The organism is Hyphomicrobium sp. 802, from assembly GCF_000526135.1.
GTDB lineage: Bacteria > Pseudomonadota > Alphaproteobacteria > Rhizobiales > Hyphomicrobiaceae > Hyphomicrobium_B.
On sequence record NZ_JAFM01000001.1, the window covers coordinates 57672 to 287414 of the forward strand.

Consider the following 229743-nt stretch of genomic DNA (forward strand, 5'->3'; position numbering starts at 1 on the left):
CGGATAAATCGTTCTTCGGCTCGCTCAGCAGCGACGAGGGCGGCGCACGCGAGGCCAAGCGCGGCATCTGGCAGGGTGAAGTTCTCAGACCGCAAGACTGGCGCAACCAGACCTGGGAGGCGGCTAAGCGCGACGCGCCCGACGGCTGCCCGATCAAGGGGGTCATTAGGGCATCGGCGAAGATGTACGCCCTGCCCTGGTCGGATGCCTATGCCAAGGCGCGGGTGCGGACCGCACGCGGCGAGCGGTGGTTCTGCAGCGAAGACGAGGCGAAAGCTGCGGGCTTCGCGCCATGGGATAAATCTTGAACTGCCGGTATTGGCGTTGAGTGCTGCCCGGCAAAAAAAATCCCGCAGCCGGGGGAGACTGCGGGGTGCAAACCGACCTTCACGCCATTGGGGTCGTGGGACGGCGCAAAAGATCTGCACAGATTATACAGCTAAAGGTGGCAAAAATTTCAAGCGCCGGAGACGCGTGATTCTTTTTTGTCATCAAGATGTGCCTGCTTTGCCGTCTCATCGATGCGCGAATGCAACGATTGCAAGCCCCGCAAAACAACAAAGTTTCTTTTATGGAATGTCGGCTGTGCTGTGGCAGCATCAAACTTGAGACGCTAATGAACTAGGAAAAGCGCGCGAGAGCGTCGTGTCTCTCCCAACCACCTCCGTACCACAGCTCGCGACCCTGCAACCGTAAGTTCTCAGAGCTGCCGAAAGACGCGAGCGATGAAACGGCGGATGTCTTTAAACCGCCGTCCGCTGCAGAAGCCCGGCTAATGGTCTTTACACTGGCAAAATAAATCGGTGTGCAAACGTTCATACAGCAACCGAATTCCGATTCTTCTTTAGCTCGCACAAGTCTCGGACAGGACAGTCAGAAGTCTGTGTTGCAGATTCACACCATCGTTTTTTCTGAACAGCCAAACGTTGGCTTGAGCGCTCCCGGTTTTGAAACGCTGCCGCTAAAGTGCCGCCGTTGCAGGGGCACGGGCGTTAGTAACCAGAGGGGTTCAAGTTTATGTTGCGCAGACTGGTACTGGGGCTGTGCGCCATCATGGCCACAGGCGCCGCAGGTGTAAGCGGCGTTGGAACAGTCACTGTCGTCGGAGCCGGGGCGGGTGTTGCCGGCCTCATCAGCACTTCGACAGTCGCCGAAGCTCAATCGTGGCGCCATCGGCACCATCGCCACCGGTATCATTATCGCCGCGGCGATCAGCTTATTCTCATTGCCGAAACCGACGTCGACCTGTCTCTCGACCGCTATACGATCGATGTGCGGCAAGCTAAAGGCGCCTACAAAGGCATTCGCATCAAGAATGCTATGGGCAAACTTTTCGACGTCCGGCGCGTCCAGATCGTCTACAGCGACGGTTCGGTGTGGAACGAAGACCGCCAGATCGACATGTATTGGGGCGAGCGCAGCCGTCCCATCAATCCGACCTACGAAAACAAGTTTATCGATCAGATCAAGATTGAGCAGGTACCCGGCTATGGCCGCGGGCGGCTCCAGATCATCGGCATTCAGGATCGCGAAGGCCGCGAAATGGATCGCGGCGGTCCTGACTACAGCAGCAGACAGCCCAGCCGGGTGATATCGAACAACGATATCTCTGTGCGCCCGACGGTCCCGGTCGCGTCACCGGCGACGCCGGGCCAGCCGACGGCGGGCGGCGACGTTCTATTCGGAGCCCAGTACGTCGGCTTCCTGACCGACCGCGACGTCATTCGTATCGGACCGGAAATCGGCAAGTTCTCGAAGATTCGGCTGCGCGTCCTCGATAACGACATTCACATCAAAGAGATGAAGATCGTCTACGCTAACGGCGAAGCCGACACACTGGCGATCAATGCCGACATTCCCAAAAACTCCAGGACGAATTGGATCGACCTCAGGGGCGACCGCTTCATTAAGGAAATCCAGCTCGTCTATCGCTCACGGCCAAACTTCAATGGGCAAGCCCGGATCGAAATCTTCGGCCGTTACGCGCCGGGTTGGCTTGGCCCGAACGGCGAAGGCCGCAAGTATAATCAGGGCTGGGTGCTGCTCGGCGCACAGACCGCGGGCTTCATTGGCTTCGACAAGGACATTATCCCGGTCGGCAGCAACGAAGGCGGCTTCCGGCGCCTGCGCGTAACGGTTCGCGACCGCGCAATCACGCTTAACGAGGTCAAAGTCGTCTACGCCGACGGCCAGGAAGAGACCATTCCGATCCGCACGCGTGTCGACGCAGGCGGCACGTTCGGACCGATCGACCTTAGAATGGGCCGGCGCCACCCGATCGACCATATCGAAGCCAAGTACCGGTCGCGATTCTTCGACTCGTCCGCGAAAGGCAAAGGCTCAGCTATCGTTGAAATCTGGGGCCAACATTACTAGGCTTCGGGCGAATAGCCGGTAGACGGAGAATCATGAGGGCCGGGCACAATCCGGCCCTCTTTTTTTCGCACCAATGCGCGCGGACCGGAGAATACTGAGGGTTTTGCGCAGGAATCGTATCGGATCGACCGATTATCCCGCCGCAAACTCCGTCAACAGCGTTTCGCGAAGTGCGACGAATATGCTACGCGACGCTACCTGTGGCCGGCCGTCGATTCCACTATTGGGGGACCAAGCTTTGAACGTGAGCCTCAAGCAGCCGCTGCAGGCCGACAGTCGTGCCGACGTCTTCACCCGCGATCCGAGACTAGCTCCATCATCCGCCGCAAAGACATTACCGGAGACGCAGAAACAGCGCGTCCGCCGCCTTGCTGCGCATTGCCAAAAGTATCGCGGCTCAGTGCCGAGGCTTGCGATCCAGCAGTTGCTGACGACCATCGTGCCGCTGGTGCTGATCATCGGCGTGATGTTCGCGACCGTCGAGCATGCCTATTGGGCGACGTTGCTGCTTGCCGTTCCTGCTGCCGGGCTTCTGGTCCGGGCCTTTATCATCCAGCACGATTGCGGCCACGGGTCATTCTTTGCGTCGCGGCCGCTCAACGATTTCGTCGGACGCGCCATGAGCGTGCTGACGCTCGCGCCTTACGGCCTGTGGCGCCGGGAGCACGCGCAGCATCACGCGACGTCCGGGAATCTCGATCGCCGCGGTGCCGGCGATATCAATACCATGACGGTGAAAGAATACGTGAAGCTCTCGAAGCTTCGGAAGCTGCACTACAAGCTTTATCGCCATCCGCTATTTTTGTTCGGGCTGGGGGTGCCAGCCTATTTCGTTATCATTCAGCGACTGCCGTGGTTCCATGCCTTGCCGCCGCGTGATGCCTGGAAAAGCGTTCTTGCGCTGAACGTGGGGCTCGTCGCGCTCTATGCGCCGCTCTGCTACTTCTTCGGCGTCGCCAACGTGCTCTGGGTGGGCCTACCGGTGCTGCATATCGCGGCCGCGACGGGCGGCTGGCTGTTCTTCATCCAGCACCAGTTCGAAGAGACGACGTGGGACACTGCCGAAGGCTGGGATTTTCAAGTCGCGGCGCTGCTTGGTTCGTCCTATTACGATCTCCCGAAAGTCCTGAACTGGTTCACAGGCAACATCGGGCTGCATCACATCCATCACCTCAACAGCATGATTCCGAACTACCGGCTTTTCGCTTGCCTTGATGCAAGCCCGGAGTTGAAATCGATCAATCGGATGACGCTACGTGAGAGCCTTCGGTGTACGCGATTGAAGCTCTGGGACGAAGACCAGCGCCGCCTCATCGGCTTCGACGAACTTCCAGCAACCGCTTAAAGATTATTGCGTTCGCGCATTGCCATGACGACAGATCCAGCGCGAGCGCCGATTGATGATCTCGTCACTATTCGTGACTGGCTGCGCTATGCCGTGACCCATATGAGCCGGGCGCATCTCGTCTATGGACACGGCACGTCCAATGCCGTCGACGAGGCTGCATTTCTTATTCTATCGCAGCTTGATCTGCCGATTGACGACGTCAATCCCTGGCTCGATTGCCGGCTGACGACGGATGAGCGCCAAAGCATCGCTTCGCTCGTTGCAGAGCGCATCGATACGCGTAAGCCAGCAGCTTATCTGACGCATGCGGCCTACATCCAGGGGCGAAAATTCTACGTCGATGAGCGCGTGATCGTGCCGAGGTCGTTCATCGGCGAACTGCTGGTCGAAGATCAATTGGCGGCGGTCGTTCCCGATCCGATGGCCGTGACGCGCGTGCTTGATCTTTGCACCGGATCGGGTTGTCTTGCCATTCTCGCAGCGGAAGCGTTTCCGAACGCCAAGATCGATGCCGCTGACATTTCAGAAGATGCCCTGGCAGTTGCGCAGCGCAATATTCGCGATTACGGGCTGGAGGAACGCGTCCACACGTTCAAGTCGGATTTGTTCGATGGCCTGCCGGCCGGAACGTACGACCTCATCATCTCTAACCCGCCGTATGTGACGGCCGATGCCGTCGCGGCGTTTCCGCCGGAGTATCAGGCCGAGCCGACGCTTGCGCATCTTGGCGGCGCCGACGGGATGGATCTCGTGCATCGCATCTTGCGCGACGCGCCGAAACGGCTGGCACCAAGCGGCGGCATCATCGTTGAAATCGGAGATGGGCAGGCGACGCTTGAAGCAGCGCGGCCGGATCTGCCGTTCCTGTGGCTCGATACCGAGACCAGCAAAGCCGAAGTGTTCGCGCTTTTTGCCGACGATCTGAAAGCAATGAAATAAAACGGCGAGCGGCCGTGGCAAAAGCCAGCGTCCGCCCGCGGATAGTCGCCGCCTCAGCCGAAGGCGCCGAAGTGGTGCGAGATGCCGGTGCCGATCTCGCGAATGAACTCGTACGAGATTTCCATCGGCGTCAGGATTTCCGTTTCCAAGCGCGCGTAGTCGTCGATGCCGCGCGGACGATAGCTCGCCTGCTCGTCGAAGGACTTCGCGGTCAGGTTCTTTTCGTCGTGCGGGAACGCTTTGCGCAGGATGCTCAGAACTTCCGGAATTTCCAAGCTCAGGGCCATCTCGAGCACCTGCGCATGCGAAAGTCCGTCCTGCGGGGCGAAGCGCGGAAGCTGCGCGGCCAGAATGAAAATGCGCATGATCAGCGCGAGGCGGATCGCCTGCAGGAGATCGAGTTCGAGCCGGTTCTCGTCAGGGACCATGCCATCTTCGATGTTCAAATCGGCGAGGATGGCGTGAAGGTCGATGGCGTCGAGACGCAGCAGATGGACGAGTTCGGAGACGTCGCCATAACGATCATCCGGCAGCAGATGCGTCGCGAGCGTACGGAAGGCGCTGTTCAGCGCTTCCTCACGGCCCCATGAGGCGCGCGACGCCCAAAGCCCAGCATTGAAGACTTGAGCGTTCGCCGCCATAGCGTTGAGGCTCGACATCGTCTTGCCGTGCGCAATCATTGCGAGCAGCGACTGCAATCGCTTCGACTTTTTCGCAAGTTTATAGAATCGGTCGCGATCGACGCCGACAGCGGCGCCAAGACCGGCGACGACGTTGGCGATATAGCCGAACTGCTGGAGAATGGCATTGTTCGGGATCGCGCGCATGCGGGCCGGGTTGCCGCGGTCGGATGCGTGATCGCCCTGGCGCTTTACCGGACGAGACCCTGTTTTGAACAACAGGTTCGGTCCGAAGGCGCCGAGGACAGCGCGATATCCATCGTGCGCGAACAGATCCTGCTGGAAGCCGCGAAGACGCAGGAAGAAGTCAAAGCTGAAATCCTGCGCCGAATAAAACGGATCCTTTTCAGCGGGCGGGATGTCGCCATCCATCACGATGGTTGCGAGCGCGCGGGTCGTTAAAGCGCGGTTGCCGAAGAAGACATAGCCGTCGCCGCCCTGGAAGCTCGTCTCGTGCTTCACGGGAATATTGGCGGCGCCGAAGCGGCGGCGTGCTTCATTCGTCATCACGTAGTGCAGACGACGGTAAAGCGTGCCGGGATGCGCACCGCGGCCCATCGACTCGCCGTGGGTCGAAAAGAGCAGCGTCTCGATGCCTTCGAGCTTGGCGGCGTCGACGATCGCGGCCAGCGCCTTGTAGTAGCGTTCGACGGCCAGCGTCGCCGAGATTTGTCCGATGAACCGGCCAGCGTCGGAGAAGCCAGTTTGAATGCTGATCCGCTTTCGGCCGATCACGTACTCGCGGTAGGCCTCTTCTTCGATGAGGCGCTCCATGATGCGTGCGCCATTCTCAAGACCCGTCGGAGTTTCGAAAAGCGGAGAGATATCGGTGATGTGATCGACGCCGAAGAGCTTGGCGAAGAACACCGCAATCAAAACCGTTGCAGGCGACTCGCATTCGGCGATGAGGAAGCGGATCGGCGTTTCCTTATCGACGTGCTTCATGATCTGCGCGGTAAGCGCAAACTGGCGGATCGCAGTCGCGGTTTCGAGATCGAGCGTCGCGAAGTTGACCGTCTCGCGCGGCGTGTTCTTGATCATCTCGACAATGCGCTTCAGCGACTGACTTTCGGTCAGGTCGCGCGTCCACGGTTCGTGCACGTAGGCGCGGAATGCGTTGTGGAGCTGCAGGGCGTTGATGCGCAGGTGGATATGCGACATGCCGAGACCGGTTGCCTCGACGAGGCCGGCGAGCGCGGCGGTGGCGCGCTTCATCTGCGGCGCCTGCACCGCATCGATCAGATTGTTGAAGAGAGCCTGTAGCGCCTCAACCGTCAGCAGGTTGTAGCCGTCCGTCTTTGTCATGACGTTGGCGGCCTTGGCGAGGCCTTCGGTGTTGTTGGCGAAGCTTTCGAGCGCCTTCAATTGCTCATCGACGGCAGCGATGCCGAGATCGAGCTTGCCGACAATCTGGCGGGCGACGCGCTGCGCAGCGTCACCGCTTTCGAGCTTGTGCTTCAGAACAACGAAGCGTTCGCGGATATCGGCCAAGGCGGCGCGCTTCTCGCGAAGGCGGGTTTCAAACGAGAACGTCCAGGTGATGTCGGTGCGGCCGTCGAGATCGTAGCCGACCCACGACGCAAACGTCGTGAGCCTCGGGCGCACTTTGAACGCCGCGTCACCGAACTTCTGCGACGCGACGCTATAGAAGCCGTGCAACAGTTCTTCGTACGCGTTGCGCAGGTTGCGGATCGCATCCTGGGCGCACTTGTGCTCGTGATGGAGCGTCAGCTTATCTTCCGGGCGATGCGGTAAGCCGATCGTGACGTCGGACGTTGGATCGGAAACCGCGATATCGACCATGCGCCGGTAGAGCGCGTCGGAAAGGCCGAACGTCGGATGCGCGGTCAGAACGATGCCGGTGCGGGCACGCGACCAACGCTCTTCAAACGCTTTGAGATTGTTGCCGGACTCGGTTGCCGTCTTTTCGACGTAGGCCGTGAAGTCCTTCAGCGTGGTCGCCTGATCGACATAGCCGACCTTCTCGCGCAGGCCACGGGCGCGGCGAACGAAGGCCCGATCCATCAGCCGGCCGGCAAGGCCCTTCATCTCGTCGAACGACACTTCGCCCGCCTCAAGACGCCGCGACATGTCGAACGCGACGTTCAAAATCGGGTTGAGCGAAGGGTTATCGGGAATTTGCGCTCTAAGACGCTTCAGCTGATTGATCAGCTCGATTTCGTCGAGCTTGTTCGAGCCAACAGCGGGCGTCGTATCCTGCATCACCAAAGGCTCCATGTCCCATCGTGCGGGACAGAATTCTCATGAAGATTCATAGTGTAGCGAAGTGGACGGCCGGAGGCAAAACACGCACGCTCCGGCCGAACCAAACTTAAGCTACCTTGCGGACCTGACCGAGGACCTGGGCAACGGTCGAGCCCATTTCCGACGGCGTCGGCGCAATCGTGACGCCGCAGCCCTTCAGGATCTCGACCTTTTCAGCGGCCGATTCACCGAATGCTGAGACGATGGCGCCAGCGTGGCCCATGCGACGGCCCTTCGGCGCCGACAAGCCAGCGATGTAGGCGATCACGGGCTTCTTCATGTGCTCTTTGGCGAACATGCCGGCTTCGGCTTCCTGCGGGCCGCCGATTTCGCCGATCATCAGAACGGCGTCGGTCTCCGGATCCGCCTCGAAAGCTTCAAGAACGTCACGGTGCGATGAACCGTTGATCGGATCGCCGCCGATGCCGACCGACGTCGAGACGCCGATGCCGAGCGCTTTCAGCTGTTCCGCCGCCTCGTAACCGAGCGTGCCCGAGCGGCCAACGATGCCGACGCGGCCCGGCAGGTAGATGTGACCCGGCATGATGCCGAGCATCGCCTTGCCCGGCGAGATCGTACCGGCGCAGTTCGGGCCGGTCAGAACCATGCGGCTTTCTTTCTTGTAGCGGCGCATGTAGCGCTTCACGCGGATCATGTCCTGAGCAGGAATGCCGTCCGTGATGCAGACGCAGTATTTGATGCCGGCGTCGGCTGCTTCCATGATCGCGTCGGCCGCAAACGGCGGCGGCACGAAGACGATAGAAGCTTCAGCGCCGGTCTCGTCGACCGCGCCCTTGACGGTGTTGAACACCGGGCGGCCGAGGTGAGACGTGCCGCCCTTGCCGGGCGTCACGCCGCCGACGACGTTGGAGCCGTAGTCGATCATTTCCTGAGCGTGAAAGGTGCCGATACGTCCGGTGAAGCCCTGGATCAGGATCGGCGTCTTTTCATTGATAAAGATTGCCATTGGTGCGTTTCTCCGGATTTAGGCCGCTTTTTTCGTTGCTTCGACAGCCTTTTTCGCCGCTTCCGCCAGCGTTTCTGCACTGATGACGGTGAGGCCGCTGGTGTCGATGATCTTACGGCCTTCCTCGACGTTCGTTCCGGCGAGGCGAACAACAATCGGCATTGTGATGTTCAATTCCTTCACGGCATCGACGACGCCCTTTGCAACCCAGTCGCAGCGGTTGATGCCGGCGAAGACGTTGACAAGGATGGCGCGAACGTTCTTGTCGCGAAGCACGGCACGGAACGATTTCGTTACGCGTTCGGGCGAGGCACCGCCGCCGATGTCGAGGAAGTTCGCCGGTTCGCCACCTGCGAGCTTGATCATATCGAGCGTTGCCATCGCGAGACCAGCGCCGTTGACGATGCAGCCGATGTCGCCGTCGAGACCGACGTAAGACAGGCCGCGGTCGGACGCGTACGTCTCGCGCGGATCTTCCTGGCTCTTGTCGCGCAGCTCGGCGATGTGCGGACGACGGAACAGCGCGTTCTCGTCAAACGACATCTTAGCGTCGAGGGCGAGGACCTGCTTTTCCTTGGTGATGACGAGGGGGTTGATCTCAACCATCATCGCGTCGAGGTCACGGAAAGCGCGGTAAGCGCCCATGATCGCGGGCACGATCTTGTTGACGATTTCGGGATCAACGCCGAGGCCAAACGCGATTTCGCGCGCCTGGAACTGCTGCATGCCGACGGCGGGATCGACCTGCACGCGGATAATGGTATCGGGCTGGGTTGCAGAGATCTCTTCGATATCCATGCCGCCCGCTGCCGACGCGACAACGACGATGCGCTCTGCCGCGCGGTCCATCACGAAGCCGAGGTAGATTTCGCGGTCGATGTTCGTCGCTTCTTCGATGTAGAGGCGCGAGACCAGCTTGCCGGCCGGTCCCGTCTGGGTGGTGACGAGCTTGCGACCGAGCATCGACTCGGCTGCTTCCTCGATCTCCCGTTCGTTGCGGCAGAGCTTGACCCCGCCCGCCTTGCCGCGGGCGCCAGAATGGATCTGGGCCTTGACGACAACGGGGTGACCAAGCTCGCTCGCGCGGTAGGTCGCCTGCTCAGGAGAATACGCCAATCCACCGCGGGGGATCGGCACGCCAAACTTCGTAAGAAGCTCTTTCGCCTGGTATTCGTGAATGTCCATTATTGGACCTCCTTAGGATTGTTCGACGTTTCCTGGCTGTTTTTTATTTCGCGCGCGCAGCTTCTGCGGCTTTGATCGCGGCAGCCGTGACGAGCAGGTTACGCGCCATCTTTTCCGAGGCTGCGTCGATCATCTTGCCGTCGAGAGAAGCGGCGCCCTTACCCTGGGCTTCGGCTTCCTTCAGAGCGACGAGAATGCGCTCAGCGCGCTCGACTTCCTTGGCGGTCGGCGAATAGATCTCGTTCGCGAGTTCAATCTGCGAGGGATGGATGGCCCACTTGCCTTCCATGCCGAGAGCCGCGCCACGGCGCGCTGCTGCCTTGTAGCCTTCCGGATCGTCGATGCCGCCGAACGGTCCGTCGATCGGACGAAGACCGTAAGCGCGACAGGCAACGGTCATGCGCGACAGCGGGAAGTGCCACTGATCGCCCGGATAATCGGGGTTCAGGCCGCCGATGACGACGGTGCGCGCCTTGTTGAAGGCGGAGTAATCGGCCACACCGAAGTGCATCGATTCCAGACGGCTTGGAGCAGAAGCGATGGCTTCGACGTTGGCCATGCCGAGCGGCGTTTCGATGAGCGCCTCGGTGCCGATCTGGTTCTTCAGGCCCTTGGCGACTTCGATCTGGCTGACGATGCATTCAACCGTGTAGACGTCGGCAGGAACGCCGACCTTCGGGATGAGGATCGTGTCGAGCTTGGCGCCAGCCTGCTCACAAATGTCGACGACGTCACGATACATGTAGTGGGTGTCGAGGCCGTTGATGCGAACCGAGACACTCTTGCCGGCGCCCTTCCAATCGAGATCGTTCAGCGCCTGGATGATGTTCTTACGGGCCTGCTCTTTTTCGGGCGGCGCAACAGCGTCTTCGCAATCGAGGAAGACATAGTCGGCGGCGCTCTTGATGGCGCGGTCGATCATGCTCGGGTTGGAGCCCGGAACCGCGAGGTATGAACGCTGCAATCTCTGTTTGCGGAGCGGGAACTGCGAAAAGCTCATTGGGAGGTTGCCTTCCTAGATTTGAGACGTGTTTTTGTTTCGATCGCGAAGCGAATGAGAAAGAGCGCCCGGCCTTCACTGAAGCCGGGCGCTTTTAATTTGTTAGGCAGCCTTGGCCTGAGCCGGCGTCACGCTCGTCGCTGACTTCGTCGCGGTCTTGGAGAAGTACTCCGCAGCAGCGCCCGTGCCTGAGCCGAGCTTGATGTTGATGCCCGAGTCTTTGAGCGCCATTTCGACTGCGAAGAGAACACCACCGACCATGAACTCATCGACGGCACCGAGGTGGCCGATGCGGAACACCTTGCCAGCGACCTTGTTGAGGCCGGTTCCGAGCGACGTGTTGTAGCGGTAGTAAGCCGTCTTCAGGACGGCGTTCGCATCGGCACCTTCCGGAACGAGGATCGCCGACACCGTGTCCGAATGCCACTTCGGCTCCTTGGCGCAGAGCTTCAGGCCCCATGCGTCAACGGCAGCGCGAACGCCAGACGCCATGCGGTGATGGCGAGCAACGACGTTATCGATGCCTTCAGCAAGGATCAGATCGAGCGAAGCACGCAGGCCGCGGATGAGCTGCGTAGCCGGCGTGTAGGGGAAGTAGCCAAGATCGTTGGTCTTGATCATGTCTTCCCAAGAGAAGAAGCAACGGTTCATGCGGCCGTTGACGCTCTTGTTGACGTCGAGTGCCTTCTGGCTGACGGCGAGGATGCCGAGGCCGGTCGGAAGCATGAAGCCCTTCTGCGAACCGGAGACGCAGCAGTCGACGCCCCATTCGCCCATGCGCATCTCAAGCGAGCCGACGGAAGAAACGCCGTCAACGAAGAGAAGTGCGGGGTGCTTTGCAGCGTCGAGCGCCTTGCGGACGCCGGCGATATCAGACGTCACGCCCGTCGCGGTTTCGTTGTGCGTGGCGAAGACGGCCTTGATCTCGTGGTTCTTATCCTTAGCGAGGATATCGGCGTACTTTTCGAGCGGCACGCCCGTGCCCCACTCTTCGTCGCACAGCTCGACCTTGAGGCCAAGGCGCTCAGCCATATCGACCCAGAGCAGCGAGAACTGACCGAAGCGGCTCATCAGAACTTTGTCGCCAGGGGCAAGCGTGTTCTCGATCGCCGATTCCCAAGCGCCGGTGCCCGACGACGGGAAAATGAAAACGCGGCCGTCCTTCATCTTGAAGACCTTCTTCAGGTCTTCGAAGATCGGAAGCGTGAACTTCGGGAATTCCGGAGAACGCATGTCCTCCATCGGAACGTTCATGGCCATACGCACGGCATCGGGAATCGTGGTCGGGCCGGGAATGAAGAGATGTGGCGTAATCAAATTCATATGAAGCGCTCCTCCACGCTGCGTTGAGCCAAGCCGACGACCCCCGACGCAGCAGGGGAGACGTTCCGGCATGCTTTTGCTGATCCTTCCGCCCGATCGCAGATACGGGCGTCAAGTCTTAACTAGCAGGCGGACAGTGACGGTGGGAATGGAAATCTATCAACACCCTGTTGGGCAGGACGAGCTACCCACCTCGTCGTGCTTTGGTGCTGCAATTCAGCGCCTTTTTGCGACAGCGTTATTGCTGCTCCGAACGGTTAACGGAGACATGCAGTGCAACAGCCATGGCGCGATTCGAAACGCCTAATTTGTCGTACAAATTTTTCAGATGGTATTTCACCGTGTTGCGCGAAATGCCTGTGCGCGCCGCGATCTGCAAGTTGGTCCAGCCGTTCGCAAGTGCAGCAAGCAACTCACGCTCGCGCGCCGTCAGACCTTCGAGCGGGTCGTGGTTCAAAAGATCAATATCGACATACGGCAGCGACAAGCGGCCACGCGCGACCGAAACGACAGCTTCGAGCAGAACCTGCGGATCTTCGGTCTTGGAGACGAAGCCCCAGGCACCGCCTTTGATGGCTTGCCGTAGCACCTCGTTGGAACGCTCACCCGTGTAGATGATGATTCGGGTCTGCCACTTCTCTTGCTTGACGCGCTGAAGCACGGCGCCGCCGGTCATGTCGGGCAATGTCCAGCCGACGACGGCGATCTCGACCGGCTTCGTCTTAAGAGCGTTGAGCAACGATTCACCCGTCGGGTGCACACCGCACACGGTAAAGCGCCCGTCGCGCTCAATCAGCGCTTCGAGACCTGCACGTACGACCGGATTTTGATCGGCGATCGTGACCTCGATCTTGGCCGCCATTCCCGCAATACTCTCCTCAATGCCTGGCGGCGGTTTCCAGGCGTCAACGAGCCCGCCTCGAAACTGGCGACCCCACCCGACAAAACTGCGAGCCTTTATGTTATTGTCGCAGTTATGGATTTCCAAGGCAAGGAGGGACCTCAACCCCTTGGGATTGCGCCAGATTATCGCAATCAAAAGTTGAGGGAAGGCCGTCGCAAAAAGCCGCTGCGCAGCGACCGGGTCGCGCCTCACGCCGTTTCTTTGAGATGTTGCACCATTGGCTTGTAGGGCTGGGCATCTGGAAATAGGCCTCGGCGCAAACCGTAGAGGCCGACTTGGGCAGTCCGCAGATCCCTGTCCTCGAACGATGCGATCAGGTCTAGCGTCTCGTCGATGGAGGCCAGCAGCTCTTGCGACGGGGTTTGACGCGTCGTCGAAAAATGCTGTGCGACGCCATCGAGGACCCTTCCCAGCGCGCGATGTATCGGCCGGGGTTGATCATGATCAATGCGACGCAGCTCGACGATGTTGATGCCGATGCGCACATCAGTCAGGAGCGCGGCTGTATCCTCCGAGTCCTCCGGAGGAAGCGCATCCAATCGCGTCGCGATAAGGCCGACGCGATCGAGCATCAAAGCGGCAAGCTTCAGGCTATCCTGTGCCTCCTTTTTTTGTGCCGCTCTGACAAGTTCGAGGCGGTTTATTCGGCGCAGGCGTCGCGCGCTCCATGCCGTTTCCACGGTCCGCGTCAGTCTCGTTACGATGACTGCAATCCAGATTCCGACGACAAACGAAATGGCGCCATTTGCGAAGGTGGCGAAATTGGCCTGATAGCTATTCTGAATGGCGATCGTGGACGCACCCACGACCGATCCGCCGATGCCCCACATCGCCCATTTCGGCTGCGTCATTGCGATGCCGCAAAGAATAAGACCGGGAGCGAGGGCAAGCGCCAACGTTTCGAAGCTCGTCGCGCGTGGCAGAAGTGCGAAAAGATAGATGGCCGCTCCGATGATGCCGACGATTCCGGCATTGGCGAAGGTGATCATGTGCGGGGCTGGATCGTCCTGGGTCGCGAAGAAGCACATCGCAACTGCCGCCATCATCGCAGCCGATGAGCCATCGGGCCAACTCACCGCAATCCAAAAAACATTCACGGCCACAATCGCAATAAAGGTGCTGACGGCCGAGAGGCCGGCCATGGTGTGGTCACGGTGGCGAACGGTTCGCGCTTGCGTCGAATACCGGAAGGCGAGTTCCTCAGCCGGCGGCTCGCCCGTCGCCACGGCACGCCGCAGCATCAGAAAATCCTGGCGTAGATCGACGTAATCAGACAGGCGTGCTGCCAGCGTCCTGCATGCCAGAACTTTTGCATCCGGGATTTTGACCCCGGCCGGATCGGCTTCGCTGATCGCCTTGTGCAGGGTGGCTACCGCATTTGGATCGTCATTATCCGAGTTGGTCCAATCTTTGATGTCCTGCAGAAGCTTGCGCATCGAGTCAGGCAAGGCGTGTGCGCGCTCAAGATTGGTGACGCGATCCGATATCGTCGACACGATCGGCAGGAACATGAGCATATGCTGGCGCAACAGCATAAGTGCGCGTCTTTGCTCTTTACCGGTCGTATCCTCATGTTCGAGCGGGGTTATCAGTGCATCAAGCGCCACCGCACGCGCCGCAAGCCGCAATCGATCAGCATGGCTCTCGGCAAAACTCAGCGTGTTGCCGAGGACGCCGACAATCCAGTTCCGTGCGTCGGTTGCCCACGCGCCGAGCCGTGCCGCAAGTACGGGACGCACGGACTGCGGAAAAATCACCGAAGAAAAAACGGCCGCGCAGAGAATCCCAATCGAGATTTCCTCGGTACGCGCCAACGCAGCGTCGAAAATTGAACCAGGCGCATCGACCTCGGGAAAGCCGACCAGCGCTGCGGTATATCCCGCCAGCATCGGCATATAAGATGTCGATGTTCGACTGAGCAAAGAGACATACAGGCAGACGGCGACCCAAAGCGCCATGGCACCGATCAACAGTTCGGGTGTGTTGACGAGATTGGGCACAATGGCGACGCTCGCCGCTGCTCCAAGCATCGTGCCAAGGACGCGAAAAAGCGCCTTCGAGAGTGTGGCGCCGACCAGAACCTGACTGGTGATATAGACGGTTGTCAGCGCCCAGTACGGGCGCGGCAGATCAAGCCACATAGCGATATAGAGCGCAGCGATCGCGGCGGCGAACGTCTTGAGCGCAAATATCCAGTCGCGCCAACCGAACATTACGGATTGGACCTGCGCTGGAGCTTGGCCGCGGGCCTCGTCTCTAAGATTTCGATGTAGTCTTGAATAGACTGGAAAACACGTAAGCAGGCTTCGAGATCAGCAGCAGGGACATCGGCAAAGACAACATCACGCAAATTCGCCAAGCTGGCCTCCAATTTGGAAAAGGCGGCTTGACCGGCCGGAGTCAGGCTCAATTGCTTGGCCCGGCGATCGTTCGGATCCACCTGGCGCTGAATGAGGCCCATTGCGCAGAGTTGATCGAGGTGGCGAACAAGAGTGGGTCCTTCGACGCCCATCGCATCGGCAAGTTCGGTCTGCGTTTGCACGCCAAACCGGCCGAGAAGGATCACTGGCAGCGTTACGGCATCCGATAGTCCGTGAACGCTCGCTACCCCGTCAGCCAAGCGGCGCCAAAGGCGACTTTTTACATAAAGCTCCTGCGTGAAGGCGCGGCGGAGATGACGCGCCTCTTTGCTTGCTGCCATGGAGACGATACCGACCAGGACATTGTTAGCTTGCTATCTATTAGCTTGCTAATCATATGGTCCGTCGACGTCTACAAAAATCTGCGGACGGCGAAATCGTCCCACAGAACCAGAGCCGCAGTTTGCCTGCGCGTCGGGTCCTGGGGACACTTACAAAACATGAGGGGTCAGATTGGCGGCCCGTCGCCCTCAAAGGCGCTGGCGACAGATATGACGAATGGCGACCCCGGCAGGATTTGAACCTGCGACCTACGGTTTAGGAAACCGTTGCTCTATCCAGCTGAGCTACGGGGCCGGCTCTGGCCTTGCGGCCGCGCTTCGTCAGTTCGATTTCCCGGCCCTGCGGCGGGTGCCAAGAGCTATGCGGTCAGCGTTGGCGGAGGTCAAGCGCGGCTCATTGGAGGAGACCTTTGGCGCGATCCTTTCGTGAATTAGATCGCTTCCCGAACGCCTTGCGTGCTCGAATTTAACGTCAGCCACTTCTGGTTGAACTGCGTTTGAGGCCATAGCGGGGCCTGCGAAGAGGGCCGCTCGCGGCTTCATTGCAAGGCAGGGGAACAACTAACTGCTTCAGCTGCGAATAGCTGCCCCTGTCGACAGCCAGAAATAGCCAGCGGTCATGGTGCCGCGAGGGGCTTAACGGCAACGCTTTGAAACAAGATACGAAATGTTTCAAATTGCCTACTTCTCAAAATGCTTAACGTGGCCGACAGTGCGACATGGAATGGCCGCGGACAGCACGCTGGCCGAAGGTGGGGAAGAAAACTCAACGTCATCTCTTTTATGGCGGGATATCCGAAGCATTCCGGTTGACGCACAACCTGGAAAATCGGACCTCCTGACTGACGTTGGGAAGTGGTCATGACGCGAGGGAATGCTCCGATGAAAAAGTCACTGTTCGCGCTGGCCTTGTCGACCATTCTGTTGCCCGCGGGCGGCGCGATGGCTCAGAGCCTTCCCGAAGAGGTGAAACCCATCGGCAGCATGGACTACCCCTATAACCTCGTCGTTCCCAACTATGCCGAGAAGCCGCTCGCCTCGTCGTGGGAGGGTTTCTACTGGAAACCGTCGATCGGCTATAACACCATGTCGTTTAATCGGCTCGGCAGCGCTGATGGCATCACGCTCGGCGCCTCTGGCGGTTACGATTTCCGTTTTGGCAACATCATTTTCGGGCCGACCGCGGATTTGAGCTACGATTTCCTCTACGGCGACAGCTCTCGGGTAGACGGGATCTCGGGCTTCAAAGCGCATACCGACTTCGACGGATCGGTCGGCGCGCGGGCCGGTTTTCTTCTGTTCGATCGCACTTTGATCTACGCCACTGGCGGTTATGCGTTTGCCAATTTGGAAGTGAGGAACGGCAGCCTCGGTGCGAGCGATACCAATATGCTGTCTGGATGGACCGCAGGCGGCGGCATCGAATATCTTTGGAGCGACAGCAACAGTCTGCGTTTCGAATACAAACGGGTCGAATTCTCTGACGAGGGCTTTGATTCTCTGCCGTCAGGTTACAACGACGTAAGCGCCACCATGGACAAATTCAGCTTCGGCTTTGTTCATCGCTTCTGAGTTTCGCGATCGCACGCATCTCAGACGGGCCGCTTGACCGGTTCCCATAAACTTATCTTGTCTCGTCGCGCGCAACGCCAATCCGCTCTTGGCGAACAAGGGCGCGTGTGATCTCTCTTTGTGCCATGGCGGGGAGATGGTGGGCAGGATTGATCGGCGCTGCGGGGCTTTTCGCTTCGCTTGGCGCCGTGGCCGAAGAGGCAAAGGCTCCGCCGCCGTGCACGCTTGAGCCAGGCCCCATCCGAACCGTCACCAGAGTGATCGACGGCGAGACGCTCATCCTTGATGACGGCAAGGCCGTGAGATTGATCGGGGCGCTGGCACCGAGAGCACGCGATGCGGACGCTGATCAAGGCGCGTGGCCGCCTGAGGCCGATGCGGCCAAAGCGTTATCCGACCTGGTGCTGGCAAGGCGTGTGAAGCTGGCGTTTGCAGGGCGCCGGCTCGATCGTTATGGCCGCGAGTTGGCACAAGTATTCGTCATCGACCACGGCCGGGAAGACTGGGTACAGGGCGCACTGTTGCGAGGCGGCTTTGCGCGCGCTTACGGATTGCCGGGAAGCTTTGCGTGCACGCACGAACTCATCGCTAATGAGGCCTATGCGCGGACGCGGCACCTGGGGCTTTGGCAAAACGGCATCTATCGCACGCTCGCCGCCGATCGGCCGGGCGAGATCATGAAGCGGCGCGGCAAATACGAGCGCGTTGGGGGAACGGTCGTTTCCATCGGGCGGACGAAGAGCGCGACGTACCTGAATTTCAGCAACGACTGGCGGAGCGACTTCACGGCGCGGATCGACAAGAAAGTTCTTGCGGCCAATCCGGACTTCGATCGCTCACTCGATGCGCTGACAAATACCACTGTCGTCGTGCGCGGCTGGATCGAACGGCGCAACGGCCCACTGATCGATATCGCCGATCCGTCTCAGCTTGAAGCGGCAGACGATGCGGCAGCTTCACAGACAGAAGCTCCAAAAGAAGCGCGCCCGGCCCCGCCGGAAGGTGCGGAACCGAGCGCTGTAAACTTGAAGTCTCTTTGACGCCGTTAAGCGGCTTCTTCCTCGACCGGCGCGTCAGCTTCCGCCAAGCGGCGGCCTTTGGCGCTCTTGGAGAGGATGTCCGTGATGCGCTGAACGGCGCCACGCTCGTCAAGCTTTTCGACGGCGGCGAGTTCACGGGCCATGCGGTCGAGCGCGTCTTCGTAGAGCTGACGCTCAGAGTATGACTGCTCGGGCTGCGCTTCGGAGCGATAGAGATCGCGAACAACCTCAGCGATCGCGATGAGATCGCCGGAATTGATCTTCGCAACGTATTCCTGCGCGCGGCGGCTCCACATCGTACGCTTGATGCGGGCGCGGCCCTTCAGCGTTTCCATCGCTTTCTTGACCTGGCCCTCGTCCGCCAGCTTGCGCATTCCGACGCTGGCCAGCTTGCCGGTCGGGACGCGCAGCGTCAGCTTCTCCTTGTCGAAGGTGATGACGAAGAGCTCAAGCGACATGCCGGCGATTTCCTGCTCCTCGATGCCGACGATGCGGCCGACGCCGTGAGCGGGATAGACAATGAATTCGTTGGCTTTGAAGCCGTGACGCTGACTGACCGGCTTCTTCTGCACCGCAAGGATCTGGCGCGCTGCGGCAGATTTCTCAGCGGCTTCCTTCGGTGCAGCAGGCTGCTGTGTGCCAGCGACCGGAGCCGAAATCTTCTGGCTGGCGGCCTTGTGCGCATTTGCAGGCACGGCAACAGTGCGCTGAGGCGCGGCTGCAGCGGCGACCTTGGCGTTCAATTGAGCGGCGGCGATGTGCGGCGCGACCGGCGTCGGCCCTGCGACAGGCTTCTTGGCGGCCGGAGCTGCCTCGACCTTTACGGGCTTCGCCGCGACGGGCGCTGCCTTCCTCGTCGTCGTTACGGGTTTCGAGCTGGAGGTCGGCGCGAGCTTGGATTTCGTTGGCGGTTCGGCTTTGGCTTTGGCAGACGGCTTCGCGACCTTATTGGCGCTTGCGCTAACCTTCAAAGGCATGGACTTACGGACGGCACTTTTAGCTGCGGACTTGGGGCTGACCGGAGCTTTCTTCTTTTGAGCCATATCGATCTCTCACTCTCGCATACTGGGCGTTGCCGGGGGGCCGGCTCTGCCGTCAGTCCGCCCTACCTTAAGGACGGAGCATCCGTGCCGCGGACGAGACGACGTCCGAACGGCACGCGCGCATTGATCCGTGCCTCGTCTTTACGAGAGGCCGTCCCCTGCGCGCTCATTTGTGGCCTAGCTTCGCAAATCCCGTCCGACTCTGAATTGGCCCGTTGACGCCCCATAACGTCTTATTGGTTGCTGCTCTTCAGAGTTGAGCAGCCCCCTTTTGTTCGCGGCCGTTCCGGATTTGTGCAGACTTAACGCCATCGCAACTGATACTAACACAGTCTTGACGGTAATTGAAGGGTCGGGTTCTGAGACAATCTGGACGAGCTTAAGGCCGCATTTAAATTAACGCGCTAAACCAACAGCTTATGTAAGAGATACCCTAACGGGTTGCAAGAGGCGCCATTTGGCGCAAAATCAATCCCCTGATCCCGGATTTGGTGAAAAATATTTTTCAAACTTGTTCGGCTCGTCTTTAACCGCATCGGCGTCGGGCAGCGCAGCCTTCTTGGCGGTGATGTTCGGCCAAGCGTCCGCATACTGGCGGTTGAGCTCCATCCACTTTTCCATGTCTGGTTCAGTGTCGGGCTTGATAGCGTCGGCAGGGCACTCCGGTTCGCAGACGCCACAGTCGATGCACTCGTCGGGGTGAATGACGAGCATGTTCTCGCCTTCATAGAAACAGTCGACCGGACAGACCTCTACGCAATCGGTGTATTTGCACTTGATGCACTTCTCGTTGACGACGTAGGTCATTCGAATTCCTAATTCTTGTAACGGCCGACGCTCCAGCGTGGCGTCGCGAAGCAATCTCTGGTTCGAGCGGCGCCCTTATTACCATAGGCACAACGGCTGCCTAGGTGGACCGGGCGTCACAGTTTCAGTCCCGTCCCCTGAATTTGTCGATCAGACGCCGTTCGCGCTTCGTCGGCCGGCCGCTACCTTCGGGACGGGATGGCACCTGCACGACAATATCGCTTCCGCTCGCCTCCGGCACTCCCCCCGGAGCTGGCGGCAACTGCCGGGGTGTTAGGTCACGATAAAGCGCCTGGGCCTCGGGAGCCGGACCACGCCTAGCGCCAATGCCGAGGATCTCGACACTGATGACGCGGGGGCCAAGCGAGAGGGTCAGGACGTCGCCCGGCCTCACGATTGTACTCGCCTTATCGATCTTCACACGGTTGACGCGCACCTTGCCACGTTCAATCAGCGCCTGCGCCAATGTCCGGGATTTCGCAATCCGGGCAAACCACAGCCACTGGTCGATCCGCTGCAGCGCGGCGCGATCCGCGTCCGGCATCTCGTCAGGTCGATCCGGAGCCTTCGCTCCGTTTCTCCATTTGAGCCTTGAGCGCCGCCAGCGCCGCGAACGGCGATGAGGCATCGCCACCAGCCGACTTTGGCGGCGCGGCCGTGATCACCTGCGGTGAACGCCGGTCTTCACGGCGGCGGCCATCGTCACGGCGTCCCTTACGATCATCGTCGCGACGAGGGCGGCCACCCTCATCCCTGCGATCATTGCGGCGGTCGTCGTTGTTGCGGCCTTCGAACCGCTGGCGATTATCGCGCCGGTCGGAGTGGCGGTTGCGATCATGCTGACGGTCGGAGCGTTGCTCGCCGCCCTGCGGCGCACCCGAGGCGTCTGCGGCGGGCGCGGCGGTTGCACCTTCGCCTGTGACGGTTGCCTGCGGCTGTTGATGACGGTTGCCGTGGCGATGTCGTCCGTGACCACCGTCGCGGCGCTGTTGTCCGTCGCGACGCTGTCCATCACGGCGTTCGGGACGCTGATGACGGCGTGGGCGCCAGATCTCTTCGAACTTGGGTTCTTCCGACGCCGGAGCCGACACCGCGGACGCATCGGGAGCAGTAGCAGCGGCTGCATCGGAACCCGCATCCGCGGAAGCGACTGCTTCCGCCACGGACGGAGCCTCCGCAGCTGCCGGCGGCGTTTCAACTAGCGCTTCGGCGCCGACCTCTGCCGGGGTCGCGGCGACTTCCCTCTCGGGTTCCGTCGAAGCTTCAGCTGCCGACGGAGCTGCTTCCGGCTCGGCGACTGAAGCCGCAGGCGCAGCTTCAACCGCGATCGGGCGGCGTTCGAGGCGGAAGCCGAGGGCTTTCAACACTTCACCAAGCTCTTCGGCCGAGCATCCGAGGATCGACATCATGTCGTCGGTGGCACGGAAACCGCCATCGCCCGTCGAGCCTTTGGGGGCGTCCGTCTTGCCGGGACCGGAGCGCCATGCGAGCAGCGGACGGATCAAATCGGCCAGACGCTCAAGAATATCGAGACGAATGGCGCGCGGGCCGCAGACGTGGAAGCCGTGCGCGCGATAGAGCGCTTCGGGCGTCGCAGGATCGACTACGACCGACGTCAGGCCGGGCCGGGGCAATTGCGGCACGACACCGTTTTCGGACGGATGCTTCAGAAGCCACAGCGTCGCCGCAAGGTCGGCTGGAGCAGGCTTCAACATGATCGGGAAGAAGATGTTGAAAGCGCCAAACCGCAAGCCGTACTTACGCAACTCGGCGCGCGCCGCCTGGTCGAGCGCGTTGATGTCGTCGGCGACCGTCTCGCGCTTCAGGGCACCGAGGCCTTCCTTCAACTGAAAAGCGATGCCGCGCGCCAAGCCTTGAAGCTCGGCGCTTTTCGACATTTCGACGAGCGGTTTCAGCTTATCGGCAATCGTGTCGTCGACCCAGGTCTTGATGCGGGCCTGAACCTTCTCACGATCGGACTCGCTCATCGTCTCGTCGGCAATGAGCGTAACGGACGGCTGCAGCGGATCTTCGGCGGGTTCGAGCTTGGCAATCTCGTCGTCGCGCCAGATGATCATGCCGTTGCGCGCGAGCTTGAACGCATCGTTCTGCGCCGCCGCAACGCGACGCGCCCGCATCCCCAGCTCACGCGTCACGACTTGCATCGCCGCCTGGCGCGTCGCCTTCTCGTGAATGCCGTCAGCGGCGGAATCGAGCGTGAAGCGGAAACCCTTCAGCTTGCCCACGAAGTGGTTTTCGACCGTGATGGCGCCGTCATCGGCGATGTCGGCCGTCAGTTCGTCTTTGTCCCGCATGCCTTTCATCAGAGCGCTGGTCCGGCGATCCACAAACCTCTGCGTCAGACGTTCGTGCAAGGCGTCGGAGAGACTATCTTCAATGGCGCGCGTCCGCTCTTGCCAATGCGCCGGATCCTTCAGCCAATCGGGACGATTTGCGACGAAGGTCCAGGTGCGAATGTGCGCGATGCGGGTCGCGAGCGTGTCGATATCACCATCCGTCCGATCCGCCAAAGCAACCTGCTTGGAGAACCAGTCTTCGGGGATGCGATTTTCGCCGGTCGCCAGATACCGGTAAAAGTTTGAGACGAGCTCGGCGTGGCTTTGACCGGAAATCTTGCGATAGTCGGGAAGCTGGCAGACTTCCCACAGTAGCTCGACGCGCGGGCGTGAAGAGGCGATGTCCGCGATTTCGCGATCCGAGGTCAAGGCTTCGAGTGCTGCCACATCGTCGGCGGTGCGGGCGCGTGTCAGACGCTGCTCGCGCGGCAGCTCGCGAAGCGACGCATGCAGCGCATCGAGCGTCGAGAAATCGAGATTGCGGTTGCGCCATTGCAACGTGCGGATGCTATCGAAGCTATGGGTTTCGAGACGTTCCACCATGTCGGCATCGAGCGCCTCGGCGCCGCCCGTGACGCCAAACGTGCCATCATTCATGTGGCGGCCGGCACGACCGGCGATCTGACCAATCTCGCCCGGCGTCAGATTGCGATGATTGTAGCCGTCGAACTTGCGAAGCGCAGAGAACGCCACGTGGTCTACATCAAGGTTGAGGCCCATGCCGATGGCGTCGGTCGCAACCAGGAATTCAACATCGCCTGATTGATAAAGCGCGACCTGGGCATTGCGCGTGCGCGGTGAGAGCGCACCAAGCACGACAGCCGCACCGCCGCGCTGGCGACGGATCAATTCGGCGAGCGCATAAACTTCCTGAGCCGAAAACGCGACGATTGCCGAGCGTGCAGGCAGGCGGGTGATTTTCTTTTCGCCGCTGTAGGTCAGCTTCGACAGGCGCGGGCGCGAGATGAAGTTGGCGCCGGGGATGAGATCCGAGATGGCGTCGCGCATCGTCTGGGCACCGAGCAGCAACGTCTCGGAGCGGCCGCGCGCATGCAGCAGCCGGTCGGTGAAGACGTGACCGCGCTCGGGATCGCCGCAAAGCTGGATTTCGTCAATCGCCAGGAAATCGACATCGATGTCGCGCGGCATCGCTTCAACGGTCGACACCCAATAACGGGCGCGCTCCGGCTTGATTTTTTCTTCACCGGTAATGAGGGCGACCTTGTCCGCGCCCACGCGCTGCTTGATGCGATCATAGACCTCGCGCGCGAGCAGGCGCAGCGGCAGGCCGATCATGCCACTTTCGTGGCCCAGCATCCGCTCGATGGCGAGGTGCGTCTTACCGGTATTGGTGGGTCCGAGCACCGCCGTCACGTTTCGGATGCGGGCTTCCAGATCACTTGCCATATGGTGCATTGACTCCGATCGAGCCCTGGCATTGCAGAGGAGGGCCTAGAGATCAAGGATTATTCGGTCGGCGGACAAAGAGCGTCACACCGCCTCGAATCCTCGAGCGCCACGCGTGTTACTGCGTCAGCGCGATCTGCTGGTTGTTTGCCGAGGTGATGTTAATTGTATTAGCGGTCATGACGGCGTTGCCGATGGGGGAAGGGATCGTGACCCGGTAGGGAACGTAGATTCCGGCCCTCGGCACGGCCCTGAGCGCAAATTCGATATTATTGTAGTCGATCCAGGGATCGGTGAAATCTTTCGGCTTATGGCCGGCAATAGGCACATATTTGACCCGGCACACGATAAGCTCCTTGGGCTGGCCGGACGGACGGCGCTCGGTGAGGGGCTCGCGACCTTTGAAAGTGAAGTGCAAATCATAGCGTGCCTTGCCGTCGAATACCGGAATTACCCGGTTGCAGGCGTCGGAGGGGTTGGCGTCGGATATCGAGATCATAGCCGCCATCGGATCGAATACATTCTTCAAATTTTCGGGCTTCAGCTTGATCGTATCCGGTGAGGGGGGCTTATTGGGAACCAGGGCGACGGCGGTCACCGCGCGCCCGGCGAAGCCAATTTTGACGGAGACAAATTTTTTCTTCTTTTTGTAACTCATTTCGAAGGCCGCGGGGCGAAGGCCCGAGGGCTCCAGCGCTCCTTTGCCGGAGAAATTGCCTGCCCATTTAAACGCGCCGAAAAATGCCGAAACTTTGGCGTGTGCTTGGGCGTCGTAGGTCCCGTTATTGAAATGGGCGTTGAATTGGTAGGCCCCGACGTCGAAGCCGGCGAAGGCAAGCTTATAGGTGGCAACCACCTCCGTCGGCCAATTGGGACCAATGGCCGAGGCGCTCTCGAGCGGAAAAGTGGCAGCGGCAACCGCGAAAAGGCTGCAGAAGGCGCCCCGCCTCCGCGCACCGGCTCCCGATATCGCCATCGTGTTTCCCTACTTGCCCTTGGGCGAAGGGGCCCTGATAGTCAGAATTTGCGACTATTCTTGGACTTTGGACGGGTTAGGGAGGGTGACTAGGCGAGCTAGTGCAATCGTCGTGGCCCGTCTTGACGGGCAGCGGTCCTGTCAATTATACAGCACCCGAAACCCCCGCAGGCTCGGCTTGCGGGGCGCTATTTTTTGCTGAGACGGCAAGTTTTCGATCGACCGCCCCGGTTTGAGGGTGCGGCATAGGAGAGTGTTATGACCAGGCGCTGCGAGCTGACGGGGACGCTGCCCCTCTCGGGCCAACTCAGGAGCCACGCCGAAAACAAGACGAAGCGCAAGTTTCGTCCGAACCTGTGCAATGTCACGCTGATGAGCGACCTGCTCGGCCGTAAGGTCCGTCTGCGCGTGTCGGCACGGGCGCTGAAGTCGGTCGAGCACCGCGGTGGCCTCGACGCCTTCCTGCTGAAGGCGAGCAACGATGAGCTGTCGCAGACCTGTCTGAAGCTCAAGCGCGAGATTCAGAAGGTGCAGGCAGCCGCCAAGGCCGCCTAATCTTTCAAGGCAATTTTGCTGATCGTTTTAGCCCGGTGGCCTAGTTCGGCAGCCGGGCTTTCGCTTGCCTGGATTCTTGCAACAGAAACTGCAGCAGCACTGTGCGCTGGATGACGTGATTGAAGTTGTCATCCGAGATCATGGTGAGCAGCACCTCTCCGGACTTCAGCCGTGTGGCTGCTAAACCTTCCATGTTGTCAATATTATCAGCCATGTCGGCGTCGATGAGGGTTTCGCCCTCGATCGTGCGTCCTGGAGCGAGAGCGTCGGGCGCGATGCGCACGAGGCGCATCTTGACGCCTTCTAGCCAGCGGAAGCGGCGCTCCAAAACGAAGATCGTGCCGTCATCGAGGCTGGCAACGTCGGTGATGTCGAAGTCGCCGACGTTTTTCAGATGGAAGGTCTGTGGTCCAGCTTTGGTCCAGACCCAGCCGGTATGATTGCGCGCCGGATCATAAAGCCGCTCCGAAAATGCAATCGGCCAGCCTTTGTACGGGCCGCCCTTCAAGATCGTGAGCGCTTCGAAGCCTTTGTTCTGGTCCATGTGCGTGGCCGCGGCAGGGATCTTGAGGGCGATGCCGGTCGCCTGAATATTTTTCGGGCCGAGCCTGAAGCGTTCGATGCGATGATGGCCCTCGAACCCAATGAGGACCGAGCCATTCTGAAAGGTGTCACCTTCGAGCGCGATCGATTCAGAATCGCGATCGCGGGCGCGCTGGATGGGGCGGCCGGATTTTTCCAACAGCGGCCCCAGTCGCGCGTCCACGATGCCGGAGGGGCGGATTCCTGCATAGGTCAGATTGCCCGTCATCCAGACGCCGGTATCGGACAGGGCGAGAAGAGATTTCGCATCGTCGCTCAGCAACAGGCCCGACCAGCCGCCGAAATAGGGTGACGGCGACGTCAGGACGAGGCCGCCCACGAACTTCAATTTGCCGAGCGAACGATCCTCCCCGGTGCGGGAAAACGTAGAAATCGGCTGAGCTTCGACAGTGATCGGTGCAGACTTCAGCGAGGAGATATCTGGCTTCTCGTCTGCCAGAACAAAACTCGCGCTAACGCTTAAAACGGCGATCGCGACTGCAAATCGTCGGAGAAAAATCGACGCCACCGATCCCCTCAATGAACGCGCGCGTGCTTGCGGCGTGTCGCGGCCGCCTTGTCGGCTTCGTGGTGCTCATCGAACAGCTCGACGAGTTTTTCCGTCATCGCGCCGGCCAGTTCCGACGCATCGGTAATGGTGACGGCGCGCTGATAATAGCGCGTCACGTCATGACCGATGCCGATGGCGATCAATTCGACCGGCGAATGATTTTCAATCTCGTGGATCACTTGGCGCAAGTGTTGTTCGAGGTAGCTGCCTGAGTTCACCGAGAGCGTCGAGTCGTCGACCGGCGCGCCGTCGGAGATCATCATCAGAATGCGGCGCTGCTCGGGCCGATTAACAAGGCGAGCATGCGCCCAGGCCAATGCTTCGCCGTCGATATTTTCCTTCAGAAGACCTTCACGCATCATCAAGGCGAGGGAGTTTTTGGCGCGTCGCCACGGGGCATCCGCCGTCTTGTAGATGATGTGGCGAAGATCGTTGAGGCGGCCCGGCGCGGGCGGCTTGCCTGCCGCCAGCCACTCCTCGCGCGATTGTCCGCCCTTCCAAGCTTTGGTGGTGAAACCCAGGATCTCAACCTTGACGCCGCAACGCTCCAGTGTGCGCGCAAGAATGTCGGCGCAGCAAGCTGCGACCATGATCGGCCGGCCGCGCATCGAGCCGGAATTGTCGAGCAGCAGCGTCACGACGGTATCGCGGAAATCAGTGTCGCGCTCACGCTTGAATGACAGCGCGCCGGTCGGATCGGTGATGATGCGCGTCAAGCGCGCAGCGTCGAGCTGGCCTTCTTCGAGATCGAAATCCCAGCCGCGATTTTGTTGCGCCAAGAGACGGCGCTGCAGCTTATTGGCAAGCTTGGCGACGGCAGCTGAAAGCGTTTTCAGCTCTTTGTCGAGAAAGGCACGCAGGCGCTCTAATTCTTCCGGCGTCGAAAGCTCTTCGGCGCTGACCTCTTCGTCATAGGCGCGCGTGAAGACCTTGTAGCCGAAGGCCTCGGGGTTATCGAGGACCGTCATGTTTGGACGCCACGGCGCAGGCGTTTCTTCGTCGTTCATCTCGCCGTCGTCGAGGTCTTGGGGTTCGGTCGACCCCTGTTCCATCGTTTCCTCGGTCTCGGAGAGATCACCTTCGGAAAGCTTCTCCTCGCTTTCCTGATCCTGACCGTCGGTCGCGTCCTCGCTTTGCTCGTCGGAATCTTCCGAGCCGCCTTCGGCCGAACCTTCGTCGTTTTCTTCCTCGTCGTCGTTCGGCTGCGGCTCGTCGCTCTGCTCGGCCATTTCGAGAATCTTCAGCAGATCGCGAATCTGGCGGCCGAACTGTTCCTGATTTTCCGACAGGCTTTCGAGCTTGTTCAGAAGCTTGCCACCGCGCGATTCAATCACCGAGCGCCAGACATCAACGAGGCCCTTTGTCGATGCGGGCGGAGCCTGCCCGGTGAGCCGCTCACGGATCAGCAACGCAAGCGCGTCTTCGAGCGGAGCCTCGGCGCGCGTCGCAACGGACCGGAAGCGGCCATGACTGTAGTGATCTTCGAGGCGGGCCGTGAGATTGGCTGCCATGCCGGGCATGCGGGCAGAACCCAAACCTTCGACGCGAGCGCGCTCGGCGGCTTCGAAGACGGCACGGGCGGGACCGGCAGGCGGCGCGATGCGGCGATGAACCTTGGCGTCATGACAGCCGATACGCAGCGCAAGACTATCGGCCCAGCCACGCGCCAACGCGACGTCTTTCGCGGATGGAGCACGCGGCAAGTCCGGCAGGTGCACGGCCTTGCCCGACACGTCGCCCTTGCCGGGGCCGAAATCGACTTCGACTTCGCCATCACCCGCGATGGCGCGCACGGCCGGCCCGAGGACGCGTTTCAGCGGCTCGGACGGCGCTTCCCGGCGTTTGGTTGGAGACGTCATGGACTTCGTGTCGCTCTTTTGCCCTCCCCGCGCGGGGGAGGAGAGATTAGCTCAGCGCGACGTTGGCCGTGCTTTCTGGAAGCTCTTCGCCGAAGCAGCGCTGATAGAATTCCGCAACGAGCGGCTTTTCGAGATCATCGCACTTGTTCAGGAAGGTGACGCGGAATGCAAAGCCGATGTCGCCGAAGATGTCGGCGTTCTCGGCCCAGGTGATGACCGTACGCGGGCTCATCACGGTGGACAGATCGCCGTTGATGAAGGCCGAACGCGTCAGGTCCGCGACGCGAACCATGTGCGAGACTTGTTTGCGCTTGGCATCCGTCTTCGCGAACGACTTGACCTTCGACAGCACGATCCGGGCTTCGTCATCGTGCGGAAGATAGTTCAACGTGGCGACGATCGACCAGCGATCCATCTGGCCCTGGTTGATCTGCTGTGTGCCGTGATAGAGGCCCGACGTGTCGCCCAGACCGATCGTGTTCGTCGTCGCGAACAGACGGAAAGCCGGATGCGGACGAATGACCTTCGACTGATCGAGCAATGTCAGCTTGCCGGAGACTTCGAGCACGCGCTGGATGACGAACATGACGTCGGGGCGGCCGGCATCATATTCGTCGAACACGAGCGCGATATTGTTCTGCAGCGCCCAGGGAAGGATGCCTTCCTTGAATTCCGTCACCTGCTTACCGTCTTTCAGGACAATGGCGTCCTTGCCGACGAGATCGATGCGCGAGACGTGGCTGTCGAGGTTGACGCGCACGCACGGCCAGTTGAGGCGCGCCGCGACCTGCTCAATGTGAGTTGATTTGCCGGTGCCGTGATAGCCTTGGATCATCACACGGCGGTTGTGCTTGAAGCCCGCCAGGATCGCGAGGGTGACATCACGATTGAACAAATAATCCGGATCGATTTCCGGGACATGGTCTTCCGGCTTTGAATAGGCCGGCACCTCAAGATCGCTATCGATCCCGAAAACTTGGCGAACGGACAGCTTCATGTCCGGTAGATTGGCGGCAGCCGCGCCGTTCGCGCTTGTAGACGTGCGCATTTCCATTGGCTTCCCGATCAAATCGCCCAGCTGCCGCTAAGGCCTCGAACAGGGGCGACCTCGGCGGGTGCACCTGCTTCAGAGGCTCGGAGGATTAGACCAGGCCAGATTGCTTTAAATAGTTATAGGCTTGGAGGATTTCACGCAACTTTTCCTCAGACCTGCTATCGCCGCCGTTCGCATCAGGATGGTGAATTTTCACCAGCTCCTTGAAGCGCGACTTGATATCTTCGCGGCTGGCATCTTCGCCGAGGTCCATGACTTTGAGTGACTTGCGCTCAAGCGGCTTCAACTGGCGTTGAAACGTCGGTGCCGTGGCTGTCCGAGACGAGCGAACCTTGCGGTTCATGCGCTGCGTGCCTGCCTTGACGCGGGCGGCGGCGTCGGCGTCTTGCGAGCCATCGCGCGTGCCGTGGGCCCAGGCATTGGCCCCGGTCTTCCAGGTCGGGCGATGGCCGGTCATGGCGTCTTTGCGGAAATTGCTGACCTCGGCGTCGCTCATGCCATCGAAATAGTTGTAGTCCTGATTGTACTGGCGGACATGATCCACGCAGAACTGGAAATATTCGCCGTCGCGGCCTCGGCCCTTTGGCGCCCTATGTACGCCGGGCTTGTCGCAACCTTTCCACTGACACACGGGCGCGTGCGTTTCCTTCTTGGCGCTCGTCTGGCGCTTCGAAGAGACGCGGATGCTATCGAAGTATTTTGATTCCAGTTTCATTGCATGAATTATGAGGGTTAGGCCGCGCCGAAACAAGGCGGCAAGAAAACTCTTGATTTCCGTCGTGACTGTGCAGTCAATCCATTAATAGGCCCTTTCGTCCGTGTGCCCCATCGCACCAAAGCAGCACGAAAGACACATGAGAGAAAAAGATGTCCGTTACAGGCCGACTTCGCGAAAAGCTTATGATCGCGCTCAAACCGACACGGCTTGACATCATCAACGAGTCCGAGTTGCACGCGAGCCATCGCAATTCTCCGGGCACGGACGAGAGCCATTTTAGAATTCTTGTCGTTTCCGAGGCGTTTTCCGGCAAGTCGCGCATCGAGCGGCATCGCCTTGTGAATGATCTGCTCAAAGACGAACTTGCCGGCGGCGTGCACGCGCTTGCACTTTCGACCATCGCGCCGGGCGAAGCGCTCCCCAAAACGGCTGCCTCACACGGTTGAATAAGCTTCAGCCACTCTGCCGTGTGGCCGCCGAGCCTGAATTCGGCGGGGTTGCCGATGCGATCGGCTTGATGCGCATCGCCATGATCCGGTTGCGGCTTTTACGCAAAATCTCGAACCTGTAACCGTGGAAGGTGAACACCTGTCCTGGCTCCGGGATCGTCTGAGCCTCGTGGATCACGAGACCCGCAACCGTCGTCGCTTCATCGTCGGGAAGATCCCAATCTAAATGGCGATTGAGATCGCGAATTGCAACGGTGCCGTCAACGTTGACGGTGCCGTCCGATTGCATGCGGATATGGCTATCGGGATTGTCGTGCTCGTCGGTGATCTGGCCGACGATCTCTTCCAGAATGTCTTCGAGCGTGATCAGGCCCTGCACTTCGCCGTATTCGTCGACAACGAGGGCCATCTGGATCTTCTTTTTCAGAAACTGGTTGAGCTGGTCTTTCAGCGTCGTGGTGTCCGGGACGAACCAAGGCTCGGACGCTGACTTCATGATATCGAGCTTGTCGGGATCCCATCCGTCGCGCGACAGGGCCAACAGAAGGTCCTTGGTGTGCAGAACGCCGACGATATTCTCCGGCTCGTCTTTCCACAGCGGCACACGCGTATATTGGGAACGCATCAACTGATCGAGAATTTTCGCTGGCGGCTCGTCAATGTCGATGGTTTCCATCTTGGTGCGGTGAACCATGATGTCGGCGACTTGCAGATCGCGCAAATCTAGAACGCCGCCGAGCATTTCGGCGTCACCCTTGGCGACGGTGCCTTCCTTCGCCTGCAGATCAATCGTGCCGCGAATTTCTTCGTGGGCTGCAAGGATATTGGCAGCATCGTCGGCCTTTCCTGGCGTCAGGATCAGGATGTGGCGAACGATGAATTCGATGGCTTTGGTGAAGGGCGTCAGGACGTAGATCAGGCCCTGCATGGGCGGCGCAACGACAAGCGCGACGCGATCGGCATATGCGAGCGCGTAGGTCTTCGGAAGCACGGCAGCAAAGATCACGATCAGGACCGTGATGATGGCTGTCGCGTAGGCGACGCCGACCTGGCCGTAAAGATGCACGGCGATGTTGGAGGCAAGGGCTGCAGCCAGCACGTCAACGAGCGTATTGCCGAGCAGGACTGTGCCGATCATCTTTTCGGGGCGCGACAGCACCTTATTGACGAGGGCGGCCGGAACGTTGCCGTCTTCTTCGAGCGCATGCATGCGTGCCCGCGACGCTGCCGTCAGTGCGGTCTCGCTGACGTTGAAAAACGCCGACAGAACAATCAGCAAAAGGATTGCGAGAAAGCTTATGATTACAGTCATCGGGGGTAATGGTGTCCGCTATTCCTGCCCAGGGGAGGCAGTAATCTAGCACAGATCCAGGGCAGAGACTTAATATGCTCTAGCGACTGATTTCCCGGCCGAGGAAGTCCAGGACGGTTTCCGGTGCGACGTCGCGAGTGACGAAAGCCTGACCGATGTCACGTACAAGAATGAATGTCAGCTTTCCGGCTTTAACTTTCTTGTCCTGACCCATCAGGCGCAGCAATTCGGCAGCATCGGCCTTGCCGCCGGGAATATCGGCGATCCGCGTCGGTAGGCCGACGGCTTTCAGATGGTTGGTGACGCGGGCGCTGGTGCCGGCAGGACAAAGGCCCAGCTCTTCCGATAGACGAAAAGCCATGCACATGCCGATGGCCACGCCTTCGCCGTGCAGCAGGCGGTCGGAGTAGCCGGTCCAGGCTTCCAATGCGTGACCGAACGTGTGGCCGAGGTTGAGGAGCGCGCGGTCGCCGGTCTCGGTTTCGTCGCGGGCGACGATTGCGGCCTTGGCGGCGACGCTCGTTTCGATGGCCGTCGTCAACGCCGGACCGTTGTTGCCGAAGACCGACTGCCAATGCGCCTCAAGCCAGGAGAAGAACTCGGCGTCACCGAGCAGGCCATACTTGGCGACCTCGGCGTATCCGGCTCGCATCTCGCGCGCGGGTAGTGTCGTCAGCACGGACGTATCGGCGATGACGAGGCTCGGCTGATGGAAAACGCCGATGAGGTTCTTGCCTTGCGGCGTGTTGATGCCGGTCTTGCCGCCAACGGAGCTATCGACTTGCGCGAGAAGCGACGTCGGAATCTGAACGAAGCGGACGCCACGGCGCAGGATGCCGGCGGCAAAGCCCGCGAGATCGCCGATCACACCGCCACCAAATGGCACAACAAGGTCACCGCGTTCGAGGCCAAGCTCCAGGAGACGCTCGGACAGGTCTGCGAGGTTGCGAAAGCTCTTCGTCGCCTCGCCCGGTTTCATGACGACCGAACCGGCGAACAGACCCTCGGCCTTGAGGCTATTTTCGAGCGTCGTAAGATGGTGGCGCGCCACGTTCTCGTCCGTCACGACGCCGCATTTGACGGAGCCGAAGCGCGCCTTGATGAGCGCGCCGGCGTCACGAAGAACGCCCCGCGTGATCAAAACATCGTAAGAGCGGTCGCCGAGCTCGACATGAACGGTCTTGGAGGGGTTAGCCTCAAGCGTCGTGGGCGGCGCGCCGTCTGCGCCGGTCGCGAGCCGGGTGATGATTTCGTTGACGATGATGTCGTGTGGTTCGTCGCGGCTTTCGACTGTCATATCGGCTTCTGCATAAATCGGGTAACGCGCTTCAATCAACTTCTGCATCGTGGCTTCCGGATTGCCACCGCGCAGCAGGGGCCGGGTGTCACGCTTCATGACACGGCGCATCAGTACGGGCAATTCGGCACGCAACCAGATGGAAAAAGCGGTGTCCTTAACGCGTTTGCGGGTTTCAGCGTGAATGAAGGCACCGCCGCCGGTTGCAAGCACCTGCGCGCCGTTGCCAAGCAGGCGAGCGATGACCTTGCGCTCGCCATCCCGGAAATGCTCTTCGCCGTGGTCGGTGAAAATATCGTTGATCGTCTTGGCGGCCGCGCGCTCGATTTCTTCGTCGGCGTCGACGAACGGCAGACTGAGCTTAAACGCCAAGCGCTTGCCGACCGACGACTTGCCGCAACCCATAAGGCCGACGAGCACAATTGGGCGCTTGCCGATGCGCTTCTTCGCAAGGTCTATGGCTTCCGCTTCCGTCATGGGGGTCTCGACGCCGATATCAACGGCGAATCGGTTAGCTTCGGGCAGACTGTCTCGTAGCGGAAAGGTCATTTCCGCGCCCTCATGCCATGAACCAAAATCGTTCGCAAATTGGAACCATACTTCAGGCCTGCCGTGGATCGGAAACCGACGCCGTTTCGACGCAAGGGGGGTTCCGTTAAAATGCCAATCCGAGTCATAATCACGCCATCAAGGGTGCTCACCTAAAAGGCCGGAACGGGGTAAAGAAATGCCGAGCCTTTTCCGGCTATTGTTCGTACTTTGCGCATTCGCGGCTGCGGTTTTCGGCGGTCTCTATGTGCTCGCGACACGCTTCGAGCCGGAGCAGCAGATGATCAGCAAGCCCGTGCCAGACGTGAAAATCCGGCGGTAGAGCCATGGTGCATACACACCGAAAGACGATAGCGGCGGCGCGCAGCGTTGTGCTCGCCGGTTGTTTGCCAATCGCTATTGCCGCCGCGGCGCTGCCGGCAAGCGCACAAGACGATTCCTATGCCGCGCCAGCGACGAGCAGCCGGAAAAAGCCGGCGCACGACGACGCTTATTCACCTCCACCCGATAAGCGCAGCTATCTGCAGCCGCTGGGCTCGCCCTCTGGCGGCGGGGACGACGATATGTGGTCGCGGTCCTCGGGTGGCGGGGGAAATTCCGGTTCCATGCCCGGCTTCCCGTCCAGCCCAAGCCGGTCGTCTGGCTCGGGTTCAGGCAATTCGGTGATGCGCGATGCTATTCCACCGGCCGTGGACAAGGGCAGTCTCGCTCCCGTGATGTCGAACGACGGCTCAGGACTGCCGTACGAGCTTTGGGGAGGCATGGACGTCGCCGCGTTGGAAAAGCTGATCGCGACGATTGAAATTCCGCCGCGCTCGCCCGTTCTGCACGATCTCTGGAAAAGGCTCATTACGTCGCCGTCGGGCGATGGCTCGAACTCTAACTTTATGGCGCTCCGGCTCGAAGCGCTTTACCGCTCGGGCTTGGCGCGCGCCGCCGCGGCCGAAATCGCCAAGCAACCGCCGGGAGACAATCCGCTGCTGGTGTCGCTCGAAGCCCGCAACGAGCTGGCGGCCGGGCATCCGGACAAGGCATGCCAACTGGTTGCGCAATCGGCCAAGTTAAAAGGTGCGATCCCGGCGCGCCTCAAAGGCCAAGTCATCCTGATGGCTGGGTATTGCTCCGAATCTCAAGGCGACAAGTCGGCGGCGGGACTGGCGGCCGACATGGCGCGTGAGGAAGGCGTCGAGACATCGCCCGGCCTCGAAGCGCTCGATGCATTCTCGATCGGGTCCAAGCCGCGCTACACGCAAGTCAAACAAATCACGCTGCTTGACTATCGGATTGCCGAAAAGGTCGGCGGCCTACCGCACAAACTCGTGTTGGAAAAGGGCGAGCCAGCTCTGCTCGTGGCGCTGGCTACCGATCATTCAACCCCCGTCGACCTCGGATTCCCGGCAACTGAAGCGGCGGCGCGTCTCAATGCGCTGACGCCGCAAATGCTGGCGGGGATCTATCGCGTCAACGCCCAAAGGGTGCCGCCCGACGACTTGCTATCCGGCCGAGGTCCGCAAGGCGTCGCCAGGCGTGCTGCACTGTTCAAGGCCGCCGAAGACGAGCGGACGCCCGCGCGCAAAGCGCGGCTCATCCGTGCTTTCCTGGATGACATGAAGCACGAAGGCCTCGGCATGATCGGCGCAAAAATGATTGCCCAAGCGACCGCAGATTTGCAACCGGCTCCGGAAGTGAGCTGGTTTGCCGAAACCGGCGTCGAAATCGGCTTGGCGTCTGGCCATTTCGACATGTCGCGCAACTGGATACAAATCGCGGATCAATCAGGAGGACCGGGCCTCGGCCATTGGCGTGCGCTGATCGACATTGCCGATCCGCACGATCCGAACCGGGGACAAAGCTTCTCCGCGCTGGAAAATTACGCAGCCAACGGACGGTTTCCACCCGCGGCGCTCTACCGGCTGACGACCGTCATGGAAGCGCTCGATTATCTCGTGCCCATTCCCCTCTGGCAGGCAGCAAATACGATTTCACAGCCGACGGGCGGCTATCTTCCCGAAACCGGCGTGCTGACCGAGTTGCAGATCGCTTCGAAGAAACAGGAATTCGGCCATACGGTGCTGCTCGTCATGAAGGCGCTCGGCCCGAACGGCGCGGCGGATGCCAACTTGATCGCGCTCGGCGACAGCATCCGGGCGTTGAAGTGCGCCGGACTTGAGGCCGACGCGCGCCGCCTCGGGCTCGAAGCCCTGCTGCCGACATGGCCGCGTACCGAGACGAATTGAGGGCGGCCATGACGTCTGCGACCGGGCGCGATACCGACGTCGCGGATTTTCTCGCGATGCTGTCGGCCGAGCGCGGCGCTTCACCCAACACGATTGAGGCTTATGCCGCCGATCTTGAAGGCTTCCTCAGTTTCTTGCCGGGCCGGGGTGTTATGCCGAGGCATGCGACCTCGGACGACGTTCAAGCCTATCTCGGCCATCTGGCCAGCGAAGGGCAAGCGCCGACGTCGCGGGCGCGGCGGCTTTCGGCCATCAAGCAATTCTATCGGTTTCTTCTGGCGGAAGACGCTATTGCACTCGATCCGACATCCGGACTGCAAGGCCCCAAGAAACAGCGCGCGCTGCCGAAGGTCCTGAGCATCGCCGAGGTCGACAGACTGCTGGAGACCTCGCAAAGGCAATGCGAGGGCTTGGAAGGGCATGCCTTATTTCGCGCACTGCGGTTTCACTGCCTGTTTGAGCTTCTTTACGCGACCGGAATGCGCGTCTCGGAGCTTGTTGGCCTGCCGCGAAGCGTGCTTCGCGGCGATACGCGCGTTCTGACCATCAAGGGTAAAGGCGGACGAGAACGGATGGTGCCCTTGAACGCCACCGCGCGCGAAGCGCTGGACGCCTTCCTCGGCGTATCCGGCCGGTTCGATAATTCGGAATGGCTGTTTCCTTCGAAGGCGGCGCTTGGACATGTGACGCGGCAAGGTTTCGCACAGGACCTGAAAGATGTGGCCATCGCGGCGGATATCGCGCCCGAACGCGTTTCGCCTCATGTCCTGCGCCACGCGTTCGCCAGCCATCTGCTCGACCGCGGCGCGGATCTGCGCGCGGTTCAGCAACTGCTCGGCCATGCTGACATTTCGACCACGGAGATCTATACGCATGTGTTGCAAGAGCGACTGAAGGCGCTCGTCAATGCGCATCACCCGCTCGCCAAGAACAAGACGTAGCGCGCCAGGGCTCTAATGCCTTAAAGCGCCGACCGCATGGGAGACGCTAGTGAGCCGCCTCGACCGGACCTGCCATCGTGCCGCTGCGTCAGCGTCGAAACCCGCGACACGTTTTTCGCCACTGGTATCAACCGTAGCGATCGCGCGCAGATCTTCTATAAACGCTGATCGCGTCCTGCCGCGGCGTTTCCAGACGTCGGCGCGCGCGAACGTGCTTGACGCCGCCATAACGGGATCGCGGCGCCACGCACGGGGGGCACGAGCAAAGCGAGGGTGCTATTTTGCGAACGGGAGCGGACCGATGGACATCAGAAAATTCCGTCCGGCCATTCGAAGACCGATGCCGACCTTGGTCGCCGCGGCGCCCCCTGAGCGAACCGGCACAATGACGAGCGTTGCGAAAGGCGCTTGATGTCGTCGCATAACAACCAGGGCGCTCCCGCCGGATTTCTGGCATCAATCCTACCGGCCGCGCGCGGCTCGTGGCTTGGACTTAGTTCACATCCACAGGGGCTCTCAACCCTCTATTTTACTGAGTTGTGGGAGCGTTTTTCCTATTACGGCATGCGCGCCCTGCTCGTGCTGTTCATGGTCGCGCCGGTTTCGCAAGGCGGCCTCGGCTTCCCGACGCCATCAGCCGGAAGCATCTACGGCACGTACGGCATGGCGGTCTATCTGCTGGCTTTGCCCGGCGGCTTTATCGCCGACCGCATCATCGGGGCGAAGCGTTCCGTGCTGATCGGGGGGACGACGATCGCAGCCGGGCATTACGCGCTGGCGTGGCCATCGCTGACGACGTTCTATATCGGCCTGGCGCTTATCGCGATCGGAACGGGGCTTTTCAAGCCGAACATCTCGGCCCTCGTCGGCGCGCTCTACAGCCGCGACGATGACCGCCGCGATGCGGGGTTCTCGCTGTTCTATATGGGCATCAACGTCGGCGCGTTCCTGGCTCCGCTCGTCACCGGCTTTCTGGCCCAGAGCAGCGTCTTCAAGGACTGGCTTTCGGCGATGGGTTTCGACCCGACGCAAAGCTGGCATTGGGGCTTTGGTGCTGCCGGCGTCGGCATGACCATCTCGATGGTTCTGTTTGCGCGGAACATGCGCCATCTCAAAGACCCCGGCGTGGTCGCCAGTGAAACATCATCCTCTTTCCGCCAGCAGGCGGGTTATATGGCGGCTGTAACCCTCGGCTTGCTAGCACTGGCGTTTCTTTCCGATGTGAATGGCTTCCGCTGGCTCCGCTGGTTCTTCATCATCATTCCGCTGGTCGGCATTGCTTACGGTGCGACACGTCAGAACGCCGATGCGCATCGCATGGCCGCAGTCGGCGTCTACTTTCTCGCCGCCATGATTTTCTGGGCAATTTTCGAGCAGGCCGGGACGACGCTCTCGCTTTTTGCCGATACGCTGACGCGCAACGAATTCATCGGCATGCCCTTCCCGTCGTCCTGGTTTCAATCCGCTAACCCGATCTTCGTCATTATGCTGACACCGTTCGTCGCGGCGCTCTGGATGCGGCTTGGCGCGCATCAGCCGTCGTCGCCCGTCAAATTCGGGCTTGGACTAACGTTTCTTGCCGCGTCTTTCCTGCTGATGGTTCCGGCCGCCAACTATGCCGCCGACGGGCGCGTGTCGCCGATGTGGCTGCTCGGTCTCTATTTCCTATTTACGGTCGGCGAGCTGATGCTGAGCCCGGTCGGACTTTCGACGATGACGCGGATTGCGCCGCAGAAAATGTCCGGACAGGTGCTCGGGCTCTGGTTCCTTGCGACGGCATTCGGCGATAAAATCGCGGGCGACATCGGTGGCGCCTTCACGACCAGCGACCCGGATGCGCTCGCGCTTTCGTTCCTGGCGCAGGCCGGCTTGGTTGCAGCAGCGGCGGCCCTTATGTTCGCCGTTGCGCCTATTGTCAGGCGGCTCTCGGAAGGCGAAAGTTAAGCATTCACAACGCTGGTTACGCCTAGACAGCGGTCGGGAAGGTCTGTCGCCTTGACACCCGAAGCCAGCCATGGCGAATGTCGCGCGTGAAGCGGCTAGGCCGCACGCTTCAGTTGCACAGTCAGGAAAGCTTTCAGTGAACGCCACCACCGCATTGCGTACCTATCTCGATTTCGAGAAGCCCATTCTTGAGCTCGAAAACAAGGTTGCCGAACTGAAGGCCTTGCAGACGGACGGCAAGGGTCCGCAGATCACGGACGAGATCACGAAGCTCGAGCAAAAAGCGAAAGCAGCGCTCGCTGATACCTATGCGAAGCTGACGCCGTGGCAGAAGACGCTCGTTGCGCGCCATCCGGAACGGCCGCACGCGCTCGATTTCATCGGCGGCCTCATCGAAGATTTCACACCGCTCGCAGGTGATCGCTATTTCGCCGAGGACGAAGCCATCGTCGGCGGCATCGGCAAATTCCGCAACCGTTCGGTTGTAGTGCTTGGACACGAGAAGGGCGCCGATACCGAACAGCGTATCAAGCACAACTTCGGCATGGCGCGGCCTGAGGGCTATCGCAAGGCCGTGCGGTTAATGGAACTCGCAGACCGATTCAACCTGCCGATCATCACGTTCGTCGATACGCCAGGCGCCTATCCCGGTATCGGCGCCGAAGAGCGCGGCCAAGCGGAAGCCATCGCGCGTTCGACAGAATGCTGCCTGCGGCTCGGCGTGCCGATCGTCGCCGTCATCGTCGGCGAGGGCGGTTCGGGCGGCGCGATTGCCATTGCGACGGCGAACCGGATCCTGATGCTGGAGCACGCGATCTATTCCGTCATCTCGCCGGAAGGCGCGGCATCGATCATCTGGCGCGACAGCAACAAAAAAGAAGAAGCCGCGACCAATATGAAGATCACGGCGCAGGACCTCGACCAATTGGGCGTCATCGATGCCATCGTGAAAGAACCGACCGGCGGGGCGCATCGCGACCGCGAATCGGTGATCATCTCGACCGGCAATGCCATTGCGCGGATGCTCTCGGAGTTCGACGGAAAGTCGTCCGACGATATTCGCGCCCAGCGCCACGACCGCTTTCTGTCGATCGGCCGCTAGTTTGTGAGGCTATTGGGCAACGCCGGTGCGGCGCCCCCAGCACGCCGCATTTCGACACGATACTTGAGTTGACTGACCATCGTTCAAATCTCACTAAGGCGTTCGAGTTCTTTGTGCGCATAGTCCGCCCGGCTGCAACGGCGGGGACGTCAATCGGAACGGGAACGGGGCATTGGTGGGGACCAGCATCGGTTCGGCGCTACGGATGGTTGTGCGGCTGGCGATTGTCATCGCCACCGTGACGCTTAGCGCGTGCTCGAATACACCAACGATCCCGCCGCCCGCCGACGTGCCGCTATCCAAGGAGACGCTGGCGCTTCTCGCGAAAAAAGGAATGCAGCCGGGCTCGCCGGTTTTCATCCGGGTTTTCAAGGAAGAGTCAGAGCTTGAGGTCTGGAAGCAGCGCGACGACGGGCGCTTTTACCATTTCAAGACCTATCCGATCTGCAATTGGTCGGGCGCGATCGGGCCGAAGGAGCGTTATGCCGACCGGCAAGCGCCGGAGGGCTTCTATACCATCACACCGGCCCTGATGAATCCGAACTCTAAGTATTATCTGTCGTTCAACCTTGGCTATCCGAACGCCTACGACAAGTCGTGGGGCCGGACGGGTGATTCCGTCATGGTGCATGGCAATTGCCGGTCGGCGGGCTGCTACGCCATGACCGACGCGTTGATGGAAGAGATTTACGGACTGACGCGCGAAGCCTTGAAAGCCGGGCAGCCAAGCTTCCAGCTCCATGCTTATCCGTTCCGGATGACGGACGCGCGGATGGCGAAAGAAAAGCACAACAAGTGGTACGGCTTCTGGAAGACCATGAAGCAGGGCTACGACTATTTCGAGAAGTACCGGATTCCGCCCGCCATCACAGTTTGCGAACGGCGCTATGTCGTCGATGCGGTGTCGCGAAACCGTCCCGATCCGGCCGGCCCTTGCCCGCCGCTCGCACGGCCAATCGTGACGGCGTTCAAGCCGCTGCCGGAACCTGGCGGGGTTGACGTTGCGCATGGTAACAAGTTGAAAGGGATTACCGATCCCGACAACGAGCCGACGCTGGCCGATATCAACAAGGCGAAAGCGCGTCAGAGCACACAGGCAGCCGCCGTTACGGCGCCGGTCGCCAACGCAAACTGAGCCTCAGCGAGGCATTCGATAACGGTCCCAAACGTTAAGCGAGCCAACGTTGCAGAAGCCCCGCAAAAGACGTGCCTTGAAAATCTTTCTGTTCGTCGCGGCGTTGTTCGCGGCAGGGATCGCTGCATTCGCGACGATGCCGTCGTGGCTGCCGAAACTGCCGGACGGCGACCGAGCGCTAATCGCCTATGAACGCAGCCTGCGGTTGACGCGGTGGAGCCTTGGCCTGCCGCTGCCTGGCGAGCCCGATCTTCCGCAATTACCGGAACGGCTGGCGAAGGCCGGCGTCAAAGAAGGCGCGCCGATCCTAATCCGGATCTTCAAGAGCGAATTCGAGCTGGAACTTTGGATGCAGCGCGACGGCGCTTTCCGTCGCTTTGCGACCTATCCGATCTGCCGGTGGTCGGGGCGGATCGGACCGAAACATCGCGAAGGCGACGTACAGGCGCCGGAAGGATTTTATACCGTCGACCAGACGGCTCTCAATCCGAACAGCCGTTGGTATCGCTCGTTCAATCTCGGCTATCCGAACGCCTTCGATCGGTCGCACGGACGCACGGGTTCGTTCATCATGGTGCACGGCGGCTGCGCGTCCATCGGCTGCTTTGCGATGACGAACGCGCAGATGCAGGAAATCTGGCAACTCGTCACTGCGGCGCTGCAGAACGGGCAAAAACGCTTTCAGGTACAGGTTTATCCATTCCGGATGTCTGATGAGGCGATGGCGCGGTATGCGGGCAATCCGAACATCGCGTTTTGGAAAAACCTGAAAGAAGGAAATGACCTATTCCAAGCAGACGGGCAGCCGCCGAAGGTGAGTGTCTGCAACGGCGCCTATCGGTTCGCGCCCGGCGATGCCGGCTCGACTGGGGATGATTCGATTGATGACAAGTGCACAGCCGAGCAGGCTAAAAGCTAGCTGTATATAGCCTCACTTCTCGGGCCGAGTGTTGCACAAAGTCACTTAGAATCGCGCTTGACCGGCGATAGTGTGCGGCTCGCGCAGGAGTCAGCCGGTCGCAAATTCTATGGTGTCGTTCGATTTATCGCGTCTCAGGCTTGTCGCGGCGATGGTGCTCTGCCTCGCCGGCGTTCAGCACGCTTACGCGCTGACAATCGAGCTTAAGGACGTTGCCCCCGACCGGGTCGAGCGCCAGCGTGCTGCGGCGACCGGTGCGTTGCCGTTGCCCGGAACGCCCAACGTCGCGGTGCTGCAGGAACGCCTGCGCGACAAAGGCGTGACGCTTGCGTCTTCCATCATGATCCGCATCTTCAAGGCCGAGTCCGAACTGGAGATCTGGAAGCAGACGGGCAAGGATGGCCCCTTCATCCTGTTTGCGACCTATCCCATCTGCCACTGGTCGGGAACGCTCGGGCCGAAATTGAGCGATGGCGACCGGCAGGCGCCGGAAGGGTTCTACACCGTCTCGCGCTCACAAGCTCGTCATGTCGGCCGCTGGCCGATTTCCATCGACATCGGATATCCGAACATCCTCGACCAATCGCAGGCGCGCACGGGCTCGGACATCCTCATTCACGGCGGATGCTCGTCGGTTGGCTGCTTTGCGATGACGAATCCGGTGTCGGAAGAAATTCATCAGCTGACGCTCGCGGCAATCGACGCGGGAGAGACGCTCGTGCCGGTGCATGTGCTGCCGTTCCGCATGACGAACGAGAACATGATCGCGCAAAGCGGCTCGCCGTGGAAAGCGTTCTGGAACAACCTCAAGGACGGCTACGACCTGTTCGAACGGACCCATCGGCCGCCGTCGGTCGGTGTGTGTAGCGGGCGCTACATTTTCAGTGAGACGCCTCCTGGCGCCCTTCCCGGTCCGCTCGACGTCTGCGAGCCGACGCTGGCGTCCATCCGAGAACAGGACCAATGGCTCAACGGTGTTCCGCCGCCGACGGCCGCGCTGCCGAAACTCGTGACGCCAGCGGCCGCGTCAAAGTCGGCGCCTATCCCGCAAATCCAGACGAGCCTCGAAAGCGACACCCCGCCACCGATGTTCTCGTGGCCTCTCGTCCGATAGTCGGCTTCGAAGGCCAGCGCTTGCGCCCGTTATCCTGAAGCCTTACTTGGCCTTTATAACCATTGCATAATGGGTGCGATGAGCATTTGCCGCACACGTTGTGCACCGGATGACACAGGAGCGAGGACTATACGCATGGCTGAAAAGAGCGTCGCGAAGCGCGTCGAGATATTTATGGAGAACATGCTATTCAGCGCGCGCTGGCTGCTTGCACCGTTCTATTTCGGCTTAGCCATTTCGCTGTTCGTGCTGCTCATCAAATTTTTGATGGAGCTGCTGCACCTCGCCGAGAGTGCGTTCACGTCAACAGAATCCGACGTCATTCTTGGACTGCTGACGCTCGTCGATCTGACGCTGACGGGGTCGCTGCTGATTATCGTGATCTTTTCCGGCTACGAGAACTTTGTCTCACGGATGGATCACTCCAACCACGACGATCGCCCGGAATGGATGGGCACCATCGACTTCTCAGCATTGAAGCTCAAGATGCTGTCGTCGATCGTGGCGATTTCTGCTGTCCAGCTTCTGCGTCAGTTCATGTCGCTCGGCACGGTCACGCCCGAGCGCGAAAAAGAGCTGATGTGGCTGGTCATCATCCACTTGGTGTTCGTCGTCTCGAGCGTTCTGCTCGCCCTTTCCGACCGCATCGCTGGCGGACACCATGGCGAGGCCAGCGAGGCTCCCGAGAAGGCCGCCGCGAAGACGAATGGCCACTGATCTTCGGGACCTAAACAGCAAATGGGCTAGCTGAAAAAGGCTAGCCCACTTTCCCTTCAAAACTCCTCGGCTTCACTAGGAGCCAATTAATTTAGCCCTGGTAATTCAGTCTTGGGCGGATTCCTGCGCGTTGTTTGTCCACAGCCATTCGTGTCCCTCTCCGGAACACGGTGCCTCGCCCGCCGTTTGTTTGACACAAACGGAGAGACGCCGATGAACTTGCTCCCCTTGCAGATCGTTCTGGGCTTCCAGGTTGCCGCCGCCGTCGTGATCTTTATCCAGCTCATGAAGGGCGAAGACGGCGACGGACCGCTGCGCGCAGAAAAAGCGGATCGCCTCCGCAAACATCGGGCGATCCTTCGATCACCCGGTGACGACGCGCGCTAAACTCTCATATCGCATCGCCGCCCTAGGCGAGCTATCTCGCAAAAAGAGATTGCTCGTCAGTCCATCTTGCCGTGGCAGTGCTTGTATTTCTTGCCTGAGCCGCACGGGCAGAGCGCATTGCGCGAGACGCGGCCCCAGGTGGCGGGATCGTTCGGATCGACTGCGCCATCGCTGCGGCGGCTCTGGAGCGGGGCGCGCTTCTCAGGCTCAGGCAGCGTATCGCGACGGGCACGGGCGCCTGCAATCGCGGCGTCGGCCATCGCCAGCTCAGGATCGCGCTCGACGAAATCGTCATAACCCGACGATGCATCCATGTGGTGCGCTTCCATCGGCGGCAGTTCGTATGGCTGCAGCATCGGCTGGTCTTCGGGCGGCGCCAACTCGACGTGCATGAGCTGACCCGTCACGTTTTCGCGCAGGTGGCCAAGCATGTTCTCGAAGAGGATGAACGCTTCAGATTTGTACTCGTTCAGCGGATCGCGCTGGCCGTAAGCGCGGAAGCCAATTACTTGGCGCAAATGCTCAAGCGTAACGAGATGCTCGCGCCAGAGATGATCGAGCGTCTGCAGCAGAACCATCTTTTCGATTTGACGATAAAGCTCCGGCCCCATCTCCTGGGTCTTGGCCTCAACCTTGGCGTCAACCGCGGCCTTGATGCGCTCGCGGATTTCTTCGTCGGCAATGCCTTCCTCGGCGGCCCAGGCTTCGATCGGAAGCTCAATGCCGTAGATGGCGTTGACCTGCTCGATGAGGCCCTTCACGTCCCACTGCTCGGCGTAGGCGGCCGGCGGGATGAAGCGCGTAACAAGCACGTCGATCAGCTCGTTGCGCATTTCGTGTACGGTTTCTGAAACGTCCTCTTGGCCCATGATGTCGAGACGTTGCTCGAAGATGACCTTGCGCTGGTCATTCATCACGTCGTCATATTTCAGGATCTGCTTGCGGATGTCGAAGTTGCGCTGCTCAACCTTTTTCTGCGCGGTTTCGAGCGACTTGTTCATCCAAGGGTGCGTGATCGCCTCGCCTTCTTTGAGGCCGAGCGTCTGCAGCACCTTGTCCATGCGCTGGGAGCCGAAGATGCGCATCAGATCGTCATCGAGCGCAAGATAGAACTTCGAACGTCCAGGGTCGCCCTGACGGCCCGAGCGGCCGCGCAACTGATTATCGATGCGGCGGCTTTCATGGCGCTCGGTCGCAAGGACGTAGAGGCCGCCCGCTTCAAGTGCTTTTTTCTTCTTGTCGGCAACGTCGGCGACAAGCTCATCGCGCTTCGCCGAGATCGCCGATTCATCCGGCGGCGTGCCTTTCGCCATTTCCTCGGCGATCCAATCGCGAAGCCGGAATTCGGCATTGCCGCCGAGCTGAATGTCGGTGCCGCGACCGGCCATGTTGGTGGCGATCGTGACGGCGCCGGGCTGGCCGGCTTGCGCAACGATGTTAGCTTCCTGCTCGTGATAGCGAGCATTCAACACCTGATGCGGAATGGGATACTCGTTGCCCTTGGCGTCGTTGACGAGCCTCGTCAGCAGCGCCGCCATATCGGTGAAGTGCTTGCGCAGCTCTTCTTCCTTGCCCGGCTTCAGGCTGGCGGCCTGCTCCTCCAGCTGCTTGGCGAGACCCTTGATGTACTTCTTGTCTTTCAGAAGCTCTGAAAGCTGCTCGGAGCGCTCGATCGACGTCGTACCGACGAGAATCGGCTGGCCGCGGCTCATGGCTTCGGCGATGGATTGGACGATCGCTGCGAGCTTCTCGCGCTGCGTGCGATAGATCTCGTCGTCCTCGTCGAGACGGCTGACCGGAAGGTTGGTCGGGATCTCGATGACTTCGAGGCCGTAGATGTCGAGGAATTCGGAGGCTTCCGTCATCGCCGTGCCGGTCATGCCGGCGAGCTTCTTGTAGAGGCGGAAGTAGTTCTGGAAGGTGATCGACGCCAGCGTCTGGTTCTCGGGCTGGACCTCGACGTGCTCCTTGGCTTCGAGCGCCTGATGCAGACCTTCCGAGTAACGGCGGCCCGGCATCATGCGGCCGGTGAATTCGTCGATGATGACGACCTGGCCGCCTTTGACGATGTAATCCTTGTCGCGCTGGAACAGCTTGTGGGCTTTGAGCGCCTGCGTGAGATGGTGGACGAGCGTGACGTTGTCGATGTCGTAGAGCGAGCCTTTGAGCAGGCCCGCGTCTTCGAGCGCACGCTCCATCTTTTCGTTACCGGCTTCCGTAAAGGAAACCTGGCGCTGCTTTTCATCGAGCTCGAAGTCTTCGGGCACTAGGAGCTTCATCAGCTCGTCGATCGACTGATAAAGATCGGCGCGGTCTTCGAGCGGGCCGGAGATGATCAGCGGCGTGCGGGCTTCGTCGATCAGGATCGAGTCGACTTCGTCGACAATGGCGTAGCCATGGCCGCGCTGAACCATCTCGGAATAGTTCATCTTCATGTTGTCACGAAGATAATCGAAGCCGAGTTCGTTGTTGGTGGCGTACGTCACATCGCAGGCGTAAGCGGCCTTGCGATCCTCGTCCGACATGTCATGGATGATGACACCGACAGTAAGCCCGAGGAAGCGATAGACCTGCCCCATCCAGTCAGCGTCGCGCTTGGCGAGGTAATCGTTGACAGTGACGACGTGCACGCCCTTTCCGGCCAAGGCATTGAGATAAACCGGGGCAGTCGCGACGAGCGTCTTACCTTCACCGGTCTTCATCTCAGCGATGTCGCCCTGGTGAAGCACCATGCCGCCGATCAGCTGAACGTCGAAGTGGCGCTGACCGAGCGTTCGTTTGGCAGCTTCGCGAACCGTTGCAAACGCGGGGACCAGAAGATCGTCGAGTGATGCGCCTTCGGCAAGCTGCTTACGGAACATTTCGGTGCGGGCGCGAAGCTCCTCGTCCGAAAGATTTTGCAGCTCCGGTTCGAGGGCGTTGATCGCCGCGACTCGCGAGCGAAAGCCTTTGACCCTCCGCTCGTTGGAAGAGCCAAAAATTTTCGAAGCGAGACCACCGAACGAGAGCATCTTTAAGTTCCGTCCCTACAAAATTCGTGTTGGCCACGCAGGCGCGCGACCAGGCTCAGTTTCAAGCGCCGGGCAGCATTCAGCAAAAAATGCGCGGCAAGGGGTGCCCCGCCACGCCTGCGTCAACATTCCCTCGGCGCTGCTAAACGCGCGGTCGTGATGGGCTCAAGACCCGATCCGATTAGCGGGAGACATAAGAACTCGCCCCCCTGACTGTCAATGTTCTGTGCGCGACGGCAGAGGATGGCGATTTCCGGGCACCCTCCCAACTTTTAACTTGGTTTTCGGCCTCCGGGCCGCTATCGAGGCGCGCTTATTGGCCGCCCGCGTGCGGTTACGCCGTCGTGCCTGAATGAGCTTAAGAGACGGCCCATTATTTCGACTTCAAACCCACAGCGGAGCCCAACGCCGATGAAGCGCATTGCCCTGGCTATTTTCACATTCGCGCTCGCAGGCGCAGCTTTGCCGCTGGCAGCCGCGGCCGACGACAAATCGCCGGCATCGCCAGATAAAGTCATTGCAACGATTGACGGAAAACCGATCACGGAAGGCGATCTGGCGGTCGCGGAAAGCGAAATCGGCTCCGATATGGGCACGATGCCAGGGCCGCAAAAGCGGGCATCTCTGCTCGAATTCCTTATCGACAACCAGCTCTTTGCCGAGGCTGCCGAGAAGGACAAGCTCGACCAGTCGGCCGATTTCCAGACGCGCCTCACCTACCTGAAGCGCCGGGCGTTGCGTGAGCTTTATTTCGAAAAAGTCATCAAGACGGGCGTGACCGATGCCGATGCACGCAAGATTTACGATGAGCAAGTGAAGCTTTTGAAGCCGGAAGAGGAAGTATCGGCACGGCATATTCTTGTCGATACCGAAGCAGAAGCCAAAGCTTTGAAGGAAAAAATCGACAAGGGCGCCGACTTTGCCCAGCTCGCCAAAGAAAACTCGAAAGATCCGGGCTCGAAAGACGATGGCGGCAACCTCGGTTACTTTGGCCACGGGCAGATGGTGCCGCAGTTCGAAGAAGTCGTCTTCAAGCTCAAGAAGGGCGAGGTTTCGGACCCGGTGAAGACCCAGTTCGGCTGGCATCTCGTCAAGCTAGAGGATCGCCGCGTAAAGCAGCCGCCCGCATTTGAGATCGTCAAGGATCGCATCATCCAGTCGCTGCTGCTCCGCAAAGCGCAGCAAACAGCCGTCTCGCTGCGGTCGGGCGCGAAAGTCGATGTCGTCGATCCGGAAATCAAGAAGGCGATCGACGAGCGGCAAGCCATGATCCAAAAGCAGTCGCAACCGAAGGCGGTCGATACGCCGGCGCAGGACGCGCCGAAGCCTTAACCGCTTCGATCACCGAAAAGAATTCAGACGGGCTGCTTGATTATGGCAGCCCGATCTGTTTCAGGGAGCCTCTTACTCAGCTGGAGGTTCCCTCATGGGCAAAGTCACGAGCGTTTCCCCGTTCGCGCCCGCAAGTCTTGCAAAACTGCCTGTCATCGAGGGCGTCGCGTTTGCGACCGCCGAAGCCGGCATTCGCTATAAAAATCGCACCGACCTCCTGCTCACGGTGCTCGCTGAGGGGACCTCGGTCGCGGGCGTTCTGACGCAATCGAAAACGGCGTCAGCGCCGGTCCTAGCCTGCCGCAAACACCTGAAGAAAGGCACAGCGCGGGCGCTGGTCGTCAACTCTGGCAATGCCAACGCCTTCACCGGCAAGAAGGGCGCCGAGGCGGTAGATATCACCGTCACGCATGCCGCCGACGCGGTCGTATGCAAGCCGCACGAGGTTTTCGTTGCGTCGACAGGCGTCATCGGCGAACCGCTGGATGCGGAAAAATTCGCGCATCTTCTCGCCGATCTTGCAAAGCGCGCCGAGCCTGACGCTTTCGAGGCGGCGGCGCGCGCGATCATGACGACGGACACCTTTCCGAAACTCGCGATGCGGACCGCGCTCATCGGCGACGTCGAGGTGACGATCAACGGCTTCTGCAAGGGTGCCGGCATGATCGCGCCCGACATGGCGACGATGCTGTGCTTCATTTTCACGGATGCCGCCATTTCTTCCGATGCATTGCAGGAACTCCTGGCCGAGCATGTCCAGACGACGTTCAACTGCATGACGGTCGATGGCGATACGTCGACCAGCGACACCTGCCTGATGTTTGCGACGGGCGCCGCAGAGACACGCGGGCAGAAGCCCGTGACGAAGGCGAACTCGAAAAAGCTGCAGGCGTTTTCGGAAGCGCTTCACGATTTGATGCGCGATCTCGCGATCCAGGTGGCGAAGGACGGCGAGGGCGTCTCGAAGTTCGTGACGTTCGAGATTACCGGCGCGAAGTCGTGGCATGCGGCGCGGACCATTGCACTGGCTTGTGCCAACTCGCCTATCCTCAAGACCGCGATTGCGGGCGAGGACCCGAACTGGGGCCGGGTCGTGATGGCGGTCGGCAAATCGGGTGAGGCAGCCGACCGCGATAAACTGACCATTTGGTTTGGTCCGCATTGCGTCGCACGCGACGGCGAACGCGCCGAAGAGTATGACGAAAAGACGGTTGCGGCCTACATGAAGAACGCCGAGATCGTCATTCGCGCCGACGTCGGCGTCGGCAAGGCAGCGGCCCGCGTTTGGACGTGCGATCTGACGCACGAATACGTGTCGATCAACGCCGACTACCGCAGCTAGGGGAATCACGGAGCAGGGCAAGCCTGACCGTGACATGGGATGAAAGGACCGATCACGCGATGGAACACAGCTTCTGGGAAGAGCGCTGGCAGCGCGGCGAGATCGGGTTTCACCAACCCCATATTCATGCCCAGCTGCAGCAGTTCTGGCCGGGGCTGTCGTTGCCGAAGGGGAGCATCGTGTTCGTGCCGCTTTCCGGCAAGACGCGCGACATGGTTTGGCTTGCCGAGCAGGGTCACAAAGTCATTGGTGCGGAGCTTTCCGAACTTGCGGTCCGCGACTTTTTCAAAGAGTGCGGACTGACACCCGCGGTCACGGCCAGCGGACCGTTTCATGTTTTCGAGGCAGGCCCTTACACGATCTATCAGGGTGATTTCTTCGCTCTGCCCGCGGATGCCCTTCGCGGCGTTGCCGTTTGCTATGACCGCGCCGCGATGATTGCACTGCCGCCCGAGATGCGGCCGCAGTACGCAGAAAAGCTCACGAGCGTGCTGCCGCCAGAGGCTGCAATTTTCGTGATCTCCATCGAATATCCTGAAGGCGAGATCAAAGGTCCGCCGTTTGCCGTAGCTCAGGACGAGGTGCGTGCGCTTTACGGCAAGCTGTACGACATCGACGTTCTCGAAGTGCGCGATGGGCTCGCAGCCAGCGACAACCTCAAGAAGCGCGGCGTGACACGGCTCGAAGAGGTCGCCTATCTGCTCAGGCAGCAGGCATGATGAATCCCCTGTTGCTCGTTGCGGCCGTCGCGCTCATCGACGACGATAATCGCGTGCTGCTCGCCCAGCGCCCCGAGGGCAAGTCAATGGCCGGACTGTGGGAGTTTCCCGGCGGCAAGGTCGAGGCAGGAGAAACGCCCGAGGATGCGCTCTGCCGCGAACTCAAAGAAGAACTTGATATTGAGCTGTGCCGGCCGTGCCTTGCGCCGTTCAACTTCGCGAGCCACGCCTACGAGAAATTTCACCTGTTGATGCCGCTTTATCTCTGCCGCACATGGGACGGTGAGATCTGCCCGCGCGAAGGTCAAACGATCAAATGGGTTCGCGGCATCGAACTGAGCCGCTATCCGATGCCGCCCGCAGATGAGCCCCTTATTCCGTGGCTCCGGGATCTTTTGGCCGAGATTTCAGGACATCGGCTAGGCTGACTTTGGCTGAGCCAGGTTGCAGCGGCTTCTGCTGGCTTTCGTGCGGCACCCAGCCCGTGAGCGTGACAATCTCGAAGGTCGCCGAGACACGGCCATTCGGCAGGCCGAAGCGGTCCTGATAAATCTCGGCTGCGCGCAAGAGCAGGCTTCGCGTTACGGGGGCGCGACGACGTTCGGCCAACGGATTGCTGGCGGCCATGGTTTTGAGTTCCTGCATCAGCGCTAGCGGCGACGCGTACGTCACCTCGATGATGTCGTTGTCGGCGACAGGCAACGCGAACCCCGCGCGTTGAAGCAGGCCGCCCAGGTCACGGACATCGGCAAACGGCGCGACCCGGGGAGAAGCGCCGCCGAGCACCTCGTCTTCCGCCAAAATCCAGGCTTCACGCAGCTCCTTCAGCGTTTCGCCACCGAGCAGCGCACCGAGAAACAGGCCATCCGGCTTCAGGGCGCGATTGATCTGGACAAGCACGCCCGGCAGATCGTTGACGAATTGCAGTGACAGCCCGGAGACGACGAGATCGAGAGCGGCTGGAGCGAACGGCAATGCTTCCTCGTCAGCGACGACCTTCCAGTCTTTCCCGCGCGAAAGAGCATCGTTGGCCGGTTCGACATCGACGATCCGGCCGATCGTTGGAAGCTGCCGGAGCCGCGCCGCCAACAGTCCATGATAGGCCCCTAGGCTGGCGGCCACAGGGAACTCCCGGCGCACGAAGACGAGGCGTTCGGCAAAGTCGTCGGCGACGCGTTCCAGCAGAAAATCGGGAAGCGGCTGGTCGGCGCGCATCCTGGCGATTCGATCGCGGCGGGCGCGGAGCAAAGTCCGGTCGAAAATGCGGGGCGCTACAGCCATTTTGTCTCTTTCCGCGGCGTCACGAGAACGGCGGCCGGGTTCCTCTCGCCCGCGTTAGCGCGTTGGGCTAGAGTTGTGCAATGTCGAATAGTCAGCCGGTTGCATATGAGGACTCCTCGGAGACATCGCGCCACGCCGGTCACTGGGCGTTCGCACGTGGTCTGAAGCACCTCGGACGCTCCGCTCTCGATGTTCTGCTGCCGCCACTGTGCCTTGGCTGCCAGACGCGCATTATGGACCACGATGCCCTGTGTCCATCATGCTGGCGGCAGGTCGCGTTCATCCGGCCGCCGCTGTGCGACAGGCTCGGAGTACCACTGGCAATAGACACCGGCGGACCGATGCTTTCGGCGGCTGCCATCGCCGATCCGCCAGACTACGACAGGGCGCGGGCCGTTGCCCGCTTCGACGGGCTGATGCGGCTGTTGATTCATGGTTTCAAATTCCACGACAGCCATAACGCGCGGCGGCTGTTCGGACGCTGGCTGGCGGTGGCGGGCGAAGAGTTGCTGGCGGACGCCGACGTGTTGATACCCGTGCCACTCGCGCGCTGGCGGCTGCTGTCGCGGCGGTTCAACCAGGCGCAAATTCTGGCCGCGGAAACAGGCCGGCGCGCGGGCAAGCCGGTTAATCCTTTCGCACTCGTCCGCCGCCGCTCGACGGGACACCAGGTTGGACTAACCCGGGCGCAACGCCTTAAAAATGTGTCAGGTGTTTTCCGTGTTCCCGCCAACGAATTGCCGAACGTGTCCGGAAAAGCCATAGTTCTGATCGACGATGTGATCACGAGCGGCGCGACGGCTTCAGCCGCCGCAATTGCCCTCAGACGTGCCGGTGCACGGCGCGTGGATGTCCTCGCACTTGCTATTGTTTCAGAATGATATTCCTGAAACTGCAAAGGGCGTGACATAGGCGCGGCACAGCGGCGCAAAACTGCAAAGCAAGGTTGCATGACCTCGCGAACGCGCTACTTTTGATTCGAATGATTTCTAATGGCGTAGTGAGAGGCGCCGAGCAATGCCGAAGGTGACGGTCTACACGGCTGGAAATTGCTGTTTTTGCCATATGGCGAAGGATTTGTTGCGTCGCAAAGGCGCGGCCTTCGAAGAGGTCGACCTGACTGGACGGAGCGATCTACGCGCGGAGCTGACCTCGCGCTCGGGTGGCCGGCGGACAGTCCCTCAAATCTGGATCGGCGACGTGCACGTCGGCGGCTGCGACGACCTTTACGATCTCGATAGATCGGGCCGGCTTGATACGCTGCTGACGGCGTCCTGAGATGGCATCCGGGTCCAAGACGGCTTTTCGCGCGGCGCTCGTCCAGATGCGGGCGGGCCGTGACGTCGGACGCAACGTCACTGACGCCGTCTCGCTCATCAAAGAAGCGGCCAGCAAAGGCGCGGTCTACATCCAGACGCCGGAATGCACGACGCTGATGGAACTCGACCAGCCGCGCCTGATGGCCGAGACGAAGCCAGAGCAGAGCAACCCTTCCCTTCAGGCTTTCACCGACGCTGCCCGTAAGCAGAAGATCTGGCTGCACATCGGCTCGATGGCGGTCAAGGTTGCCGAGGGACGATTGGCGAACCGGTCCTATCTTATTGCGCCGGACGGCAACGTCGCGGCGCGCTACGACAAGATCCATATGTTCGACGTCGACCTCGGCGGCGGCGAGATCTATAGCGAAAGCGCGAACTATCAAGCGGGTCCGAGCGCCATGCTGGCGGATCTGCCGTGGGGCCGCCTCGGCCTGACGATTTGCTACGATTTACGCTTTCCGGCGCTGCATCGGGCTCTCGCCAAGGCCGGGGCTAAGTTCATCGCCGGACCAGCCGCCTTCACGCGGACCACCGGCGAAGCTCACTGGCACACCCTTTTGCAAGCGCGCGCTATAGAGACGGGCACGTTCGTTCTGGCGGCGGGCCAGGGCGGCTTGCATGAGAATGGCCGGGAGACGTTCGGCCATAGCCTTATCATCTCACCGTGGGGCGAAATCCTTGCGGAAGCGGGCGTCGATCCCCAGGTCATTACTGCGGATATCGACGCCGCCTACGCGGATCAGATCCGGCGGAAAATTCCGTCGTTGATGCATGACCGCGATTTCGATGTCGTCGTCGCGACACCTTCGAAATCGCCGCACCTGGTACACGAGCAGTGATCAAATATCTTCTAGGATGTGCCTCCGGGCACGAGTTCGAGAGCTGGTTTCGCGCCAGCGCTGACTTCGACGCGCAGTCTCGCTCGGGTGAAATCGCGTGTCCGCACTGCGGTTCGATCGAAGTCAGCAAGCTGCCGATGGCGCCTTCGGTCGTCACCAAGCGTGCGGCGCTCCCAGCACAATCGACGCAAGACGCCAGTCCAGCGGCTGCCGGGGGTGGCGGCAACGGCGCTGCGGTGCGCGAGGCGCTCAGGGCCTTCGCTCAGAAGATTATTGCCAATACTGAGGACGTCGGGCCGCGGTTCGCCGAAGAAGCCCGTAAAATGCACTTCGGAGAGACAGAAGAGCGCCAAATCCGCGGCAGCTCGACGCTCGAAGAGGCCCAGGAGCTTGCAGAAGATGGCGTGCCGTTCGGCATTCTGCCCACGCCTCCGGACGAGCTAAATTAACCACCGAACCGATGCTTGCCCTTTTCCGGCGCAGTTCGCCGATCAGAGAGGCATTTTGACGGTTGCGAGACAGGCCGGAAGCGGTGCAAACATCTTCCGATAGGGCAGTACGCCCTACGGAGATCACGCCTGAATGACCTCGACCGTTGCCCGACTCGATCCGTCCGTGCGCGCTGCCAACCGCGCCGGTCCCGCAATCCGTCACGATTGGACGAGTGAAGAAGCGCTGGCGCTCTACGAGCTGCCATTCATGGATTTGCTCTTCCGCGCCCAAAGTGTCCACCGGACATCGTTCGATCCCAATAAAGTCCAGATGAGCCGCCTGCTGTCGATCAAGACCGGTGGCTGCGCGGAAGACTGCGGGTACTGCAGCCAGTCGGCCCATCACAAGACCGGCCTCAAGGCCTCAAAGCTGATGGAAGTCGAGCGGGTTATTTCGGAAGCGAAGAAAGCCAAGGCCGCGGGCGCGACGCGCTATTGCATGGGCGCGGCATGGCGCAGCCCCAAGAGCCGCGACATGGACGTCGTCGTGGCGATGGTCGAAGGCGTCAAAGCGCTCGGCATGGAAACATGCATGACGCTCGGCATGCTGACGGATGACGACATCGTCAAGCTACGCGACGCGGGCCTCGACTACTACAATCACAACGTCGATACGTCGGAAGCCTATTACAGCAAGGTGATTACGACGCGCACTTACGCCGACCGGCTAGACACACTCGCGCGCGTTCGTGATGCGGGCATGAAGGTTTGCTCGGGCGGCATCGTCGGCATGGGCGAAGAGCGCCAGGACCGCGTCGACATGCTGGTGACGCTCGCCAATCTCGACGAACATCCCGAGAGCGTGCCGATCAACATGCTGATCGCCATTCCGGGAACGCCGCTCGAAGATACCAAGCAGATCGATCCGATCGATTTCGTGCGCACCATCGCGGTCGCCCGCATCATGATGCCGAAGTCGTTCGTCCGTCTCTCGGCCGGGCGCACCGACATGAGCGATGAGATGCAGGCGTTATGTTTTTTTGCGGGTGCAAACTCGATCTTCGTCGGCGAAACGCTGCTGACCGCCGACAATCCCGGCGAAGACAAAGACGGCAAACTTTTCGCCAAGCTCGGGCTTTCGGCGCTTGAACTCGATATCGACACGTCTCCGGAGCACGAGCCCGCGACGTGCGCGGGACATCAGGATGCCAGGCAATCATGAGCGTGCGCTCGACGCGCTCTCCCGCCGTGGGCGTCTGAGAACGCTCGAACCGGCGCACGGACTGGATTTCACGTCGAACGATTATCTCGGCTTGGCGCAATCGCGCGCGCTTGCCGACGCCATCGAAGGGGCGATTGCGCGTGGCGTTCCGGTCGGCTCGGGCGGATCGCGTCTGTTGCGCGGCAATCATGCTGAGCACGAGCTTTTAGAGCAGGAAGCGGCGCACTTCTTCGGCGGCGAGACCGCGCTTTATTTCGGTGGCGGCTTCATTGCCAATACCGCGCTTTTTTCGACGTTGCCTGCACGCGGCGATCTCATCGTCTACGATGAGTTGATCCACGCCAGCGCGCATGAAGGCATGCGGCTGTCGAAGGCTGAGGCAAAGGCCGTGCGCCATAACGATGCGCAAGGTGTTGACGACGCGATCACGGCATGGCGCGCGACCGGCGGCACCGGGCAGCCGTGGATTGCGATCGAGAGCCTCTACAGCATGGACGGTGATCGCGCGCCGATAGCGGAACTCGCGACAATCGCGGATCGTCATGAGGCGATGCTGATCGTCGACGAAGCACATGCCACGGGCGTGCTCGGTCCGGATGGGCGCGGCCTCGCCGCCGATCTCGAAGGCCGCGAAAACGTCGTCACGGTGCATACATGCGGAAAGGCGTTGGGCGCGATGGGCGCGCTTGTGATTGCGCCGCGCACTATCCGCGATTTTCTGGTCAATCGCGGTAGAGCCTTTGTTTACGCGACGGCACCGTCGCCGCTGATGGCTGCCGCCGTGCGCGCGGCGCTCAACATTTGCCGCAACGATCCGCTGCGGCGCCAGCGCTTGCACGATCTCGTCGCGTTTGCCGCGCGGGAACTGACGACGAAAACGCGCTTTGCGGCTTCCGGCTCGCAGATCCAGCCACTTATCATCGGCAGCGACGGCACGGCGATGGCGCTTGCGACAGCGATGAAGACCAGGGGTTACGACATCCGCGCGATCCGTCCGCCGACCGTGCCGGAAGGCACGTCACGGCTTCGACTCACGATTACGCTCAATGTTTCCGAGCTTGAAATTACGCGCCTCATCGACGATCTCGCGGCGGCTGAAGCGGAGAATGCAGCATGACCATCCGCATCGTCGTCGCCGGCACCGACACGGATGTCGGCAAGACCGTTTTTTCCGCGGCGCTGACGAGCGCGCTCGACGGCTATTACTGGAAGCCGGTGCAGTCGGGCCTTCAAGGTGAGACGGATTCCGATGTCGTCAGCCGCGTGACCGATCTCGCGCAGTCGCACATCCTGCCGGAAGTCTATCGGCTGAACACGCCCGCATCGCCGCATTTCGCCGCCGAAATCGATGGCGTCGAGATTGATGCCCGGCAGCTATCGCCATTTGGGCTGCCGACTCCGCTCGTCGTCGAGACAGCGGGCGGATTGATGGTGCCGCTGACGCGCCGACTTCTGCAGGTCGATCTTTTGGCGCAGTGGCGTCTTCCGGTGATCCTGTGCGCATCGACAAAACTCGGCACGATCAACCATTCGTTGTTGTCGATCGAAGCGTTGAAGCGCCGAGCGATTCCTATTCTAGGCGTCGCATTCATCGGCGATGCGAATAGCAATAGCGAACAAGCGATCACTTCATTCGGAGGCGTTCGGCGCCTGGGCCGCCTCCCGCGGCTTGCCAAGCTCGATGCCCACAGCCTGCAACGCGCATTCGCCGAGAATTTCTCCGTTGCCGACGTCCTCGACATCGGGGCGGTCGGCCCATGACTACGTCACCGATCTGGCATCCGTTTACGCAACATGCGCTCGAACCCGATATGCGCCGCATTCGGGCCGCTGAAGGCGCGTGGCTCGAAGCCGACGATGGGCAACGGATCTTCGACGGCGTGTCGTCGTGGTGGGTCATCACGCACGGGCACCGGCATCAGAAAATCATCGCGGCAATGCGAGAGCAGGCGGAGGTGCTGGATCAGGTAATTTTCGCGGGCTTCACGCACGCGCCCGCGGAGGCCGTCGCGGCGGGATTGTTGAAAATCGTGCCGCCGGGGCTGTCGCACGTTTTCTTTTCCGACAGCGGCTCAACGTCGGTTGAGGTGGCGCTGAAAATGGCGCTCGGCTACTGGAAAAATATCGGCGCCAAGCGCACGCGTATTCTGGCGCTTGAGCACGGCTATCACGGCGATACCATCGGCACGATGTCGGCGGGGGCGCGCGGAGTGTTCAACGCTGCCTACGAGCCACTTTTATTCGAGGTCGGCCGCATTCCCTATCCGAAACCGCATCACGCGCAGCCGACGTTCGATGCGCTCGAGATTGCATGCCGCAAAGGCGACGTGGCGGCCTTTATCTGTGAGCCTCTGGTGCTCGGCGCGGGCGGGATGTTGTTCTATGACGCCGACACTCTGAACGAGATGCATTGCATCTGCAAAGCACACGACGTGCTGTTCATTGCCGACGAAGTCATGACGTGCTTCGGGCGCACCGGCACCGTTTTCGCGTGCGAACAGGCCGGCATCGCGCCGGACATCCTGTGCGTCGCAAAGGGGCTGACAGGCGGCTCAATCCCGCTTGCCGTGACGCTCTCAACTGATGCGATTTATGACGCGCATCTTTCGAAAGATCGGTCGCGGACGTTTTTTCATTCTAGTTCATACACGGCCAATCCGATCGCCTGCGCCGCGGCGGCGGCCAATCTCGATATCTGGCGGACCGAGCCCGTGCTGGAGCGCATCCTTGCACTCTCTCAAAAACAGGCTTTGTGTCTCAACGAACTGCAAACCGATCCGCGCTTTGCGAACTTGCGGCAACTCGGGACGATTTCGGCGTTTGAGCTTGCTGACCTTCAACCCGGCTATCTGGCTGACGTTGCCTTGAAGCTCAGAGCGCGATTACTGGAGCGCGGCGTTCTGCTTCGGCCGCTTGGCTCTACGGTCTATATCATGCCTCCCTATTGCACGACGAAGGATGATCTTCGGTTCGTCTACAACGTCCTTAGCGACGCCGTTGACGAGGTGCTGGCATGAGCGGAGTCGCCATCGTCGGGCACGGGCATTATGCGCCGGAGCGCGTCGTGCCGAACCGCCAGATCGAAGCGAGGCTCGGTCTCGAAGCGGGCTGGATCAAGCGGCGCACCGGAATCGACGCGCGGCGATACGCAGCCGAGGGCGAAGCGCTCTCTGATATTGCGGTCAAAGCTGGCGAGATGGCCCTGGCGCGGTCCGGCATGTCGCGCGACGACGTCGGGCTGCTGCTGCTTGCGACGTCAACACCCGATCATTTGCTGCCGCCGTCAGCGCCGCTTGTCGCGCATCGCCTCAGGCTTTCGAATGCGGGTGCAATCGACATGGCGGGCGCATGTGCGGGTTTTCTCTACGCGTTGACGCTTGCCGATAGTTTCGTGCGCACGCAGGGTATTCCGGTGCTCGTCATCGCGGCGAATATTCTTTCCCGCCGCATCAATGAAAGCGATCGGGGCAGTAGCGTGCTGTTCGCGGATGCGGCCGGCGCGGTCTTGCTGGCGCCGACCGAGCGTCGCGATGCTGGAATTATCGGCGCGCATCTCGCGTCGAAAGGTCAGCACTACGATCTGATCAAGATTCCGGGCGGCGGCAGCAGGATGCCGTTTTCCCAGATTACGGATCCGAAAGACGTCCTAATGGTGATGGAGGACGGCAAAGCCGTCTATCAGGGCGCCGTCGCGATCATGACGGACTGCGCCGAACGTTCGCTTGCAAAAGCGGGGCTCGCGCCGTCGGCGGTGACGGACCTTATTCCGCATCAAGCCAACGCGCGGATGATGACCACCATTGCGCACCAACTCGACATTCCGCCGGACCGTCTGCGTTCGACAATCGAGAACTTCGGCAACAGCTCGGCCGCGACGATACCGTTTACGCTGTCGGCGACGGCCGAAGCGCGGCCCTACAAGCAGGGCGACGTCGTGTTGATGACGGCGGCGGGCGCGGGATTGACCGGCGGCGCCGCCGTCTTCCATTGGTAGATTTCGCCGTTACTGACGAATGCCTTCAATGTTGAGGATCAACTCGACGTCCTTCGTTGCGGGGCCGAGATTGCGCAGGATACCGAAGTCGGCAAGCGTGATTTTCGTCGTGCCAGTGAAACCATCGCGATAGCCACCCCAGGGATCCTTGCCGCCGCCGACGTGCTCGGCATCGATCACGACTTCCTTGCTGGTGCCGTGCAGCGTGAGATTGCCGGTGACGGTTGCCTTGTTCGGGCCTGTCGATTTGATGCTTGTGCTTTCAAACGTGGCAGTCGGATATTTGTCGGTGTCGAGAAGGTCGGCGCCACGCAGATGCTTGTCACGCAGAGCAAGGTTTGTATCGACACTGGTGGTGTCGATATCGACTTTCACTTTCGAGGCGTCGGGGTTCTTGTCGTCGAACGCGAACGTACCGGAGAATTTGTCGAAGCGGCCGATGATCCAGCTGAAGCCCAGATGGTTGACCTTGAACGTGATCGATGCGTGAGCATTGTCGGTGTCGATCTTGTAGTCGGCAGCCATCGCCGGGGTAGACATCACAACCGCCGCCAACGATACGGCGAACGCTGCGTATTTGACCTTCATTGCTAATTTCCCTTTTCTAAGGTGCGTGATGAACTCTTTGGGCCGGACCACATGCGGGTCAGGATCTCGCTTCTGTCGATGATGTGATGCTTCAATGCCGCGATCGCATGAATGACGGCGAGCACAATGACGGCATACGCGAGAATGCGATGTATATTGCCGGCGGGCGTTTCGAGGCCGGGCAGCTTCGTAATTGCGGGCACGTCGAACCAGCCGAAGACGCTGACGGGCGCGCCATCCGCCGTCGAGATCAGGTAACCGCTGATCAGCAACGCGAACAACAGCAGGTAGAAGCCCCAATGGACCGCGAACGACGCTTTTCGCTCAAGCGGCGAAAGCTCGGCGTCGGAGGGCTTCGAATTGACCATGCGCCAGATCAGACGAACGATCAGCGCAAATAATAGAACCATTCCAAGGCTGCGATGAATGTCGGGCGCAGAATTGTAATAGGGGCTGTAGTAGTCGAGTCCGACCATCCAGAGGCCGAGGGCGAACATGGCGACGATCGCAACGGCCATAAGCCAATGAAACAGGCGCGAAATAAGCCCGTAACCGTCCAATGTGTCGCGAATGTACATATTGCTCCCGCCTTGCGCGATGTGCGCGCATCGCCCCTTTGGCGACACATGCAAGCACAGGCGAGAGCTTTCAAGAGGGCACAAAAAAGGAACCGGGCGGGACTGCTGTTCAGTCTGCTGTTGCGCCGGCGACCACGTTCACATCGACGCTGACACTGACGGCATGTTCGCCGCCGCCGCGCAGGACCCCGCTGATCGGACTGACGTCATCGTAGTCGCGGCCGAATGCGACCGTTATGTGCTCGTCGCGGACGATGATGCCATTGGTCGGATCGAGATCAACCCAGCCATATTCCGGTGACCAGACTGAGATCCACGCGTGCGACGCATCGGCGCCTTGCAGCTTTGGACGTCCCGCGGGCGGATGGGTGTGGAGATAGCCGCTGACGTAGCGCGCCGGAATGCGAAGCGCGCGCAAACCCGCGAGTGCCAGATGCGCGAAATCCTGACAGACGCCGCGACGCATGGCGAAGACCTGCGTGACCGGCGTTGACACATCGGTGGCATGCGGATCGAATTTGAAATCGTTGTAAATCCGCATGACGAAATCCATCGCGCCTTCGAGGACCGGCCGCATCGGCGTGAACGAGAAAGCTGCATAGTCGGCGATTTCCAATGTCGGCGTCGTCAAGCGCGAGGCGCAGCGGTACATCAAAATATCGACATCGCGCTGCTGTGCCGCTTCGTGCAGACACGGATCGAGCGCGTCCCACGGCGTCGTCGCGGTCAGATCAACGGGCGGCGGCAGTGATTTCTCGACGGTGCTGCGTGCGAGCAGCACCAGCTCCTGATGCGGTTCCTCGATATCAAGAACGACTTCGACGTTGCCGAATGTGTCGATGCGCTCCTGTCGCGATGCCGGCGCAGGCTCGACGAGCAGACTGTGATTGCGAACGATCTGCCCAGGCATTGCGCGCGGCGACATATGCACGAGGTGCAATGATTGCACCACGGTCGACCGGTAACGGTAGTGCGTCTTATGGACGATATCGAAGATCATATCGAGGGACCAACCCTCGTGTGTGTCCGATGGGGCGCTTCATCGAGAACGTTGAAGTAGCGGCGCGAGATGGCATTGGACAGCTCAGGCAACATGTCGAGCTGATCCATCAGCAGGCCTTCAAGCGTCTTGGCGGTCTCTTCTTTCGCCATGGCTTCGACATCGGCCAGACGGATCGACGTCAGAAGCGCAATGATAAGACGGCGGTCGTCGGGCAATCCCGCACCTTGTGATGAATCCGGCAGGCTTTCGAGATGGCGCGCGATGGCTGAGAGCTGATAGGCAAGGCTTCGCGGATTTGTCTCGTCAAGCAACAGCAAATCCAAGACCAACGGCAGCATCGGATCGAGTCGATAGCGCGAGCGATAGGTGATAAAGCTGTCCGCGAGTTCGAGCAGCAGCAGCAGGCTGCTCGACGTCTCTTCCGGATCGGACACCGGGATGAAGAGCGTCAGAATAGCTTCGCTGAGATTTTGCGCGCGTTCGATGCGCCGTCCCATGTCGAGGAACGACCAGCCGAAGTTGCGCGTCATGTTCTCGTGCATAAAGCCGTTGAATGCCGCGACGGCGGTGATGCCCTCATCCAGTAGATCGAGAATTTCGACGGGGTGGGCCGAGTTAAGAGCTTTGCGCCAAGGCTCACCGCCGCGGAATTTGCTCAAAGTCTGCCAGGCTTCGAGCGAGAGGCGGTCACGGACAAGGTGTGCAACCCGATAGAGCCCGTCGAGCGTGCGTTCGAGCGTGCGCGAACCGAGCCCTGTCGTGATGAGGCGGCGGCACAGACGCTCGATTTCATCGTCGGGCGGCGTTTCGCGACTGCCTATAACGGAACTCAGGTCTTTGCCGAGTAGCACCTCAAGGCATTTGCGTGCGGCACGCTGGCCAGTATCTGGCCCACTGTCTTCTTCGACGCGACGTAGCGCGCCGCGCAGCACGCGCATCGTCCAGTCGGCGCGTTCGCTGTATCGGCCGAGCCAAAAGAGGTCATCGGCGACGCGGCTTTGAATAACGCGTTGCGATCTCTCGACCCGCGCGGTCGCGAGGGTTGGGCGCCAGAGACTGATGTGCGGCGCCTGCTCGCCTTCGCCGATCACCCAAACGTCTCGTGTCTGCCCGTCAGGGGCGCTTAGTGCAACGGCACGGCCCGGAGCGACGCACATCGCAAGGCCACCGGGCATCACCTGATATTCGCCTGACGAAGTGCGGGAGATGTAAACGCGTATTGCGAACGGCTTCGGGACAAGGCCGCCGTCGGCGTAGACTGGGGACGAACTGAACCCGATCTTTTCTTCGGCGACGAGCGTCGCGCCATGCAGCGCAATTTCGTGCCGCATCTTTTCGCGTTCCGATGTCGACAGCGCCCGCGCTTCCCAACCCAGCGCGGCCTGCCCTGGTCTACCGGTTCCTTCCTGCGCCTTGCGAATGGTGAAGCGTTCAGGGTTCGCAAACAGCTCTTGACGGGCATCGGCATTGCCGAGCCAGCGGCGATGCGCATCCTGGAGCTGAAGGTCTTCACCGAGAATATGCTGCGCGAGTTGCGGCAGATAGGGGCCGAGACCACGGTTTTGCGCCAGCGCGGTCCCGATGGCGTTGACGACGAGATGCGGCGATTTCCGGCAAACCCTGAGCAAACCGGATGGACCGATGAAACCCGTCGGATCAAGCTCCAGCGGATCGCTCGATTTGCCGCTGATGCAGCGTACGATCAGATCGAGTTCCTTCAGTCCTTCGAGCGTCTTGAGATAGACCTGGGAATTTCTGGTTTTGAGATCGTGGCCTTCGACGATCAGATAACCGAGGTAACGAGCGAGATAGGCGTGCGAGAAATAGTCTTCGTGATGCGGTCCTGGCGTCAGCAGCGCGATGCGCGCGTTTTCGCGACCGCTGTGCAGCGTCAGCGTCGATTGCAGTTCTTGAAAATAGGGCGCCAAGCGACGGGCGTTGCAGTCCTTGAAGATATCGCCCGCAACGTGGGTATGAACGACGCGATTGGCGAGCGTGAAGCCAATGCCGGCCAGCGTCTCGGTGTGATTGTCGATGACGTGCCACTGGCCGTCCTCGCCCCGCGCGAGATCGGCGGCATAGAACATCAGCCCACCCGCATTCGGCAGCACGCCTTTGCAAGGGACGAGATAGGCCGGATCGGAGAACAGCAGTTCGGCGGGAATGAGACCCTGGCGGACCAAATTCTGGTCGCCGTAGACATCATTCAGAATGGCGTCAAACAACCGTGCACGCTGAATGAGGGCGCGTTCGAGGCCCCGCCATTCGGCCGCCGAAATGACGACAGGGAGAAGATCAAGAGACCAGCGCTGTGCCGACGTGTTTGGGTCGGCGAAAATATCGTAGGCGATGCCCGTTTCGCGGACCCGGCGGGCGAGGCGCGCTGAGCGCAACTCGCGTTCGGCGTCGGTCAGCTGCACCAAACCATCGAGCAGCGGACGCCAGTGCTCGCGGATCGCGCCGCCGTCTTCCAGCAGCTCGTCAAATCCTGAAACCTCCTGGCGCCGGTAGGCGCTCAAAAGGTTGAACAATGGCTCCGCTTTCATTGCCGCTGCTGTCGTCATTCCGACTGGTCCACGCCGCGACGGTCCCCCAAATCACCGATTGAACGACACACACTATCATGTGCCGAATCGCCGTCCGCAAGCGAGGCTCTGCGGCAAATGCGGAGGGAACCGCTGTGGAAACGTTTCCGTTGGCGATTTTCAGCCCGGATTGCGCCGAAGATCGAGGGTCGCCGGGTAATCCGGGTTAACGCTCTCGGACCTGACGTGCATCGGACCTGCCGTATGACCTTCCGCGTCGAAACGGGCGAGGCGGCGGCCTTCGGCTTCGTAGGCGTTGATAGGAAACACCTCGAAGTTGCGGCCGCCGGGGTGGGCGACATGGTAGCGGCAGCCCGCAATAGAGCGGCCGGACCAAGTATCGACGACGTCGAACGTCAGCGGCACGTGCGGCGGAATGGTCGGATGAAGCGCGGACGGCGGCCACCATGCGCGGTAGCGAACGCCTGCGACGGCTTCGCCCCAATTTCCCGTGCCGGTAAGCGGCAGAGGCCGGCCGTTACAGGTCACGACGTAGCGGTCGCCGGTCTGCCCCTTAACCTTTACCTCGACACGCTCGAGCGAAGAATCGACGTATCGGGCTGTGCCGCCCGCAGTGCTTTCCTCGCCGAGGACGTGCCATGGCTCCAAAGCCTGACGCAGCTCAAGGGTCAGGTTGTCAGCGGTGATGGTGCCGAAAAGCGGGAAGCGGAATTCGAAATGCGGGCGGAACCATTCGAGTTCGATCGGTAGTCCTGCCTCTTTGAGGTCGGCGATGACGGCTGAAAGATCGGCCCAGATGTAGTGCGGCAGCATGAAACGATCGTGCAGCGCGGTACCCCAACGAACGAGCTTCTGGCGGTAGGGTTTCTCCCAGAACATCACGATCAAGGCGCGGAGCAGAAGCTGCTGCGCCAAACTCATGCGGGCGTGCGGGGGCATTTCAAACGAGCGGAACTCGACGAGGCCCAGGCGGCCCGTCGGCCCATCCGGCGAGTAGAGCTTGTCGATGCAGATCTCGGCGCGGTGGGTGTTGCCGGTGACGTCGATCAGCAGGTTGCGGAACAGGCGGTCCACCAGCCACGGTGGGATGTGGCCCAATCCCGGATTCGGCACCTGCGAAAGCGCAATCTCAAGCTCGTAGAGCGACTCGTGGCGTGCTTCGTCGGTGCGCGGCGCCTGGCTCGTCGGGCCGATGAACATGCCGGAGAAGAAATACGACAGCGCCGGATGGTTCTGCCAGTAGGTGACGACCGATGCCAACAGATCGGGGCGGCGGAGGAACGGACTGTCGGCGGGCGTGATGCCCCCAAGCACGATATGATTGCCGCCACCGGTTCCGGTGTGGCGGCCGTCGAGCATGAACTTTTCGGCGCTGAGACGAGCGTTGTGCGCTTCCTCGTAAAGGGCCGTCGTGATCGCGACCGAGCTTTCCCAACTCGTCGAAGGATGAATGTTGACTTCGATGACACCTGGGTCCGGCGTCACCTTGATCACATTGAGGCGTGCGTCCGGCGGCGGATTGTAGCCTTCGATCTGCACCGGCACGCCGGTCTGCTTGGCGGCCTCTTCGATAGCCGCGACCAGCGCGGCATAGTCTTCGGCATCGTAAAGCGGCGGCATGAACACGCAGACGGCGTTGCCGCGCGGCTCGATCGCCAGGGCTGTGCGGACCGATCCCGATATTTCCGGCGCGACGCTCGCTTGCTGGCTTACGGGCGGTGCTTCGAGCGTGACGACGCGGCGCTGCTGCAAAAGGATCGTGCGTTCAGGAAGCGGTCGGTTCGGGCCCATCGGATCGCGCTCGATCACATGCGGATAGTCGAGCGGAGAGACGATCGGAAACGACTGCAGGGGAAGGCGGAACCCTGCCGGTGAATCGCCTGGAATGAGGAAAAGGTGATCGCGCCGGAGCGCCCAGCGCTCGGTGACCCAGCGGCGGCCTCTATCGGCTGTTTGCCACGCCTGGATCGGCAGCACATAACTCGCGACCGCGCCAAGACCGCGATCGAATACGCGGGCGATGCGGGCACGCTCAGCCGGGTCTTCGAGTTTATTGTCTTCAGCCGTGACATTGATCGGCAGTTTTCGTTCCACCAGAAGAAAGTGTGCCGGGTCTTCGTAAGCCGGCATGGCGCTGTCTTCGGGCAGGCCGAGTTGCCTACACACGCCGCGCATCAGCTTGTCAGCGTCTTCCGGCATCGCCGGGCGGGCGACGCTTTCGCTGACGATCAGATCCTGATTTTCCCAGAGTGGCTGGCCGTCGCCCCGCCAGTAGAGCGCAAAAGCCCAGCGCGGCAGTTGCTCGCCGGGATACCATTTGCCCTGGCCATAATGCAGCATCGCGCCGGGTGCGAACCGTTGCTGCAAACGGCGAACGAGTTCGTCGGCATAGCGGCGCTTGGTCGGCCCAACCGCAGCCGTGTTCCACTCTGCGCCTTCCATGTCGTCCGCCGAAACGAACGTTGGCTCGCCGCCCATGCTGAGGCGAACGTCGCCTTTCGTCAGGCGCTCGTCGACGGCTTTTCCGGTTTCGACGATCGTCTTCCAGGTTTCGTCGTCGTAGGGCTTCGTGACGCGCGGGGTTTCGCGAATGCGCGTCACTGCCATCACGAAGTCGAATTCGACCTCGGCCTTGGTGTGACTGCCGGTGATCGGCGCAGCGCTGATGGGATGCGGCGTGGCAGCCAACGGGATATGGCCTTCGCCTGCGAGAAGGCCTGAGGTCGCGTCGAGGCCGATCCAACCAGCGCCGGGGATGTAGACCTCACACCAGGCATGCAGATCGGTGAAATCGGTATCGGTGCCGGCAGGGCCGTCGAGCGGCTTCACGTCGGGCTTCAGCTGGATCAGGTAGCCGGAGACGAAACGCGCAGCGAGGCCGACGTTGCGCATGATCTGCGTCAGCAGCCAGGCGCTGTCACGACAGGAGCCTGAAGCATTTGACAGCGTCTGCTCGGGCGTCTGGACGCCGGGCTCCATGCGGATCAGGTAGCCGACGTCACCCTGGACCATCCGATTGAGATCGCAGATGAAATCAATCGTCGTCTGCGGTTTGGTACTGACCTTTTCGAGATAGCGCTTCAGGTTCGGACCAACGGCGTCCGGCACGAGATAGGGCGCAAGCTCCTGCTTCAGGTGGTCGTCATAGGTGAACGGCCAGTCCTTGGCGGCTTCCTCGATGAAGAAATCGAATGGATTGATCACCGCCATATCGGCGACGAGGTCGACGGTCACGGAGAATTCCGTCGTCTCCTCCGGCATCACAACGCGCGCCAGGAAATTGCCGAACGGGTCCTGCTGCCAATTGAGAAAATGCGTCTTGGGCGTGATGGTCAGCGAATAGCTGAGAATGGGGGTTCGGCAGTGCGGTGCCGGGCGGAGCCTGACGACTTGCGGCCCCATGTTGACACGTCGATCGTAGCGGTAGCTCGTTTTATGGGTCAGCGCGACGTGGAGGACCATGGATGAGGCATTATCCCTGTTTGATCTCGCGATGGACGCCCGTCAGACGAGCGCTTGGCAACGAAATACGTCTACCTGCGTTAGCGGTCCGATAGATGTGGTACAAGCGTGGTGCAGCCTAAAAACTGCGCAGCCTAAAATTCTGCTGGACGTTTGGGCAGAATGCTGAAGAATTGGCGGCCCCCTGCGTTTTATGAAGGCAACTGCGTGACTTATCCGCAAAATCGCTTGAACGGAAGCCGTGACGTCGCCGCCGAGTGCTTTGGTACCATGCCAGAAAGGCAAACATTCCCCTTCAGGAGTTGGCGGTCGCCAGAATGAAGAATTTTGCCTGCGCGAACTGCGGAAACACCGTTTATTTCGAGAACGTGACGTGCGTGAAATGCGGTAGCACGCTTGGCTTCGATAGTGCCGAGCAGGCGATCGTGGCGATCGCAGATGCAGGCTTAAGCGAAACCACACCCGACGTTCCGATCTTCCGCAAGCTCAATGCCGGTCCAGACGACGTTGCGCTGCGCTACTGTGCCAATGCCGAATTCGGCGTTTGCAATTGGCTGACGCCCGACAGCGAAAGCCACATCTTCTGCAAGGCCTGCGACCTCAATCGCATCATTCCCAATCTCTCCGAACCCGGCAGCCTGCTCGCTTGGCGTGCGATCGAGCACGCCAAGAAGCGGCTGGTCTATTCGCTGTTGCGGTTTGGTCTGCCGTTTGACGGGTCAGCTTCGACAAAAGGCCCGCTGACATTCGACTTCGTCCGCAATGCACTGACGGGCCATCTCGATGGTGTCGTCACCATTGACGTCAGCGAAGCCGATGCGGTCGAACGGGAACGGCAGCGCCAGCAGTTCGATGAGCCTTATCGCTCGCTGCTTGGCCATCTTCGGCACGAAAGCGGCCATTACTATTGGATGGTGCTCGTCGAAGAAGCGGGACGACTTGAAGAGTTTCGCGAAATCTTTGGCGACGAACGTGACGATTACGATGCGGCGCTGGCCCGCCACCACGCCAACGGTCCGGCGCCCGACTGGCAAGAGCAATACGTGTCAGCCTATGCCAGCGCGCACCCCTGGGAAGATTGGGCTGAAACGTGGGCGCATTATCTCCACATGGTCGATGCGCTCGATACCGCTGCTGCGGAAGGAATGGAAGGACATGGCCTTCGCCTCGATTTTCGTGATGACATTTATTCCAGCGTGACGTTCGGGGCGCTGATGGCGCGATGGATTCCGCTCACCATCGCCATGAACAGTCTCAGCCGAAGCATGGGGCATGACGATTTCTATCCATTCGTCATTCCCGAGCCTGCCTACGACAAGCTGGCGTTCGTTCATCGCATGATCCACGAGCGCATCGAGCAACAGCCGCAAGAGCCGGCAGCATTAGAGAATGCTCAAACATTAAACTTGACTCCATAAGTATACATTAGCTTAATGGCGCATCTGCCATTTGCGGGGCCTTGAACCCCGATACTTTGGAGAGAAGCCACATGAAGCGCTCACAGCTCGCCGGTGAGCGGCTTGACGTATGCGATACGTCCAACGCCGCACTCGCCGCTTCGATGTTTTCAGCCTCCGTCGGAATGATATGGGATTTCGCGACGGGGCACGTCTCTGCTTTCGACCGCATGTTGTCAGATCTATCGGAAGATACGTCCGACGAGACGACATCATAGCCGCCAGCGACGTTCGCCGGTCGCGGCGCCTCGCTGAGTAGTTCGACGCGACCATTCAAGCCCTCCTCTCCCTTCCTAACCCGCGGATGAACAGCAATGCGGAATAAGACCTCCAAACCCAACACCCATGCCCAAGAGGGCGAAGATGTGTGCGCCGGACATGCGCTCGGATTTCCCCTTCGCAGCGAACTCGGATTTTCTCCGGTCGAGAACGTTACGCTCGATGTCTTTCGCGCGGTTTGCGAAGTCTACACCAGCGGCTCGGCACAGCCCTGGGAGATCGCCATCAAGATCTCGGAAGAAAATCTTGGATTGGGCGATGGGCCGCTTCTGGTCGCACGCGTGACGTCATTGCTTCGGGCGCTTCGCGCTGAACGTAAGATCGGTTTTTCCTACCTCAGCGTCGGCTGTCAGCATGTGTCGCCCGATGAGCTTGCCGTCGCAGGTCTTCTCAAGGCCGTGCGCACGCGCGATGAGCATGGCGTTCAACGCGGATTGATGCTGGCGCTCGACAAGCCTCAGACATCGACGCGGACACAATCCGCTGCTCGCTCTCTCGCCGCCCTTCAAATGCAGCTTGCGAGCACGCGGGTCGATAGCGAATCGGACGCTCCGGAATTGCAAGCGCAGACCGTTCAGGCTGTCTATCTGCACTAAAACCTAGATCGTCATGGTTGTTTTAAACCTTGTCCCGTTGAATGAGAGAATGCCGTCCAAAAAGCCGTTTGCCGGATCTGTTCTGCAACAAGGCGAACCCGGCACTGAGACTTGCACGCCAGCGCCCGAGGACCATCATCGGGATGTAAGCGAGCCCCCTATCCGCTATCGTGTGGATGAACTTCTCAAGGGCGGCCGCGAAGCGGTGCTCATTCATCGCGAACAAGCGTACCGCCTGCGGATCACATCAACTGGCAAGCTCATTCTGACGAAGTAAATCTGTTCAACGGCCCATCAACAGGACTTGTTCACATGCGCGTGGCAACACGACTTTTCATCATGGCTAGCGTGGCACTCGCAGCGGCGGCCACGCAGTCGTTTTTTTATCGCGCGATGGCAGGTGATGCACCGGCTGTAACGCCACGCATTTTATCGATTGGCGGCGACATAACCGAAATTCTCTATGACCTTGGCCAGCAGGACAAGATTGTCGCCGTGGACGTGACGAGCCAATTTCCGCCCGAGGCTCTGAAAGAGAAGAAATCTGTCGGATACATGCGCGCGCTTTCGGCGGAAGGCACTCTGTCCGTCAATCCGACGTTGATCATCGCCTCCGATGGCGCCGGGCCGCCGGAAGTCGTCAACGCGCTGAAGAGCAGCGGCGTCCGTTACGTCGACATCGCCGACAAGCCGTCGGCGGAGGGCGTCCCCGCCAAGATCCGCCATATCGGAAACGTTGTTGGCGCCGATGATGCAGCGAAGGCGCTGGCGTCGAAGGTCGAGGCCGAGTTCGCAGCGCTCGAGAATGATAGAAAGCAAATCAAAACTCGCAAGAAAGCGCTGTTCATTCTCGCCATTCAGAACGGCCGCGCAACAGTGGCCGGTGCCGGCACATCTGCTGATTCCATTTTGCAGCTCGCGGGCGTCGACAACGCGGCGGCCAGAGTGAACGGTTTCAAACCGGTCGCCGACGAGCAATTGACGGAATTTGCTCCGGACGTTGTCGTGATGATGCGTCGAGGCACGACCGACGATCACAATGCGAGCCAAGCGTTGTCACTCCCAGGCCTGAGCCAATCACCTGCCGCCAAAACAAAGAGCCTCATCGCAATGGATGGGCTATACCTGCTTGGCTTCGGACCGCGTGCCCCTTCGGCCGCGCGCGACCTGATGAAGGCGATTTACGCAGAGGGCGGTCACGCGGCCGCAACGCCGTGACGACATTCGATACCAAGCTTGCCTGGGTAGGAGCGACCGTCAGACCATCACGCGGTAAAGTTTTTTTGGCGCTCGCGGCTGTACTCCTAGTGGTCGCAGTACTTTCACTCGCCATCGGACCAACCGGAATTTCGCTTCAGGCGTTGCCGCGTGCATTCGAAGCCTCGCTTGGCTTAACGACGGATGCTGCCGCGGCACGCGATCGTCTCGTGCTCATTGATCTGCGGTTGCCGCGAACGTTGCTCGCCGCATTCGTCGGCGCGGCGCTGTCGACATCAGGCGCCATGATGCAGGGCCTGTTCCGCAATCCCCTCGCCGATCCGGGCCTGATCGGCGTGTCGTCGGGAGCCGCGCTATTTGCGATCTCGGCGATCGTACTCGGGCACGGCATCGCAGCGCCCATCGTGGCACCCCTAGGAATTTATGCATTGCCGATTGCAGCTTTTTTCGGAGGCTTGCTCACGACCATCATTCTCGTCGTCATTGCGTCGCGTCACGGGGAGCTTGCGGTCGGGACACTGCTTCTAGCTGGCATCGCTGTCGGTGCGTTTGCGGCGTCGATCAGCGGCGTTATCGTCTATGTCAGCGACGATCGCGAGTTGCGCGATCTGACACTTTGGCAGATGGGATCGTTTTCGGGCGCGAGCTGGCAAAAGGTTCTTGCCGTCACGCCGTTCGCCGTCGTGCTCGCGCTCTTGGTGCCGCGGCTGACGCGCGGTCTTAACGGATTTTTGCTCGGCGAAGCGGAAGCCATGCATCTCGGCATCGACACCGAGCGCACCAAGCGGCTCGTGATTGCCGCAACAGCGGCGGCGGTCGGCGCATCGGTTGCGGTTGCAGGCGTGATCGGCTTTGTTGGCCTTGTGGTTCCCCACGTCATGAGATTGATTTCGGGGCCCGACCATCGTGCCGTGCTTCCCGGCAGCGCGGTGCTCGGCGCTGCGCTTGTGATCGCTGCCGACATCGTTGCGCGGATGATCGTAAGACCCGCGGAACTACCAATCGGAATCGTTTTGGCATTCATCGGCGCGCCCGTCTTCCTTCATCTCGTTCTGCGGCGCGGCGTGCGAGGATTGGAGTGACGTCATGCTCGAAGCCCGCAACATCACGGTCAAACGTGGCCCTAAGGCGCTTCTTGCCGATGCTTCTCTAGCCATCGCGCCCGGCCGCCTGACGGCGATTATCGGTCCGAATGGCGCAGGAAAATCGACACTGTTGCGCGTCATGGCTGGCGAACTGCGCCCGACGGCCGGTGCGGTTCTACTTGATGGCGATGACATCCGTCATATTTCCGTCGCACGTCTTGCAACGCGGCGTTCGGTCGTAGCGCAATCGACCAGCCTGTCGTTTCCTTTCACCGTTCTTGAAGTCGTGATGCTGGGTGCAACGGTGCCCGGCTTTGGCGTTCGCGACACGGAAGCTGCGACGGCCGCGCGCCAAGCTCTTCGCGCCGTTGGGCTTGCTGCTTTCGAAGCCCGTATGCTGCATGAGCTTTCCGGTGGAGAGAAGCAGCGCGTGCATATCGCGCGCGCCTTGTGCCAGTTGGGCACGGCACCTCGCGAACCGGGCGAAACTGCCGCACTTCTTCTCGATGAACCGACAGCGAGCCTCGATCTCAAGCATCAAGGCGACGTTCTGAGCCTTATAAAAAAACAAGCGCAAAGCGGACGTGCCGTTTTGCTTGTCATTCACGATCTCAATCTTGCCGCAGCGTTCGCAGATGACGTCGTGCTGATGGCCGACGGCCGAATTGTTGGGCGCGGTACACCGGACGACATCTTGAATGAAGAGCTTCTCAGTCACACGTTCGGGTGTCGACTGCAGATCGAGGCATCGCGAGACGGTAGGCGGTTGGTTCTGCCAGCAGCGATCGCCCGCAGACTGGGAACCGGAGCCGCAACACAATGATGACATTGCCGGACGAACTTCACCACGTTGGCGTAGCCGTACCGTTGGCAATTCCTGTTCTCATTTCGACAGACATCGCGCGCGCTTCGGAGACGTACGCCAGCAAGGGCTTCAGCGTTGTGAACGCTGCACACAATTACCTCATTCTGCGCCGGCGCACAGTTGAGCTTCATATGTCCAGCGTGACACACATTCCCGAGCCCCACTGTGTTTCGGCATACATTCGCGTGAGTGACGTAGACGATTGGCATGCCGCCTTCAAAAACGGGCGCGCGAAACGCCTTTCGACCGTCGAAGACAAGCCGTGGGGCATGCGCGAATTTCACTTCATCGACGATGACGGTAATCTTCTCAATATCGGGCAAATGCTACCAAGTCACATCGCGTTCGACGCTTAAATCGCATGCGGATAATGTTGACTCTTTGTGTATATAATTTTAGCGTTCACCCGTGGTGGGCGCTTGCCTCTCGCATCACACGAATTTCGATCTAATATGCGTCTTAGAGCTTTTGACTTCCCGTCTCGCCGCTCTGAGATCATAAGCAGCGGGCCGGTTCGCCAACAAACCCCAGCTCCCGGCCCGCTGTTCACATGTCAATGAAGGTGATCACATGTACATCGCAATGAACCGCTTCAAAGTCGAACACGGAGCAGAAAAGGATTTCGAGGAAGTTTGGCTGTCGCGCGAGGTTAACCTGCACAAAGAACCGGGCTTCATCACGTTTCATCTGCTTCGCGGCCCGACCAAGGATGATCATGTCCTTTATTCCTCGCACACGATGTGGCGGTCGTTCGCCGACTTCGATGCCTGGACGAAATCGGAATCGTTCCGGAAATCGCACTCGGGCGCCGGAACGGCCAAGAAGCTTTATCTCGGACACCCCGAATTCGAAGGCTTCGAGGTCATCCAGGAAGTTACCTCCGACGGTACGAAATCCGTTCTCGCGGCGGCTGAATAGGCATTATGGGCGAAGCTCTGACATCGGATGCCCCGGCGCGCCAGCCGCTACGGGAGCGGCTCGCCAAGAATGCGGACGGCATCCTCGAACAGATTGCGCGCGAGTATGGCGTGAGCACATTCAATGTGGTGGAAGCGCTGCCCGCTGAGCATCGCGCCATCGTTCCCGGAAGTGCATTCGAGAAAATCCTTGGTGCCCTCACATCGTGGGGTCCGATGGTCTTCATCGTGCACACGCCGGATATCGTGCTCGAATGCGAAGGACCCATTCCACCCGGCTCCGTCGGGCGGGGGTACTTCAATATACACGGCGACAGCCCGATCGGCGGCCATATCAAGCTTGAGAACTGCACGTCGATCGCTTTCGTGATGCGGCCATTCATGGGGCGCGAATCCCGCTCGATCCAATTCTTCAATGCGGCGGGAGAGGCGATGTTCAAGATCTTCGTTCGTCGCGACGAGAAGCGCGAACTGGTCGCAGAGCAGGTGAAGCTTTTTGATGCGCTGAAGACTGAACTCACCAGCTGACGACGATCGACAACTGGATGAACCGGGGGGATGTCGGACGGCGCATGGGGAGATGCGCCGTCCGATTTTATTTTAGCGTTCGCTCTCAGCACTCAGGACGCTACAGGAAATCGCACTTCGGCCCGAAGCCCTGGCGCATTGTCCAACAGATCGATTTTTGCGCCGTGCAGTTCCACGATCGCGGCGACGAGGCTGAGCCCTAACCCGCTGCCATCCGTCGATCGCGCCCGCTCAAGGCGATAGAGACGGCGGAAGACATTTTCGCGCTCGTGCTCCGGAATGCCAGGACCCGTGTCGGAGACGTTCACGACAAACGCGCCAGGTTCCGACGTCAGATGGATCGCGATCTCTGTGCCCGGCGGGCAATGACGGATGGAATTCTCGATGAGATTGGCAAAGAGCTGCACGAGAAGCTCGCGATCACCACGAACATGCGCCGGACCAGAGCACGCCGACGTATATGCGAGCCGATCTCCGGCATCTTCGGCCACGATGTCGTAGACATCGCGGACGTCGGCCAGCACCTGCGCCAGATCGAGCGTGACGAAACGGGATTTGCGAGCGCCAGCCTCGATCTGTGTGATGCGTAAAAGCGCGTCGAACGTTTCGGAAATCGAGTCGATATCGTCGAGCGCGCTGTCGATTGCGCCCTGGAATTCCGCTTTATCGCCCGCGCCGCGACTGGCGTCCTCAAGGCGCTGGCGCAATCGCCCGAGCGGCTTTTTCAAATCGTGGGCAATGTCGGACGACGATTGATTCACATTTTCAATCAGCCGCTGCAGATTTCCGAGCATTCCGTTTACCTGCATCGCGACCTGATCGATATCATCCTGCTGGCCGGATGTCGGAACGCGGGCCGTGACCTCGCCCTTCGATACGCGCGCCAGCGGACGCGCGAAAGCGTCGATGCGATGCTGCGTTTCGCGCGCGAAATAAGTCGCACACAGCGCAATTGCCAGGAAAGCTGCAAGCAGACCGTAACCCAGCAGCTTCTGCAGAAACGATTTCATCTGCTTGACTTCACTGTTGTCGCTTCCGACCAGCAATTTACCTTTGACCAGCGGCCGCCAGATCGCCAGGAACTCGTCGTCCGGTTCGCCGCGATCTAAAGTCAGAAAAAGGTCGGAGCGCTTGAGCGTCATCCATTGGTTCGAATCTTTGACGCCGCGGACGTTGCCGGCCAGAAAATTCCCCTTCTTGTCGACAAGCTCCATGATGAAATCGGGATCGCGCACCGATTCACTTTCGCTCGCGACGAGACCGACGAGATCGTCGAATGTCCGCTCGCCATCAAGAGCTGCGAGAGAATCGAGTGTGGTCTCGACGCGATCGCGAATGTCGGCGACGAGGCGCGCGCTTGCAACGAGATAGACGACGGTGAAAAGCGCCAGGATCGTCGTGATGAAAAACAGCGAAAATGTTGCCGCCAAGCGAAACGGCGTACGCTTCAGAAGATCACGAACCGTCATGGACCGTGTAGCCGCTCCCGCGGATGGTATGGATCAATTCTTTGCCGTAGGGCTTATCGATCTTCGCTCTGAGGCGCGAAATATGCGTTTCGACGACGCTCGTTTTCGGATCGAAGTGGAAGCTCCAGACGCGTTCAAGCAGCATGGTGCGCGTCACGACACGCCCGCGATTGCGCATCAGAACCTCAAGGAGGCGAAATTCGCGTGGCTGCAAATCGATGAGGTCGCCACCGCGCGTCACCTTTCGGCTGACGAGATCGATTTCAAGATCGCCGACCTTGAGCCGCGTTTCTTCGCCCTTCGTATGCGGGCGACGGGCCAGCGCGTTGACGCGCGCGAGAAGCTCGGAGAAGGCGAAGGGCTTCACCAGATAATCGTCGGCGCCGGCGTCCAGGCCTTCGACGCGATCATCGACGCCGCCGAGGGCCGTCAAAAACAGAACCGGCACGCCGCGGCCGGCGCTGCGGATGGTCTTGATGATCGCCAAGCCATCAAGGCTCGGAAGCATGCGATCCAGGATGATGACGTCGTAATTTTCCGAGACGGCCTGAGCGACGGCGTCGCGACCATCCCCCAGATGATCGACGGTGTGACCTTCTTCCTCGAGGCCTTTCAAAATGTACGCTGCGGTATTCTGATCGTCTTCAAGCAGCAGAATTCTCATGCTCGTCTTGCCTCGCAGCTCGCGAATTTGGCCAACAGCATAAACCTCATTCGCGCCAGCATGTAGTACAGGACGGCATACGAGGCCAAGCCCGCAGACACATTCTGGCGTGCGTTACAGAAATTTTAGGCTTACGCCCTCACGCCGTCCGGTTGCGACCGAACATGCCGGAGAACCCTTCGACGCTCAGAACGAGCACACCCGCGATGAGACTGCAGATGGCGAATCCGGCGGAGATCGGGAAGATCGAACCGTCGAAGGATCTTGCAACCAGACCGCCAGCCAGCGCACCGATTGCCGTACCGAGCGCCCCAATAACGGACGAGGCCATTCCGGCATTATGCCCTTGAGGCTCCATGGCGATCGCGTTGAAGTTCGGCGCGATCAGGCCAAAGAGAAAAAAGCTCAATCCGACGGCGAGAGCGAACGTCGCGAAACCTGCCGTGCCGAACGCCGATGCGGCAACGAGCAACAAGGACACGGCGATGAATCCGACCAGCGCTGTATGCGAGACGCGGCGCATGCCGAGGCGCCCGACCAACCGTGCGTTGACGAACGACGCAACGGCAATCGCGGACGCGATAGCGCCGAAGACGATGGGGAACTCATCGCCGATGCCGAATACATCAACGAATACCTGCTGAGCGCTCGCCACATAGGCAAGCAGACACCCGAACATGAAGCCGCCAGCCGCGCCGTAGCCAGCCGTCAGAGGGTTCAAAAGCGCGGTCAGTAGCGCTTGGACCAACGTCAATGGCCGTTCGACGCCCCGCGCGGGACGCGCCGTTTCGGGCAGCCGCAAGCCTGACCAGATTGCAGCACCGACCGCCATCACGAAAAGCACGATGAAGATCCAATGCCAATTGCCGACATGGACGAGCGCCTGCCCGACCGACGGTGCGAGGACTGGAATGGTGATGAACACCATCATCGCGAACGACATCACGCGAGCCATCTGCCGGCCGGCGTAGAGATCGCGAATCACAGCGATAGCAATGATGCGGGGCGAAGCTGCGCCGACGCCCTGAATGAGGCGTGCCGCCAACAGCATCTCGAATGACTCGGCCCACAGAGCCGCGATCGTGCCGAGGATGAAAACGGCAAGTCCAAGAAGCAACATCGGCTTGCGGCCATAATGATCCGAAAGCGGACCGAAGAAAATCTGCCCTACGGCGAAGCCAGCCATATAAAGAACTACGATCAGTTGCCGGTCATTTTCGCTTGCGACGCCGAATGATGAGGCGATCTCGGGAAGGGCCGGTAGCATGATGTCGATGGCGAGCGCCGTCATGGCCATGAGGCACGCGCAGAGACAGACGAATTCGAAGAAAGAGATCGATAGCGGCTCGGACGGTTCGTCCTGGCGCGACGCCAGCGTCTGCGTTCCGCGCTCTGATGTGGACATCGCTTATTCCCTGAATTGATTTTCCCGGCCAAGCCCCCACGGACGCCTGACGTGGTGCCAAAATGCGACGGGAAGTCGACTTAATGCCGGGTTGCGGGCGGTGGGTAGCACGCCGATTCCGCTCAGTCATCCTGATGTTTGAACATGAGAGGGACGCGGCGCAGTCTCTTGAGGCGCGGCGCCTGCATTCAAGGCGCGGCGCGGTCAGCACCTTGATTGCAGTGCACGCGCGGGCTTCTGAGCCGAAATAAGCGATCAGGCGCTCCGGCCAATGCGGAGTCTACTTCCAATCGCAGATGGCCCCTTTGTTTAGCATCGGAAATTTCGTTCGTTCATCTGCGATTAATAATGACGCGTACTGATCATATGCAACGGCGCTCTGTTCGAGAGTATCAGACACAGGTCGCGTGAATTAGGCTATAATAGCGTCGGTAGAGAGATCAGATGGATTGACATTCTGGTCTGCTACTCAAATATCTGGCGCTCGATCCTGACCGCATTTTTATCTGGAAGGCGCGAATGAATTTCTATCCGACTGAGCGGGTAGCTTTATTTATTGATGGCGCCAATCTCTACGCGACAGCAAAATCGCTGGGCTTCGATATTGATTACAAAAGATTGCTCCGGCTTTTCCGCGGCAAGGTTCTCTTGGTGAGGGCGCTGTATTACACGGCGCTGGCCGACGACCAGGAATATTCCTCTATCCGCCCACTGGTCGATTGGCTTGATTACAACGGGTTTTCGATGGTCACGAAGCCGTCGAAAGAGTTTGTGGACGGCTCGGGCCGGCGCAAAGTCAAAGGCAATATGGATATCGAGTTGGCCGTCGATGCCATGCGGCTTGCGGAGAATCTCGATCATATCGTCATTTTTTCCGGCGACGGAGATTTCCGGAGTCTCGTCGCAGCTCTCCAACAGATGGGCAAACGGGTGAGCGTTGTCTCCACATTGCAGACGCAGCCTCCCATGATTGCCGACGAGCTGCGCCGTCAGGCGGATCAGTTCCTGGATCTCGCCGATCTCGAAAAAGAGATTGCGCGAACGCACAACGAAGCGCCCGACCTTCATTGACGCGATTGCCCCGCCGCGAGGATACGGTCGGTATGCCAAATTCTGCGTCCGGAGCTTTCTATCGGTATCGGCGAGCAGCTCCCCAAACCTGCCGTCTCGGATCGTCACCGCGCGGATAATTCACAAAGCGAGTGAAAGTGGTCACGGGTTCGAGGCCCCGCCTTATTGCTATGACATATCGCCACGCTCGCTCGCGGCGGCGATCCGGCTCTTTTCCGGACGCCGATTCGAAGCCACGGAGATTGTTGAGAAATCCGGAGCCATCCTCCGTAATTTCGATAAACTCATAGTTCGCTTGGGAAACTTGCCCCACAATCGGGCGAATGCGCGCTTGAGATAATGGTCACTTCGGTTTTTAAAAGCGTCTCGGGCTTTGGGGGAGAAGAGCCGGACCAATAGCGATTGATTGCTCCCGCGCTTCAGCACGGACGACGCATGGTCAACTTCTTTATACACCGACCGATCTTTGCTTCGGCGATCGCCGTCATCATGGTTCTGGCGGGCGCGATTTGCTATTTCCTGCTGCCGGTCTCGCAGCTTCCGGATGTTACGCCGCCCCAGGTGGTCGTGAGCGCGATCTATCCGGGCGCCAGCGCGCAAGTCGTCGCCGATACCGTTACGACGCCCCTCGAACAGCAGATCAATGGCGTCGAAGGCATGACCTACATGTCGTCGTCGAGTTCGAACGACGGCTCATCGACGATCACGATTACCTTTGACGTCGGCTATCCACTCAGCATCGCTGCGGTTGACGTGCAGAACCGCGTTTCGGAAGCCGCATCGCAGTTGCCGCCGATCGTCAATCAGGCCGGCATCACCATCCGCAAGCAAAATCCGAACTTCGTGCTGATCGTCAATCTGACGTCGCCCGACCACTCGGTCGACCCCGTCACGCTCAGCAACTATGCCTATCTCCAGATCGTCGACCCGCTGAAGCGGTTGCCGGGCGTCGGCGACGTGCAGATCTTCGGCGAGCGCCGCTATTCGATGCGCGTGTGGCTCGACCCCGACAAGCTCTCGCAGCTCAACATTACCGCGGTCGATGTTCAGAATGCGGTCGCTGAACAGAACATCCAGGTCGCCGCCGGTAAGATCGGACAATCGCCTGCGCCGCCCGGCACGCCATTCGAGATGCAGATCAACGCCACCGGGCGCCTCAGCAATCCGGAAGAGTTCGGCAATATCGTATTGCGCGCCAATCCGACGACCGGCGCAATCGTTCGGCTTCGAGATGTGGCGCGGATTGAGCTAGGCGCGCTGCAATATTCCTCGACGGCATTTTTCGGCAAAGACCCCTCCGTGGTGCTGGCCGTATTTCAGATGCCGGGGTCTAACGCGCTCGAATTGCAAGAGCGCGTGCTCGCCAAAATGAAGGAGCTGTCGAAACGGTTTCCGAAGGGCATCTCCTACGCGATGCACTACGATACGACGCGCTTCGTCTCGGCCGCCATGCATGACGTGGTATTCACGCTGCTCGAGGCACTGTTCCTCGTCGTGCTCGTCGTCTACGTCTTCCTGCAAAGCTGGCGCACGACGATCATTCCGACAATCGCGATCCCGGTATCGTTGATCGCGACTCTCGTCATCATGGAGGCGCTCGGCTTTTCGCTGAACATGCTGAGTCTGCTCGGCATGGTGCTCGCAATCGGCCTCGTCGTCGACGACGCCATCGTCGTGGTCGAGAACGTCGAGCGCCAGCTTGAGAACGGTTTGAAGCCGATGGACGCCGCTCTGAAGGCGATGTCTGAGGTGACAGGCCCCATCATCGCGACAACCGGCGTGCTGATGGCCGTCTTCATTCCGGTGGCGTTCATTCCGGGCGTCTCGGGCCGGCTCTATAACCAGTTCGCATTGACGGTTGCGATCTCGGTCGGTTTGTCGGCGTTCAACTCGCTGACGCTCAGTCCGGCGCTGGCGGCAGCTTTTCTGCGGCATAAGCCTGCGTCGACGTTCATTCTGTTCCGGTGGTTCAACGCCGGTTTCGACCGCATGTCGCACGGCTACGCCCGTCTCGTGCACTTCCTTATACGTATTCGCTGGGTGATGCTGATGCTGTTCGCCGGCATCCTGGCCGCAACGTATTTTATCGCCCAGCGCGTTCCCTCGACGTTCCTACCAGTCGAAGACCAGGGCTATTTCTTCGTCGTCGTCCAGTTGCCGGATGGAGCTTCGCTCGAACGCACCGACGAGGTTGCGAAAAAAGTCCGAGACATTCTGGAGGCAACGCCGGGCGTCGATATCGTCGGTTCGATTAGTGGTCTCAACTTTTTGACCAACGCCGCACAGTCGAACTCAGCGGTCGAGTTCGCTATCTTGAAGCCCTGGGACGAGCGGCCACCGTCGCAGAGCGCATCCAATCTCGTGGCTGCGGTGCGCACCAAGTTGCTGATGATTCCGGAGGCGATTGCGCTGAGCTTTGATCCGCCGTCGATCCCAGGTCTTGGCACGACGGGCGGTTTTGAGTTCCAGGTGGAAGATTTGACTGGCCGCGGCAGCCAGGCGCTCAACGATGCGACACAGGCTTTGATTGCAGAAGCCCGCAAGCAGCCGGAGCTTGATGCGCAGCAGTTGTTCTCGTCTTTCTCGACGTCAACGCCGCAATTCAAGTACGACCTCGACCGTTCGAAGGCGAAGCTTCTGGGGCTCAGCCTGCCGGACGTGTTCAACACGCTACAGATCTATCTCGGCTCACTCTACGTGAACGACTTCAATCTGTTCGGGCGAACATTCCGGGTCACACTGCAAGCGGACAAGTCTTCACGGGCGAATGCATCTGACTTGTCGAAACTCTACGTGCGCAATGATACCGGCGGCATGGTGCCCCTCAGCACGCTCGGAACCTTGAAGCCGATCGTCGGACCGGAAACGGTTCCACATTACAACAACTATGCGTCGGCACTCATCAATGGTGGACCGGCGCCAGGCTACAGTACGGGCCAAGCAATCGCTGCCATGGAGCGGGCGGCGGCAACGGCGCTGCCGCGAGACTTTAGCTACGAATGGACCGGGATCACGTTCCAGGAGCTCAAAGCCGGTTCGATCGCGATTATGGTGTTTGCGCTCGCGAGCGTATTCGTTTTCCTGATCCTCGCCGCGCAGTATGAGAGCTGGTCGATGCCATTCATGGTGCTGCTAGCCGTGCCACTCGCTCTGTTCGGCGCTTTGCTCGCGATCTGGGTGCGCCATATGCAGATCGACGTCTATTCGCAGATCGGCTTCGTGATGCTGATCGGGCTATCGGCAAAGAACGCCATTTTGATCGTTGAATTCGCCAAGCGGCGACGGCTCGAAGGTCTGTCGATCGTCGAGGCGGCGATGGAAGCGGGTCGCCTTCGCCTCCGGCCGATCCTGATGACCGCCTTCGCCTTCATCCTCGGCGTCGTACCGCTGATGATTGCCTCTGGCGCGGGGGCCGCGAGCCGGCAGTCCATTGGTACGACCGTATTCGGCGGCATGCTGGCGGCAACACTGCTGACACTGCTGTTCGTGCCGGTCTTCTATGCCACCATCGAAAAATGGCGCGAGGGCCGCGATGCGGATGCGTCCGGCGAGACCCATACGCCACATGGTCCTTCAGCCCCCGTTGCTGCCGAATAGATAAGGGATTCGCGATGCGCGTTTGGAAAGCAGCTCTTCTCGGATTGATCGCCATCGGTGGCGTAGCGGCCTATGCCTATCGGGCGGAGATCCCAAAGCTCCTTGCCGAGGTTGAAAGCACCGGCGCCCCGCCGCATCAGGGTGCGTTCGTCATGCCGGTTCCGGTCGCGTCGGTCGTGAAGCGTCCGGTCAGTATCTATCTCGATTATCCGGCGCGGACCGAGTCGATCAATAACATCACGCTGCAAGCGCGCGTCTCCGGTTACCTTCAAGTGCAGCACGTGCCTGACGGTTCTGATGTCAAGGAAGGCACGCTGCTTTATACGATCGACCCACGCGACTATCAGGCTGCGCTCGACCGGGCGAAGGCCGAAAAGCAGAGGGATATTGCCGCGCGCGATTACGCCCAATCGAATCTGCAGCGCGGAACCGAGCTGACGAAAAGCGGCTGGCTCGCCAAAGATACATTTGACCAGCGGTCGAGTTCGTTGCGCCAGAGCGAGGCTGCAATCAACATCGACGATGCAGCCATCCGCACCGCCGAACTCAATCTCGAGTACACGCAAATCCGCGCGCCGTTCTCAGGCCGGCTCGGCAAGAACCAAGCGCCAATCGGGACGCTGATCAGCGTCGCGGGTGCGCCGCTCAACACGCTCGTTCAACTCGATCCGATTTACGTCACGTTCAACCCGTCGGAAACGGATCTCGATACGATTGAGAAGGTGCGCAAGAGCGGAGCTATTGCGGCAGAGGTCTTCGTGCCGGGCGACAGCAAGCCGCCGCATAAGGGTAAGATCACGTTCGTCGACAATGCGGTCGACCATCTGACGGGCACCCTGACCGCCAGGGCGACGATTGCGAACGCCGACTATGGGCTGCTGCCGGGTCAATACGTTCGTATTCATGTGCACGCCGGTGAAAACCCAAATGCTCTGATGGTTCCGCAAACAGCGATCGGTTCAAGCCAGCTTGGCAAATACGTCTATGTTGTCGGGCCAAAGAATATTGCCGAGCAAAAGCTGGTAACGCTCGGGCCGACTGAAGGCGATCTCGTCAGCGTGGTTGGACTGGAAGAGAAGGATCTCGTGATTACAGGCAATCTGCAGAAGATCGGTCCAGGATCGCCGGTGCAGCCACTCACGGCGCCGCCGCCGCAAGCCAACAAAGCTGCGCTTCAGACCGGCAGCACGACGGTCAATTAAGCTCAGCCAAGCTCGGCACAAGCGTTGCTAGACACTTGGCTCTGCTGCGAAGCTTAGCGCTGCTTTGTTGCGTCGGCTTGGTCGGGAAGCGGGCTTAGAATACTGTAGTGCTTGTGGCCCGGAAATTCCGCGGACGTGTCGGTTGTCGACGGCGGCATGATCGGTTTTTGGATGACGGGCAGTGGCTTCGTATCGCTCGCGCGGTCGCGAACGATCAGGTACCAGCCGCAGAATGCGGCGATCACCAGCAGTCCGAGAACCAGCACACCGGTGTTGTCGGTGCCGGGCGGCGGATGCGGGGCGCCCTCATGGTGCTCGGAGGGATCAGACGCATTCATCGTCGAACTCCAACCGTTCGCATCTCCAACGATTGGTCACTGGATTTCGCCTGGAACCGCTGATGTTTCATATCCTCGCGTACGACACAGCGTGCAAACAAGATCGTCTTCGTGACGTTGGACCACGCTCAAATAGCAACGTCATGACGTGATTGGCAGATGTCACTCTGAAGCAAGTGGCGAGGCAAGGCGATGCAAGATCATGCACGTTTCAGCCATGCGGCGAGCGCCACTCCGATCAACATCGCCGGCGCGAAAACAAAGATGGCCGGAGACGCGAGCGCGATCGATACGAGCGCCGGGCCAGGACAAAGGCCAACCAGTCCCCAGCCAATCCCAAAGACGGCCGCACCGAGGACAAGCTTACCATCGATCTGCCGGGCGGTCGGAAGATGAAAGCTCTCATCGAGCACAGGCTTTGCGCGGCGGAAGATCAGGCGATAGCCAATGGCGGTGACGATCACGGCGCCACCCATGACAAATGCCAAGCTCGGATCCCAATGACCGGCGATGTCGAGGAAGTTCAGGACCTTTGCCGGGTTGGCCATGCCAGACAGGATGAGACCGAAACCGAACACAAGACCGGCGAGCAGATTGACCAGCACAATCATTGGCCGGCTCCGATCATATGGCGCACAATGAAAACGACAGCGAACGCCGTCGTCATGAAAACGATGGTTGCCACGATGGAGCGAGGCGAAAGCCTTGACAGGCCGCAGACGCCGTGGCCGCTCGTACATCCGCCGCCGTACACCGCGCCGAAGCCAACGAGCAAACCAGCAATCGCCGCAAGCGGCAGGTTATCGGTGATGGTTTGAGAAATCGCGCTACCGGATACTGCCATCCAAACGATCGGCGCTGAAATCAATCCGACCACAAACGCCAATGCCTGAAGCGGCTTGCTTTCACGCCCCGGTACGAGCACGCGGCTCAACATTCCGCTGATGCCGGCGATGCGGCCACCCATCAACATGAGAAGAACGGCAGCACAGCCGATCAATGCTCCGCCTACCGCCGATGCGATCGGCGTGAACTCCGTCTCGATTGGCAATGCTCAATCCTTTTTTCGATCGTGATTCCCGTGCGGAAGATAGGCATGATTTGGCGCAATGCGATGTGTCTTCCGGCCCACGTGTGATAGCCGTCAGACTTTGCATTGCGCTTGTGACGATGGGAGACTCTGCTTCGCACCCGCAGCGGCATCGGGCCCAAACCTTCGCGGTCGCGTCGCAAGCGTTCATCTCCATGACAGTTCATTGATGAAATGGCCGGGTAAGGCCTTATTTTTCTTACATTTTTGTATTGATCCCAATCGCGGTCCCTGGGACTGAACGTCATTAAAGCGTAGGGTTAAGAATGTTTTAACGCCGACGTGGAGGGGATCGGCTGCAGACGGACCTGCTCCGTATTTTGAGTAGTTACGGGGAACGTCATCTATGAACAAAGTGGCAGCACTGGCGCTCGTTCTGGCGAGCGCTTCGTCGGCCTATGCCGCCGACAACGAATCCTTCATCGACCAGATCGGCTCTTCGAACGCATCGACGGTTGCGCAGGAAAACGGCAACAACACTCAAGCCGCCCAGCAGGTCGGCACGGGTAACTCGGCCATCACGGCGCAGACCAACGGTTATGCCAACGGCAGCAATGCCTCTGGCGTCGCTCAGTTCGGCAAGAACAACGTCGCAACGACGGTCCAGAGCACGAACGCTCCGAACAGCCAGGCGATGGCGATTGCCGTCGGCAATGCCTCGCTCACGACCCAGGTCGGCGAAGGCAATAGCGCACTTGCCGGTCAGACCGGTGGCAAGAACAACCAGGCTACTTTGGAAGTCGGCAAAGGCAACACCGCCATTACGGCGCAGACCGACAACTCGGTCGTCACCGCAAGCACCAACGGTTCGTTCACCAGCCAGTTCGGCTCGAACAACCAGTCGCTGACCTCACAGACGACGCAGGACCACACCGACAGCCTGACGGGCGTATTCAGCACAGGCGGGCAGAACTCGGCCGCGACCTTCCAGACCGGCGATGCCAACTCGGCGATCACCAGCCAGGATGCAAGTGGCGGTTCGCTTCGCGGCGTTGGCAACCAGGCGCTCACGGTTCAGGCCGGTTCCAAGAATGAAGCGGTTACGGCGCAGAGCGGCACCGTGTTCAACGGCGCAAGCAACAGCCAGACGAATGCGTCGTTCACGGGCCAGTTCGGCTCAGCGAACTCAGCTATCGTCGCTCAGGCCAATGCTGCGAACACGCAGAGTACGCTTCAGTACGGCAGCCAGAACTCGGCGATCACCTCGCAGCAGAACGCGCCGACTTCTACCATCGGAGTCAACAATGCCTTCACCTTTCAGTCGGGCGTGAAGAACGTCGCTTTGACCAACCAGATGATGGCGAATCCGCTAGCAGGCAATACCAACGCGTCGTTCATCGCGCAGACAGGCGCCGGCAACCAAGCCGTTGTGGCCCAAACGACGGCTGATGCTCCGACCGTTGCGGGCGCCGCGAACACGCAGGCAACGTTCCAGGTCGGCAACGGCAACTACGCGCTGACGTCGCAGGCCTATAGCGGCTCGGCCGGCGTGGTGAACGCTTCGCTCGTTACCCAGTACGGCGCCCACAACGCTGCGATCGTCTCCCAGAAGTAGTCTTAGGATCGGCAAGACAGCGGACATTCGTCCGCCGTCTTCTCTTTGCTGCGCAAATGGCAGCCAAGCCGGATCGACAAACGAACCCTATGCTATCAGTTTAGTTGTTGGCTTCATGTTCCGTTTTCGAAAAGACCAGACTTCCGAATCCGCCGTACGCGGAATGCCGTCACAATATGGCGGCCTGAAGTGTCTTGCGGCCTTGCTCATGATCGGTGGCATCGTTCATGCGAGCGCGACGACATCTGCGGCAGATAACGCGGTGACATGCGAGATCCGCAGCGAAAGCAAAAACGGAATGCTTTGGCTCACTGCCATCGCGCATTCGCACCATCCGGTCAGTGGGCAGTATCACCTGATCGTCAGCAAACGCGGCGAGAGCGGCAGCAGCGACAATGCGCAGAGCGGCGAATTCACCCTCAATCAGGGTCACGACAGCGTTCTGACGACGACAGTCCTGGATGGCGGGGCCATCGGGCACTACAGCGCCCGGCTTTCAATCGAAACGAATGCAGGGAGAGTATCGTGCCATTCACCATGACGACCAAACCTTCGGGCATGCTTCGCGCCGCATCCGTTCTTGTCGCCGTGTCTCTGGCGCTTTGTGGCCCACAGTCGTCGGCCCGCGCTGACGGCGCCTATATCCGTCAAGCAGCGACAGAGACAGCAGAGCGTATGGCATTGCAGCCGATTCAGGTCGCGCCTGCTTCTCCTTATACGCGAGGTTCGGTGGCGTATGTCCCGACGCCCGAAATGGCCACATCCGGCAAAAGCTTCAACCTCGCCCAGACGCTCGAGGCCGGAGCCAATAACGCGGTCGCGCAGTTCCAGGCCGGGCAAAACGACTTTTCGAATGTCGGCGTGCTCGGCGGTTCGCGCAATGCAGTCGGCGTACTGCAGGCGGGCAACGACGTCTCGAACCTTTATCTGGTCAACACACAAGGCCTTTCGGTCGGCGTTTTGCAGCCGAAGGGCGCAGCGCCGTCCAATGTGCTCATCGCGCGTCTGCCGAACGGTGCACTCCTCATCAAAAAATAGAGGACCTTTCTCAGAAACGGATTCAATGATGCTGAAGATTGTTATGCGTACCGTCGGCATGGTGTTGAGCTTGGTTTGTCTCGCTGGAGACAGCGGTGCCACTCAATTGGTTTATCATCCCGCCAATCCCACCTTTGGCGGTAATCCGCTCAACGGTAGCTATCTGCTCTCACAGGCCCAGGCGCAGGGACTGGGCACAAAATCGGGCGCCGCTGGCCCCGACCTCTCCGGCCTGGAAAACTCGCTGAACAACATCGGCGCGGGCGGCGGGGGCGGCTCCGTCATTGTGGTCGGCGGAAGCGGCAGCAGCCAAAGCGGGAGCGGAAGTAACGGGGCGACAGGCAGCACGCAGCAGCAGACTCTCCGGACGAACAGCCACAACATTCCGTAACGCGTATCGGCCGGGGGCATTTGTGACTTATCGTAAAGCGTGTTTCGCAGCGGCAGGCTTGCTTGCCTTGGGTCTCTGCGGCTGCACCACTATTTCGCCGATTACGGGCAGCGTTGACGATCGCTTGGACCAAGCACCAAGGCTCGTTCCCGATACCAAATCCGGCATCGCACTCGATGCGCTTCCGTCGCCGGTGCGAAGGCTCGACGTTTCCGTCTACGACTTTCCCGACCTGACGGGGCAAAACAAGTCGAACGATAACTTCGCCGAATTTTCACGAGCGCTCACGCAGGGCGGCGGTGCGGTGTTGATCGACGTCCTGACGAAAGCTGGTGGCGGCAGATGGTTCAACGTCGTCGAGCGCAACGATTTACAGCCGCTACTACAGGAACGGCAGATCATACAGAATACTCGTGCGGCGCTTGACGGCGATAAGGCCAAAGCCCTGTCACCACTGCGCTTTGCCGGGATCATCCTGGAAGGTGGCGTCATCGGCTACGATACCGATGAGACGAACGGCGGCATAGGCGCGACTTATCTCGGCATTGGCGGGGACATGCAGTATCGCCGCGATGTCATTACCGTTGCGCTGCGCGCCGTCAGCGTCCAGTCGGGTCGCGTTCTCGCCTCAGTCACGACGACCAAAACGCTTTATTCCGTGCTCGTCCACGGCTCGGCGTTCCAATATGCGGCCGTCGATCAGCTTCTGCAGGCCGAGCTGGGATTCACCAAGAACGCGCCCGCTACGCTGGCGGTACGCGATGGCATTCAGCTTGCTGTCTACGCCCTTATATTTGAAGGCGTGAAGAAGCACCTTTGGGAATTCAGGGATCGTGCCGCGGGCGCCGCTTTTATGCGCGAACTCGACCGCCAGCAGCAGGCCGTTGCCATTGCGCCGGGCGTGAGGCCCTCTCCAAAAAGTTGAGGCTGGTTTTACGCTATCTCGGGATCGGGCGAGCTTGCTGTGTCGCGGCGTAGCACGCCTGCGAGGGCGTGTTTTCGCGATCGCATCCCTCGGGCTGTCTGGCAGATGGCTGCTCTGGACCTTCTGCGGGCTTCAGGTCGCCGTCTCCCGTACCGTCCCTGGCGCCTTTGCGAAGGGTCGGATCACTCTTTTCAAATGCGTTCTTCGGAGGCTGCTCGATGTAAACTTCCGATCCCGCTCGTTGAAGACGCGCGCCGGGTGGTTCTGCTTGAATACCGGACGTCGGCCGGGCAACCATCGCAGTTGCAACGAGCGCTCCTGCCACAAACTGTTTCCAATATCTCATCGGATTCGCTCTCAAGCCTCATCCGAACTGAGTAGGCCAATGACGTGACGGTTTGATAGCAGTAGCCTGGGCACGCATCAAAGCGATCACGCCACACGGCTAGAGCCTGCCACACGTCTCGGCTTTTAATTTGATCGTTGCGTGATCGGGGCGCGGCGCCTTTCGTCAACGTGTCATTCCGCTATCCGTGCCCTTCGGCAGCGCCGAATTAATTCGAGATACGTTCTTCCATCGAAGAATTCAAAAGCGCTCGCTCAACCGCAACTTTCAATCCGCTCAACGCCTTATGAAGGACGATCAAAAGCTCACGATCGGCCTCAGAAAGGTCAGTGTGCGCACCTTCTTCCACGGCGCGGCAGAGGGCGAGAAAGTCGAGTCGGTCATCTGACATAATATCTCCTTCAAATGGTACAGAAGGCACGACGCTGGCACGTATCAAGCAATGAGAAAAACTGAAAAAATTAGGTGGAATCGCCATTTATGGAATTAACAATCACGCTTCAAGATATGTTCAATCGTTGCTTCGCATAGGTCGGGCGCTCCGGATGGAAGCCGTCCGATCTTTCTTTCTCGTGCCCTTCGATAAAATTATCTCACTTCAATCGAAATTCGGAACCCTATACTTTTAGCGTAATTAATTTGTCGCCTTTATGAATTTCGTTGCAGAAGCCAGGCGACGAGCGCCGCCTGCCTATTCGTTCCGGTCTTCGCAAACAATGCTGCGAGCTGTTTACGTGCTGTGTTGATCGATACACCGACATGTTCGCTAAACTCTGCGAGGGATTGACCGTTCAACAGAGCGTCAGCCAATCGCGCTTCGGCAGTCGTGAATTGTTCTGGAAAACGAGATGCTCCGTTACCTGGCTGCGCAATAACGAGAACCAGGGCCATTTGCGCAGCAATCATCGGCAATTTCAAAACAATCAGCGACACTCGATCTCCCGTCGTGAGCGACCGGCAGTGGACGGGACCGCCGAATGGATCGCGACGAACAAACACGGCGTCGATTGCAGCGACAAGCGCGGACTGGATATCGCTGTCTCTTCCTCGCAATTTTCCCAGCGGATCGACCGTTAAAAATAATCCCTCCCGCAGTAGGTTTTCCGCGGGCGGATTTGCGGCCTTAACGGCGCGAGTTTGCGAAATTAGCATGGCGGCGCACGAGAATTGTGCGGGCAGACCACCCGGGACCGGATCCACACGGCTGACTTTCGAAAGGGTGACGGCGCGTTTTATATGCGGCGCCAGAATTTCAAACTGTTTGACGTAGCGATCGTTGTTCCGCTCCAGCTGTTTTTCTTTGGGGGCGATCGCGAGGATCACCATTTGCTGGGTGTCCTTATGGACCATACACCCGAGGTGATCCGGACTAATACCCTGCGGTTTCATCCAGTCATTATAGAATTCGGTGCGCAGCGCTTCTTCTCTACTCAGGACCGTCGTTGCCGGAACGACGTGGAGAAAAGGTAGTTTGGCGAACGACTGAATAGGATAGGGATTGCAGCTCGCGAAGTGCTCCTGATAGCCGATAAGATACTCGGCCTCGAGCCCAAAGGGATGCGCCAGCGGCGTTGTCTGCGTTTCGATATCGAAGAAATGCAGAATGCCATTCGCTCCATCAAAGGGCTTCATCAGCCCCTGGAGAAATAGCGGCCACTGATCTCCGTCCAAGGCTGCGCCGTAGAGGAGATCCAGCAACGCCGGCAGCTCCTCTGCAACGAAGGCGCTTATCGTCATGGCTAGCGTGACTTTAGATAGAATAAAAAAGCCGCTCAGTCTGAGCCCGAATATGAATATTAGAGAGATTGACCGTCCAATTCTCAGTTGGCAATAGTCTTCGCGTCACTCTTTAAATATGAAAAACTATGTAACTGAGACAGCTCACCGAAATTGCGTCGTGAAAGCGCATTTCGGGGACTTTCCGAACGCTGCTCCGGCGCAAGCGCTATTTTGAACTCTGCAAGAGTTCTTGATCCAGGTTGAAGGCTTGGCATCCGCCAGCCGCAAGCAGGGCGTTGACGCCGTCTGCCTCATAGCGAAGGTTCGATATCTCCACGGACTTTTGAGGGTCGACGTCTTTTTTGCCGCCGAACAAATCGAACAGGTTGCTATTCGTAACCGGCACCGCAGCCTGAAGAGCTTTGATCTTATTGATCCGTTGGCGCACATAGTCCTGCGGCGCCGCGCAAGGATCGTCATTTGTGGCGGAGGCAGCTTTCGGCCCATGTCTGGCCATACTCGGTTGCGCGATGCACACCATGGCAGTTGCCAGCAAAAATACGGAAATCAAATCCCGGCTGCGCATTCGCCCTGTTCCCCCGGCATCGCCGTCGAAGCACGTGACCGACAACGATAAAGATACGTCCATGCGCTGCACGATCTCAATAGATCGAACGCAAGAGGGGGATATATGTCCAAGCGCTGAACGCTCAAGCGGAGCGGCCAAAATATTCGAACCGTTGGGCCGAAGCGCAACGACAAACCCGCGGTTTGCTGCAAGGCTGTCGTCTTCTGTTGATTATCGTATCGAATCACCGTGGCCGCTGGCAGGGACCTCCGCGATTAGAGCGTCTATTAATCGACAGTCGGCGGATGGGCCGGGAACGCAGAGTGAGACGATGGCGTCGGGAAAATGGTATGTCTGCGGATTATGTTCCTGGAGCGTCGCAGCGGATGCGAGCGCCCCCGGGCGTCCTTTTCGGAAGGGGGAATAAAATTCCTGAGCGGAAGAGTTTGTACCTTCGTTCTAGCTGAGCCCGCCCGGCTGCCTGATTGCCGATGCGCTAAACGTGCGGCCTTTTAGCTTTGCACGTCCGCCGTCGGCCGGCCTGTGGAGATTGGCGATAACGTAAGAAGAGCGTTTCTTTCAAGATTACCAATGCCTAACTTTTCCGGCTCCGAGCCCCGCGCTAGCACCGGTGCGGATCAATCTTCCCTTTCAGATGGTACACTTTACAATGGCTGAGACGCAGAATGAGGCTCCACAGCCGACGGCGCCCAGCCCAAGACTTCTCGAACGCATCGATTGGTCCGTTGTCGGCGCCATCGTCGCGCTCGCGGCGTTCTCTTATGCGGCGACGGTCCTTTATCGGAACCTCGAAGAGATCTCGTGGCCGCAGGTCCGGCACACGATAGCAACGTTCCCGCTTTCGCATCTGGCGCTCTCCGGGCTGTTTACGGTCCTCTCCTATGCGGCGCTGGTAGGCTATGACCTCATCGCGCTCAGGGTTGTCGGCGCTAGGCAGGTCCCGCTACGCATTGCGACGATCACGTCTTTCATCAGCCATGCCGTCACCTTTACGTTCGGCTTCGGCGTCCTCACAGGCGGGGCAGTCCGGCTGCGGCTCTATCGCGTCTGGGGCGTCGATACCGACCGCGTCCTCGGCATCGTAATGCTTTGTGCGCTAAGTTTCTGGGCAGGTCTTGCGACAATTGCCGGGATCTGCCTCGCGGTCGATCCGCAGCTCGTCTCCGCACTGGTGCATCTGAGCGTCCCCACGTGCCGGCTGGCGGGAACGATGATCCTGGCCGTCATTGCTGTCTGGCTCGTCTACGTGTCGATCCATCCAATCCGGATCGAAATCGGGAATTGGAGGCTGCCGCTCCCCGGCACGCGCGCAACGATCGGGGCAATCTTCGTCGGCATGCTCGACGTTGCGGCGGCGGCATCGGCGCTTTGGGTGCTGTTGCCCCAAGAGCTGCACATTACGATGCCGGGCTTTTTCGTTGTTTTTGCCCTCGCGACTGTGCTCGGCGTGGTCAGTCACGTACCGGGCGGCCTCGGCGTATTCGACGCCGTCATCCTACTTGGCGTGACGCAACATCCGAGCGGCGAACTCGTCGGTTCGCTCCTGCTTTTCCGGCTGATTTATTACATCGCGCCAGTCATTGTCGCGCTGACGATGCTGATGGTGCACGAGATGCGCGGCCGAAGGGGTTTAGCGCATGAGGACGACAGCACGTCCGCCACGATCATCGAACCGATCATTCCGCCGCTCGCGGCTGTCGTGACCTTTTCCGGCGGGCTGATCCTGGTGATTTCTGGAACGCTGCCCGCCCACCGCCTGTGGCTCATTCGCGATTTTCTGCCGTTGCCATTCGTCGAGGCATCGCATTTCATTGCGAGCCTCGTCGGAACCGTTCTTCTGCTGATCGCAAACGGCCTCGCGCACCGGCTACGTTCAGCGTGGCAACTGGCAATCGTCCTGCTGCTCAGCGGCGCTGTTTTTTCCATCACAAAGGGTTTCGATTTCATCGAAGCGCTCGCTTGTCTCGCGGCGGCATTGATCCTGATTGCGGGACGGCGGGAGTTCTACCGCAAGGGCGGCGTACTTGCAGGCCGGCTCTCGGCATCAGCAATTCTTGCGGTGTTGATCGCCATCGGCGCGTCGATCCTAATCGGACTGGCCATCTATCGCGGCGTGCCCTACGACAATTCGCTGTGGTGGGAATTCGCCTACCATCAGGATGCCTCGCGCTTTCTGCGCGCTACGCTCGGCGCCGCGATCATCGTGATGATCATCGCCTCTTACCAGCTGCTCCACAAGGCGCCGAACATCAGCCGCAAGGCCTCAGCCGCAGAACTTCGGCGTGCGAAGGAAATCGCACATCATTCCTCGCAAGTCACAGCCGAGCTCGCATTCACCGGGGACAAGCGCTTTCTGTTTTCGCAAAGCGGCAACGGTTTCATGATGTATGGCGTTCGCGGATCGACGTGGGTCGCGATGGGCGACCCGATTGCGAACAACAGCGCCGATCTCATCGATCTCGTTTGGCGGTTCAAGGAAGGCGCCGACGAGCAGAAAGGGGCTCCGGTTTTCTATCAGATCACTGCCGATCATCTACCTGTCTATCTCGATGCCGGTTTTTCCTTGATCAAGCTCGGAGAGGAAGCGTGGGTCAATCTCGAAACGTTCACGCTGGATGGCAAGGCTGGAAAACGGCTTCGTCAAACTAAGACGCGTGCCGAAAAGGCCAATATCGAATTCGAAATCTTGCCCGCTACGATCGTGCCGAAATTCTTTCCGGCGTTAAAGCGCGTATCGGACGCGTGGCTCGCACAGCGTGGACATCGCGAGAAGGGCTTTTCACTCGGCTTTTGGAATCCCGAGTATGTCGAACGCCACGACATTGCGGTGCTTCGTCATGAAAATCGCATCGTGGCATTCGCGAACCTCTGGCGGAACGCTCCGGCTTCTGCGTGCACGCTGGATTTGATGCGCCAGGTTCCCGGCGCTCCGGAGGGGGCGATGGAATATCTTGTGCTCAAGCTTTTGGAGCAGGCGAAGGCCGAAGGCTATAAATGGTTCAATCTCGGAATGGCACCGCTCTCGGGCCTTCCCGATCACAGACTGGCATCGCGGTGGGCTCGTCTCGCCGGTTTATTTTTCCGATACGGCGACCGGCTCTATCACTTCGAGGGGGTCCGTATTTTCAAAAGCAAGTTCAAGCCGGAGTGGCGCACAAAATACCTCGCCTATGAGCACGGGTTGCGCCTGCCGCAAACGCTTTTCGACATCACCTCCCTCATCAGTGCCAGCGCACGGCGCTCAACATCCGACGGGAATAAAGAATGGTCCAAAGATCGCGCTATCTAGACATCGCTCGCGTGTTGGCCGCAGCCTTCGGCATTTTTTGTGTGATTATCTCTATCGGAACGCCTGCGTCCGCCGACACGAAAACTATCGCGCAGAAGCGATTTGGCAATGTCCCGGTCCTGTGGTCCGGCAATGCACCTTCCGCCTTTGTCGTTCTGATGGCTGATCCCGATGCAGCGTCGCCTTCCTACAAGCCCATAGCCGCCGCGCTCGAGAGCCAAGGCGCGGCGGTCGCAATTCTCGACGCCGGCGTGATGCGTGACATTCTCAATACGACCGTCCCGGCGGGCCAATGCAATCAACTCTTCGGCGACATCGAAGATCTCGTGCGCCTGTCCGAACGTGCGCTCGGCATGCAAGCGTGGGAGTCGCCGGTTTTCTTCGGCCTCGGGCGATCCGGCACGATCGCGTATCTCACTCTGGCGCAAGCACCGCCGAACAGTGTGTCTGGGGCGCTGAGTTCCGGATTTTCGCCTTCGCTCACATCAAAGGATGCTTTTTGCAGCGGCGCGCCGGTTCTTGGGAACAAGGATGGCGCGTTCGAATATGGGCCGATCAAGCTCAACGGCAAATGGACACTCTTTACGGAGGATCCGGCTAGTCCCGCTCTCAAACCCTTCGTCGCGGTCAATCCCGGTACTTCAATCGAACATGGTGAGGCGACCAATGATTCAACCCTATCGTTGGCGATCAAAGCCGTGTTCGACATGACCCTCGTGCCGAAAGCCTCCATTAGCGATCTGCCGCTGACCGAACTTCCCGCGAAGAGCCCTACGGGGCTTGCGATCTTTCTTTCGGGAGATGGCGGATGGCGGGACATCGACAAGCAAATCGGCGAGACACTGTCGAAAAACGGCATCTCCGTTATCGGCCTCGATACTCTGCGGTACTTCTGGAGCGAGAAGGACCCGCAGACGATCGCCGGCGATCTCGATCGCATCGCGCGTTATTATAGAACGGCGTGGCATATCCAGGATGTTTCATTGATTGGCTACTCATTCGGAGCTGCAACCATTCCAATGGTCTGGACGAAGCTCGATCCCGATCTGCAAAAGCAGGTCAAGCTGATCGTGCTGATGGCGCCGGAGCCAGTTGGGCGTCTCGAAATGTCAATGGCAGGTTGGCTCGGCATTCCATCATCCGCCGACATCAGCCTGCGTCCGTTCATGGCCGAGTTACCCAAGGATAAGGTGACGTGCATCTTCAGCGTTGAAGAGAAAACGGATGGCGATACCGGATGTACGTTGTCGGAACTCAAAGGCGCGACGCTTATTGAAAGAACCGGCGGCCATCATTTCGGCGGCGCGTACTTAGAGATCGCGAAGCTTATTTTGGACCGCTGGGCGGCCGCCGAAAGACAGCATTGACCCAGACGTTTGCTTATACCCGCTTTCCGAAGCCGGCTGACCGGCGCGCAGCCGGCACGTCGACGGCGGCATCGACGTATTGAACCCCGGCGCGATTTGGGGACGTCCACTTGACGCGCACACGACGGCGACTGCCAGAGAACGTATCGTGGATGACGAATGATTTCGGCAACCACTCGCTGTTTTCAACCAGCAGCAACGCTCCGCCGCGCGAGGTATCGGCGATGCGGCACGTCAAGACCTGACCCTCGCCGAGTTCGATTTTCGCCGGACGACTTACTGGTTTTCGTTCTTCTTTGCGCATGGCGAATGTTCAAAAAATCAGAAATTTAATGGAACATTTACCGATCTCAGGGGCACGCCGACGAGCACAATCACTGTTGATGGTAACTGCTCGAGACGGAGCAGTTCGATTGCAGGCCTGAAAAACCAGTGCTGTCATTGCCCTACGGAGCCGTTGGCGCAAAAACGAATGACGTTCATTTTGCGTGCTATAGCCCCCGCCCGCAATGCGTCAGATGAGCCAAACGGGTCTCGTTGCGATATTCGAAGGAGCAACACGTGCGGCAATTATCAGGAAATTAATGCCCTGGTTTTCTCGCTTGCGATTTGGCCGCTCCATCCGATCACGCATTGCCCCCAAGGTCGGCTCGCAGCGTCTCCATGGAAATTGAGCGTCGCGACGGGCTCAGCCATTCGCCGCATTCCGGTTGATAAAAAGACGGAATTCACGTTTGCAAGCGGCAACCTTTTTGCCTGGAAGACAATCGCGAGATCGATCGATGCATTTCAGGCGAATAGAGCCTGCGGACGTAATTCGCCACGTGCGAGCAAGACAGACCGCTAGAATCCCCTCTCTAAGACGCGCACACTGAATCGTACCAATGGTTTAATTGCAATGTCTCGATCGCGCTTGCGTCGAATGCTGATCGCTTGCATTCCATCGCGCTAATCGTCTTTCAAAAAGCGCCTCAGCCATTTTCAAAAAAACGTGGTAATTGTTGACTTAGTGCGCCTCGAAACAGCTTTATGCCGATTTTATTATTCAAAAGTCCTAGTGATATTTTAAAATTCCGGTTCTCAAGTGCCATTTCGAAATGTGGCAAATTAAACGATCTTTCACTCCTGTGGCGTACTATTGAACTACGTGCAAGCAGTGACGTGTCGTGCCGCAGCATTGCGTTCGTACGTGAGAATTTGCGTCATGGTGGGGAAAGTTATGCCGACACTGCTCGCGATCGATGATTCGCCAAGCGTCCGGCAGATGATCCGGGTAACATTCGCAAGCGCCGGCTTCAATATCATAGAAGCATCCGACGGGCTCGAGGGCCTGCAAAAGGCGACGTCCAATCTCGTCGACATCGTCGTGACGGATCTCAACATGCCACGAATGAACGGCCTCGCGTTCATTCGGCATTTGCGCGCGCGACCATCCTATCACGGTCTGCCCATTATCGTATTGACAACCGAGTCCGATCAGGCCGCGCGTAAAGAAGCCAGTGCCGCGGGCGCGTCGGCGTGGATCACTAAGCCGTTCAGCGCACAGGGGCTTCTCGATATCGCGAGCGGATTTTTGAAATGATCGAATTCTCCGGCTCAGAATCTGAGCATGAACTCATCGTGCGTCTCAGTCAGCTGGCGATTTGTGATCCGTTGACTGGCCTACACAATCGCGGAACGCTCAAAGAATTATTCGCAAGAATTCTCGAGCAAGCGACGATCGACCGGCAAACCGTCGGAATTCTCTATATCGACCTCGACGATTTTCGTGCCGTTAACAAGTTGCATGGCCAGGCGGTCGGAGATGTCATCATCAGCCGCATCGCCAACCGTCTGCGTTCGATCTCTAGCGACACCGACACGATCGTGCGCACCGGCGGCGACGAATTTTTGCTGATCTCCCCCAGCGATAAACCGGACTGCGAGTTTAGCGCGAAGGCGCATCACATCGTTGACACGCTGCGCGAGCCCCACGTCCTCGAAAACGGCAAGACGATCCGCGTCACGGCTTGTGTCGGCACCGCGCTCTTTCCCATCCACGGGGCCGATCATGAGGAGTTAATCGCCGCGGCCGAATTGGCGCTCCACCACGCCAAGAAAATCGGCGATGAGGTCATGGCGTTTTCCCCTGAGATGCTGAATACAGAGCACCGGCGTCTGATCTTCGAACATGACGTCAGCCTCTCGCTGGAACGGGGCGAGCTTTCCCTCGCCTTCCAACCTCAGGCAGAAGCCTCGACGTCCGCCATCAGTGGATTTGAAGCGCTTGCGCGTTGGCAGCATCCCGATTTTGGTCCAGTTTCTCCCGCCGATTTTATCCCCGCGGCCGAGGCATCCGGAGCCATCGGCGCCATCGGCGCTTATGTCCTGCGTGAGGCTTGCCGCGAAGCCTCCTCGTGGAAAAACGGTCTTCGCATTGCTGTCAACGTATCGCCCGTGCAAATCGAACGCGGCGATTTCGTACAGGTCGTCAGAAACGCGCTCATCGAAACCGGTTTGGTGCCGGAACGCCTTGAGATCGAAGTGACTGAGAGCCTGTTCATCCAGAACCTCGCTTACGCGTCGAAGGTTCTCACCGGGGTTAAGGACCTCGGCGTCAGCGTTGCGCTCGATGACTTCGGCACCGGCTATTCGTCGCTCGGCACGCTCCGCGCTTTCCCGTTCGACCGCATCAAGATCGATCGGAGTTTCGTCTTCGATATGGTTCGCAATTCCAACGCGGCTGCAATTGTCGATTCCGTGCTTGGGCTTGGACGCGCGATGGGTTTGACGGTCGTTGCTGAAGGCGTCGAAACAGAAGAACAACTGAAACTTCTACGAACGCTCGGATGCCAGCAGATCCAGGGCTATCTTATCGGCAAGCCGATGCCGGCGGGACATTACGCCGCCGTCACCGGTAAAGTCTCCAATCATACATCGCCAGTTATGGTCTGACCCGTGCGCAACAGTGCTTGTGCCGAACACGCAAACTTTCGGCCGTCATACCAAATTGGACACCCGCATTTCGATGATTGAGGCAATCTTAGGCCATCTGGAAACTTCGCGAAGCCAGATCGAGGGGAAATTCTCGCGCGCCGGAACGATACTCGAATCCGCCGTCTCTTTGATCAGTCAGCAGCTCCAATACCTTCAGCAGTTGAGTAACCTTCTTGACGGCGAAGCCGTTGGAGAAGCGACGCGGGAACTCTCCGCCGCCGCCGAAGAGCTGCGGTCTCTGCCGAATATGCTCAGTGAGCGCGGGCAAGAGCTGCGCGATCTGGAATGCCGAAGCGCTGAATTGCTGCGCGATATCGAAGATATGCGAAGCCTTCTGCGCTACCTTCTGGTCTTCGCCCTCAACTTGAAGATCACTGCCGCCGACGATCAGCAAGACGCCCAACAGTTTCACGCCTTTTCTCAGGAAATGCGGACCAGAATCGAGGTCGGCGGCACCGAACTCAATGACATCGATATGCGGCTCAACGGTCTGCTTGACCAGGTCCGCGCGGCGCTGAAGCTTGAATCTGGCCTCGCCGAAGAAGTCTCCGCGATGGTTCCGGCCGTTCCCAATCATTTGGCGGACGATGCGACCGCGATCCGGGTGCATCAAAAGCAGATCGCCGACATGACCGGTGAAGCCTCTGCGCTTGCGCAAAATATCCAGCTCAAGGTCGTCGATGCGCTATCGTCGCTTCAAATTGGAGATATATCGCGGCAGCGCATCGAGCACATTCAGAATGGGCTCAATCTCCTGACCGAAGCCGATTCTCGCTTGGCGCAAGACGGGCTCTCGGACGACACGAGAGAGCGATTTACCAAATTCATCTGCCGTCTGCTCGCCACGCAACTCGCGGATACGGCCCAGGACTTCGAGCGCGATTCCCGCGTGATGCTCGCCAACATGGCTGGAATGGCAGCCGATGCGCAATCTCTTTTGCGCCTCCAGCAAACGCAAAGCTCATCAGATAGCCATAACAATCTTCGATCTCTCGAGCGAAGCGTTGCTGACGCCGAAATCCTCGTCACAGATATGGAGCAAGCAGTCGCGGCGGCCAATGATGTCCGATCCGCGACGGCTCTCACGGTCGACGAGTTGCTGCGGCGGATCGATACGATTAAAAGCGTTCGCGAAGACGTGCAATTCATGGCGCTCAACACGACGGTCAGCTGCTCGCGGATGGGCGACGCGGGAAAGCCGCTCCAGGTCATTGCCATCGAGCTGCGCCTCTACGCCAAAAAGCTCGATTCCATTGCCGATGTGACGCTCGCGGCACTTCGTTCCCTCGGCGAGGATATGGCGCATTTGAATGCGGACCGCGCAGAGACTAGCCCGAAATCCAAGCTCGAATGCGCAGCCGCACGCTTGCGCGACGCTGCCGATCTTGCAGAGTCTCGGCTCGCGACAATCATGGGACAAGGAAAGGACGTTGTCGATTCGCTCTCGAAAGCCGAGACCGAGTTGAATTTCGATGCCGAACTCGGAAACGTTTTGTCGACTTCCGCGGCGTCACTTCAATCGCTTGCCGGTAAAGACGATATTGACGTCGCGGATATTCTTGATCCGCTGAAAAGCCTTCTCGATGCTATCGCTGCAACCTATACGATGGCGAGAGAGCGAGACGTACACGCACATTGTTTGCCCGACGCGGCCGTCTCGGCGCGTGCCGCTTAGCTGCGGCTTGCAGCTCGCAACACTTCGCTTGCGATCGCGTTCAGGGGCACCACCTTAGTGGCTGCCCCTCTTGCGATGGCCTCTTTTGGCATGCCGAAGACCACCGACGTCGCTTCGTCTTGGGCAATCGTGAAAGCGTTTGCGGCTTTCATTTCCTTAAGCCCGCGCGCACCATCGTCGCCCATGCCCGTCATGATGACGCCGACGGCATTGGAACCAGCCGATTGCGCGGCCGACCGAAACAGCACGTCGACCGACGGGCGATGGCGAGAGACCAGCGGGCCGCTCTTGACGGACACGAAATACCTCGCGCCCTGCCGTTCCAGCATCATATGTCTGTCGCCTGGCGCAATAAGGACGTGGCCGCGCAGCACGGCATCGCCGTCGACCGCTTCCTTCACTTCGACGGCGCAGAGTGAATTCAGGCGTTTGGCAAAGGCCGCAGTAAATTTCTCCGGCATGTGCTGCACAATGACGATGCCCGGCGCATTCGCGGGCATAGCCTCCAGGACGACGCGTAGCGATTCCGTTCCGCCGGTAGAGGCGCCCATACACACGACCATTTCGGTTGTTTTCGCCATAGCGCGGCCGGACGGTGGCGGAAGCATCGCGTCCGCCGTCAGCTTCTTTTCCGGTCCTCCCATGCTGACTTCCATCGCATCGCGCGGCCGTCGTCCGCCGACCCGAGCCAAAGCCGCGCTTTTGACCACTTCGCAAATTCTAAGCGAGCTTTCGGCGAGATGATCGGCAACGCCGATCCGCGGCTTCAAGATGATGTCGACGGCGCCTGCCTCCAACGCCTGCATCAGCGTTTCCGATCCTGCCTCCGTCAGCGAAGAGCACATGACGACCGGAACCGGCCGCTGCGCCATCAGCTTTCTGAGAAACGTAATGCCGTCCATACGCGGCATCTCGACATCAAGCGTGATGACGTCCGGGACCTCATCCTGGATACGACGTGCAGCGGCGATCGGGTCGGAGGCTGCGCCCATGACTTCGATGTCCGGGTCCGAGCTCAACACCGCCGTCAGGGTTTGGCGCACGCTTGCCGAGTCGTCGATAATCAGAACGCGTATCTTTTTATGAGGCATCTATCGCGTCTTCTGGAAAATGGTATTTGCGACCTGTTTGACCGGAAGTGAAAATCCGCCAATGGATTCGGAATGACCAATGAACAGATAGCCATTCGGCGCGAGACAATCGCAAAGCCGCGATAGAACGGCTTCCTGCACCTTTTTCTCGAAATAGATGAGCACATTTCGGCAGAAGATAACGTCGACCGGTGCGCCAATTGCGTAGCTATCGTCCATAAGGTTCAGCCGGGCGAAACCGATCTTCGATCGAAGCGAATGGTGGATGCGAACCTGCCGGTCGCCACGGACCGAACGCAGCACGTATTTCCGCGCCATGTCGGGGGGGACCGGATCCATCATCTCTTCGGGATAGATGCCACGAACCGCGGTCGACAGAACCTCGGTGCTTAGATCTGTCGCGAGGATCGAATATCCAAGCCGATAGCTCTGCCTGAAGTCTTCAAGGATCATCGCCAACGTGTAGGGTTCGGCGCCGGTCGAGCATGCCGCGCTCCAAACGCGAACCTCACCTTTGTCTCGGTGCATCATCGCGGGCAGAACATTTTCGACTAGGTAAGCGAAGTGGTTTGGTTCCCGAAAGAAATCGGTCTTGTTCGTCGTCGCGACGTCGATCAGATGAACGGCTTCGGACTCGATGCCATCTTCATCAAAAAGGAAGTGACAATAACTGTCGAGCGAGGCGTGGCCGGTGACGCGCAAGCGCCGCCGGAGCCGTCCCTCAAGCATCGTCACTTTGGTCGGCGGCATGCGGATGCCGCTATACCCATTGATGAAACGTGCCAAGCGATCGAAGTTGCGCTTGCTCAGGTTATCGCTGCGCAGCCGCGTATCTTGCCCGCGGTCGACGCTGAGGCCTTGAGAAGTCATACCAAAAGCTCCGTAGACCGGTTACGCAGCGGCCGCAGTTTGCGAAAGCACCGCCGACTCGGACGACGAGAACAGTTTTGGCAGGTCGACCAGCACGACGAAACCTTCGGGCCGCTGGACCACACCGGCGATGTAGTCCGAGCGCCAGCGAACGCCGATGTCCGGCGCCGCTTCGATCTGATTGCTGTGGAAGGGCGTTACTTCGAAGACCCGATCCGCCACAAGACCCAGGCACAGGACTCGCCCCGCAAGCGCCACATCCAAAACGAGGATGCGCGTGTGTGGCGTCGGCTCCGTCGGCGCCAGCCCGAGACGCTGGCGCAGATCTATAGTCGGTACGCCTTGGCCCCGAACGTCGGTGAGGCCAAGGAGATAGTCGGGACCGTGCGGAATCCTGAATGCCTTTCGGTAATCCAGGATCTCGCGCACTTCCCTAACGGGGACCGCGAAGACTTCGTCGGCCAAGCTAAACGTCACATATTGAGCTTCGGACCCAGCGCTGGTCATCACGCCGACTCCCGGAAATTTGCATCGTCGGCATCAGGGCCACCCGTGCTCAAGTCCAGGGCAAAGCCCTTCACACGCGACTGAAGTTCGGCAACGGTATTGCGGTGCGCGGACGAGGTCGCTTTCTTCTCAGCGGAAGCCCTGGCAAGCGCTTTCTGAGCGGCCGACGGCTTTGCCGATGTGATCCGCTTGACGGACGCCGAGCGGACGTTCGCAGACTCGGACGAGCGGTTCGAGTCGTCGGTCCGGAAGAACGCGATGCTCTGCTGAAGCTCCTCGGCCTGCGCCGCCAATTCTTCAGAGGTCGCCGACATTTCTTCCGAGGCACCGGCGTTCTGCTGCGTGACCTTATCGAGCTGCTGGATCGCCTCATTGATCTGCGAAGCACCGATATCCTGTTCACGGCACGCGGCGCTGATCTCAGCAACGAGTTCCGCCGTCTTACGGATATCCGGAACCAAGCGCGTCAGCATTTCGCCGGCTTCCTGCGCCGCTTTCACGGTGTCGCCGGACACCGCGCCGATCTCTGCGGCCGCAGTCTGGCTGCGTTCCGCGAGCTTGCGCACTTCGGATGCAACGACCGCGAAGCCCTTGCCGTGCTCGCCAGCGCGCGCGGCTTCGACCGCGGCGTTGAGAGCCAGAAGATCCGTCTGGCGGGCGATCTCCTGAACGATACCGATTTTTTCTGCAATCGTGCGCATCGCGTTGACTGCGCGGCTCACTGCGTCGCCGCTTGCTTCAGCATCTTTCGACGATTGACGCGCGATCTTCTCTGTCTGCGCAGCGTTATCAGCGTTCTGCTTAATGTTCGCCGCCATTTCTTCCATCGACGCCGATGCTTCTTCGGCGGCCGAAGCCTGTTCGGTTGCGCCCTGCGATACCTGCTCGGAGGCCGAAGATAGCTGCTGGCTGCCAGCCGATACGTTTCTCGAAGCCGCGACCGCATCCGATACGACGCCCCGCAGGCGCTCGACCATGCTTTCCAGGGCGTGACCCAGCGTGTCCTTGTCCGAAAGCGGCTTCGGCTGCACCGTGAGATCGCCACCTGCAATCTGATTGGCGATGTCGGCAGTCTCGCGAAGGTTCGAGGTCATGCGATTCATTGCATCGATGAGGTCTTTGATCTCGTCGTTGCTCTTTGCTTCAATTTGCTGGCCGAGATCGCCGATGGCGACGGCTTGAGCCAACGATACACCTTTCGAAAGGCCACGAGAAATATTGAGCGAAATCCAGATGGCCGCTGCGATTGAAACAACGATCAGAAGAATTGCGGCACTGATCAGAATGTTTCGCGACATCGCGTATTCGGCACTCGTCTCCTCATCGGTCGCTTTCATATTGGCGTCTGCCGCGTCTCGCACCCGGTCCGCTAAGGCGAGAAGTTCATTCTGCTTTTTTCGGGCATCCCCGATCGACAGGGCGCCAGCCTGCGCATTGGACTCGTTGGTGTTCAGCGTCGCAAGACGTATGACCTCGCGATTCTCTACAAGGTATTCATTATAGGATCGTCCCAAATCCGCCAGGATCGATTTCATCTCGTCGTTTGCGATCGACGTGATTTTCGGGAGCAGTACACTAACCTTATCTGCCGCATCTTCCGATTTTTTCTTGAACTCGGTTGTCAATGCGGGGTCATTGGTCATCGCAGCGTTCTTCTCGTTGCGAGACATCGTATTCAACGCGTTCTGGAGGTCGCCGATAAGCTGCGTCTCCTTCACGGGACCCGCAAGCATATCTGTGATCGCCGAGTTGAGAGAACTTAGATTGGCGATCGAAAGTCCCGCCATCACACAGGAGAGAATCGTCAGAACCGCGAACGTAGCGGCCAGCTTGGCCTTGATCGTGAATCGCATTGCGTTTGCCCTAAAATTTGGAAACCTTGTGGTTTCCAGCGCACTTCATGAACTGTTTGCGATAGCTTCGCCGCTGCTATCGAACGGAACTCGTCATGAGTCTCGCCGGCGCATCCATGCGCAGGGCCTTCAAAAAAACGCTCAAGCGACTGCTTTGAGCGATCCTCCTGTCGTTTCCGAATGGATCGAGAAAATATTCTGAAGATCAGGAAGCACGATAAACTCGCCTCCCTGCTTGACGACGCATTTCACATATTCGGATCGCCACCGCATGCCCACGCTCGGCGGCGGCTCGCTGCGGCAAAGATCAAGTGTCGTGACTTCGTTCACGCGGTCGGTCCGAAGTCCGATGAAGCTCGCGACTCCATCGATATCGAGTTCGATCACGACAGTACGACTGTCGATCGTCAGCGGTCCGGCTTCCATTCCGAATGCGACATGCAGATTCGCGAGGGGGATGACTTTGCCGCGGAAATTTATGACGCCGCCGACCAGCTTTGAAGCCGTCGGCACGATCGTCACGATCGGCATGTCCATGATCTCGCGGACAATGCTCGCCTCCAAGGCAAACGTCTCGTCTTGGAGATCGAACGTCAGTACTTCAATTTCTTGCGTCATAGCCGAATGCCTTCGTCGTTATGGTCGGACGTGCTCAACCGGCCTTGCGCAGCTGCGCCTCGGCCATTTGCCCAGTCGCCACCAGATGCGCGATATCGAGAATGAGCGCGACCGAGCCGTCGCCGAGGATCGTCGCGCCAGAAAACATCGCGACGTCTTCGTGCAGCTTCGACATGGCCTTGATCACGGTCTGATGGTCACCGATGATCTGGTCGACGACCAATCCGACGCGCTCGGCCCCAGTCGAAACGACCACGATTTTCTGGAATTGATCCGGCTGTGTTCCTGTCTGGAAAATTTCGCGAAGCCTGAGGAACGGAACGAGCGTATCGCGCAGCGAGATAAAGCTTCTGCCGCGCGAGCGCAAATCCTGCTCGACCGGCAATTCGAGACATTCCTCGACCGCGGATAGCGGAATGACATAGCGTCCCGTGCCGACTCGAACCAAAAGGCCGTCGATGATGGCAAGCGTCAACGGGATACGAAGCGAGATACGCGAGCCTACGCCCGGCTCGCTGCTGAGATCGATCGATCCGCGCAGCGCTTCCACCGTCCGCTTGACGACGTCCATACCAACTCCGCGGCCGGAGAGATTGGTGACAGCTTGCGCGGTCGAGAAGCCGGGTTGGAAGATCATTTGCAGCAGATCGTGATCACCAATGTGGGCACCCGGCATAATCAAGCCTTGCGCTTCCGCCTTGGCTCGAACACGCGCCCGGTCGATGCCGGCACCGTCGTCCGTGATGGAAATAATGACTTCGCCGCCTGCATGGCGCGCCGAGAGATTGATTTTACCTGCTTCCGGTTTTCCGGCCGCCTTGCGTTTTTCCGGCGTTTCGAGACCGTGATCGACGGAGTTTCTGACGAGATGCACGAGCGGGTCCGCCAGCCGCTCGATAACGGTCTTGTCTACTTCCGTTCCTTCGCCTTCGGTCGTCAGGTCGATCGTCTTGCCCGTCTCGCGTGCGAGATCATGCACGAGGCGACGGAAGCGGCCGAATAGGGTTCCGACGGGAACCATGCGAAGCACCATCATCGTATCGCGCAGCTCGTTGGAGAGCCGCTCGATGTCTTCGGAGACGGCGCGCAGATTAAGGTCCGGGCTGGCGGCGGCAATCTGGCTAAGACGCGATTGCGCGATGACGAGTTCACCGACACGATCCATGAGCTCGTCCAGCCGTTCAGCAGGAACGCGAACGCTTTCAGAGCTTTTGGCTGCCTGGCGCGTGTCGGCACCGGCCGACGGCCGCCGCTTATCCGTCTGCGACGCATCGGACGATGGTGCGGCATCGCTGGAAATTTCCAGCTGGACTGGTTCGCTGTCTTTCTCGGCTTCGACCTGACGAATATCGAGCTTCATGTCATCGATAATGAACATGAAGACGTCTTCTATATCCGTCCGCGGCTTATCGGTGAGAAGTTTGACGTTCCACGTGATGTAGCACTCGTTCGCAACCAGCGCGTCGAGAGCCGGGATTTCCGAAATATCAGCCGCAACGCTACACTCGCCGAGATCGCGCATTTCGGCCAGAAGCGCCAGCGGGTTGCAACCGTTGACCAACGCATTCGGCGGCAGCGAGAAATTAATCTCCCAAGACGTTTTCTCGGGTTCTTCCGGCGGCGGAGCATGTCCTGCCATCTTCACTTCCTGCTCCAGGCGGATGAGCAGTTCCTGGCCTGTCGCCTCGCTGGCTGTTTCGGCTCCTTCGAGCAAAGACCGCATGTGATCTTGCGCAGCCAGAACAACCGAGACGAGGTTCGCCGTTGCCGTGACCTCACCCTTGCGAACCTGATCGAAGGCCGATTCACAATGGTGCGTGAACGATGCAAGCACATCGAACCCGAACATGGCGCCGGAGCCCTTCAGAGTGTGAAGGCTACGAAAAACATCATCGACGAGCGCGCGATCACCGGGCTTCCTCGACAAATCGAGCAAGCCAAGCTCAATGCGATCCAAAAGCTCGTCCGCCTCGGCGCGAAATGTTGCAATTGCATCCGTATTCGAAGTCATTGCCCGAGAACCTTCTTGACGATCTTCAGAAGATTGTCGGCTTGAAAGGGCTTCGTCAGCCAGCCAGTGGCACCCGCGGACTTAGCCCGTTGTTTGAGCGCTGCGTCGGATTCCGTCGTGAGAAAGATGATCGGAACACCGCTGTGCGCCGGGATTTTGCGCAGCTCTTCGATCATCGTCAGCCCATCCATGACGGGCATGTTCAAGTCGGTGATGATGAGGTCGAACTTTCCAGCGTTGGCTTTCTTAATGCCGTCTGCCCCGTCGACCGCCTCGCTGACCTGATAACCGGCCCCTGTCAGCGCCACCTTGATCGCGACCCGGATACTTGATGAATCGTCTACCGTAAGAATTGACGCGGACATTTCAGGCTCCCTCGTGCAACCAGAACCGGCGATTTTCAGCCGACATTTCAGCGAGCAGTCCCGCTCGATCCATAAGGCTCAAAGCACGCCCGGATATCGGAGCGGCGAGCGATAATTGCTTGGAGGCGCCCTGCGCATAGAGCCGCGCGGCGACGATGAGTTGGATGCCGGCGATGTCGACGTCGGACTCTTCGGAGATAAGGAGGTCGAGTGATTCGCTATCGTTTATGGAGCTCAGAATTGCGTTTTTCGCATCGCCGATCGTCCGAATTGTCAACAGACCAGAAATATCCAGCGTCGAATTGCAATTTTCGCTCATTTCCCCTCGGAATGTTGCCGCCGCAAAACTCCGCCCCACTTTCATGACTTACTGAACGACAATAAGTCTGGGCCATTATATGTAGGCGAGGTGTTAATGATGGCCTAACACCAAAAATATCGGATTGTAACTAAAGACCAATATCGCGTCCCAAAAAAGCCGTCGGCGGATTCGATGGCCAATTATCATCAATATTCCAAATTCGGCTGGCCTGTTTTCATGGCAATAATGGAAATATTTTTTCCTTGCGAGGTCGGTCCGGATTCGGTCCCGCTCAGCCGTCGCAATTTAGAGCAATACGGTTACTCAGTATACGTATCACACAGCCCTATTGTCCGTAAATCGCGATAAATTGGCCTTTCCCCCTTACATCTCTGTGCTTATGAGGTGGTCAACGGAAGAAGGCCCAGGGACTGCCCATCTTATAGAGATGGGGATTCCAGCGATCTCTGTTGGATTCAGTGGACGCAATCAACAACGAACAATCGGGCAGACAGTATTTCCCATCAATGGCCGCGGCCCTGTGCGGAATAGGCGATCCGCGGTTGGCTGAATGCGGTGCTTGGCATTGCCGCGATACTGAATTTTCGAAATCGCCATAGTGCTCAATTGTGAGCGCTATAACGTCGTAAGTTCGCATAATTCTTGTCGCCGATTCCGGTCGCACTCGGATCAGATGGCAGTCGAGCGGCGTCGAATAAATCTCATTAGCTCAGGTGCGCGAATGAAGTCGAGCTGCTGCGCTCAGGCGACGCTGCAGGCCCAGACGACAAGTTCAGACGCGACCTTGTCGAACGCTTGATTGAGTGCAGCCGATATTCCAGCCTGATCGGTGATCGTTGCAGGCACGCTCGCTTTAAATATGCGTGCGCCGAGAATCTGTCCGTTTTTGCCGACGATCTTTGCTGAGAATGCTATCTCGGCAGACGGCGTGTCCGAGGCCACGATCTCGAAATTACGCAAATCCAAGATGAGTTGATAATCGACATCAAGCGTGTCCGGCTGGCGTCCAAGGACTTTCAGGTACCCGGCATTTTCAAAGCTTTGAACGATGCGCGATTGCACAACCCGGCTTAGCGTATCCGGCCACTTGGCGGCGATGGCGTTCGAACGCTCGCCCGCAGGCGTCATGATCGCGACCTGATCGTTGAAGACACTGCCGACGATATCGGGTTCCGGCACCACGAGCTGGCCCTCAGGAATCTTGCCGAGGCCTGGAAATTTCTTGGGAGCTTCGAGATCGACAATAGGAGCGTCCGCTTTCTTGCCGCCGCCCGTCATCCGCTCCAATCCAGCAAGGATACCATCGACCTTGTCGGAATTCTTCGCGAGCGCTGCTGAGAACGTGTTGATGTTCGCGACCAGGGATTTGAAGGGTTCGCGATTTTCATCAATGACGGCGCCGATCTGGTGCAGGATATCGCGCGCTGATTCCGTGAGACTTTGCGTGTCCTTCGGATCTACGGCAAGGAGCGGCGGCTGACTTCCGGTCGATGTGACGGGGGGTGCATCGGGTGCGCCGCCGCGCAATGCCAGGACGGGCGAGCTGGTGAGGCCTTGAAATTCTATACCAACCTTCGTGTCGGAACGAACGGGCGTCGTACTCTCAACGGAGATCAGAGCCGTGACCTGCTTGGGATGGTCGGCTGCCAACTCGAGCGCGACGACTTCGCCGACGCGGATACCATTGAAGAGAACCGCCGAACCTCTGAGAAGTCCGGAGACCGGCGTCTCGAAACGTGCGCGGTAAAGCGCCTGCTGGGCCAAGCCGCCTGCGTGGTTGAGCCAATAGACAAATACAAACGCCGCCGCGACAGTCGCGAGGGTGAAGAGTCCGATCAGCGTGTATCGCGCGCGAATTTCCATAACGGCGTCTCAACCAGATGACTGTTGGCGTGAAGATTCCAGCATGCGTCCGCGTTGGCCACGGAAGTACGATTTAACCCAAGGGTGCTCACTCGCGAGCATTGCCGAGAGTGGACCGTCGGCGACGATCTTGCCATCCGCCAATACGGCGATGCGATCGCACACAGTGTGTAAGCTGTTGAGGTCATGCGTGATCATGAACACGGTCAGGCCAAGGGTCTGCTGCAGCGTTCGGATCAACGAGTCGAAATCACCTGCCGATATGGGGTCGAGACCTGACGTCGGTTCGTCGAGAAAAACGACCTCGGGATCGAGTGCAAGCGCGCGAGCCATGGCGACGCGTTTCGTCATGCCGCCCGAGAGCTCCGACGGCAGCTTGTTGGCGTCGAGCCGGGACAGTCCGACCATCGCGAGCTTGGTTGCCGCGATCTCGTCGAGTAAATGCTCTGGCAAGTGCAGGAACTCGCGCATCGGAAACTGCACGTTTTGTATTACGGTGAGCGACGAATACAGCGCGCCGTTTTGAAAGAGGATGCCGCATCGCCGCTGCAGCGCACGGTGGGTCTCATCGTCGACGCGGTCAACATCATGTCCGAAAACTTCGATTGATCCCGACTGTTTCGGCAACAGGCCGATAATGGTGCGCAATAGGACGGATTTGCCGCTGCCTGAGCCGCCGACGAGGCCGAGAATTTCCCCGGGACGGACGTCGAGAGACAGATGATCCAGGACCATTCGGTCGCGGAACCCGACGGCCAGGTCACGAACGCTGATGACAGGTGCTTTGCTCGGAGAGGCCATTCTCGTCACATTCCGATCGATGCAAAAAAGACAGCGAACAGACCGTCGAGGACGATGACGAGAAAGATCGAGGTCACAACCGATGCCGTCGTCCGAAGCCCAAGGGATTCGGCGCTCCCTCCAACCTTCAGGCCTTCCGTACACGCAACGATGCCGATCACGAACGCCATGAACGGCGCTTTGATCATGCCGACCTTGAAGTGCGTCATCGAGATCGCTTCCTTCAAGCGGGCGACATAAATTTCGGGGCTCATTCCGCCATAGAGCCACGCGACAAGCTCGCCACCGTAAAGGGCCGACATCGAACCGATGAAGGTCAGCAGCGGGAGCGCGATGACGAGCGCGACAATGCGAGGAAGAATGAGCACGTCGACCGGATCGAAGCCCATGGTTCGGAGCGCGTCGATTTCCTCGCGCATCTTCATCGAGCCGAGTTCGGCAGTGTAAGAGCTGCCAGATCTCCCCGCCACCATGATAGCGACGATGAGAACGCCGATTTCGCGAAGAACAAGAATGCCGACCATATCGACGACATAGTCGTCGGCGCCAAACTTTCTGAAATGAAAGAAGCCCTGCTGGGCAATGATGCTGCCGATCAAAAAGGTAATCAGAAAAATGATCGGGATCGCCTGCCAGCCGACGCGATCGAGCTGATGGACCGTCGATGTGAAGCGAAACGTTGAAGGCTTCAGGATCGCCCGAAAGGCCGCAGCGCAGACTGCACCGATCATGTTGAGCAGAAGAACGAAGCCCCGGCCATAGTTGGCCATCCCTTGGCCGATGGCAGCGAGGCCCGTAAATTCCTTGCGCGGCTGTGAGGGAACCTTATCGGCAAGTTCGGCCGCCTGCTCCACGGCCCGGAACAGTCCAGCATATTGTTCCGGCAGCGCCGAGATCTTGAGTTTGCCGCCACGCGCGCTGAGTTCACGCTGAAGGCGCGAAATTTCCCATGCGCCGTAGGTATCGATCCGCTCGATACCGCTCATATCCAGCGTCACGTTCCCCAGAGAGGGGCGGGCGAGAACCGCGCTGATTGAGCCATCCAGGCTGGCCGCATTCGGCGCCGTCCATTGGTCGGATGCCGCGAGTATGGTGATCTGGTCCGCGGTGCTTACAGTCAACAGATGCACGGAAGATGCGCCGTCGACCACTCCCTCGTCCGCTTTTTCATCAACCATGCGAAGCTATCTGTAGTCCGGGTTTTTCGAATGCGTTCGGCGATTGCCATTTTGGTGGCAGCCTTGGCGTATCGAAGGCAACATAAAAATCTCATCGCCGAGCCCGTTGATACGGGTCAATTCGTAGGATTCGCGTGGCGCTTGAATTGTGCAGAGACCTGCGCGCCTTTTTCGCGAACGGCGAAAACAAAGCGCAAGTTCTTAATATGGCTGCCGCGATGGCCGGGCGAGGGGGAGTGCAACGCTGATGTCGAGGACGATAAAGTGCTAAATAGTTCAGCGGTTCCAAAGCATTTGGTGGAGCCGAGGGGAATCGAACCCCTGACCTCTGCAGTGCGATTGCAGCGCTCTCCCATCTGAGCTACGGCCCCGGATGCGCGGCATTTAGGGTTCGCCCTGAGTAGTTGTCAAGAAATCCGCTCCGCTTGTCAGCACCTAGGGCGCGGGGCGGCGGACGGTCGTTTGCGCGGAGGCTGCGACAATCGCGCTAGACTTGGGGTGCCCTGATAACCCCATTTGCGGTTCGGGCGCGAAAGTCTGGACACAAGTCGGGCCAAAGGCTTGCAGGGGGCAGGGTGTCGGGGCTACATGGCGCAACGATACCAAATTGCGGGACGGCGAATGCTCGAGCTTCTGGGCTTTATCAACTATCTCATCACGCTTTATACCTACGTCGTTATCGCCGTGGTGATCGTCAGCTGGCTCATGGCATTCGGGGTGGTTAACCCCTACAATCCGATCGTGCGGTCGATCTGGCAGGCGCTCAACGCCGTGACGGAGCCACTGCTCGCCCCCATTCGCAATGCGATGCCGAACATGGGCGGGCTCGATATCTCGCCGGTGATCTTGCTGCTCGCCTGTTATTTCATCCAGACCGTCGTGCTGCCGAACATCGCCAAGGCCGTGGTGTGACGGCGGCGTCCGGCGGCGCGCAGTCGGCTGAGGGGGCTTGGCGGCACGATACCGCGTGCGTCATTGCGCGCTTCCGCTTAACGCCAAAATCCAGCAAAGAGGCGGTTGACGGGATTGTCGAAACCCCCGACGGTCCGGCCTTTCAGGCGCGCGTGCGCGCAATTCCCGAGGATGGAGCAGCGAACCGGGCTCTTGAAGAGCTCGTGGCCCGATGGCTGGGCGTGGCGAAGCAGTCTGTTTCGCTCGCCAAGGGCGGGAAATCGCGGCTCAAATCCTTGCGGATATCCGGCGATCCGGACGAACTCGACAGACGATTGCAGGACCGGATAGGCGAATTCAAAAAATAGGAAAACGAGGAGGAACGAGAGGAATGTCAGCCCAGGTCATCGATGGAAAAGAGATTGCGGCGAAGGTCCGCGCCGAGGTGGCGGCGGAAGTCGCGCGGCTTCAGAAAGAACATGGGCTGAAACCTGGCCTCGCGGTCGTGCTCGTTGGCGAAGACCCGGCGAGTAAGGTCTATGTCGCCAACAAGGCGAAGCAGACCGTCGAAGTCGGCATGAACTCGTGGGAGCACCGGCTCCCCGCCGAAACGAGCGAAGCGGACGTGCTGGCGATGGTCGAGAAGCTGAACAACGACCCGGCCTGCCACGGCATTCTGGTGCAGCTGCCGCTGCCCAAGCACATCAACGCCGAAAAGGTTCTGAACCTCATCAACCCGGACAAGGACGTTGATGGCTTCCATCCGGTCAACGTCGGCCGTCTTTGGGTCGGCGAGCGGGCGCTGGTCCCGTGCACGCCGACGGGTTCGGTGATCCTGGCCAAGACGGTGCATCAGAGCCTGTCAGGCATGAATGCCGTCGTAATCGGGCGTTCCAACATCGTTGGTAAGCCGGTAGCGGCGCTGCTGCTACGCGAGAATTGCACCGTGACGATCGCGCATTCACGAACGAAGGATATCGAGAGCGTCGTCAGAGGTGCCGACCTTGTGATTGCTGCCGTCGGCATTCCCGAGATGGTCAAGGGAAGCTGGATCAAGCCCGGCGCGACGATCATCGACGTCGGCATCAATCGCGTGCCCTCGGAAGGCGGCAAGACCAAGATAGTCGGCGACGTGGCCTACGCAGAATGTGCGCAGGTTGCGGGCGCGATCACGCCGGTGCCGGGCGGCGTCGGACCGATGACCATTGCGTGTCTGCTCCGCAATGCGGCGCAGGCGGCAGCAATGCAAGCGGGCGTCAAGTCGGTGTTCGGCTGAGATCAGCGAAACGGCGAGCTGTGAATGTTTTGTTCGTCCGGGGCCTTCGGGTCCCGGATTTTTTTGGACCTAATGGCGTTCGCTTTCGTAGTGGTCGCGGATATGGGTGTTGAAATATTCGCCCGCTGACGATGCCGTGACGAGAGCATCGAAAACGTGGTCCGGGACGCCGAAATAGGTGTAGCGCCGGTCCGTCCGGAAGGTGACATCGAGTGTTCGTGCCTCCGGATCGTAATCGGCGGACTTGATGACCGAGGAGCGCGGAAATTCCATATGCTGCTCCCACTTCGCCTATGCGGCGCGGGCCTGGCGCAGGGTTTCGCCACGGTAGCTTAAGGCCTCCGCGACGTGAGCGCGGGCGACATGTTCTGAACCTTCGAGATCGGCGATGGTTCGCGCGACTTTCAACGTGCGGTGGAAGCCCCGCGCGGAGAGGCCGAGCGTTTCAGCGGCGCGCCGGAGAAGGGCGACGCCGGCCTCATCGGGCATCGCGGTTTGTTCGAGCAGCGCGGCGGAGCAATCGGCATTGGTGCGGACGCCTCTGGCACCCAGCGCCGCAAAACGTGTGAGCTGACGGCCGCGCGCGGCGGCAACGCGGGCGCGAACTTCTGTGCTGCCTTCAGAGGGCGCGGGCAAGACCAGATCAGCCGCGGAGATTGCCGGTACTTCGATTTGCAGATCGATGCGATCGAGCAGCGGGCCGGAGACGCGGGCTTGATAATCGGCAGCGCAGCGGGGTCCGCGCCGGCATGGCTCGCCGGGATTGCCACCTCCACATTTACACGGGTTCATCGCGGCGATGAGCTGGATTCGCGAGGGATATGAAATCCGGTGGTTTGCTCGGGCAATGACGGTTTCGCCGGCTTCCAACGGCTGGCGCAATGCGTCGAGCACGTTGGGCTGGAATTCCGGCAGCTCGTCGAGAAACAGCACACCGTGGTGCGCGAGCGAGACTTCTCCGGGGCGTGGGCGCGAGCCGCCGCCGACCAGCGACGCCATGCTGGCGGAATGATGCGGCGCGCGGAATGGACGCTCGACTGTCAACTTGCCGCCCATCAGTTCACCGGCGAGCGAATGCACCATCGAGACCTCAAGGATCTCTTCAGGTTGTAGCGGCGGCAATATTGACGGCAGGCGCGACGCCAACATCGATTTGCCGGAGCCCGGCGGGCCGATCAGAAGGAGATTGTGATTTCCGGCCGCCGCAATTTCGAGAGCCCTTTTGGCGGTCTCCTGGCCTTTGATATCGCGAAGGTCGGCGGCGTAATTCTGGACAGGGAGAACGTTCGGCTTTGGCCGCGACAGGGTCTGCATGCCTTTGAAGTGATTGACGAGCGATAGCAAATGCGGGGCTGCTAGAATGTCGATCTCTTCGCTGGCCCAAGCGGCTTCCGGCCCGGTGGCGGCCGGACAGATCAGACCCTTGCCGAGCGCATTGGCGCCAATGGCAGCCGGTAGAGTGCCCGGCACGGCGCGGATGGAGCCGTCCAGCGCCAGCTCGCCGATGGCGGCATAGTTCGCTATGGCGTCGGGCGCGATCGCCTCCATGGCCGACATCATCGCGAGTACGATCGGCAGGTCGAAGTGACTGCCCTCCTTCGGCAGGTCGGCAGGCGCGAGATTGACGGTGATGTGCTTGAAAGGGAGGCCGAGGCCTACAGCGTGAAGGGCGTTCCTGACCCGCTCCCGGCTTTCGGCCACGGCTTTGTCGGGGAGCCCGACGATCGCGAAGGCCGCTGCGCCGGGCGTGACCCGAACTTGCACCTCAACCGGGCGTGCCTCGATGCCAATGAACGCGAGTGTTGAGATCTGGCCGTACATGCCTGCCCCCGAAAACCCCTCGTTTCCAGGTAATCACGGCGGCGAGCCAAAGGCAAGAACAAACATGGAACAATTTGTTGAGGAGAGGCTGTGTTCACTCCGGCGCGATCTCTCTGACACCCAGGGGAGATAGTCCGTGGCCGCCATCGGGGCCCTCGACAATCCATCTTTTCTGGCGCGCGAAAGCGAGAATGGCGGGCAAATTTTGAACGGCGAGGATGTCGGCGGAAGACTTTCCCAGGCCATACAAAGCCTTGAGGTACTCACGAGCTTGTTTCTCGATCTCTTCCATGCGTGCCTCGCTTCATCCGGCGGACAGTACGGAGATCGTCAGCAGGCTAACGGGCCTCAATCTCCAGACCCTCTTAAATTGATATAACCCGAGGGTTGTTCCGCCGATCGGTATTATCACCACGCTCGCGGTCGACATGAGCAGCCCGACAACGCCGATGAGGCTGATGCGCTCGGCCGTCTTTCGGCTCAGCCCTTCGTCATCGCAAGCGTCAGTCCGAGCAGCGACTGCGAATTGACGAATTGGATTTCGACGGCCTGGCGACTGCCCATCACCATGATGTCCATGTTGGCCGTCACGTCGGCGCTTTTCACGATCACGCGGAAGCCCCGTGGAGTGACGTCACCTGTCAAGTCGCCTTCGAAATTGTGAATCGTCTCTTTCCAGTGGCCCGAGAGCTTGCCGCCGGTCTCCTTAACATTGCTGATGATCTCAACGTTGCCGCCCGAAGTCGCGCAGCGGATCGTTTGCTTGATTTCGTTTTCCGAGCCTGCCGTGAGGTAGGTGGCGCGGCATTTGATTTTTTCGGGTGGGCTCGATTTGTAGCCGATCATGCCAGAGCCGCTCCAACGGCCGATCAGCGACGCGAAGGGCGATGCCGTTACGGCATTGGCTTCCTCGATAGGAAGTGCGGCTGCAAAACTGAAGGCAGTGGCTGCGGCACCTGCGATCATGATTGATTTCATCGTGATGTCCCTTGCTGCCCCGTGCGCCTCAAATCCGCGCTTCACACTTTCGCTTGTCGTTTTGCTTCGATGACGTCCCAAATCATCGCCGCGATGTCGTTGCCGCCAAAGGCCTTCACCTGCCGGATACCCGTTGGCGATGTCACGTTGATCTCGGTGATGTAGGGCCCGATGACGTCGATGCCTGTAAAAATAAGTCCGCGGCGTTTCAGTTCCGGCCCGAGGCGCGCGCAGATTTCGCGGTCGCGCGCGGTGAGCTCGACCGGTGCAGCGGTGCCGCCGACGTGCAGGTTCGAGCGCGTCTCACCGGCTTGCGGAACACGATTGATAGCGCCTGCGACTTCGCCGTCGACGAGAATGATGCGCTTGTCGCCGTCTTTCACTTCGGGGCGATATTCCTGGACCATGAAGGGCTCGCGGAAAACGGTTTGAAACAGTTCGACGAGAGAGCCGAGGTTGCCGTCTTCGGGCTTGATGCGAAATACTGCAGCGCCACCGTTGCCATAGAGCGGCTTGATGATGATGTCTTTGTATTCGGCGCGGAATGACTGCACGTCGGCAAGCGAACGTGTGACGAGCGTCGGTGGCATCAGATCGAGGAAATCAAGGACGAAAAGCTTCTCCGGCGCGTTGCGAACGTGCGCAGGGTCATTCACCACCAGCGTCTTGGGATGGATGCGTTCCAACAGATGCGTCGTCGTGATGTAGGCCATATCGAACGGCGGGTCCTGGCGCAGCAGGACAACATCGCGCTCACTGAGATCGACGACACGCGGGTCCGACAGAGCGTAATGTGCCCCGTGCTTATCCTCGACCTTCAGCGTTTGACCGCGCGCGAGTAGCTTGCCTTGGCGAAGCGCCAAATCGGGCGGGGTGTAATAGAAAATGTCGTGCCCGCGTTTTTGCGCTTCGAGCAAAATGGCGAAGGTCGAATCGCCGCGAATATCGATGCGGTCGATCGGGTCCATCTGAACGGCTATGCGGAGCGGCATGTCAGGCTTTCAAGGACGTTGCATTTCGGGCGCGCCTGAGTGGCGCGCAGCCCCACGTCGTTTATACGATTTGACGCCGTCGCGGAATGACATGAACGACGCGTCTCACGATGCCGTCGCGCTTATGGCAAACATGCCGCAGAACCTGCGGATGCGCACGATTTGCGGCCTCAAAGGAAATTGTAGGGGTCGATATCGACAGTGATGCGGACATCGGATTTCAGTTTTGGAATCGTTCCAGCCCAGGCGCGGAGGTAGCCTTGCAAATCGACGTCGCGTGGGGCTTTGACGAGCAGGCGCCAGCGATAACGACCACGCACGACCGAGATCGGCGCCTCCGATGGGCCCAAAACTGAGATCGCGTCGCTTTGCGGCGCACGGCGGGCGATGTCGCGCGCGACGGTTTCCGTCAGCGCCTTGTCGCGCGATGAAATGATGATCGCAGCCAAGCGGCCGTAGGGCGGCAACAGGCCGGCCTGCCGCGTACGCACTTCGTAATTCAGGAAGGCGTCGCGGTCACCGGCAACGATCGCCTGCATGACGGGATGTTCGGGTGCATAGGTTTGCACCAAGCCACGACCGACGAAGCTCGTGCGCCCAGCGCGGCCCGTCACCTGATGCAAAAGCTGGAACGTGCGTTCTGCTGCGCGCGGATCGGCGCCATGCGCGAGACCCAAGTCGCCATCGACGACACCGACCAACGCGAGACCCGGAAAGTTGTGGCCCTTGGCAACGATTTGCGTACCGATGATGATGTCGAATTCGCGGGCTTCGATGCTGCGGATGATCTCGCGCATCTCGGTCAGGCCGGGGATCAAATCCGACGAGAGCAGCGCGACGCGTGCATCGGGAAAGCGCTCGGCGACTTCCTCTTGCACGCGCTCCACGCCGGGACCGCAGGCGACGAGCGAACCGGGTGTCGCGCACTTCGGGCACTTCTCGGGCAGCGCGAGCGAGAAGCCGCAATGGTGGCACGTCAGTTTTTTCTTGAAGCGATGCTCGACGAGCCAAGCTGTACATTGCGGACATTCGAGGCGATGACCGCAGGACCGGCAAAGCGTCAACGGCGCGTAGCCGCGACGATTGAGAAAGAGCAGCGATTGCTGGCCTTTCTCAATCGTCTCGGTGATGCCTTGGACAAGGCGCTGCGACAGCCACTTGCCCGGTTCCAGTTTTTCCGATCGCAAATCAATTGCCGAGACATCCGGCATTTCGACGCCGGAAAAGCGCCCCGGCAGCACGGCGTGGCGATAGCGCCCGATCAGAGCGTTGACGTGGCTTTCGATCGATGGCGTAGCGGAGGCGAGCACAACGGGGAACTTTCCAAGGCTGCCACGTACGACGGCCATGTCGCGGCCCTGGTAGTGCACGCGATCATCTTGCTTGAAGCCCTGGTCATGCTCCTCGTCGACGACGATCAGGCCGAGCTGGCAAAACGGCAGGAAGAGCGCGGAACGAGCGCCGACGACGCAACGCACGTCACCGCGCGCGACGCCCTTCCAGATGCGGCCGCGTTCGGCGGGGCGCAAAGCCGAATGCCATTCGACAGGCCGGACGCCGAAGCGGCGCTCAAACCGGTCGAGAAACTGGCTTGTCAGCGCAATTTCAGGGAGTAGGATCAGCGTTTGCTGTCCAGCTTCAAGCACACGGGCCACGGCTTCGAAATAGACTTCCGTCTTGCCCGATCCCGTCACGCCATCGAGCAGCGTGACCGAGAAATTCTGCGCATCGACAGCGCTTTTGAGGGAGTCGACGGCGCGGGTCTGGTCCGCGGTGAAGGTTGCCGTCGCATGCGCTGGATTGGGGCGCGGGAAGACGCGCTCGGGGATGGCGACTTCAACGAGCATGCCGGCCGCCGCGAGGCCGTCGATCACGCCGGTCGAACAGCCCGCGAGTTCGGCGAGATCGGATTTGGCGCGCACGAGGCCGTCGGCGGCCACATCCAGCACGCGGGTTCGGGCCGGCGTTATTTTGGGGGGCGGCGCAGCGCCTTCGACTATCGCGACGCCAAAGCGATGCTTGGGCGGCTCGAATGCGGTATCGGCACTCATCATCATGCGAACGACCATACCGAGCGGCGCCAGCGTGTACCGGGCCACCCATTCCGCGAACCGCATGGAAATTTCGGGGAGGGGAGGGGCATCAATGCCGCTGGTCAGGGCTTTCATCTTCTTGGGATCGACCGGCTTGCCATCGCCGCGCGGGCCATCCCAGACGATGCCGATGCGGGTCTGCGGCCCAAACGGCACGAGCACGAAGGATCCGGGGCCTGCTTCCATGCCTTCCGGCACCAGATAGTCGTAAGTCTGGTCGAGCGCGACCGGCATCAATACCGGCACGCTGCGGGCGCCGGGTGTCGCGCCGTTATCCAGGATTTCAAGCAGGCTATCCAAAGGGGCGTTCAACGGACTAGAAGCTTCCTCCGAGAATCGGTCGTGCTAGGTTTGCCTCTAACTTGGGGCGCACCAAAGGCAGATTCCCAAGACTTAAGGGACGAGGTGAGGAGATTGAAATGAAATTCTTCGTCGATACCGCCGACGTGGCCGAGATCAAGGAGTTGGCGGCGACGGGCCTGCTTGACGGCGTCACGACGAACCCGACCCTCGTTGCAAAAGCGGGCCGCGACTTCAAGGACATCATTCGTGAGATCTGCGCCGTCGTGCCGGGTCCGGTTTCGGCGGAAGTGGCTGCGACCGATTATGCGGGCATGATGCGGGAAGCGGAAGTGCTGCGGAAGATCGCCAAGAACGTGACGATCAAAGTGCCGCTGACGATGGACGGGCTCAAAGCCTGCAAGGCGCTGACGAGCGAGGGCACGATGGTCAACGTGACGCTGTGCTTCTCGGCGAACCAGGCGCTACTGGCGGCGAAGGCCGGTGCGACATTCGTTTCGCCATTTATCGGCCGTCTTGATGATATTGGATTGAACGGCATGGACGTCATTCGCGAGATCCGCACGATCTACGACAACTATCCGGATCTTTCGACGGACATTCTGGCGGCCTCGATCCGCACTGTGAACCACGTCAAAGAAGCAGCCATGATCGGCGCCGATGTCGCCACCATTCCTCCGGCCATTCTGAAGTCGCTCGTGAAGCATCCGCTGACGGATGCTGGCCTTACGGCCTTTGTCAACGACTGGAAGAAGACCGGCCAGACCATCGTGTGAGGCAGGCACGAGCACGTGCACGTAAAAACCTTGTCCGAAAGCTTGATCACGCGTTTCGCGAAAATCGTCGGCGAAACAAACGCACTGACGCGCGCGGAAGATCAAGGCGCATATCTGCACGAATGGCGCGACCGTTATACCGGTTCGACGCCGGTCGTTCTGCGACCGGGCTCGACGGATGAGGTTTCGCGCATTCTGACGCTCGCGCATGCCGAGGATGTCGCGGTCGTGCCGCAAGGCGGTAACACGGGACTCGTCGGCGGACAGATTCCATCAGGCGACGGCAGCGAGATCGTGCTGTCGCTCGCGCGGCTTAAGGGCATTCGCAATGTGGATGCCATTGGCGGGACGATGATCGTCGAAGCCGGCGTGACGCTCACCGAAGCGCAAAATGCTGCCAAAGCCGCGGGCCGGCTCTTTCCTTTAAGTCTCGCGTCCGAAGGCAGCGCACAGATCGGCGGCGTGCTGGCGACCAACGCGGGTGGCACCGCTGTTCTCGCCTATGGCAATGCGCGCAGTCTGGCGCTCGGTCTCGAAGCGGTGCTGGCGGACGGACGCATCTGGCACGGCCTCCGGCGACTTAAAAAAGATAATACCGGTTACGATCTGCGCGATCTCCTGATCGGCTCGGAAGGAACGCTCGGCATCATTACCGCGGCGAGCCTCAAACTATTCCCGATGCCTGCCGAGCGTGAGACAGCCATCGTCGCCTTCGACACACCGGACGCCGCGATGAAACTTTTCCGCCGCGCCGAGTCCGAAGCGGGATCGTCACTGACGGCGTTTGAACTCTGGGCGCATCGGGCCCAGGAGTTCGCGCTTAAATACATGCCGAACGTGCGCGATCCGTTCACCGACGATTATCCGTGGTACGCGCTGATCGAGCTGTCGAATGGCGGCAAGGGCACGCGAATTGCGAACACCATCGAGCCGCTGCTGACGTCGGCGCATGGACAGGGACTCATTCGCGATGCCACCATCGCGCGTTCGCTTCGGCAAGCGGAAGATTTTTGGCGGCTGCGCGAGGCGTTTTCGGAAGCGCAAAAGAGTGCAGGCGGCAGCATCAAGCACGACATCTCGGTGCCTGTGGCGCTCATTCCCGAATTCCTTCAGCGCGCCGCAAAAGTGGTCGATGGCGTTTGTCCGGGAGCGCTCCCTGTCCCGTTCGGACATTTCGGCGACGGCAACCTGCATTACAACGTCACGCAGCCCGAGCACATGGATAAGGCGCAATATCTGGCGCTGTGGGATACCATGTCGGACGCGATCTTCGAACTCGTTACCGAGCTTGGCGGCTCGATCTCGGCGGAGCATGGTATCGGGCAAATGAAGCGCGACGTGCTGAAGCGCTATAAGTCCGAGGTCGAGCTCGACATGATGCGGGCGATCAAAAAGGCCCTCGATCCCAAGGGAATTTTGAACCCCGGCAAGGTGCTCTAAGTAGCTGTTAACGGCTTGTTAACCGAACCTGCGAAGGGTCGTGAGGCTTCTCAAGGTGGGCCGGTGGCACAATCGCTCGACGACATTCTGGCAGGCGACGCGGAGCTGCCGCTCGGTGGCGACCTCAAGCGCGTGGTCGAGGGATGGCTCGATCATATCGTCATCGAGCGGGGGCAGAGCGCGGCGACGCGCGAGGCCTATGCGCGCGACGCCCGGCAGTTTCTTGCCTTCCTCAAATCGTATCTCGGGCATCCGCCGTGTCTCGCCGATCTCGAACGGCTCGACGCGCGAACGCTTCGTGCCTTTCTGGCAAACCGGCGCAAGGCCGGTTTGACATCGCGATCCCTCGCGCGATCGCTGTCGGCGCTGAGGACATTCTTTCGCTGGCTGGAACGCGAAGATACGCTGCAAAACCAGGCTGTTTTGCAAGTCGCAGCGCCAAAAATTCCGCATTCGATTCCGAAGCCGCTGACGGTCGAGGGTGCAGCGTCGCTGATCGAACGGGATGCGAGCGATGAAGAAAAAGAATGGATCGCGGCGCGCGATACGGCTGTGCTGCTGCTGCTCTACGGTGCCGGTTTGCGCATCAGCGAAGCCTTGAGTCTCACGCCGAAGACCGCCCCGATCAATGGCCGCGATATCATGCACATCCGCGGCAAAGGCGGCAAAGAACGGCTCGTCCCAGCACTGGCCGTCGTGTCGGACGCGATCACCACGTACATGGGGCTTTGTCCCTATCCGCTGGAGGCTGATGGCCCGCTGTTTCGGGGGACCAGGGGCGGCCCGTTGTCGCCCCGGCTCATCCAGCTTGCGATGGAAAAACTGCGGCGGACGCTTGGCTTACCGGATACTGCGACGCCGCATGCGCTGCGCCATTCGTTCGCCACGCATTTACTTTCGGCGGGGGCCGATTTACGCCAAATTCAGGAGCTTTTAGGTCACGCCTCACTGTCGACGACGCAAGTCTATACTGAGGTCAATCGAGACCGGCTGCTGGCCGTTTACGACCAAGCCCATCCACGGGCGGCGCGGCGCTGACATCCATCTGCTGTTTCGTTTGCGAGTACCCATGACGTTTTCACGTAACCTGCGTTTCATTGGCCATATCGTCAGTGTGCTGGCATTTCTTTCGCTCGGCCCGCGGATTGCTCTCGCCGACGACGCTCCAGCGCGATGCCAAGGCGCTGACATGCTGGCTGAGATGCAGACCAAGGCTCCCGACATCTACAAAAAAGTGATGGCTGAGAGCGACGCGCTGCCCAACACGCAAGCGATGCTCTGGAAAATAGATAAGCCGGACGTGCCGACCTCCTATCTGTTCGGCACGATGCATCTCAGCGATCCGCGCGTTGCGACGCTGTCGCCAACGGTCAAAGACGACATTGCGCAATCGAAATCGGTTGCGCTCGAAGTGGCCGATCTCTCGGACAAAGCGGTCGCTGCAGCGATGAGCAAGATGGCGGCGCTCATCGTTTATACGAATGGCGCGTCGCTGAAAAAGGATCTCACCGACCAGGAATATAAGGACGTTCAGCAGACCGTGGCGAAAGCCGGCATGCCGGGAGAGCTGGCGGCGTCGATGAAGCCCTGGCTCGTCAGCATGCTGCTTGCCACGTCTGACTGCGAGAGGAAGCAGCTCGCTGCGGGCAAGACCGTGCTCGACCTGCAAGTAGCGGCCGAAGCGCAAAAGCACGGCATCGCCATCACGGGACTTGAGACGATCGAGGATCAGCTCAGCGCGCTTGCCTCCGTTCCCGACGATCAGCAAATCGCGATGCTCAAAGTCGGTTTGAAATATCTCGATCGCGCCGACGACATGACGGAAACGCTGGTGCAGATGTACGTCAAGCGGCAGATCGGTGCCGCAATGCCGTTCCAGTTGGCGCTGGCGGCGCAGAGCGGAATTTCGCCGTCGGTGTTTGACGGCTTCAAGAAATCTCTGCTCGTCGACCGCAACGCGCGGATGCGCGATGCTGCGCTGCCGCTGCTCGATAAGGGTAACGCCTTCATTGCGGTCGGCGCGCTGCATCTGCCGGGGCCGACAGGACTCGTCGCGTTGCTGCGCGAGTCGGGCTACACGGTGACGCCTGTGGAGTGAAATATGTTTCAGTACCTCTTCAGATGGCGACAGCGACGCTTTTTGAGGCCCATTGTCAGTATTTTGCCTGACTTGCTGACGAAGGCGTATGGGCCAGCGGATCACTACTCCCCACAACAGATCAGGAGAGCACTGGAAAAAATTCGAGCGCATCCAGAGCTTCGGCCTTATGCGTTTTCCGCCTATTGCAAAACTGCCGATATTATACCTGATCTCAAGCTGGTCGAACAACAGCGGCTTGCCCACCGCGCTGAAATTGCAGATCTATTCGATATCGCGCGGCACGACTACACAGCCGAAGACATTCGCAAACTCAATAAGCCCTTGAACTGGACGTCAGCCAAGTGGTGGCACAGCGATTGGTCGTATTACCAAGATCACGGAAATGGGCCGGGCCATTCGCCGTTCTAATTTTTGACCTCCGCTAAAAATGAATCGCCCACCTACCAACGTTGCCGATGGCGGGACCCTTCGGGGACGCAGCCTATCGCGCCAGTGCGAACGGACGCATTTTCTACGGAACGAAGCATCGTCGATAAAGTTGCTTGGCTGCCAGCTCGTTAGAGGAGACGCTGCCATGCGCCGGGAACTACTCGCCCTAGGCATTTTCATGCTCACCGCAGCAACAGCAGTTGCTGACACCGTGCCCCAAGCCACGCAAGACTTTATCGACAAGGTCGCGGTGGCCAATAAATTCGAGATCGACACGAGCCAACTTGAGCTCAAATACGGCAAAGCGGCCGACGTCAAAAGCTTTGCCCAGCAGATGATCGACGACCACACGAAGGCCGGACAGGACTTCAAGGCAAGCCTTGCCGAGGCGAAGATCGAAGCGCCGAAAGACGCCCTCGATATTGCGCACACGGCCAAATACGCGAAACTTCGCGTGTTCACGACCGAAAACGGATTTGATGCGGCGTATGTCGACGAACAGCTCTCGGCGCACAAAGATGCGGTTGGCTTGTTCAAAGATTACTCTGCCAACGGTCCGGCCGGTCCGGTGAAGAGCTTTGCCGAAAAGACGCTGCCGACGCTCGAACATCATTTGGCGATGGTCAAGGAGTTACAGGGCAAGATGTCGGGTTCGTCCTCTGCGACCGGCGCATCGCCAGGGACATCGGGCAACGCTAAGTAGAACGCTCCTCCCCGGAAACATACACGCCGTCGGCGGCCGGCTCCGCGTAGCAGAGTCGCCGATGGCCAAAGATAAAGCGAAGGGGCAGATCGGCGACGCCTCGCGTTTTTGTTTGTCTGTTCGGGATGCAGCCTTCGCCGATCCGCGACGTGCAACGAGGGTGGGCCCCCATTTCGAACCGTCGACACCGCCATCCGCCCGCGCATTCCGAGATTTCGAACGGGCGTTGAACCACGGCGCCTCTCAAGGCTACCGCAGCCGGCAGACGACCCCGGTTCCAGCTGATGGGCCCCGGCAGTCCGGCACGCTCCCACCGCCCTCAGGATCCCAGCTCGAGCCTAGAGCCCTTCGCACGCGGCAAGATGAGGCGAGTATGCGGGCAGTTGCGAGAGCGGGGATAAGTTTTTTTGACGGCGATGAAATCGTGCGAATCCGTCGGAAGCTAGCGCGTGACTTTCACGATGCTACGCTGTGTCGGCAATACATCATGGGAATAGAAAGGCCCTCTTTATGCGCACAATTCGCACTGTATGACGACATCTCCTCATAAAGTTCTGACGGGAGTAAACTTAGAGGAGATGAGACCATGACACGAGCTTTTGCCATTACATTTGCAATGATCGCGACCTCGATTGCTGTGGGCACGCCGGCTTTCGCCAGAGCTCACGGCCAAATGTGTAAGGCGACAGGTCTGACCGGTAAGCAGTCGACCTGGCGTTGTAGCGCAAGCCAGAAGTGTTGCTACGTGTTTGTCACGGGCAAGGGGTACTGCGTACCTGCCTCCAAATCATGCCTTCTCACCATGAGCGCTAAATAAGCCAGTGAGTGCATGGCAGCCGCCGACGCACTGCTTCGACGGCTGTTAAATGCGCGCGGCGTTATGATGACGATCGTCGTAATCCTGCCTGGACCGCGTTTTCGAGGGCCTGCAGAAACTGAGAGCGGTCGCGCGGCGTGAAAGATGCGTTGTAGCCGCGGCTTTCGCCGGTTTCGCGCAGGTGGCGCTGCATGTCTCGCATCGCGAGTGCCATGCCGATGTTGGCGTCGCTGAAGGGCTTTCCTGTCGGACCGATACATTGGGCACCGGCTTTCAGGGCACGTGCCGCGAGCGGGATATCCGCCGTCACGACGATGTCGGCGGGCGTGACATGCTCCGCAATCCAATCATCGGCGGCGTCCGCGCCGTCACCGACGATGACGCGCTTGATGAGGGGACTTTCCTCCAGCCGCATCCAGCTGTTCGAGACCATGTGGACGACAAGATCGTGCCGGATGGCGACGCGGAGAACTTCCGCCTTCACCGGACACGCATCCGCGTCGACATAGATTTCCATGGGTCGCATCACTTCCGGGCAAATCAAGCGCTTTTATAACGCTTCGTCATGTCGACGAAGGTCGGCACCCAGTCAATTATCACCATTTCGCATGCCGAGGTTCGACTGGATCCCGGCCTTCGCCGGGATGACGGGGGTGTGGCGGTAGCGGCGTCAGAAATGAATCGCGCGCTTGGCGACGGCAAGGGCGGCTTCTTTCATCGCTTCGGAGAAAGTCGGATGCGCGTGGCAAGTGCGCGCCAGATCTTCGGCCGAGCCTGAGAATTCCATTAGCACGCATGCTTCGGCGATCAATTCGCCTGCGACGGCGCCGATGATGTGGACGCCGAGCACGCGATCGGTCGTCGCATCCGCCAGGATTTTCACGAAGCCCGCCGTCTGATTGATCGCCTTGGCGCGGCCGTTGGCGGTGAACGGAAACTTGCCAACGTTGTAGGCGATGCCCGCGGCCTTCAGTTCTTCTTCCGTCTTGCCGACGCTCGCGACCTCCGGACTTGTATAGATGACGCTCGGGATCACGTCGTAGTTCACGTGCCCCGCCTGACCGGCAATGATCTCGGCGACGGCGACGCCTTCGTCCTCCGCCTTGTGAGCGAGCATCGGTCCGGCGATCACGTCACCGATGGCAAAAACGCCGGTGACGTTGGTCTGATAGTGGCCATCGACGAGCACGCGTTTTTTGGCGTCCAGCGCGATGCCGGCTTCGGCGAGGCCCAGCCCCTCGGTGTAGGGCACGCGGCCAACGGCAACGAGAACGGCGTCGGCATCGACCGTTTCGGCAACGCCGCCCGCCGCCGGTTCGACCTTGGCGACAACGCCGGTGTCGGATGTTTCGACGCCCGCAACCTTGCTCGACAGGCGGAATGCGATGCCCTGCTTTTCGAGAATACGCTGGAACGACTTTGCGACCTCGGCGTCCATGCCGGGCAGAATGCGCGGCAGATATTCGATGACCAGGACTTCCGAGCCGAGACGACGCCAGACAGAGCCCAGCTCAAGTCCGATGACGCCCGCGCCGACGACGAGCAGCTTTTTCGGCACGGTCTCGAAGTCGAGCGCTCCGGTTGACGAGACGACGCGCTTCTCGTCGATCTCGATGCCCGGCAGGCGGGTCACGTCGGAGCCCGTCGCGATGACGATCGATTTTGTTTCAAGCGTCTGCGTGTCACCGCCGGGTGAGGTAACTGCGACCTGACCGGACTTCACGATGCGGCCGGTGCCGAAGTGATGATCGATCTTGTTCTTTTTCAAAAGGTAGGCGACGCCGTCTGTGTTGCCTTTGACGCCTTCGCGCTTGAACGCCTGCATCTTGGCGAGATCGAGCGCGGGATCGGTGCCGATGCCCATCGACGCGAATTCGTGCTTGGCCTCGTCATAGCAATGTGACGCGTGAAGCATCGACTTCGACGGGATGCAGCCGATGTTGAGGCAGGTGCCGCCAAAGGTTGCGCGCTTCTCGACGACGGCGACTTTCATTCCGAGCTGGGCGGCGCGGATGGCGCACACGTAACCGCCGGGGCCAGTGCCGATAACAATCAGATCATATGCGGCCATTTCAGTCGCCTTTGGTTTCCGGCGACGAAGCGCCTATGTTTGATGTTGCCAATCTGAGGCGGGATGAAGTCTTGGCGAAGTCGATGCTGTCACGGACGGGCGTCCGGGCAAAGTTCAATCATCGGCGTGATTGCTTCGCCTCAGACCTATTCCCTCCCCTAGCGGGAAGGGAACAAATTAAAGCTCCAGGATGAAGCGCTGCGGATCTTCCAGGCATTCCTTGACGCGGACGAGGAAGGTGACGGCCTCCTTGCCGTCGACGATGCGGTGATCGTAGGAGAGCGCGAGGTACATCATCGGACGGGCGACGATCTGGCCTTTCTTGACAACGGGGCGTTCCTCGATGCGGTGCATGCCGAGGATGCCGGACTGCGGCGCATTCAGAATCGGCGTCGACATCAGAGAGCCGTAGACGCCGCCGTTCGAGATCGTGAATGTGCCGCCCTGCATGTCTTCGATCGAGAGGCGGCCATCGCGGGCGCGTTTGCCGAACTCGTTGATCTGCTGCTCGATGCCCGCGAGGCTGAGGCGGTCGGCGTCGCGCACGACCGGGACGACGAGGCCCTTCTCGGTGCCGACGGCGACGCCGATGTGATAGTAATTCTTGTAGATCAGTTCATCGCCGTCGATTTCGGCATTGACGGCTGGCACATCGCGCAGCGCCTGGATGCAGGCCTTCACGAACAGGCCCATGAAACCGAGCTTCACGCCGTAGCGCTTCTCGAAAATATCTTTGTATTGCGAGCGGAGCGCCATCACCGCGCTCATATCGACGTCGTTGAACGTCGTCAGCATGGCGGCGGTGTTCTGCGCGTCCTTCAGGCGCCGCGCGATGGTCTGGCGCAGTCTCGTCATCTTCACGCGCTCTTCGCGGGCGACGTCGTTGCCCGGCGAGGGCAGGCGCGTTTCCTGCGGGACGGCTTTCAAGGCGGGAGCGGTCGGGATCGCGACGACGTTCGTTGCCGGAGCGGATTCATGCACCGGCGGCGGGGCGGCGGGACGCGCCGATGACGCGACCGCTGCCAAGACGTCTTCCTTCAGCACCTGGCCGCGGCGGCCGGAGCCTTGAATGTCGGATGCTTCGAGACCTGCTTCGGTCAGGGCCTTCTGGGCTGCAGGCGGTGGCGGCGGAGGGGCTTGAGCCGCGGCAGGAGCCGGCGCTGGTTGAGGCGGCGGAGGCGGAGCGGCTTTGGCTTCGCTCTTGGCTGGTGCCGCCGCGGCGCCGCCTTCGTTTAAGGCGGCGAGCAGGGCGCCGACTTCAACGGTCGAACCCGATTGCACCAGAATTTCGCCGAGAACGCCGCTGGCGGGTGCCGGAACTTCGACGGTTACCTTGTCGGTTTCCAGCTCGACAAGCGGCTCGTCCGCGTTGACTGCATCGCCGGAGTTCTTGAACCACTTGCCTACAGTCGCTTCCGTGACGCTCTCACCGAGCGTGGGAACGCGGATCTCGATCGACATTCTTAGCCTCTTCTTGTTTGCGCCTGGCGACTCTCCTTCGTCGAGCCGGCCGCCATGCGCGGTGTACTTTTTGTTGCGATCGGCGACTCCGCTTCGCGGAGCCGGCCGCCGATCGCGTGTGCTCGTCAAATGCCCAGCGCGTCGGCGACGAGCGCTGTCTGCTCCTTGATGTGCTGCGAAAGCAATCCGGTTGCGGTGGCGGCCGACGCCGGCCGTCCGGCGTAACGCGGGCGGCGGTGGATGTAGCCGAGATGGTTCAAAACCCACTCGATATTGGCGTCCATGAAGTACCACGCGCCCATGTTCTTGGGCTCTTCCTGGCACCAGACGATCTCTGCGAACTTGAAGCGGCCAAGCTCGTTGATGAGGGCGCGCGCTGGGAATGGGTAGAGCTGCTCGACGCGCAGGATATAGACGTCGTCGAGGCCCTTCGCGTCGCGCGCTTCGAGAAGATCGTAATAGACTTTGCCGGTGCATATCACGACACGCTTGATCTCGGCGTCGGGCTTCAGCGTGATCGACGACGAGCCGCGCTCGGCATCGTCCCACAGCAGCCGGTGGAAGCTGGTGGTCGGACCGAAATCCTCGATCTTCGAGACGACACGCTTGTGACGAAGCAACGACTTCGGCGTCATCAGGATCAGCGGCTTGCGAAAATTCCGGTGCAACTGACGCCGCAGGATATGGAAATAGTTCGCAGGCGTCGAACAGTTGGCGACCTGCCAATTGTCTTCCGCGGAAAGCTGCAGATAGCGTTCGAGGCGAGCCGACGAATGCTCCGGACCTTGACCTTCGTAGCCGTGCGGTAGCAGGCAGACGAGGCCCGACATGCGCAGCCACTTGCGTTCGCCCGACGACAGGAACTGATCGAAGATCACCTGCGCGCCGTTGGCGAAGTCGCCGAACTGGGCTTCCCACAGTGTCAGTGCGTTGGGCTCAGCGAGCGAGTAGCCGTATTCGAAACCGAGAACGGCTTCTTCCGACAGCATCGAGTTGACGATCTCGAAGCGCGCCTGGTTCGGCGACAAGTGCTTGAGCGGCGAGAAACGGCGTTCGCTTTCCTGGTCGATGAACACGGCGTGGCGTTGCGAGAAGGTGCCGCGCTCGCAATCCTGGCCGGACAGCCGAACACGGAAGCCTTCCATCAAGAGCGAGGCGAAGGCCATGTGCTCGGCCATGGCCCAGTCGATGCCCTGGCCGGTGTCGATCATCTCGCGGCGGCGCTCGATCAGCTTGCCGACGGTCTTGTGAATCTGGAAGTCGTTCGGGATCGTCGTGACGCGATGGCCGATGTCTTTGAGCGTTTCGATCTCGACGCCGGTATTGCCGCGCCAGTCGTCGCTGTCTGGCCGAGTGATGCCCGACCAGCGGCCATCGAGCCAGTCGGCCTTGTTCGGCTTGTAGCCGTCGGAGAACGAGAATTCGTTGTCGAGGTTGCCGCGCACCTCGTCTTTCATGGCGGCGAATTCGGCCTGCGTGATGATGCCTTCGTCGATCAGGTCTTTCGAATAGATGTCGACGACCGTCGGATGCGACTTGATCCGCTTGTACATCGCCGGCTGCGTGAACAGCGGCTCATCGGCTTCGTTGTGGCCGTGGCGGCGATAGCAGAACATATCGATGACGACAGGCTTCTGGAAGCGCTGACGGAACTCGGTCGCGATCTTGGCGACGTGGACGACAGCTTCAGGGCTGTCGCCGTTGACGTGGAAGATCGGCGCTTCGATCATCAGGGCGACGTCGGAGCAATAGGGCGACGAGCGCGAGTGATGCGGCGCGGTCGTGAAGCCGATCTGGTTGTTGATGATGAAGTGGATCGAGCCGCCGGTGCGGTGGCCGCGCAAGCCTGAAAGGCCGAAGCATTCCGCGACGACGCCCTGGCCCGCGAACGCGGCGTCGCCGTGAATGAGAAGCGGCATCACGGCGGTGCGATCGTTACTCGGACAGTTGCGCTGATCCTGCTTGGCGCGCACCTTGCCGAGGACGACGGGATCGACGATTTCGAGATGCGACGGGTTCGCGGTCAGCGAAAGATGCACGCTGTTGCCGTCGAACATGCGGTCAGACGAGGCGCCGAGGTGGTATTTCACGTCGCCCGAGCCTTCGACGTCGTCGGGCTTGAAGGAACCGCCTTTGAATTCCTTGAAGATCGCGCGCAGCGGCTTCGACATGACATTGGCGAGCACGTTGAGGCGGCCGCGATGGGCCATGCCCATGGCGATTTCCTGCACGCCCAAATGACCGCCGCGCTTGATGATCTGCTCGAGCGCCGGAATAATCGACTCCGCGCCGTCGAGGCCGAAGCGCTTGGTGCCGGTATATTTGATATCGCAGAACTTCTCGAACGTTTCCGTTTCGATGAGCTTCTTCAGAATGGCTTTCTGGCCTTCCGGCGTGAAGCGGACATCTTTTTCCGGGCCTTCGATGCGTTCTTGAATCCAGCCCTTTTGCGTCGGGTCGGTGATGTGGGTGAACTGGACGCCGATCTTGCGGCAGTAGGTCCGGCGCAGGATGGTCAGGATCTGACGCATCGTTGCGGTTTCGAGGCCCATGACGCGATCAATGAAGATCGGACGGTCGAGGTCGGCCTCGGTGAAGCCGTAGGTCTCCGGCAGCAATTCGCGATGGACGCGGCGGTCGGCGAGGCCGAGCGGATCGAGGTCAGCCGCCAAGTGACCGATGACGCGATAGGCGCGGATCAACATCAGTGCGCGGATCGAATCCTGCGTCGCCCGGAGCGAGGCCGCGGGCGTCATTTCGAAGCCTGAGATCTGCGCGCGGCGTTCGATCTTGTCGCGGATGGTCCGCTCGGTCTCGCCGTAATCGCCGGTCAGCGCGCCGACGAGATCTTTATCGGTACCGCTTTCCTCGAGAAGCGCGGACAGCGGCGGCGCCCAGGCGGGTCCGCCCGCGTAGCCCGTCAGTTGTGTGGGCGCTTCCTTGATGCTTTCGAAAAATCGCCGCCACTCGTCGCTGACGGCGCCGGGATTGCGCTCATACTCAGCCTGCATGTCTTCGATATAGGGGGCGTTGGCCGCGCTCAGAAAAGAGGTGCGCAGGAACGCTTCATTCTGGCCGTTTCGTGCCATGTCGTTCGTCCTTATTCATTCTCCACGAGCGTTGCCTCGATGCTCTGGATGACGCGGACAGCGACCGGACACATAACGCCGCCAGTCTTACGGCTCGGTTATTTTCGGCGCCCCTTAAGCCTTCAAGACTTCGACAAGAGTACGGCCGAGCGCGGCGGGGCTCGGCGCAATGGCAATGCCTGCAGCTTTCATCGCCGCAAGCTTGTCTTCCGCCTTGCCCTTACCGCCGGAGATGATCGCGCCCGCGTGGCCCATGCGGCGGCCCGGAGGCGCCGTCACGCCGGCAATGAAGCCTGCCATCGGCTTTTTGCGGCCCTTTTTTGCTTCCTGGATGAGAAAGTCAGCCGCGTCCTCTTCGGCGGAGCCGCCGATTTCGCCGATCATGATGATCGACTGCGTTTCGTCGTCGGAGAGGAACATGTCGAGGACGTCGATGAATTCCGTACCTTTGACGGGGTCGCCGCCAATGCCGACGGCCGTCGTCTGCCCGAGGCCAACGTCCGTCGTCTGCTTTACGGCTTCATATGTGAGCGTTCCCGAGCGCGATACAATGCCGACCGAGCCATTCTTGAAAATGTTTCCGGGCATGATGCCGATCTTGCATTGATCGGGTGTGAGAAGTCCGGGGCAGTTGGGTCCGACAAGGCGCGATTTGGAACCGTCGAGCGCACGCTTCACGCGGACCATGTCCATCACCGGAATACCTTCCGTGATGCAGACGATCAGCGGCACGCCGGCGTCGATGGCTTCGAGAATGGCGTCGGCCGCGAAGGGCGGGGGAACGTAGATCGAGGTTGCGGTGGCACCCGTCTTGGCAACCGCTTCGCCAACGCTATCGAACAACGGAATGTCGGCGAGTTCGGCGTCGGGGTGCTTGGAGCCGCCCTTGCCGGGCGTTACGCCGCCGACGATTTCGGTGCCGTAGGCACGCGCCTGCTTGGTGTGAAAGGTTCCCTGACTACCAGTAATGCCTTGGCAAATGACCTTCGTATTCTTGTCGACAAGAATAGACATTCCATCCCCGCGTTGTTCTCGGCTTCTTGGGCCTAAATGTCGCGCATTTTTTGCGGTGCAGCAAGTAGAACTGACGTACCAGGAACATCGAAATTGCTGCTCCTAGCGCGTTCGCCCCCGGTTTAAGCGGGCTGCTTGAGCTGATCGGTGATTTTCTTGGCCGCGTCGGCGAGATCGTCGGCCGGAATGATCTTAAGGCCCGACTCCTTCAGGATTTTTTTGCCCAGATCGACGTTCGTGCCCTCCAGGCGGACGACGAGCGGAACGTTGATCGCCATCTCGCGGGCCGCGGCGACGACGCCTTCAGCGATGATATCGCAACGCATGATGCCGCCGAAGATATTGACCAGGATGCCTTTGACGGCTGGATCTTCCAGAATGAGCTTGAAGGCTGCCTGGACTTTTTCCTTCGAAGCGCCGCCGCCGACGTCGAGGAAGTTCGCAGGCTCGGCGCCATAGAGCTTGATGATGTCCATGGTCGCCATGGCAAGGCCAGCGCCGTTCACGAGGCAGCCGATGTTGCCGTCGAGCTTGACGAAGGCGAGATCGTATTTCGAGGCTTCGATTTCGGTCGGGTCTTCTTCGCCGAGGTCGCGCATGGCGACGATTTCGGGATGGCGATAGAGCGCATTTGAATCGAAATCCATCTTGCCGTCGAGGCAGATGAGCTTGCCATCCTTAGTGACGACGAGCGGGTTGATTTCGAGCAGGCTCATGTCCTTCTCGACGACCATCCTGAACAGGTTCTCAACAAGCTTTCCACAGGTTTTCACCTGATCGCCCGTGAGGCCCAGCGCGAAGGCAACCTTGCGCCCGTGGAATGGCTGGTATCCCGTGGCGGGATCGATCGTCAGCGTGTGGATCTTTTCCGGCGTATCGTGCGCGACGTCCTCAATGTTCATGCCGCCCGCCTGGCTGACGATGAACGCGACGCGGGAGGATGCACGATCGACGAGGGCCGAGAGATAGAGTTCACGCTCGATGGCGGAACCGTCTTCTATATAGAGGCGATTGACGACGCGGCCCGCCGGTCCGGTCTGGACCGTGACGAGCGTGTTTCCGAGCATTTCCTTAGCGAAGGTTTCGACTTCCTCCAGCGACTTGGCGAGACGGACGCCGCCTTTGTCTCCGGCTGAGGCTTCCTTGAACTTGCCTTTGCCGCGACCGCCCGCGTGAATCTGAGCTTTGACGACCCAGACCGGACCGGGAAGTTTCTTTGCTGCGGCAATGGCTTCTTCGACCGAGAAAGCGGGAAAACCATTCGGTGTCGGAACCGCGTACTGACGATAAAGCTCTTTCGCCTGGTACTCGTGAATGTTCATGCTCTCGCCTTGCTCCACAAAAGATTGTCATAGCCTGCACTGGAACATGTCGCGCCGCTTTTACGCCCTAATTTAAGGGGGTAAAGGTGCCCTTCACGGGCAATTGTCGACAGGCGGCGAGGCCGCCTCTTGAGTCGACACTGGCGCCGCCGTAAATCGTTTTTCAATACGGGTTCAGTCAACAACGGGGAACGTCCATGACTTTTGCCTGCATCAACATTGATGGCTTGAAGGCCGCGCGCACCGGTCGCGATCCCTTCAATTATCTGGTCGGCGAAAACTTCATTCAGTCGCCGGCGGTCGAGCCGCTGAAGGCAGACTTTCCGGATCTGAAAGAGCCGGGCTTTCTGACGGAGACCGACATCGGCACGGGCATCCACGGCGCGTTCGAGAAGCTTCTGGCCGATCTCAAGAGCCCGGAAGTTTCGAAGATCGTTTCCGAGAAGCTCGACATCGATCTCGTCGGCAAGCCGAAGATGATCACCATCCGCAAGCTCTCGGCTGCGAAGGACGGGCGCATTCACACGGACGGCGAAGCCAAGATCGCCACCATGCTCACCTACTTGAACGACAAGTGGGACGGCACGGGCGCGGGTTGCCTGCGCGTGCTGAAGAACGACCACGACTTCGAGGATTACACCGAGCAGGTCAGCCCGCTGACCGGCACTGTCTTCGCATTCCGCCGGTCGGACTGGTCGTGGCATGGCCACACGCCGTTCGTCGGCGAGCGGCGCGTCGTGCAGATGACGTGGCTGCGCAGCGAAGCCGACGTGGCGCGGAAAGAGAAGCGCGGCGCGCTCTCGCACAGCCTCAAAAAGATGTTCAAGTTCGGCTGAGGCCGAACTTTCGATCGTCAATGAGGAGTGGCGTGACTGCACGGTTGCGCCGCTCCTTTTTTATTTTGCAAGCGCCGGGCTGATCGTCTTGCACGCCTCGATGAGGCCCTGCACGGAGGCAACCGATTTGGCGAACATCGCCTTTTCGCCTTCGTCCATGGCAAGTTCGACGACTTTCTCAACGCCGCCCGCACCGATAATGACGGGCACGCCGACGTAGGTGTCTTTCAAGCCGTATTCGCCATTCAGGTGGGCGGCGCAGGGCAGCATCCGCTTCTTGTCCTTGAGGTAGCTTTCCGCCATCGAGATTGCGGAAGCTGCGGGCGCATAGAACGCCGAACCGGTGCCAAGCAGCCCAACGATCTCACCGCCACCGCCGCGCGTGCGCTTGATCATGGCGTCGAGGCTTTCCTGGCTGAAGAAGCCGAGCTTCACGCAATCCGGCAGCGGCACGCCGCCGATCGTCGAATAGCGGACCATCGGCACCATATCGTCGCCGTGGCCGCCGAGCGTCATAGCGCGAACGTCTTCAATAGAGACACCGGCCGCTTCAGCGAGGAAGCAGGAGAAACGCGCGCTGTCGAGCACGCCCGCCATGCCGACGACCTTGTTCGCCGGAAGGCCTGAAAACTTCTGAAGCGCCCAGACCATGGCGTCGAGCGGGTTGGTGATACAGATGACGAAAGCATTCGGCGCATGCGTTTTGATCGCCGCGCCGACCTGCTCCATCACCTTGAGGTTGGTGCCGATGAGATCGTCGCGGCTCATCCCGGGCTTGCGCGGAACGCCCGCGGTGACGATGCAAACGTCGGCGCCAGCGATGGCTTCGTATTCGTCGGTGCCGGCTCCCGAAAGCTTGGCGTTGTAGCCCTCGACTGCCGCCGTCTGCGCCAGATCGAGCGCTTTGCCCTTTGCGACGCCCGCCAACATGTCGGTCATGACGATGTCGCCGAGCTCCTTGAGCCCGGCCAAGAGGGCAAGCGTTCCACCGATCTGTCCGGATCCGATCAGTGCGATTTTGGTGCGCGCCATGCTGCTTCCCCCAGGATCAATTCATTAATGACTATGTCTGCGACAAACGATTACAGCGTTGCTGCCTAATCAAAATCCTCAGGGCGTCAAGCGCAAGCCGCAAGTTTCATCCGAAAGTCTCATCGCACGGTGAGAAAACGAGCGCCACTGCCCGATTGGATCAGAATTGCCTGTCCGTTCGCCATTAATGACGGCTGCGACCGCCGGAGTGCCCAGCAAGGTAGGCCTCGGAGCGCATTTCGGTGAGGCGGGATGCCGTTCGCTCGAACAACTCGGCGCCGTCGCCCTTCGGATAAAGAGACGAAGGTTCGGCCGCCGCCGAGGCGATGAGACAAATGCGATTATCATAAAGAGCATCGACCAGAGTGATGAAGCGGCGGGCAACGTCGCGGCGGTCGGGTGCCAACAGCGGGATGTCGTCGATCAGAACGGTATGAAAGGCGTGCGCGATGTGCAGGTAATCGTTGGCGCCGAGCGGCACATCGCAGAGATCGCGGAAATTGAAGCGGGCGACACCCATCGACGCGAGCGGCACCGGCACCTTCCGGCCCAGCACTTCGATGATCTGCGGCTTGCCCGGATGATTGCCGGTCAGGCGTGACCAGTGCGTATCGAGCGCGGCCTTCGCGGCGGTGTCAGAGGGGTAAAAATAGAGCTGAAGACCCGACAGCTTATCGAGGCGGAAGTCTTTCTTGGCGCCAAGCTCGATGACATCCAGTTTCTTTTCCAGATGCGCGATGAAGGGCAGGAAAAGCTGGCGGTTGAGACCGTTCTTATAGAGGTTGGCGGGAACGGCATTCGACGTCGTGACGATGATTGTGCCGGCAGCGAACAACGCTTCGAACAGACGCCCCAGGATCATCGCATCGGCGATGTCCGTGACGTGCATTTCGTCGAAGCAGAGAAGGCGCGCCTCTTTCGCAATCTCTTCGGCGACGTGCGGGATCGGATCGCCTGGCAGATCGTGGCGCGCTCTGGCAATGCGATCGTGAACGTCGGCCATGAATTCGTGGAAGTGGGCGCGGCGCTTGGGTGCGAAGGATGTCTCTTCGAAAAAGAGATCCATCAGCATCGTCTTGCCACGACCGACCGAGCCCCAGATATAGAGTCCGCGCGGCGGCTCCGGCGGCTTGCCGAACAGTTTCGACAGCACGCCGTTCTTGGGCTTGTAGGACGCGAGCTGCGTTTCGAGCGCATCAAGACGAGCGGCGACCTCGGCTTGTGCGGGGTCTGACTCGATTTCGTTTTCCGCCAGCCGCCGCTGATATCCCTCGAGGATTGTCGCCATCGTGCCCTCAACCACCTGCTGGTGACTTCGGTAATCGTGCGAATGCGGAAGACGCAACAGGCAGGAGCCGCGACGAATTGAAGTGGCGGATTGCCACCGCTCCGCTGGCGACTGCCGCCGAACGCCGTCCGTTCAGGCGCGCTTCATCTCCGTCGGTTAAAAGTGCATTGCTGCCTTGCAGCATTTTCTATCGCTCCGCACAAAATCATCGCCATTTTAGCGGACGAATTAAGCGGTTAACGGCTGGCGGGCCGCCCGCATCGAGGAGTTGGTTACAATGTTGAATGAGGCCCCGGAGGCAAGCGCCGAACATATCGGATTGATCCGCCGTTTGCTGACGAGCGAAACCTATCTGCTGCGCGAACATCTGCAGCGTCTTGATCATGAGGCGCGCCATCGCCGGTTCGGGCACGATGTGTCGGATGACTTCATCAACCGTTATGCAGCGCACGCCGGCGACTTCGGCAACGTCACGTTCGGATATTTCGTCGATGGCGAAGTGCGCGCAGTTGCCGAGTTGCGTCCTGACATTCTGATGCATCGCGACGGCGCTGAAGTTGCGTTCTCGGTCGAGAGGCCGTTCGCCAATCGCGGAATTGCAACGCAGCTGATGGGTCGCATCATTCGCACCGCGCGCAATCGCGGATTTCGGCACCTCATTCTTGTTTGCTTACCCGACAACGCGAAGATGCAAGCCATCGCGCGTCACTATGGAGCCGAACTCAAAGTCGAAGATGGATCGATCATCGCCGACATCGTGCCGAAGGATCCAGATTACCAATCGTGGTTCTCCGAGATCCTCGATGAGCGGATGACATATCTTCAGTCGGCGCTCGATTTGCAAAAGCGCGTGCGCGGATCAATTGTGTTGTGATGCTCTTCGCGCTCGCTGCGAAGATGTGAAATTGCGATTTTTTGAGTTCGGAACGGCGCTGCAGCAGGCTCGGCGCGCTGCGAAATTTGCCGGTGGGAGTCTAGCCAGGTACCCCCAAAAGTCGAAAAATAAGAAAAAATGCGACTTTAATGTCACAGATGACCGTTAATAAACTCCTTTTTGCCCGCAATATCAAACTTCTTCGTCTACAAACTTCTGGAATTTGCTCATGTTTGCAGAGTTCGAGCTGATTCGAACATCCTAGAGGGAGATTTAAAACTATGGCTAAGGCAGTTAAAGCAGCGAAGAAGACGGCGGCTAAGAAGACCTCGGCTCGCAAGAAGCCGGTCGCGAAGAAGGCCCCCGCTAAGAAGACGGTCAAGAAGGCTGTCAAGAAGACCGCGAAGAAGAAGGCCGCCTAATCCATTCGCGTTTCGGGGCCATGGACTGGGCATTCTGGCTTCGATCGCAAATGCTTATTGGCGAACGGGCGCCCCTACTAGCGCCCCTTCCTTTCCGAGAAATGGCCGGGCGACAGCGATAGCGTCACCGGCCATATTCTTTGCGACCAACCGAATTCCTGCCCAGCTGCTTAAGTTGCAGCATCATCTCTTTTTTTGATTCATATGAAACGCTCATCGGGCAGGTCGAAATCTCGACCTGCCCGATTTTATTGCGTTGTCGCGGACGTTATCAGCCCGAAGTGCGGAACACAGCGCCGGCAACCGACATCGGCCGCTCGCGGACCCTGTTTCCGTCGTTACCCGACTTGACGATCCACTGGCCATTCGCAGAACGGCCGGTGATCATGCCGACGTGATGCGGCCAGACGACTACGGCGCCGACCCTCGGGCCGCTCGCGCGTCCGTAATGGCGCCAGTTGGCAGCAAGATTGTATTCCGGACCGCCGCCAAGTTGCGTGCGCATCCACCAGCCGCACCACGCGCGCGGACGGCCACCGACGCCACCTGCCGATGCATATCGGCGGCCGCTCGAATAGTGGCGCTGCGCATAGCGACGCTGGCCGTAGTACTGGCGGTGTACGCGACCGCTGTAGGCATAACGGCGACGCTCGCTCGAGCGATACGCGTAGCGGGATGCCGATTTGCGGTATGCGTACTGACGGCGGGTATAGCGGCGGTCAGCGCGTTCGGTGTAGCGTCCGCTGTAGGCCCGCCTGCTATTCCAATGCGCGTGAGAACGTTCGTAACGATCCCCCTTATGGCCGCGATACTCGCGGGCCTCCGCCGACGACACCCCAGCCACCCAGGCCAGAGCCATCGCCACTGCGATTAAACCCAATCGCATTTTCCACTCCTTCACTTGTCTTCACAAACGGGGCGCATCCACCGTCTCAATGGGGCGAAAACAAGAGAGGATTCGACGCGCGGCATATCGTCAGAGGACGGTACAACTGACGCGCGTAGGCCGATTCAAGCCGATTTATGAGAAGTTTAGCTTAAATGCTCCGTGATCGGATTTTGTTAATCGCTACTGTTAGGCGAAAAAATTGTGAAGTTTGCGTACGGAACGCCGCCATATGTGAACACTTTTATTGCGCTGCAATGGCGCTTATTTGAGCTTTGGCTGCGGCGACTGTCCGCAGTTTGACGCCATAAATTCGCACATTCAAATTCAAAGGACGCATTTCATGGACTATCGACGGCTCGGCGCGTCCGGGCTTTCCGTGCCTCTATTGAGCTTCGGTGCAGCGACATTCGGCGGATCGGGGGAATTCTTCGGCGCGTGGGGTTCTAGTGACGTTGCGGAAGCGCGGCGCATGATTGATCTCTGTCTTGACGCTGGAGTTACGCTTTTCGATACGGCCGATGTTTATTCCAAGGGCAATTCGGAAACCGTTCTTGGCGAGGCCCTGAAAGGGCGCAGAGATAAAGCTCTGATTTCGACGAAAGCGACGTTCCGTTTCGGTGATGATCCGAATGATGTCGGCTCGTCGCGATTTCACATTCTGAAAACCTGCGAAGCGCAACTCAAGCGTTTGCAGACGGACCATATCGATATCTTCCAATTGCACGGCTTCGACGCGATGACGCCCCCGGAAGAAGTTCTGTCCACGCTTGATCAATTGGTTCGCGACGGCAAAATTCGCTACGTCGGCGTTTCGAATTTTTCGGGCTGGCATTTGATGAAGTCGCTCGCTGTTGCGGACCGCTACGGATACCCGCGCTACGTCGCCAACCAGACCTATTATTCGCTGATCGGACGCGATTACGAATGGGAGCTGATGCCGCTGGGATTGGACCAGGGACTCGGCGCGCTCGTTTGGAGCCCGCTCGGATGGGGCCGTCTCACAGGCAAGATCCGCCGCGGTCAGCCGCTTCCGGAAGTTAGCCGCCTGCACAAGACCGCCGACATGGGGCCGCCGGTATCTGATGAGTACGTCTACACCGTCGTCGATGCGCTCGATGAGGTCGCGAAGGAGACTGGAAAGAGCATCCCGCAGATCGCACTCAACTGGCTGTTGCACCGGCCGACCGTTTCGAGCGTCATCATCGGCGCGCGGAATGAGCAGCAATTGAAGGACAATCTCGGCGCCATCGGCTGGAGCCTGACGGCGGAACAGATTGCCAAGCTCGACGCCGCGAGCGAAACGCCGAAGGCCTATCCCTACTGGCATCAGTCGGGCTTTGCGGAACGCAATCCGCCGCCAGTATAATTTGCCTTCAGGGCAGCGCCGTTCAACAAGCTTGGCCAATGGCCAAGCTTGTCACAGCGATGTCACACGGCTCGTCTGTCTATCGGCCTTGCGGGCTGAAGCGAGCCACTAAGAAAGAGGTTATCGAGCGATGATGGATGAGCAGGACAAAAGCGACCGCGCGATGATGGCACGCGTCGAAGCCGAGATCGCCGACAGCTTCGATGAAGAGCTTGAAATGGAGCTCGACGACAATCGGCTCGCCCGCCTGCTCGACGGCAAGGATCACGACGAAGATGCCGGTCTTCTCGACCGGCAGTTCTATTTCAAGGAATTGTTCCGTCTGCAGCATGAGTTGATCAAGCTGCAGGACTGGGTTGTCAACGCAAAGGCGAAAGTCGTCGTCGTGTTCGAAGGGCGTGACGCGGCCGGCAAGGGCGGCGTCATCAAGCGCATCACGCAGCGCCTCAATCCGCGTGTCGTACGCGTCGTCGCGTTGTCGGCACCGACCGAACGCGAGCGATCGCAATGGTATTTCCAGCGCTATGTTCCGCACCTGCCAGCAGGCGGCGAGGTCGTGCTGTTCGACCGCTCCTGGTACAATCGCGCGGGCGTCGAGCGCGTCATGGGTTTCTGCACGGACAACGATGTCGAAGAGTTTTTCCGTGACGTTCCTGAGTTCGAGAAAATGCTCGCACGCTCGGGCATTACACTGATCAAATATTGGTTCTCGATCTCCGACGATGAACAGCATCTGCGGTTTCAGATGCGTATTCACGATCCGATCAAGCAGTGGAAGCTGTCGCCGATGGATCTGGAATCGCGCCGCCGTTGGGAAGACTACACCAAGGCCAAGGAAGCGATGCTGGAGCGCACGCACATTCCGGAAGCGCCGTGGTGGATCGTCCATGCCGACGACAAGAAGCGCGCGCGGCTCAACTGCATCCATCACCTGCTGAGCCAGATTCCGTACAGCGAAGTGCCACGTGCGCCGGTGGTCCTGCCCGACCGCGTGCATCATCCCGACTACCACCGCATGCCGGTGCCGGACGACATGTACGTGCCGGCGATCTATTAGATCGTTGCGGCGACGGAACCTTTTTTGATGGCAGAACGTAAGGTGCGGGCTGGCTCACAGGACCGACTCGGGAGGCCATTATGCTGTTGCGCTCAATTTTCGCGATCTTAAGCGTGTGCTCGGTCTTTATGCTTTGGGCCATCGCCGTTTCGGCCGATGACGCAAGGCAGGCGAAGCTCGGGCCCGAGCATTTGCTTCGGCTGAACTCAGCGCCGATTGATCCCGGCGTTTAACGGATGCGGCGCGGATTCATATAGAGGTCGGCTTCCTGGCGCTGAATGGTGGGCTTCAGCCGACCGTCGCGGATGTCTCGCGCAATATGTTTGACGTGGCGGCGGGCCTGGCTGTTGAACGACACCATGCCGGTGAACAGCTTCATCACCTGCAACAGCCGCTGGTCGATATGGTCGCCGCGCAGTTTGCAGCGCCAGCGTCCGCCGATCGTGAGAATGGCGCCGTCGATGTGGCCAACGTGGTCGCCGTGCTGGTCGATCAGCGTGTAATCGCCACCGAGATTGATATAGTCGCGGCGGAACCGGTAAAACCGCGGCTCGCCGTCGTGGATGATGAAGAACGAGAAGTTCTCGGGCAGCAACGGCCATTTGTCGGCTGAGCGTTCGACGCAAATGAGGTTGTCGTCCTCGCTCGTGTTGATTGCGAAGCTCGTCACCGGAAAGCCGCCAGCCGCGAGCGTTTGCTGCACCGAACGGCCGAGCATCATGTCCATGCTGGCTTTCCAGTTCAGCGTATCCGAGAACAGCTTGAGCACGAGACGCTTGTCCATGCCCGTCGCGTCTTTCCAAATTTCCTTGCGATAGCCGAGCACGCCGGTGCGCTCGCCGTTTTCGGTGATCTCGGCGAAGACATCCATGTCGGTCGTGAACTGACGCGACTTGCCGCGGTTGCGGTCGCGTTTCCACGGTCCGAACTCGATGGAGTTGAAGGGCGTCAGCCAGACGTCAACGTTGAAGTCGTGCCAGGACTTCTTTGCGTCTTTGATCGCAGTTTTGCTGGTCTTTTCGAGCTTCGCGACGGCGTCCTTCGACGGATCGGCCTTTGGCGCCTGCTCCAAAACTTCGTCCCGCGCGACGGTGGCGGCTTCGGCTGCGGCGGCCTTTGCTTCGACCTCGACAGGATCTTTTTTCTGGGCAGATGCGGTCATGGCAGTCCTCGCGCGTGTCGATGCACACAGTCCAGGCGAATCACTTGGACGACCCTAGCACTGACGCCACGCGAGACTGAGGTGGGCCAAAAATTTGCGGTGGGAAAACGTGTTACCGCGATCCGAAGATAGCCGAGCCGACACGAACGTAGGTTGCGCCGAACGTAACGGCGGCTTCGAAGTCGCTGCTCATGCCCATGCTTAGGCCGGTCAGGCTCAGCTCGCGGGCAAGCTTTGCAAGAAATGCGAAATGCACGGCGGGTTCTTCGTCGACGGGCGGGATGCACATCAGGCCCGAGATCGGCAGTTTCAACTCGTCCTGGCAGAGTGCAACAAACGCCGCCGCCTCGCGGGGCATGACGCCGGCCTTCTGCGGCTCTTCTCCGGTGTTGACTTGCACAAACAGTTCGAGCGTCCGGCCCTGCTTTTCCATTTCGACGGCGATGGCGCGCGCGATCTTTTCGCGGTCGATGGTGTGGATCGCATCGAAGAAGGCGACAGCTTCCTTCGCCTTGTTGGACTGCAAGGGTCCGATGAGATGTAGCTTCACATCCGGAAACTCGCTGCGCAGCGGCGGCCACTTACGCTCCGCTTCCTGGACGCGGTTCTCGCCGAAAATTCGCTGCCCTGCAGCAATGACCGGGCGAATGGCGTCTGCATCGAAAGTCTTAGAGACGGCAATCAGCTCGACACTTTCAGCGTCGCGGCCGGCGGCCTTGGCGGCGGCAACAATTTCGTCCTTTATGTGCTTTAACCTGTCGACCGCGCTTTCGTGGTAACTGACGCTCGTCACACTTTCCTCACTCGCTGTTTTCCTTCCCCTAACTATCCCGGCACTCAGTGAATAAGTGTCGCAATTTTGTGGTCAAGCTCCAGCACTACATAACGTAACCATCCCACCCCCGCAGAGGAATTCCCCACATGCTGAAACTCGCCGACGCTCGCCGCATTATCGACGCTGCAGAAAAGAAGGCGAAGGAAATCGGCCAGCCGATGAACATCGCCGTCGTCGATGAAGGCGCGAACCTCATTTCGCACATCCGCATGGACGGCGCCTGGATCGGATCAATCGATATCGCGATCAACAAGGCGTTCACGTCGCGGGCCTTCAATATTTCAACCAAAGAGCTTGCAGAGAACAGCCAGCCGGGCGACCAGTTCTTCGGCATTCACGCCTCGAACCATGATCGCGTGATGATCTTTGCCGGCGGCATTCCGCTCAAGGACAAGGATGGCAATGTCGTCGGCGCCATCGGCGTCTCGGGCGGCAGCGGCGTCCAGGATCAGTCGGTTGCCGAAGCCGGTGCCGGCGCACATACGTGCTGAGATTGATTTTCAGTCGTGCCGAGACGTGAGCGCTCGGCACGACGGCACTGTTTCTAAGGGCACCCTTCCGATCGGCTGGGTGCCTTTTTATTTCAATGTGTTAAGTGTATTTGGCTAACTCCTTGTGCCGGCAACCGCCGGCACTGCGTCGATCAGGGACGCCCCGGCGCGAGCCCATCCCTTGACCCTTTTTACCATTCGGGCTCTTTACGGCGTTCCGACAAGCATTTGAATGAGATCCAGGCCCCATGGCCAACGAACGCTACAACGCGCCCGAGCGTGAAAAACACTGGCAGTCGATCTGGGAAGAGGCGGATATCTTCCGCGCCTCGGAGGATCAGAAGAAGCCTAAGTCGTATGTCCTTGAGATGTTTCCCTATCCGTCGGGGCGCATTCACATGGGCCACGTCCGCAACTACGCGATGGGCGACGTCGTCGCGCGCTACAAGCGGGCGAAGGGCTTCAACGTGCTGCATCCGATGGGCTGGGACGCCTTCGGCATGCCGGCGGAAAATGCCGCAATGGAGCGGAAGGTCCATCCAGGCGCCTGGACCTACGCCAATATCGACACAATGCGCGGACAGCTCAAGTCGATGGGCCTGTCGCTCGACTGGTCGCGCGAGATCGCGACGTGCTCACCCGCTTACTACAGGCACCAGCAGAAGCTCTTTCTCGATCTGCTGAAAAAAGGCCTCGCTTATCGTAAGTCGTCGAAGGTGAATTGGGACCCAGTCGATCACACGGTGCTTGCGAACGAGCAGGTCATCGACGGCCGCGGCTGGCGGTCCGGCGCGCTCGTTGAGCAGCGCGAGCTGACGCAATGGTTCTTCAAGATCACCGATTACGCCGAAGAGCTGCTCTCCGATCTCGACACGCTTGATAAGTGGCCGGAGAAGGTGCGCCTGATGCAGGCGAACTGGATCGGCCGCTCGGAAGGCATGCTCGTCCGCTGGGCGCTCAATCAGAAGACGGCGCCTAAAGGTTTCGACGAGCTTGAAGTCTACACGACGCGCCCGGACACGCTGTTCGGCGCATCGTTCCTGGCGGTCGCAGCAGACCATCCGCTGGCGAAAGCTGCGGCGGAAAAGAACCCGGAGCTCGCGGCATTCTGCGACGAAGTCCGGCGCATGGGCACGTCCGTCGCCGAAATCGAAGCTGCGGAAAAGCGCGGTTTCGACACCGGCATTCGCGCTGTGCACCCGTTCGATGAGACCTGGGAATTGCCCGTCTACGTCGCGAATTTTGTGCTTATGGAATACGGCACGGGCGCCATCTTCGGCTGCCCGTCCGGCGACCAGCGCGACATGGATTTCGCGCTGCGTTACGAGCTGCCCGTCGTGCCCGTCATCCTGCCGCCTGGCGAAAAGGCCGAGACGTTCGCGCTGACGAACAAGGCCTACGTCGATGACGGCACGATGATCAATTCGCGCTTTCTCGATGGGCTTTCGACGGATGCCGCATTCGAGGAAGCGGCGAAGCGGCTCGAAAAGCAGAAGCTCGGATCAAAGCCGCAGGGCGCGCGTAAAGTGAATTATCGCTTGCGCGATTGGGGCATTTCGCGTCAGCGCTATTGGGGCTGCCCGATCCCGATCATTCACTGCAAGACGCATGGCCCTGTGCCGGTGCCGGAAAAAGACCTGCCGATCGAACTGCCGGAAGACGCGACGTTCGATAAGCCCGGCAATCCGCTCGACCGGCATCCGACGTGGAAGCACACGACGTGCCCGATCTGCGGCGAGCCGGCTTTGCGCGAAACCGATACGATGGACACGTTCGTCGACTCGTCCTGGTACTTCGTGCGTTTCACGGCACCGGAAGCGCCGACACCAGTCGATAAAAGCGCGGCGCAATACTGGCTGCCGGTTGATCAATATATCGGCGGCATCGAGCATGCGATCTTGCATCTGCTCTATTCGCGCTTCTTCGTGCGGGCGATGTGCGACACCGGCCATCTGACGTTTTCGACGAACACGCGCGAGCCGTTTGCGGCGCTGTTCACACAGGGCATGGTCACGCACGAGACCTACAAATCCGAAGACGGGACTTGGTTGTTGCCGACCGACGTTCGGCTCGAAGGCGAAGGTGCGAGCCGCAAGGCAACCGAGATCGCGACGGGAAAACCGGCCGCGATCGGCTCTATCGAGAAGATGTCGAAGTCGAAGAAGAACCTCGTCGACCCCGATGACATCATCGCCCATTACGGTGCGGACTGCGCCCGCTGGTTTATGCTCTCCGACAGTCCTCCGGAGCGCGACGTCATCTGGACGGAAGCGGGTGTGGCGGGCGCCGGGCGCTTCATCCAGCGCGTCTGGCGAATCGTCGAAGAGGTTGCAGAGGCTTATCCGGGCGAAAAAGGTGCGAAGCCGGCCTCCTTCAGCGGCGAGGCGCTGGAGGTTCGAAAGGCCGCGCACCGAGCGCTGGACGGCGTCGGCAAAGCCATCGACGCCCTTCGTTTCAATGTCGCTGTGGCGAATGTCCACGAGTTTTCCAATGTTCTCCAATCCGCACTATCGAAGCGGAATCCTGAGACGGCGTGGGCACTTCGCGAAGCGACCGAACTTCTGGTTCTGATGATCGGCCCGATGATGCCGCATTTGGCGGAAGAATGCTGGGCGCGGCTCGGATACAACACGCTGGTCGCGAACGAACCATGGCCCGCCGCTGAGGCTGAGCTACTCGTTGACGATCAAGTGACCATTGCCGTACAGGTTAATGGTAAGCGACGGGACGAACTTGTGATTTCGCGCAGTGCGAAGTCCGAGGAAGTTGAGGCGGCGGCGTTGAAGCTTGAGACGGTGGCGCGTGCTCTTGAAGGGCGGTCGCCGAAGAAAGTGATCGTCGTTCCGCAGAGGATCGTGAATGTCGTTGGCTGAGGGGCGGTTTGGACTGGGGGGCAAGTACGGCCTTGCGGCTGTACGTGGCCTGTTTTTGACGTCCGCACTTCTGACCCTTCCTGTACTTGGCGGCTGCGGCAACGGCGGATTTCATCCGCTCTATGGCTCGGCGCTGATCAACGGCTCCGCGATCAACGAGCGGCTGGCGTCGGTAGATGTCGCGCCGATTCCGGGCCGCGTCGGACAGCGCATCCGCAACGAACTGATCTTCCAGACGACGGGCGGCGGGTCTCCCGCACCGCCGAAGTATCGCCTCGATATCGCAATCCGCGAATCCGTCACGTCGATGCTCGTCGCGGTCGACGGCAACGCGGGCAACCAGATTTACGGCATCGACGCCTCCTACAGCCTTGTGCGGCTGTCGGACAAGAAAGTCGTTGCCACGGGCTCCAGCTACGGCCGGGCGTCGTTCGATCGCGTGTCGTCGATCTTCGCCAACGTCGAGGCCCGGCAGGACGCTGAGAACCGGGCGGCCGAATCGGTCGGCGAAGAGCTTCGCACGCGACTGCTCGCCGTTCTCGCAAGCAATCAAGCCTAGCCGCTCTTCATTTCGGGGCGGCTGCCCTGTAAGAGCTTGGTCATGGCCGCCGTCAAACCACAACAAACCGCTGCCTTCATGAAGGCGCCACCAGCCGATCTGGCGGCTGTGCTGTTTCACGGCTCCGATCCGGGCCTTGTCAGCGAGCGCTCGGCGACGCTGGCGCGCGTTCTGGCGAGCCGCGAATATCCGCCGGGCGAAATCCTCAAGATCGACGAGACGGAACTCGACGACGATACTGGGCTATTGGAGACGGAGCTCCAGACACGTCCGATGTTTTCGGGGCGGCGGATCGTCAGGGCGATTGCGGGACGAAAGATCTCAGCGCAGTTGCTGAAACCCATTCTGGCGTCGGTGCCGCTCGAAGGTCTGCTGATCGTCGAAGCCGGAAATCTGAAAGCGGACGACACGCTGCGCGCGCTCTTTGAGAAGCAGGCGTCGTGTTATGCGATCGCCTGCTATCCGGATACCGCCGCCGATATCGACGAACTCATCTCTGATGTGCTCACGTCGTTCAAGCTCAAGATCGACGGCGATGCGCGCGATCTGCTGCAAAGCCGCCTCGGCGCCGACCGGGCGCTGTCGCGCTCGGAAATCGAGAAGCTGGCGCTTTATTGTCTCGGGCGACAGCAGATCACCTTCGAAGACGTCGATATGCTCGTCGGCGACGCGGCGGGCCTCGCGGTCGAGCGGATCGCCGAAGCTGTGGCCGACGGGCGCACCAAAAACGCCATCGGCGATTTCGGGCGCGCAATGGCGTCGGGTGAAAATGCGCAGATGATCATTGGCGTTCTGCAGCGCTATTTCCTGAAGCTGCATCGCGTGCGCAGCGATGTCGATGCCGGGCAAAGGCTCGACGATGCGCTGAAATCGCTGCGACCGCCGCTGTTCTTCAAGCAAAAAGATCTGTTTTCGCGGCAGGTTCGCAGTTGGTCGCGCGGCCAGCTCGACCAGGCGCTGCGGCGAATCGCGGAAGCGGCGAAAACGGCGCGCCTCTCATCAAATCTTGAAGACGTCATCGCCGAGCGCCTGATCCTGGCGCTGTCGTCAATGGCTGCGATATATGCCGCTGCGGCGAGCCGCCGCTAAGGCCTGCTTGCAGGTCGGCTGCGCCTCCCTATAGTGCCAGCGCTTTTCATCTGAGAATAAAGGGGACCTTCATGACTGATGCGCGTTACGACGTGATCGGGATCGGTAACGCGATCGTCGATATCATCGGGCGATGCGACGAAGCTTTTCTCGCCGACGTTGGCGTTGCGAAAGGCAGCATGCGGCTCGTCGATGCGGACGAGATCAAGAAGATCTATTCGGGCATGGGGCCTGCGATCGAAACATCGGGCGGATCGGCCGCAAATACCATTGCAGGCGTTGCGTCGTTCGGCGGAAGCGCAGCGTTCATCGGTACGATTGCCGACGATGAATTCGGCCGGATTTTCTCACACGACATTCGCTCTATCGGAGTTGAATTCGGCGCATCGCCGATTTCGAATGGAACGCCGACATCGCGTTCTCTCATTCTCGTCACGCCCGACGGCGAGCGCACGATGAATACCTATCTCGGCATCTCGACGAATATCGAAGAAACGCAACTCGATCTCGAATTGATCCGCGCTTCGTCCATTCTTTATCTCGAAGGTTATCTCTTCGATCAGCCGCAAGCGATGACCGCTTTTCGGTCGGCGCATAAAGCTGCAAAAGCAGCGGGGCGAAAAACGGCGCTGACGCTTTCAGACGGCTTTTGCGTTGATCGCCATCGCGATGAGTTTCTAAAACTCATTCGCTCCGGCATCGATATTCTTTTCGCAAATGAATCCGAGATCAAATCGCTCTACCAAACGGAATCCTTCGATTTTGCGGCGGAAAAAGCGCGTGCCGATGCGAAGCTGGCGGTTCTGACGCGAAGCGCAAAAGGCTCCGAAATTCACTTCGAAGGCGAAACAATTCGAATTGGTACTTTCCCCGTTGAAGAGGTCGTCGATACGACGGGCGCCGGCGATTTATATGCGGCGGGATTCCTTTTCGGGTATGCAAAAGGTTTGCATCTGGAAACCGCCGGGAGGCTCGCTAGTTTGGCGGCTTCGGAAATTATCAGCCATACGGGCGCCCGGCCGGCTGTTTCGCTCTCGGAATATGCCCGGCAACACGGCATTATTTCGTAAGGTCATTTTACGCCCCGGACCCCATTCCGGGGCGTATTGATATCTCTATTTTGAGTTGAACCTGTCGGGCGGGAGAATGTTTAGGGGGTATTTCGTGTCCAATTCGAACTCACAATTATTCTCCCTGGAATTACGATTTAACTTGCCGCAATCTCGAAATTACTGAATCGCTTTGTTTCGAGGTTCAAAAAAAATGCTTCACGCTCCCGTCCGACGCGGCCGCCCGAAAGGGACCGGCATTGATGATAGCGACCGGATCGCCCGATTGGACGAATTGTTGCGTGTTCACCCCGAAATGAAGCCGACCACCGCCATTCGCATGATGGGATATTCCGACCCGTCGGCCATTCGGCGACTTCGCGACAAATATAAGGTCTTTGCGATGAAGGCGCGCATCGAGCTTGCGAAGGAAATGAGAACCGCAGTGCCGGTGGCTGCGGAGCCTATTTTGGCGCTCATTCAGCACGGCCGCTAAAACCCCTTATTTCGAAGACACCAAACCCTTTTCAAATCGTCGACTATAGAGCGATCTTTCCTGTGATCACTCGCCAGGGCCGCGTCCCCAAGCGGCCCATTTTTTTTGCCCGAAATTTGGAGAAGATGTGCAAATCTACAGCTTGCGAAGGAATACGGATTCGACGCGGTGGCTCTCGCTTTTCTGCAGGATGAGCTGAGCGCGCCGCCGCGTCGGCAGAATATTCTCTTCGAGGTTTTGGAAGTTGATCTCGCGCCAAAGCTTCAACGCCACATGGCGGGCTTCATCAGCGGCGAGGGTTGCGTATTTATGGAAGTAAGCGCCAGGATCGCGAAATGCGGTCGAACGCAAACGCATGAAACGCGTCAAATACCAATTCTCGATCACGGCCGGATCGGCGTCGATATAAATCGAGAAATCGATGAAATCTGAAACGAACGGAATAGTGCCGCCGTCTTTGGGCATTTCGGCCGGCTGCAGAATATTCAAGCCTTCGATAATGAGAATATCGGGCTGCTCGATCAGGACTTCCTGACCGGGAAGAACGTCATATTGAAAGTGCGAATAGACGGGCGCTGCGACGCTCGTGAGGCCGGATTTGATATCGCCCAGAAAGCGCAAAAGCCGTTCGGTATCGAAGCTTTCGGGAAAGCCTTTCTTGGCCATCAGGCCGCGACGCTCCAGCTCGGCATTGGGAAAGAGAAAGCCGTCGGTCGTCAAAAGATCGACGCGCGGATGGTCCGGCCAGCGCGCCAGAAGCGCCCGCAGAACGCGGGCCGTCGTGCTCTTGCCGACCGCAACCGACCCGGCAACGCCGATGATGAAGGGGACCTTGGTATCCTTGCGCCCTAAGAACTCAGAGCTAACGGAATAAAGCTTCTGCGCAGCGGCGACGTAGAGGTTGAGAAGGCGCGAGAGCGGCAAATAGATCTGCTCGACCTCGTCGACCGACAGCTCCTCGATGATACCGGAGAGCTGTTCCAGCTCGTTTGGCTGCAGCGTCATCGGCGTGTCAGCGCGCAGCCTCGCCCATTCCTCGCGGGTGAAAACACGATAGGGAGAAAACGGCAAGCTTTCGAGCCGCGCGTCGTCACGCGTCTTCGTTCGTCTCTTCGGTGTGTACCGCGCGTTCACGTCGTGCCTTTGGTGCGAGAAGCTTTCTCTTCGAGACCTGAAGTGCCCATACGTCCGTCGAGAACCATCAGGATATCGGCGAAGGCGATCTGGCGGGATTCAAGCAGCACCAGCAGGTGGTAGAGCACATCGGCAGCTTCGGCGCGCACCGCCTTGTCGTCGGTGCCCATCGCGGCGATGACCAATTCGACCGCTTCCTCGCCGAACTTCTTGGCGCAGCGTTCGGTGCCGGCGGTCAGCAGTTGAGATGTATAGGACTTTCCCGAAGTGTCGGAACGCCGCGAGTGAATCAACGCGGCGAGCCGGTCCAGGGTATTCTCTTCGCTCATGTCATGCGTCTCGTGCGGTTCGGTTCGACGTTCGAACCCAAGCGAGCGCACACCATCAAGCCAGCGCCGGATAATCAAGCCATCCTCATCCGAAAAGGCGAGAAAAGCTTAAAATCGTCAGCCTCCGCCCAGCCGTTGGCGGATATAGTCAAGCTGATCGAAGTTGCCATATCGGATCATGAGCGTGCCGCTTTCGCCGGACGCCTTGCGGATCTCGACCTTGAGGCCCAGGAGATCCGTCAGCTCCTTCTCGAAGGCCTTGGTGTCGGCGTCCTTGTCGCGGGCGCGGCGGTTGCCGCCGCCGGTGTTGCCCGGTTCGCCGAACGTCTGCACCAGCGTTTCGACATCGCGAACGTTCAGGCCGTTGTCGATGATCTGCTTGGCGATGTTGCCGGCATCCTCGCGGCCGATCAAAGCGCGGGCGTGACCGGCGCTGATCTGGCCACTTTGGACAAGCGACTGCACGTCGGCGGGCAGCTTCAGAAGGCGCAGCGTGTTCGCCACATGGCTGCGGCTCTTGCCGATGATCTCGGAGACCTGCTCCTGGCTATAGTCGAACCGTTCGACCAGTTCGCGATAGCCGGTCGCTTCCTCGATGGCGTTCAAGTCCTGGCGCTGGACGTTTTCGATGATGGCGAGTTCCAAAACCTCGCGGTCGCTGAGTTCGCGGATGATGACGGGGATGGTGTGGATGCCCGCCTTCTGCGCGGCGCGCCAGCGGCGTTCGCCGGCGACGATCTCATAGCCGCCCGCCATGCCGTTCGGCCGAACGACGATGGGCTGGACGAGACCCTTGGTGCGGATCGATTCCGCCAGCTCGGCCAGTTCGTCGTCGCGGAAATCCTTGCGTGGGTTGAGCGGGCTCGACTTGACCTCGGAGATGGAGACCATGCGCTGCTCGCCTTCCGGCGGCAGGCGATGCCCCATCGGCGCCGGCTCTCCGATGAGAGAGGCAAGGCCACGGCCCAGGCGGCTCTTCGGCACCATCGAGTTCATCTGCTTTTCAGTCCCCTGCTGATCGGTTTGTTCTTTAAATCCGCTCGTTTCTTACATGTCTCAAGCGGCCTTGAAGCGCCGCTCGCGTTCCATGATTTCAGTCGCCAGGCGCATGTAGGCCTGGCTGCCGGCACAGTCGTAATCGTAGAGAAGGATCGGCTTGCCGTGTGAGGGGGCTTCGGCAATGCGCGTATTCCGCGGAATGACTGTGTCGTAGACTTTCGAGCCGAAAAAGGCCCGGACGTTGGCTGCGACTTCGCGAGAGAGCGAGACGCGCTGGTCGTGCATCGTCAGCACGACGCCTTGGATTTCAAGGCGCGGATTGAGTGTTGCGCGGATCTGTTCGATCGAGTCTTTGAGCTGCGAAATACCTTCGAGCGCGTAGAATTCGCACTGGACCGGAACGATGACCGCGTCCGCCGCCGACATGGCGTTGAGCGTCAGCAGGTTCAACGACGGCGGACAGTCGATCAGCACGTAGGTGAAGTGCGTTTCGGGATCGCGCGTGCGCTGGTGTCCGACCATCGCGGTGATGGCGTCGCGCAGCTTGAATGCCTTGTTTTGATCGGCGGCCAGCATCGGCTCGATGCCGACGAGATCGTTGTTTGCGGGCACGACGAAAAGGTTCGGAACGGCCGTTTTCAGGACCGTATCCAGGATCGCGACGCCGCTCGTCAGAATATCGAACGAGGTCTGGAAGCGTTTTTCGATATCGATGCCGAGACCGGTCGAAGCGTTGCCCTGGGGATCGAGGTCGAGCACGAGCACGCGCTCACCCACGGCAGCGAGTGCGGTGCCGAGGTTGATCGCCGTCGTGGTCTTGCCGACGCCACCCTTTTGGTTGGAAATGGCGACGACACGCGGACCCGCGTTTGCACTGCCCGCGCCTGATACGTAGCCGGCCACGGGTTATCCCTCCGTCTTGGGTTTCGACACCCGGGGTTTCAACGCTTTAAGCAACACAACGCGGCCGTCCTCTTCCGTCACGCTTGGAATCAGCTCAAAGGCAAACTGCCAATCCTGAGCTGCCTTTTCGACTTCGGCCGTGGCGTCACGGCCTTTCAGGAAAAACCCAAGCGTAGAAGGCCCGAAATACGGCGCTGCGATCTCAACCAGCTTGGACAGCGGTGCGAGCGCGCGCGCGGTGACGCAGTCGGCCACGCCTACTTTAGCGTGAGTCTCGGGATTTTCGATCCTCATGCACAGAATGTCCACAGCCACGCCGGTCTGGCGGGCCACCTCCCGCAGGAAGGCTGCTTTCCGGCTGTCGCTCTCAACCAGAGTGTGGTGGGTCTGGCCGGTCTCGGAGGCCAGGATCGCGAGCACGAGGCCCGGAAAACCGGCGCCGGAGCCCAGATCGAGCCAGGTTTTGGCCTCTGGGGGCCGGAGCGGCCAAAGCTGGGCGCTGTCGGCGAAATGGCGGTCCCAGATATCGTCCAGGGTGCTCGGGGCAACGAGGTTGATCGTCTTCTGCCACTTCTTCAGCAGGGTTTCGTAGGTCTCCAGCTTTTCGCGGACGGCATTCGAGATGCCGAACCGGGCCTGGAACGCGGCCGGCGTATCGATACGGGCTTCCGTGTGGGAGCGGGCCATCAGGCAGACTTACGGCCGGATTTTTCGCTCTTGGCGGCCTTGAGGCGGGCGAGCAGGGTCAAAAGCGCGGCGGGCGTCATGCCCTCGATGCGTCCAGCCTGGGCGATGGTCGCGGGGCGGTGGCGGACGAGCTTCTGGCGAATTTCGGCTGAAAGGCTGGGCAAGCTCGCGTAATCGAAGTCATCCGGGATGCGGACGGCTTCATCGCGCTTCAATTGAGCCACGTCCTCGTCCTGGCGGCGGAGGTAGGCGGCGTAGCGGGCGTCGACCTCGAGCTGAGCGGCGATCTTGGGTGCGATCCGGCTGATCTCTGGCCAGACGGCCTTTAGCCGCTCCAGCGAAATGTCCGGGAAGGCCAGGAGATCGAAAGCGCTGCGCCGGCGGCCGTCGCGATTGACGGTGAGGCCGTGGCGGGCGGCTTCGGTCGGGGTGAGAGAGAGTTGGTTCAACAAGTCAAGGCCGTCTGACAGGGCTTCCGCTTTCGCCTCGTAGGCCCGGGCGCGCTCCGGCCCGACGACGCCGAGGCGGATGCCCTCGGGCGTTAAGCGCTGGTCGGCATTGTCAGCACGGAGTTTCAGGCGGAATTCGGCCCGCGACGTAAACATGCGATAGGGCTCGGAAACGCCGCGGGTGACGAGGTCGTCGACCATGACGCCCAAATAACCGGATGTGCGCGAAATACTGAACGTTTCACGTGAATCCATTTCTGAATAAACGGTTTCACGTGAATCCGTTGTATATGAATCTATGGTTAATCGCCCGGCAGTTCGCGCGGCGTTGATGCCGGCCAGCAGGCCCTGGGCACCCGCTTCTTCATAACCGGTCGTGCCGTTGATCTGGCCCGCCAGGAACAGGCCCGGCAGGCGCTTCACTTCGAGACCCGGCGTCAGTTCGCGCGGATCGACGTAATCATACTCGATGGCGTAGCCCGGCCGCTTGATAACGACGTTTGCGAGCCCCGGCATGGTTTTCAGGAATGCTTCCTGAACGTCGGCGGGAAGCGAGGTCGAGACACCGTTCGGGTAGATCGTGTCGTCGTCCAGGCCTTCCGGCTCGAGGAAAATCTGGTGTGCCGAGCGGTCGGCGAAGCGCACGATCTTGTCCTCGATCGAGGGGCAATAGCGCGGGCCGACGCTCTCGATCTGGCCCGAATACATCGGCGAACGGGCGAGATTGGAGCGAATGATGTCGTGGGTTTCCGGCGTCGTATAGGTGATGCCGCAAGCGATTTGGGGCGTCGCGATTGTCTCGGTCAAAAACGAGAACGGCACCGGATCGTCGTCGGCCTTTTGCATTTCGAGGCCGGACCAATCGATGGACTTGCCGTCGAGGCGGGCCGGGGTGCCGGTCTTGAGGCGACCGAGGTTCAGGCCAAGGGCATAGAGCCGGTCCGACAGCTTCAGGGCCGGGGCTTCGCCTGCGCGACCCGCCGGGATTTTCTGCTCGCCCATGTGAATGAGGCCGTTCAAGAACGTGCCGGTCGTCAGAACGACGGCACCGGAGCGGAGCGGCACACCCGTGGCCAGGATCACGCCCTCGACCCGGCCGTTTTCGACGATCAAGTCCTCGACGCCGCCTTCGATGACATCGAGGTTTGGAATCGCTGAGATTTCGGCCTGCATGGCCTGACGATAGAGTTTGCGGTCGGCCTGGGTGCGCGGGCCGTGGACGGCAGGCCCTTTCGACCTGTTCAGGAGGCGGAACTGAATGCCGGCGGCGTCGGCGACACGGCCCATGAGGCCGTCGAGGGCGTCGATTTCCCGGACCAAATGGCCCTTGCCGAGGCCGCCGATGGCCGGATTGCACGACATTTCGCCGACAGTCGCAAAGGCGTGCGTGACGAGCGCCGTCCGCACGCCCATACGCGCCGCGGCCGCTGCGGCCTCGGTTCCGGCGTGTCCGCCACCCACGACAATGACGTCATATCGGTTCATTGGCGGGATTTAGCGCAAATCCTGAGGCACGGCAAAAGGCGAAACGCCCTCATTTTTTTGATCGCGGCTTCCGACTCTCCTTCGTCGAGCCGGCCGGAAGCCGCAGAATCGGCCGGAAGCGGCAGAATCGAGAGTTTGGGCGGGAGGGAGAAAAATCCAGGCTTGCGAATCCAAAGAATCATTTCACGTGAAACTTTTTGGACTCACTTGCCGATACAGAAACGGCTGAAGATTTGGTCAAGGACGTCCTCGACGTCGACGCGGCCGGTGATCCGGCCCAGAGCCTGGGCGGCGCGGCGGACATCTTCGGCCCGGAGTTCGATGGACTCGGGGCTTTCAGCCAGAAAAGCGGTCACGTCGGCCAAGGCCGTTTCGAGGGCCTGCCGATGGCGCGCCTGGGTGATGACGGGGTCCATTTGCGAGCCGACAGCCTGTTTCGCACGCTCTGAGATGACTGCGATCAGACGGTCGAGACCCGCGCCGGTCTTCGCCGAGATGGCCAAATCGCCAAAGTCCGGTTCCATCTGCGACTCATGTGGAAGATCGGCTTTGGAACGAATTACAAGACTTGTTTCACGTGAAAAGCCAAGCGGTGGAATCGACTCGGCTTTTTCCGTCAGCCACAGGATCAGATCGGCGTCTCGGGCGGCGGCAAGACTGCGGCGGATGCCTTCCTGTTCAACTTCGCTTGCGGCTTCGCGAATGCCGGCGGTGTCGGAGACGATGACCGGCAGGCCGCCGAGGTCGAGGCGAACTTCGATGACGTCGCGCGTGGTTCCGGCTTCGGCGGAGACGATGGCCGCATCACGACGCGCAAGCGCATTCAGCAGCGACGATTTTCCGGCGTTCGGTGCGCCCAGCAAAGCAACGCGGAAGCCGTCGCGCAGGATCTCGCCGCGATGACCGTCATCGAGATGCACCGCGATCTCTTTCGCCAAGATTTTCGCACGTTTTCGCGCTTCGGCGAATGATGATGCCGAGACGTCGCCCTCGTCGGAGAAGTCGATGGCGGCCTCGGTGAGGGCTGCAATTTCGATCAGGCGCGCGCGCCAGCCGTCATAGAGTTTCGACAATGCGCCGCCTGCCTGGGCGAGAGCCTGGCGGCGCTGGGCGTCGGTTTCGGCGTCGATGAGGTCGGCCAGACCTTCGACCTCGGCGAGATCGAGCTTGCCGTTTTCGAAGGCGCGCCGGGCAAATTCACCGGGCTCCGCCAAACGGCATCCGGGAATACTGGCCAGCGCCGAAAGAAGTGCCGCCACGACGGCGCGGCTGCCGTGGACTTGGAACTCGACGACGTCTTCGCCTGTTTCGGACAAAGGCGCCGCGAACCAAAGCACGACCGCACGGTCAAGCGCTTCGCCTGTCTCGGGATGACGAATGGTCCGAAAGACAGCGACGCGTGGCTTGGGTATCGGCGCCACCATTCTCTGCAGCACGCCCTGGGCAGCCGGTCCGGAAATGCGGATGACGGCGACGCCCGCGCGACCCGGCGCGCTCGAGAGCGCGAAGATGGTCGTCGCATCCGGTGTTGGGGGGCTTTGATTCATGGAATTTGAGTACGAGGGCGTTATCGACATAAGCTTCGCGTACGCGCGGATGCTTCGTGCCGCAACTTGATCTCGCAATTCCTCCTAACGCCCGTTGAATTCCTTACATGTCTGAAAATCGCCTGAAATACGAGACGAGCCCCTATCTGCTGCAGCACCAGGACAATCCGGTGCACTGGTGGGCGTGGGGGCCGGAGGCTTTGGCCGGGGCCAAGCGAACCGGAAAGCCGATCCTGCTCTCGGTCGGGTACGCGGCGTGCCATTGGTGCCATGTGATGGCGCACGAGAGTTTCGAAGACCCCGAGACGGCGCGGGTAATGAACGATCTCTTCGTCAATATCAAAGTCGATCGCGAGGAGCGGCCGGACATCGACGCGATCTACATGGGCGCGCTGCACCGGCTCGGCGAACAAGGCGGCTGGCCGCTGACGATGTTCCTCGACAGCGAGGCGAAACCGTTCTGGGGCGGCACCTACTTTCCACGTGAATCACGCTACGGCCGGCCATCGTTCGTGACGGTACTTCTGCGCATCGCCGAGGCCTATCAGAGCCAGCCGGAGAATGTCGCCAAGAACACCGAAGCGCTCGTTGCGGCGCTGAAAGAAGAAGCGTCCACCAAGGACCGCGTCGATGCCGGTCCCGACGTACGTGATCTCGTGGCGCGGATTGCGCGTGCCGTCGACCGCGAGCATGGCGGCCTCAATGGCGCGCCGAAATTTCCGCAATGGAACATCTTCTGGCTGCTCTGGCGCGGCGCGATGCGTTTTGGCGACGAGGATGCAAAGCAGGCCGTCATCACGACGCTGCGGAACATCTGCCAGGGCGGCATCTACGATCATCTCGGGGGCGGCTTCGCACGCTATTCGGTCGATCCGTTCTGGCTCGTGCCGCACTTCGAAAAGATGCTCTACGACAACGCGCTGTTGATCGACCTGATGACGGAGGTCTGGCGCGAGACGCAAGACCCGCTGTTCAAGATCCGCATTGCCGAGACGGTCGCCTGGCTGAAGCGCGAAATGATCGGCGAAGCGGGTGGTTTTGCGGCGTCTCTCGATGCCGACAGCGAGGGAGAGGAGGGCAAATTCTACGTCTGGCACGAGAAGGAGATCGTTGACGTGCTCGGGCCGGAGGACGCTGCGATCTTCGGCAAGGTCTATGGTGTCACGCGGGATGGAAACTTCAGCGATCATGCTGCGGTTACAGCGTCGGGCCGCATCGAAGGCCCCACCATCCTCAATCGGCTCGAATCGCAAAGCTTCTCTTCCGACGAAGCAGAGGCACGTCTTAGCGAAATGCGCGCGAAGCTTCTGACCCGCCGGGCCGGGCGTGTGCGTCCGGGCTGGGACGACAAGATCCTCGCGGATTGGAACGGGTTGATGATCGCGGCGATGTCGCGCGCCGCTATTGTTTTCGATCAGCCGGAATGGCTCGGAATGGCGGAAGCGGCTTTCACGTGTGTCGCGACGAAGCTTTCAGCCGGCGGCGACCGTCTCTATCACTCCTATCGCGGTGGTCTCGCGAAGGCTCCGGCGACAGCGTCTGACTACGCCAACATGATCTGGGCGGCGCTGCGCCTTTACGAGGCGACGTTATCGGACCGCTATCTCAGCCAGGCCCAGCGCTGGGCCGCAGTGCTCGATACGCATTATTGGGATGGCGATAGCGGCGGCTACTTCACGGCGGCCGACGATACCAGCGATGTCGTCGTGCGGCTGAAGTCGGCATCCGACGATGCGACACCCAGCGCGAATGCAATTCAGCTTTCGAACCTTATCGGGCTCGCCGCCGTGACGGGCGACCTCACATACGACGACAAGGCGGCGGAACTCGCGCGGGTGTTTTCGGGCGCCGTCGCCCGGGCGCCCACAGGTCACTGCGGTCTGATCGCCGCCGGGTTTGACCTCGGCCGCCTCGTTCAAGTTGCCGTGATCGGAGAAGGCAGGTCTGATCTGCAAAAGGCGCTCACGAACATTTCAGTGCCCGGCGCGGTGAGCTTCATTTCGGAGACCGGCTCTTTCACGGAAGGATCGGCGCTGGCGGGTAAGGCAAGCATTGGCGGAAAATCAACGGCTTACGTTTGCGTCGGGCCCGTGTGCGGAATGCCGGTTCAGGATGCTCAAGAATTACGTAAAGAACTTCTGATCGCACGCAGCTAAACTATTGATCGCTGTCAATTTTTACCGCGTTGAAAGGTCTCACAGAGCAAACGCTTGGCTGGAGTATCTTCCCAGCGATATACACAGGGTGTCGAGAAAGGCAGCCCAATGAAAATTCTCAGAACGGCCGTACGTTACGGCTATATCCCCTTCATGATGCTTGGCCTGACCGGCGCCGCCTATTGGGTGGTGAGCCAGTTGGTCATCGCGGAAGGGAAAACATGGGCGTATGCGTTGATTTTCCCGCTACTTATCGTAGCTTATGCAACTTCTTTGCTCGCCGAGCGGATTGCGCCGTTCTTCCCGGAGTGGAACGATAACGAATCCCACGGCGACATGCTGACCAACACTGGCCATATCGCTCTCTATGAGCTGGGAGCGATCAACGGCGTTCTGCTGATCCCGGTGATCTGCTGGCTGTTCCCGTTCCAGGGCCTTTGGCCGACACAGTGGCCGATGTGGGGTCAGGTCTTGATCGCATTCGTCGTCGCCGACTTCTCGTTCATGTTCATGCACTACCTCAGCCATCGCCTGCCGCTGCTGTGGCGGCTGCATGCCGTGCATCACGGCGTCGGGCGGCTCTATGGCTACAACGGCGTTATTCGCCATCCACTGCATCAGGCGATCGACATGATCGTCGGCAACATGCCGCTCGTCATCATCGGTATGCCGGCGTCCGTCGCGGTCGTGCTCGGGTTCTTGATTTCGGTGACGCTGATCGTTCAGCACTCAAACGTCGATGCCTACCTCGGTCCGCTGGAGAAGCATCTGGCCATCGGACGCGCGCACCACATGCACCACGTCAACTGGGGCACGGAGGGCGATTGCAACTTCGGCATGCTCCTGAGCATCTGGGACCGGTTGTTCGGGACCTATGCCGAGAAGCTGTCGCGCGAAGTGACGTCGAAAGATTTGGGCGTCGACGAGCTGCCGAATTTCCCGAAAAGCCTATGGGAACAGATGATCCTGCCGTGGGTCTATATCCCGGGCAAGGGTGAGCCGGAGCGCTACAAGCGTTTGGCGGAAGAAGAAAAGGCCAGGAAGGCCAAAACCAAAACGCCGGCGCAGGAAGCGCGCGATCAGGTGCTGCACGCGGCGGAGTGAACGTTTTCGTCGTGACGGTGACAATATCGAAAAGGCCGCTCATTTTGGGCGGCTTTTTTATTTCACGTGAATCATTGTGGCGCCCGAAAAGCGGATCGCGGGCCGCCATCTTTTGGCGACAGATGTTCGTCAGTGACGGCACCGATCATTACGTTGTTCGGGGGTGTCTTGAATCGCCGCGCTTTCATTCTCGGGACGGTGGCGCTCACCGCAAGCCAGCCTGCACATGCGGAAGACAACGCGTTCGCGGGTTTGGAAAAACAGTACGGCGGCAGGCTCGGCGTGGCGGTAGTCGATACCGGATCGGGCGAGCGCATGGCCTATCGTGCCGACGAGCGCTTTCCGATGTGCAGCACATTCAAACTTCTGATCGTCGGCGCCGTTCTGCACAACGTCGACAAAGGTTCTGAGCGGCTGGACCGATGGATTCCCTTTCAGGCCAGCGATCTTCTCGATTATGCGCCGGTGACGAAGACAGCCGTCGGGAATGGCGGCATGACGATGAGCGATCTCTGCGCGGCCGCGATTGAATACGGTGACAACACGGCCGCCAATCTCATTCTCAAAGCGGTCGGCGGGCCAGACGGCGCGACACGCTACGTTCGTTCTCTGGGCGATGAGGTGACACGGATCGATCGGTTCGAGCCCGACGCCAACACCTGCATTCCCGGCGATCCGCGTGACACCACAACGCCAGCTGCGATGCTCGCTGATCTCAAGGCGCTGGTGCTAGGTGATGCGCTGTCGGCAAACGCACGGACGCAACTTCTAGGCTGGCTGAACGGCTGCAAGACAGCAGCGCGGCGGATTCCAGCGGATCTGCCAGCGGGGTGGATCAGCGGTGATAAAACGGGAAGCGGCGCGAACGGAACGGCCAATGACGTCGCCATCATTCAGCGGCCAAATAAAAAGCCGTTGCTGGTCGCAGCCTATTCGACCGGTGTCGCGGCGAAGCCTGCGGACCGGGATCCGATGCTGGCGGATGTGGGCCGGATCGTCGCCCGCCACTTCGGGCAGGCTTGAAGGGAACTGCAAGCGCAACGAAAAAAGGCCGCTTGGATGCAGCGGCCGAATCGTTGTATCTGCTTATGTATTCATCGACTGGAAGAACTCGCCATTGGTCTTGGTCGAGCGCAGCTTGTCGATGAGGAACTCGATGCCGTCCATGGTGCCCATCGGGTTGAGGATGCGGCGGAGCACATAGACCTTCTTGAGCTGATCCTTCGGAATGAGCAGGTCTTCCTTGCGGGTGCCCGAGCGGGCCACATCGATCGCCGGGAAGACGCGCTTGTCGGAGACCTTGCGGTCCAGAATGATTTCCGAGTTGCCGGTACCTTTAAACTCTTCGAAGATGACTTCATCCATACGCGAACCCGTATCGACGAGCGCCGTCGCGATGATTGTCAGCGAGCCGCCTTCTTCGATGTTGCGAGCCGCACCGAAGAAGCGCTTCGGCCGCTGCAACGCATTCGAGTCGACACCGCCGGTGAGCACCTTGCCGGATGACGGCACCACGGTGTTGTAGGCGCGACCCAAGCGCGTGATCGAATCCAGAAGAATGATGACGTCCCGCTTATGCTCAACGAGACGTTTAGCCTTCTCGATGACCATCTCCGAAACCTGGACATGGCGTGAGGGCGGCTCGTCGAATGTGGACGAGATCACCTCGCCCTTCACCGAGCGCTGCATGTCGGTGACTTCTTCCGGCCGTTCATCGATCAGAAGAACGATCAGGTAGCACTCCGGATGATTGACCGAGATCGAGTGCGCGATGTTCTGAAGAAGAACTGTCTTGCCGGTTCGCGGCGGCGCCACGATCAGTCCGCGCTGGCCTTTGCCGATCGGCGAAACAATGTCGATGACACGCGGGGACAGATCCTTGATTGTCGGGTCTTCGATTTCGAGCTTCAGCCACTTTGTCGGATAGAGCGGCGTCAGGTTGTCGAAGTGGCTCTTATGCTTCGCCTTCTCGGGGTCTTCGAAATTGATGTTCGAAACCTTGAGAAGGGCGAAGTAGCGCTCACCTTCTTTGGGAGAGCGGATCTGGCCTTCGACGGTGTCGCCGGTGCGGAGGGCAAAGCGGCGGATCTGCGAGGGCGAGACATAGATGTCGTCGGGGCCAGGAAGATAGTTTGCTTCCGGCGAGCGCAGGAAGCCGAAGCCGTCCTGCAGAACTTCGACGACGCCCGTCGCGGTAATTTCAGTCTCCTGCGTCGCGAGCTGCTTCAGCGTCGCGAACATCAATTCCTGCTTGCGCAGGGTCGAGGCATTCTCGACACCAGCCTCTTCGGCGAAGGTGACGAGCTCAGCGGGAGACTTCCGCTTCAAATCCTCGAGCTTCATTTGCTTCATTGAAAAAGAACTCCACGGAGTGCCGCATGTCAGCGGAATCGGGTGGTGAGGTGGGGTGAATGAGCCTGGCACAACGGCGACGAGGCGGGCGCCCCGTCATAACCCAGCGAGCGTTGACGCATTAAAACGTCGAAACGTGCCGTCTGCCAAAATCCAATGAGGACACGGCTTGTATAGCAGATCGGCACCGATCTGGAAAGTGTCAAAACGGCTTTACAATCACAAGGATGACGATCCCGATCATCAGTACGGTCGGGATCTCGTTGACGATTCGCCAGTGGCGCGCTGGTTTCGTGTTCCGGTCTTCGCGGAAGGCGCGGGTGGCAGCAGAGAGGTAGCCATGCAACCCGGAAAGCGCAAGGACAAGCGCCAATTTTGCATGCAACCAAGGCGCCGACCAGAAAGCACCCTGCCAGGCCAGCCATAGACCCAGGACCCAGGCCACCACCATCGCAGGCGTCGTGATGATATTGAGGAGGCGCGCCTCCATGACCTTGAAAGTCTCAGACTGAGGCGAACCGACCGGCGTATCGGCATGATAGACAAAGAGGCGCGGCAAATAGAGCATGCCCGCCATCCAGGCGATGATCGCGATGACGTGGAGAGCCTTGATCCAGAGGTACGCGGCGTCGCCGAAAATCAGCATCATCGCGGCGGCTGCAATCGCTGTGATGGCAAGGGCGACGCCGGCGCGGATGGCTACAGTTCGTCCGCTGGTTGTCTCTGCCATGACCTGCCTCACGACGCTTTGCGCACACGCGCGACGAGCTGCGCAACATTGTCCGGCGGTGTCTCCGGAACGATGCCGTGTCCGAGATTGAAGACGAACGGCAGCCCAGCCATCGTTCTGCAAATCGTATCGACACGCTGGTCGAGGGCATCGCCACCCGCCACGAGCAGCAGCGGATCAAGATTGCCTTGCACGGCTTTGCCTGTTTTTGCGATCGTCTGCATCACGCTCAGCGGGCAGGAGGTGTCGCAGCTGACGCCGTCGACGTTCGTGCCGTCGATGTAGGTTTGCAGCGAAGCCGCGGCGCCGCGCGGAAAGCCGATGACCGGAACAGCGGGGAAGCGTTCTCGAATTGCGCTGACGATACGGGCGGTCGGCGCGATGACCCAGCGCGCAAATTCGTTTTCGGCAAGGCTTCCAGCCCAACTGTCGAAAATTTGGATTGCATTGGCGCCGGCTTCAATTTGCCTCGTGAGATAAACGATCGATGTTTCCGTCAGGATGTCGATGAGTTGCTGAAAGCCTGCCGGATCGCGATAGGCCCAGCCTCGTGCCGCTGCCTGGTCCGACGAACCTTTGCCTTCGGCCATGTATGTCGCGACGGTCCACGGTGCCCCACAAAATCCGATCAAAGCTGTTTCGCGCGGCAGTGCTTCGCTGAGCCGCTGGACCGTTTCGCAAACGAGCGCGAACTTGTCGTTGGTGTTCGATAGGGCGAGTCGGGCGAGACCAGCAACGGATTTGATCGGATCAAGGCGCGGACCTTCGCCTTCGGCGAAGCGAACGCTCTGGCCCAGCGCATCGGGCACGACGAGAATATCGGAAAACAGGATCGCGGCGTCGAAGCCGAAACGACGGATCGGCTGCAACGTCACTTCGGCGGCAAGCTTTGGCGTGTAGCAGAGATCGAGGAAGCTGCCGGCTTCGGTGCGGACCTGGCGGTATTCCGGCAGGTAGCGGCCGGCTTGCCGCATCAGCCAGACCGGAGGCGGTAACACGGCCTTGCTCGCAAACGGTTGCAGGAAGCGCTTCTCGAGCAGTTCGGATTTCAGGTCGCGCACCTTCGTTCTTCCCTTCACTTCAGATCAGATAAATTTTCTTGAAGCTTATTTTTTTGACTCTTAGGCCGGGGAGGATCGGGGATCGGTTAGCGATCCACGCGTCATCCACAAGGTATCCCATTGCCGGATCGTGTAGCACGAGGCGTAGCGCTTGTGGGACGGCTGGCGCAATAGGGCCTTAAGACCCCCATTAATCAAGGCCTTGCAGGTAATGTGTGCCACCAACCCGAAGGGACATCCTGTTAATAACGGGCAGACGAGGCCAGGAGAGCATGGTTGTTCCTTTGGACGGCCATTCGCTGAACAACATCTTTCCCTTTTGCCAGGATGTGGGTATCGCCGTGGGCGAGGGGACAGTTGTTCTCTCAACCGATGGGCCGTCCACGGGGGCAGGGGATAACATGCGAGTTTTGAACATGCCGCCGGGCGTCGTTTTCGAGAGATCATCGCCATGACGCTGCCGAGCCTTTTTCACATGCATCTCGTCTCGGATTCGACCGGTGAAACACTGGTGGCGATCGCAAAAGCGGCGACGGTGCAGTATCAAAACATTCGCGCCATCGAGCATGTGCATCCGCTGGTGCGAACGCAGCGGCAATTGAAACGCGTGCTGGCCGATATCGAGGAGGAGCCCGGCATCGTTCTCTATACCATCGTCAATACGACGCTGGTGGCCGAGCTTGAAGCGCATTGTCAGCGACTCAAGATTCCGTGCCTCGCCGTTTTGCAACCGATCATGAAAGTTTTCGAAAGCTATCTTGGCGCACCGCAGACGCCGACAGTCGCAGGCCAGCACGTGCTCGATGCCGACTACTTCCGCCGCATCGACGCGATGAATTTCACCATGGCGCATGACGATGGCCGGCTGCCCGACAACCTCGATGACGCCGATATCGTGCTGCTCGGTATTTCGCGCACATCAAAGACGCCGACGTCGCTCTATCTTGCCCAGCGCGGTTACAAGACCACGAACTTGCCGCTGGTGCCGCAAGTGCCGTTGCCGGAACAATTGTTGCAGCCGCATACGGCGTTCATCGTCTGTCTGATCGCGAACGTCGATCGCATTGCCGACGTGCGCCGCAATCGCGCAATTCTGATGGCCGACCGCGATCTCGAAACCTATGTCGATCGCGATACGATCTCAGCGGAGATTGCGTATACGCGAAAACTTGCGGCACAACACGGCTGGCCGATCATTGACGTGACGCGTCGTTCGATCGAGGAATCAGCCACGATGATCCTGAAACTTTTGCAAGACCGGAAATCCGGTACGCGACCGGAGGTAGAACCGTCCAATGCCTGAATCAACGCGCCTCGTGCTCGCGTCTGGAAGCGCGGCGCGCAAAGCATTGCTCGAAGCCGCTGGCCTGACGTTCGATGTCGTTCCAGCGCAAATCGACGAAGCCGCCATTCGCACAGCTATTCTCGAAGAAACGATGGGGGCCGAAGCGAGCGATATCGCGAGCGTGCTGGCAGCCGAGAAAGCCCGCGCCGTGTCGGAACTGCACCGGGAAGCATTGGTGATCGGCGCCGATCAGGTTCTGGTGCTTGGCGGCAAGATTTTTTCCAAGGCCGAGACGATGCCGGAAGCGCGCGAGCATTTGACGATGCTGCGCGGACGCACGCACGATCTCGTTTCTGCTGTGGCGCTTGCACGCAACGGCGTCGTGCACTGGCAGACGCTGGCGGTCGCCGGAATGACGGTGCGCGATTTCTCCGACGAGTTTCTAGGGGCCTATCTCGAACGCATGGGGGATCGGGCGTTGGCGAGCGTCGGATGCTATGAGCTCGAAGGCACCGGCGTGCAGCTTTTCGAGCGGATCGAGGGCGATTATTTCACGATCCTCGGTATTCCGCTGTTGCCGCTGCTGCAGCGTCTGCGTGATGAAGAGATGATCACGGCATGAAGAAAGCATGTGTCATCGGCTGGCCGATTGCGCAGTCGCGATCGCCGCTCATTCACGGCTATTGGCTACGCAAGTATGGGATCGAAGGTTTCTATACGAAGGAGCCTGTCGAGCCGAAAGATCTCGTGACGTTTCTTGCCACGATGAAAGAGCGCGGTTTCCTCGGCTGCAACGTCACCGTTCCGCATAAGGAGCGCGCGTTCGGATCGGCAGACATCAAGGATGCGTCCGCGGTGGCGATCGGCGCCGCGAACACGCTTTGGTTCGAGGGCGATGCGCTCGCTTGCACGAACACCGATACCTACGGGTTCATGGCCAATCTTGATTGGCGTGCGCCGGGTTGGTGCGCGGTCGATGGGCCGGTTCTGGTGCTTGGTGCGGGCGGCTCGGCGCGGGCGGTCGTCTACGGCCTTTTAGACAGCGGGCGGAGCGATATTCGCGTCTTCAACCGGACCCTCGATCGGGCGGAAGACATTGCGCGGCACTTCGGCGCAGGGGTGTCGGCGTGGGCGTGGGATGTCCGGAATAATCACGTCGGGGAAGCATCTCTTATCGTTAATACGACAACTCTCGGTATGAACGGCGTTGGTGACCCCGAGATCGACTTCCGCTCTGCGAAAAAGGACGCTGTTGTCGCCGATCTTGTTTACGTCCCGTTGGAAACTCAGCTCTTAAAGTCCGCGCGCACGCATGGATTGGTGGGGGTCGACGGTCTCGGCATGCTGCTCCATCAGGCTGTTCCCGGATTTGAAAAATGGTTCGGGGTCCGGCCTGAGGTTTCCTCCGAGCTTTATGCCCTCGTTGCTGACCATATTCGCGAGGGATGAATGCGCGTCGTGGGACTGACCGGGTCGATCGGTATGGGCAAATCGACAGCCGCAGCGCGGTTTCGCGCGCGGGGGATCGCCGTGTTCGATGCCGACGCGGAGGTGCATCGGCTTTATGCCGGGCCGCTGGCTGAGGAAATCGAAAAGGCGTTTCCGGGATCGCTGACGAACGGCGCCGTCGATCGCGCCAAACTCACCGAACATCTCATCGCTGCACCACATCGATTCAAAGAGCTTGAGGCCATCGTGCATCCGCGCGTGCATGAGGCTGAGCGCAAATTCCTGCAAGCCGAATACAACCATGGTTCGGAGCTTGCCGTTCTCGAAGTGCCGCTGTTTCTCGAAGCCGGGCGCGATGAGCATGTCGATGCGATCATCGTCGTTACCGCTTCGCGTGAGGTTCAGCGCGCGCGGGTGCTTGCACGTGCGGGAATGACGGACGAAAAATTCGAAACCGTGGTGGCACGACAGCTTTCGGAAGCCGAAAAGCAGATCCGCGCCGATTTCGTTGTGGACACCAGCGGATCGGTCGAAAACTGCAACAGCCAAATCGACGTCGTCATCACTAAACTACCGGCCTTGAGCGCCACGGCCTACGAGCAGTTCTGGCGCGATTGACGCCAGGCTTGAAGGACCAGAATGCGCGAAATCGTTCTCGACACGGAAACAACGGGCCTCGATCCGAAAAAGGGTCATCGCCTGATTGAAGTCGGCGGTATCGAGATGATCAACCGCATTCCGACGGGACGCGAGTTTCATCGTTTCATCAATCCGCAGCGCGACGTGCCGAGGGAAGCACAAGAGATCCACGGGATCGCGACGGAGTTCCTGTTCGACAAGCCGCTGTTCAAGGACGTGGCGCGCGATCTGCTAGCGTTTCTGGCGGATGACGTTCTCGTCATTCACAACGCGCAATTCGACATCATGTTTCTCAATTACGAGCTGGGGCTCGTCGGTGAGAAGCCGATCAGCTTCGATCGCGTGGTCGATACGCTCGCGATCGCACGGCGTCGCCATCCGGCGGGCCCGAATACGCTCGACGGATTGTGCAAACGATATTCCATCGACAATTCCGTGCGCACGAAGCATGGCGCGCTTGTCGACAGTTTGCTGCTGGCGGAAGTTTACGTCGAGCTGCTCGGCGAACGTCAGGCGGCGCTCGGATTGCAGACCGTCGGCGCGAAAGCAAACGGCATGCGGCCCGGCGCAGGGCGCACTCTCGCGGCGGTTCGGCCGGAGCCGCTACCGCCGCGCATTGGCGAGGCCGACATCGCCGCGCACCAGTCGTTTATCGAGAAAATGAAGACGCCGGCGCTTTGGCTCAACTTTTGGAATAAAACGTCGGCGTGACGTCGATCAGGCGTCCGCGCGGCCGGTCGATTGAGCGCGCTGACGTTGGCGCTGAACGTAAAGGCCGCCGAAGTCGATCGGATCGAGAAGCAGTGGCGGGAAACCGCCTTCGCGGGTGATGTCGGCGACGAGACGGCGCAGGAACGGGAAGATCATCGCCGGGCCGGAAATCAGAAGGAACGGCTCAAGCGCACCATCGGGAATGCTGTCGATTTTCAGCAGTCCAGCGTAGACCGTTTCGAGCACGTAGATAGTGCCGAGGTTGTTCGTTGCGGTCGCCTTGAACTCGATTGCGGTCTCGTAGAGATCGCCGTTGATGCGCTGGGCGGCGACGTTGACCTCGACCTGAAGGTTCGGCTGATCGCCGGCGCCGGCAATCAGCTTATGAACGTTCGGATTCTCAAACGAGAGATCCTTGATGTACTGGTTGACGATCTTGGCTTGGATCGGAACCTGCCCGTCGTTCGCTGCGCCGTTTCCATTGTTTTCGTTGTCGGCCATGGCTCCCCTCCCGCGGCGTCGCGATGCTTAAATTTTGATGCGGGGTCGCTAGCACGTCGATCTGGGTGACGCAATCAAATGCGCTTGCAAGGCTTTCCCGAAACGCGTGTCGCTACGAGCGGGACCGGCGCGGCTGGACGGATCTGCCCGGGCGCATAGGCCGCTCGCTGACGCGTTCATATTCGCCTTCGATCACGATGCCGTCGGCATCGGCGGGCGGAACATCGTCTCTGGCGCGAAACGTCTCGCGGCTGACCTCAGCCTGATAGTGGAACAGCGTGACGAGCTTCAGCAGGCCGGTTTGGATGACGATGCGGCGGATCGGCGGCACGAGCAGGATCAAGCCGCAGAAATCGGCAATGAGACCGGGAAAGATCAGAAGCAGCCCGGCGAGAACCTGTAGAAAGCCATCGAAGAGGGGCGAGAAACCTTCCCGCTCGGATCCCAAGCGCGACAGGGCACGTTCGAAAACAGAAAGACCGACGCGGCGGATGACATACGTGCCGAGAATGCCGGTGCCGATAATGATCGCCGCGAGCCACCAGATGCCGATGAGCTGGCCAACACGGATCAGCAGCCCGATTTCCAGCAACGGAAGGGCTGCGAACGCGAGGACCAGGGCGATTTTCAAGGGTTGAGACATATGCTCTTACCTAACGAACGCGACACCTTAGCGCGGTTGCATGTCAGCGGCCACACACCTTCCCGACACGGGGGTGGACGTTTCAACACTATTTGCGTTGCTCTTGGCGCTTACCATGAGGCAACGTCACATTCGCAGGCCGAAAGATGGACGGCAGACGCGGCAACCTTAAGGTGCTATAGCTGCCATCTTCAAAACGTCCGTCCGCAGCCTTAGATAGGTGATAGGGTTGCGGCAATCCGGGTGCCCGTCGGCATCTCTGTCCTTGTCCCCCACCGGAGCGCTGACCTTTAGAATGTACGGCCAATTTGATCTCATAACGCTGATTGCTCTTGTCGTCGCGGTTGCTGCGATCATCAAGCTCAGGAGCGTGCTTGGCCATCGCACCGATGAGGACGAGCAGCGCGTCGAGCGGCTGAAAACGCGTGAGCGCGAAGCTGCGCAGCGTCCGGCGACCGAAACGGCGTCGGCCGACGTCATCGCGATGCCGCGCCGCGACCGGGAACCCATGCCGCCTGTTCCGGCGCCGGAAATGTCCGGTCCGAGCGTCGAAGCAAAAATTCGCGCCTATCCGGTACAGGATCCGGCCGTCACGGCTGGCTTGCTCGATATTGCGAAGCTCGACCCCTCGCTCGATCCCGAGTCGTTCGTGGCGGGCGCCGGACGGGCTTACGAGATGATCGTGTCGGCGTTCGCCGAGGGCAATCGCCGGGCCTTGAAAGACCTTCTGAGCAAGGAAGTTTATGACGGATTTACCACCGCGATCGCCGACCGCGAAGCGCGTGGGGAGACGATCGAGCAGCAGTTTGTCGGCATCAAAAAGGCCGAGATCGTCGAAGCCGAAGTCAAAAACGGCGTCGCGTCTGTGACGGTGCGCTTCATGAGCGAACTGATCTCGGCAACGCGTGACAAGGCCGGTCAGGTCATCGCGGGCGATGCGCAGAAGATCAAAGACGTGACGGATATCTGGACGTTCAGCCGTGATGTGTCGACGGCGAAGGCGCGGAGCAACCCGAATTGGCGGCTCGTCGCGACGCAGGCGCCAAATTAAGTCACGATTAAGCGGTACGTGCTTTTCTGAGGGGCGGTGTATACCGCGCACGGAGTAAGAGGTCGTTGAGGACTGCGTGGGTCGGGCACCGGGGGGCGCCTTGTGACCAAGTGTGCGTATCACCCGAGATTTTTACTGGTCAGCCGTCTTGCGATGGCGACCGTGCTGGTGTTTCTGTCCCATAATCTTATCCTTGATGGTCAGACAGCGCTGGCCGACCCTTCGTCTCCGCCACCTCAAACCCAAGCTTCGCCCGCGATGCCGCCGAGTGCTGTTACGTTCGAGCCTATGGCGTTCAGTGAGCTTCCCGGCTGGGCGGTGGACGACCATCTGGCGGCGTGGAAGGCTTTTTTAGCTTCGTGCAAGCCGGTCCTGCGCGCGGGTGCCCGTCCTGCTAAATCAGGGAGCGCCGGAGAACCGCAGGCCCTTCTCGACATTTGCTCGACTGCGCTCGAACTGTCGAAAACGAAATCCATCCGTACGCGCAGCGAAGCGCGGCAGTTCTTCGAAGCGAACTTCCGGCCGCATCGTATTAGCGGTGGTGACAGCGAAGGTCTGCTGACAGGCTATTATGAGCCGGTCATCAAAGGATCGCGGACACCGACGGCGATCTATAAGATTCCGATCTACAAGCGTCCGCCCGATCTCGTGAACGTGGTGGCGGAAAGCGAGCGCGGGGCGAAGTCGGGGTCTTTCACGCATCAGCGGAAGACTGCGAAGGGCCTTGAGCCGCATCTGACGCGCTCCGAGATCGAGGAGGGCGGTCTCGCAGGGCATGGGCTTGAACTCATGTATCTCAAGGATCAGGTCGACGTCTTTTTCATGCAGGTGCAGGGGTCGGGGCGCATCCAACTGCCGAACGGCGAAAAAGTGCGCGTGACCTACGACGGCAAAAACGGCTATCCCTACACATCCATCGGAAAAGCGCTAATCGCCGACGGTCAAATGACGGCCGAGGAGATGTCGCTTAAATCGCTGAAGAGCTATCTTCGAGCAGACAAAGATCGCGCTAAACCCGTGATGTGGAAGAACAAGTCCTACGTCTTCTTCAAGGAGCTTTTAGGCAATGAGGCGAAGGCGCCGATGGGTGTCATGAGCATTCCGCTGCAGACCGGACGGAGCCTCGCCGTCGATACAACGTACTACGCGATTGGAACGCCGATCTATGTCGATGCGCCGCGGATCACGCACGCCACGACGTCGAAGGTTTTTCGCCGCTTGATGGTTGCGCACGATGTCGGCTCGGCGATCAAGGGCACTGAGCGCGGGGACATCTATTTCGGTTCGGGTGCCGAGGCCGGGCGGCGGGCCGGCGTCACGAAGCAACCCGGTCATCTCTATGCATTGCTGCCGAATGAAACCAGCACTGACTATGGCATCCCGGCGGTTCCAGACCCGAAGACTGCGAGCATGGAGCCGTGAAGAAGCGGCAAGGGCCCGGCGCCAAAAAAGGCGGATCGACCGGCGATGACGATCATGAGGTTTGGCACTACGCGGCGGCAACGATCGAGCCGCTGAAGCGTGCCAAAGGCCGTTTTCATCCCGCCAGCGAGGCCGTCAAACTCGGGCACGTCAAGCCGAAAGCCCCAGCGCGCGTCGAGCGCGTCACGGGCAAGCATCGCGCGGATGCGGCGCCGGTTGAAGCGCCCGCCGTCAAGCCGTCGCGCACGACAGCACCAGAGCTGGCACTTTTCGATCGCAACAGCGTACGGAAAATTCGCGGCGGCCGTCTCGATATCGAAGCGCGGGTCGATCTGCACGGCATGCGCCAGCACGAGGCGCATGCGGCTTTACGGCGATTTCTGCTGAGCTGTCAGGCGCGGGGCCTGCGCTACGTTCTGATCATCACCGGCAAGGGCAAGGCGCTGGGTTCGCAGGCGTCACACATCGGTGAAGCAGATCGCGAGCGCGGCGTGTTGAAACGCAATGTGCCGCGTTGGTTGGAAGAACCGGATTTGCGCGCGATTGTCGTCAGCTTTACGACGGCTGCTATTCAGCACGGCGGCGAGGGCGCCATCTACGTGCATTTGCGTGCGCGCCATCGCGTGTAAGTTCAGAAACAGGTTTGCTGGAGTTTCTGCAGGGCCTGTCCGATGCCGCTCAAAGAATAGGTATCTGTAACCGTCGCGCCGCTCGCGGGCGTCGCCGCGACGGTCATAGTGCTGCCTTTGCGCATGGCTTCGACGAGCTTCAGCTCGCGGGTCGAATCGGAGACGTAAACGCGGTCGCCGGAACCGAAGAGCCGAAAACCTGCGGGGCTTACGGTCGCCATGCCCGGTGTGTTTTTCTTTATGCGGAAGCCCATACGGAAGCTGACTTCGGCGCGAATGCCGTCTTTCGGCCAAGCGGAAATGTAGGCCCGAGGCGACTGGCGATTGACGCTCCCCGATTGGCTTGCTGTCGGCTCGCTGGTGATAAAACAGAAAAGATGCGGATCGGCGGTGTCGGTCATCAACGACCAGGCACCATAGGTGTTGACGCGCGTCATCTGTTGCTCGGCGCCGAATGCTCCTCCGCCGGGTACTGCGGCAACCAACAAGAGAATAGCTAAGGTCTTCCCGACATTCGGCATTCAAGGTCCCCCCTCGCCGATCGGCCGATCGGCAAACCGAGCCAGCGATTTAATGCGGTCATACATCACGATAGCGCCGGCCATCGCAACATTGACGCAAAAGGCTGTCGGGATCTTGACGACATAGTCGCAGCGTTCGATCAGCGGTTCGGACAGCGAGCCGAGCTCAGGTCCCAGCACATAAGCCGCGCGCAGCGGATGGCGGAAGCTCGGCAGATCTATCGCATCGTCGAGCAGCTCGATGCCGACCAGCTTGCAGCCGCCGGGCAGAGCCATCTCGTCGAGCGAGGACCAATTGTAATGCGGCAAATGCAACTGACTTTTGGACGTGTCGGCGTAGGCCTCAGCGGCTTTGTAGGTGGCGCCAACGGTAAAGGTAAAGCTTGCCCCGAAAGCATGGGCCGAGCGCATCAGGTTGCCGAGGTTGAGCGACTTCGACATGCGTTCGGCGCCGATGGCGAAATAGCCTTTCGGATGCGGCGGCCATGTGGTCGCTTTTCTTGACATTGGGTTCTGCTCGTGTGTGTCAGAGAGAGATGCAGCGCGAGGGACGTCACATATGAAGGCAGCTCTTTGCAAGAGCCTTGATGGGCCGAACGGCCTCGTTATCGAGACGCTGGCGGAGCCGGTGCCGCGCGACGGCCAGGCGATTGTCCGGGTTGCGGCAGTCGGTCTCAATTTCGCCGATACGTTGATTACGCGCGGCAAATATCAATTCAAGCCAGATCTGCCGTTCTCGCCGGGGGCCGAGATTGCGGGCGTGGTCGAGAGCGTGGGGCCGAACGATCTCGGGATTCACGTGGAACAGCCGGTGATGGCCTACGTCAATTGGGGCGGGGCGGCGGAAAACATCGCGGTTGATGTCGGTAAGCTGGTGCCCATTCCCGATGGGGTGCCGATGGCGGTCGCGGCCGGGCTTTCGGTGACCTACGGCACGGCGATTCATGGGCTCGCGGATCGCGGTCAGCTCAAGGCTGGAGAAACGGTCGTCGTGACCGGCGCGGCAGGTGGCGCTGGGCAGGCGGCCGTCGAGATCGCAAAGCTGATGGGCGCGCGCGTCATCGCGGTCGTGTCATCGGATGAAAAAGCGAAAATCGCCAAGGCTGCCGGGGCCGACGAGGTGATCTTGTTTCCCGGAGCGGATCTCAAAACGGAAGTTCGAAACCTCACCGGCGGTCGCGGCGCGGACATTGTCTACGATTGCATCGGCGGAGAGGCATCCGAACCGCTCGTGCGAGCTTTGGCGTGGGGAGGGCGCTTTCTGGTCGTCGGGTTTGCGGCGGGTGAAATTCCAAAAATTCCGCTCAACCTGCTGCTGTTGCGTGGCGCAGAAATCGCAGGCGTTTTCTGGGGCGAAGCCGTGGCGCGTAATCCGGCCGGGCATCGCGCCAATATGGTTCGCGTCTTGGACTGGGTGCGCGAGGGGCAGCTCAAGCCGCGCGTTCAGGCGACGTATTCGCTCGAAGACATCGTGTCGGCGTTGGGTGTGCTCGACCGCCGCGAGGCCACAGGCAAGATCGTGCTGACGATGAGCTGACGCGGTCGCGCGTTACCAGCTCACGTCGCCTTCGCCTTCATCTGCCAGGAAGCCCATGCCGCGCATCGGGAAGCGTTCTTCGACGCCGTACGGCCCGCCGCCGACGCTAGGGCGTGAGGACATCAGCAATGTTTGAGCAACGAAGAACGGCTCCGAGCGATAGCCGCCGTAGCGTGACAAAAAGCGGGCAATGGCATCGACGTTCGAATGCTTCAGACGGGCGAGTGTGACATGCGGTTTGAAGGCTCGCGTATCGGGAGCAAGACCGGCATTGCGTGCGGCTTTCTCGTGGGCGCGGGCGAGGTCTTCGAGTTCAGGTTTGGGTTCGACGCCCGCCCAGATCGAATGCGGATCGTCACCGCCGAAGACGCCAAGACCGGACAAGCGCAGCTCGAAACCGTCAGGTTCGATGCGGGCGAGGTTGTCGGCAAACTCGCGCGCTTGGACGTTGCCGATGTCGCCGGCGAACCGCAGCGTGATGTGGTAGCTCTCGGGTTTGATCCAGCGTGCGCCGGGAAGGGGCATACGCAACCGATGCAGCTCGTCGCAAATATCGTCAGGCAGTTCGATGGCCGTAAACAAGCGGGGCATTTCAGGATGTCCTTGCTCGTATGCGGGGCTTAAGGCGCGGCCCCTTTTGCTGTTGTCTCACTTTGCTCGATGCGCGCGATAAGCGCTTCGACGTCAGGCAGAATGCGTTTCACGATTTCCGCAACGCCTTTGGCCGTTGGATGCAGACCATCGGGCTGCGTGAATGAGGGATCCAGCGCGACGCCTTCGAGAAAAAACGGATAGAGCGGAACGTCGTATTTTTTTGCGAGATCCGGAAAGATCGCATCGAATTTTTTGGCGTAATCGTCGCCCCAATTGTTCGGCGCTTTCATGCCGGTGAGCAGAACGGGAATGCCTTTGGCTTTGAGATCAGCCAGCATCTTGTCGAGGTTTTCGCGCGGGACTTTCGGATCGATGCCGCGCAGCGCGTCGTTGGCGCCAAGCTCCATGATGACCGCGTCGGGTTTGGGATCGAGCGCCCAGTCGAGGCGTTCCAGTCCGCCCGACGTCGTATCGCCCGAAACGCCGGCATTCGTTACGGTGACCTTGTGTCCTTTGGCCTGAAGCGCCATCTGAAGCTGGGCCGGGAAGGAGTCGCTGGTTTTGACGCCGTAACCGGCCGTCAGACTGTCGCCGAAGGCGACGATCGTCAGCGGGCGCGACGACACGGCAGTTGCAGAGATTACGAGCGGAGCCATCATCCCGGCACAGATCATCACGCGAAAGGCGGCCTTCGCAATCCAGCCAGAAACCCGAATTGGGGCGCGGGAAACTTTAGCGTTCATCTTTCGGCCCCACACATCACACATTTCATGAGCTGACGTAGAGGCTCAATGTGTGCGGCACAAGTCCGATACGACACACATCAGCCACGACAAGGCAGGGCATCTTAGCTTGAGCGATCCGATCATTAAACTCGACAATGTGCAGTTGACCTTAACGAGCCGCGCCGGGCCGGTACATATCCTGCGTGGCGTGTCGCTTGCGATACCGCGCGGGCAATCGGCGGCGATCGTCGGGCCTTCTGGATCGGGCAAAACCTCGCTGCTGATGACGATGGCGGGCCTCGAACGGGCGACAAGCGGGCGCATTACGGTCGCGGGGCGCGAACTCGGATCGCTGTCGGAAGATAATCTGGCCGTGCTGCGCGGCGCCGACATGGGCATCGTGTTCCAGTCGTTTCATCTCGTGCCGACAATGACGGCGCTGGAAAATGTCGCCCTGCCGATGGAGCTTGCAGGCGAAGCGAAGGCCTTCGAGACGGCGCGCGATCTCTTGGCGGAAGTGGGCTTGAGCGCTCGTGTCGATCATTTCCCGGCGGAGCTTTCGGGCGGCGAGCAGCAGCGCGTAGCGATTGCCCGGGCGTTGAGCCGGTCGCCGGATATTCTGTTTGCAGACGAGCCGACCGGCAATCTCGATGGGCGAACGGGCAAACAGATTATCGAACTCTTGTTCGGTTTGCGCGAGCGGCGCGGCGCGACCCTCGTGATCGTCACGCATGACAACAAGCTTGCGGCGATGACCGATCGCGTGATCCGCATGACGGACGGCGCAATCGTCGCCGACGAGAGGACGGAACCCGCTATGCGCGCGGTGTCGTCGTGACGGCACTCTCGAATTTGGACGGCGCGGCTCAGCCGAAGCGCGCGAGTGTTCTCACCATCGTTCGTCTCGGTTTGCGCGAAATTCGCAATGGTTTCGATGGTTTTCGCATTTTCATCGGCTGTCTGGCGCTGGGCGTGATGGTGATCGCGGCCGTCGGCGCGCTGGCCGATGCGCTGCGCGCCGGACTGACGAAACAGGGCGAGGCGATCCTCGGCGGTGATGTCGTGTTCGCGCGGATGCATGTTCGCGGCACGTCCGAGGATCAGCAGCTGTTTCACAGTCTCGGGCGGGTGAGCGAAACGGCAACGATGCGAACGATGGCGCGGCGTACCGACGGTTCGGATCAGGCGCTGGCGGAGTTGAAAGGCGTCGATGGCGCTTATCCGCTCGCAGGGACGGTAACGCTGAAGAACGCCGGCACATTTGCCGAAGCGCTTTCCGGACAGGGCGCTGTCGCCGATGCCATGTTGCTTGATCGGCTCGGTCTCAAGATCGGCGACGAGATGCGCATCGGCTCCGAAAATGTCGTGATTAAAGGCATTCTCGATAACGAGCCGGATGCCATCGTCGACCGCATGACCTATGGCCCGCGTGTGTTCGTGTCACTCGCGACGCTTGAAAAAACCGATCTCATCAAGCCCGGCACGCTCATTCGCTGGCGCTATGCAATTAAGTTGCCTGCGGGTATGCCAAGCGACCGTGGAGCGCTTTCGAATTTGCGCAAATCGGTTGCCGAAAAACTTCCGACCAGCGGCTACACCAGCAACGATCGTTATGATCCGTCGCCGCAGATCAGCCGGGCGCTGGATCGGTTGCGGCAGTTTTTGATTTTGATTGGGCTGGCATCGCTTCTGGTCGGCGGCGTCGGCATTGCGAATGCGGTTTCGACGTTCATCGACAAGCGCATGAAGGTGATCGCGACGCTTCGCAGCATCGGTGCGTCGGGCTCGCAGATCATGGGCATATTCCTGGTGCAGCTCGTCATCATGAGCGCGGTCGGCATTGCCATTGGGTTGGCGCTGGGCGTTGCGGTGCCGTCGATCATTGATGAATTCTACGGCGATCTGCTGCCTGTTCGGATCAACGTCGAGGTTTCGCCGCTCAGTCTGGGACTCGCGGCGCTCTATGGTGCGCTTGTTGCGTTGCTGTTTGCGCTCTGGCCGTTGGGACGAGCGGAAAACGTGCCCGCGACAGTGCTCTTTCGCGACAGCATTAACGGATCCGGCGTTCGGCCGCGAACATCGCTGATCGTGTTGATGGCGGCGCTCGGCGCGGCGCTGGTCGCGATCGCGGTGATGACGTCGGAGCCACGGTCGATTGCGCTTTGGATTCTTGCCGGGCTGGTCGTCATGCTGGTCGTATTCGGCTGGCTCGGCGGATTTCTGGCGCGGATGGCGCGTCGCCTGCCGCGCCCGTCGCGGCCGGAATTGGGACTGGCGTTGCGCAACATCGGTTCGCCTGACGGGCTGACGCGTTCTGTCGTGCTGTCGCTCGGGACCGGCCTTTCGCTGCTCGTCGTGGTGGCACTTGCGAATGCTTCACTGGTGGCGGATTTGCGCGACCGCTTGCCTGAGGAAGCGCCGGATTATTTCCTGCTCGACATTCCGCCCGGAGATTTCGATGGGTTGAAGGCGCGCATCGCGCAAGACGCGCCGGGCACGTCACTGGTCGAAGCGCCGATGCTGCGCGGCCGGATCGTCGCGATCAAAGGTACGCCGGTCGAGGATCTCAAGTTTCCATCCGATACCCAGTGGGTACTGAACGGCGACCGTGGCCTGAGTTATTCCGGCAGCATTCCAGAAGGTTCGGCACTCACCGCCGGTTCCTGGTGGGCGAAAGATTACTCCGGGGCGCCGCTCGTGTCGTTCGAGGGCGAAATCGCGAAAAAACTCGGCCTCGGGCTCGGTGACAGCGTGACGATCAATGTGCTCGGACGGAATATCACGGCGAAGGTCGCAAGCCTGCGCGAGGTGAAGTGGGAGAGCATCGCCCTCAACTTCATCATGGTGTTCTCGCCGAACACGCTGCGGGCGGCGCCGCATAATCTGCTCGCGACGGTGCGCCTGCCGCCGGGAACGGCGGCGGATGTCGAAACCCGCATGGTGCGCGATATCGGCCGGTCCTATCCGTCGGTCAGCGCCATTCGCGTTCGCGACGCAATCGATCAGTTCAGCAAGATCTTCGCGAAAGTGATGGTGGCGGTTCAAGTTGCAGGTAGCGTGACCCTGACGGCGGGCGCGCTCGTTTTAGCAGGCGCGCTCGTAACGGCGCAGCGGCGGCGAATCCTCGAAGCCGTGATCCTGAAGACGATCGGGGCACGGCGGCGGCAGATTCTCATGGCGCACGCCTGGGAATATGCCTTGCTGGCCGTGATTGCGGCGCTCATCGCCATTCTGCTCGGTAGCGTCATCGCTTGGGTTGCCGTTACCCGCGTGATGGAATTGGATTATGTCTTTTCGCTCAATGCCGTTTTCGTGACGCTCGGGGTTGCAGCGGCTATGATTGCGGTGTTCGGTGGGATCGGAACGTGGATGATCCTTAAGGCTCCGCCTGCAGGTTACCTGCGTTCAGAATAAAAGCATTCTGCTTTTGGTTTCCGGACCTTGAAAGGCTTCGGCGGCAGGATCATATTCTACGCAGAACCGGCAGTTCGCCGGATAACACGAGGATTCGAGGACCATGGCTGAAGTTTTTTCGCGACCAAATAGCCCGTACGGCAGCGCGCGGACATCTGGCGCGATCGACCAGGGGCTGCGCTCGTTCATGCTCGGCACCTACAACTACATGGCGCTCGGCGTAGCCGGAACGGCGGCCATTGTCATGCTTCTGATGGCCAACCCGCAGGTTATGGCTTCAATTGCACTGGGCCCCATGAAGTGGGTGCTATTTGCAGTGGTCATGGGCCTGGGCTGGTTCGCTCCCCGCCTGTTCTTCGGCGGTAGCACGGCAATGGCGCATGGCGCCTACTGGCTCTACTGCGCGGCTTGGGGCGCACTGATCGCTCCGATGGTCTCGCTTTACGTTTCGACCGGCATGGCTGGCCTCGTCGGTCAGGCGTTCTTCATCGCCGCTGCGATGTTCGCGGTCACGAGCCTCATCGGCTACACCACGAAGAAGGACATGACCGGCTGGAGCGGTTTCCTGTCGATGGCGTCGATCGGCCTGATCGTCGTCATGCTCGGCAGCTTCTTCTTCATCACCGATCCCGGCACCAGCAAGACGGTGAGCATGGGTATCTCGGCCGTCGTCGTGCTGCTCTTCTCGGTCATCACGGCGTTTGAAACGCAGGCGATCAAGTCGATGTACATCGAGAACGCCCAGTATGGTGGCGAAGAGCAGCTGAAGCGGTCGTCGATCTTCGGCGCCTTCATGCTCTACGGCTCATTCATCACGCTCTTCATCCACATCCTGAACCTGTTGGGAATGGCGAATCGCAACTAAGAGCGAGAAATCAAATTGAGAAAGGCCCCGGATTCCGGGGCCTTTTTTGTTTGCGTATTTTTTGTCGGCGCCTCGCGACTCCCCTGCGGGGAGCCGGCCGCGAGGCGTGGGAGTTCTTGAGATTCTGTTCGGTAGGCCGGCCGGAAGCGGTTTAAAAGCTTACGACGTCGGGGCGGTCTTCGAGGACGCTCAGCACGCGTTTCAGGTCGTGGCCGCGCTTCATGATGAGGCCGCCGGCCGCGATGACGCTGTAGGCGCCCTGTTTGCGCGCTAGGCGCAGATCCTTCTCGATGCGATAGAGCGCGTATTCGCTGGCCTTGCGATAGACGGAGAAGACGGCCTTGTCGCGCAGCAGGTCGATGGCGTAGTCGCGCCAAGCGCCCGAGGCGACTTTGCGGCCGTAGAGATCGAGAATGGCTGTGAGTTCGTAGCGATCGAATGTGGTTCGTCGGCCTGGCTCCGAATGCTGATCGGGCGATCCAGGCGTGCCCGCTGAGCGCGGGCGAAAAACTATCGGGTCGGTTGTCTCGCTCAAACGGCGCCGTCCAATCGTTGATGATGAAGGATCGCGCTAACGGACAGCGAATGCAAGAGTGACGTCAAAAAACTTGCGGTTCTTCGGCCAAATGAACGGGATGAACAACTTTGGGGACAAAGCACGGAAATACCCTGACCCTGACAAAATCGCGACTCAGGCGCGGCCCCAATCCGCCGTATTAAAACGCGATAGAGATAACCGTTGCCTTTGGGTCCGATTTCAAAGGACCGGCTCTGGATATATAGCCCCCCAGCCCCCCGGGGCCATAGTTTCGAGATAGGACTCTCAGGCAACGACTCCCTTCTTACGTTTTGGTCCCCATCCAAAACGAACCCTCTCCCTCGACGTCGTGTTCGACAGGACCGGTGCCACCGCGCCGGTCCTGTCGGCGTTGCCGCATTGCAAGGGTTTCATTTGAGCACAAACGGTATTTTGTGCGTATATAAAGTTACAGAGTGGGGGAAACTCGGATATTCGATCTCAATGATAGCAAAGCGTAAGGCGGCATCGAAGCCGCGCCCAAAAGCCACCGCCAATCCATTGATGATGAAATGGAACGGCGAATTCGCCATGCCGCCATTCGAGAAAATCGAGGCGCGCCATTTCAAACCGGCGCTCGAAGCGGCGTTTCGCGAGCACAAAGCAGAAATCGAAAAGATCGCACGCAATCCGGCAAAGCCGACGTTCGCCAATACGATCATCGCTCTTGAAAAGAGCGGCTGGCAGTTGTCCCGCGTCGCGTCGGTTTTCTGGAATCTCGAAGGCTCGGATTCGACGCCGGAATTGCAGGAAGTCGCGCGCGATATGGCGCCTCGTTTTGCAGCGCACGAAACGCAGATTCTGCTTGATAAGCGCCTCTTCAAGCGTGTCGACGCTCTTTACGAGCGCCGCGATGCGCTGAAGCTCAATGATGAAGACCTGCGTGTGCTCGAACGCCACCGTCTGGAATTCGTTCGCGCGGGCGCACGGCTGTCGTCGGCAGACAAATCACGCGTGAAAGAGATCAATGCGCGCCTCGCGACGCTCGTCACGCAGTTCATGCAGAACGTCTTGAAAGACGAGCAGTCCTGGCAGCTCGTTCTCGACGGCGAGAACGATTTGGCCGGACTGCCTCAAACGCTCAAGGACAGTGCGGAACGGGCGGCCGCTGATGTGGGTCTTCCGGGCAAGGCGATCGTGACGCTGGCGCGGTCGAGTGTCGAAGGCTTCCTGACGTACTCTGCCCGCAGAGATTTGCGGGAGCAGGCGTTCAATGCCTGGATCAGCCGCGGTGCGCGCGCTGGCGATACCGACAACAGGCAGATCGTTGCCGAAGCGGTTGCTTTGCGTGGCGAATATGCGCGGCTGATGGGCTTCAAGTCGTATGCCGAATTCAGTCTGCAGGACACGATGGCGAAGACGCCGGTTGCCGTCGATGAGCTTCTTCGAGCCGTCTGGGCGAAGGCCGTCGTGCGCGCCAAAGGCGAACGCGATCTGCTGGCGGCCGAAGCGCAGAACGCGGGCGACAATTCGGAAATCATGCCGTGGGACTGGCGCTACTATTCCGAAAAGGTGCGCCAGGCGAAGTACGATTTTGACGAGTCGAAGCTGCAGCCCTATCTCGAACTCGATCACATGATTCGCGCCGCGTTCGACACGGCGACGAAGCTCTTTGGATTGAAGTTCAAGGAGCGCAAGGATCTGCCGCGCTATCACCCCGAGGTGCGCGTGTGGGAGGTGCTCGACAAGAAAGGCCAGCACGTCGGCATCTTCATGGGCGATTATTTCGCGCGGGCGACGAAGCGCTCCGGGGCGTGGATGTCGTCGTTCCGCTCGCAGCACAAGCTCGGCAAGGGCCAGACGCCGATCATCATCAACGTCTTGAATTTCACGAAGGGCGGCGACGGCATGCCGCCGCTGCTGTCGTTCGATGATGCGCGCACGCTGTTCCACGAATTCGGGCACGGGCTGCACGGGTTGCTGTCCAACGTCACGTATCCGTCGATTTCGGGAACGTCGGTGAGCCGAGATTTCGTCGAGCTGCCGTCGCAGCTTTATGAACATTGGCTCTCGACGGCGGACGTGCTCGAAAAGCACGCGCTGCACTACAAGACCGGCAAGCCGATGCCGAAGTCTCTACGCCAGCGGCTGACGGCGGCGCGCAATTTCAATCAGGGATTTGCAACAATCGAATATACGTCATCGGCACTCGTCGATATGGCGCTCTATTCGGCCGACATGTCGGAAATCGGCGACATCGAGGGTTTCGAACGCGATGCGCTCAACGGTATCGACATGCCGAAAGAGATCGTGATGCGGCACCGTCTGCCGCACTTCATGCACATCATGTCCGGGTATGCAGCGGGCTATTACAGCTATCTGTGGTCGGAAGTGATGGACGCGGATGCGTTCGCGGCGTTCGAAGAGACGGGCAACGTGTTTCATCCGGCGACGGCAAAGAAGCTGCACGAGTTCATTTACTCGGCGGGCAATCGGCGCGATCCGCATGACGCGTACGTGGCGTTTCGCGGACGGCCGCCGAAGATCGACGGCCTGCTGAAAAAGCGCGGGCTGGCGGCTTGATGATTGGCCCCGGCGACTCCCCTTCGGGGAGCCGGCCGCCGGGGCACCTACCAGAGGCCCGCCATCGTCGCGCCGATGATGGGGCCGCTGCGGCCTTCCTGCACGAGCACGACGACCTTCTGCACGTCGGCCTGCATCATGGCGGCGCGGGGCAGCTGCACCTGCATCGGCTGGCCTTTCCAGATGCCGACGGGAATGAGCTCGTGGACGACGTTGGTGTAGGTCAGCGTCTTGCCGGCGTTCTCGCCATCCTTGACCGGCACCGAACCCGACATCTGCACGACGCCGAGCCAGATCGTCGCCTCGCGCGGGGCATGGCCGGATGCGTCGGCGCCCAGCGCGAAGTTCATGGTGTTGCGCTCCTGCCAGAAACGGACCGGCACCTGGCGGGGTCCTCCGGATTTGGAGGTTTCGTCGATAGCCTGCTCGATTGCAGCTTTCGAGGAGCCGTTGACAGGGATTTCGCCGTTCACGACCGCCTGCGGCGTGTAGATCTGGCCGTCGCCACGGGCGCGGGCATAATTGCGTTGCCGTTCGGTGTTGCGCGGCGAAGCGAAAGTGTCTTTCCAGCCGAGATAGTTCCAGTAGTCGACGGGCAGCGACAGGGCGATGATCGACGGGTCGTCGGCGAGCGTCTTCAGAACTTCATCGGCGGGCGGGCAGGACGAGCATCCCTGGCTCGTGAAAAGTTCGACAACGGCTTTGACGGGCTGGTCCGCTGGCCGGTCGACGGGGACTTCCTGGGCTGAAGCGGGAAGGGCGCTGGCACCGACGACGAGGACCGCCAACAGGAATTCGCGAAAACGCATCAATCGTTAAGCCTCACAGACACTACGGCCGCCGCCAAGTTTATCTTTAGCGCCCACAAACGTCAGGCCAAAGTGAAAGGCGCGAAAGCCTTGTCACGAAGGGGTGAGCGTTAAGGAATTCGCTGGGGCGAGGGCGGGTGTTACGTGGCGTTCCACTATCTGCGCGGGGGAGACGGGCGCAGACATTTTCGGCACCGCGTAGCAAACGCACCAAGCCGATGAGAGCGTCGCCTACTGTGACTTGCAAAAAAGGGCTGAACTTGTGCCCTTGTGGTGGCAGATCCCCGGGTCGTGCCGGGCTTCTAATCGCGGAACGCGCCGGACCCGGACGACCTATACTTTGGCAATGGAGGATTCCACAACTCAACAAGATCACGCTCCTCTGCGCGGCGCACCAATTCTCCGCCTTGTGTGGAATGCGCAAAAGCGTGAGTAGCGCCCAAGCGTACAGCGGAATCCCATACTTCGTGCGTCGGCCTACGGCGGGTTGCTATTTGGCCGGGGCGTTGCAAGCGTTCCCGGCCAAATTGATTCATAAAGCGATTCGTCGTTTGGCCACCCTACGTTTGGCCCCACGAACGGCCGCCCGACGTTCTACATTTGGATCAGGCGCGACCAGTCGTTCGATAGGTCAACCGCTAGTGCCTCGTATCTAAGGCTGGGCCTTCCACCATTTTGTATTGAGGCTTGGGTGGCTCGGCCGGCAGTGGCACCTTTTCATTCTTCGGCTTTGGCCACCGGAAGGATGGGCCTTTGATGCTGTCACGGTTTTCTTCAAGGTAATAGATGGTCGCCCGTAGGTGCACGATGGCGTCCATACGGCTGACTTTGCGATCTACGTCACCACGTAGTTTCAAGTGACGCCATTTCCACGTCCAAGCGCCTGGAAGTTGGTTGATCCAGCGATTAATCGTTCGGGTTTCCCAGTAAGTCACTTGAATCCGCTCCGCGTCTTGAAGAACGGAGCGTAGCGCCAGAATGACGGCATCTACCTGCGACGTCATATTGATCCCCTCCGACAACCCGCCGATTCAAAATATCACTTTCTTGGCCTATCGGCATCGGGAGGGGCAGACATTTTTTAAGTTAGCCCCGGCGACACGCGTTCTGCGCGCTGGCCGCCGGGGCCAATTAATTAAGCTGCCAAGTTGCGCAGCACGTAGTGCAGGATGCCGCCGTTCTTGAAGTACTCGATCTCGTCGAGCGTATCGATCCGGCAGAGCACCGGCACGGGCAGCGTCGAGCCGTCGGCGCGGGTGATGGTGATCGTCACGACCTCGCGCGGCTTGACGCTGGCGAGACCGGGAATGGACACGCGTTCGTCGCCCTTGAGGCCAAGCGATTCCCACGAGGCGCCTTCGGTGAAGACGAAGGGCGCGACGCCCATACCGACCAGGTTCGAACGGTGGATGCGCTCGAACGACTGCGCGATGACGGCGCGGACGCCGAGCAGGTTCGTGCCTTTCGCCGCCCAGTCGCGTGAGGAGCCGTTGCCGTATTCGACGCCCGCAAAGACAACGAGCGGCACGCCTTCGGCTTCGTATTGCATGGCGGCATCGTAGATCGGCATTTCCTCGCCTGACGGATAATGGATCGTCAGGCCGCCTTCCTTCACGTTGCCGTTGGCGTCCTTCACCATGTGGTTCTTGATGCGGATGTTGGCGAAGGTGCCGCGCATCATCACTTCATGGTTGCCGCGGCGGGTGCCGTACTGGTTGAAGTCAACCGGCTGCACGCCGTGGTCGAGCAGATATTTGCCGGCCGGGCTGGCGGTCTTGATCGAACCGGCGGGCGAGATGTGGTCGGTCGTGATCTTATCGCCGAAAAGACCCAGGATGCGGGCGTTGACGATGTCGCCAATGGGTTTGGCTTCGCGGGCGATCGACTGGAAGTAGGGCGGGTTCTGGACGTAGGTCGACGAGCCGTTCCAGCCATAGGTCAGGCCGCCGCTTGTCGCGATGCCCTGCCAGTTGTCGTCGCCTTTGAAGACATCGGCGTAGCGCGACATGAACATGGAGCGCGTGATGTTGTCGGCGATGAACTGCTGGATTTCCTGCGTCGTCGGCCAGATGTCCTTCAGGAAGACAGGCTTGCCGTCTTTGCCAGTGCCCAACGGCTCTTTGGTCAGATCCTTCTGAACCGAGCCTGCGAGCGCGTAAGCGACGACGAGCGGGGGCGACGCCAGATAGTTCGCCTGCACGTCGGGACTGACGCGGCCTTCGAAGTTACGGTTGCCCGATAGGACCGCCGCAGCGACGATACCGTTGCCGTTGATCGCTTTCGAAATCTCAGGCGCCAACGGGCCGGAGTTTCCGATGCAGGTGGTGCAGCCGAAGCCAACGAGGTTGAAGCCGATCTGGTCGAGATAGGGCTGTAAACCCGCATCGGCGAGATAAGCGGCGACGACCTGCGATCCAGGCGCGAGCGATGTTTTCACCCACGGCTTGCTCGTCAGGCCGGCGTTGACCGCGTTGCGGGCGAGAAGACCGGCGGCGATCAGCACGCTCGGGTTCGACGTGTTCGTGCAGCTCGTGATCGCGGCGATGACGACGTCGCCATGGCCGATGTCGAAGTCCTTGTCTTCGACCGGCACGCGCTTCGAAAGCTCATCCGGCTTCTTGTATTCGCCAGCGAGCACGGTTTCGAAACCGGTCTTGATGTCGGTCAGCGCGATGCGGCCTTCGGGACGCTTCGGACCTGCCATCGACGGCACGACATCGCCGAGATCGAGTTCGAGCGTGTCGGTGAAGACCGGATCGGCCGAGCCCGTTTCGCGATAGAGGCCCTGCGCCTTGGTGTAGGCTTCAACAAGGGCGATGCGGTGCGCATCGCGACCCGACATCGTCAGGTAGTTGATGGTTTCCTTGTCGACCGGGAAGAAGCCGCACGTTGCGCCGTATTCGGGCGCCATGTTGGCGATCGTAGCGCGGTCGGCGAGCGTCATACTATCGAGGCCTGGGCCGTAGAATTCGACGAATTTGCCGACGACGCCTTTCTTGCGCAGCATCTGCGTGACCGTGAGCACGAGGTCGGTCGCGGTGACGCCTTCCTTCAGCTTGCCCGTAAGGCGGAAGCCGATGACCTCAGGAATGAGCATCGACTGCGGCTGGCCGAGCATTGCAGCCTCGGCTTCGATGCCGCCGACGCCCCAGCCAAGAACGGCCAAGCCGTTGACCATCGTTGTGTGGCTGTCGGTGCCGACGAGCGTGTCCGGGTACGCAACGGTTGCGCCGTCGGCCATCTCGTTCGTCCAGACGGTCTGGGCGAGATATTCGAGATTGACCTGGTGGCAGATGCCGGTGCCGGGCGGGACGACGCGGAAGTTCTGAAACGCGCCTTGGCCCCACTTCAGGAAGTTATAGCGCTCGCCGTTGCGGGCGTATTCGAGCGCGACGTTGTCGGCCAAGGCTTTCGGTGTGCCGAACTCATCGACGATGACGGAATGGTCGATCACAAGATCGACGGGCACGAGCGGGTTGATCTTCGTCGGATCGCCACCGAGCTTCGTCATGCCGTCGCGCATGGCGGCGAGATCGACAACGGCGGGTACGCCGGTGAAGTCCTGCATCAGCACGCGGGCCGGGCGGAAGCCGATTTCTTTCTCGGTTTTGCCTTTGTTATCGAGCCATTCGGCCATGGCCATGATGTCGGCTTTGGTGACCGAGCGGTTGTCCTCGTGACGAAGGAGGTTTTCGAGGAGAACCTTCATGGAATAGGGAAGGTGCGAGATGCCTTTAAGGCCGTTAGCCTCGGCATCGGGCAGGGAATAGTAAACGTAAGTCTTACCCTCGACGGTGAGGGTTTTCTTGCATTTGAAGCTGTCGTCGGAAATGGGTGTAAGGGCGCTCAAGGTCAGGCCTCCGAAAGATTAAGACGAAGGGCTGCGCCGCCGGTGTGCCGACGGAATCGAGGACGCCCCGCGGCACATAGGACTGGGCCGCGCGACCCCCTCGCTTTTGCGCTAGCGAAGGATACAACGTGCCTTTTATATAAGCATATCGAAAAGAAAAGCCCAATCGTGCGGATGGCCAAATTGCCCCGCCTTTGCTCAATCCGGCATCATGGAATCCGATCACTGTGCAGCTTATTGCTGAAGACTTGACCATCGACCGCGGGCTGCGGCGTGTCATCGAGGGGTTGTCGTTCGACGTTAAGCACGGCGAAGCCTTGGTGCTGACGGGCGCGAACGGCATCGGCAAGACGACATTGCTGCGGACGCTGGCCGGATTCATCCGTCCGTTTCGCGGCTCGGTTCGTCTCGAAGGTGGCGATCCGGAGCTGTCGGTCGCAGAGCAGGCGCATGCGATCGGTCACACCAATTCGGTGAAGTCGAGTTTGACGGTGATCGAGAACGCAACGTTCTGGAATGCCTATCTCGAAGCGAACGATCACTCGCGGCAGCGGATCGACGCTGCGCTTCAGCATTTCGGATTGGAAGATCTTGGCGAATTTCCCGCGGCATATCTTTCTGCCGGACAAAAGCGGCGGCTCGGGCTGTCGCGGCTGCTTGTTGCGCACCGGCCGCTGTGGCTGCTCGATGAGCCCACGGCATCGCTCGACGCGGCGTCGTCGGAGCGGCTGGTGGCGGCGGTGAACGCGCATACGCGCGAGGGCGGGCTTGCCGTCATTGCAACGCATTTGCCATTGGCGCTGGAGCGGGCGCGGACGCTCGATCTCGTGGCGCATAGGATGGCGGCGTGAAAAGTTTCTGGGCTCTCATCAAGCGTGACTTGCGATTGGCAGTCCGCGAGGGTGGCGCTATCGGGACAGCGCTGGGCTTTTTTCTCGTGGTCGTCTCGTTGATGCCACTTGGGCTCGGGCCGGATCTCAATCTGCTGGCGCGGATTGCAGCGGGCGTGCTCTGGATCGCGCTGTTGCTGGCAGCGCTGCTGTCGCTCAATCGTATTTTCGAGGCGGATTACGAAGACGGGACGCTTGATGTGCTGGCGACCGGACCGCTGCCGCTCGAGCTTGTCAGCGCCGCAAAGGCTTTAGCCCACTGGATCACCACGGGAATTCCGCTGGCGATCATGGCGCCGGTGCTCGGCATCCTCCTCAATCTCGACCTCAATTCTTACCCTATTCTTGTGGCAACAACCTTAATCGGGACGCCGGCCGTGAGTTTTCTGGGGGCGATCGGGGCGGCATTGACCATGAAGACACGTCGCGGCGGCCTGCTTCTGGCCGTGATTGTGCTTCCGTTCTATGTGCCGACGCTGATTTTCGGCATATCGGCCGTCAGTGCCAGCGCGGGACCCGATGGGCTTAGTGCGTCGTTTCTCATTCTGGCGGCGGTGTCGCTGGTTACGGTCGTGCTGGGGCCGGTCGCGGCAGCTGCTGCGCTTCGGATCCAGTTGCAGTAATTCTCCAAATGGTAACCTCAGGCTTCATTGCGCCGTATCGTTTAAAGGCTTAAATCCCGCCCATGCAGACGCTTACGCAACGCCTCGCCAATCCGACCCGGTTTATGGAGCTTTCCGCTCGCGTGCTGCCATGGGTGACGGCCGCTTCGGCTATCCTATTGGTTTACGGTCTTTATTTGGCATTTCTGGATTCGCCACCTGACTATCAGCAGGGTGAGACGGTGCGGATCATGTACATCCATGTGCCGTGCGCGTGGCTCTCGATGATGATTTACGGGCTGATTGCGCTGTCGAGTTTCGGCCTGCTCGTGTTTCGTCATCCGCTGGCGGACGTTTCGGCGAAGGCTGCGGCACCGCTCGGCGCGGCCTTCACGTTCCTGGCGCTGGTGACCGGCTCGCTCTGGGGCAAGCCGATGTGGGGCACCTACTGGGTTTGGGATGCGCGACTGACGTCGGTGCTGCTGCTGTTTTTTCTCTATCTCGGCTTGATTGCTCTGCGCTCTGCGCTCGAAGACGAAGGGGCTGCAGCCAAGCTGACAGCCGTCCTGGCGCTCGTTGGCGTGACGCTGCTGCCGATCATCAAGTTTTCGGTCAACTGGTGGAATACGCTGCATCAGCCGTCGACGGACTTCACATCGACAGTCGATCCCAGCATGCGTCTGCCGTTGCTGGTGATGGCGCTAGCGTTCACGCTGATGTTCTTCGCGATGCATCTGAAGGCGATGAGGAACGAGATTCTTCGCCGCCGGGTGAAGGCGCTCAGGACACAGGCGGTCATGGGCCGGGATCGGCTCGCGCCTCAGGCAGCGGAGTGATCGCTATGGATATGGGACCGCACGCTGCTTTCATTTGGCTGTCGTATGCCGTCGTCACGGTGACGGTGATCGGGCTCATCCTTTGGCTTTTGGCTGATGGATGGAAGCAGCGCGCCGAACTCGCCGCGCTGGAACGCCAGGGCGTCAAGCGCCGCTCCTCGCACTGAATAGAGAGAGATGACGGTGGCCCAGGGTCGATCCAATTATTTGCGCTTGTTGCCGGTCGTGATTTTCGTGGTCATCGCAGGCTTTTTCGCGATGGCGCTCAGGTCCGGCGATCCGTCGTTGCTGCCGTCGACGCTCGTCGGTAAGCCGGTGCCGCAGACGACGTTTCCAGCCGTCGAAGGACTGGAAGTGACAGCGGGCAAGTCCGAACCCGGATTTACCTCGGCTGATCTTGCGAAGGGCAAGATCTCGGTCGTCAATTATTGGGCGTCTTGGTGCGTGCCGTGCGTCGATGAGCATCCGATGCTGGAGCAGCTTAAGGAAGAGTCCGGCGTCGACATTTATGGCGTCAACTACAAGGACCAGGCGGCGGCGGCGCGGCGGTTCCTGGGGCGCTATGGCAATCCGTTCACGGCGGTCGGGACCGATGCCGATGGGCGCGCTGCGATCGACTGGGGCGTCTACGGCACGCCTGAGACGTTCGTCGTCAACGGCAAGGGCCACGTGATCTACAAGCACGTTGGACCGATCACGCCGGACTCCCTCAAGACGAAACTGCTGCCGATCATCGCCAAGGCGAAAGCGGAAGCTGCCGCCGCAGCGGCAGGTCCATCATCCTGATCGGCTGAGAAGGTTCGTAGCGGCCACGCCATCAAAGCGCGAAGAACTGACCGCGCGAGTGGTTCAGAACCGTCAGCGTTCCCGACTTGATGTCGAAATGCGCGCCGTGCAGCGACAAGCGGCCTTTGTCTTCCTGCTCTTTCACGAACGGGAAGGTACGCAGATTAGCGATCGACTGCTTGATGGCTTCTTTTTCGAGCGCTTCCTGACGGACGCTCGATGAGCTGGTTTGGTGCGCGGCCAGAACGCTGAGGCGGGCGTCGTCGAGCATCGACATCCATTTCGAAATGAAATGCGCGTCCGTCTGGATGGCGGCGTTCTGGTCAAGCGCGGCCTTCACGCCGCCGCAGCCCGAATGGCCCATGACGATCATGTTTTTCACGCGCAGGTTCAGCACCGCAAATTCCATCGCGGCGCTGACGCCGTGATATTTGCCGCTGACTTCGTAGGGCGGGACAAGATTGGCGACGTTACGCACGACGAACAGCTCGCCCGGCATGGCTGAGAAGATCGTCTCGGGATCGACGCGGCTGTCAGAGCACGAGACAATCATCGTCTCGGGGCTTTGCCCGTGTGTCGCGAGTTCTTCGTAATGGTCGGCGTTCGGAACGAAATGGCGATGACGGAAGCGGCGGTAGCGGTCCGCCAACGTTTCGGGAAAGCTGCTCATTATCGTTTTTCCTCCGCCATCGGCGGGGCTCCCTTGCTCGTGACCAAAACGATGTAGCCGACCACCGCTGCCAGCAGGGACCCTGCCATAACGCCGAGACGCACTTCCGCGGTCAGCGTGGGGTCGGGGAACGCCAGCAGGCCAATGAACAAGCTCATCGTGAAACCGATGCCGCCGAGAATTGCGGTCCCGAAGAGCTGCATCCGAGATGCACCGTGAGGCATTTCTCCGAGGCCGCTGGCAATCGCAGCGCGCACTGCGCCGTATATGCCGAGTGGCTTGCCGAGGAAAAGACCCAACGCGATGCCGACGGGGATTTGCGACAGCATGTCATTCATCGACAGGTCGCCAAGCGCCAATCCGGCGTTGGCGAGAGCGAAGATCGGCATGATGCCGAAGCTGACCCAAGGGCTTAACGTGTGCTCGAGCGCCGGGAGCGGGCCGTCAACGCCTTTGACGGGGCTGGAACATGGGATCGTCAAAGCGGTCACGACACCCGCGATGGTTGCATGCACGCCCGACTTCAACACGCAGAGCCAAACAAAGGCTCCGACGAGCAGATAGGGCCAGACCCGCATGACGTTGAGCCGGTTCATGACCGCCATCACGGCGACGCCGGTAACGGCCAATCCCAATGCCGTGAACGACAGTTCGTATGTGTAGAAAAAAGCGATGATCAGAATGGCGCCGAGATCGTCGATGATGGCGAGGGCGAGCAGGAAGACCTTCAGCGTCGGCGGGACGCGCTTGCCCAGCAGCGCCATCACGCCGACGGCAAACGCGATGTCGGTTGCTGCCGGAATGGCCCAGCCGCGCAGGTGCTCCGCGTTATTGAAATTGACCGAAGCATAGATCAGCGCTGGTACCGCCATGCCGCCAATCGCACCGAAGATCGGCAGCATGGCGGCGGATGGTTTCGAGAGCGCGCCGCGAATGGCCTCCCGCTTGATTTCGAGGCCGACGACCAGAAAGAAAATGACCATCAGGCCGTCGTTGATCCAGTGGTGAATTTCTTTCGTGAGAGAGAAGGGTGCGACGCCGAGCTGAACTTTGGTCGTCAATATGTGCTCGTAGGTGTCGTGCAGAGGGGAATTGGCAAGGAACAGCGCCAAGACCGCGGCGGCAAGCAAAACAAGGCTGGCAAGAACTTCTCTGCTAATGCCTTCCGCGCTTGATTCTGGCTTCATATCTGCGGAGTCCCTCCATAAAAATGATCCCCGGGCAGATATGCCGGTTCATTCCACGCGCAGCAACCCAAAGCGGGCGTGGCGCGCGAATGTCACTCACGCTGCAGCTTCGATGGACACAGGAGAGATGTGCCGCCAATCGACGAAATTCGGCAGCATGCGATCGGTGCCGCGGCTGATTTCGAGCGCGCGGCGAACGCCGCCGAGAGCGTAAGCCAGCGCCGTCTGAGGCTGTTCGCCGTGCATGAGTTTGGCGGTGAGGCAGCCTGCGAAGATGTCGCCGGTGCCATGGGGCACGTCGGCCCATTTCTCGACGCGGCCGATGAAGGTGCGGTTCGCAGCCGTCAGCACGGTAGCGAGCGAGGTTGGCCCGTCCGGAATTGACGTTCCGGCGAGGATGGGGCGGCTGAGGCTGGCGATTGCGGTGACGGCATCGGCCGGCGATTGGACATCGATGCCGGACAGCCACGACAACTCGAAGCGGTTCGGCGTCATGATGTCGGCCAGCGGCATGAGCAGATCGCGGATGCCGTGTGCGGATCGTTCGTCAATGTAGAGGCCGCCGGGGTCGTCGCCGAAGATCGGATCGCAGATATAGGCGATCTCGGGCTTTGCGGCGCGCAGACGCGTTACAGCTTCGGCGACGATTTCGACGTGCTGGAGCGATGGTAGGTAGCCGGAGAAAATCGCGTCGAACGAGGCCAGCCAGCCATTGTCGGCGAGGGCGCGGACCATGTCTCCGACAAGTCTCGGGTCGAGCGTAATGCCGGCGATATGGGCGCGGATCGGGTGGTTTGAGAGCACAACCGTCGGCAGTCCGACGACGTCGATGCCGGCGGCGAGCAGGGGCGGGCTTGTTGCGGACAGCCCAACGGGATCATGCGCAACATACGACGAGATCATAAGAATGCGGCGCATAGGGACCAAAGAGTTTCGCGATTGGACTTTGCCGCGCGATGGGCAAGCCAACGCCAGCGCTCGGAATTGCGATTTATTCGAAAGTTTAGTCGCGGTCGATGTTGCAAACGTGCATGTTGCGATGCAAAATCAACGCATTTTCTACGGGAGTCGATGCGATGGCCATGAGACCCAGACGCAGCGTCCTCTATTTGCCCGGCGACAACGAGCGAGCTCTCGAAAAAGCCAAAACGCTGCCGGCGGATTCGATCATCATCGATCTTGAGGACTCAGTCGCACCACCTAACAAGGAAAAGGCGCGAGCGCAGGCAACCGCTGCGATCCACGAAGGCGGTTTCGGGTCGCGCGAGGTGATCCTGAGGGTCAATCCGATAGAAACGCCGTGGGGGATGGCCGATCTGCATGGGGCTATGGCCGCCGTTCCGGATGCCATTCTCATTCCAAAGGTTTCGAACTCCGGCGATATCACCGGTACGGCGAAGGTCATCAAAGCATCGGACGCCGATCCGCGCATTCGGCTCTGGGCGATGATCGAGACGCCGATGGGGATCATCAACGCCAAGGAAATTGCCGCCTGTGCGCCCGACCAGGACAATCGGCTTGTCTGCTTCGTGCTCGGCACGAACGATCTCCTGAAGGAGAGCCGGGCACTCGCAAGCCGCAACCGTTTCGCCGTCGTGCCGTGGTTGGCGATGACGCTGGTAGCTGCGCGGGCTTATGGGCTCGATGTCATTGATGGCGTCTACAACGATTTTAAGGACGAATCCGGTTTTCGCGCCGAATGCGAGCATGGCCGCACGCTGGGCATGGACGGCAAGACGCTCATCCATCCGTCGCAGGTCGTGCCGTGCAACGAAGTCTTTTCACCGACGATCGAGGAAATCGCCTGGGCGCATAAGATCATCAAAGCCTTCGAAGAGCCCGAGAATGCGCGCAAGGGGGTGATTACGGTTGAGGGGCGCATGGTCGAACGCCTGCATCTCGTGATGGCGAGGCGTGTCGCCGCCATCGCCGATGCCATCAACGCGCGATCGAAAGTCGAGGAGCCGTGGTTTTAGTAAATGCCGCCTCCAACGGGCTTCGTGCGGCCCTTGATCGCGTCCCCGACCTTTCAAAAAAGGGTTGCGGTCTGATCCCGACATCCTGAAAAGAACCAAAACCCGAAGCCCATGCGTAAGGGCTTCCCGAACCATAAGGCGGGGATTGATGGCCGGAACCAAGACGAACGCAGGAAACTTCTTCGAAGATTTCACTTACGGCCAAGTCATCCCGCACGCCACACCCCGCACCGTCACCGACGGCGACGTGGCGCTTTACACCTCACTTTACGGCTCACGCTTTGCAGTGCAGTCGGCTGATACGTTCGCCAAGGCCATCGGCTATCCGAAAGCGCCGCTCGACGATCTACTGACGTTCCATGTCGTGTTCGGTAAAACGACGCCAGATATCTCTCTCAACGCCATCGCCAATCTCGGCTACGCCGATTGCCGGTTCCTGAAGCCTGTCTATCCGGGCGATACGCTGTCGGCGACGTCGGAAGTGATTGGTCTGAAGGAAAATTCGAACGGTGAGACGGGCACCGTCTACGTACGTTCGACGGGGCGCAATCAGGATGGCGAAGTCGTCCTCGAATATTGCCGCTGGGTGATGGTGCGCAAGCGCTCCAAGGGTTCGCCGGCGCCGGAAGCGGTGGTGCCGAAGCTTCCGGAGCGTGTTGATCCGGAAGTTCTTGCGTCGGCGGTCCCGGCGCTCGATATTAGCAAATATGATTTCGCGCTGTCGGGTTCGCCGCATCGCTGGGGCGATTATGAGCCGGGCGAGAAGATCGATCATGTCGACGGCATGACATTGGAAGAAGCCGAGCATCAGATCGCGACGCGGCTTTATCAGAATACGGCGAAGGTCCATTTCAATCAGCACACCGAATCCAAAGGCCGGTTCGGCAAGCGGATCGTCTATGGCGGCGTTGTCATTTCACTGGTGCGGGCGCTGTCCTACAACGGGCTCGGCAATGCCTTCCACCTGGCGGCCATCAACGGCGGCCGGCACGTGGCGCCGACGTTCGCCGGCGATACGATCTACGCGTGGTCGGAAATTCTGGAGAAAGCCGAGATTCCCGAACGGAAGGACGTCGGCGCGCTTCGGGTTCGTCTCGTCGGCGTCAAAAACCAGGATTGCGCGTCACTGCCGCTCAAGACTCCGACGGGCGAGTACGCCGAAGGGGTTGTTCTCGATCTCGATACGTGGCTTGTGCTTCCCCGCTAAGGGCATTCAGCGGCAGCGGGGCTGGCTGACGCCTGTGCCTTGGCGCTAGCGACTTCGGGGCAGGAAGCGGGGGAACACGTCGCATGAACCTCAGAGCGGACGTCAGTGCGAACCTCAAGGCGAGCATCAGAACAATCGGTCGCGTGGCGCTGGGTGTGCTCGTTCTGGCCGTGGCCGGACCGGCAGATGCGGCAGGCGAAAAGGCCGTTGCCGAGATCAAGCTCGCAAATGGATCGAGTGCGGGAACGGTGACGCTGACCGACGTGTCCTCCGGCGTGCTTCTCGCATTCGATCTCAAAGGCTTGCCGCCGGGCGCTCACGCTTTTGGCGTGCATGAGGGCGGCAAATGCGAGGGCGATTTTTCGTCCGCCGGGCCGACCTACAATCCACTCGGCGCTCAGCACGGCTTCATGAACGATGAAGGTCCGATGGCGGGCGATCTTCCCAACATCGTCGCCGGACCCGACGGCACGGCGCGCGCCGAAATGATGACAACGTATCTCCACTTTAACGTCGGCGCCGACGATACGCTTTTCGATGCCGATGGATCATCGCTTGTCATCTATGACAAGGCCGATGACTATCGGACCGATCAGGATGGCAGCGGGGAAAAGCGGATCGCTTGCGGTGTGATCAAACAGCAATAGCGTTCAGTGGGACGCGAAATTCACGTTGATCAATCGACGTGATGCCGCTTTGCCGATGCGCACGCCGGACCTGAAATTGTAAATCTCCAAAGGGCCGCGATTCGATCGTATGTATGCGTCGCAATTAGCCGGCCGGACATTCGAAGCGAGATGCGGTGATCAATCAAGTTGCAATCATCGGTGCGGGTCTGGCGGGGCTTTCATGTGCGCAGACGTTGCGGAGCGCGGGCATTTCCGTTGAGGTTTTTGAAGAAGACCGCAACGTCGGCGGCCGTCTCGCAACGACCTGTCTCGGCAGCGACCGGTTCGATCCGGGTGCGCAATATCTCTTGGCGCAAACGGATGAATTCGGGCGTTATCTCTCGGAGATTGCGGGTCTCGGGTTCGCGGATACCTGGACGCCGCGACAGTGGAAACCAGGGCCCGGCAAAACCGTCCGCGAGCCGTGGATTGTCGGGACGCCCGGTATGTCGTCGATCGTGCGTCCGATGGCCGATGGCGTGCGTGTCTCGGTCGGTCGGCGGGTGCAATCGCTCGAACGGCGTGAGAAAGGCTGGCACCTCTGGTTCGCAGACGAAGCATCGGCTGGGCCGTTCGAAGCGGTCGCGATCGCCGTTCCTGCGGCAGCGGCGTTGCCGCTGACGGAACGGATCGACCGTCTCGCGTCGCCGCTGCGGAACGTGTTGATGCTGCCCTGCTGGTCATTGATGGTCCGCCTGGATCAAAAGAAAACTTCGGAGCATGACGTTTTCACCGACGTCTCAGAGGTCGTGCGGTGGATCGCACACGATAACACGAAGCCGGGGCGCGATCCCAGGGGCGAGGCCCTTGTCATTCACGCCTCATCGGCGTGGAGCCTGGCGGCGGAGCAGGCTGACCCCGAAGATGTGGCGGAAGAGCTTTGGAGCGAGGTCGGGGAGTTTTTAAATCTGCCCCCTGTCAGACCGTCGCGGATGACAGCCTTCCTCTGGCGCCAGGGTATCGTCGGCAGGGCGCTGGGCGAGACGCATCTTTACTGTCCGGAAACGCAGGTCGGCGTTGCGGGGGACTGGTGCCTCGGCAGCTTCGCCGAACATGCCTTTATAAGCGGCCGGCATCTCGGGCAGGCCATTGCTGGCGCGCTCGCCTGAGGCCCGACAGAATCTATGTGGCATTTGGCGAATTGCCGCGCCCGCATTGAGGCGCTAGATATTCGCATCAAATCAAAAAGAAGGACGTCCGATGGCAGTTACATCCGGCCGCGGCGTGCGCCCCAAGCGGCCGCTTTCACCACATCTGCAAATCTATTCGCCGCTTATCAACATGGTGATGTCGATCGTGCATCGCATCACGGGGGCGGCGCTTTATTTCGGTTCGCTGCTGCTCGCCTGGTGGCTGATCGCAGCCGCGAGCGGACCGGACGCCTACAACTATTTTCTGAGCTGGTGCGATACGTGGTTCGGCAAGCTGGTGTTGCTCGGCTATACGTGGGTTCTGATGCATCACATGATGGGCGGCATCCGCCACTTCATCTGGGATAGTGGCCACGGCTACGACCTTGAGACGGTCGATCTGTTGTCGTGGGGGTCGCTTGCCGCGTCGCTGGCGTTGACGGCGATTGTCTGGATCGCGGTTGCTATGGGGGCCGTCTGATGACCACGATGCGGACACCGCTGAAAAAAGTACGTTATCTCGGCTCGGCCAAAGAAGGCGCCGACCATTTCTGGACACAGCGCGTGACGGCGGTCGCGAACCTGTTCCTCGGGATCTTTCTCGTTTGGCTGATCGTTTCGCTGCTTGGCGCGGACTACGCGACGGCGAAACAGAAGCTTGCGCACCCATTGATTGCGATTCCGCTTCTCGGTCTTGTACTTTCTGGCACCGTGCATATGCGGATCGGCATGCAAGTCATCATCGAAGATTACGTCCACGAAGAAGGGCTTAAGGTGGTGGCCTTGATGCTCAACACCTTCTTCGCCATTGCCATCGCACTCGCGTGCGTGTTCTCGATTTTGAAACTGAGTTTTGGAGCCTGAGCCTGATGTCGCAATTGAATGGCAAGGCCAACGGCGCGGGTGCCGCGCCGTCGCAGATCGGCAAAGCCTATCCGCTGCACGATCATGTCTATGATGTCGTTGTCGTCGGTGCGGGTGGCGCAGGATTGCGTGCGACGCTTGGCTGCGCGGAAGCAGGTCTTAAAACGGCTTGCGTGACGAAGGTGTTCCCGACGCGCTCGCATACGGTTGCGGCGCAAGGCGGTGTGGCGGCGGCGCTCGGCAACATGGGCCGCGACGACTGGCGTTGGCATATGTACGATACCGTCAAAGGCTCCGACTGGCTCGGCGACCAAGACGCCATCGAATATCTGTGCCGGAACGCTCCGGCGGCCGTCTATGAACTTGAACACTATGGCGTGCCGTTCTCGCGCACCGAAGACGGCAAGATCTACCAGCGCCCATTTGGCGGCATGACGACCGACTACGGCGAGGGTCCGCCGGCGCAGCGCACGTGTGCTGCTGCCGACCGCACCGGCCACGCGATGCTGCATACGCTTTACGGGCAGTCGCTGCGCCACGCGGCGGAATTCTTCATCGAATATTTCGCGCTCGATCTCATCATGGATCAGGACGGTGCATGCCGGGGCATCATCGCGCTCAATCTCGATGACGGCACGCTGCATCGCTTCCGCGCGAAGAAGACCATTCTGGCGACGGGTGGTTACGGGCGGACGTATTTCTCGTGCACCTCGGCGCATACCTGCACCGGTGACGGCAATGCCATGGTTCTGCGCGCAGGTTTGCCGCTGCAGGACATGGAATTCGTGCAGTTCCATCCCACCGGTATTTACGGCGCGGGCGTGTTGATTACCGAAGGTGCGCGCGGCGAAGGCGGGTATCTGACGAACTCCAAGGGCGAGCGCTTCATGGAGCGCTATGCGCCGCACGCCAAAGACCTCGCCTCGCGCGACGTCGTCTCGCGCTCGATGACGATCGAAATTCGCGAAGGTCGCGGCGTCGGCCCGGATGCCGACCATATCTATCTGCATCTCGACCATCTCGATCCGAAGATTCTGGCCGAGCGTCTGCCGGGCATTACAGAGAATGCGAAGGTGTTCGCAGGCGTCGATCTTCGCCGTCAGCCGATCCCGGTGTTGCCGACGGTGCACTACAACATGGGCGGCATCCCGACGAATTATCACGGCGAAGTGCTGACCAAGAAGAACGGCGATCCCGATCATGTCGTGCCGGGCCTGATGGCGATTGGCGAAGCGGCGTGCGTCTCGGTGCACGGCGCCAACCGTCTGGGCTCGAACTCGCTGATCGATCTCGTCGTGTTCGGTCGTGCGGCCGGTCTGCGCTGTGCCGAGACGATCGAGCAAGGCGCAATGCAGTCGGACCTGCCCAAGGACGCACACGAACCGGCGCTTGCCCGCCTCGATCATTTCCGCAACGCCAGTGGCTCGACACCGACGGCGGCGCTGCGCCTGCGCATGCAGAAGATCATGCAGTCGAACTGTGCCGTTTTCCGCGATGGCCCGGTGCTGAAAGAAGGCGTCGAGAAGATCACGCAGGTCTGGCGCGATGCGGCGGATATTTCCGTCACCGACCGGTCCCTGGTGTGGAATTCCGATCTCGTTGAAACGCTGGAATTCGACAACCTGATCGCGCAAGCAGCCGTTACGGTGGTAGGCGCCGAAAACCGTCAGGAAAGCCGCGGCGCGCACGCGCGCGAAGATTTTCCGAAGCGTGACGATGTCAATTGGATGAAGCACACGCTGGCATGGGCCGATTACGGGACGCAATCGGTTAAGCTCGACGATCGTCCGGTGCACACGAAGACCATGACCAACGAGGTCAAATATATCGAGCCCAAAGCCCGCGTTTATTGAGCCGTTCCAGCTTTTATCGAGTCGCGCTTCTCATCCGGAAAACCGGTGCCCGGCTTTTCCGGAAGCGCTCCGGATGAGTAGAAATAGCGCCGCTTTGGGAAGTCGCTTATGGTGCGGCCGCTATTGAAGGGGCGGGCGCGATTGTGACGAAGATCAGTACGGACGAGAGCGACGATACCGACACGCGCATGCCGCCCGATCCGTTCGCGGCGGTGCTGCCGGCGCTGGCGGCTCTTGGCGCCATCGCGTCGATCGCGGCCATTAACTGGTCGGGACAGGAAAAGGTCGCAACGCGCACCCGGACCAAGCGCAAGACGGGTGCCGCGCTTCGCGACCTGGAAACCTGTTGTCTCGGCCTCGTCGAGATCTTCAAGCGTTTCCAGAAGCATCCGAGGGTTTTTGCAGGTGGCGGCGGACAGGCTTCCGCGCCGCTGAAATTCGGGGTGCACGGACAGCGCATCCGTGCCGACGCTCAGCGGCTTTATCTGCAACTGATGAATGATATCGCCTCGATGTTGGTGCTCGCCACGCAGAACGCGTTCGACGTCATGACCGCGATCGAAGATGGGGATGTCGAGGCGCCGGAAGAGATCTTCTTTGGCTTCGGCGAGCAGCAAGAGCGGCTTAACGAGATCATCCAGTCGCGGGTGCCGCTCCGGGTCGCGGTCGAAACGGGGGCCGAGATCGCGGAAAGCCTTGTGGGACTGGTCCGGGAGCTCAAGAAACACCAGAAATCCGGTTAGGGCCAAAGAACCGCATCCGCCGCGGGCCCATGCCGTTGACAGGGGACGACGTTCAAGCTTCTGTCAGCGTCACAAGGATTTCGTTGGCGGGAACACCGGCACTCTCATGGTTCAGCTCACTCTTCCGAAAAATTCGACAATCTCCGAAGGCAAGACCTGGAATAGGCCGGACCGCGAGGGGGATTGGAAGGAATTCCGGATTTATCGCTGGAATCCGGATGACGAACGCAATCCGCGCGTCGACACCTATCATATCGATCAGAAGCAGTGCGGACCGATGGTTCTTGACGCTCTGATCAAGATCAAGAACGAGATCGATCCGACGCTGACGTTCCGCCGCTCGTGCCGCGAAGGCATTTGTGGCTCGTGCGCGATGAATATCGACGGCACCAATACACTCGCGTGCCTGAAGGGCATCGAAGACGTCAAAGGTCCTGTAAAGGTTTATCCGCTGCCGCACATGGAAGTCGTCAAAGACCTCGTGCCGGATCTCACGAATTTCTACGCGCAGCATCGCTCCATCGAGCCGTGGCTCAAGACCGATACGCCGACGCCGCCGAAGGAGTGGAAGCAGTCGCGCGAAGATCGTGAGAAGCTCGACGGGCTTTACGAGTGCATCTTGTGCGCATGCTGCTCCTCGTCGTGCCCGAGCTACTGGTGGAACTCGGATCGCTACCTCGGCCCTGCCATTCTGCTGCAGGCCTATCGCTGGGTGATCGACAGCCGTGACGAAGCGACGGGCGAGCGCCTCGACAATCTGGAAGATCCGTTCCGGCTCTATCGCTGCCACACGATCATGAATTGCGCCAAGGCTTGTCCGAAAGGCTTGTCGCCGGCCAAAGCCATCGCCGAACTCAAAAAACTGATGGTCGAGCGACGCGTGTAAGCGTCTGGCTCGATCGCGTCATAATAAAGGAGCGACCGTGCTGGACATCCTCGATCACATCGGCTTTCCCATCACTGATTACAGCCGATCGCTGAAGTTCTATACCCAGGCGCTGGCGCCGCTCGGCATCAAACTGCTCAAGGAAGTGAAGTTCTCGGAAGAGGACAACGACGGGTATGCCGGGTTCGGTCGCGAGCGGCCGCAATTCTGGATTGGAACGGGCTCGCCTCTGAAGGGCCGCCTGCATGTCGCCTTCGCCGCGCAGAGCCGCGAGGAAGTGAAAGCCTTCTATGACGCGGCCCTGGCGGCGGGAGGCAAAGACAACGGACCGCCGGGACTTCGGCCGCACTATCACGCCAACTACTACGGCGGCTTCGTTTTCGATCCGGATGGGCACAACATCGAAGCCGTGACGCATCTGCCGGAGTAACGATTGCCTTTCTGTCAGAGATTGAGCTGGTAGGTGTGCGCCAGCCAACGATAGCTGCCGGGTCCATTGCGCTCGACATAACCGATTGACGGAAACGGCATGTGGTAGCCGATGACCGGGATACGGTCGGTGGCCGCCATGTCATAGATGCGACGGCGGGTTCGGGCACCAAGCTGTTTGTCGGAATCGAAGAGGCAATCCCACTCAGGGTGCGCGAGCGAGGCAACCTGGTGGTGGGCGCAGTCGCCCCAATACAAAATCGATTTGCCCTGGCTCTCGATCATAAAGGCAAGGTGCCCGGGCGTGTGTCCGTAAGCTTCGATGGCGCGGACGCCCGTCACGACGTCGTCTCCTGGTTTTATGAACGTAAACTTGTCGGCGACGGGTTTCGTGTTGGTTCGGAATATGCTCGCCCATTTTTCCAGATCGGCTGTGAATTTTCCTTCCGGAGCCCAGAAGTCATGCTCGATTGCGCCAATCACGTAGCGTGCGTTGGGAAAGAGCGGCTTTGCATTTTCGATCATGCCGCCGACGTGATCGGGATGACCATGGCTTAAAAGGACGATGTCGATGTCTTCGGGCTTGAAGCCTGCGGGGCCGAGCTGGGCCGCAAGCCAGCCGCCATTGGGGCGCGGAATGAAACCGTTCGATCCGTTGCCGGTGTCGAGCAGGATCAGCTTATCACCGGTGTTGATGATCGTCGGCGTGAAGCCCGGCTGGTATTTCTGCTCCGGCAAAAGGTTGTCGCGCATCAGCGCCCGAACATCGGCTTCGCGGGCATTTTGCCCGACGATTGGGAACGGACCATCAATGAAAGCTTCTGAATCCGAGATCGTGGTAATCTCGAAAGCGCCGAGCTTGAAGCGGTAGAATTTCGGCTGCCAAGGTCCAAGTGCTGGGGCTGATGCGGTCGCGTTTGATGCAAAGGCCAGGGACAGAGTGGGTGCGAGAGCGACGCCGATGCCTGTGGTCAAAAGCTTCCGGCGATCCACGGCGAGAGCTTCGATATCGGGCGAGAAGGCTTTGCGCATTTCAATGTCCTTGCCAAGTATCTGATCTGAAGCCGAGGTTAGTCCAGGCACGGAGCTATGCGATTGTATGAATCTGCTGGCATCGAGGGTGGATCCCTGAAGCCGCTATGGCATGTCGGTTCGGGCCGCATGCTTTTCGCCGGCTGTCTGCATAAGAATGCACTTCACAGCCACAGCGCGCCGGTGATGCTCGCGGGTCTCTACGATGATTTTCGCTTAAGACTTGCGGGCGGTTCGTGGTTCGCATGTCGTGCGGCCGTTATACCCGCCGGGACGGCTTACGAGTTCGATGCCGAAGGCCGACCGATCGCGGTGATCTACATTGAGCCGAGCGAGGCGTCCGCTGAAGGTCTTGCAGCGCTCGTCGCAGAGACACGCGAGGAACGGGGTGTGCTGATCGGAATGCGCACGGACCTTTCACAGGTTCGGTCGCTTTACGAAGATCCTTCCAGCTTGGCTTGGACCGATGAAGCGATGAATGATCTTCTCGAATTTTCCAAGCCTAAGGCGCGAAGAACCATCGACGCGCGCGTGCGCCGGGCACTCGAAGCGGTTGCTGACAACGCGGGCGGCGTCGTGACGGGCGGGTCAGTGCCGCGGGTCGATTGGGCCGCGCATGCTGCGGGGCTTTCGACATCGCGATTTCAGCACCTGTTCAAACAGGAGGTCGGCGTTTCTTATCGTCGTTATGCGGCGTGGGCGAGAATGCGCGTGGCGGTATCCGAAGTCGTCAAGGGAAGCAATTTTACGACCGCCGCCCATGCGTCAGGTTTTTACGATCAACCACACTTCGCCCGCGAGTTTCGCCGGATTTTTGGGGCACCTGCCGGCCGGAGTCTCGCGGGCGTCCGACACTGACCGACCAGTATTGGGCTTTCCCAATCGCGGCTGACATGCGATAGCGGCGGGCCAGCGCAAGATCGATGTTCAATCCTGAGATGAGTCACCCGCTTTCCTCCCTCACGTCCGGTGCGATTTCGTCGCCCTTCAGTCAGCTTCGCAAGCTGCTGGCGGGGATTGCGCCGGGGCATGAGAAACCCATCGAGCTGACGATCGGGGAGCCGCGCGAGGCGATGCCGGATTTCATTCAGGCAAAGCTCGACGAGGCGACGGCGCTCTACGGCAAGTATCCGCCGATCCGCGGCGCCGAGGAGGCGCGCAAGGCGATCTCGGAATGGCTGGCGAAACGTTACGTCGTGCCGGGCGGCGTCGATCCCGAACGTGATGTGCTGGTGCTCAGCGGCTCGCGCGAAGGGCTATTCTTTGCGTGTTTGCCGGCGGTGGGCCGCAAGGACGTGCAGGGTCGGCCTGCGATCCTGATGTGCAACCCGTATTATTCGGCCTACGTCGCGGGGGCGATCGCGGTCGGCGCGGAGCCGGTCTATCTCAACGCCACGAAGGCGACAGGCTTCCTGCCGGATCTCGATGCAATTGCGCGCGATGAGGCGCTGTTGAAGCGGACGGTTGCGCTCTTTATCAATTCGCCGTCGAACCCGCAGGGCACGGTCGCCGATCGCCGCTACATCCTGAAGGCGCTGGAACTGGCGCGCGCCTACAACTTCATGCTGTTCCTCGACGAGTGCTATTCGGAAATCTACACAGAGGCCGCGCCGCTCGGCGGTTTGGAGGTCGCGGCGGCGACGCCGGAGCGGTTCCGCAATCTCGTCGTTTTCAACTCACTGTCGAAGCGTTCGAACCTGCCGGGCCTAAGGTCCGGGTTCTGTGCGGGCGACCCGGAATTCATCGAAGCCTACGGCGAAGTGCGCAACATGTGCGCGCCGACAGTGCCCTTGCCACTGCAACATGCATCCGCCGCGATCTGGCGCGACGAAGCGCACGTCGAGCGTTCGCGGGAGGCGTATCGTGACAAATTTCTAATTTCTGACAATGTGTTAGGTGGCCGCTACGGCTACCGGCGGCCAGCTGGCGGGTTCTGTCTCTGGCTCGATATGAGTCAGTTTGGCGGTGGCGCTCAAGCGGCGGTAACCTTATGGCAACGCGCAGGCGTCAAGGTTATTCCCGGTAGCTTTCTGGCTCAGACGGGACGAGACGGAACCAATCCCGGCGCAGACTACGTTCGCGTCGCGATGGTGCAGGACTCCAAGACGATCCAGGAAGCGCTCGAACGCACGATTTCCGTGCTGCGTTAAAGAGTACGTTCGCCGAGATGTCGCTGGATACGCGAGGAATCGATCCTCAGCGGCTGTTGCCGCAGTCAGTCGAGGACCGTCTGTTGAGTTGGCTGGGCCGTTTTGGCGGGTTGATCCTGCTCGGCCTGACGCTGCTCATCTGGACGAGCCTCGTTTCGTGGTCAGCGCTTGATCCGAGCCTGACGCACACGACGACGGCGCCTGCGCAGAACTATGCGGGCCGCGTCGGCGCAATCGTTTCAGATCTTCTGTTCCAGATGCTCGGCTTCGGTGCGGTCCTGGCGCTGATCGCGCCGGTCGTCTGGGGCATCGACATGCTCCGTTCCGAGCGCGTGAAGGACGGGCGCGTCAAGCTCGGTTTTTATCCGCTGTCCATCGTGGCACTGACCGGCGCGATCTCGGCGCTTCCCGTTTTGGGCGGCTGGCCGCTGCGCCACGGCTACGGCGGCCTGGTGGGCGATGGCGTTTATCAATTAGCGTTGAAGCTGTTCGCGATGCTCAACGAAGAACGCGCGCCGGTTGCTGCCGGTGTCGTGCTGCTGGCAGCGGCTGCACATACCTGCGGCAAGGCTATCGGCTTTGAAGTCGAGACTGTCACCAAGTCGTTCCTGCGCTCGCTCGGTTCGGGCCTTCGTTATGCGTCGAGCAAGAAACGGCTCGAGGATGTGGCCGCCGTCAGCTCGACGCTGGCGGGTGGCGCGGAGCGCGTGCGCAAAGGTTGGTTCCGGCGCGCGCCTGCTGCAGCTGTAACGGATACGCACTCCTATCGCTCGCTCGATGCCTTTGCGGGCGACGCGACGCCGACGCTCGACCTTAATCCGGAGCGTCTCGCAAGGCAGCGTCCGGCAGATGTCGCGCGGCCTTCGGAGTTGCTAACGGAATTGCACGATCGTGAGGATCGTCGTGGCGTTCAAGGCTTCGATGACCACGCGGACCCTGACTATCACGATGATGAGTTCACCCATGCCAGCGAGTTCGCAGATCGCGGATTGGCGTTCGACGATACGACGGAAGATTCAAGCCGGGCGATCGCGCAACGCTTTGCGCCGGCTTCGGCAACCGCTGCATTGGCGCGTGGTGAATCTGTCGTCGAAGAGGTTTTAGATCATTCGATCCCGCCGCCTCCGCCGCTGCCGAAGGTCTTGGCCAAGGCACAAGCCAAAGCGCAGGCTGCAAAGCCCGCGGTCACCAATGCGCTGTTGTCAGGAATTGCGCGGACGCGCGCCAATCCCGTTTGGAAGCGGCCGTCGCTCAACATGCTCAAGCGTCCGAGCGCGCAGAAGCCGCGTCCCGAGCTGTCGCAGACGGTGATGCGCGGCAATGCGCGATTGCTCGAAGACGTGCTGGCCGATTTCGGCGTCAAGGGCGAGGTCAAGGATATCCGGCCAGGTCCGGTGGTGACGCTGTACGAATTGGAGCCTGCGCGCGGCACGAAGTCATCGCGCGTTATCGGACTCGCGGAAGACATCGCGCGCTCGATGAGCGTTGCAAGCGTGCGTGCGGCTGTCGTTCCGGGGCGGAATGCCATCGGCCTCGAATTGCCGAATGCCCGGCGCGAAACGGTGCTGTTGCGCGAAATTCTCGAAGCCGACGCGTTCAAATCGGAAGCGAGCGGATTACCGCTTGGTCTGGGCAAGTCGATCGGCGGCGATCCGGTCGTCGCGGATCTGGCGCGCATGCCGCATCTGCTCGTCGCCGGTACGACCGGCTCCGGCAAGTCGGTCGGCATTAACGCCATGGTGCTGTCGCTGCTCTACCGGCATTCGCCTGAAGATTGCCGCATGCTGATGATCGACCCCAAGATGCTGGAGCTGTCGGTCTATAACGACATTCCGCATCTTTTGACGCCCGTGATCACAGACCCGCATAAGGCGGTTTCCGCGCTCAACTGGGCCGTGCGCGAAATGGAAGAACGCTACAAGCGCATGGCCGCGCTTTCCGTTCGCAACATCGACGTCTTCAATAATCGCGTGCGCAATGCCAAGAAGCGCGGCGAGATGCTGTCGCGCACGGTGCAGACCGGCTTCGACAAGACCGGTGCGGCGCGCTTTGAAACGCAGCAGATGGATCTTGAGCCGTTGCCGCGGATCGTGATCATCGTCGATGAATTCGCGGACCTGATGATCGTTGCGGGCCGCGAGGTCGAAGCTTCGGTGCAGCGTCTTGCACAGATGGCGCGTGCGGCCGGGATTCATCTCATCATGGCGACGCAGCGTCCGTCGGTCGACATCATCACCGGCACGATCAAGGCGAACTTCCCGACCCGCATCTCGTTCAAGGTTACGTCGAAGATCGACAGCCGCACGATCCTGAACGAGCAGGGCGCCGAACAATTGCTCGGTCAGGGCGACATGCTCTATTCGACAGGCGCCGGCCAGCTTGTGCGTGTGCATGGCGCGTTCGTGTCGGATGAAGAAGTTGTGGCGTTCGCCGATGCGCTCCGGCAGGAGGGCGCGCCGAAATATGTCGACGGTATTACGGAGACGCCGCCGCCGTCGGACGTCGCGACCGGGATTCGCGAGGCGAGCGATGACGACCTTTACGATCGCGCCGTCGCTATCGTGCTTCGGGATGGAAAGGCTTCTACGAGCTATATCCAGCGTCGCCTGTCGATCGGCTACAACCGCGCCGCCGATCTCATCGAGCGCATGGAACGTGAAGGATTGATCTCGGCTGCGAACTCGGTCGGCAAGCGCGAAATTCTGATGTCGCGCGGTGGCAGCGCCGACGCCGCCTGATTGCGTATTTCGACGCTCTCAGATCAGCACGAACAACAGCGAAACTGAGGCTAACAACTGAGGATAACTCGGGGGCGCGATACTGCGCTTGCTTGCCTCCGATGTTCGATTGGTTCTACCCAAAATCAGGGCTGGAACGCCTCTCGCCTAGTTCTGGACGCAATCTTTGTTGAAACGATACTGTGCGTACAGGGCCCCGACTCAGGGGCATCGGGGCTGTGGGGGGCCACGAATGGGACAAATCATGAGGCATTTTCTGCGTGGAGCAGCCGTCGCGACGGCGTTTACGGTCGCGTTTTCTGGCGTTGCCACGGCGCAAGATCCGGACGGTCCGACGAATACGATCGTCAATCCGCCGGTGACCAAGCCTGCGGTCAATGGTTGGTCCAGCGAAGTCGCACCGAACCCTGATCAAGGTATTACGCTCGATGCGCGTCAGACGAAGATCGTCGACGATGTCAGCGCGTATTTTGAATCTTTGCAGGATCTCAAAGGCACGTTCATTCAGACGGATGCCGACAATAAGCGGATGAAGGGTAAGTTCTTCGTCAAGCGTCCTGGCCGCTTCCGTTTCGACTACGCCTTGCCGTCGCGGCAGATCATCGTTTCCGACGGACAGAACCTCGCCATTCAAGACCTCGACCTCAATAACGAGGATCGCGTTTCGCTCGATCAGACGCCGTTCAGGCTGCTTCTGCGCAAGGACGTCAATCTGCTGCGGGATGCGAAAATTCTGGAAGTCCAGCAGTCCGCCGACCTGATCGTGCTCACGCTGGAAGATAAAGACCCCAATTCTCCGGGCCGCATTAAGCTCTTTCTGGCGACCAAGCCGGCCATGGAACTGAAAGAGTGGGTGACCACTGACGCCCAGGGGCAGGACACCCGAATCCAGCTTTCGCAGCTCGTCAAAACCGACGACCTAGACGGAAATTTGTTTAAAATTCAATCACTTTGGCCCAAAAGCGCGATGCCATAAGGGGAATTCGCCGGCAAATCAGCGTGTTGCGCTTTTGACGCGACGCAATACCCATCCTGTGGATAAGTTTGGGTATCTCTTCACATTTTCGTGAAGTTCCTGCGCGGGTACTATTGAATTTCTCCAGCTTGCGCTTAACTCTCAAGCATGCAGGTGGCGTCACCCTGTATTCGGTAGTGCCCCCCGTCTAGCCGAAGACGCCGCCTCTGGTACCGGCTTCCCTCCCGGTGCCGAGCGCGACAAGCGCATAGCGCCCAGTTCCTCCCCCCGGAACTGGGCGCCCTCGTTTCTGGCCCCCTGAATTCCGAAGAAGACCACAACACATGTCGTGTGTGGTTTGGCGCTCCGCTTAACTAGCCAGCCTGTGCCGCGGCGGCCTGATCGGCGCTCTGCGGTTGAAGCAGCGGGGGGATCGTAGCGTCATCTGCGCTGGTATCAATAGCTTTCAAATCATTCGCCAACAGTTTTAGTCGCGATGTGATGCACGCGCTGAAATGTTGCGCGAGTGATGGGTCGTCTTGCATCAGTGCGAGAATTTTTTGGCGCGGAAGACGCAGTGCTTTCACAGGCCCTTGTGCGATGATCGTCGTAACGTGCTCGATTTCGATGAGCATCGCGAGCTCGGCGATTATGGAGCCTTCGGGTACAACCTCGCCGCGCGATTTTTGCGATGGATCGCCGTTATCGTCGATGCGCAGGCACGTTCCCGAAATGACGAGGATCGAAGCATCGCTCGGCTGATGCTCGGCAATAAGCGCGTCGCCCGAGCGATAGATGATGCGCTCGGCGCAACGAACGATTTCCGTCAATTGGGACGGCGACAGTCCGCGGAAAAGCGGCTGGGCAAGAAGAGGTTTGACGAGGGCATTGATTGCCATCGTTGCGAACTCCATTGATGCGATACGCACGAATGCACCTATTCGCTTGCGATCTCACCACAACAGAAGCGAACGCAGATTAACTATCCGACTCGATGTCCGTCGCGGAACTTATCCGACCCGCGCGCATGAAAGCTGCTGTGGACGCAGTTGAACAACTTTCACCGTCAGAAGATTCACGTGAAAACTTGGCGATTGGCCTGGCGGCTGTGACCCAGCAATCGATTGTTCCGGCAACTCAGGGCGCGAGTTTGTAGCCGCCGCTCTCCGTGATGAGAAGTTCGGCGTTCGATGGGTCTTTTTCGATTTTCTGCCGCAGACGATAAATGTGCGTTTCGAGCGTGTGGGTGGTGACGCCGGCGTTGTAGCCCCAGACTTCGTGCAGCAGAACATCGCGAGAGACGACCTTGTCGCCGGAGCGATACAGATACTTGAGAATCGATGTCTCTTTCTCGGTGAGACGGATCTTGCTTCCGGCTTCGTCGACCAGCAGCTTCGATGCGGGCTTGAAGGTGTAGTTGCCGATCGCGAAGACAGCGTCTTCGCTTTGCTCGTGCTGCCGCAGTTGCGCACGGATGCGCGCAAGAAGAACGGCAAACTTGAACGGCTTTAAAACATAATCATTCGCCCCGGCATCGAGACCAAGGATCTGATCGGCGTCGGACGTGTTGCCGGTCAGCATGACGATCGGCGTCTTGAAACCCGATTTGCGCAGAAGCTTCACCGCTTCGCGGCCGTCCATATCGGGCAGGCCGACATCGAACACCACCAAGTCGAAGCGGCCGGTTTTTGCGGCTTCCATGCCCTTGGCAGCGGTGCCCGCTTCGGAGACTTCAAATTCATCATGGAGGACGAGCTGATCTTTCAACGACGTACGCAAATCTTCATCGTCGTCGACGAGGAGGACCTTTCGGGCCGTGCTCATGGACGTGGGCTCCGGTTTCTTGCCTTCTTTTGGCGTGGAACTCTAGCATCGTGCGCGTTGGCAACATAGGGTCTCGGGGCAAACAGGCAAGCGGAATGGCGGTTCCTTGAATAAGCGGTCGATGAACCCGCCCCGGACGCCCGTGGCGCAGGTCTACGTCAGGGTTCTATCTCAGGCGGCGCAGCGCGGTCATGTCGCGTTTGGTGTATTGCGTTTTGCTTGCGCGCTCGGCCGATCGGGCATCACGGCCATGAAACGCGAGGGAGATGGTGCAACGCCGCGAGGGCGGTTGCCTGTGCGCTTCGTTCTTTATCGGCCGGATGCCGCACGGCCAAGGTCGACTTTCCGGTTAGGCAGAATTCGCCGCGACGACGGCTGGTGCGACAGTCCGCGGGATCGCAATTACAATCGTCCGGTGCGGCTGCCCTATCGCGCAAGCGCTGAACATCTGTGGCGTGCGGACGGGCTGTACGAGGTCGTTGTCGTGCTCGGCTATAACGATGTGCCGCGCGTGCGCAATCGAGGCAGCGCCATTTTCATGCATGTCGCGCGCGGGAATTTCGAGCCGACCGAAGGCTGCATCGCATTGCGTGCGCGCGATCTGCGTCGGCTGTTGGCGTCGCTGCCACTGCGAAGTGAGATCGTCATCGGATCTTGCGATAAAAAAAGCCCGACAGCACGAGGCGTCGGGCTTAAGTAGAGCACGTCTAGGTGGAGACGCGTGCTCGGGAGATGAAAGGAGATCTCCTGGCCCGCCGATCGCAGGCCAGGAGAAATTCGTCTTAGTAGTGGTAGGCGCTTTCGCCGTGGTCGGTGATGTCGAGGCCTTCGCGCTCTTTCTCTTCCGACGGACGGAGACCGATGACGATGTCCACCAGCTTGAAGAGAATTGCCGAGCCGATGCCGCTCCAGAGAAGCGTCATGCCGACGGCCTTCGCCTGGGCGATCATCTGGGCGGCCATGTCGTAGGTGCCCGCAACCATCTCGCCCGGCTTCGACGTGTAGTCGGCGATGCCGGCGCCACCCCAATCCGGGTTGACCAGCAGGCCGGTGCCAAGCGCACCGACGATGCCGCCGACGCAGTGGACACCGAAGACGTCAAGGCTATCGTCGTAGCCGAGAGCGCTCTTGATCGCCGAGCAGAAGAAGAAGCAGATCGGGCTGACGACGAGGCCAAGCACGATCGAGCCCATGACACCGGCGAAACCGCAAGCCGGGGTGATGGCGACGAGGCCGGCAACGACACCCGACGCGAGGCCGAGAGCCGACGGCTTACCCTTCACGATCCATTCGACGATCATCCACGACAGCGCTGCAGCGCAGGTCGCGATGAAGGTGTTGATGAAGGGGACGCCAGCGAAGGCGCTGGCTTCGAGGCCAGAACCGACGTTGAAGCCGAACCAGCCCACCCACAGAAGGGCGGCGCCGATCATGCAGTTCACCAGCGAGTGCGGAGGCATCGCTTCTTTGCCGTAGCCGAGACGCGGTCCCAGAATGAGCGCGCCGACGAGGCCCGCGATACCGGCGTTGATGTGAACGACGGTGCCGCCAGCGAAGTCGAGTGCACCCCATTTGAAGGAGATGCCGGCATCGGCCATGACAGCGTCATAAGCAGCCTGAGCGGCAGCCTTGCCGTCTCCCGTCGCCGCGGCGAGAGCCTTAGCAGCGTTGCCGAACGCGTCGGGACCACCCCAGTACCAGACCATATGCGCGATCGGGAAGTAGATGAACGTGACCCAGAGCGCCATGAACACCAACATTGCTGAGAACTTCAGTCGCTCGGCGACGGCGCCGAGGATGAGGCCTGGCGTGATGCACGCGAACGTCATCTGGAAGACGATGTAGACGTATTCAGGAATGTAGACGCCGTTGGAGAACGTCGCTGCGACGGAGTTGTAATCTACGCCTTTGAGGAATGCTTTCGAGAAGCCGCCCACAAAGTCGTTCAGCGCACCGCCGTTCGTGAAGGCCATCGAGTAGCCGTAGAGAACCCAGATGATGCCGACGAGGCAGAGCGTCGCGAAGACCTGCATAAACATCGACAGCATGTTCTTCGTGCGAACGAGACCGCCATAGAACAGTGCGAGACCCGGAACGGTCATGAGAAGAACGAGAACCGAGGCGATGTACATAAATGTCGTGTCGGCCTTGTTCGGTACCGGCGCGGGCGGCGTTTGTGCCATGGCCGGTCCGGCCATAAGCGCAATCGCGCCGAGGGCCCCCACGACCCCTGCGTATCGCGCTAACTTTCTAAACTCCATGTTGAGTGCTCCCTGATTGACTTATGAAAAGCGGAAATTTTGTGAGCTTTAGAGCGCGTCATCGTCCGATTCGCCGGTGCGGATGCGAACCGTGTGCTCGATCGGAGACACGAAGATTTTGCCGTCGCCGATCTGTCCCGTCTTTGCTGCGCGCTGGATCGCGGCAAGCGCCTTGTCGACCTGTGCTCCCGGAACGACGACTTCGATCTTGATCTTGGGCAAAAAGCTCACGGCGTATTCGGCGCCGCGGTAGATTTCCGTATGGCCCTTCTGACGGCCGTAGCCTTTGACTTCCGTGACAGTCATGCCCTGAAGACCGAGATCGGTCAGCGCGGAGCGAACCTCCTCGAGTTTGAAAGGCTTGATGACCGCAGTTATGAGCTTCATAAGGCCCCCTTTTTTAATTGAACCGGTGCTCGACAAAATAGCCTCCGCCCCCACGCCGGGACGAAGACTTGGCGTGAAAGGAGTCAAGACGCGTGCCAATTGACGGACGCGTGCTCAACACATTGATTAGACAACGGAAAGTTTACGAATGAACGAAATTTATGCGGCACTAGCCTGCAAAATAAGCATGAAAATTGGGCAATTTGAGGTTTTTGCCCGCTATTTGGGCACAAATGCGGTTTCTCTGGGGCGCATCAGGCCTTCCTGAACGGTCGATGCGACCAACCGGCCGTTCCGATCGAAGACGGAGCCCCGGCAATAGGCGCGGGCGGCGGAGGCACTGGGGCTGTCCTGAGTATAGAGCAGCCAGTCGTCGGCCCGGAAAGGCCTGTGGAACCACATGGCGTGGTCGAGGCTCGCTAACTGGATGTCGGCATCGAACAACAGCTTGCCGTGTGCCACGAGGGCGGTGTCGAGCAGCGTGAAGTCCGAAGCGTAGGCCAGAAGCGCTTGGTGAATGTAAGGGTTGTCGCCCAGCGGTCCATTGGACTTAAGCCAGATGGACTGGCGGGGCGGCCGCGGTTCGCGGCTCATGTAGCGGGATGCATCAATAATACGGACGTCAATCGGGCGTTCGCGCTGCCAGTAGGCCCGCATGCCGTCCGGAATGTCGGTAGTGGCGTCGAAAAGCTCGCGGACGCTTGGCAGCGCTTCGGGCGGCGGGACGTCCGGCATTTCGGACTGGTGCTCGTAACCAGGCTCCGGCTTGTGGAACGAAGCGCTCATCACGAAGATGGTGCGTCCATGCTGAATGGCGCGAACGCGCCGCGTCGTGAAGCTGCCACCGTCGCGGACGCGCTCAACGTCGTAAACGATTTCCCGTTCCGGATCGCCCGCCAGCAGAAAGTAACCGTGAAGCGAATGGATCGCCCGGCTCTCGTCGACGGTTAACGCCGCAGCAACCACTGCCTGGCCAAGGACAAGGCCGCCATAAACGCGTTGCCAGCCTTCGCTGGCGCGATGGCCGCGGAACAGGTTGTCCTCCAATGGCTCCAGGGTCAGAGTTCGGAGGAGCTTTTGGAGGGCCTGATGCGCCTGGGGCGAAGCTGTCATGGCGGACTTTCGGGGTTATAATGGCAGGGTTGCTGGCGCGGCGACGGGGACCTTTTAGGCTGCCCTCGCGTCCGGGCAAAGCAAATCACTACAGCTACGGGTGACGGTCGACAGATGCCAAAATTGAACTTCGATGTCGCGATTGTCGGCGGCAGTTTTGCGGGACTGGCGGTTGCGCGCGGCTTGGCGCAGGCGTTTGGACCCGATATCCGGCTGGCGATCATCGACAGGGCTGTTCCGGCAACCGAGCACGCCGACGATAGCCGAGGCTTTGCGATCTGGGCCGGCGCACAGAAGGTCCTGGAGAGCCTCGGAGCTTGGGATGGCATTCGCGATGCCGCGGAGACCGTGACTGCGATCGAAATTTCAGATTCGCGGCTTGACGATGCTTTCCGGCCTGCGCTCGTTACCTATGACGCGCGGACGGACGACGGATCGCCAGCCGCCTATATCGTTCCGGCATCGGTGCTCGCCACCGCGCTCTATCGATCCGTCGCGGACGATCCAGCGGTGACGTGGTTCGCGCCAGCCGAGATCGAAAGCGCGCAGTGGGGCGAGACGGCCAGCGAACTCACTTTGCGCGATGGCACCGTCGTCAGCGCGGCGCTGACGATTGCAGCCGATGGGCGGCAGTCGAAGCTTCGCGAAGCTGTCGGCATCAAGACCATCGGATGGCCCTACGCGCAGACGGGCATCGTCGCGCGGGTGAAGTTCAGCGAGCCGCATGGCGGCGTCGCGATCCAGCATTTTCTACCCGGCGGTCCGTTTGCGATTTTGCCGCTTCCGGGAAATCGGGCGTGCATCACGTGGAGCGCCGACAAAGACGAAGCGGCGCGCATGATCGCGCTCGACGATGACAGCTTTCTGGCTGAGCTCGATCGTCGGATCGGTGGCCGGTTCGGCACGATTTCGCTCGACGGACCGCGGCAATCGTGGCCGCTCGATTTGCGTTTGCCGCGCCGCTTGATTGCGCCACGCTTCGCTTTGGTCGGGGACGCTGCGCATGGTGTGCATCCGGTTGCTGGGCAAGGCGTCAACCTCGCGCTTCGCGATGCGGCGGCGATGATTGAAATTCTAGTCGATGCTGGACGCATCGGGCTCGACTTCGGCAGCGGTACGCATCTTGAGCGCTATCAGCGCTGGCGCCGGTTCGACTCGGCGATGTCGGCGACGCTCTATGACGGGATCAATCGGGCATTTGCGATCGACAGCATGGTTCTGCGTGCGGGCCGTGGTGCTGCGCTCGGCGTGCTCGACCGCATTCCCAGCTTGAAAGAGTTGATCATCGCTGAGGCTGCGGGCGTCACCGGTGATTTGCCGAAACTCGCGCGCGGCGTTGCCGTCTAGGCGTCGGCCTCATCCTCTGCGGATGATCCGTCGTCTTCATCGCTGTCGTCGTCGACTGTGACGGCGGGGCGATTGATGATGAGCATGCCAGCGTCGAGATCGACGCTCGGCACCCAGCGATCTTCGAAGGGAATGAATTCCGTCTCGCCTTCGAGCGGCTTCAATTCGAGAAGGTCGCCGGCGCCGAAATTCTGCACGGAGACGATCTTTCCAAGCGCGCTGCCGTCGGCTGCGACTGCGCGCAGGCCGATGAGGTCGGCGTGATAGAACTCGGTTTCGCCCGTCGCCGGAAGCTTGCTGCGTTCGATGTAGAGCTTTGTGCCGCGCAGCGGTTCGGCGCCGTTGCGATCCTCAACCCCCGCAACACGCGCGACGATGCCCTTGCTCGTGACGCGGACGACGCAGAGCGAATAGCTTTTCTTGCCGCTTGCGTCGGTCAATGGGCCGTAGGCGGCGATGGCGTCCGGAGTCTCGGTATAGCTGCGGACTAGAACGTCGCCGCGGATGCCGTGGGCGCCGGTAATCTCACCAACGAGGATGCGGCGGTCGGGCGATGGTTTTCCTGATGCTGTCATGGGGCTCTTGATGGCGTGCAACGATCACGGGGGCAAGGGGCCGAGATAGGTAATCTCAATGTCGATCGTTTTGCCGCCGACGCTGATCGTCGTGTTCTGGGAGCGGGCGAACGGATCGACATCGCCAAAGATCGGGACGCGAATGCTCGGATTGCGGGTACGGATACGCCGCAAGGGGATTTCGTAGGTGCCGCGAATGGCCGACAGGCGCATGTGATGGACGCGTTGGGGCAGGAGACGTCCCATACAGACGCGACCCTCAGAATCGGCGCCAAACAGCCGGCCGCCGCGACATACCAAAATGAGTCGGCTGGCCGGGGCCGAGAGCGGGCTCGGTTTGGTCCGGATCACCTCAAACAGACCATTGACGCGCGTTATCTGGTTCAATTTCGGACCTCCCCACGAATTAACGATGGAAAGTCGGAGGCGGTCCAAAAGTCGGGCCAGTCAGATCTGCAACAAAAAGGCCCCCCGAAGCCTATTCGGGAGGCCTGTTTGTTTGTTCGGGCGCAGTCTCTTAAGCCTGCTCGCCTTGAGCAGCAGCCTCGGCGGCTTGAGCCGCTTTCTCGGCAGCAGCAGCGGCGCGCTCCTGGGCCTTCTTCTTCGGCTTGGCTTTTTCAGGGTTGTTGCGCGCGTCGCGCTTGGCGAAGCCGTTGGCGTCGAGCAGGCGGAGGACGCGGTCGGTCGGCTGAGCGCCGACGCCGAGCCAGTGCTTCACGCGCTCTTCAACGAGCTTCACGCGGTTCGGGTCGTCTTTCTTGAGCATCGGATCGAACGTGCCGATCTGCTCGATGTAGCGGCCGTCGCGCGGGCTCGTGCCGTGGGCGACGACGACGTAGTAGTAAGGACGCTTCTTCGCGCCACCGCGCGACAAACGAATTTTCACCGACATTTTCTTCTTCTCCTGATCAAATCGAAATGTGTTCTTGGATGGGGGTTATCTTTTCTTTCCGGGGATCCCAGGGAATTTCGGCATTCCACCGCCGAGACCCGGAAGACCTTTGGGAAGTCCGCCACCGAGGCCGGGAAGGCCGCGGCCAAGTCCCGGTGGCAGACCCGGCATTCCACCGCCAGAGCCCGACGCAGGAGCCGTGCCCCTGGCGATCTGTTCTTTCAATTCCGCGGGCAACTGTTCCAGCGCCTTGGGATCGAGCTTTGCGAGCTCGGCCTGCATCGACTGCAATTCGGCTTCGGAAGGACCGGCACCGGTGCGGCCGAGGAACTTGTTCATCAGGCCGCCGTTGCGGCCCATGCTCTTCATCATGTCTGCCATCTGGCGGTGCATTTTGATGAGCTTGTTGATGTCTTCAGGCTTCGTGCCCGAACCCGCCGCGATGCGGCGCTTGCGCTTGGCGTCGAGAATTTTGGGGTTGCGCCGTTCCTTCGGCGTCATCGACGAGATGATGGCGCGCTGGTGCACGAGGCTTTTGTCGAGGCCAGCTTCGTTGATCTGGCCTTTGATCTTGGCGACGCCCGGGAGCATGCCAAGCACGCCGCCCATGCCGCCGAGTTTCTGCATCTGGGCGAGCTGATCGGAGAGGTCTTCGAGGTCGAACGACCCCTTCTTCATCTTCTCGGCGATCTTCGTCGCCTTCTCGACGTCGATCGTTTGTGCGGCCTTCTCGACCAGCGAGACGACGTCGCCCATGCCGAGAATGCGCGAGGCAATGCGGCCGGGGTGGAAGTCTTCGAGCGCGTCCCACTTTTCGCCGACGCCGATAAGCTTGATCGGCTTGCCGGTGACGGCACGCATGGAGAGTGCAGCGCCGCCGCGGCCGTCGCCGTCGGCACGCGTCAGGACGATGCCGGTGATGCCGATGTGGCCATCGAAGGCCTTAGCGGTATTGACGGCGTCCTGGCCGGTCAGCGCGTCGGCGACGAGCAGGACTTCATGCGGATGGATCGCGGCTTTGACGTCTCGGGCTTCGTCCATCAGCTCTTCGTCGACCGTCACGCGGCCGGCGGTGTCGTAGATGATGACGTCATAGCCGCCGAGCTTGGCGGCATCTTCGGCGCGGCGCGCGATCTGCAGCGGCGTCTGGCCGGCGATGATCGGCAGCGTCGCAACACCCGTCTGCTCACCCAACACCCGAAGCTGTTCCTGGGCTGCCGGGCGGCGCGTGTCGAGCGACGCCATCAGCACTTTCTTGCGGTCGCGGTTGGTCAGGCGATAGGCGATCTTGGCGGTCGTCGTCGTCTTGCCCGAGCCCTGGAGGCCGACCATCAGGATGCCGATCGGCGGGGCGGCGTGCAGGTCGATCGGTTCGGCGTTCGAGCCGAGCGTAGCAACCAGCTCATCGTTGACGATCTTGACGACCATCTGGCCGGGCGTGACCGAGCGCAGCACTTCGGCGCCGACGGCCTTGGCTTTGACCTTCTCGGTGAAATCCTTGACGACATCGAGCGCGACGTCGGCTTCGAGCAGCGCCCGGCGAACTTCGCGCATCGCTTCGACGACGTCGTTCTCGGTCAGAGCGCCGCGGCGGGTGAGCTTATCGAGGACGCCCGAGAGGCGTTCTGTGAGCGATTGAAACATTCGAGCCGCCGGAAATTGCCCTAATCGTTACGTGACCCCGGCACAGGCCGGGGCCCATTCAAACTTGCGTCGGGTTGGATTTGTCTGGATCCCGGTCTTCGCCGGTATGACGAAGAGATAGGATCGGCAGCGCAAAGCACAAACGCACCCGGGGGCGCAACGCGCTGCCGGATGTTAACCCCCCTGCCTCCCGGACGCTTTCGCGAAAAAGGCCATGTGCAGGGCGGCGGCTTCTTGAATAGAGGCCGTCGGAATGGGCGAGGGTATGCGGGAAACGGGCGCGGAAGTCAACGTGGCGCTCATCCCCAGCGAAGTCGCCCTTCTCGCGCCAATCCCCTCATTTTTGAAGCGCGAGTCAGGTTGGATGGCGGTGATAGCGGTCGAGTAACGCTAAATCCTGGCGTCAAAAGAACAATATCAGAAAGTAACGTATACAAGACAAGAACGGCGGCCTATTGTGGGGCTCGGCTATCGCCTCGTTTGGAAGGAAGCTCGCGTTGACCGATCTGACCATTACCTGCCCGAACTGCGATCATGAGATTGCGCTGACGGAATCGCTTGCCGCGCCACTGATCGCCGATACCCGCCGCCAATTCGAGGCGGCGGCGGCAAAAAAGGATCGCGAGATCGCCGCCCGCGAAGCGGCCATGCAAGAGAAGGCTGGCGAACTCGAAAAGGCGCGCGCGTCGCTCGATGCGATGGTCGCTGAAAAGCTCGTGGTCGAGCGCCAACGCATCGTCAGCGAAGAAGCGCAGAAGGCGAAGCAGCGCGCCGCGGCCGATCTCGAAGAAAAGGCCAATGCTCTTGCCGAACTTCAGAACGTGCTGAAGGAGCGCGATCAGAAGCTCGCCGAAGCGCAGAAGGCGCAGGCGGAGTTCCAGAAGAAAGTGCGCGAATTGGACGACGCCAAGCGCGAGATGGACTTGAACGTCCAGAAAGGCATCAGCGCCGGTCTTGAGAGCGAGCGGGCGAAAGCAAAGCTCGAAGCCGAAGAGGCGCTGAAGCTCCGCGTCTCGGAAAAAGATCAGATCATCGCGTCGATGCAGAACAAGATCGAAGAGCTGAAGCGCAAGGCTGAACAGGGCTCGCAGCAATTGCAGGGCGAAGTACTCGAACTTGAGCTTGAGAATTTGCTGCGTGCGAGGTTTCCGCTTGATGGGATCGAACCCGTGCCGAAGGGCGAGTTTGGTGGCGATCTCGTGCAGCGCGTTGTCGGCGCCTCGGGTGCGGCGTGTGGCACGGTCCTGTGGGAGATGAAGCGGACTAAGAACTGGCAAGACGGCTGGATTGCGAAGCTGCGTGAGGATCAGCGGCGGGCAAAGGCGGAATTCGCTGTGATCGTCTCGACCGCGTTGCCGAAGGGCGTGCATACGTTCGATCTCGTCGACGGTGTGTGGGTTGCCGACTTCAAATGCGCCGTTCCGATCGCGATCGTGCTGCGGCAACTGCTGATCGACGTGGCAACGGCGCGTGTGGTCGGAGAGGGCCAGCAAAGCAAAATGGCGCTCGTCTACGACTACCTAACGGGACCGCAGTTTCGTCACCGCGTTGAGGCGATCGTCGAAAAATTCGACGAAATGCAAAGCGATCTCGATAAAGAGCGCAAAGCCATGACCAAGCTGTGGGCGAAGCGGCAGGCGCAGATCGATGGTGTGCTCGCGGCAACGGCGGGCATGTACGGCGACCTTCAAGGCATCGCGGGCAAGGCGCTGAAAGAGATCGAAGGTTTCGAACTTCCGATGCTGGAAGATGGGAAGGGCGACGACGAGTCAGAAGCGGCCTAGCCGGGAGCGAGCCTCTCTGCGCTGCTAGAACCGATAGCCGTAGCGCACGCCGATGCGGTCCATGCCTTCGTTGTATTTCTCGGTGTAGGCGTTCGACATGTGCTCGAAATAGACCGAGATGTCGTTGTGCTCGTCGAGGTGGTAGCCAACTTCCATCGGGATGTGGAACAGCACGCGGGAGCCCAGCCATTTGCGATCCGGATCGGAGCCTGCGCCGCCGATTTCGCCATCGTGAAATGCGGCGCCCAATCCCAGGCCGAAGAACAGTCCCGATGGGCAGTCGCCCTGCCAGCGGGCGTCGATATAACCGTCGCTGGTCTGGCCGCGGGTGTTGATCGAGCCGCCGATCACCGGGCGAATGGCGCCCCACGGCAGCGCCCAGGCGGCATTGAACTGGGCTTCGATGTTGATGTCGACCGCGTTCTTTTCGACCTGGAAGCCACTCCAGAGGTCTGGCACGTCGTGGGCCAGCGCGCCGATCTTCAGGGCATAGAGCATGTCGTCGGCAGCGGCACCGGTGCTGACGGCGATAAGCCCGAGCAGAGCCGCGATGCCGGACGCTGCCGCGGTGCGCACGAAACTCTTCATTCGGAAAGCTGCCCCCGGCCTTCGACTTGGCTCCTCAAGACAGCAACGTGTGCGCCGATTTCCCCCCTCCGGCAAGGCAATGCCAAGGAAATCCCGCCGGGCTGGCGGGACCGTCACATCGGCCGATCGGCCTAGTTCGCGGGGCGGCTGGAGCGCTTCAGCGCCTTTGTCCAGTTGCGAGCCAATCGGAAGACGCGGCGCTGATAGGCTCGCTCGTCCGGGGCCAGGCAGATGCAGCCATAGCAATAGCAGGGCCGGGCGCGGGCAAAAGCGACCCGGAAAAGCAGCGAACTGTAGGCGGAATGCGACATCAAGGTCTCTGAGAGGATAAATCGCCGCCCACCGGCGTGCGGTCAGGCGTTTTCGGCGATCTAAACGGTTGCTCAAGAAATATTGTTCCGTCCAGAGGATAATGCGGGAAATTCCCGAGCCCTGCCTGGGTGCGTCGGACCGTTCTGAGTGCGTTCGGAATTGTCATTTTTCCCGCTTCTCGCCATATAGGCCCGATGAACACGGCAACGACCCTTCCCTTTCTCAAGATGAACGGCCTCGGCAACGAGATCGTCGTCGTCGATTTGCGCAATAGCGCCAAGACGTTCACCGCGGAGGAAGTGGCGGCGGTCGCGGCCGACCGGAAATCCCGGTTCGACCAGATGATGGTTTTGCACGCGCCGCGGACGACCGGCACGGAATCGTTCGTGCGGATCTACAACGCGGATGGCTCGGAGGCAGGCGCCTGCGGTAACGGCATGCGCTGTGTCGGCTGGTTTCTGTCGGAAGGCGGTTCGCGGGAGCGGTTCCTGGTCGAGACGCGCGCCGGCGTGCTTGGCACCGTCGTCAGAAATCAGGCGTCTATCACGGTCGATATGGGGGAACCCAAGTTCGGCTGGCAGGACATTCCACTGGCGGAAGAGTTTCGCGATACACGCGCCATCGAACTTCAGGTCGGACCGATCGACGAACCGGTCCTGCATTCGCCGTCCGTCGTCAATGTCGGCAATCCGCATGCGATCTTCTGGGTCGACGATGTCGAGGCCTACGACCTCGGCCGGTTCGGTCCGCTGCTTGAGAGCCATCCGATCTTTCCGGAGCGCGCGAACATCTCGATTGCACAGGTGACGTCAGACGCCTCGCTTCTTCTCAGGACGTGGGAACGCGGCGCGGGCCTAACGCTCGCGTGTGGGTCGGCCGCGTGTGCGTCGGCGGTCTGCGCGGCGCGCAAGAAGCTCACGGGGCGCAAGGTCGCGGTCACGCTGCCGGGCGGCACACTCGAAATCGAATGGGCCGAGAATAATCATATCTTCATGACGGGCCCGGTCGAATTCGAGTACGAGGGCGTCATCGACTTTTCCAAGCTGACCAAAGTGTCGGTCTGATCGCGCTGGCCGGAGACCGCTTAACGAGCGATTTTAAGAAAGAAGTCACTGCGCTCATGTCCGAACCTCAGGTGATCACGCTCGGCTGCCGGCTCAACACGTATGAGTCCGAAGTGATGCGCCGTCACGCGCGCGAGGCAGGTCTCGATAACGCGATTATCGTCAATACGTGCGCGGTGACGGGCGAAGCGGTGCGTCAGGCGGCGCAAACGGTTCGCAGGCTGCGGCGTGAGAAGCCCAATGCGCGGATCATCGTGACGGGATGCGCGGCGCAAATCGAGCCTGAACGTTTCGCCGACATGCCAGAAGTCGATCATGTTGTCGGCAACGCCGAGAAGATGCAGGCAGAGACGTTCGCCGGGCTGTCGATTGCGGACGGCGAACGCGTGCAGGTCAACGACATCATGAGCGTGCGTGATACGGCGCTGCACATGATCGATGGTTTCGGTTCGCGCACGCGGGCCTATGTGCAAATTCAGAACGGCTGCGATCATCGCTGCACGTTCTGCATCATCCCTTTCGGCCGTGGGCCGTCGCGATCGGTCGCGGCGGGCGAAGTCGTGACGCAGGTGCGCAGGCTTGTCGAGAAGGGCTACGCCGAGATCGTGCTGACCGGCGTCGACATCACGTCATACGGCCGCGATCTGCCGGGTTCTGCGACGCTCGGCAAACTCGTTCGGCAGGTGCTGAAGCATGTGCCGGAGTTGGCGCGCTTGCGGCTGTCGTCGATCGATCAGGTCGAAGCCGACGACGATCTGATGATCGCATTACGCGACGAGGAACGTCTGATGCCGCATCTGCATTTGTCTTTGCAGGCAGGCGATGATCTGACGTTGAAGCGCATGAAGCGGCGGCATTTGCGGTCTGATGCAATTGCGTTTTGCGAAAAGGCGCGCGCTCTGCGTCCCGATATCGTGTTCGGGGCCGATCTGATTGCAGGCTTTCCGACGGAAACCGATCAGATGTTCGAGAATTCCTATCGTATCGTCGATGAGTGCGGTCTGACGTACCTGCACGTCTTTCCATTCTCGGCGCGGCGCGGCACGCCGGCCGCCCGCATGCCGCAAGTCAATGGCACCATCATCAAGGAGCGCGCGGCAAGGCTGCGTGAAAAAGGAACAAACGTGCTCGCTTCGTATCTTCAATCGCAACGCGGCCGTGTCGTCGATGTGCTCGTCGAAAGTGACGGCAAGGGACGCACGCCGCAATTCGCCGAAGTGCTGCTTCACGGAGAGACGCCGTTTGGCGCTGGTGCAGTCATTCGGACGGAAATCAAGGGCGCCGATGCGCAGCATCTGATCGGCGAGGCGTGCGCGTGAGCGAGCCAAAGGAAAAAGGCAAAGGTCTGTTCGGGCGGTTCTTCAAGGGCGGCGCTGCTGCGCCTGGTGCGCCGGAAAAGGAAGCAACAGACGAAGCGAGCATCGCCGTCTCGGACGATAAACCGCCGATTGCCGAAGTCCCTACGACGGTTCCCGTACCCGTGGCTCCTGCGCCCAAAGCAGAGCCCGTCAAGCAGAGCTGGTTTCAACGGCTCAAATCGGGGCTCGGCAAGACGTCGTCGAAGCTGACGACCGGGATCACCGATCTCTTTTCCAAGCGCAAACTCGATGCCGAGACGCTGGATGATCTTGAAGACCTTTTGATCCAATCCGATCTCGGTCTGGAGACGACGAGCCGCATTACGGCGGCCATCGGGAAGGGCCGGTTTGAAAAAGGCATTTCAGCCGAAGAGGTTCGCAGCGTGCTGTCGGCCGAGGTCGAGCGCGTTCTGGCGCCGGTTGCGAAGCCGCTTGTCATCGATCCGTCGCGAAAGCCGCACGTGATCATGATGGTGGGCGTCAACGGCACCGGCAAGACGACCACGATCGGCAAGCTCGCGACCAAATTCAGGGCTGAGGGAAAATCGGTTCTGCTCGCAGCGGGCGATACGTTTCGTGCTGCGGCGATCGACCAGCTGAAGGTCTGGGGCGAACGTACAGGGTGTCCCGTTGTCGCGCGCGAAGTTGGCGGGGATTCCTCAGGCTTGGCGTTCGACGCCTTAAAACAGGCGCAAGCATCAGGTGCGGATGTGCTTTTGCTCGATACCGCCGGTCGCCTGCAAAACAAGCAAGTGTTGATGGAAGAGCTCGAAAAAGTTACACGCGTTCTGAAAAAGATCGACCCGAGCGCGCCACATGACGTCGTGCTCGTGCTCGATGCGACGACCGGTCAGAATGCCCTGCAACAAGTCGAGGTCTTTCGAGATCGCGCCGGAGTGACAGGATTGGTCATGACGAAACTCGACGGCACGGCGCGCGGCGGCATCCTGGTTGCGATCGCGGCGAAGTTCGGCCTGCCCGTCCACGCCATCGGTGTTGGCGAAAGCGCCGATGACCTGCAGCCGTTTTCTGCGCAAGATTTCGCTAACGCCATTGCCGGAACTTGAAGCCTCGGGGGAACGGATCACGAGATGACGCAAGACGTAAACATTCGGAATGCTTCTGTTCCGCCGGCGCGTAAAAGCTGGTTTCCGTTCAATGCCGAGCAGACCATCAACATCATGAGCGAATTCGGTCCGCTCGTGACGATGTTCATTGTCAACGCGGCGCTCGGCATCGAAGCAGGCACCTGGGCTTTGATCATCACGACCCTGATGGCGATCGGCGTGA

Annotated in this window: 215 protein-coding genes, 2 tRNA genes and 1 pseudogene (2 of these 218 running past the window's edge); 117 read left to right on the forward strand and 101 right to left on the reverse strand. The window is 60.1% G+C overall.

Annotated elements, in window-relative coordinates; translation table 11 throughout:
• From HYP802_RS0100280 to prmB, 4 genes are all read left to right on the forward strand, one after another.
• Positions 1-308, forward strand: the end of a protein-coding gene (locus tag HYP802_RS0100280) for a thermonuclease family protein (RefSeq protein WP_013949985.1). It extends 856 nt beyond the left edge of the window; only the last 308 of its 1164 coding nucleotides appear in the window; the start codon falls outside the window, past its left edge; its stop codon occupies positions 306-308.
• Between the two features lie 709 nt (positions 309-1017).
• Positions 1018-2376, forward strand: coding sequence for a DUF2541 family protein (locus HYP802_RS0100290; RefSeq protein ID WP_013949988.1), 1359 nt, complete (start codon positions 1018-1020; stop codon positions 2374-2376).
• A gap of 244 nt (positions 2377-2620) precedes the next feature.
• A complete protein-coding gene (locus HYP802_RS0100295) occupies positions 2621-3721 on the forward strand; it encodes a fatty acid desaturase (protein ID WP_244421070.1) in 1101 nt (366 codons plus the stop codon).
• Positions 3722-3745: 24 nt separating this feature from the next.
• Positions 3746-4663 (forward strand): 50S ribosomal protein L3 N(5)-glutamine methyltransferase, encoded by a 918-nt coding sequence (gene prmB, locus HYP802_RS0100300; protein WP_024274915.1) that lies wholly within the window; start codon positions 3746-3748, stop codon positions 4661-4663.
• A 53-nt stretch (positions 4664-4716) separates the two neighbouring features.
• Here the strand turns inward: prmB and HYP802_RS0100305 are convergent, their stop codons facing one another.
• The 9 genes from HYP802_RS0100305 to HYP802_RS0100345 form a co-directional block, all read right to left on the reverse strand.
• Positions 4717-7566, reverse strand: a complete 2850-nt coding sequence (locus HYP802_RS0100305) for a phosphoenolpyruvate carboxylase (protein ID WP_024274916.1) — start codon at positions 7564-7566, stop codon at positions 4717-4719.
• Between the two features lie 109 nt (positions 7567-7675).
• Entirely contained in the window at positions 7676-8575 is a 900-nt protein-coding gene (sucD, locus tag HYP802_RS0100310; RefSeq protein ID WP_024274917.1) for a succinate--CoA ligase subunit alpha, read from the reverse strand.
• Positions 8576-8593: 18 nt separating this feature from the next.
• A complete protein-coding gene (locus tag HYP802_RS0100315; RefSeq protein WP_013949993.1) occupies positions 8594-9760 on the reverse strand; it encodes a malate--CoA ligase subunit beta in 1167 nt (388 codons plus the stop codon).
• Positions 9761-9803: 43 nt separating this feature from the next.
• On the reverse strand, positions 9804-10760 hold the full coding sequence (locus HYP802_RS0100320) for a CoA ester lyase (RefSeq protein ID WP_013949994.1): 957 nt from the start codon (positions 10758-10760) through the stop codon (positions 9804-9806).
• 102 nt (positions 10761-10862) lie between these two features.
• Entirely contained in the window at positions 10863-12083 is a 1221-nt protein-coding gene (locus tag HYP802_RS0100325; RefSeq protein WP_013949995.1) for an aminotransferase class V-fold PLP-dependent enzyme, read from the reverse strand.
• 238 nt (positions 12084-12321) lie between these two features.
• Entirely contained in the window at positions 12322-12945 is a 624-nt protein-coding gene (locus HYP802_RS0100330) for a response regulator transcription factor (RefSeq protein WP_024274918.1), read from the reverse strand.
• Positions 12946-13175: 230 nt separating this feature from the next.
• Complete coding sequence (locus HYP802_RS0100335; protein ID WP_013949998.1) at positions 13176-15200, reverse strand: FUSC family protein; 2025 nt, start codon at positions 15198-15200, stop codon at positions 13176-13178.
• Entirely contained in the window at positions 15200-15688 is a 489-nt protein-coding gene (locus tag HYP802_RS0100340) for a MarR family transcriptional regulator (RefSeq protein WP_013949999.1), read from the reverse strand. The genes HYP802_RS0100335 and HYP802_RS0100340 overlap by 1 nt, the downstream gene beginning before the upstream one ends.
• A gap of 218 nt (positions 15689-15906) precedes the next feature.
• Positions 15907-15983 (reverse strand) — tRNA-Arg (locus HYP802_RS0100345).
• A 587-nt stretch (positions 15984-16570) separates the two neighbouring features.
• Between HYP802_RS0100345 and HYP802_RS22715 the strand changes: the two genes are divergently transcribed.
• Positions 16571-17260 (forward strand): porin family protein, encoded by a 690-nt coding sequence (locus HYP802_RS22715; protein ID WP_024274919.1) that lies wholly within the window; start codon positions 16571-16573, stop codon positions 17258-17260.
• A gap of 107 nt (positions 17261-17367) precedes the next feature.
• Positions 17368-18300, forward strand: coding sequence for a thermonuclease family protein (locus HYP802_RS0100360; RefSeq protein ID WP_244420937.1), 933 nt, complete (start codon positions 17368-17370; stop codon positions 18298-18300).
• Between the two features lie 5 nt (positions 18301-18305).
• Here the strand turns inward: HYP802_RS0100360 and HYP802_RS0100365 are convergent, their stop codons facing one another.
• The 5 genes from HYP802_RS0100365 to HYP802_RS0100385 all read right to left on the reverse strand — a co-directional run bounded on the left by HYP802_RS0100365 (position 18306) and on the right by HYP802_RS0100385 (position 24890).
• Positions 18306-19343: a CarD family transcriptional regulator gene (locus HYP802_RS0100365; RefSeq protein WP_013950004.1), complete on the reverse strand. Its 1038-nt coding sequence runs from the start codon at positions 19341-19343 to the stop codon at positions 18306-18308.
• 468 nt (positions 19344-19811) lie between these two features.
• Positions 19812-20150, reverse strand: coding sequence for a ferredoxin FdxA (fdxA, locus tag HYP802_RS0100370; protein WP_013950005.1), 339 nt, complete (start codon positions 20148-20150; stop codon positions 19812-19814).
• A 124-nt stretch (positions 20151-20274) separates the two neighbouring features.
• Entirely contained in the window at positions 20275-20694 is a 420-nt protein-coding gene (locus HYP802_RS0100375) for an RNA-binding S4 domain-containing protein (protein WP_013950006.1), read from the reverse strand.
• Between the two features lie 4 nt (positions 20695-20698).
• Positions 20699-23914 (reverse strand): helicase-related protein, encoded by a 3216-nt coding sequence (locus tag HYP802_RS0100380; RefSeq protein WP_024274920.1) that lies wholly within the window; start codon positions 23912-23914, stop codon positions 20699-20701.
• A gap of 118 nt (positions 23915-24032) precedes the next feature.
• Positions 24033-24890: a DUF3108 domain-containing protein gene (locus tag HYP802_RS0100385; protein ID WP_013950008.1), complete on the reverse strand. Its 858-nt coding sequence runs from the start codon at positions 24888-24890 to the stop codon at positions 24033-24035.
• Between the two features lie 258 nt (positions 24891-25148).
• Between HYP802_RS0100385 and rpmB the strand changes: the two genes are divergently transcribed.
• On the forward strand, positions 25149-25445 hold the full coding sequence (rpmB, locus tag HYP802_RS0100390) for a 50S ribosomal protein L28 (RefSeq protein ID WP_013950009.1): 297 nt from the start codon (positions 25149-25151) through the stop codon (positions 25443-25445).
• 40 nt (positions 25446-25485) lie between these two features.
• On the opposite strand, the gene HYP802_RS0100395 is transcribed toward rpmB, so the two are convergent.
• The 4 genes from HYP802_RS0100395 to HYP802_RS0100410 form a co-directional block, all read right to left on the reverse strand.
• A complete protein-coding gene (locus tag HYP802_RS0100395) occupies positions 25486-26556 on the reverse strand; it encodes an esterase-like activity of phytase family protein (RefSeq protein WP_013950010.1) in 1071 nt (356 codons plus the stop codon).
• Positions 26557-26564: 8 nt separating this feature from the next.
• Positions 26565-28457 carry a cobaltochelatase subunit CobT gene (cobT, locus tag HYP802_RS0100400; RefSeq protein ID WP_013950011.1) on the reverse strand — a complete coding sequence of 631 codons (1893 nt, stop codon included), beginning with the start codon at positions 28455-28457 and terminating at the stop codon, positions 26565-26567.
• A 46-nt stretch (positions 28458-28503) separates the two neighbouring features.
• On the reverse strand, positions 28504-29505 hold the full coding sequence (gene cobS / locus HYP802_RS0100405) for a cobaltochelatase subunit CobS (protein ID WP_024274921.1): 1002 nt from the start codon (positions 29503-29505) through the stop codon (positions 28504-28506).
• 94 nt (positions 29506-29599) lie between these two features.
• The gene (locus HYP802_RS0100410) at positions 29600-30226 is read right to left on the reverse strand and encodes a DnaJ domain-containing protein (RefSeq protein WP_024274922.1); all 627 of its coding nucleotides are present in this window, start codon (positions 30224-30226) and stop codon (positions 29600-29602) included.
• A gap of 152 nt (positions 30227-30378) precedes the next feature.
• Here HYP802_RS0100410 and HYP802_RS0100415 point away from each other — a divergent pair, with 152 nt between their 5' ends.
• Complete coding sequence (locus HYP802_RS0100415; protein ID WP_024274923.1) at positions 30379-30675, forward strand: BolA family protein; 297 nt, start codon at positions 30379-30381, stop codon at positions 30673-30675.
• Positions 30676-30682: 7 nt separating this feature from the next.
• On the opposite strand, the gene HYP802_RS0100420 is transcribed toward HYP802_RS0100415, so the two are convergent.
• On the reverse strand, positions 30683-31990 hold the full coding sequence (locus HYP802_RS0100420) for an HlyC/CorC family transporter (RefSeq protein WP_013950015.1): 1308 nt from the start codon (positions 31988-31990) through the stop codon (positions 30683-30685).
• A 79-nt stretch (positions 31991-32069) separates the two neighbouring features.
• A complete protein-coding gene (aroB, locus tag HYP802_RS0100425) occupies positions 32070-33764 on the reverse strand; it encodes a 3-dehydroquinate synthase (protein WP_081741016.1) in 1695 nt (564 codons plus the stop codon).
• 250 nt (positions 33765-34014) lie between these two features.
• Here aroB and HYP802_RS23765 point away from each other — a divergent pair, with 250 nt between their 5' ends.
• The 10 genes from HYP802_RS23765 (at position 34015) to HYP802_RS23415 (ending at position 44332) form a co-directional block, all read left to right on the forward strand.
• Positions 34015-34158, forward strand: a complete 144-nt coding sequence (locus tag HYP802_RS23765; protein WP_172636520.1) for a hypothetical protein — start codon at positions 34015-34017, stop codon at positions 34156-34158.
• Positions 34159-34162: 4 nt separating this feature from the next.
• A complete protein-coding gene (locus HYP802_RS0100435; protein ID WP_024274925.1) occupies positions 34163-36073 on the forward strand; it encodes a hypothetical protein in 1911 nt (636 codons plus the stop codon).
• Between the two features lie 8 nt (positions 36074-36081).
• Positions 36082-37014, forward strand: coding sequence for a site-specific tyrosine recombinase XerD (locus tag HYP802_RS0100440; protein ID WP_024274926.1), 933 nt, complete (start codon positions 36082-36084; stop codon positions 37012-37014).
• Positions 37015-37425: 411 nt separating this feature from the next.
• The gene (locus tag HYP802_RS0100450) at positions 37426-38958 is read left to right on the forward strand and encodes a peptide MFS transporter (RefSeq protein ID WP_024274927.1); all 1533 of its coding nucleotides are present in this window, start codon (positions 37426-37428) and stop codon (positions 38956-38958) included.
• A 154-nt stretch (positions 38959-39112) separates the two neighbouring features.
• Entirely contained in the window at positions 39113-40060 is a 948-nt protein-coding gene (locus HYP802_RS0100455) for an acetyl-CoA carboxylase carboxyltransferase subunit alpha (protein ID WP_024274928.1), read from the forward strand.
• 175 nt (positions 40061-40235) lie between these two features.
• Positions 40236-41195 carry a murein L,D-transpeptidase family protein gene (locus HYP802_RS0100460; RefSeq protein ID WP_013950021.1) on the forward strand — a complete coding sequence of 320 codons (960 nt, stop codon included), beginning with the start codon at positions 40236-40238 and terminating at the stop codon, positions 41193-41195.
• Between the two features lie 76 nt (positions 41196-41271).
• Positions 41272-42114 (forward strand): murein L,D-transpeptidase family protein, encoded by an 843-nt coding sequence (locus tag HYP802_RS0100465; protein WP_244420938.1) that lies wholly within the window; start codon positions 41272-41274, stop codon positions 42112-42114.
• A 109-nt stretch (positions 42115-42223) separates the two neighbouring features.
• A complete protein-coding gene (locus HYP802_RS21970; RefSeq protein ID WP_013950023.1) occupies positions 42224-43228 on the forward strand; it encodes a L,D-transpeptidase family protein in 1005 nt (334 codons plus the stop codon).
• Positions 43229-43363: 135 nt separating this feature from the next.
• Entirely contained in the window at positions 43364-43945 is a 582-nt protein-coding gene (locus HYP802_RS0100475) for a TIGR00645 family protein (protein WP_013950024.1), read from the forward strand.
• 213 nt (positions 43946-44158) lie between these two features.
• Positions 44159-44332 carry a hypothetical protein gene (locus HYP802_RS23415; protein ID WP_155831084.1) on the forward strand — a complete coding sequence of 58 codons (174 nt, stop codon included), beginning with the start codon at positions 44159-44161 and terminating at the stop codon, positions 44330-44332.
• 56 nt (positions 44333-44388) lie between these two features.
• Here HYP802_RS23415 and secA read toward each other — a convergent pair whose 3' ends face one another.
• Positions 44389-47343, reverse strand: a complete 2955-nt coding sequence (secA, locus tag HYP802_RS0100485) for a preprotein translocase subunit SecA (RefSeq protein ID WP_013950025.1) — start codon at positions 47341-47343, stop codon at positions 44389-44391.
• A gap of 411 nt (positions 47344-47754) precedes the next feature.
• Between secA and HYP802_RS0100490 the strand changes: the two genes are divergently transcribed.
• The 4 genes from HYP802_RS0100490 to mutT all read left to right on the forward strand — a co-directional run bounded on the left by HYP802_RS0100490 (position 47755) and on the right by mutT (position 51164).
• Positions 47755-48675 carry a peptidylprolyl isomerase gene (locus HYP802_RS0100490; protein WP_013950026.1) on the forward strand — a complete coding sequence of 307 codons (921 nt, stop codon included), beginning with the start codon at positions 47755-47757 and terminating at the stop codon, positions 48673-48675.
• Positions 48676-48769: 94 nt separating this feature from the next.
• A complete protein-coding gene (argJ, locus tag HYP802_RS0100495) occupies positions 48770-50017 on the forward strand; it encodes a bifunctional glutamate N-acetyltransferase/amino-acid acetyltransferase ArgJ (RefSeq protein WP_013950027.1) in 1248 nt (415 codons plus the stop codon).
• Positions 50018-50076: 59 nt separating this feature from the next.
• A complete protein-coding gene (locus HYP802_RS0100500) occupies positions 50077-50736 on the forward strand; it encodes a thiopurine S-methyltransferase (protein ID WP_013950028.1) in 660 nt (219 codons plus the stop codon).
• A complete protein-coding gene (gene mutT, locus HYP802_RS0100505; RefSeq protein WP_013950029.1) occupies positions 50733-51164 on the forward strand; it encodes an 8-oxo-dGTP diphosphatase MutT in 432 nt (143 codons plus the stop codon). Before HYP802_RS0100500 ends, mutT begins: the two co-directional genes overlap by 4 nt.
• Here the strand turns inward: mutT and HYP802_RS0100510 are convergent.
• Entirely contained in the window at positions 51109-52017 is a 909-nt protein-coding gene (locus HYP802_RS0100510) for a methyltransferase domain-containing protein (RefSeq protein ID WP_013950030.1), read from the reverse strand. The two genes, mutT and HYP802_RS0100510, sit on opposite strands and share 56 nt — an antisense overlap.
• Before the next feature lie 80 nt (positions 52018-52097).
• Here HYP802_RS0100510 and HYP802_RS24080 point away from each other — a divergent pair.
• The 10 genes and pseudogenes from HYP802_RS24080 to HYP802_RS0100555 all read left to right on the forward strand — a co-directional run.
• Positions 52098-52328: pseudogene (locus tag HYP802_RS24080) on the forward strand (double zinc ribbon domain-containing protein); the annotation flags it as partial.
• A 30-nt stretch (positions 52329-52358) separates the two neighbouring features.
• Positions 52359-52898, forward strand: a complete 540-nt coding sequence (locus HYP802_RS0100515) for a ComF family protein (RefSeq protein WP_244421071.1) — start codon at positions 52359-52361, stop codon at positions 52896-52898.
• Positions 52899-53034: 136 nt separating this feature from the next.
• Positions 53035-53295, forward strand: a complete 261-nt coding sequence (gene grxC, locus HYP802_RS0100520) for a glutaredoxin 3 (RefSeq protein WP_013950032.1) — start codon at positions 53035-53037, stop codon at positions 53293-53295.
• A gap of 1 nt (position 53296) precedes the next feature.
• Positions 53297-54175: a carbon-nitrogen hydrolase family protein gene (locus HYP802_RS0100525; RefSeq protein ID WP_013950033.1), complete on the forward strand. Its 879-nt coding sequence runs from the start codon at positions 53297-53299 to the stop codon at positions 54173-54175.
• Positions 54172-54624 (forward strand): DUF1178 family protein, encoded by a 453-nt coding sequence (locus HYP802_RS0100530; RefSeq protein WP_013950034.1) that lies wholly within the window; start codon positions 54172-54174, stop codon positions 54622-54624. Before HYP802_RS0100525 ends, HYP802_RS0100530 begins: the two co-directional genes overlap by 4 nt.
• Before the next feature lie 133 nt (positions 54625-54757).
• Positions 54758-55828, forward strand: coding sequence for a biotin synthase BioB (bioB, locus tag HYP802_RS0100535; RefSeq protein ID WP_013950035.1), 1071 nt, complete (start codon positions 54758-54760; stop codon positions 55826-55828).
• On the forward strand, positions 55812-56945 hold the full coding sequence (locus HYP802_RS0100540) for an 8-amino-7-oxononanoate synthase (RefSeq protein WP_013950036.1): 1134 nt from the start codon (positions 55812-55814) through the stop codon (positions 56943-56945). The genes bioB and HYP802_RS0100540 overlap by 17 nt, the downstream gene beginning before the upstream one ends.
• Positions 56942-57589 carry a dethiobiotin synthase gene (bioD, locus tag HYP802_RS0100545; protein ID WP_013950037.1) on the forward strand — a complete coding sequence of 216 codons (648 nt, stop codon included), beginning with the start codon at positions 56942-56944 and terminating at the stop codon, positions 57587-57589. The genes HYP802_RS0100540 and bioD overlap by 4 nt, the downstream gene beginning before the upstream one ends.
• Positions 57586-58845, forward strand: a complete 1260-nt coding sequence (locus tag HYP802_RS0100550) for an adenosylmethionine--8-amino-7-oxononanoate transaminase (protein ID WP_013950038.1) — start codon at positions 57586-57588, stop codon at positions 58843-58845. The genes bioD and HYP802_RS0100550 overlap by 4 nt, the downstream gene beginning before the upstream one ends.
• Entirely contained in the window at positions 58842-59822 is a 981-nt protein-coding gene (locus tag HYP802_RS0100555) for a beta-ketoacyl-ACP synthase III (RefSeq protein WP_013950039.1), read from the forward strand. The genes HYP802_RS0100550 and HYP802_RS0100555 overlap by 4 nt, the downstream gene beginning before the upstream one ends.
• Before the next feature lie 9 nt (positions 59823-59831).
• On the opposite strand, the gene HYP802_RS0100560 is transcribed toward HYP802_RS0100555, so the two are convergent.
• The 5 genes from HYP802_RS0100560 to HYP802_RS0100580 all read right to left on the reverse strand — a co-directional run bounded on the left by HYP802_RS0100560 (position 59832) and on the right by HYP802_RS0100580 (position 67999).
• Positions 59832-60410 carry a YceI family protein gene (locus tag HYP802_RS0100560; protein WP_013950040.1) on the reverse strand — a complete coding sequence of 193 codons (579 nt, stop codon included), beginning with the start codon at positions 60408-60410 and terminating at the stop codon, positions 59832-59834.
• Between the two features lie 2 nt (positions 60411-60412).
• Entirely contained in the window at positions 60413-60988 is a 576-nt protein-coding gene (locus tag HYP802_RS0100565) for a cytochrome b (RefSeq protein ID WP_013950041.1), read from the reverse strand.
• 109 nt (positions 60989-61097) lie between these two features.
• Positions 61098-61988: a transglutaminase family protein gene (locus HYP802_RS0100570; protein ID WP_013950042.1), complete on the reverse strand. Its 891-nt coding sequence runs from the start codon at positions 61986-61988 to the stop codon at positions 61098-61100.
• Positions 61985-64555 carry a circularly permuted type 2 ATP-grasp protein gene (locus tag HYP802_RS0100575; protein ID WP_013950043.1) on the reverse strand — a complete coding sequence of 857 codons (2571 nt, stop codon included), beginning with the start codon at positions 64553-64555 and terminating at the stop codon, positions 61985-61987. Before HYP802_RS0100575 ends, HYP802_RS0100570 begins: the two co-directional genes overlap by 4 nt.
• Positions 64556-64696: 141 nt before the next feature.
• Positions 64697-67999, reverse strand: a complete 3303-nt coding sequence (locus tag HYP802_RS0100580; RefSeq protein ID WP_024274929.1) for a transglutaminase family protein — start codon at positions 67997-67999, stop codon at positions 64697-64699.
• 317 nt (positions 68000-68316) lie between these two features.
• On the opposite strand from HYP802_RS0100580, the gene HYP802_RS0100585 reads away from it, so the two are divergent.
• The 10 genes from HYP802_RS0100585 (at position 68317) to hutX (ending at position 74944) form a co-directional block, all read left to right on the forward strand.
• Positions 68317-69417 carry a putative zinc-binding metallopeptidase gene (locus HYP802_RS0100585; RefSeq protein ID WP_024274930.1) on the forward strand — a complete coding sequence of 367 codons (1101 nt, stop codon included), beginning with the start codon at positions 68317-68319 and terminating at the stop codon, positions 69415-69417.
• 71 nt (positions 69418-69488) lie between these two features.
• Positions 69489-69674, forward strand: coding sequence for a hypothetical protein (locus HYP802_RS23105; protein WP_081740917.1), 186 nt, complete (start codon positions 69489-69491; stop codon positions 69672-69674).
• Between the two features lie 96 nt (positions 69675-69770).
• On the forward strand, positions 69771-70331 hold the full coding sequence (locus HYP802_RS0100595) for a hypothetical protein (protein WP_024274932.1): 561 nt from the start codon (positions 69771-69773) through the stop codon (positions 70329-70331).
• Positions 70332-70380: 49 nt separating this feature from the next.
• Positions 70381-70608 (forward strand): hemin uptake protein HemP, encoded by a 228-nt coding sequence (locus HYP802_RS22720; RefSeq protein ID WP_024274933.1) that lies wholly within the window; start codon positions 70381-70383, stop codon positions 70606-70608.
• 62 nt (positions 70609-70670) lie between these two features.
• Complete coding sequence (locus tag HYP802_RS0100605; RefSeq protein ID WP_245261431.1) at positions 70671-71549, forward strand: ABC transporter substrate-binding protein; 879 nt, start codon at positions 70671-70673, stop codon at positions 71547-71549.
• Positions 71546-72631: an iron chelate uptake ABC transporter family permease subunit gene (locus HYP802_RS0100610; protein WP_024274935.1), complete on the forward strand. Its 1086-nt coding sequence runs from the start codon at positions 71546-71548 to the stop codon at positions 72629-72631. The genes HYP802_RS0100605 and HYP802_RS0100610 overlap by 4 nt, the downstream gene beginning before the upstream one ends.
• A gap of 4 nt (positions 72632-72635) precedes the next feature.
• Positions 72636-73457: a heme ABC transporter ATP-binding protein gene (locus tag HYP802_RS0100615; protein WP_024274936.1), complete on the forward strand. Its 822-nt coding sequence runs from the start codon at positions 72636-72638 to the stop codon at positions 73455-73457.
• Positions 73454-73855 (forward strand): VOC family protein, encoded by a 402-nt coding sequence (locus HYP802_RS0100620; protein WP_013950053.1) that lies wholly within the window; start codon positions 73454-73456, stop codon positions 73853-73855. Before HYP802_RS0100615 ends, HYP802_RS0100620 begins: the two co-directional genes overlap by 4 nt.
• Positions 73856-74069: 214 nt before the next feature.
• Positions 74070-74417 (forward strand): antibiotic biosynthesis monooxygenase, encoded by a 348-nt coding sequence (locus HYP802_RS0100625; RefSeq protein ID WP_013950054.1) that lies wholly within the window; start codon positions 74070-74072, stop codon positions 74415-74417.
• Between the two features lie 5 nt (positions 74418-74422).
• Entirely contained in the window at positions 74423-74944 is a 522-nt protein-coding gene (hutX, locus tag HYP802_RS0100630) for a heme utilization cystosolic carrier protein HutX (RefSeq protein ID WP_024274937.1), read from the forward strand.
• 92 nt (positions 74945-75036) lie between these two features.
• Here the strand turns inward: hutX and HYP802_RS0100635 are convergent, their stop codons facing one another.
• The 3 genes from HYP802_RS0100635 to HYP802_RS0100645 all read right to left on the reverse strand — a co-directional run bounded on the left by HYP802_RS0100635 (position 75037) and on the right by HYP802_RS0100645 (position 78482).
• Positions 75037-76413, reverse strand: coding sequence for an ATP-binding protein (locus HYP802_RS0100635; protein WP_013950056.1), 1377 nt, complete (start codon positions 76411-76413; stop codon positions 75037-75039).
• Complete coding sequence (locus HYP802_RS0100640; RefSeq protein WP_013950057.1) at positions 76400-77077, reverse strand: response regulator transcription factor; 678 nt, start codon at positions 77075-77077, stop codon at positions 76400-76402. Before HYP802_RS0100640 ends, HYP802_RS0100635 begins: the two co-directional genes overlap by 14 nt.
• 139 nt (positions 77078-77216) lie before the next feature.
• A complete protein-coding gene (locus tag HYP802_RS0100645; RefSeq protein WP_013950058.1) occupies positions 77217-78482 on the reverse strand; it encodes a multidrug effflux MFS transporter in 1266 nt (421 codons plus the stop codon).
• A 519-nt stretch (positions 78483-79001) separates the two neighbouring features.
• On the opposite strand from HYP802_RS0100645, the gene HYP802_RS0100650 reads away from it, so the two are divergent.
• The 3 genes from HYP802_RS0100650 (at position 79002) to HYP802_RS0100660 (ending at position 84352) form a co-directional block, all read left to right on the forward strand.
• Positions 79002-79553: an NYN domain-containing protein gene (locus HYP802_RS0100650; RefSeq protein ID WP_013950059.1), complete on the forward strand. Its 552-nt coding sequence runs from the start codon at positions 79002-79004 to the stop codon at positions 79551-79553.
• A gap of 435 nt (positions 79554-79988) precedes the next feature.
• The gene (locus HYP802_RS0100655; protein WP_013950061.1) at positions 79989-83150 is read left to right on the forward strand and encodes a multidrug efflux RND transporter permease subunit; all 3162 of its coding nucleotides are present in this window, start codon (positions 79989-79991) and stop codon (positions 83148-83150) included.
• Positions 83151-83164: 14 nt separating this feature from the next.
• Complete coding sequence (locus tag HYP802_RS0100660) at positions 83165-84352, forward strand: efflux RND transporter periplasmic adaptor subunit (RefSeq protein ID WP_013950062.1); 1188 nt, start codon at positions 83165-83167, stop codon at positions 84350-84352.
• A 53-nt stretch (positions 84353-84405) separates the two neighbouring features.
• Here the strand turns inward: HYP802_RS0100660 and HYP802_RS0100665 are convergent, their stop codons facing one another.
• The 3 genes from HYP802_RS0100665 to HYP802_RS0100675 all read right to left on the reverse strand — a co-directional run bounded on the left by HYP802_RS0100665 (position 84406) and on the right by HYP802_RS0100675 (position 85741).
• A complete protein-coding gene (locus HYP802_RS0100665) occupies positions 84406-84690 on the reverse strand; it encodes a hypothetical protein (RefSeq protein ID WP_013950063.1) in 285 nt (94 codons plus the stop codon).
• Positions 84691-84890: 200 nt separating this feature from the next.
• Positions 84891-85301 (reverse strand): YeeE/YedE family protein, encoded by a 411-nt coding sequence (locus HYP802_RS0100670; protein ID WP_013950064.1) that lies wholly within the window; start codon positions 85299-85301, stop codon positions 84891-84893.
• Positions 85298-85741, reverse strand: coding sequence for a YeeE/YedE family protein (locus HYP802_RS0100675; RefSeq protein ID WP_013950065.1), 444 nt, complete (start codon positions 85739-85741; stop codon positions 85298-85300). The genes HYP802_RS0100670 and HYP802_RS0100675 overlap by 4 nt, the downstream gene beginning before the upstream one ends.
• A 385-nt stretch (positions 85742-86126) precedes the next feature.
• Here HYP802_RS0100675 and HYP802_RS0100680 point away from each other — a divergent pair, with 385 nt between their 5' ends.
• The 5 genes from HYP802_RS0100680 (at position 86127) to HYP802_RS0100700 (ending at position 89689) form a co-directional block, all read left to right on the forward strand.
• Positions 86127-87335, forward strand: coding sequence for a hypothetical protein (locus HYP802_RS0100680; protein WP_013950068.1), 1209 nt, complete (start codon positions 86127-86129; stop codon positions 87333-87335).
• A gap of 163 nt (positions 87336-87498) precedes the next feature.
• On the forward strand, positions 87499-87876 hold the full coding sequence (gene csgH / locus HYP802_RS0100685) for a curli-like amyloid fiber formation chaperone CsgH (protein WP_013950069.1): 378 nt from the start codon (positions 87499-87501) through the stop codon (positions 87874-87876).
• Entirely contained in the window at positions 87861-88373 is a 513-nt protein-coding gene (locus HYP802_RS0100690; RefSeq protein WP_013950070.1) for a hypothetical protein, read from the forward strand. Before csgH ends, HYP802_RS0100690 begins: the two co-directional genes overlap by 16 nt.
• 25 nt (positions 88374-88398) lie before the next feature.
• Positions 88399-88764 (forward strand): curli assembly protein CsgF, encoded by a 366-nt coding sequence (locus HYP802_RS0100695; protein ID WP_024274940.1) that lies wholly within the window; start codon positions 88399-88401, stop codon positions 88762-88764.
• 22 nt (positions 88765-88786) lie between these two features.
• Positions 88787-89689, forward strand: coding sequence for a CsgG/HfaB family protein (locus HYP802_RS0100700; RefSeq protein WP_013950072.1), 903 nt, complete (start codon positions 88787-88789; stop codon positions 89687-89689).
• A 554-nt stretch (positions 89690-90243) separates the two neighbouring features.
• Here HYP802_RS0100700 and HYP802_RS23420 read toward each other — a convergent pair.
• The 3 genes from HYP802_RS23420 to HYP802_RS0100720 all read right to left on the reverse strand — a co-directional run bounded on the left by HYP802_RS23420 (position 90244) and on the right by HYP802_RS0100720 (position 92403).
• Positions 90244-90426, reverse strand: coding sequence for a hypothetical protein (locus HYP802_RS23420; protein WP_013950074.1), 183 nt, complete (start codon positions 90424-90426; stop codon positions 90244-90246).
• Positions 90427-90683: 257 nt separating this feature from the next.
• Positions 90684-91772 carry a helix-turn-helix transcriptional regulator gene (locus HYP802_RS0100715; protein ID WP_013950075.1) on the reverse strand — a complete coding sequence of 363 codons (1089 nt, stop codon included), beginning with the start codon at positions 91770-91772 and terminating at the stop codon, positions 90684-90686.
• Between the two features lie 208 nt (positions 91773-91980).
• Positions 91981-92403 carry a hypothetical protein gene (locus HYP802_RS0100720; protein WP_155831086.1) on the reverse strand — a complete coding sequence of 141 codons (423 nt, stop codon included), beginning with the start codon at positions 92401-92403 and terminating at the stop codon, positions 91981-91983.
• A gap of 589 nt (positions 92404-92992) precedes the next feature.
• Between HYP802_RS0100720 and mprF the strand changes: the two genes are divergently transcribed.
• Together mprF and HYP802_RS0100730 are read left to right on the forward strand one after the other, a co-directional pair.
• Positions 92993-95632 (forward strand): bifunctional lysylphosphatidylglycerol flippase/synthetase MprF, encoded by a 2640-nt coding sequence (gene mprF / locus HYP802_RS0100725; RefSeq protein WP_013950077.1) that lies wholly within the window; start codon positions 92993-92995, stop codon positions 95630-95632.
• On the forward strand, positions 95608-96999 hold the full coding sequence (locus HYP802_RS0100730) for an AcvB/VirJ family lysyl-phosphatidylglycerol hydrolase (protein WP_024274943.1): 1392 nt from the start codon (positions 95608-95610) through the stop codon (positions 96997-96999). The genes mprF and HYP802_RS0100730 overlap by 25 nt, the downstream gene beginning before the upstream one ends.
• Positions 97000-97012: 13 nt before the next feature.
• On the opposite strand, the gene HYP802_RS0100735 is transcribed toward HYP802_RS0100730, so the two are convergent.
• Complete coding sequence (locus HYP802_RS0100735) at positions 97013-97303, reverse strand: PilZ domain-containing protein (protein ID WP_024274944.1); 291 nt, start codon at positions 97301-97303, stop codon at positions 97013-97015.
• Positions 97304-98218: 915 nt separating this feature from the next.
• Between HYP802_RS0100735 and HYP802_RS0100745 the strand changes: the two genes are divergently transcribed.
• Positions 98219-98581, forward strand: coding sequence for a response regulator (locus HYP802_RS0100745; RefSeq protein ID WP_024274946.1), 363 nt, complete (start codon positions 98219-98221; stop codon positions 98579-98581).
• Positions 98578-99933: an EAL domain-containing protein gene (locus HYP802_RS0100750; protein WP_024274947.1), complete on the forward strand. Its 1356-nt coding sequence runs from the start codon at positions 98578-98580 to the stop codon at positions 99931-99933. Before HYP802_RS0100745 ends, HYP802_RS0100750 begins: the two co-directional genes overlap by 4 nt.
• 88 nt (positions 99934-100021) lie before the next feature.
• Here the strand turns inward: HYP802_RS0100750 and HYP802_RS23425 are convergent, their stop codons facing one another.
• Entirely contained in the window at positions 100022-100378 is a 357-nt protein-coding gene (locus tag HYP802_RS23425; protein WP_155831088.1) for a hypothetical protein, read from the reverse strand.
• Between the two features lie 24 nt (positions 100379-100402).
• On the opposite strand from HYP802_RS23425, the gene HYP802_RS0100755 reads away from it, so the two are divergent.
• Positions 100403-101650: a hypothetical protein gene (locus HYP802_RS0100755; protein WP_155831090.1), complete on the forward strand. Its 1248-nt coding sequence runs from the start codon at positions 100403-100405 to the stop codon at positions 101648-101650.
• Here HYP802_RS0100755 and HYP802_RS0100760 read toward each other — a convergent pair.
• The 12 genes from HYP802_RS0100760 to HYP802_RS0100815 all read right to left on the reverse strand — a co-directional run bounded on the left by HYP802_RS0100760 (position 101647) and on the right by HYP802_RS0100815 (position 113500).
• On the reverse strand, positions 101647-102741 hold the full coding sequence (locus tag HYP802_RS0100760; RefSeq protein WP_013950084.1) for a chemotaxis response regulator protein-glutamate methylesterase: 1095 nt from the start codon (positions 102739-102741) through the stop codon (positions 101647-101649). The genes HYP802_RS0100755 and HYP802_RS0100760 overlap by 4 nt on opposite strands.
• On the reverse strand, positions 102742-103611 hold the full coding sequence (locus HYP802_RS0100765) for a protein-glutamate O-methyltransferase CheR (RefSeq protein ID WP_024274949.1): 870 nt from the start codon (positions 103609-103611) through the stop codon (positions 102742-102744).
• Between the two features lie 21 nt (positions 103612-103632).
• Entirely contained in the window at positions 103633-104118 is a 486-nt protein-coding gene (locus HYP802_RS0100770) for a chemotaxis protein CheW (protein WP_013950086.1), read from the reverse strand.
• Positions 104118-105971, reverse strand: coding sequence for a methyl-accepting chemotaxis protein (locus tag HYP802_RS0100775; RefSeq protein ID WP_013950087.1), 1854 nt, complete (start codon positions 105969-105971; stop codon positions 104118-104120). The genes HYP802_RS0100770 and HYP802_RS0100775 overlap by 1 nt, the downstream gene beginning before the upstream one ends.
• 141 nt (positions 105972-106112) lie before the next feature.
• Positions 106113-106589, reverse strand: coding sequence for a chemotaxis protein CheW (locus HYP802_RS0100780; protein ID WP_013950088.1), 477 nt, complete (start codon positions 106587-106589; stop codon positions 106113-106115).
• A gap of 34 nt (positions 106590-106623) precedes the next feature.
• The gene (locus HYP802_RS0100785) at positions 106624-108600 is read right to left on the reverse strand and encodes a chemotaxis protein CheA (RefSeq protein WP_013950089.1); all 1977 of its coding nucleotides are present in this window, start codon (positions 108598-108600) and stop codon (positions 106624-106626) included.
• A complete protein-coding gene (locus tag HYP802_RS0100790) occupies positions 108597-108965 on the reverse strand; it encodes a response regulator (RefSeq protein WP_013950090.1) in 369 nt (122 codons plus the stop codon). Before HYP802_RS0100790 ends, HYP802_RS0100785 begins: the two co-directional genes overlap by 4 nt.
• Position 108966: 1 nt before the next feature.
• Positions 108967-109329, reverse strand: a complete 363-nt coding sequence (locus HYP802_RS0100795) for a hypothetical protein (RefSeq protein WP_155831092.1) — start codon at positions 109327-109329, stop codon at positions 108967-108969.
• Positions 109330-110028: 699 nt separating this feature from the next.
• Positions 110029-111150 carry an ABC-type transport auxiliary lipoprotein family protein gene (locus tag HYP802_RS0100800; RefSeq protein WP_013950093.1) on the reverse strand — a complete coding sequence of 374 codons (1122 nt, stop codon included), beginning with the start codon at positions 111148-111150 and terminating at the stop codon, positions 110029-110031.
• Positions 111151-111159: 9 nt separating this feature from the next.
• Positions 111160-111951 (reverse strand): ATP-binding cassette domain-containing protein, encoded by a 792-nt coding sequence (locus HYP802_RS0100805; protein ID WP_013950094.1) that lies wholly within the window; start codon positions 111949-111951, stop codon positions 111160-111162.
• Between the two features lie 5 nt (positions 111952-111956).
• Positions 111957-113129 carry an MlaE family lipid ABC transporter permease subunit gene (locus tag HYP802_RS0100810; protein WP_013950095.1) on the reverse strand — a complete coding sequence of 391 codons (1173 nt, stop codon included), beginning with the start codon at positions 113127-113129 and terminating at the stop codon, positions 111957-111959.
• A gap of 295 nt (positions 113130-113424) precedes the next feature.
• Positions 113425-113500 (reverse strand) — tRNA-Ala (locus tag HYP802_RS0100815).
• A 250-nt stretch (positions 113501-113750) separates the two neighbouring features.
• Between HYP802_RS0100815 and HYP802_RS0100820 the strand changes: the two genes are divergently transcribed.
• From HYP802_RS0100820 to folD, 3 genes are read left to right on the forward strand one after another with little or no spacing between them, the layout of a single operon-like run.
• Complete coding sequence (locus HYP802_RS0100820) at positions 113751-114041, forward strand: YggT family protein (RefSeq protein WP_013950096.1); 291 nt, start codon at positions 113751-113753, stop codon at positions 114039-114041.
• Complete coding sequence (locus HYP802_RS0100825; protein WP_013950097.1) at positions 114038-114388, forward strand: DUF167 family protein; 351 nt, start codon at positions 114038-114040, stop codon at positions 114386-114388. The genes HYP802_RS0100820 and HYP802_RS0100825 overlap by 4 nt, the downstream gene beginning before the upstream one ends.
• 23 nt (positions 114389-114411) lie before the next feature.
• Positions 114412-115296, forward strand: coding sequence for a bifunctional methylenetetrahydrofolate dehydrogenase/methenyltetrahydrofolate cyclohydrolase FolD (gene folD, locus HYP802_RS0100830; RefSeq protein WP_013950098.1), 885 nt, complete (start codon positions 114412-114414; stop codon positions 115294-115296).
• A gap of 69 nt (positions 115297-115365) precedes the next feature.
• Here the strand turns inward: folD and HYP802_RS0100835 are convergent, their stop codons facing one another.
• The 6 genes from HYP802_RS0100835 to HYP802_RS0100860 form a co-directional block, all read right to left on the reverse strand.
• Entirely contained in the window at positions 115366-115569 is a 204-nt protein-coding gene (locus tag HYP802_RS0100835; RefSeq protein WP_013950099.1) for a KTSC domain-containing protein, read from the reverse strand.
• An 18-nt stretch (positions 115570-115587) separates the two neighbouring features.
• The gene (locus tag HYP802_RS0100840) at positions 115588-117117 is read right to left on the reverse strand and encodes a YifB family Mg chelatase-like AAA ATPase (protein ID WP_013950100.1); all 1530 of its coding nucleotides are present in this window, start codon (positions 117115-117117) and stop codon (positions 115588-115590) included.
• A gap of 94 nt (positions 117118-117211) precedes the next feature.
• Complete coding sequence (locus tag HYP802_RS0100845; protein WP_013950108.1) at positions 117212-117409, reverse strand: hypothetical protein; 198 nt, start codon at positions 117407-117409, stop codon at positions 117212-117214.
• A gap of 188 nt (positions 117410-117597) precedes the next feature.
• Entirely contained in the window at positions 117598-118095 is a 498-nt protein-coding gene (locus HYP802_RS0100850; RefSeq protein WP_013950109.1) for a hypothetical protein, read from the reverse strand.
• A 41-nt stretch (positions 118096-118136) separates the two neighbouring features.
• Positions 118137-119087 carry a glutathione synthase gene (gene gshB / locus HYP802_RS0100855; RefSeq protein ID WP_013950110.1) on the reverse strand — a complete coding sequence of 317 codons (951 nt, stop codon included), beginning with the start codon at positions 119085-119087 and terminating at the stop codon, positions 118137-118139.
• 170 nt (positions 119088-119257) lie between these two features.
• Positions 119258-121492 carry a primosomal protein N' gene (locus HYP802_RS0100860; protein ID WP_024274951.1) on the reverse strand — a complete coding sequence of 745 codons (2235 nt, stop codon included), beginning with the start codon at positions 121490-121492 and terminating at the stop codon, positions 119258-119260.
• A 107-nt stretch (positions 121493-121599) separates the two neighbouring features.
• Between HYP802_RS0100860 and fsa the strand changes: the two genes are divergently transcribed.
• The 6 genes from fsa to HYP802_RS21975 all read left to right on the forward strand — a co-directional run bounded on the left by fsa (position 121600) and on the right by HYP802_RS21975 (position 126929).
• Positions 121600-122256, forward strand: coding sequence for a fructose-6-phosphate aldolase (gene fsa / locus HYP802_RS0100865; RefSeq protein ID WP_013950112.1), 657 nt, complete (start codon positions 121600-121602; stop codon positions 122254-122256).
• 15 nt (positions 122257-122271) lie between these two features.
• Complete coding sequence (locus tag HYP802_RS0100870; protein ID WP_013950113.1) at positions 122272-123696, forward strand: FAD-binding oxidoreductase; 1425 nt, start codon at positions 122272-122274, stop codon at positions 123694-123696.
• 63 nt (positions 123697-123759) lie between these two features.
• A complete protein-coding gene (locus HYP802_RS0100875; protein ID WP_024274952.1) occupies positions 123760-124734 on the forward strand; it encodes a tyrosine recombinase XerC in 975 nt (324 codons plus the stop codon).
• Positions 124735-124765: 31 nt separating this feature from the next.
• On the forward strand, positions 124766-125794 hold the full coding sequence (locus HYP802_RS0100880) for a TraB/GumN family protein (RefSeq protein WP_013950115.1): 1029 nt from the start codon (positions 124766-124768) through the stop codon (positions 125792-125794).
• Between the two features lie 3 nt (positions 125795-125797).
• Positions 125798-126205: a DUF6559 family protein gene (locus HYP802_RS0100885; protein ID WP_013950116.1), complete on the forward strand. Its 408-nt coding sequence runs from the start codon at positions 125798-125800 to the stop codon at positions 126203-126205.
• Positions 126206-126371: 166 nt separating this feature from the next.
• Complete coding sequence (locus HYP802_RS21975; RefSeq protein ID WP_024274954.1) at positions 126372-126929, forward strand: DUF4142 domain-containing protein; 558 nt, start codon at positions 126372-126374, stop codon at positions 126927-126929.
• Between the two features lie 878 nt (positions 126930-127807).
• Here the strand turns inward: HYP802_RS21975 and HYP802_RS0100895 are convergent.
• The 6 genes from HYP802_RS0100895 to sucC all read right to left on the reverse strand — a co-directional run bounded on the left by HYP802_RS0100895 (position 127808) and on the right by sucC (position 136703).
• Complete coding sequence (locus HYP802_RS0100895) at positions 127808-128272, reverse strand: YaiI/YqxD family protein (RefSeq protein WP_013950120.1); 465 nt, start codon at positions 128270-128272, stop codon at positions 127808-127810.
• A 144-nt stretch (positions 128273-128416) separates the two neighbouring features.
• Positions 128417-129817 (reverse strand): dihydrolipoyl dehydrogenase, encoded by a 1401-nt coding sequence (gene lpdA, locus HYP802_RS0100900; protein ID WP_013950121.1) that lies wholly within the window; start codon positions 129815-129817, stop codon positions 128417-128419.
• 177 nt (positions 129818-129994) lie between these two features.
• Positions 129995-131278 (reverse strand): 2-oxoglutarate dehydrogenase complex dihydrolipoyllysine-residue succinyltransferase, encoded by a 1284-nt coding sequence (odhB, locus tag HYP802_RS0100905; RefSeq protein WP_013950123.1) that lies wholly within the window; start codon positions 131276-131278, stop codon positions 129995-129997.
• A gap of 125 nt (positions 131279-131403) precedes the next feature.
• On the reverse strand, positions 131404-134367 hold the full coding sequence (locus tag HYP802_RS0100910; RefSeq protein WP_013950124.1) for a 2-oxoglutarate dehydrogenase E1 component: 2964 nt from the start codon (positions 134365-134367) through the stop codon (positions 131404-131406).
• A gap of 114 nt (positions 134368-134481) precedes the next feature.
• Positions 134482-135381, reverse strand: coding sequence for a succinate--CoA ligase subunit alpha (gene sucD / locus HYP802_RS0100915; protein ID WP_013950125.1), 900 nt, complete (start codon positions 135379-135381; stop codon positions 134482-134484).
• Between the two features lie 122 nt (positions 135382-135503).
• Entirely contained in the window at positions 135504-136703 is a 1200-nt protein-coding gene (gene sucC, locus HYP802_RS0100920; RefSeq protein ID WP_013950126.1) for an ADP-forming succinate--CoA ligase subunit beta, read from the reverse strand.
• A 197-nt stretch (positions 136704-136900) separates the two neighbouring features.
• On the opposite strand from sucC, the gene HYP802_RS0100925 reads away from it, so the two are divergent.
• On the forward strand, positions 136901-137539 hold the full coding sequence (locus tag HYP802_RS0100925) for a 2OG-Fe(II) oxygenase (protein ID WP_013950127.1): 639 nt from the start codon (positions 136901-136903) through the stop codon (positions 137537-137539).
• A 60-nt stretch (positions 137540-137599) separates the two neighbouring features.
• On the opposite strand, the gene mdh is transcribed toward HYP802_RS0100925, so the two are convergent.
• Both mdh and zapE read right to left on the reverse strand, forming a co-directional pair.
• On the reverse strand, positions 137600-138571 hold the full coding sequence (gene mdh / locus HYP802_RS0100930; RefSeq protein WP_013950128.1) for a malate dehydrogenase: 972 nt from the start codon (positions 138569-138571) through the stop codon (positions 137600-137602).
• Between the two features lie 184 nt (positions 138572-138755).
• The gene (zapE, locus tag HYP802_RS0100935; RefSeq protein ID WP_029670683.1) at positions 138756-139859 is read right to left on the reverse strand and encodes a cell division protein ZapE; all 1104 of its coding nucleotides are present in this window, start codon (positions 139857-139859) and stop codon (positions 138756-138758) included.
• A 277-nt stretch (positions 139860-140136) separates the two neighbouring features.
• Here zapE and HYP802_RS0100940 point away from each other — a divergent pair, with 277 nt between their 5' ends.
• Together HYP802_RS0100940 and HYP802_RS23430 are read left to right on the forward strand one after the other, a co-directional pair.
• A complete protein-coding gene (locus HYP802_RS0100940; RefSeq protein WP_024274956.1) occupies positions 140137-140733 on the forward strand; it encodes a GNAT family N-acetyltransferase in 597 nt (198 codons plus the stop codon).
• A gap of 281 nt (positions 140734-141014) precedes the next feature.
• A complete protein-coding gene (locus HYP802_RS23430; RefSeq protein ID WP_013950131.1) occupies positions 141015-141155 on the forward strand; it encodes a hypothetical protein in 141 nt (46 codons plus the stop codon).
• A gap of 271 nt (positions 141156-141426) precedes the next feature.
• Here the strand turns inward: HYP802_RS23430 and HYP802_RS23110 are convergent, their stop codons facing one another.
• Positions 141427-142041: a hypothetical protein gene (locus HYP802_RS23110; protein WP_024274957.1), complete on the reverse strand. Its 615-nt coding sequence runs from the start codon at positions 142039-142041 to the stop codon at positions 141427-141429.
• Positions 142042-142384: 343 nt separating this feature from the next.
• Here HYP802_RS23110 and HYP802_RS0100960 point away from each other — a divergent pair, with 343 nt between their 5' ends.
• Positions 142385-143410: an aldo/keto reductase gene (locus tag HYP802_RS0100960; RefSeq protein ID WP_024274958.1), complete on the forward strand. Its 1026-nt coding sequence runs from the start codon at positions 142385-142387 to the stop codon at positions 143408-143410.
• Between the two features lie 130 nt (positions 143411-143540).
• Positions 143541-144467 carry a polyphosphate kinase 2 gene (gene ppk2, locus HYP802_RS0100965; RefSeq protein WP_013950134.1) on the forward strand — a complete coding sequence of 309 codons (927 nt, stop codon included), beginning with the start codon at positions 143541-143543 and terminating at the stop codon, positions 144465-144467.
• 229 nt (positions 144468-144696) lie between these two features.
• On the opposite strand, the gene HYP802_RS0100975 is transcribed toward ppk2, so the two are convergent.
• Positions 144697-145629, reverse strand: coding sequence for a hypothetical protein (locus HYP802_RS0100975; RefSeq protein ID WP_024274959.1), 933 nt, complete (start codon positions 145627-145629; stop codon positions 144697-144699).
• Positions 145630-145741: 112 nt separating this feature from the next.
• Entirely contained in the window at positions 145742-146422 is a 681-nt protein-coding gene (locus HYP802_RS0100980) for a YggS family pyridoxal phosphate-dependent enzyme (RefSeq protein WP_024274960.1), read from the reverse strand.
• Positions 146423-146550: 128 nt separating this feature from the next.
• On the opposite strand from HYP802_RS0100980, the gene HYP802_RS0100985 reads away from it, so the two are divergent.
• The 6 genes from HYP802_RS0100985 (at position 146551) to HYP802_RS0101010 (ending at position 153021) form a co-directional block, all read left to right on the forward strand.
• Positions 146551-146955 carry a heme-binding protein gene (locus HYP802_RS0100985; protein ID WP_013950137.1) on the forward strand — a complete coding sequence of 135 codons (405 nt, stop codon included), beginning with the start codon at positions 146551-146553 and terminating at the stop codon, positions 146953-146955.
• Positions 146956-147203: 248 nt separating this feature from the next.
• Positions 147204-149828 (forward strand): leucine--tRNA ligase, encoded by a 2625-nt coding sequence (gene leuS, locus HYP802_RS0100990; protein ID WP_024274961.1) that lies wholly within the window; start codon positions 147204-147206, stop codon positions 149826-149828.
• Entirely contained in the window at positions 149815-150387 is a 573-nt protein-coding gene (locus HYP802_RS0100995; RefSeq protein WP_024274962.1) for a hypothetical protein, read from the forward strand. The genes leuS and HYP802_RS0100995 overlap by 14 nt, the downstream gene beginning before the upstream one ends.
• Positions 150388-150429: 42 nt before the next feature.
• Positions 150430-151476, forward strand: coding sequence for a DNA polymerase III subunit delta (holA, locus tag HYP802_RS0101000; RefSeq protein ID WP_024274963.1), 1047 nt, complete (start codon positions 150430-150432; stop codon positions 151474-151476).
• Positions 151477-151547: 71 nt separating this feature from the next.
• The gene (locus HYP802_RS0101005; RefSeq protein WP_013950141.1) at positions 151548-152546 is read left to right on the forward strand and encodes an adenosine kinase; all 999 of its coding nucleotides are present in this window, start codon (positions 151548-151550) and stop codon (positions 152544-152546) included.
• A 193-nt stretch (positions 152547-152739) separates the two neighbouring features.
• Positions 152740-153021, forward strand: a complete 282-nt coding sequence (locus tag HYP802_RS0101010) for a hypothetical protein (RefSeq protein ID WP_013950142.1) — start codon at positions 152740-152742, stop codon at positions 153019-153021.
• Between the two features lie 135 nt (positions 153022-153156).
• Here the strand turns inward: HYP802_RS0101010 and coaA are convergent, their stop codons facing one another.
• The 7 genes from coaA to mnmE all read right to left on the reverse strand — a co-directional run bounded on the left by coaA (position 153157) and on the right by mnmE (position 160554).
• Positions 153157-154092 (reverse strand): type I pantothenate kinase, encoded by a 936-nt coding sequence (gene coaA / locus HYP802_RS0101015; RefSeq protein WP_244421073.1) that lies wholly within the window; start codon positions 154090-154092, stop codon positions 153157-153159.
• A gap of 59 nt (positions 154093-154151) precedes the next feature.
• Positions 154152-154484, reverse strand: a complete 333-nt coding sequence (locus tag HYP802_RS0101020) for a phosphoribosyl-ATP diphosphatase (RefSeq protein ID WP_024274964.1) — start codon at positions 154482-154484, stop codon at positions 154152-154154.
• A gap of 117 nt (positions 154485-154601) precedes the next feature.
• The gene (locus tag HYP802_RS0101025; RefSeq protein ID WP_013950145.1) at positions 154602-155480 is read right to left on the reverse strand and encodes a ParB/RepB/Spo0J family partition protein; all 879 of its coding nucleotides are present in this window, start codon (positions 155478-155480) and stop codon (positions 154602-154604) included.
• A 60-nt stretch (positions 155481-155540) separates the two neighbouring features.
• The gene (locus tag HYP802_RS0101030) at positions 155541-156386 is read right to left on the reverse strand and encodes a ParA family protein (protein ID WP_013950146.1); all 846 of its coding nucleotides are present in this window, start codon (positions 156384-156386) and stop codon (positions 155541-155543) included.
• Positions 156387-156389: 3 nt separating this feature from the next.
• Positions 156390-157073 (reverse strand): 16S rRNA (guanine(527)-N(7))-methyltransferase RsmG, encoded by a 684-nt coding sequence (rsmG, locus tag HYP802_RS0101035; protein WP_024274965.1) that lies wholly within the window; start codon positions 157071-157073, stop codon positions 156390-156392.
• On the reverse strand, positions 157073-159007 hold the full coding sequence (mnmG, locus tag HYP802_RS0101040; RefSeq protein WP_024274966.1) for a tRNA uridine-5-carboxymethylaminomethyl(34) synthesis enzyme MnmG: 1935 nt from the start codon (positions 159005-159007) through the stop codon (positions 157073-157075). Before mnmG ends, rsmG begins: the two co-directional genes overlap by 1 nt.
• Before the next feature lie 203 nt (positions 159008-159210).
• Positions 159211-160554, reverse strand: coding sequence for a tRNA uridine-5-carboxymethylaminomethyl(34) synthesis GTPase MnmE (gene mnmE, locus HYP802_RS0101050; protein ID WP_024274967.1), 1344 nt, complete (start codon positions 160552-160554; stop codon positions 159211-159213).
• Between the two features lie 107 nt (positions 160555-160661).
• Between mnmE and HYP802_RS0101055 the strand changes: the two genes are divergently transcribed.
• The 3 genes from HYP802_RS0101055 to bla all read left to right on the forward strand — a co-directional run bounded on the left by HYP802_RS0101055 (position 160662) and on the right by bla (position 164837).
• Positions 160662-162710 (forward strand): thioredoxin domain-containing protein, encoded by a 2049-nt coding sequence (locus HYP802_RS0101055; RefSeq protein WP_024274968.1) that lies wholly within the window; start codon positions 160662-160664, stop codon positions 162708-162710.
• Between the two features lie 108 nt (positions 162711-162818).
• Entirely contained in the window at positions 162819-163814 is a 996-nt protein-coding gene (locus HYP802_RS0101060) for a sterol desaturase family protein (RefSeq protein ID WP_024274969.1), read from the forward strand.
• 132 nt (positions 163815-163946) lie between these two features.
• A complete protein-coding gene (bla, locus tag HYP802_RS0101065; protein ID WP_013950153.1) occupies positions 163947-164837 on the forward strand; it encodes a class A beta-lactamase in 891 nt (296 codons plus the stop codon).
• Between the two features lie 63 nt (positions 164838-164900).
• Here bla and rho read toward each other — a convergent pair whose 3' ends face one another.
• From rho to hemE, 3 genes are all read right to left on the reverse strand, one after another.
• Positions 164901-166166 (reverse strand): transcription termination factor Rho, encoded by a 1266-nt coding sequence (gene rho / locus HYP802_RS0101070; RefSeq protein ID WP_013950154.1) that lies wholly within the window; start codon positions 166164-166166, stop codon positions 164901-164903.
• Positions 166167-166368: 202 nt separating this feature from the next.
• A complete protein-coding gene (gene hemJ / locus HYP802_RS0101075; protein ID WP_029670686.1) occupies positions 166369-166896 on the reverse strand; it encodes a protoporphyrinogen oxidase HemJ in 528 nt (175 codons plus the stop codon).
• 8 nt (positions 166897-166904) lie between these two features.
• A complete protein-coding gene (hemE, locus tag HYP802_RS0101080; protein ID WP_029670687.1) occupies positions 166905-167957 on the reverse strand; it encodes a uroporphyrinogen decarboxylase in 1053 nt (350 codons plus the stop codon).
• A gap of 451 nt (positions 167958-168408) precedes the next feature.
• Here hemE and HYP802_RS0101085 point away from each other — a divergent pair, with 451 nt between their 5' ends.
• Genes HYP802_RS0101085 through dnaQ form a run of 5 tightly spaced genes read left to right on the forward strand, consistent with a single transcriptional unit; the run spans position 168409 to position 172041 of the window.
• A complete protein-coding gene (locus tag HYP802_RS0101085) occupies positions 168409-169260 on the forward strand; it encodes a pyruvate, water dikinase regulatory protein (protein WP_013950158.1) in 852 nt (283 codons plus the stop codon).
• Complete coding sequence (locus HYP802_RS0101090; protein WP_013950159.1) at positions 169253-169864, forward strand: Maf family nucleotide pyrophosphatase; 612 nt, start codon at positions 169253-169255, stop codon at positions 169862-169864. The genes HYP802_RS0101085 and HYP802_RS0101090 overlap by 8 nt, the downstream gene beginning before the upstream one ends.
• The gene (locus tag HYP802_RS0101095; RefSeq protein WP_013950160.1) at positions 169861-170691 is read left to right on the forward strand and encodes a shikimate dehydrogenase; all 831 of its coding nucleotides are present in this window, start codon (positions 169861-169863) and stop codon (positions 170689-170691) included. The genes HYP802_RS0101090 and HYP802_RS0101095 overlap by 4 nt, the downstream gene beginning before the upstream one ends.
• Complete coding sequence (coaE, locus tag HYP802_RS0101100; protein ID WP_013950161.1) at positions 170692-171309, forward strand: dephospho-CoA kinase; 618 nt, start codon at positions 170692-170694, stop codon at positions 171307-171309. It begins immediately after the preceding gene.
• Between the two features lie 21 nt (positions 171310-171330).
• Positions 171331-172041, forward strand: coding sequence for a DNA polymerase III subunit epsilon (gene dnaQ, locus HYP802_RS0101105; RefSeq protein ID WP_013950162.1), 711 nt, complete (start codon positions 171331-171333; stop codon positions 172039-172041).
• 6 nt (positions 172042-172047) lie between these two features.
• Here the strand turns inward: dnaQ and secB are convergent, their stop codons facing one another.
• Together secB and HYP802_RS0101115 are read right to left on the reverse strand one after the other, a co-directional pair.
• Complete coding sequence (secB, locus tag HYP802_RS0101110) at positions 172048-172542, reverse strand: protein-export chaperone SecB (protein WP_013950163.1); 495 nt, start codon at positions 172540-172542, stop codon at positions 172048-172050.
• Between the two features lie 112 nt (positions 172543-172654).
• On the reverse strand, positions 172655-173185 hold the full coding sequence (locus HYP802_RS0101115) for an FxsA family protein (RefSeq protein ID WP_013950164.1): 531 nt from the start codon (positions 173183-173185) through the stop codon (positions 172655-172657).
• Between the two features lie 295 nt (positions 173186-173480).
• Between HYP802_RS0101115 and HYP802_RS0101120 the strand changes: the two genes are divergently transcribed.
• The 3 genes from HYP802_RS0101120 (at position 173481) to HYP802_RS23770 (ending at position 176287) form a co-directional block, all read left to right on the forward strand.
• Positions 173481-174236 (forward strand): Tim44/TimA family putative adaptor protein, encoded by a 756-nt coding sequence (locus HYP802_RS0101120; RefSeq protein ID WP_013950165.1) that lies wholly within the window; start codon positions 173481-173483, stop codon positions 174234-174236.
• A 102-nt stretch (positions 174237-174338) separates the two neighbouring features.
• Entirely contained in the window at positions 174339-175658 is a 1320-nt protein-coding gene (locus tag HYP802_RS0101125; protein WP_013950166.1) for a murein transglycosylase A, read from the forward strand.
• The gene (locus HYP802_RS23770; protein ID WP_013950167.1) at positions 175655-176287 is read left to right on the forward strand and encodes a Smr/MutS family protein; all 633 of its coding nucleotides are present in this window, start codon (positions 175655-175657) and stop codon (positions 176285-176287) included. Before HYP802_RS0101125 ends, HYP802_RS23770 begins: the two co-directional genes overlap by 4 nt.
• 2 nt (positions 176288-176289) lie before the next feature.
• On the opposite strand, the gene HYP802_RS0101135 is transcribed toward HYP802_RS23770, so the two are convergent.
• Positions 176290-176808, reverse strand: a complete 519-nt coding sequence (locus tag HYP802_RS0101135; RefSeq protein WP_013950168.1) for an invasion associated locus B family protein — start codon at positions 176806-176808, stop codon at positions 176290-176292.
• A complete protein-coding gene (locus HYP802_RS0101140) occupies positions 176809-177315 on the reverse strand; it encodes a TrmH family RNA methyltransferase (protein ID WP_013950169.1) in 507 nt (168 codons plus the stop codon).
• 52 nt (positions 177316-177367) lie between these two features.
• Between HYP802_RS0101140 and HYP802_RS0101145 the strand changes: the two genes are divergently transcribed.
• The gene (locus HYP802_RS0101145; RefSeq protein WP_024274972.1) at positions 177368-178345 is read left to right on the forward strand and encodes an NADPH:quinone oxidoreductase family protein; all 978 of its coding nucleotides are present in this window, start codon (positions 177368-177370) and stop codon (positions 178343-178345) included.
• A gap of 12 nt (positions 178346-178357) precedes the next feature.
• Here HYP802_RS0101145 and thpR read toward each other — a convergent pair whose 3' ends face one another.
• Together thpR and HYP802_RS0101155 are read right to left on the reverse strand one after the other, a co-directional pair.
• Entirely contained in the window at positions 178358-178936 is a 579-nt protein-coding gene (gene thpR, locus HYP802_RS0101150; RefSeq protein ID WP_024274973.1) for an RNA 2',3'-cyclic phosphodiesterase, read from the reverse strand.
• A 29-nt stretch (positions 178937-178965) separates the two neighbouring features.
• Positions 178966-179595 (reverse strand): arylesterase, encoded by a 630-nt coding sequence (locus HYP802_RS0101155; protein WP_024274974.1) that lies wholly within the window; start codon positions 179593-179595, stop codon positions 178966-178968.
• 139 nt (positions 179596-179734) lie between these two features.
• Between HYP802_RS0101155 and HYP802_RS0101160 the strand changes: the two genes are divergently transcribed.
• From HYP802_RS0101160 to HYP802_RS0101170, 3 genes are all read left to right on the forward strand, one after another.
• On the forward strand, positions 179735-180502 hold the full coding sequence (locus HYP802_RS0101160; protein WP_245261433.1) for an ATP-binding cassette domain-containing protein: 768 nt from the start codon (positions 179735-179737) through the stop codon (positions 180500-180502).
• On the forward strand, positions 180499-183078 hold the full coding sequence (locus tag HYP802_RS0101165; RefSeq protein WP_024274976.1) for an FtsX-like permease family protein: 2580 nt from the start codon (positions 180499-180501) through the stop codon (positions 183076-183078). The genes HYP802_RS0101160 and HYP802_RS0101165 overlap by 4 nt, the downstream gene beginning before the upstream one ends.
• A 103-nt stretch (positions 183079-183181) precedes the next feature.
• Positions 183182-183943, forward strand: coding sequence for a Bax inhibitor-1/YccA family protein (locus tag HYP802_RS0101170; RefSeq protein WP_013950175.1), 762 nt, complete (start codon positions 183182-183184; stop codon positions 183941-183943).
• A gap of 151 nt (positions 183944-184094) precedes the next feature.
• Here the strand turns inward: HYP802_RS0101170 and HYP802_RS0101175 are convergent, their stop codons facing one another.
• A complete protein-coding gene (locus HYP802_RS0101175) occupies positions 184095-184478 on the reverse strand; it encodes a DUF2794 domain-containing protein (protein ID WP_013950176.1) in 384 nt (127 codons plus the stop codon).
• 486 nt (positions 184479-184964) lie between these two features.
• Here HYP802_RS0101175 and HYP802_RS0101180 point away from each other — a divergent pair, with 486 nt between their 5' ends.
• Positions 184965-187043, forward strand: a complete 2079-nt coding sequence (locus HYP802_RS0101180) for a M3 family metallopeptidase (protein WP_024274977.1) — start codon at positions 184965-184967, stop codon at positions 187041-187043.
• A 47-nt stretch (positions 187044-187090) separates the two neighbouring features.
• Here HYP802_RS0101180 and HYP802_RS0101185 read toward each other — a convergent pair whose 3' ends face one another.
• From HYP802_RS0101185 to acnA, 3 genes are all read right to left on the reverse strand, one after another.
• Complete coding sequence (locus HYP802_RS0101185; RefSeq protein ID WP_013950178.1) at positions 187091-187852, reverse strand: DUF1223 domain-containing protein; 762 nt, start codon at positions 187850-187852, stop codon at positions 187091-187093.
• Between the two features lie 638 nt (positions 187853-188490).
• A complete protein-coding gene (locus tag HYP802_RS0101190; RefSeq protein WP_024274978.1) occupies positions 188491-188856 on the reverse strand; it encodes a hypothetical protein in 366 nt (121 codons plus the stop codon).
• 131 nt (positions 188857-188987) lie between these two features.
• A complete protein-coding gene (gene acnA / locus HYP802_RS0101195) occupies positions 188988-191684 on the reverse strand; it encodes an aconitate hydratase AcnA (protein ID WP_024274979.1) in 2697 nt (898 codons plus the stop codon).
• A 245-nt stretch (positions 191685-191929) separates the two neighbouring features.
• Between acnA and ccmA the strand changes: the two genes are divergently transcribed.
• From ccmA to HYP802_RS0101220, 5 genes are all read left to right on the forward strand, one after another.
• Positions 191930-192553, forward strand: coding sequence for a heme ABC exporter ATP-binding protein CcmA (gene ccmA / locus HYP802_RS0101200; RefSeq protein WP_024274980.1), 624 nt, complete (start codon positions 191930-191932; stop codon positions 192551-192553).
• Entirely contained in the window at positions 192550-193215 is a 666-nt protein-coding gene (gene ccmB / locus HYP802_RS0101205; RefSeq protein ID WP_024274981.1) for a heme exporter protein CcmB, read from the forward strand. Before ccmA ends, ccmB begins: the two co-directional genes overlap by 4 nt.
• A gap of 62 nt (positions 193216-193277) precedes the next feature.
• A complete protein-coding gene (locus tag HYP802_RS0101210) occupies positions 193278-194030 on the forward strand; it encodes a heme ABC transporter permease (RefSeq protein WP_013950187.1) in 753 nt (250 codons plus the stop codon).
• Between the two features lie 11 nt (positions 194031-194041).
• Positions 194042-194197, forward strand: coding sequence for a heme exporter protein CcmD (gene ccmD / locus HYP802_RS0101215; RefSeq protein WP_024274982.1), 156 nt, complete (start codon positions 194042-194044; stop codon positions 194195-194197).
• 10 nt (positions 194198-194207) lie between these two features.
• Positions 194208-194816, forward strand: a complete 609-nt coding sequence (locus HYP802_RS0101220; protein ID WP_024274983.1) for a DsbE family thiol:disulfide interchange protein — start codon at positions 194208-194210, stop codon at positions 194814-194816.
• A 31-nt stretch (positions 194817-194847) separates the two neighbouring features.
• On the opposite strand, the gene HYP802_RS0101225 is transcribed toward HYP802_RS0101220, so the two are convergent.
• From HYP802_RS0101225 to HYP802_RS0101235, 3 genes are all read right to left on the reverse strand, one after another.
• Positions 194848-195486: a carbonic anhydrase gene (locus HYP802_RS0101225; RefSeq protein WP_013950190.1), complete on the reverse strand. Its 639-nt coding sequence runs from the start codon at positions 195484-195486 to the stop codon at positions 194848-194850.
• Positions 195486-196673 carry a Na+/H+ antiporter NhaA gene (nhaA, locus tag HYP802_RS0101230; protein ID WP_024274984.1) on the reverse strand — a complete coding sequence of 396 codons (1188 nt, stop codon included), beginning with the start codon at positions 196671-196673 and terminating at the stop codon, positions 195486-195488. Before nhaA ends, HYP802_RS0101225 begins: the two co-directional genes overlap by 1 nt.
• 96 nt (positions 196674-196769) lie before the next feature.
• Positions 196770-197591, reverse strand: a complete 822-nt coding sequence (locus HYP802_RS0101235) for a pyridoxal kinase (protein ID WP_024274985.1) — start codon at positions 197589-197591, stop codon at positions 196770-196772.
• A 158-nt stretch (positions 197592-197749) separates the two neighbouring features.
• On the opposite strand from HYP802_RS0101235, the gene HYP802_RS0101240 reads away from it, so the two are divergent.
• The 10 genes from HYP802_RS0101240 to HYP802_RS0101285 all read left to right on the forward strand — a co-directional run bounded on the left by HYP802_RS0101240 (position 197750) and on the right by HYP802_RS0101285 (position 206430).
• A complete protein-coding gene (locus HYP802_RS0101240) occupies positions 197750-198649 on the forward strand; it encodes a CoA ester lyase (protein ID WP_013950193.1) in 900 nt (299 codons plus the stop codon).
• 148 nt (positions 198650-198797) lie between these two features.
• Positions 198798-199856 (forward strand): MaoC family dehydratase, encoded by a 1059-nt coding sequence (locus HYP802_RS0101245; protein WP_024274986.1) that lies wholly within the window; start codon positions 198798-198800, stop codon positions 199854-199856.
• 83 nt (positions 199857-199939) lie between these two features.
• The gene (locus HYP802_RS0101250) at positions 199940-200503 is read left to right on the forward strand and encodes a superoxide dismutase family protein (RefSeq protein WP_013950195.1); all 564 of its coding nucleotides are present in this window, start codon (positions 199940-199942) and stop codon (positions 200501-200503) included.
• 155 nt (positions 200504-200658) lie between these two features.
• Complete coding sequence (locus HYP802_RS0101255; RefSeq protein ID WP_013950196.1) at positions 200659-201633, forward strand: FAD-dependent oxidoreductase; 975 nt, start codon at positions 200659-200661, stop codon at positions 201631-201633.
• 91 nt (positions 201634-201724) lie between these two features.
• Positions 201725-202135: a succinate dehydrogenase, cytochrome b556 subunit gene (gene sdhC, locus HYP802_RS0101260; RefSeq protein ID WP_013950197.1), complete on the forward strand. Its 411-nt coding sequence runs from the start codon at positions 201725-201727 to the stop codon at positions 202133-202135.
• Positions 202135-202518, forward strand: a complete 384-nt coding sequence (gene sdhD, locus HYP802_RS0101265) for a succinate dehydrogenase, hydrophobic membrane anchor protein (RefSeq protein ID WP_013950198.1) — start codon at positions 202135-202137, stop codon at positions 202516-202518. Before sdhC ends, sdhD begins: the two co-directional genes overlap by 1 nt.
• 5 nt (positions 202519-202523) lie before the next feature.
• Positions 202524-204371 (forward strand): succinate dehydrogenase flavoprotein subunit, encoded by a 1848-nt coding sequence (gene sdhA / locus HYP802_RS0101270; protein ID WP_013950199.1) that lies wholly within the window; start codon positions 202524-202526, stop codon positions 204369-204371.
• Positions 204372-204559: 188 nt separating this feature from the next.
• Complete coding sequence (locus tag HYP802_RS0101275; protein WP_244420939.1) at positions 204560-205114, forward strand: hypothetical protein; 555 nt, start codon at positions 204560-204562, stop codon at positions 205112-205114.
• A gap of 106 nt (positions 205115-205220) precedes the next feature.
• Positions 205221-206000, forward strand: a complete 780-nt coding sequence (locus HYP802_RS0101280; RefSeq protein ID WP_013950201.1) for a succinate dehydrogenase iron-sulfur subunit — start codon at positions 205221-205223, stop codon at positions 205998-206000.
• Positions 206001-206046: 46 nt separating this feature from the next.
• On the forward strand, positions 206047-206430 hold the full coding sequence (locus HYP802_RS0101285; RefSeq protein ID WP_024274987.1) for a VOC family protein: 384 nt from the start codon (positions 206047-206049) through the stop codon (positions 206428-206430).
• A gap of 14 nt (positions 206431-206444) precedes the next feature.
• Here HYP802_RS0101285 and HYP802_RS0101290 read toward each other — a convergent pair whose 3' ends face one another.
• A complete protein-coding gene (locus HYP802_RS0101290) occupies positions 206445-207461 on the reverse strand; it encodes an MBL fold metallo-hydrolase (RefSeq protein WP_024274988.1) in 1017 nt (338 codons plus the stop codon).
• A 63-nt stretch (positions 207462-207524) separates the two neighbouring features.
• On the opposite strand from HYP802_RS0101290, the gene HYP802_RS0101295 reads away from it, so the two are divergent.
• From HYP802_RS0101295 to HYP802_RS0101310, 4 genes are all read left to right on the forward strand, one after another.
• Positions 207525-208319 carry a helix-turn-helix transcriptional regulator gene (locus HYP802_RS0101295; protein WP_024274989.1) on the forward strand — a complete coding sequence of 265 codons (795 nt, stop codon included), beginning with the start codon at positions 207525-207527 and terminating at the stop codon, positions 208317-208319.
• An 80-nt stretch (positions 208320-208399) separates the two neighbouring features.
• Positions 208400-209611 (forward strand): aminotransferase class I/II-fold pyridoxal phosphate-dependent enzyme, encoded by a 1212-nt coding sequence (locus tag HYP802_RS0101300; RefSeq protein WP_024274990.1) that lies wholly within the window; start codon positions 208400-208402, stop codon positions 209609-209611.
• A 17-nt stretch (positions 209612-209628) separates the two neighbouring features.
• Positions 209629-212349 (forward strand): DNA translocase FtsK, encoded by a 2721-nt coding sequence (locus tag HYP802_RS0101305; protein ID WP_013950206.1) that lies wholly within the window; start codon positions 209629-209631, stop codon positions 212347-212349.
• Between the two features lie 232 nt (positions 212350-212581).
• Complete coding sequence (locus HYP802_RS0101310) at positions 212582-213325, forward strand: outer membrane lipoprotein carrier protein LolA (protein WP_013950207.1); 744 nt, start codon at positions 212582-212584, stop codon at positions 213323-213325.
• Between the two features lie 353 nt (positions 213326-213678).
• On the opposite strand, the gene HYP802_RS0101315 is transcribed toward HYP802_RS0101310, so the two are convergent.
• Positions 213679-214203: a cyclic nucleotide-binding domain-containing protein gene (locus HYP802_RS0101315; protein WP_013950208.1), complete on the reverse strand. Its 525-nt coding sequence runs from the start codon at positions 214201-214203 to the stop codon at positions 213679-213681.
• A gap of 238 nt (positions 214204-214441) precedes the next feature.
• On the reverse strand, positions 214442-215128 hold the full coding sequence (locus HYP802_RS0101320; protein WP_013950209.1) for a response regulator transcription factor: 687 nt from the start codon (positions 215126-215128) through the stop codon (positions 214442-214444).
• A 121-nt stretch (positions 215129-215249) separates the two neighbouring features.
• Between HYP802_RS0101320 and HYP802_RS0101325 the strand changes: the two genes are divergently transcribed.
• Positions 215250-215828 carry a L,D-transpeptidase family protein gene (locus HYP802_RS0101325; protein WP_013950210.1) on the forward strand — a complete coding sequence of 193 codons (579 nt, stop codon included), beginning with the start codon at positions 215250-215252 and terminating at the stop codon, positions 215826-215828.
• Between the two features lie 82 nt (positions 215829-215910).
• Here HYP802_RS0101325 and HYP802_RS0101330 read toward each other — a convergent pair whose 3' ends face one another.
• From HYP802_RS0101330 to tesB, 3 genes are all read right to left on the reverse strand, one after another.
• Positions 215911-217389: an ammonium transporter gene (locus tag HYP802_RS0101330; protein WP_013950211.1), complete on the reverse strand. Its 1479-nt coding sequence runs from the start codon at positions 217387-217389 to the stop codon at positions 215911-215913.
• 48 nt (positions 217390-217437) lie between these two features.
• The gene (locus HYP802_RS0101335) at positions 217438-217776 is read right to left on the reverse strand and encodes a P-II family nitrogen regulator (protein WP_013950212.1); all 339 of its coding nucleotides are present in this window, start codon (positions 217774-217776) and stop codon (positions 217438-217440) included.
• A 219-nt stretch (positions 217777-217995) separates the two neighbouring features.
• Positions 217996-218889 carry an acyl-CoA thioesterase II gene (gene tesB / locus HYP802_RS0101340; protein ID WP_013950213.1) on the reverse strand — a complete coding sequence of 298 codons (894 nt, stop codon included), beginning with the start codon at positions 218887-218889 and terminating at the stop codon, positions 217996-217998.
• A 114-nt stretch (positions 218890-219003) separates the two neighbouring features.
• On the opposite strand from tesB, the gene HYP802_RS0101345 reads away from it, so the two are divergent.
• Positions 219004-220236, forward strand: coding sequence for an FAD-dependent monooxygenase (locus tag HYP802_RS0101345; protein ID WP_024274992.1), 1233 nt, complete (start codon positions 219004-219006; stop codon positions 220234-220236).
• Here the strand turns inward: HYP802_RS0101345 and rimM are convergent.
• From rimM to ffh, 4 genes are all read right to left on the reverse strand, one after another.
• Complete coding sequence (gene rimM / locus HYP802_RS0101350; protein WP_024274993.1) at positions 220233-220811, reverse strand: ribosome maturation factor RimM; 579 nt, start codon at positions 220809-220811, stop codon at positions 220233-220235. The two genes, HYP802_RS0101345 and rimM, sit on opposite strands and share 4 nt — an antisense overlap.
• A gap of 24 nt (positions 220812-220835) precedes the next feature.
• Positions 220836-221057 carry a hypothetical protein gene (locus HYP802_RS23440; RefSeq protein ID WP_155831096.1) on the reverse strand — a complete coding sequence of 74 codons (222 nt, stop codon included), beginning with the start codon at positions 221055-221057 and terminating at the stop codon, positions 220836-220838.
• A 271-nt stretch (positions 221058-221328) separates the two neighbouring features.
• Positions 221329-221703, reverse strand: coding sequence for a 30S ribosomal protein S16 (gene rpsP / locus HYP802_RS0101360; protein WP_013950217.1), 375 nt, complete (start codon positions 221701-221703; stop codon positions 221329-221331).
• A gap of 45 nt (positions 221704-221748) precedes the next feature.
• Entirely contained in the window at positions 221749-223347 is a 1599-nt protein-coding gene (gene ffh / locus HYP802_RS0101365; RefSeq protein WP_024274995.1) for a signal recognition particle protein, read from the reverse strand.
• Positions 223348-223844: 497 nt separating this feature from the next.
• On the opposite strand from ffh, the gene HYP802_RS0101375 reads away from it, so the two are divergent.
• Positions 223845-225131, forward strand: coding sequence for a DUF2130 domain-containing protein (locus tag HYP802_RS0101375; protein ID WP_024274996.1), 1287 nt, complete (start codon positions 223845-223847; stop codon positions 225129-225131).
• A 24-nt stretch (positions 225132-225155) separates the two neighbouring features.
• Here HYP802_RS0101375 and HYP802_RS0101380 read toward each other — a convergent pair whose 3' ends face one another.
• The gene (locus tag HYP802_RS0101380) at positions 225156-225719 is read right to left on the reverse strand and encodes an acyloxyacyl hydrolase (protein WP_024274997.1); all 564 of its coding nucleotides are present in this window, start codon (positions 225717-225719) and stop codon (positions 225156-225158) included.
• Between the two features lie 506 nt (positions 225720-226225).
• On the opposite strand from HYP802_RS0101380, the gene dapF reads away from it, so the two are divergent.
• The 4 genes in view from dapF to HYP802_RS0101405 are tightly spaced (at most 56 nt apart) and all read left to right on the forward strand, a layout consistent with a single transcriptional unit that may run on beyond the window.
• On the forward strand, positions 226226-227095 hold the full coding sequence (dapF, locus tag HYP802_RS0101390) for a diaminopimelate epimerase (RefSeq protein ID WP_024274999.1): 870 nt from the start codon (positions 226226-226228) through the stop codon (positions 227093-227095).
• A gap of 56 nt (positions 227096-227151) precedes the next feature.
• Positions 227152-228414 carry a tRNA (N(6)-L-threonylcarbamoyladenosine(37)-C(2))-methylthiotransferase MtaB gene (gene mtaB / locus HYP802_RS0101395; protein ID WP_024275000.1) on the forward strand — a complete coding sequence of 421 codons (1263 nt, stop codon included), beginning with the start codon at positions 227152-227154 and terminating at the stop codon, positions 228412-228414.
• Entirely contained in the window at positions 228411-229520 is a 1110-nt protein-coding gene (gene ftsY / locus HYP802_RS0101400) for a signal recognition particle-docking protein FtsY (protein ID WP_035575892.1), read from the forward strand. Before mtaB ends, ftsY begins: the two co-directional genes overlap by 4 nt.
• Positions 229521-229544: 24 nt before the next feature.
• Positions 229545-229743 carry the 5' portion of a septation protein IspZ gene (locus HYP802_RS0101405; protein WP_024275002.1) on the forward strand. Its footprint extends 464 nt past the window's final position, so only the first 199 of its 663 coding nucleotides appear in the window; the start codon lies at positions 229545-229547; the stop codon falls past the right edge of the window.

Coding starts and splice junctions, on each gene's coding strand:
- HYP802_RS23430 (WP_013950131.1), top strand. CDS start 141,015: ATGGCTAAGGCAGTTAAAGCAGCGAAGAAGACGGCGGCTAAGAAGACC.
- HYP802_RS0101140 (WP_013950169.1), bottom strand. CDS start 177,315: ATGTCAAGAAAAGCGACCACATGGCCGCCGCATCCGAAAGGCTATTTC.
- HYP802_RS0100785 (WP_013950089.1), bottom strand. CDS start 108,600: ATGACTTCGAATACGGATGCAATTGCAACATTTCGCGCCGAGGCGGAC.
- HYP802_RS0100940 (WP_024274956.1), top strand. CDS start 140,137: ATGTTGAATGAGGCCCCGGAGGCAAGCGCCGAACATATCGGATTGATC.
- HYP802_RS0100585 (WP_024274930.1), top strand. CDS start 68,317: ATGAAGAATTTTGCCTGCGCGAACTGCGGAAACACCGTTTATTTCGAG.
- HYP802_RS0100715 (WP_013950075.1), bottom strand. CDS start 91,772: ATGACGATAAGCGCCTTCGTTGCAGAGGAGCTGCCGGCGTTGCTGGAT.
- HYP802_RS0100330 (WP_024274918.1), bottom strand. CDS start 12,945: ATGGCGGCCAAGATCGAGGTCACGATCGCCGATCAAAATCCGGTCGTA.
- HYP802_RS0101145 (WP_024274972.1), top strand. CDS start 177,368: ATGAAGGCAGCTCTTTGCAAGAGCCTTGATGGGCCGAACGGCCTCGTT.
- HYP802_RS0101090 (WP_013950159.1), top strand. CDS start 169,253: ATGCCTGAATCAACGCGCCTCGTGCTCGCGTCTGGAAGCGCGGCGCGC.
- ppk2 (WP_013950134.1), top strand. CDS start 143,541: ATGATGGATGAGCAGGACAAAAGCGACCGCGCGATGATGGCACGCGTC.
- sucC (WP_013950126.1), bottom strand. CDS start 136,703: ATGAACATTCACGAGTACCAGGCGAAAGAGCTTTATCGTCAGTACGCG.
- HYP802_RS0101055 (WP_024274968.1), top strand. CDS start 160,662: ATGTCTGAAAATCGCCTGAAATACGAGACGAGCCCCTATCTGCTGCAG.
- HYP802_RS0100760 (WP_013950084.1), bottom strand. CDS start 102,741: ATGCCTCATAAAAAGATACGCGTTCTGATTATCGACGACTCGGCAAGC.
- HYP802_RS0100680 (WP_013950068.1), top strand. CDS start 86,127: ATGAACAAAGTGGCAGCACTGGCGCTCGTTCTGGCGAGCGCTTCGTCG.
- HYP802_RS0100960 (WP_024274958.1), top strand. CDS start 142,385: ATGGACTATCGACGGCTCGGCGCGTCCGGGCTTTCCGTGCCTCTATTG.
- fsa (WP_013950112.1), top strand. CDS start 121,600: ATGAAATTCTTCGTCGATACCGCCGACGTGGCCGAGATCAAGGAGTTG.
- HYP802_RS0100745 (WP_024274946.1), top strand. CDS start 98,219: ATGCCGACACTGCTCGCGATCGATGATTCGCCAAGCGTCCGGCAGATG.
- HYP802_RS0101085 (WP_013950158.1), top strand. CDS start 168,409: ATGACGCTGCCGAGCCTTTTTCACATGCATCTCGTCTCGGATTCGACC.
- HYP802_RS0101185 (WP_013950178.1), bottom strand. CDS start 187,852: ATGCGTTTTCGCGAATTCCTGTTGGCGGTCCTCGTCGTCGGTGCCAGC.
- HYP802_RS0100340 (WP_013949999.1), bottom strand. CDS start 15,688: ATGGCAGCAAGCAAAGAGGCGCGTCATCTCCGCCGCGCCTTCACGCAG.
- HYP802_RS0100840 (WP_013950100.1), bottom strand. CDS start 117,117: ATGTACGGCCAGATCTCAACACTCGCGTTCATTGGCATCGAGGCACGC.
- HYP802_RS0100625 (WP_013950054.1), top strand. CDS start 74,070: ATGTACATCGCAATGAACCGCTTCAAAGTCGAACACGGAGCAGAAAAG.
- HYP802_RS0101190 (WP_024274978.1), bottom strand. CDS start 188,856: ATGACGTCGCAGGTAGATGCCGTCATTCTGGCGCTACGCTCCGTTCTT.
- folD (WP_013950098.1), top strand. CDS start 114,412: ATGTCAGCCCAGGTCATCGATGGAAAAGAGATTGCGGCGAAGGTCCGC.
- HYP802_RS0100620 (WP_013950053.1), top strand. CDS start 73,454: ATGATGACATTGCCGGACGAACTTCACCACGTTGGCGTAGCCGTACCG.
- HYP802_RS0100595 (WP_024274932.1), top strand. CDS start 69,771: ATGCGGAATAAGACCTCCAAACCCAACACCCATGCCCAAGAGGGCGAA.
- secB (WP_013950163.1), bottom strand. CDS start 172,542: ATGGCCGACAACGAAAACAATGGAAACGGCGCAGCGAACGACGGGCAG.
- HYP802_RS0100550 (WP_013950038.1), top strand. CDS start 57,586: ATGACTACGTCACCGATCTGGCATCCGTTTACGCAACATGCGCTCGAA.
- mprF (WP_013950077.1), top strand. CDS start 92,993: ATGGCTGAGACGCAGAATGAGGCTCCACAGCCGACGGCGCCCAGCCCA.
- HYP802_RS0100670 (WP_013950064.1), bottom strand. CDS start 85,301: ATGATTGTGCTGGTCAATCTGCTCGCCGGTCTTGTGTTCGGTTTCGGT.
- HYP802_RS0101010 (WP_013950142.1), top strand. CDS start 152,740: ATGCTTCACGCTCCCGTCCGACGCGGCCGCCCGAAAGGGACCGGCATT.
- HYP802_RS0100850 (WP_013950109.1), bottom strand. CDS start 118,095: ATGAAATCAATCATGATCGCAGGTGCCGCAGCCACTGCCTTCAGTTTT.
- gshB (WP_013950110.1), bottom strand. CDS start 119,087: ATGCCGCTCCGCATAGCCGTTCAGATGGACCCGATCGACCGCATCGAT.
- HYP802_RS0101380 (WP_024274997.1), bottom strand. CDS start 225,719: ATGAAGAGTTTCGTGCGCACCGCGGCAGCGTCCGGCATCGCGGCTCTG.
- HYP802_RS0101120 (WP_013950165.1), top strand. CDS start 173,481: ATGTACGGCCAATTTGATCTCATAACGCTGATTGCTCTTGTCGTCGCG.
- HYP802_RS0100805 (WP_013950094.1), bottom strand. CDS start 111,951: ATGGCCTCTCCGAGCAAAGCACCTGTCATCAGCGTTCGTGACCTGGCC.
- HYP802_RS0100305 (WP_024274916.1), bottom strand. CDS start 7,566: ATGCAGGATACGACGCCCGCTGTTGGCTCGAACAAGCTCGACGAAATC.
- cobS (WP_024274921.1), bottom strand. CDS start 29,505: ATGCGCACGTCTACAAGCGCGAACGGCGCGGCTGCCGCCAATCTACCG.
- sdhD (WP_013950198.1), top strand. CDS start 202,135: ATGACCACGATGCGGACACCGCTGAAAAAAGTACGTTATCTCGGCTCG.
- HYP802_RS23765 (WP_172636520.1), top strand. CDS start 34,015: ATGCCGAGCCTTTTCCGGCTATTGTTCGTACTTTGCGCATTCGCGGCT.
- sucD (WP_013950125.1), bottom strand. CDS start 135,381: ATGTCTATTCTTGTCGACAAGAATACGAAGGTCATTTGCCAAGGCATT.
- nhaA (WP_024274984.1), bottom strand. CDS start 196,673: ATGAAGCCAGAATCAAGCGCGGAAGGCATTAGCAGAGAAGTTCTTGCC.
- sdhA (WP_013950199.1), top strand. CDS start 202,524: ATGTCGCAATTGAATGGCAAGGCCAACGGCGCGGGTGCCGCGCCGTCG.
- HYP802_RS0100555 (WP_013950039.1), top strand. CDS start 58,842: ATGAGCGGAGTCGCCATCGTCGGGCACGGGCATTATGCGCCGGAGCGC.
- HYP802_RS0100320 (WP_013949994.1), bottom strand. CDS start 10,760: ATGAGCTTTTCGCAGTTCCCGCTCCGCAAACAGAGATTGCAGCGTTCA.
- HYP802_RS0100565 (WP_013950041.1), bottom strand. CDS start 60,988: ATGTACATTCGCGACACATTGGACGGTTACGGGCTTATTTCGCGCCTG.
- HYP802_RS0101210 (WP_013950187.1), top strand. CDS start 193,278: ATGCAGACGCTTACGCAACGCCTCGCCAATCCGACCCGGTTTATGGAG.
- HYP802_RS0101020 (WP_024274964.1), bottom strand. CDS start 154,484: ATGAGCGAAGAGAATACCCTGGACCGGCTCGCCGCGTTGATTCACTCG.
- secA (WP_013950025.1), bottom strand. CDS start 47,343: ATGCTCTCGTTCGGTGGTCTCGCTTCGAAAATTTTTGGCTCTTCCAAC.
- HYP802_RS0101250 (WP_013950195.1), top strand. CDS start 199,940: ATGAACCTCAGAGCGGACGTCAGTGCGAACCTCAAGGCGAGCATCAGA.
- HYP802_RS0100490 (WP_013950026.1), top strand. CDS start 47,755: ATGAAGCGCATTGCCCTGGCTATTTTCACATTCGCGCTCGCAGGCGCA.
- HYP802_RS0101245 (WP_024274986.1), top strand. CDS start 198,798: ATGGCCGGAACCAAGACGAACGCAGGAAACTTCTTCGAAGATTTCACT.
- HYP802_RS0101220 (WP_024274983.1), top strand. CDS start 194,208: ATGACGGTGGCCCAGGGTCGATCCAATTATTTGCGCTTGTTGCCGGTC.
- HYP802_RS0101180 (WP_024274977.1), top strand. CDS start 184,965: ATGATAGCAAAGCGTAAGGCGGCATCGAAGCCGCGCCCAAAAGCCACC.
- HYP802_RS23420 (WP_013950074.1), bottom strand. CDS start 90,426: ATGTCAGATGACCGACTCGACTTTCTCGCCCTCTGCCGCGCCGTGGAA.
- lpdA (WP_013950121.1), bottom strand. CDS start 129,817: ATGGCCGCATATGATCTGATTGTTATCGGCACTGGCCCCGGCGGTTAC.
- HYP802_RS0100420 (WP_013950015.1), bottom strand. CDS start 31,990: ATGACTGTAATCATAAGCTTTCTCGCAATCCTTTTGCTGATTGTTCTG.
- HYP802_RS0100570 (WP_013950042.1), bottom strand. CDS start 61,988: ATGATCTTCGATATCGTCCATAAGACGCACTACCGTTACCGGTCGACC.
- HYP802_RS0100500 (WP_013950028.1), top strand. CDS start 50,077: ATGGAACACAGCTTCTGGGAAGAGCGCTGGCAGCGCGGCGAGATCGGG.
- HYP802_RS0100605 (WP_245261431.1), top strand. CDS start 70,671: ATGGCTAGCGTGGCACTCGCAGCGGCGGCCACGCAGTCGTTTTTTTAT.
- leuS (WP_024274961.1), top strand. CDS start 147,204: ATGGCCAACGAACGCTACAACGCGCCCGAGCGTGAAAAACACTGGCAG.
- HYP802_RS0100435 (WP_024274925.1), top strand. CDS start 34,163: ATGGTGCATACACACCGAAAGACGATAGCGGCGGCGCGCAGCGTTGTG.
- HYP802_RS23440 (WP_155831096.1), bottom strand. CDS start 221,057: ATGGGACGTCTCCTGCCCCAACGCGTCCATCACATGCGCCTGTCGGCC.
- HYP802_RS0100810 (WP_013950095.1), bottom strand. CDS start 113,129: ATGGTTGATGAAAAAGCGGACGAGGGAGTGGTCGACGGCGCATCTTCC.
- HYP802_RS0100650 (WP_013950059.1), top strand. CDS start 79,002: ATGAATTTCTATCCGACTGAGCGGGTAGCTTTATTTATTGATGGCGCC.
- HYP802_RS0101095 (WP_013950160.1), top strand. CDS start 169,861: ATGAAGAAAGCATGTGTCATCGGCTGGCCGATTGCGCAGTCGCGATCG.
- HYP802_RS23415 (WP_155831084.1), top strand. CDS start 44,159: ATGAACTTGCTCCCCTTGCAGATCGTTCTGGGCTTCCAGGTTGCCGCC.
- HYP802_RS0100575 (WP_013950043.1), bottom strand. CDS start 64,555: ATGACGACAGCAGCGGCAATGAAAGCGGAGCCATTGTTCAACCTTTTG.
- aroB (WP_081741016.1), bottom strand. CDS start 33,764: ATGACGGAAGCGGAAGCCATAGACCTTGCGAAGAAGCGCATCGGCAAG.
- HYP802_RS0100800 (WP_013950093.1), bottom strand. CDS start 111,150: ATGGAAATTCGCGCGCGATACACGCTGATCGGACTCTTCACCCTCGCG.
- HYP802_RS0101240 (WP_013950193.1), top strand. CDS start 197,750: ATGGCCATGAGACCCAGACGCAGCGTCCTCTATTTGCCCGGCGACAAC.
- HYP802_RS0101235 (WP_024274985.1), bottom strand. CDS start 197,591: ATGCGCCGCATTCTTATGATCTCGTCGTATGTTGCGCATGATCCCGTT.
- HYP802_RS0100655 (WP_013950061.1), top strand. CDS start 79,989: ATGGTCAACTTCTTTATACACCGACCGATCTTTGCTTCGGCGATCGCC.
- rpsP (WP_013950217.1), bottom strand. CDS start 221,703: ATGTCGGTGAAAATTCGTTTGTCGCGCGGTGGCGCGAAGAAGCGTCCT.
- bioB (WP_013950035.1), top strand. CDS start 54,758: ATGACCTCGACCGTTGCCCGACTCGATCCGTCCGTGCGCGCTGCCAAC.
- dnaQ (WP_013950162.1), top strand. CDS start 171,331: ATGCGCGAAATCGTTCTCGACACGGAAACAACGGGCCTCGATCCGAAA.
- HYP802_RS0100660 (WP_013950062.1), top strand. CDS start 83,165: ATGCGCGTTTGGAAAGCAGCTCTTCTCGGATTGATCGCCATCGGTGGC.
- HYP802_RS0100910 (WP_013950124.1), bottom strand. CDS start 134,367: ATGGCACGAAACGGCCAGAATGAAGCGTTCCTGCGCACCTCTTTTCTG.
- bioD (WP_013950037.1), top strand. CDS start 56,942: ATGACCATCCGCATCGTCGTCGCCGGCACCGACACGGATGTCGGCAAG.
- HYP802_RS0100615 (WP_024274936.1), top strand. CDS start 72,636: ATGCTCGAAGCCCGCAACATCACGGTCAAACGTGGCCCTAAGGCGCTT.
- HYP802_RS0100775 (WP_013950087.1), bottom strand. CDS start 105,971: ATGCGATTCACGATCAAGGCCAAGCTGGCCGCTACGTTCGCGGTTCTG.
- mnmE (WP_024274967.1), bottom strand. CDS start 160,554: ATGAATCAAAGCCCCCCAACACCGGATGCGACGACCATCTTCGCGCTC.
- HYP802_RS0100385 (WP_013950008.1), bottom strand. CDS start 24,890: ATGGCGATATCGGGAGCCGGTGCGCGGAGGCGGGGCGCCTTCTGCAGC.
- HYP802_RS0101275 (WP_244420939.1), top strand. CDS start 204,560: ATGCCGCCCGATCCGTTCGCGGCGGTGCTGCCGGCGCTGGCGGCTCTT.
- HYP802_RS0101005 (WP_013950141.1), top strand. CDS start 151,548: ATGACTGATGCGCGTTACGACGTGATCGGGATCGGTAACGCGATCGTC.
- hutX (WP_024274937.1), top strand. CDS start 74,423: ATGGGCGAAGCTCTGACATCGGATGCCCCGGCGCGCCAGCCGCTACGG.
- HYP802_RS0100730 (WP_024274943.1), top strand. CDS start 95,608: ATGGTCCAAAGATCGCGCTATCTAGACATCGCTCGCGTGTTGGCCGCA.
- HYP802_RS0100290 (WP_013949988.1), top strand. CDS start 1,018: ATGTTGCGCAGACTGGTACTGGGGCTGTGCGCCATCATGGCCACAGGC.
- HYP802_RS0100665 (WP_013950063.1), bottom strand. CDS start 84,690: ATGAATGCGTCTGATCCCTCCGAGCACCATGAGGGCGCCCCGCATCCG.
- HYP802_RS0101345 (WP_024274992.1), top strand. CDS start 219,004: ATGCCAAAATTGAACTTCGATGTCGCGATTGTCGGCGGCAGTTTTGCG.
- HYP802_RS0100375 (WP_013950006.1), bottom strand. CDS start 20,694: ATGCCGGACGCGGATCGCGCCGCGCTGCAGCGGATCGACCAGTGGCTG.
- rsmG (WP_024274965.1), bottom strand. CDS start 157,073: ATGGCCCGCTCCCACACGGAAGCCCGTATCGATACGCCGGCCGCGTTC.
- sucD (WP_024274917.1), bottom strand. CDS start 8,575: ATGGCAATCTTTATCAATGAAAAGACGCCGATCCTGATCCAGGGCTTC.
- HYP802_RS0101335 (WP_013950212.1), bottom strand. CDS start 217,776: ATGAAGCTCATAACTGCGGTCATCAAGCCTTTCAAACTCGAGGAGGTT.
- HYP802_RS0100440 (WP_024274926.1), top strand. CDS start 36,082: ATGACGTCTGCGACCGGGCGCGATACCGACGTCGCGGATTTTCTCGCG.
- HYP802_RS0101290 (WP_024274988.1), bottom strand. CDS start 207,461: ATGCGCAAAGCCTTCTCGCCCGATATCGAAGCTCTCGCCGTGGATCGC.
- mnmG (WP_024274966.1), bottom strand. CDS start 159,007: ATGAACCGATATGACGTCATTGTCGTGGGTGGCGGACACGCCGGAACC.
- HYP802_RS0100770 (WP_013950086.1), bottom strand. CDS start 104,118: ATGACCAGCGCTGGGTCCGAAGCTCAATATGTGACGTTTAGCTTGGCC.
- HYP802_RS0100790 (WP_013950090.1), bottom strand. CDS start 108,965: ATGTCCGCGTCAATTCTTACGGTAGACGATTCATCAAGTATCCGGGTC.
- fdxA (WP_013950005.1), bottom strand. CDS start 20,150: ATGACCTACGTCGTCAACGAGAAGTGCATCAAGTGCAAATACACCGAT.
- HYP802_RS0100335 (WP_013949998.1), bottom strand. CDS start 15,200: ATGTTCGGTTGGCGCGACTGGATATTTGCGCTCAAGACGTTCGCCGCC.
- sdhC (WP_013950197.1), top strand. CDS start 201,725: ATGGCAGTTACATCCGGCCGCGGCGTGCGCCCCAAGCGGCCGCTTTCA.
- HYP802_RS0100695 (WP_024274940.1), top strand. CDS start 88,399: ATGATGCTGAAGATTGTTATGCGTACCGTCGGCATGGTGTTGAGCTTG.
- HYP802_RS0100925 (WP_013950127.1), top strand. CDS start 136,901: ATGACTTTTGCCTGCATCAACATTGATGGCTTGAAGGCCGCGCGCACC.
- cobT (WP_013950011.1), bottom strand. CDS start 28,457: ATGACGTCTCCAACCAAACGCCGGGAAGCGCCGTCCGAGCCGCTGAAA.
- HYP802_RS0100735 (WP_024274944.1), bottom strand. CDS start 97,303: ATGCGCAAAGAAGAACGAAAACCAGTAAGTCGTCCGGCGAAAATCGAA.
- ccmD (WP_024274982.1), top strand. CDS start 194,042: ATGGGACCGCACGCTGCTTTCATTTGGCTGTCGTATGCCGTCGTCACG.
- HYP802_RS0101135 (WP_013950168.1), bottom strand. CDS start 176,808: ATGCCGAATGTCGGGAAGACCTTAGCTATTCTCTTGTTGGTTGCCGCA.
- odhB (WP_013950123.1), bottom strand. CDS start 131,278: ATGTCGATCGAGATCCGCGTTCCCACGCTCGGTGAGAGCGTCACGGAA.
- HYP802_RS0100640 (WP_013950057.1), bottom strand. CDS start 77,077: ATGAGAATTCTGCTGCTTGAAGACGATCAGAATACCGCAGCGTACATT.
- HYP802_RS0100895 (WP_013950120.1), bottom strand. CDS start 128,272: ATGCGACCCATGGAAATCTATGTCGACGCGGATGCGTGTCCGGTGAAG.
- HYP802_RS0100880 (WP_013950115.1), top strand. CDS start 124,766: ATGACGTTTTCACGTAACCTGCGTTTCATTGGCCATATCGTCAGTGTG.
- HYP802_RS0100975 (WP_024274959.1), bottom strand. CDS start 145,629: ATGACCGCATCTGCCCAGAAAAAAGATCCTGTCGAGGTCGAAGCAAAG.
- HYP802_RS0100415 (WP_024274923.1), top strand. CDS start 30,379: ATGTCCGTTACAGGCCGACTTCGCGAAAAGCTTATGATCGCGCTCAAA.
- HYP802_RS0100315 (WP_013949993.1), bottom strand. CDS start 9,760: ATGGACATTCACGAATACCAGGCGAAAGAGCTTCTTACGAAGTTTGGC.
- HYP802_RS22720 (WP_024274933.1), top strand. CDS start 70,381: ATGCCGTCCAAAAAGCCGTTTGCCGGATCTGTTCTGCAACAAGGCGAA.
- HYP802_RS0100325 (WP_013949995.1), bottom strand. CDS start 12,083: ATGAATTTGATTACGCCACATCTCTTCATTCCCGGCCCGACCACGATT.
- HYP802_RS0100515 (WP_244421071.1), top strand. CDS start 52,359: ATGCTTTCGGCGGCTGCCATCGCCGATCCGCCAGACTACGACAGGGCG.
- HYP802_RS22715 (WP_024274919.1), top strand. CDS start 16,571: ATGAAAAAGTCACTGTTCGCGCTGGCCTTGTCGACCATTCTGTTGCCC.
- mtaB (WP_024275000.1), top strand. CDS start 227,152: ATGTCCGAACCTCAGGTGATCACGCTCGGCTGCCGGCTCAACACGTAT.
- HYP802_RS0100475 (WP_013950024.1), top strand. CDS start 43,364: ATGGCTGAAAAGAGCGTCGCGAAGCGCGTCGAGATATTTATGGAGAAC.
- rimM (WP_024274993.1), bottom strand. CDS start 220,811: ATGACAGCATCAGGAAAACCATCGCCCGACCGCCGCATCCTCGTTGGT.
- HYP802_RS0100380 (WP_024274920.1), bottom strand. CDS start 23,914: ATGGCAAGTGATCTGGAAGCCCGCATCCGAAACGTGACGGCGGTGCTC.
- HYP802_RS0101170 (WP_013950175.1), top strand. CDS start 183,182: ATGGCTGAAGTTTTTTCGCGACCAAATAGCCCGTACGGCAGCGCGCGG.
- HYP802_RS0100645 (WP_013950058.1), bottom strand. CDS start 78,482: ATGTCCACATCAGAGCGCGGAACGCAGACGCTGGCGTCGCGCCAGGAC.
- HYP802_RS0100835 (WP_013950099.1), bottom strand. CDS start 115,569: ATGGAATTTCCGCGCTCCTCGGTCATCAAGTCCGCCGATTACGATCCG.
- HYP802_RS0101025 (WP_013950145.1), bottom strand. CDS start 155,480: ATGAACTCGATGGTGCCGAAGAGCCGCCTGGGCCGTGGCCTTGCCTCT.
- HYP802_RS0101060 (WP_024274969.1), top strand. CDS start 162,819: ATGAAAATTCTCAGAACGGCCGTACGTTACGGCTATATCCCCTTCATG.
- HYP802_RS0100410 (WP_024274922.1), bottom strand. CDS start 30,226: ATGAAACTGGAATCAAAATACTTCGATAGCATCCGCGTCTCTTCGAAG.
- HYP802_RS0101300 (WP_024274990.1), top strand. CDS start 208,400: ATGAGTCACCCGCTTTCCTCCCTCACGTCCGGTGCGATTTCGTCGCCC.
- HYP802_RS0100525 (WP_013950033.1), top strand. CDS start 53,297: ATGGCATCCGGGTCCAAGACGGCTTTTCGCGCGGCGCTCGTCCAGATG.
- HYP802_RS0100885 (WP_013950116.1), top strand. CDS start 125,798: ATGTTTCAGTACCTCTTCAGATGGCGACAGCGACGCTTTTTGAGGCCC.
- HYP802_RS0101315 (WP_013950208.1), bottom strand. CDS start 214,203: ATGGCAATCAATGCCCTCGTCAAACCTCTTCTTGCCCAGCCGCTTTTC.
- argJ (WP_013950027.1), top strand. CDS start 48,770: ATGGGCAAAGTCACGAGCGTTTCCCCGTTCGCGCCCGCAAGTCTTGCA.
- csgH (WP_013950069.1), top strand. CDS start 87,499: ATGCCGTCACAATATGGCGGCCTGAAGTGTCTTGCGGCCTTGCTCATG.
- mdh (WP_013950128.1), bottom strand. CDS start 138,571: ATGGCGCGCACCAAAATCGCACTGATCGGATCCGGACAGATCGGTGGA.
- HYP802_RS0101155 (WP_024274974.1), bottom strand. CDS start 179,595: ATGGCTCCGCTCGTAATCTCTGCAACTGCCGTGTCGTCGCGCCCGCTG.
- HYP802_RS0100635 (WP_013950056.1), bottom strand. CDS start 76,413: ATGACGGTTCGTGATCTTCTGAAGCGTACGCCGTTTCGCTTGGCGGCA.
- HYP802_RS0100820 (WP_013950096.1), top strand. CDS start 113,751: ATGCTCGAGCTTCTGGGCTTTATCAACTATCTCATCACGCTTTATACC.
- grxC (WP_013950032.1), top strand. CDS start 53,035: ATGCCGAAGGTGACGGTCTACACGGCTGGAAATTGCTGTTTTTGCCAT.
- HYP802_RS0101225 (WP_013950190.1), bottom strand. CDS start 195,486: ATGAGCAGCTTTCCCGAAACGTTGGCGGACCGCTACCGCCGCTTCCGT.
- HYP802_RS0101280 (WP_013950201.1), top strand. CDS start 205,221: ATGGTTCAGCTCACTCTTCCGAAAAATTCGACAATCTCCGAAGGCAAG.
- dapF (WP_024274999.1), top strand. CDS start 226,226: ATGAACACGGCAACGACCCTTCCCTTTCTCAAGATGAACGGCCTCGGC.
- HYP802_RS0100780 (WP_013950088.1), bottom strand. CDS start 106,589: ATGACGCAAGAAATTGAAGTACTGACGTTCGATCTCCAAGACGAGACG.
- HYP802_RS0100765 (WP_024274949.1), bottom strand. CDS start 103,611: ATGACTTCTCAAGGCCTCAGCGTCGACCGCGGGCAAGATACGCGGCTG.
- thpR (WP_024274973.1), bottom strand. CDS start 178,936: ATGCCCCGCTTGTTTACGGCCATCGAACTGCCTGACGATATTTGCGAC.
- HYP802_RS21970 (WP_013950023.1), top strand. CDS start 42,224: ATGGTGTCGTTCGATTTATCGCGTCTCAGGCTTGTCGCGGCGATGGTG.
- HYP802_RS0101325 (WP_013950210.1), top strand. CDS start 215,250: ATGAACCCGCCCCGGACGCCCGTGGCGCAGGTCTACGTCAGGGTTCTA.
- HYP802_RS23105 (WP_081740917.1), top strand. CDS start 69,489: ATGAAGCGCTCACAGCTCGCCGGTGAGCGGCTTGACGTATGCGATACG.
- HYP802_RS0100560 (WP_013950040.1), bottom strand. CDS start 60,410: ATGAAGGTCAAATACGCAGCGTTCGCCGTATCGTTGGCGGCGGTTGTG.
- zapE (WP_029670683.1), bottom strand. CDS start 139,859: ATGGCGACAATCCTCGAGGGATATCAGCGGCGGCTGGCGGAAAACGAA.
- tesB (WP_013950213.1), bottom strand. CDS start 218,889: ATGACAGCTTCGCCCCAGGCGCATCAGGCCCTCCAAAAGCTCCTCCGA.
- mutT (WP_013950029.1), top strand. CDS start 50,733: ATGATGAATCCCCTGTTGCTCGTTGCGGCCGTCGCGCTCATCGACGAC.
- HYP802_RS0101320 (WP_013950209.1), bottom strand. CDS start 215,128: ATGAGCACGGCCCGAAAGGTCCTCCTCGTCGACGACGATGAAGATTTG.
- HYP802_RS0100365 (WP_013950004.1), bottom strand. CDS start 19,343: ATGGCTCAAAAGAAGAAAGCTCCGGTCAGCCCCAAGTCCGCAGCTAAA.
- holA (WP_024274963.1), top strand. CDS start 150,430: ATGGCCGCCGTCAAACCACAACAAACCGCTGCCTTCATGAAGGCGCCA.
- HYP802_RS0100750 (WP_024274947.1), top strand. CDS start 98,578: ATGATCGAATTCTCCGGCTCAGAATCTGAGCATGAACTCATCGTGCGT.
- ffh (WP_024274995.1), bottom strand. CDS start 223,347: ATGTTTCAATCGCTCACAGAACGCCTCTCGGGCGTCCTCGATAAGCTC.
- HYP802_RS0101310 (WP_013950207.1), top strand. CDS start 212,582: ATGGGACAAATCATGAGGCATTTTCTGCGTGGAGCAGCCGTCGCGACG.
- HYP802_RS0100755 (WP_155831090.1), top strand. CDS start 100,403: ATGCGGACCAGAATCGAGGTCGGCGGCACCGAACTCAATGACATCGAT.
- HYP802_RS23110 (WP_024274957.1), bottom strand. CDS start 142,041: ATGCGATTGGGTTTAATCGCAGTGGCGATGGCTCTGGCCTGGGTGGCT.
- HYP802_RS0100580 (WP_024274929.1), bottom strand. CDS start 67,999: ATGGTCCTCCACGTCGCGCTGACCCATAAAACGAGCTACCGCTACGAT.
- rho (WP_013950154.1), bottom strand. CDS start 166,166: ATGAAGCAAATGAAGCTCGAGGATTTGAAGCGGAAGTCTCCCGCTGAG.
- HYP802_RS0101305 (WP_013950206.1), top strand. CDS start 209,629: ATGTCGCTGGATACGCGAGGAATCGATCCTCAGCGGCTGTTGCCGCAG.
- HYP802_RS0100540 (WP_013950036.1), top strand. CDS start 55,812: ATGCCAGGCAATCATGAGCGTGCGCTCGACGCGCTCTCCCGCCGTGGG.
- hemJ (WP_029670686.1), bottom strand. CDS start 166,896: ATGGCAGAGACAACCAGCGGACGAACTGTAGCCATCCGCGCCGGCGTC.
- HYP802_RS0100720 (WP_155831086.1), bottom strand. CDS start 92,403: ATGGACGTATCTTTATCGTTGTCGGTCACGTGCTTCGACGGCGATGCC.
- HYP802_RS0100985 (WP_013950137.1), top strand. CDS start 146,551: ATGCTGAAACTCGCCGACGCTCGCCGCATTATCGACGCTGCAGAAAAG.
- rpmB (WP_013950009.1), top strand. CDS start 25,149: ATGACCAGGCGCTGCGAGCTGACGGGGACGCTGCCCCTCTCGGGCCAA.
- HYP802_RS0100795 (WP_155831092.1), bottom strand. CDS start 109,329: ATGAAAGTGGGGCGGAGTTTTGCGGCGGCAACATTCCGAGGGGAAATG.
- HYP802_RS0100450 (WP_024274927.1), top strand. CDS start 37,426: ATGTCGTCGCATAACAACCAGGGCGCTCCCGCCGGATTTCTGGCATCA.
- HYP802_RS0100845 (WP_013950108.1), bottom strand. CDS start 117,409: ATGGAAGAGATCGAGAAACAAGCTCGTGAGTACCTCAAGGCTTTGTAT.
- HYP802_RS0100510 (WP_013950030.1), bottom strand. CDS start 52,017: ATGGCTGTAGCGCCCCGCATTTTCGACCGGACTTTGCTCCGCGCCCGC.
- coaE (WP_013950161.1), top strand. CDS start 170,692: ATGCGCGTCGTGGGACTGACCGGGTCGATCGGTATGGGCAAATCGACA.
- HYP802_RS0101115 (WP_013950164.1), bottom strand. CDS start 173,185: ATGTCTCAACCCTTGAAAATCGCCCTGGTCCTCGCGTTCGCAGCCCTT.
- HYP802_RS0100995 (WP_024274962.1), top strand. CDS start 149,815: ATGTCGTTGGCTGAGGGGCGGTTTGGACTGGGGGGCAAGTACGGCCTT.
- HYP802_RS21975 (WP_024274954.1), top strand. CDS start 126,372: ATGCGCCGGGAACTACTCGCCCTAGGCATTTTCATGCTCACCGCAGCA.
- HYP802_RS0101330 (WP_013950211.1), bottom strand. CDS start 217,389: ATGGAGTTTAGAAAGTTAGCGCGATACGCAGGGGTCGTGGGGGCCCTC.
- prmB (WP_024274915.1), top strand. CDS start 3,746: ATGACGACAGATCCAGCGCGAGCGCCGATTGATGATCTCGTCACTATT.